Source organism: Paenibacillus silvae (assembly GCF_014639235.1).
Classification (GTDB): domain Bacteria; phylum Bacillota; class Bacilli; order Paenibacillales; family Paenibacillaceae; genus Paenibacillus; species Paenibacillus silvae.
This window is the reverse complement of sequence record NZ_BMFU01000003.1, coordinates 1-230,686: the sequence shown is the minus strand read 5'-3', so window position 1 is coordinate 230,686 and position 230,686 is coordinate 1. Positions and strand designations below refer to the sequence as shown.

229 protein-coding genes, 2 tRNA genes, 2 pseudogenes and 1 riboswitch (1 of these 234 cut by a window edge) are annotated in these 230,686 nt (G+C 47.2%); of the genes and pseudogenes, 198 read left to right on the top strand and 35 right to left on the bottom strand.

Annotation, left to right across the window (positions count from 1 at the left end):
- Positions 1 to 114 carry the 3' end of a hypothetical protein gene (locus IEW26_RS11855; protein WP_188592566.1) on the top strand. It extends 198 nt beyond the left edge of the window, so only the last 114 of its 312 coding nucleotides appear in the window; its start codon lies off the left edge, out of view; the stop codon is at positions 112 to 114.
- Positions 115 to 257: 143 nt separating this feature from the next.
- Here IEW26_RS11855 and IEW26_RS11850 read toward each other — a convergent pair whose 3' ends face one another.
- Positions 258 to 1,940: a type 2 periplasmic-binding domain-containing protein gene (locus tag IEW26_RS11850; RefSeq protein WP_188592565.1), complete on the bottom strand. Its 1,683-nt coding sequence runs from the start codon at positions 1,938 to 1,940 to the stop codon at positions 258 to 260.
- Positions 1,941 to 2,063: 123 nt separating this feature from the next.
- Positions 2,064 to 3,671, bottom strand: coding sequence for a response regulator transcription factor (locus IEW26_RS11845; RefSeq protein WP_188592564.1), 1,608 nt, complete (start codon positions 3,669 to 3,671; stop codon positions 2,064 to 2,066).
- Between the two features lie 366 nt (positions 3,672 to 4,037).
- On the opposite strand from IEW26_RS11845, the gene IEW26_RS11840 reads away from it, so the two are divergent.
- Entirely contained in the window at positions 4,038 to 4,982 is a 945-nt protein-coding gene (locus tag IEW26_RS11840) for an alpha/beta hydrolase (RefSeq protein ID WP_188592563.1), read from the top strand.
- Between the two features lie 188 nt (positions 4,983 to 5,170).
- Here IEW26_RS11840 and IEW26_RS11835 read toward each other — a convergent pair whose 3' ends face one another.
- Complete coding sequence (locus tag IEW26_RS11835; protein WP_188592562.1) at positions 5,171 to 6,982, bottom strand: sensor histidine kinase; 1,812 nt, start codon at positions 6,980 to 6,982, stop codon at positions 5,171 to 5,173.
- 404 nt (positions 6,983 to 7,386) lie between these two features.
- On the opposite strand from IEW26_RS11835, the gene IEW26_RS11830 reads away from it, so the two are divergent.
- The 8 genes from IEW26_RS11830 (at position 7,387) to IEW26_RS11795 (ending at position 13,843) form a co-directional block, all read left to right on the top strand.
- Complete coding sequence (locus tag IEW26_RS11830) at positions 7,387 to 8,337, top strand: ABC transporter permease (RefSeq protein WP_188592874.1); 951 nt, start codon at positions 7,387 to 7,389, stop codon at positions 8,335 to 8,337.
- A 19-nt stretch (positions 8,338 to 8,356) separates the two neighbouring features.
- Positions 8,357 to 9,229, top strand: a complete 873-nt coding sequence (locus IEW26_RS11825; RefSeq protein ID WP_188592561.1) for a carbohydrate ABC transporter permease — start codon at positions 8,357 to 8,359, stop codon at positions 9,227 to 9,229.
- Between the two features lie 728 nt (positions 9,230 to 9,957).
- Positions 9,958 to 10,605 carry a hypothetical protein gene (locus tag IEW26_RS11820; RefSeq protein ID WP_188592560.1) on the top strand — a complete coding sequence of 216 codons (648 nt, stop codon included), beginning with the start codon at positions 9,958 to 9,960 and terminating at the stop codon, positions 10,603 to 10,605.
- An 81-nt stretch (positions 10,606 to 10,686) separates the two neighbouring features.
- Entirely contained in the window at positions 10,687 to 11,154 is a 468-nt protein-coding gene (locus IEW26_RS11815) for a GNAT family N-acetyltransferase (RefSeq protein WP_188592559.1), read from the top strand.
- 279 nt (positions 11,155 to 11,433) lie between these two features.
- Positions 11,434 to 12,252: a GNAT family N-acetyltransferase gene (locus tag IEW26_RS11810; protein ID WP_188592558.1), complete on the top strand. Its 819-nt coding sequence runs from the start codon at positions 11,434 to 11,436 to the stop codon at positions 12,250 to 12,252.
- Positions 12,253 to 12,317: 65 nt separating this feature from the next.
- Entirely contained in the window at positions 12,318 to 12,560 is a 243-nt protein-coding gene (locus IEW26_RS11805; protein ID WP_188592557.1) for a hypothetical protein, read from the top strand.
- The gene (locus tag IEW26_RS11800) at positions 12,561 to 12,941 is read left to right on the top strand and encodes a retropepsin-like aspartic protease (protein ID WP_188592556.1); all 381 of its coding nucleotides are present in this window, start codon (positions 12,561 to 12,563) and stop codon (positions 12,939 to 12,941) included.
- A gap of 260 nt (positions 12,942 to 13,201) precedes the next feature.
- Positions 13,202 to 13,843: a FusB/FusC family EF-G-binding protein gene (locus IEW26_RS11795; RefSeq protein WP_188592555.1), complete on the top strand. Its 642-nt coding sequence runs from the start codon at positions 13,202 to 13,204 to the stop codon at positions 13,841 to 13,843.
- Between the two features lie 171 nt (positions 13,844 to 14,014).
- On the opposite strand, the gene IEW26_RS11790 is transcribed toward IEW26_RS11795, so the two are convergent.
- Positions 14,015 to 14,611: an NAD(P)H oxidoreductase gene (locus IEW26_RS11790; protein WP_188592554.1), complete on the bottom strand. Its 597-nt coding sequence runs from the start codon at positions 14,609 to 14,611 to the stop codon at positions 14,015 to 14,017.
- Positions 14,612 to 14,879: 268 nt separating this feature from the next.
- On the opposite strand from IEW26_RS11790, the gene IEW26_RS11785 reads away from it, so the two are divergent.
- The 12 genes from IEW26_RS11785 to IEW26_RS11735 all read left to right on the top strand — a co-directional run bounded on the left by IEW26_RS11785 (position 14,880) and on the right by IEW26_RS11735 (position 22,391).
- Positions 14,880 to 15,278, top strand: a complete 399-nt coding sequence (locus IEW26_RS11785) for a winged helix-turn-helix transcriptional regulator (RefSeq protein ID WP_188592553.1) — start codon at positions 14,880 to 14,882, stop codon at positions 15,276 to 15,278.
- A 20-nt stretch (positions 15,279 to 15,298) separates the two neighbouring features.
- Positions 15,299 to 15,928, top strand: coding sequence for an NUDIX hydrolase (locus IEW26_RS11780; RefSeq protein ID WP_229729818.1), 630 nt, complete (start codon positions 15,299 to 15,301; stop codon positions 15,926 to 15,928).
- A 117-nt stretch (positions 15,929 to 16,045) separates the two neighbouring features.
- Positions 16,046 to 16,378: a hypothetical protein gene (locus IEW26_RS11775; RefSeq protein ID WP_229729817.1), complete on the top strand. Its 333-nt coding sequence runs from the start codon at positions 16,046 to 16,048 to the stop codon at positions 16,376 to 16,378.
- A 59-nt stretch (positions 16,379 to 16,437) separates the two neighbouring features.
- Positions 16,438 to 16,956 carry a hypothetical protein gene (locus IEW26_RS11770; RefSeq protein ID WP_188592551.1) on the top strand — a complete coding sequence of 173 codons (519 nt, stop codon included), beginning with the start codon at positions 16,438 to 16,440 and terminating at the stop codon, positions 16,954 to 16,956.
- A complete protein-coding gene (locus IEW26_RS11765; protein ID WP_188592550.1) occupies positions 16,953 to 17,816 on the top strand; it encodes a DUF4085 family protein in 864 nt (287 codons plus the stop codon). Before IEW26_RS11770 ends, IEW26_RS11765 begins: the two co-directional genes overlap by 4 nt.
- A 139-nt stretch (positions 17,817 to 17,955) precedes the next feature.
- Complete coding sequence (locus tag IEW26_RS11760; RefSeq protein ID WP_308423463.1) at positions 17,956 to 18,270, top strand: oxidoreductase; 315 nt, start codon at positions 17,956 to 17,958, stop codon at positions 18,268 to 18,270.
- Positions 18,271 to 18,365: 95 nt separating this feature from the next.
- Positions 18,366 to 18,905, top strand: coding sequence for an HAD-IIIA family hydrolase (locus IEW26_RS11755; RefSeq protein WP_188592549.1), 540 nt, complete (start codon positions 18,366 to 18,368; stop codon positions 18,903 to 18,905).
- Between the two features lie 70 nt (positions 18,906 to 18,975).
- Positions 18,976 to 19,299, top strand: coding sequence for a hypothetical protein (locus tag IEW26_RS11750; protein WP_111272548.1), 324 nt, complete (start codon positions 18,976 to 18,978; stop codon positions 19,297 to 19,299).
- Between the two features lie 46 nt (positions 19,300 to 19,345).
- On the top strand, positions 19,346 to 20,233 hold the full coding sequence (locus IEW26_RS11745; protein WP_188592548.1) for a phosphotransferase: 888 nt from the start codon (positions 19,346 to 19,348) through the stop codon (positions 20,231 to 20,233).
- A gap of 209 nt (positions 20,234 to 20,442) precedes the next feature.
- Complete coding sequence (locus tag IEW26_RS11740; protein ID WP_229729816.1) at positions 20,443 to 21,054, top strand: MBL fold metallo-hydrolase; 612 nt, start codon at positions 20,443 to 20,445, stop codon at positions 21,052 to 21,054.
- A complete protein-coding gene (locus IEW26_RS30330) occupies positions 21,051 to 21,293 on the top strand; it encodes a hypothetical protein (protein ID WP_229729815.1) in 243 nt (80 codons plus the stop codon). Before IEW26_RS11740 ends, IEW26_RS30330 begins: the two co-directional genes overlap by 4 nt.
- Before the next feature lie 717 nt (positions 21,294 to 22,010).
- Positions 22,011 to 22,391 (top strand): VOC family protein, encoded by a 381-nt coding sequence (locus tag IEW26_RS11735; RefSeq protein WP_188592547.1) that lies wholly within the window; start codon positions 22,011 to 22,013, stop codon positions 22,389 to 22,391.
- Positions 22,392 to 22,651: 260 nt separating this feature from the next.
- On the opposite strand, the gene IEW26_RS11730 is transcribed toward IEW26_RS11735, so the two are convergent.
- Entirely contained in the window at positions 22,652 to 23,635 is a 984-nt protein-coding gene (locus tag IEW26_RS11730) for a cation diffusion facilitator family transporter (protein ID WP_145403219.1), read from the bottom strand.
- A 411-nt stretch (positions 23,636 to 24,046) separates the two neighbouring features.
- Here IEW26_RS11730 and IEW26_RS11725 point away from each other — a divergent pair, with 411 nt between their 5' ends.
- The 7 genes from IEW26_RS11725 (at position 24,047) to IEW26_RS11695 (ending at position 30,021) form a co-directional block, all read left to right on the top strand.
- Positions 24,047 to 24,724: a response regulator transcription factor gene (locus tag IEW26_RS11725; protein ID WP_145403218.1), complete on the top strand. Its 678-nt coding sequence runs from the start codon at positions 24,047 to 24,049 to the stop codon at positions 24,722 to 24,724.
- On the top strand, positions 24,721 to 26,109 hold the full coding sequence (locus IEW26_RS11720) for a sensor histidine kinase (RefSeq protein ID WP_145403217.1): 1,389 nt from the start codon (positions 24,721 to 24,723) through the stop codon (positions 26,107 to 26,109). The genes IEW26_RS11725 and IEW26_RS11720 overlap by 4 nt, the downstream gene beginning before the upstream one ends.
- A gap of 67 nt (positions 26,110 to 26,176) precedes the next feature.
- Positions 26,177 to 27,442: an ABC transporter permease gene (locus IEW26_RS30325; RefSeq protein WP_229729814.1), complete on the top strand. Its 1,266-nt coding sequence runs from the start codon at positions 26,177 to 26,179 to the stop codon at positions 27,440 to 27,442.
- Positions 27,439 to 28,116, top strand: coding sequence for an ABC transporter ATP-binding protein (locus IEW26_RS11710; RefSeq protein ID WP_111272540.1), 678 nt, complete (start codon positions 27,439 to 27,441; stop codon positions 28,114 to 28,116). The genes IEW26_RS30325 and IEW26_RS11710 overlap by 4 nt, the downstream gene beginning before the upstream one ends.
- A gap of 205 nt (positions 28,117 to 28,321) precedes the next feature.
- On the top strand, positions 28,322 to 28,861 hold the full coding sequence (locus tag IEW26_RS11705; protein WP_188592546.1) for an NUDIX hydrolase: 540 nt from the start codon (positions 28,322 to 28,324) through the stop codon (positions 28,859 to 28,861).
- A 40-nt stretch (positions 28,862 to 28,901) separates the two neighbouring features.
- Positions 28,902 to 29,411, top strand: coding sequence for a DUF4275 family protein (locus IEW26_RS11700; RefSeq protein WP_188592545.1), 510 nt, complete (start codon positions 28,902 to 28,904; stop codon positions 29,409 to 29,411).
- Positions 29,412 to 29,427: 16 nt separating this feature from the next.
- Positions 29,428 to 30,021: a DUF4304 domain-containing protein gene (locus tag IEW26_RS11695; RefSeq protein WP_188592544.1), complete on the top strand. Its 594-nt coding sequence runs from the start codon at positions 29,428 to 29,430 to the stop codon at positions 30,019 to 30,021.
- A 7-nt stretch (positions 30,022 to 30,028) separates the two neighbouring features.
- Here the strand turns inward: IEW26_RS11695 and IEW26_RS11690 are convergent, their stop codons facing one another.
- Positions 30,029 to 30,856 carry a DUF2785 domain-containing protein gene (locus tag IEW26_RS11690; RefSeq protein ID WP_188592543.1) on the bottom strand — a complete coding sequence of 276 codons (828 nt, stop codon included), beginning with the start codon at positions 30,854 to 30,856 and terminating at the stop codon, positions 30,029 to 30,031.
- Between the two features lie 85 nt (positions 30,857 to 30,941).
- Between IEW26_RS11690 and IEW26_RS11685 the strand changes: the two genes are divergently transcribed.
- Positions 30,942 to 31,235, top strand: a complete 294-nt coding sequence (locus IEW26_RS11685) for an RNA polymerase alpha subunit C-terminal domain-containing protein (RefSeq protein ID WP_188592542.1) — start codon at positions 30,942 to 30,944, stop codon at positions 31,233 to 31,235.
- A 49-nt stretch (positions 31,236 to 31,284) separates the two neighbouring features.
- On the opposite strand, the gene IEW26_RS11680 is transcribed toward IEW26_RS11685, so the two are convergent.
- Entirely contained in the window at positions 31,285 to 32,229 is a 945-nt protein-coding gene (locus IEW26_RS11680) for a YxiH-YxzG fusion protein (RefSeq protein ID WP_188592541.1), read from the bottom strand.
- 249 nt (positions 32,230 to 32,478) lie between these two features.
- Here IEW26_RS11680 and IEW26_RS11675 point away from each other — a divergent pair, with 249 nt between their 5' ends.
- The 37 genes and pseudogenes from IEW26_RS11675 to IEW26_RS11505 all read left to right on the top strand — a co-directional run bounded on the left by IEW26_RS11675 (position 32,479) and on the right by IEW26_RS11505 (position 56,500).
- Positions 32,479 to 33,000: a DUF2569 domain-containing protein gene (locus IEW26_RS11675; RefSeq protein ID WP_229729813.1), complete on the top strand. Its 522-nt coding sequence runs from the start codon at positions 32,479 to 32,481 to the stop codon at positions 32,998 to 33,000.
- 118 nt (positions 33,001 to 33,118) lie between these two features.
- Positions 33,119 to 33,736 (top strand): histidine phosphatase family protein, encoded by a 618-nt coding sequence (locus IEW26_RS11670; protein WP_145403208.1) that lies wholly within the window; start codon positions 33,119 to 33,121, stop codon positions 33,734 to 33,736.
- 71 nt (positions 33,737 to 33,807) lie between these two features.
- Positions 33,808 to 34,464: a pyridoxine/pyridoxamine 5'-phosphate oxidase gene (locus tag IEW26_RS11665; protein ID WP_145403207.1), complete on the top strand. Its 657-nt coding sequence runs from the start codon at positions 33,808 to 33,810 to the stop codon at positions 34,462 to 34,464.
- A gap of 119 nt (positions 34,465 to 34,583) precedes the next feature.
- Positions 34,584 to 35,534 (top strand): radical SAM protein, encoded by a 951-nt coding sequence (locus IEW26_RS11660; RefSeq protein ID WP_145403206.1) that lies wholly within the window; start codon positions 34,584 to 34,586, stop codon positions 35,532 to 35,534.
- A 183-nt stretch (positions 35,535 to 35,717) separates the two neighbouring features.
- Positions 35,718 to 36,728 (top strand): phosphodiester glycosidase family protein, encoded by a 1,011-nt coding sequence (locus IEW26_RS11655; protein ID WP_111272530.1) that lies wholly within the window; start codon positions 35,718 to 35,720, stop codon positions 36,726 to 36,728.
- Position 36,729: 1 nt separating this feature from the next.
- The gene (locus tag IEW26_RS11650) at positions 36,730 to 37,743 is read left to right on the top strand and encodes a bifunctional glycosyltransferase family 2/GtrA family protein (RefSeq protein WP_188592539.1); all 1,014 of its coding nucleotides are present in this window, start codon (positions 36,730 to 36,732) and stop codon (positions 37,741 to 37,743) included.
- A gap of 171 nt (positions 37,744 to 37,914) precedes the next feature.
- Positions 37,915 to 38,403: a cysteine hydrolase family protein gene (locus tag IEW26_RS11645; RefSeq protein ID WP_188592538.1), complete on the top strand. Its 489-nt coding sequence runs from the start codon at positions 37,915 to 37,917 to the stop codon at positions 38,401 to 38,403.
- 65 nt (positions 38,404 to 38,468) lie between these two features.
- Positions 38,469 to 38,693, top strand: a complete 225-nt coding sequence (locus IEW26_RS11640; protein WP_188592537.1) for a hypothetical protein — start codon at positions 38,469 to 38,471, stop codon at positions 38,691 to 38,693.
- A 220-nt stretch (positions 38,694 to 38,913) separates the two neighbouring features.
- Positions 38,914 to 39,381 carry an NUDIX domain-containing protein gene (locus tag IEW26_RS11635; RefSeq protein ID WP_188592536.1) on the top strand — a complete coding sequence of 156 codons (468 nt, stop codon included), beginning with the start codon at positions 38,914 to 38,916 and terminating at the stop codon, positions 39,379 to 39,381.
- A 36-nt stretch (positions 39,382 to 39,417) separates the two neighbouring features.
- On the top strand, positions 39,418 to 40,044 hold the full coding sequence (locus tag IEW26_RS11630; RefSeq protein WP_188592535.1) for a hypothetical protein: 627 nt from the start codon (positions 39,418 to 39,420) through the stop codon (positions 40,042 to 40,044).
- Between the two features lie 40 nt (positions 40,045 to 40,084).
- Positions 40,085 to 40,594, top strand: a complete 510-nt coding sequence (locus IEW26_RS11625) for a GNAT family N-acetyltransferase (protein WP_188592534.1) — start codon at positions 40,085 to 40,087, stop codon at positions 40,592 to 40,594.
- Positions 40,578 to 41,081: a DUF4188 domain-containing protein gene (locus IEW26_RS11620; RefSeq protein ID WP_188592533.1), complete on the top strand. Its 504-nt coding sequence runs from the start codon at positions 40,578 to 40,580 to the stop codon at positions 41,079 to 41,081. The genes IEW26_RS11625 and IEW26_RS11620 overlap by 17 nt, the downstream gene beginning before the upstream one ends.
- A gap of 47 nt (positions 41,082 to 41,128) precedes the next feature.
- Positions 41,129 to 41,641, top strand: coding sequence for a hypothetical protein (locus IEW26_RS11615; RefSeq protein ID WP_229729812.1), 513 nt, complete (start codon positions 41,129 to 41,131; stop codon positions 41,639 to 41,641).
- A gap of 15 nt (positions 41,642 to 41,656) precedes the next feature.
- Positions 41,657 to 42,055, top strand: coding sequence for a hypothetical protein (locus IEW26_RS11610; RefSeq protein ID WP_188592531.1), 399 nt, complete (start codon positions 41,657 to 41,659; stop codon positions 42,053 to 42,055).
- Positions 42,056 to 42,075: 20 nt separating this feature from the next.
- Positions 42,076 to 42,426 carry an immunity protein Imm33 domain-containing protein gene (locus IEW26_RS11605; RefSeq protein ID WP_188592530.1) on the top strand — a complete coding sequence of 117 codons (351 nt, stop codon included), beginning with the start codon at positions 42,076 to 42,078 and terminating at the stop codon, positions 42,424 to 42,426.
- A gap of 197 nt (positions 42,427 to 42,623) precedes the next feature.
- Positions 42,624 to 43,142 carry a hypothetical protein gene (locus tag IEW26_RS11600; RefSeq protein WP_188592529.1) on the top strand — a complete coding sequence of 173 codons (519 nt, stop codon included), beginning with the start codon at positions 42,624 to 42,626 and terminating at the stop codon, positions 43,140 to 43,142.
- A gap of 31 nt (positions 43,143 to 43,173) precedes the next feature.
- Positions 43,174 to 43,425 (top strand): DUF7660 family protein, encoded by a 252-nt coding sequence (locus IEW26_RS11595; protein ID WP_188592528.1) that lies wholly within the window; start codon positions 43,174 to 43,176, stop codon positions 43,423 to 43,425.
- A 154-nt stretch (positions 43,426 to 43,579) separates the two neighbouring features.
- On the top strand, positions 43,580 to 44,071 hold the full coding sequence (locus IEW26_RS11590) for an NUDIX hydrolase (protein ID WP_145403192.1): 492 nt from the start codon (positions 43,580 to 43,582) through the stop codon (positions 44,069 to 44,071).
- Between the two features lie 12 nt (positions 44,072 to 44,083).
- Positions 44,084 to 44,656 (top strand): histidine phosphatase family protein, encoded by a 573-nt coding sequence (locus IEW26_RS11585; protein WP_188592527.1) that lies wholly within the window; start codon positions 44,084 to 44,086, stop codon positions 44,654 to 44,656.
- Positions 44,657 to 44,770: 114 nt separating this feature from the next.
- Positions 44,771 to 45,106, top strand: a pseudogene (locus IEW26_RS30740) (DUF6979 family protein); the annotation flags it as partial.
- A 15-nt stretch (positions 45,107 to 45,121) separates the two neighbouring features.
- Positions 45,122 to 45,769 carry a Type 1 glutamine amidotransferase-like domain-containing protein gene (locus IEW26_RS11580; protein WP_188592526.1) on the top strand — a complete coding sequence of 216 codons (648 nt, stop codon included), beginning with the start codon at positions 45,122 to 45,124 and terminating at the stop codon, positions 45,767 to 45,769.
- 18 nt (positions 45,770 to 45,787) lie between these two features.
- A pseudogene (locus tag IEW26_RS11575) lies at positions 45,788 to 46,681 on the top strand (PhzF family phenazine biosynthesis protein).
- 84 nt (positions 46,682 to 46,765) lie between these two features.
- Complete coding sequence (locus IEW26_RS30580) at positions 46,766 to 46,888, top strand: hypothetical protein (protein ID WP_268237043.1); 123 nt, start codon at positions 46,766 to 46,768, stop codon at positions 46,886 to 46,888.
- A gap of 26 nt (positions 46,889 to 46,914) precedes the next feature.
- A complete protein-coding gene (locus IEW26_RS11570; RefSeq protein ID WP_188592525.1) occupies positions 46,915 to 47,715 on the top strand; it encodes an inositol monophosphatase family protein in 801 nt (266 codons plus the stop codon).
- Positions 47,712 to 48,563 carry a GNAT family N-acetyltransferase gene (locus tag IEW26_RS11565; protein WP_188592524.1) on the top strand — a complete coding sequence of 284 codons (852 nt, stop codon included), beginning with the start codon at positions 47,712 to 47,714 and terminating at the stop codon, positions 48,561 to 48,563. Before IEW26_RS11570 ends, IEW26_RS11565 begins: the two co-directional genes overlap by 4 nt.
- Before the next feature lie 22 nt (positions 48,564 to 48,585).
- Positions 48,586 to 49,038: an NUDIX hydrolase gene (locus IEW26_RS11560; protein ID WP_111272434.1), complete on the top strand. Its 453-nt coding sequence runs from the start codon at positions 48,586 to 48,588 to the stop codon at positions 49,036 to 49,038.
- A 117-nt stretch (positions 49,039 to 49,155) separates the two neighbouring features.
- A complete protein-coding gene (locus IEW26_RS11555) occupies positions 49,156 to 49,335 on the top strand; it encodes a hypothetical protein (protein ID WP_188592523.1) in 180 nt (59 codons plus the stop codon).
- A 117-nt stretch (positions 49,336 to 49,452) separates the two neighbouring features.
- A complete protein-coding gene (locus tag IEW26_RS11550) occupies positions 49,453 to 50,241 on the top strand; it encodes a hypothetical protein (RefSeq protein ID WP_188592522.1) in 789 nt (262 codons plus the stop codon).
- A gap of 53 nt (positions 50,242 to 50,294) precedes the next feature.
- The gene (locus tag IEW26_RS11545; protein WP_188592521.1) at positions 50,295 to 50,960 is read left to right on the top strand and encodes a zinc dependent phospholipase C family protein; all 666 of its coding nucleotides are present in this window, start codon (positions 50,295 to 50,297) and stop codon (positions 50,958 to 50,960) included.
- Positions 50,961 to 51,410: a hypothetical protein gene (locus tag IEW26_RS11540; protein WP_188592520.1), complete on the top strand. Its 450-nt coding sequence runs from the start codon at positions 50,961 to 50,963 to the stop codon at positions 51,408 to 51,410.
- A 39-nt stretch (positions 51,411 to 51,449) separates the two neighbouring features.
- Entirely contained in the window at positions 51,450 to 52,016 is a 567-nt protein-coding gene (locus tag IEW26_RS11535) for a GNAT family N-acetyltransferase (RefSeq protein ID WP_229729811.1), read from the top strand.
- A gap of 103 nt (positions 52,017 to 52,119) precedes the next feature.
- Positions 52,120 to 52,632 (top strand): PH domain-containing protein, encoded by a 513-nt coding sequence (locus tag IEW26_RS11530; RefSeq protein WP_229729854.1) that lies wholly within the window; start codon positions 52,120 to 52,122, stop codon positions 52,630 to 52,632.
- Positions 52,629 to 54,311 carry a PH domain-containing protein gene (locus IEW26_RS11525; RefSeq protein ID WP_188592518.1) on the top strand — a complete coding sequence of 561 codons (1,683 nt, stop codon included), beginning with the start codon at positions 52,629 to 52,631 and terminating at the stop codon, positions 54,309 to 54,311. The genes IEW26_RS11530 and IEW26_RS11525 overlap by 4 nt, the downstream gene beginning before the upstream one ends.
- 109 nt (positions 54,312 to 54,420) lie before the next feature.
- The gene (locus tag IEW26_RS11520) at positions 54,421 to 54,591 is read left to right on the top strand and encodes a YHYH domain-containing protein (protein WP_111272426.1); all 171 of its coding nucleotides are present in this window, start codon (positions 54,421 to 54,423) and stop codon (positions 54,589 to 54,591) included.
- A gap of 45 nt (positions 54,592 to 54,636) precedes the next feature.
- Complete coding sequence (locus IEW26_RS11515; RefSeq protein WP_188592517.1) at positions 54,637 to 55,299, top strand: HAD family hydrolase; 663 nt, start codon at positions 54,637 to 54,639, stop codon at positions 55,297 to 55,299.
- Between the two features lie 327 nt (positions 55,300 to 55,626).
- Positions 55,627 to 56,193, top strand: a complete 567-nt coding sequence (locus IEW26_RS11510; RefSeq protein WP_145403177.1) for a DMP19 family protein — start codon at positions 55,627 to 55,629, stop codon at positions 56,191 to 56,193.
- 25 nt (positions 56,194 to 56,218) lie between these two features.
- Positions 56,219 to 56,500, top strand: coding sequence for a hypothetical protein (locus IEW26_RS11505; RefSeq protein ID WP_188592516.1), 282 nt, complete (start codon positions 56,219 to 56,221; stop codon positions 56,498 to 56,500).
- A 114-nt stretch (positions 56,501 to 56,614) separates the two neighbouring features.
- Here the strand turns inward: IEW26_RS11505 and IEW26_RS11500 are convergent, their stop codons facing one another.
- Entirely contained in the window at positions 56,615 to 57,388 is a 774-nt protein-coding gene (locus IEW26_RS11500) for a sporulation protein (RefSeq protein ID WP_188592515.1), read from the bottom strand.
- A 184-nt stretch (positions 57,389 to 57,572) separates the two neighbouring features.
- Here IEW26_RS11500 and IEW26_RS11495 point away from each other — a divergent pair, with 184 nt between their 5' ends.
- From IEW26_RS11495 to IEW26_RS11445, 11 genes are all read left to right on the top strand, one after another.
- Positions 57,573 to 58,139 carry a hypothetical protein gene (locus IEW26_RS11495; RefSeq protein ID WP_188592514.1) on the top strand — a complete coding sequence of 189 codons (567 nt, stop codon included), beginning with the start codon at positions 57,573 to 57,575 and terminating at the stop codon, positions 58,137 to 58,139.
- Positions 58,136 to 58,678, top strand: coding sequence for a GNAT family N-acetyltransferase (locus IEW26_RS11490; protein ID WP_188592513.1), 543 nt, complete (start codon positions 58,136 to 58,138; stop codon positions 58,676 to 58,678). Before IEW26_RS11495 ends, IEW26_RS11490 begins: the two co-directional genes overlap by 4 nt.
- 64 nt (positions 58,679 to 58,742) lie before the next feature.
- Positions 58,743 to 59,267: a YfiT family bacillithiol transferase gene (locus IEW26_RS11485; RefSeq protein ID WP_188592512.1), complete on the top strand. Its 525-nt coding sequence runs from the start codon at positions 58,743 to 58,745 to the stop codon at positions 59,265 to 59,267.
- 79 nt (positions 59,268 to 59,346) lie between these two features.
- A complete protein-coding gene (locus IEW26_RS11480; RefSeq protein ID WP_229729810.1) occupies positions 59,347 to 59,856 on the top strand; it encodes a GNAT family N-acetyltransferase in 510 nt (169 codons plus the stop codon).
- A gap of 79 nt (positions 59,857 to 59,935) precedes the next feature.
- Positions 59,936 to 60,319: a VOC family protein gene (locus IEW26_RS11475; RefSeq protein ID WP_188592511.1), complete on the top strand. Its 384-nt coding sequence runs from the start codon at positions 59,936 to 59,938 to the stop codon at positions 60,317 to 60,319.
- Positions 60,320 to 60,590: 271 nt separating this feature from the next.
- Positions 60,591 to 61,268: a class I SAM-dependent methyltransferase gene (locus tag IEW26_RS11470; RefSeq protein ID WP_188592871.1), complete on the top strand. Its 678-nt coding sequence runs from the start codon at positions 60,591 to 60,593 to the stop codon at positions 61,266 to 61,268.
- Positions 61,269 to 61,283: 15 nt separating this feature from the next.
- Positions 61,284 to 62,009 (top strand): SDR family NAD(P)-dependent oxidoreductase, encoded by a 726-nt coding sequence (locus IEW26_RS11465; RefSeq protein ID WP_188592510.1) that lies wholly within the window; start codon positions 61,284 to 61,286, stop codon positions 62,007 to 62,009.
- A gap of 336 nt (positions 62,010 to 62,345) precedes the next feature.
- The gene (locus IEW26_RS11460) at positions 62,346 to 62,798 is read left to right on the top strand and encodes a GNAT family N-acetyltransferase (protein WP_188592509.1); all 453 of its coding nucleotides are present in this window, start codon (positions 62,346 to 62,348) and stop codon (positions 62,796 to 62,798) included.
- Positions 62,795 to 63,244 (top strand): GNAT family N-acetyltransferase, encoded by a 450-nt coding sequence (locus tag IEW26_RS11455; protein WP_188592508.1) that lies wholly within the window; start codon positions 62,795 to 62,797, stop codon positions 63,242 to 63,244. Before IEW26_RS11460 ends, IEW26_RS11455 begins: the two co-directional genes overlap by 4 nt.
- Positions 63,245 to 63,292: 48 nt before the next feature.
- Complete coding sequence (locus tag IEW26_RS11450; protein ID WP_188592507.1) at positions 63,293 to 64,513, top strand: RtcB family protein; 1,221 nt, start codon at positions 63,293 to 63,295, stop codon at positions 64,511 to 64,513.
- Positions 64,514 to 64,587: 74 nt separating this feature from the next.
- On the top strand, positions 64,588 to 65,766 hold the full coding sequence (locus tag IEW26_RS11445; RefSeq protein ID WP_188592506.1) for a DUF4272 domain-containing protein: 1,179 nt from the start codon (positions 64,588 to 64,590) through the stop codon (positions 65,764 to 65,766).
- 105 nt (positions 65,767 to 65,871) lie between these two features.
- Here IEW26_RS11445 and IEW26_RS11440 read toward each other — a convergent pair whose 3' ends face one another.
- The 3 genes from IEW26_RS11440 to IEW26_RS11430 all read right to left on the bottom strand — a co-directional run bounded on the left by IEW26_RS11440 (position 65,872) and on the right by IEW26_RS11430 (position 68,158).
- A complete protein-coding gene (locus tag IEW26_RS11440) occupies positions 65,872 to 67,071 on the bottom strand; it encodes a DUF4179 domain-containing protein (RefSeq protein WP_188592505.1) in 1,200 nt (399 codons plus the stop codon).
- Positions 67,043 to 67,636 (bottom strand): RNA polymerase sigma factor, encoded by a 594-nt coding sequence (locus IEW26_RS11435; RefSeq protein ID WP_188592504.1) that lies wholly within the window; start codon positions 67,634 to 67,636, stop codon positions 67,043 to 67,045. The genes IEW26_RS11440 and IEW26_RS11435 overlap by 29 nt, the downstream gene beginning before the upstream one ends.
- A gap of 252 nt (positions 67,637 to 67,888) precedes the next feature.
- Complete coding sequence (locus IEW26_RS11430; protein ID WP_188592503.1) at positions 67,889 to 68,158, bottom strand: SunI/YnzG family protein; 270 nt, start codon at positions 68,156 to 68,158, stop codon at positions 67,889 to 67,891.
- A gap of 157 nt (positions 68,159 to 68,315) precedes the next feature.
- Here IEW26_RS11430 and IEW26_RS11425 point away from each other — a divergent pair, with 157 nt between their 5' ends.
- Positions 68,316 to 68,852, top strand: coding sequence for a hypothetical protein (locus tag IEW26_RS11425; protein WP_188592502.1), 537 nt, complete (start codon positions 68,316 to 68,318; stop codon positions 68,850 to 68,852).
- A gap of 70 nt (positions 68,853 to 68,922) precedes the next feature.
- Here the strand turns inward: IEW26_RS11425 and IEW26_RS11420 are convergent, their stop codons facing one another.
- Positions 68,923 to 69,693, bottom strand: coding sequence for a DeoR/GlpR family DNA-binding transcription regulator (locus IEW26_RS11420; RefSeq protein ID WP_188592501.1), 771 nt, complete (start codon positions 69,691 to 69,693; stop codon positions 68,923 to 68,925).
- Between the two features lie 278 nt (positions 69,694 to 69,971).
- Here IEW26_RS11420 and IEW26_RS11415 point away from each other — a divergent pair, with 278 nt between their 5' ends.
- The 21 genes from IEW26_RS11415 to IEW26_RS11315 all read left to right on the top strand — a co-directional run bounded on the left by IEW26_RS11415 (position 69,972) and on the right by IEW26_RS11315 (position 87,612).
- Positions 69,972 to 70,928 carry a metallophosphoesterase family protein gene (locus IEW26_RS11415; protein ID WP_188592500.1) on the top strand — a complete coding sequence of 319 codons (957 nt, stop codon included), beginning with the start codon at positions 69,972 to 69,974 and terminating at the stop codon, positions 70,926 to 70,928.
- A 45-nt stretch (positions 70,929 to 70,973) separates the two neighbouring features.
- Positions 70,974 to 71,837: an EamA family transporter gene (locus IEW26_RS11410; protein WP_188592499.1), complete on the top strand. Its 864-nt coding sequence runs from the start codon at positions 70,974 to 70,976 to the stop codon at positions 71,835 to 71,837.
- Positions 71,838 to 71,944: 107 nt separating this feature from the next.
- Positions 71,945 to 72,790, top strand: a complete 846-nt coding sequence (locus IEW26_RS11405; RefSeq protein ID WP_188592498.1) for an AraC family transcriptional regulator — start codon at positions 71,945 to 71,947, stop codon at positions 72,788 to 72,790.
- Positions 72,791 to 72,994: 204 nt separating this feature from the next.
- Positions 72,995 to 73,546: a nucleotidyltransferase family protein gene (locus IEW26_RS11400; RefSeq protein WP_229729809.1), complete on the top strand. Its 552-nt coding sequence runs from the start codon at positions 72,995 to 72,997 to the stop codon at positions 73,544 to 73,546.
- 25 nt (positions 73,547 to 73,571) lie between these two features.
- Positions 73,572 to 74,321, top strand: a complete 750-nt coding sequence (locus tag IEW26_RS11395; RefSeq protein WP_145403152.1) for a YdcF family protein — start codon at positions 73,572 to 73,574, stop codon at positions 74,319 to 74,321.
- Positions 74,322 to 74,449: 128 nt separating this feature from the next.
- Positions 74,450 to 74,968, top strand: a complete 519-nt coding sequence (locus IEW26_RS11390; protein WP_188592497.1) for a hypothetical protein — start codon at positions 74,450 to 74,452, stop codon at positions 74,966 to 74,968.
- Positions 74,969 to 75,229: 261 nt separating this feature from the next.
- The gene (locus tag IEW26_RS11385; protein WP_188592496.1) at positions 75,230 to 76,120 is read left to right on the top strand and encodes a TIGR01777 family oxidoreductase; all 891 of its coding nucleotides are present in this window, start codon (positions 75,230 to 75,232) and stop codon (positions 76,118 to 76,120) included.
- Between the two features lie 248 nt (positions 76,121 to 76,368).
- Positions 76,369 to 77,370 (top strand): beta-ketoacyl-ACP synthase III, encoded by a 1,002-nt coding sequence (locus IEW26_RS11380; RefSeq protein WP_188592495.1) that lies wholly within the window; start codon positions 76,369 to 76,371, stop codon positions 77,368 to 77,370.
- Positions 77,360 to 78,580 carry an ATP-grasp domain-containing protein gene (locus IEW26_RS11375; protein WP_229729808.1) on the top strand — a complete coding sequence of 407 codons (1,221 nt, stop codon included), beginning with the start codon at positions 77,360 to 77,362 and terminating at the stop codon, positions 78,578 to 78,580. Before IEW26_RS11380 ends, IEW26_RS11375 begins: the two co-directional genes overlap by 11 nt.
- On the top strand, positions 78,577 to 79,572 hold the full coding sequence (locus tag IEW26_RS11370) for an NAD-dependent epimerase/dehydratase family protein (protein WP_188592494.1): 996 nt from the start codon (positions 78,577 to 78,579) through the stop codon (positions 79,570 to 79,572). The genes IEW26_RS11375 and IEW26_RS11370 overlap by 4 nt, the downstream gene beginning before the upstream one ends.
- A complete protein-coding gene (locus IEW26_RS11365; protein ID WP_188592493.1) occupies positions 79,566 to 80,516 on the top strand; it encodes an MBL fold metallo-hydrolase in 951 nt (316 codons plus the stop codon). The genes IEW26_RS11370 and IEW26_RS11365 overlap by 7 nt, the downstream gene beginning before the upstream one ends.
- A complete protein-coding gene (locus IEW26_RS11360) occupies positions 80,509 to 81,828 on the top strand; it encodes a F390 synthetase-related protein (protein ID WP_188592492.1) in 1,320 nt (439 codons plus the stop codon). Before IEW26_RS11365 ends, IEW26_RS11360 begins: the two co-directional genes overlap by 8 nt.
- 35 nt (positions 81,829 to 81,863) lie before the next feature.
- Positions 81,864 to 82,838 (top strand): SDR family oxidoreductase, encoded by a 975-nt coding sequence (locus IEW26_RS11355; RefSeq protein ID WP_188592491.1) that lies wholly within the window; start codon positions 81,864 to 81,866, stop codon positions 82,836 to 82,838.
- A gap of 67 nt (positions 82,839 to 82,905) precedes the next feature.
- Complete coding sequence (locus IEW26_RS11350) at positions 82,906 to 83,055, top strand: hypothetical protein (protein WP_188592490.1); 150 nt, start codon at positions 82,906 to 82,908, stop codon at positions 83,053 to 83,055.
- Entirely contained in the window at positions 83,052 to 83,582 is a 531-nt protein-coding gene (locus tag IEW26_RS11345) for a GNAT family N-acetyltransferase (protein WP_188592489.1), read from the top strand. The genes IEW26_RS11350 and IEW26_RS11345 overlap by 4 nt, the downstream gene beginning before the upstream one ends.
- A gap of 78 nt (positions 83,583 to 83,660) precedes the next feature.
- Entirely contained in the window at positions 83,661 to 84,542 is an 882-nt protein-coding gene (locus tag IEW26_RS11340) for a serine/threonine-protein kinase (protein WP_145403142.1), read from the top strand.
- A 66-nt stretch (positions 84,543 to 84,608) separates the two neighbouring features.
- Positions 84,609 to 84,977, top strand: coding sequence for a hypothetical protein (locus tag IEW26_RS11335; protein ID WP_188592488.1), 369 nt, complete (start codon positions 84,609 to 84,611; stop codon positions 84,975 to 84,977).
- A gap of 15 nt (positions 84,978 to 84,992) precedes the next feature.
- Positions 84,993 to 85,472, top strand: a complete 480-nt coding sequence (locus tag IEW26_RS11330; protein ID WP_188592487.1) for a GNAT family N-acetyltransferase — start codon at positions 84,993 to 84,995, stop codon at positions 85,470 to 85,472.
- A gap of 4 nt (positions 85,473 to 85,476) precedes the next feature.
- The gene (locus IEW26_RS11325; protein WP_229729807.1) at positions 85,477 to 85,959 is read left to right on the top strand and encodes a hypothetical protein; all 483 of its coding nucleotides are present in this window, start codon (positions 85,477 to 85,479) and stop codon (positions 85,957 to 85,959) included.
- A gap of 252 nt (positions 85,960 to 86,211) precedes the next feature.
- The gene (gene murI, locus IEW26_RS11320) at positions 86,212 to 87,009 is read left to right on the top strand and encodes a glutamate racemase (RefSeq protein WP_229729806.1); all 798 of its coding nucleotides are present in this window, start codon (positions 86,212 to 86,214) and stop codon (positions 87,007 to 87,009) included.
- A gap of 24 nt (positions 87,010 to 87,033) precedes the next feature.
- Entirely contained in the window at positions 87,034 to 87,612 is a 579-nt protein-coding gene (locus tag IEW26_RS11315; protein ID WP_188592485.1) for a histidine phosphatase family protein, read from the top strand.
- Between the two features lie 116 nt (positions 87,613 to 87,728).
- On the opposite strand, the gene IEW26_RS11310 is transcribed toward IEW26_RS11315, so the two are convergent.
- Both IEW26_RS11310 and coaA read right to left on the bottom strand, forming a co-directional pair.
- Positions 87,729 to 88,091, bottom strand: coding sequence for a DUF423 domain-containing protein (locus IEW26_RS11310; protein ID WP_111272386.1), 363 nt, complete (start codon positions 88,089 to 88,091; stop codon positions 87,729 to 87,731).
- Between the two features lie 23 nt (positions 88,092 to 88,114).
- Positions 88,115 to 89,044, bottom strand: a complete 930-nt coding sequence (gene coaA, locus IEW26_RS11305) for a type I pantothenate kinase (protein ID WP_188592484.1) — start codon at positions 89,042 to 89,044, stop codon at positions 88,115 to 88,117.
- Between the two features lie 216 nt (positions 89,045 to 89,260).
- Here coaA and IEW26_RS11300 point away from each other — a divergent pair, with 216 nt between their 5' ends.
- The 8 genes from IEW26_RS11300 to odhB all read left to right on the top strand — a co-directional run bounded on the left by IEW26_RS11300 (position 89,261) and on the right by odhB (position 98,104).
- The gene (locus IEW26_RS11300) at positions 89,261 to 90,049 is read left to right on the top strand and encodes a DUF3891 family protein (protein ID WP_188592483.1); all 789 of its coding nucleotides are present in this window, start codon (positions 89,261 to 89,263) and stop codon (positions 90,047 to 90,049) included.
- Between the two features lie 230 nt (positions 90,050 to 90,279).
- Positions 90,280 to 90,783, top strand: coding sequence for an 8-oxo-dGTP diphosphatase (locus tag IEW26_RS11295; RefSeq protein ID WP_188592868.1), 504 nt, complete (start codon positions 90,280 to 90,282; stop codon positions 90,781 to 90,783).
- A gap of 44 nt (positions 90,784 to 90,827) precedes the next feature.
- Positions 90,828 to 91,196, top strand: coding sequence for a YybH family protein (locus IEW26_RS11290; RefSeq protein ID WP_188592482.1), 369 nt, complete (start codon positions 90,828 to 90,830; stop codon positions 91,194 to 91,196).
- A gap of 557 nt (positions 91,197 to 91,753) precedes the next feature.
- Positions 91,754 to 92,188 carry a GNAT family N-acetyltransferase gene (locus tag IEW26_RS11285; protein ID WP_308423462.1) on the top strand — a complete coding sequence of 145 codons (435 nt, stop codon included), beginning with the start codon at positions 91,754 to 91,756 and terminating at the stop codon, positions 92,186 to 92,188.
- Positions 92,189 to 92,336: 148 nt separating this feature from the next.
- Positions 92,337 to 92,822: a GNAT family N-acetyltransferase gene (locus IEW26_RS11280; RefSeq protein ID WP_111272380.1), complete on the top strand. Its 486-nt coding sequence runs from the start codon at positions 92,337 to 92,339 to the stop codon at positions 92,820 to 92,822.
- Between the two features lie 48 nt (positions 92,823 to 92,870).
- Positions 92,871 to 93,305, top strand: coding sequence for an NUDIX domain-containing protein (locus IEW26_RS11275; RefSeq protein ID WP_188592481.1), 435 nt, complete (start codon positions 92,871 to 92,873; stop codon positions 93,303 to 93,305).
- 648 nt (positions 93,306 to 93,953) lie between these two features.
- Positions 93,954 to 96,830 carry a 2-oxoglutarate dehydrogenase E1 component gene (locus IEW26_RS11270; protein WP_188592480.1) on the top strand — a complete coding sequence of 959 codons (2,877 nt, stop codon included), beginning with the start codon at positions 93,954 to 93,956 and terminating at the stop codon, positions 96,828 to 96,830.
- Between the two features lie 5 nt (positions 96,831 to 96,835).
- Positions 96,836 to 98,104 carry a 2-oxoglutarate dehydrogenase complex dihydrolipoyllysine-residue succinyltransferase gene (gene odhB, locus IEW26_RS11265; RefSeq protein ID WP_188592479.1) on the top strand — a complete coding sequence of 423 codons (1,269 nt, stop codon included), beginning with the start codon at positions 96,836 to 96,838 and terminating at the stop codon, positions 98,102 to 98,104.
- 133 nt (positions 98,105 to 98,237) lie between these two features.
- Here odhB and IEW26_RS11260 read toward each other — a convergent pair whose 3' ends face one another.
- The 4 genes from IEW26_RS11260 to mnmL form a co-directional block, all read right to left on the bottom strand.
- Positions 98,238 to 99,215, bottom strand: coding sequence for an alpha/beta fold hydrolase (locus IEW26_RS11260; protein ID WP_188592478.1), 978 nt, complete (start codon positions 99,213 to 99,215; stop codon positions 98,238 to 98,240).
- A gap of 96 nt (positions 99,216 to 99,311) precedes the next feature.
- A complete protein-coding gene (locus tag IEW26_RS11255; protein WP_145403131.1) occupies positions 99,312 to 100,289 on the bottom strand; it encodes a type I phosphomannose isomerase catalytic subunit in 978 nt (325 codons plus the stop codon).
- Between the two features lie 68 nt (positions 100,290 to 100,357).
- The gene (mnmM, locus tag IEW26_RS11250; protein ID WP_229729805.1) at positions 100,358 to 100,942 is read right to left on the bottom strand and encodes a tRNA 5-(aminomethyl)-2-thiouridylate-methyltransferase MnmM; all 585 of its coding nucleotides are present in this window, start codon (positions 100,940 to 100,942) and stop codon (positions 100,358 to 100,360) included.
- Position 100,943: 1 nt separating this feature from the next.
- Positions 100,944 to 101,897: a tRNA modification radical SAM protein MnmL/YtqA gene (gene mnmL / locus IEW26_RS11245; protein WP_145403130.1), complete on the bottom strand. Its 954-nt coding sequence runs from the start codon at positions 101,895 to 101,897 to the stop codon at positions 100,944 to 100,946.
- 309 nt (positions 101,898 to 102,206) lie between these two features.
- Between mnmL and IEW26_RS11240 the strand changes: the two genes are divergently transcribed.
- Complete coding sequence (locus IEW26_RS11240) at positions 102,207 to 102,407, top strand: hypothetical protein (protein ID WP_110897666.1); 201 nt, start codon at positions 102,207 to 102,209, stop codon at positions 102,405 to 102,407.
- Between the two features lie 151 nt (positions 102,408 to 102,558).
- The gene (trmB, locus tag IEW26_RS11235) at positions 102,559 to 103,314 is read left to right on the top strand and encodes a tRNA (guanosine(46)-N7)-methyltransferase TrmB (RefSeq protein WP_111272373.1); all 756 of its coding nucleotides are present in this window, start codon (positions 102,559 to 102,561) and stop codon (positions 103,312 to 103,314) included.
- An 83-nt stretch (positions 103,315 to 103,397) separates the two neighbouring features.
- On the opposite strand, the gene IEW26_RS11230 is transcribed toward trmB, so the two are convergent.
- Entirely contained in the window at positions 103,398 to 105,653 is a 2,256-nt protein-coding gene (locus IEW26_RS11230) for an AraC family transcriptional regulator (RefSeq protein ID WP_145403128.1), read from the bottom strand.
- 461 nt (positions 105,654 to 106,114) lie between these two features.
- On the opposite strand from IEW26_RS11230, the gene IEW26_RS11225 reads away from it, so the two are divergent.
- The 3 genes from IEW26_RS11225 (at position 106,115) to IEW26_RS11215 (ending at position 109,640) form a co-directional block, all read left to right on the top strand.
- On the top strand, positions 106,115 to 107,020 hold the full coding sequence (locus IEW26_RS11225; protein ID WP_145403127.1) for an ABC transporter permease: 906 nt from the start codon (positions 106,115 to 106,117) through the stop codon (positions 107,018 to 107,020).
- Positions 107,021 to 107,053: 33 nt separating this feature from the next.
- Complete coding sequence (locus tag IEW26_RS11220) at positions 107,054 to 107,989, top strand: carbohydrate ABC transporter permease (protein ID WP_229729804.1); 936 nt, start codon at positions 107,054 to 107,056, stop codon at positions 107,987 to 107,989.
- Positions 107,990 to 108,089: 100 nt separating this feature from the next.
- Positions 108,090 to 109,640 (top strand): ABC transporter substrate-binding protein, encoded by a 1,551-nt coding sequence (locus IEW26_RS11215; protein WP_373288460.1) that lies wholly within the window; start codon positions 108,090 to 108,092, stop codon positions 109,638 to 109,640.
- A gap of 140 nt (positions 109,641 to 109,780) precedes the next feature.
- Here IEW26_RS11215 and IEW26_RS11210 read toward each other — a convergent pair whose 3' ends face one another.
- A complete protein-coding gene (locus IEW26_RS11210; RefSeq protein ID WP_188592477.1) occupies positions 109,781 to 110,932 on the bottom strand; it encodes an MGDG synthase family glycosyltransferase in 1,152 nt (383 codons plus the stop codon).
- Between the two features lie 50 nt (positions 110,933 to 110,982).
- The gene (locus IEW26_RS11205) at positions 110,983 to 111,510 is read right to left on the bottom strand and encodes a phosphatase PAP2 family protein (protein WP_111272368.1); all 528 of its coding nucleotides are present in this window, start codon (positions 111,508 to 111,510) and stop codon (positions 110,983 to 110,985) included.
- Between the two features lie 756 nt (positions 111,511 to 112,266).
- Here IEW26_RS11205 and IEW26_RS11200 point away from each other — a divergent pair.
- The 9 genes from IEW26_RS11200 to IEW26_RS11160 all read left to right on the top strand — a co-directional run bounded on the left by IEW26_RS11200 (position 112,267) and on the right by IEW26_RS11160 (position 120,928).
- Positions 112,267 to 113,505: a glycosyltransferase family 2 protein gene (locus IEW26_RS11200; protein ID WP_111272367.1), complete on the top strand. Its 1,239-nt coding sequence runs from the start codon at positions 112,267 to 112,269 to the stop codon at positions 113,503 to 113,505.
- A 339-nt stretch (positions 113,506 to 113,844) separates the two neighbouring features.
- Positions 113,845 to 114,339 carry a translation initiation factor IF-3 gene (gene infC / locus IEW26_RS11195; protein ID WP_110897658.1) on the top strand — a complete coding sequence of 165 codons (495 nt, stop codon included), beginning with the start codon at positions 113,845 to 113,847 and terminating at the stop codon, positions 114,337 to 114,339.
- Between the two features lie 24 nt (positions 114,340 to 114,363).
- The gene (gene rpmI, locus IEW26_RS11190; RefSeq protein ID WP_062320217.1) at positions 114,364 to 114,564 is read left to right on the top strand and encodes a 50S ribosomal protein L35; all 201 of its coding nucleotides are present in this window, start codon (positions 114,364 to 114,366) and stop codon (positions 114,562 to 114,564) included.
- A 78-nt stretch (positions 114,565 to 114,642) separates the two neighbouring features.
- Positions 114,643 to 115,002, top strand: a complete 360-nt coding sequence (rplT, locus tag IEW26_RS11185) for a 50S ribosomal protein L20 (protein ID WP_095288335.1) — start codon at positions 114,643 to 114,645, stop codon at positions 115,000 to 115,002.
- Between the two features lie 567 nt (positions 115,003 to 115,569).
- The gene (locus IEW26_RS11180; RefSeq protein ID WP_188592476.1) at positions 115,570 to 116,610 is read left to right on the top strand and encodes a BMP family lipoprotein; all 1,041 of its coding nucleotides are present in this window, start codon (positions 115,570 to 115,572) and stop codon (positions 116,608 to 116,610) included.
- A 191-nt stretch (positions 116,611 to 116,801) separates the two neighbouring features.
- Entirely contained in the window at positions 116,802 to 118,340 is a 1,539-nt protein-coding gene (locus tag IEW26_RS11175; RefSeq protein ID WP_145403123.1) for an ABC transporter ATP-binding protein, read from the top strand.
- Positions 118,333 to 119,412 carry an ABC transporter permease gene (locus IEW26_RS11170; protein ID WP_111272363.1) on the top strand — a complete coding sequence of 360 codons (1,080 nt, stop codon included), beginning with the start codon at positions 118,333 to 118,335 and terminating at the stop codon, positions 119,410 to 119,412. The genes IEW26_RS11175 and IEW26_RS11170 overlap by 8 nt, the downstream gene beginning before the upstream one ends.
- Complete coding sequence (locus IEW26_RS11165) at positions 119,413 to 120,375, top strand: ABC transporter permease (protein WP_145403121.1); 963 nt, start codon at positions 119,413 to 119,415, stop codon at positions 120,373 to 120,375.
- A gap of 181 nt (positions 120,376 to 120,556) precedes the next feature.
- Positions 120,557 to 120,928, top strand: a complete 372-nt coding sequence (locus tag IEW26_RS11160; protein ID WP_145403120.1) for a hypothetical protein — start codon at positions 120,557 to 120,559, stop codon at positions 120,926 to 120,928.
- On the opposite strand, the gene IEW26_RS11155 is transcribed toward IEW26_RS11160, so the two are convergent.
- Positions 120,925 to 121,374 (bottom strand): GNAT family N-acetyltransferase, encoded by a 450-nt coding sequence (locus tag IEW26_RS11155; protein ID WP_373288473.1) that lies wholly within the window; start codon positions 121,372 to 121,374, stop codon positions 120,925 to 120,927. The genes IEW26_RS11160 and IEW26_RS11155 overlap by 4 nt on opposite strands.
- Before the next feature lie 600 nt (positions 121,375 to 121,974).
- Here IEW26_RS11155 and ilvB point away from each other — a divergent pair.
- The 4 genes from ilvB (at position 121,975) to IEW26_RS11130 (ending at position 127,179) form a co-directional block, all read left to right on the top strand.
- The gene (ilvB, locus tag IEW26_RS11150; RefSeq protein ID WP_145403119.1) at positions 121,975 to 123,726 is read left to right on the top strand and encodes a biosynthetic-type acetolactate synthase large subunit; all 1,752 of its coding nucleotides are present in this window, start codon (positions 121,975 to 121,977) and stop codon (positions 123,724 to 123,726) included.
- On the top strand, positions 123,723 to 124,205 hold the full coding sequence (ilvN, locus tag IEW26_RS11145) for an acetolactate synthase small subunit (protein WP_110897650.1): 483 nt from the start codon (positions 123,723 to 123,725) through the stop codon (positions 124,203 to 124,205). The genes ilvB and ilvN overlap by 4 nt, the downstream gene beginning before the upstream one ends.
- A 324-nt stretch (positions 124,206 to 124,529) precedes the next feature.
- The gene (gene ilvC / locus IEW26_RS11135) at positions 124,530 to 125,522 is read left to right on the top strand and encodes a ketol-acid reductoisomerase (protein WP_111272358.1); all 993 of its coding nucleotides are present in this window, start codon (positions 124,530 to 124,532) and stop codon (positions 125,520 to 125,522) included.
- Positions 125,523 to 125,637: 115 nt separating this feature from the next.
- Positions 125,638 to 127,179, top strand: coding sequence for a 2-isopropylmalate synthase (locus tag IEW26_RS11130; RefSeq protein ID WP_145403118.1), 1,542 nt, complete (start codon positions 125,638 to 125,640; stop codon positions 127,177 to 127,179).
- Positions 127,180 to 127,319: 140 nt separating this feature from the next.
- Here IEW26_RS11130 and IEW26_RS11125 read toward each other — a convergent pair whose 3' ends face one another.
- Entirely contained in the window at positions 127,320 to 128,300 is a 981-nt protein-coding gene (locus tag IEW26_RS11125) for an aldo/keto reductase (RefSeq protein ID WP_145403117.1), read from the bottom strand.
- 298 nt (positions 128,301 to 128,598) lie between these two features.
- Between IEW26_RS11125 and leuB the strand changes: the two genes are divergently transcribed.
- The 15 genes from leuB (at position 128,599) to zapA (ending at position 149,457) form a co-directional block, all read left to right on the top strand.
- The gene (gene leuB, locus IEW26_RS11120) at positions 128,599 to 129,684 is read left to right on the top strand and encodes a 3-isopropylmalate dehydrogenase (RefSeq protein ID WP_145403116.1); all 1,086 of its coding nucleotides are present in this window, start codon (positions 128,599 to 128,601) and stop codon (positions 129,682 to 129,684) included.
- A 350-nt stretch (positions 129,685 to 130,034) separates the two neighbouring features.
- Positions 130,035 to 130,574: a peroxiredoxin gene (locus IEW26_RS11115; protein WP_111272355.1), complete on the top strand. Its 540-nt coding sequence runs from the start codon at positions 130,035 to 130,037 to the stop codon at positions 130,572 to 130,574.
- 354 nt (positions 130,575 to 130,928) lie between these two features.
- On the top strand, positions 130,929 to 131,345 hold the full coding sequence (locus IEW26_RS11110) for a hypothetical protein (RefSeq protein ID WP_090922221.1): 417 nt from the start codon (positions 130,929 to 130,931) through the stop codon (positions 131,343 to 131,345).
- Between the two features lie 358 nt (positions 131,346 to 131,703).
- Positions 131,704 to 132,810, top strand: coding sequence for an ATP-binding protein (locus IEW26_RS11105; protein ID WP_111272354.1), 1,107 nt, complete (start codon positions 131,704 to 131,706; stop codon positions 132,808 to 132,810).
- 122 nt (positions 132,811 to 132,932) lie between these two features.
- Positions 132,933 to 133,898 carry an AAA family ATPase gene (locus tag IEW26_RS11100; protein WP_188592474.1) on the top strand — a complete coding sequence of 322 codons (966 nt, stop codon included), beginning with the start codon at positions 132,933 to 132,935 and terminating at the stop codon, positions 133,896 to 133,898.
- Between the two features lie 4 nt (positions 133,899 to 133,902).
- Positions 133,903 to 135,018: a DUF58 domain-containing protein gene (locus IEW26_RS11095; RefSeq protein WP_188592473.1), complete on the top strand. Its 1,116-nt coding sequence runs from the start codon at positions 133,903 to 133,905 to the stop codon at positions 135,016 to 135,018.
- Positions 135,015 to 136,352, top strand: coding sequence for a hypothetical protein (locus IEW26_RS11090; protein ID WP_188592472.1), 1,338 nt, complete (start codon positions 135,015 to 135,017; stop codon positions 136,350 to 136,352). The genes IEW26_RS11095 and IEW26_RS11090 overlap by 4 nt, the downstream gene beginning before the upstream one ends.
- A gap of 83 nt (positions 136,353 to 136,435) precedes the next feature.
- Positions 136,436 to 137,392, top strand: coding sequence for an aldolase catalytic domain-containing protein (locus IEW26_RS11085; RefSeq protein WP_186322954.1), 957 nt, complete (start codon positions 136,436 to 136,438; stop codon positions 137,390 to 137,392).
- A 309-nt stretch (positions 137,393 to 137,701) separates the two neighbouring features.
- A complete protein-coding gene (locus IEW26_RS11080) occupies positions 137,702 to 139,828 on the top strand; it encodes a bifunctional diguanylate cyclase/phosphodiesterase (protein WP_188592471.1) in 2,127 nt (708 codons plus the stop codon).
- A gap of 139 nt (positions 139,829 to 139,967) precedes the next feature.
- Positions 139,968 to 140,041, top strand: a tRNA-Pro gene (locus IEW26_RS11075).
- Positions 140,042 to 140,052: 11 nt separating this feature from the next.
- Positions 140,053 to 140,123 (top strand) — tRNA-Gly (locus tag IEW26_RS11070).
- A 451-nt stretch (positions 140,124 to 140,574) separates the two neighbouring features.
- The gene (gene abc-f, locus IEW26_RS11065; protein ID WP_188592470.1) at positions 140,575 to 142,470 is read left to right on the top strand and encodes a ribosomal protection-like ABC-F family protein; all 1,896 of its coding nucleotides are present in this window, start codon (positions 140,575 to 140,577) and stop codon (positions 142,468 to 142,470) included.
- Between the two features lie 424 nt (positions 142,471 to 142,894).
- Positions 142,895 to 143,929, top strand: a complete 1,035-nt coding sequence (gene pheS / locus IEW26_RS11060) for a phenylalanine--tRNA ligase subunit alpha (protein ID WP_145403110.1) — start codon at positions 142,895 to 142,897, stop codon at positions 143,927 to 143,929.
- Between the two features lie 47 nt (positions 143,930 to 143,976).
- Positions 143,977 to 146,430, top strand: a complete 2,454-nt coding sequence (gene pheT / locus IEW26_RS11055; RefSeq protein WP_188592469.1) for a phenylalanine--tRNA ligase subunit beta — start codon at positions 143,977 to 143,979, stop codon at positions 146,428 to 146,430.
- 138 nt (positions 146,431 to 146,568) lie between these two features.
- On the top strand, positions 146,569 to 149,457 hold the full coding sequence (gene zapA / locus IEW26_RS11050) for a cell division protein ZapA (protein ID WP_188592468.1): 2,889 nt from the start codon (positions 146,569 to 146,571) through the stop codon (positions 149,455 to 149,457).
- A 99-nt stretch (positions 149,458 to 149,556) separates the two neighbouring features.
- Here the strand turns inward: zapA and IEW26_RS11045 are convergent, their stop codons facing one another.
- Both IEW26_RS11045 and IEW26_RS11040 read right to left on the bottom strand, forming a co-directional pair.
- Entirely contained in the window at positions 149,557 to 149,934 is a 378-nt protein-coding gene (locus IEW26_RS11045) for a cupredoxin domain-containing protein (protein WP_145403107.1), read from the bottom strand.
- A gap of 289 nt (positions 149,935 to 150,223) precedes the next feature.
- Entirely contained in the window at positions 150,224 to 150,583 is a 360-nt protein-coding gene (locus IEW26_RS11040; RefSeq protein ID WP_111272344.1) for a phage holin family protein, read from the bottom strand.
- Positions 150,584 to 150,787: 204 nt separating this feature from the next.
- Here IEW26_RS11040 and IEW26_RS11035 point away from each other — a divergent pair, with 204 nt between their 5' ends.
- From IEW26_RS11035 to IEW26_RS11020, 4 genes are all read left to right on the top strand, one after another.
- Complete coding sequence (locus IEW26_RS11035; RefSeq protein ID WP_188592467.1) at positions 150,788 to 153,154, top strand: endonuclease MutS2; 2,367 nt, start codon at positions 150,788 to 150,790, stop codon at positions 153,152 to 153,154.
- A 73-nt stretch (positions 153,155 to 153,227) separates the two neighbouring features.
- Complete coding sequence (locus IEW26_RS11030) at positions 153,228 to 153,647, top strand: DUF350 domain-containing protein (protein WP_167434099.1); 420 nt, start codon at positions 153,228 to 153,230, stop codon at positions 153,645 to 153,647.
- A gap of 120 nt (positions 153,648 to 153,767) precedes the next feature.
- A complete protein-coding gene (locus tag IEW26_RS11025) occupies positions 153,768 to 154,331 on the top strand; it encodes a hypothetical protein (RefSeq protein WP_188592466.1) in 564 nt (187 codons plus the stop codon).
- A gap of 145 nt (positions 154,332 to 154,476) precedes the next feature.
- Positions 154,477 to 155,700, top strand: a complete 1,224-nt coding sequence (locus tag IEW26_RS11020) for an MFS transporter (RefSeq protein ID WP_188592465.1) — start codon at positions 154,477 to 154,479, stop codon at positions 155,698 to 155,700.
- 139 nt (positions 155,701 to 155,839) lie between these two features.
- On the opposite strand, the gene IEW26_RS11015 is transcribed toward IEW26_RS11020, so the two are convergent.
- A complete protein-coding gene (locus IEW26_RS11015) occupies positions 155,840 to 157,063 on the bottom strand; it encodes an NAD(P)/FAD-dependent oxidoreductase (protein WP_188592464.1) in 1,224 nt (407 codons plus the stop codon).
- Between the two features lie 96 nt (positions 157,064 to 157,159).
- Between IEW26_RS11015 and IEW26_RS11010 the strand changes: the two genes are divergently transcribed.
- The 15 genes from IEW26_RS11010 (at position 157,160) to IEW26_RS10940 (ending at position 169,097) form a co-directional block, all read left to right on the top strand.
- Complete coding sequence (locus tag IEW26_RS11010) at positions 157,160 to 157,393, top strand: hypothetical protein (protein ID WP_111272339.1); 234 nt, start codon at positions 157,160 to 157,162, stop codon at positions 157,391 to 157,393.
- A gap of 46 nt (positions 157,394 to 157,439) precedes the next feature.
- Positions 157,440 to 157,823: a spore coat protein gene (locus tag IEW26_RS11005; protein WP_111272338.1), complete on the top strand. Its 384-nt coding sequence runs from the start codon at positions 157,440 to 157,442 to the stop codon at positions 157,821 to 157,823.
- Between the two features lie 159 nt (positions 157,824 to 157,982).
- Entirely contained in the window at positions 157,983 to 158,483 is a 501-nt protein-coding gene (locus tag IEW26_RS11000; protein WP_110893970.1) for an Lrp/AsnC family transcriptional regulator, read from the top strand.
- Positions 158,484 to 158,496: 13 nt separating this feature from the next.
- Positions 158,497 to 159,711, top strand: coding sequence for an aminotransferase class I/II-fold pyridoxal phosphate-dependent enzyme (locus IEW26_RS10995; protein ID WP_111272337.1), 1,215 nt, complete (start codon positions 158,497 to 158,499; stop codon positions 159,709 to 159,711).
- 143 nt (positions 159,712 to 159,854) lie between these two features.
- Positions 159,855 to 160,121 (top strand): aspartyl-phosphate phosphatase Spo0E family protein, encoded by a 267-nt coding sequence (locus tag IEW26_RS10990; RefSeq protein ID WP_111272336.1) that lies wholly within the window; start codon positions 159,855 to 159,857, stop codon positions 160,119 to 160,121.
- Positions 160,122 to 160,284: 163 nt separating this feature from the next.
- Positions 160,285 to 160,836 carry a type 2 periplasmic-binding domain-containing protein gene (locus IEW26_RS10985; RefSeq protein WP_188592463.1) on the top strand — a complete coding sequence of 184 codons (552 nt, stop codon included), beginning with the start codon at positions 160,285 to 160,287 and terminating at the stop codon, positions 160,834 to 160,836.
- Between the two features lie 39 nt (positions 160,837 to 160,875).
- Positions 160,876 to 161,412, top strand: coding sequence for a bifunctional adenosylcobinamide kinase/adenosylcobinamide-phosphate guanylyltransferase (locus IEW26_RS10980; RefSeq protein ID WP_186322952.1), 537 nt, complete (start codon positions 160,876 to 160,878; stop codon positions 161,410 to 161,412).
- 85 nt (positions 161,413 to 161,497) lie between these two features.
- Entirely contained in the window at positions 161,498 to 162,073 is a 576-nt protein-coding gene (locus IEW26_RS10975) for a cob(I)yrinic acid a,c-diamide adenosyltransferase (protein WP_188592462.1), read from the top strand.
- Positions 162,070 to 163,053: an RluA family pseudouridine synthase gene (locus IEW26_RS10970; RefSeq protein WP_188592461.1), complete on the top strand. Its 984-nt coding sequence runs from the start codon at positions 162,070 to 162,072 to the stop codon at positions 163,051 to 163,053. Before IEW26_RS10975 ends, IEW26_RS10970 begins: the two co-directional genes overlap by 4 nt.
- 526 nt (positions 163,054 to 163,579) lie before the next feature.
- Positions 163,580 to 163,945, top strand: a complete 366-nt coding sequence (locus IEW26_RS10965) for an arsenate reductase family protein (protein WP_145403099.1) — start codon at positions 163,580 to 163,582, stop codon at positions 163,943 to 163,945.
- A gap of 245 nt (positions 163,946 to 164,190) precedes the next feature.
- Positions 164,191 to 165,084 (top strand): 5'-3' exonuclease, encoded by an 894-nt coding sequence (locus IEW26_RS10960; RefSeq protein ID WP_188592460.1) that lies wholly within the window; start codon positions 164,191 to 164,193, stop codon positions 165,082 to 165,084.
- A gap of 23 nt (positions 165,085 to 165,107) precedes the next feature.
- Entirely contained in the window at positions 165,108 to 166,199 is a 1,092-nt protein-coding gene (locus IEW26_RS10955; protein ID WP_188592459.1) for a phosphodiester glycosidase family protein, read from the top strand.
- Between the two features lie 26 nt (positions 166,200 to 166,225).
- The gene (locus IEW26_RS10950; RefSeq protein ID WP_188592458.1) at positions 166,226 to 166,912 is read left to right on the top strand and encodes an MOSC domain-containing protein; all 687 of its coding nucleotides are present in this window, start codon (positions 166,226 to 166,228) and stop codon (positions 166,910 to 166,912) included.
- A 122-nt stretch (positions 166,913 to 167,034) separates the two neighbouring features.
- Positions 167,035 to 167,913 carry an ROK family protein gene (locus IEW26_RS10945; protein WP_188592457.1) on the top strand — a complete coding sequence of 293 codons (879 nt, stop codon included), beginning with the start codon at positions 167,035 to 167,037 and terminating at the stop codon, positions 167,911 to 167,913.
- 182 nt (positions 167,914 to 168,095) lie between these two features.
- Positions 168,096 to 169,097, top strand: coding sequence for an HRDC domain-containing protein (locus tag IEW26_RS10940; RefSeq protein ID WP_188592456.1), 1,002 nt, complete (start codon positions 168,096 to 168,098; stop codon positions 169,095 to 169,097).
- 73 nt (positions 169,098 to 169,170) lie between these two features.
- Here the strand turns inward: IEW26_RS10940 and corA are convergent, their stop codons facing one another.
- Complete coding sequence (gene corA, locus IEW26_RS10935; protein WP_145403081.1) at positions 169,171 to 170,106, bottom strand: magnesium/cobalt transporter CorA; 936 nt, start codon at positions 170,104 to 170,106, stop codon at positions 169,171 to 169,173.
- A 459-nt stretch (positions 170,107 to 170,565) separates the two neighbouring features.
- Positions 170,566 to 170,690: riboswitch (SAM riboswitch) on the top strand.
- Between the two features lie 130 nt (positions 170,691 to 170,820).
- Between corA and metA the strand changes: the two genes are divergently transcribed.
- The 6 genes from metA to IEW26_RS10905 all read left to right on the top strand — a co-directional run bounded on the left by metA (position 170,821) and on the right by IEW26_RS10905 (position 177,712).
- Positions 170,821 to 171,738, top strand: a complete 918-nt coding sequence (gene metA, locus IEW26_RS10930; protein WP_188592455.1) for a homoserine O-acetyltransferase MetA — start codon at positions 170,821 to 170,823, stop codon at positions 171,736 to 171,738.
- A gap of 24 nt (positions 171,739 to 171,762) precedes the next feature.
- The gene (locus tag IEW26_RS10925; RefSeq protein ID WP_184184097.1) at positions 171,763 to 172,947 is read left to right on the top strand and encodes an aminotransferase class I/II-fold pyridoxal phosphate-dependent enzyme; all 1,185 of its coding nucleotides are present in this window, start codon (positions 171,763 to 171,765) and stop codon (positions 172,945 to 172,947) included.
- The gene (locus IEW26_RS10920) at positions 172,944 to 174,119 is read left to right on the top strand and encodes a trans-sulfuration enzyme family protein (protein ID WP_188592454.1); all 1,176 of its coding nucleotides are present in this window, start codon (positions 172,944 to 172,946) and stop codon (positions 174,117 to 174,119) included. Before IEW26_RS10925 ends, IEW26_RS10920 begins: the two co-directional genes overlap by 4 nt.
- A gap of 233 nt (positions 174,120 to 174,352) precedes the next feature.
- Complete coding sequence (gene mqnC / locus IEW26_RS10915) at positions 174,353 to 175,489, top strand: cyclic dehypoxanthinyl futalosine synthase (RefSeq protein WP_111272323.1); 1,137 nt, start codon at positions 174,353 to 174,355, stop codon at positions 175,487 to 175,489.
- A gap of 238 nt (positions 175,490 to 175,727) precedes the next feature.
- A complete protein-coding gene (locus IEW26_RS10910; protein ID WP_188592453.1) occupies positions 175,728 to 176,702 on the top strand; it encodes an aldo/keto reductase in 975 nt (324 codons plus the stop codon).
- The gene (locus IEW26_RS10905; RefSeq protein ID WP_188592452.1) at positions 176,699 to 177,712 is read left to right on the top strand and encodes a zinc-binding alcohol dehydrogenase family protein; all 1,014 of its coding nucleotides are present in this window, start codon (positions 176,699 to 176,701) and stop codon (positions 177,710 to 177,712) included. The genes IEW26_RS10910 and IEW26_RS10905 overlap by 4 nt, the downstream gene beginning before the upstream one ends.
- Positions 177,713 to 177,856: 144 nt before the next feature.
- Here IEW26_RS10905 and IEW26_RS10900 read toward each other — a convergent pair whose 3' ends face one another.
- The 4 genes from IEW26_RS10900 to IEW26_RS10885 form a co-directional block, all read right to left on the bottom strand.
- Positions 177,857 to 178,762, bottom strand: coding sequence for a YitT family protein (locus IEW26_RS10900; RefSeq protein WP_188592451.1), 906 nt, complete (start codon positions 178,760 to 178,762; stop codon positions 177,857 to 177,859).
- Positions 178,763 to 178,885: 123 nt separating this feature from the next.
- Positions 178,886 to 180,124: a cation:proton antiporter gene (locus tag IEW26_RS10895; RefSeq protein WP_110893929.1), complete on the bottom strand. Its 1,239-nt coding sequence runs from the start codon at positions 180,122 to 180,124 to the stop codon at positions 178,886 to 178,888.
- 4 nt (positions 180,125 to 180,128) lie between these two features.
- Entirely contained in the window at positions 180,129 to 180,623 is a 495-nt protein-coding gene (locus IEW26_RS10890; protein ID WP_110893927.1) for a cation:proton antiporter regulatory subunit, read from the bottom strand.
- A gap of 329 nt (positions 180,624 to 180,952) precedes the next feature.
- Positions 180,953 to 181,363 (bottom strand): hypothetical protein, encoded by a 411-nt coding sequence (locus tag IEW26_RS10885; protein WP_111272319.1) that lies wholly within the window; start codon positions 181,361 to 181,363, stop codon positions 180,953 to 180,955.
- An 861-nt stretch (positions 181,364 to 182,224) separates the two neighbouring features.
- Here IEW26_RS10885 and IEW26_RS10880 point away from each other — a divergent pair.
- The 16 genes from IEW26_RS10880 to IEW26_RS10805 all read left to right on the top strand — a co-directional run bounded on the left by IEW26_RS10880 (position 182,225) and on the right by IEW26_RS10805 (position 201,140).
- Positions 182,225 to 183,169 (top strand): putative sporulation protein YtxC, encoded by a 945-nt coding sequence (locus IEW26_RS10880; protein ID WP_145403073.1) that lies wholly within the window; start codon positions 182,225 to 182,227, stop codon positions 183,167 to 183,169.
- A 450-nt stretch (positions 183,170 to 183,619) separates the two neighbouring features.
- Positions 183,620 to 185,557, top strand: coding sequence for a threonine--tRNA ligase (thrS, locus tag IEW26_RS10875; RefSeq protein ID WP_188592450.1), 1,938 nt, complete (start codon positions 183,620 to 183,622; stop codon positions 185,555 to 185,557).
- 411 nt (positions 185,558 to 185,968) lie between these two features.
- Positions 185,969 to 186,508, top strand: a complete 540-nt coding sequence (locus IEW26_RS30625) for a 3D domain-containing protein (RefSeq protein ID WP_145403787.1) — start codon at positions 185,969 to 185,971, stop codon at positions 186,506 to 186,508.
- A gap of 111 nt (positions 186,509 to 186,619) precedes the next feature.
- On the top strand, positions 186,620 to 186,829 hold the full coding sequence (locus IEW26_RS10865; protein ID WP_145403071.1) for a hypothetical protein: 210 nt from the start codon (positions 186,620 to 186,622) through the stop codon (positions 186,827 to 186,829).
- A 725-nt stretch (positions 186,830 to 187,554) separates the two neighbouring features.
- Positions 187,555 to 188,592: a cell wall-active antibiotics response protein LiaF gene (gene liaF / locus IEW26_RS10860; RefSeq protein ID WP_188592449.1), complete on the top strand. Its 1,038-nt coding sequence runs from the start codon at positions 187,555 to 187,557 to the stop codon at positions 188,590 to 188,592.
- Positions 188,593 to 188,595: 3 nt separating this feature from the next.
- Positions 188,596 to 189,636: a sensor histidine kinase gene (locus tag IEW26_RS10855; protein ID WP_188592448.1), complete on the top strand. Its 1,041-nt coding sequence runs from the start codon at positions 188,596 to 188,598 to the stop codon at positions 189,634 to 189,636.
- Complete coding sequence (locus IEW26_RS10850) at positions 189,633 to 190,295, top strand: response regulator (RefSeq protein WP_145403069.1); 663 nt, start codon at positions 189,633 to 189,635, stop codon at positions 190,293 to 190,295. Before IEW26_RS10855 ends, IEW26_RS10850 begins: the two co-directional genes overlap by 4 nt.
- Before the next feature lie 149 nt (positions 190,296 to 190,444).
- Complete coding sequence (locus IEW26_RS10845; RefSeq protein WP_145403068.1) at positions 190,445 to 192,088, top strand: S1C family serine protease; 1,644 nt, start codon at positions 190,445 to 190,447, stop codon at positions 192,086 to 192,088.
- Positions 192,089 to 192,258: 170 nt separating this feature from the next.
- Complete coding sequence (locus IEW26_RS10840) at positions 192,259 to 192,948, top strand: response regulator transcription factor (protein ID WP_111272312.1); 690 nt, start codon at positions 192,259 to 192,261, stop codon at positions 192,946 to 192,948.
- Between the two features lies 1 nt (position 192,949).
- Positions 192,950 to 194,410, top strand: a complete 1,461-nt coding sequence (locus tag IEW26_RS10835) for a sensor histidine kinase (RefSeq protein ID WP_145403067.1) — start codon at positions 192,950 to 192,952, stop codon at positions 194,408 to 194,410.
- Positions 194,411 to 194,477: 67 nt separating this feature from the next.
- On the top strand, positions 194,478 to 195,431 hold the full coding sequence (locus IEW26_RS10830) for a 4-hydroxy-3-methylbut-2-enyl diphosphate reductase (protein WP_111272310.1): 954 nt from the start codon (positions 194,478 to 194,480) through the stop codon (positions 195,429 to 195,431).
- Positions 195,432 to 195,701: 270 nt separating this feature from the next.
- Positions 195,702 to 196,766 (top strand): 3-deoxy-7-phosphoheptulonate synthase, encoded by a 1,065-nt coding sequence (gene aroF, locus IEW26_RS10825; RefSeq protein WP_111272448.1) that lies wholly within the window; start codon positions 195,702 to 195,704, stop codon positions 196,764 to 196,766.
- A 412-nt stretch (positions 196,767 to 197,178) separates the two neighbouring features.
- Entirely contained in the window at positions 197,179 to 198,603 is a 1,425-nt protein-coding gene (gene glnA, locus IEW26_RS10820; RefSeq protein WP_111272309.1) for a type I glutamate--ammonia ligase, read from the top strand.
- A 215-nt stretch (positions 198,604 to 198,818) separates the two neighbouring features.
- A complete protein-coding gene (serC, locus tag IEW26_RS10815) occupies positions 198,819 to 199,928 on the top strand; it encodes a 3-phosphoserine/phosphohydroxythreonine transaminase (RefSeq protein ID WP_186322947.1) in 1,110 nt (369 codons plus the stop codon).
- A 170-nt stretch (positions 199,929 to 200,098) separates the two neighbouring features.
- Positions 200,099 to 200,563, top strand: a complete 465-nt coding sequence (gene trmL / locus IEW26_RS10810) for a tRNA (uridine(34)/cytosine(34)/5-carboxymethylaminomethyluridine(34)-2'-O)-methyltransferase TrmL (RefSeq protein ID WP_111272307.1) — start codon at positions 200,099 to 200,101, stop codon at positions 200,561 to 200,563.
- A 331-nt stretch (positions 200,564 to 200,894) separates the two neighbouring features.
- A complete protein-coding gene (locus tag IEW26_RS10805; protein WP_090919903.1) occupies positions 200,895 to 201,140 on the top strand; it encodes an AbrB/MazE/SpoVT family DNA-binding domain-containing protein in 246 nt (81 codons plus the stop codon).
- 140 nt (positions 201,141 to 201,280) lie between these two features.
- Here the strand turns inward: IEW26_RS10805 and IEW26_RS10800 are convergent, their stop codons facing one another.
- Positions 201,281 to 202,198 (bottom strand): serine hydrolase domain-containing protein, encoded by a 918-nt coding sequence (locus IEW26_RS10800; RefSeq protein WP_188592447.1) that lies wholly within the window; start codon positions 202,196 to 202,198, stop codon positions 201,281 to 201,283.
- Between the two features lie 499 nt (positions 202,199 to 202,697).
- Between IEW26_RS10800 and IEW26_RS10795 the strand changes: the two genes are divergently transcribed.
- The 6 genes from IEW26_RS10795 to IEW26_RS10770 all read left to right on the top strand — a co-directional run bounded on the left by IEW26_RS10795 (position 202,698) and on the right by IEW26_RS10770 (position 210,431).
- Positions 202,698 to 203,462: an alpha/beta hydrolase gene (locus IEW26_RS10795; RefSeq protein WP_111271453.1), complete on the top strand. Its 765-nt coding sequence runs from the start codon at positions 202,698 to 202,700 to the stop codon at positions 203,460 to 203,462.
- Positions 203,463 to 203,473: 11 nt separating this feature from the next.
- Complete coding sequence (locus tag IEW26_RS10790) at positions 203,474 to 204,433, top strand: ABC transporter permease (protein ID WP_111271454.1); 960 nt, start codon at positions 203,474 to 203,476, stop codon at positions 204,431 to 204,433.
- Positions 204,434 to 204,450: 17 nt separating this feature from the next.
- On the top strand, positions 204,451 to 205,353 hold the full coding sequence (locus tag IEW26_RS10785) for a carbohydrate ABC transporter permease (protein ID WP_145403062.1): 903 nt from the start codon (positions 204,451 to 204,453) through the stop codon (positions 205,351 to 205,353).
- 57 nt (positions 205,354 to 205,410) lie between these two features.
- Entirely contained in the window at positions 205,411 to 207,009 is a 1,599-nt protein-coding gene (locus tag IEW26_RS10780) for a type 2 periplasmic-binding domain-containing protein (RefSeq protein ID WP_145403061.1), read from the top strand.
- A gap of 138 nt (positions 207,010 to 207,147) precedes the next feature.
- The gene (gene bglX / locus IEW26_RS10775; protein ID WP_188592446.1) at positions 207,148 to 209,313 is read left to right on the top strand and encodes a beta-glucosidase BglX; all 2,166 of its coding nucleotides are present in this window, start codon (positions 207,148 to 207,150) and stop codon (positions 209,311 to 209,313) included.
- 101 nt (positions 209,314 to 209,414) lie between these two features.
- A complete protein-coding gene (locus IEW26_RS10770) occupies positions 209,415 to 210,431 on the top strand; it encodes a LacI family DNA-binding transcriptional regulator (RefSeq protein WP_111271458.1) in 1,017 nt (338 codons plus the stop codon).
- 332 nt (positions 210,432 to 210,763) lie between these two features.
- Here the strand turns inward: IEW26_RS10770 and IEW26_RS10765 are convergent, their stop codons facing one another.
- Together IEW26_RS10765 and IEW26_RS10760 are read right to left on the bottom strand one after the other, a co-directional pair.
- Positions 210,764 to 211,828, bottom strand: a complete 1,065-nt coding sequence (locus IEW26_RS10765; RefSeq protein ID WP_188592445.1) for a phosphodiester glycosidase family protein — start codon at positions 211,826 to 211,828, stop codon at positions 210,764 to 210,766.
- On the bottom strand, positions 211,825 to 212,235 hold the full coding sequence (locus tag IEW26_RS10760) for a hypothetical protein (protein ID WP_188592444.1): 411 nt from the start codon (positions 212,233 to 212,235) through the stop codon (positions 211,825 to 211,827). The genes IEW26_RS10765 and IEW26_RS10760 overlap by 4 nt, the downstream gene beginning before the upstream one ends.
- A 442-nt stretch (positions 212,236 to 212,677) precedes the next feature.
- Between IEW26_RS10760 and IEW26_RS10755 the strand changes: the two genes are divergently transcribed.
- From IEW26_RS10755 to IEW26_RS10745, 3 genes are all read left to right on the top strand, one after another.
- A complete protein-coding gene (locus IEW26_RS10755) occupies positions 212,678 to 213,334 on the top strand; it encodes a response regulator transcription factor (RefSeq protein ID WP_145403056.1) in 657 nt (218 codons plus the stop codon).
- Between the two features lie 116 nt (positions 213,335 to 213,450).
- The gene (locus tag IEW26_RS10750) at positions 213,451 to 214,674 is read left to right on the top strand and encodes an aminotransferase-like domain-containing protein (RefSeq protein WP_145403055.1); all 1,224 of its coding nucleotides are present in this window, start codon (positions 213,451 to 213,453) and stop codon (positions 214,672 to 214,674) included.
- 187 nt (positions 214,675 to 214,861) lie between these two features.
- Entirely contained in the window at positions 214,862 to 215,488 is a 627-nt protein-coding gene (locus IEW26_RS10745) for an FMN-dependent NADH-azoreductase (RefSeq protein ID WP_145403054.1), read from the top strand.
- Positions 215,489 to 215,633: 145 nt separating this feature from the next.
- Here the strand turns inward: IEW26_RS10745 and IEW26_RS10740 are convergent, their stop codons facing one another.
- Positions 215,634 to 216,503 carry a DUF2161 family putative PD-(D/E)XK-type phosphodiesterase gene (locus tag IEW26_RS10740; RefSeq protein ID WP_188592443.1) on the bottom strand — a complete coding sequence of 290 codons (870 nt, stop codon included), beginning with the start codon at positions 216,501 to 216,503 and terminating at the stop codon, positions 215,634 to 215,636.
- A 357-nt stretch (positions 216,504 to 216,860) separates the two neighbouring features.
- On the opposite strand from IEW26_RS10740, the gene IEW26_RS10735 reads away from it, so the two are divergent.
- From IEW26_RS10735 to IEW26_RS10705, 7 genes are all read left to right on the top strand, one after another.
- Positions 216,861 to 218,756, top strand: a complete 1,896-nt coding sequence (locus IEW26_RS10735) for a PrkA family serine protein kinase (RefSeq protein WP_145403052.1) — start codon at positions 216,861 to 216,863, stop codon at positions 218,754 to 218,756.
- 238 nt (positions 218,757 to 218,994) lie between these two features.
- Positions 218,995 to 219,996 carry a globin-coupled sensor protein gene (locus IEW26_RS10730; protein ID WP_145403051.1) on the top strand — a complete coding sequence of 334 codons (1,002 nt, stop codon included), beginning with the start codon at positions 218,995 to 218,997 and terminating at the stop codon, positions 219,994 to 219,996.
- 135 nt (positions 219,997 to 220,131) lie between these two features.
- A complete protein-coding gene (locus IEW26_RS10725; protein ID WP_188592442.1) occupies positions 220,132 to 221,163 on the top strand; it encodes a LacI family DNA-binding transcriptional regulator in 1,032 nt (343 codons plus the stop codon).
- A 375-nt stretch (positions 221,164 to 221,538) separates the two neighbouring features.
- Positions 221,539 to 224,796: an endo-1,4-beta-xylanase gene (locus tag IEW26_RS10720; protein ID WP_188592441.1), complete on the top strand. Its 3,258-nt coding sequence runs from the start codon at positions 221,539 to 221,541 to the stop codon at positions 224,794 to 224,796.
- Between the two features lie 295 nt (positions 224,797 to 225,091).
- Positions 225,092 to 227,575, top strand: coding sequence for a bifunctional diguanylate cyclase/phosphodiesterase (locus IEW26_RS10715; RefSeq protein ID WP_188592440.1), 2,484 nt, complete (start codon positions 225,092 to 225,094; stop codon positions 227,573 to 227,575).
- 473 nt (positions 227,576 to 228,048) lie between these two features.
- Positions 228,049 to 228,654: a reverse transcriptase domain-containing protein gene (locus IEW26_RS10710; RefSeq protein ID WP_229729803.1), complete on the top strand. Its 606-nt coding sequence runs from the start codon at positions 228,049 to 228,051 to the stop codon at positions 228,652 to 228,654.
- A gap of 929 nt (positions 228,655 to 229,583) precedes the next feature.
- On the top strand, positions 229,584 to 230,686 hold a 1,103-nt coding region (locus IEW26_RS10705), incomplete at its 3' end, for an S-layer homology domain-containing protein (protein ID WP_188592439.1).

Genomic DNA, 230,686 nt, shown 5'->3' with positions numbered 1-230,686 from the left:
ATAGAAAATGAACGGTTATACATGCATGGGCTGCGAGACGGCATTCAGCTAACTGTATCTTTGCTAGGACAGTCGATGTTGGTGGAGAGAGGTCATGAATCGGATCAAAGCTAGGAGATGGACGGACTTGATCCACTAACGCGAACCCATATGTCATGGGGGAGCGCCCCCGCTCTAAACTTAAACCCCCGAGCCGAAGCGTGAACAATTCGCTTCGGCTCGGGGGTTAATGCTTTACTTTTCCCAACAACTAATCCTTACTTCCCACTTACAGACTTGAACCAATCATTCACCTCTTGGGTGATCTGGTCGCCGCCATTGGATTTCCAGTTGGCTACGAATTGGTCGAATGCATCGATTGGCAGTTTGCCGTAGATGATTTTGTTGAAGGTTTCAAGCTCGGACTGACGGAGCAGGTTCCACTTGGATACCATGGTTGGTGTGGCTGCGCCCGTGAAATAGTTTTGTTTGCGGATGTCGATCTGGGACATCACGACTTTACCTGCATACCAGTTTTCCGGTTTACGGAATTCGGCGATTTGTTTCTCGTACGGTGTTTCAGCTTTCTCGCCGTTCGCGAGCTTCACGAGTGTTTTCATGTACAAATCCGGAATACGCGCTGGGCCGGTCAGGAACGGGAATTCGTTGGAGAAGTCTTTGATCTTCTCTTTGTCACTGGTCGGTTGACCGTCTACGACATCCCAGTCATACCCTTTCGCAAAGCCGTACTCGTACGGGCTGCCTGCTTTCGGGTTCGCCAGGTTTTCCAGCAAATAGTTGTAGTACAGGAAAATCGCTTCCGGGTGCTTCGCATCTTTGTTGATCATGATACTTGCGTTGACACCAGAGTTCTGCCATTTCGTACCGATCTTGCCGTCTGGGCCAGCCGGAACAGGGTAGGCTTTGTATTTCGCGCCCGGTACGTTCTTCAGCAGGTCTGGAGCAGGCCAGTCCGGTACCCAGTTTGCGCCAGGCAGAATGCCGGCTTTGCCAGCCGTCCAGCTTTCAGCAGATTTGCCTTCATCCCATAGTGCGGAGTCAGCGTGGATATACCCTTTTTCCATCCATTCAGCCAGCTTGGCAAGGGCTTGTTTCGCACCCGGGTTCACGGAGCCGTACTCCAGATTGCCGTTTGCGTCTTTGTTCCATTGCTCCTCAATTGTACCGTATGCACCGAACAACCAGTCGAGTTGACCCATCCAGGTGTTGGTGTTGTTTTTCAGCGAGATCGCCAGCGGGAATACTTTGTCTGGAGACAAACCGTCCGGGTTCTCGTTTTTGAATTTATCCATGATGTTCTCAAGGTCTGCGATGGTTTTCGGCGCTTCCAGGTTCAGCTTCTCCATCCAGTCTTCACGGAGCCAGAGCAGCGTATCGTCGTTATCTGTGTACTCCATGATTGGCATGTTGTACTTTTTGCCGTCCTTCGTGAACGGATACCACAGCTCAGGATGTGCTGCCGCGTGCTCTTTCAGAATCGGGCTTGCATACTTCTCGAACAGCTCATCAATGGCGATGAATTGACCGGAGTCGATCAGCTGATTCGTCAGTACCGCGTTGGTTGGCACGGTTACGAAATCAGGCAACTTCTCGCCGGATGCAATCGCCAGTTGTAGCTTCTGTCTGTATTGATCGTCAGTGGCCGGATACCACGTATCTTTGTGCTTCATGCCCAGCGTTTCGAGCATCCAACGGTCATGTACGTTGTTCTCTTTGGTATCGCCATGAGCGTATTTTTTCGGCATCAGCACGGAGCTGAATTCGATGGGTGGGTCATATTTTCCTTTGGCAAACGCCGCTTCGGCTTCCGCAGAGCCTACTGCCGCCGGTGTATCGCTGGAACCTTTGTCACTGGCTGACTCGCCACTGCTACCGCATGCAGTGATGGTGATGAGTGCGATAACCGTGAGCAAGGACCACCATACTTTGAATTTGATCATTGTTCAATCCCCCTACGATGTATGATCTTTACACTGTAACTGTACCAAGTGGAGCGGGAGGGCATCTATATGAGTTTGTTAGTTTCGATAGGACTCTCTTAGTGAAAGTGTAAAAACTTTGGTTTAATGCTGGTCGCGGTACTCTTGCGGTGTCACGCCAAATTGACGTTTGAACACTTTGATAAAATACGCCGGGTCCATGTAGCCGATCTCCAGGCTGATTTCGTAGACTTTCTTGGTGGTCGTGACCAGCTTGTGGCATGCTCGATCCATACGCAGGCGGGCGATATATTCACTGATGCCTTCGCCTGTCTCGATCTTATAAATCTTGGACAGATGCGTGGGATGCAGATTCACATGATCTGCAAGCACACGCAAAGATACATCCAGATGCAGGTTTTTATCGGTAAACTCTTGAATCTTTTTCACGTATTCCGACCGGGTATCTTTGACCTCGTTGGACGTGCCTTCCTTGAGTTTGGCGAGTACGCCGAGCGACCATTTGCGCAGTTTGCCGATGGTGGAGAAGACTTCGCCGCTTTGCAACTGTTCAATCTCACTGCCCATGAGTCCTGACAGGGTGAGTTTGTTCCGATGAGCGAGGTTCGTGAAAGCAGCGGTGATGAGAAAACCCGCCTCCATACAGTGTTCCCATGATTCCGACCATTTCTCGTCCAGTTCGGCGCAGACGGCACGTATTTTGTCTTCGGCGGCATCCCATTGGCCGCTTTCCAGCAGTTGAATGAAGGTAGGAGGAGTGTACAGCACGTCCAGCGGACCTTGTGCCACAGGTGCTTCGACATCGGTCACCCGCATGACGAATTCACGCTCATCCCCGACGATCTGGCGGAAATAGGCGGAAGCCTGACGGAAGCGATCGTAGATCTGTTCCGGGAAGGTGAACCACTCGGTCATGACAATGGAGAGGGAACCTTTCAGAAACTGTTTTACTTTGGATTGAAGCTGAATGGACAGCTTCTCCAGAATGGTTTCTTTTCCAATATCGCCACTTCGCTCCTTCAATTGCAGTAAAAACACGACATACCCGTGCTCTTCCTTCACACCCCACACGTGCATAAACTCACCCATAATCTCCTCCGCCATGTTGATGATGGCATATTCGATCAGGGTCTGATCGTGGCTGTCGTAGTGGCCGAACTCATTATCCATGCGGACCAGCATCAGCGCGGCATCCCCGGTGTGGAAGGGCAGGTCGTAGTTGGCAAGTTTGCGTTCCCATTCGCTGGTTGAGAAACGAAGTCCCTGTAATGCTTCTAAAAGTAGGCGTCCACGCAAATGCGGTAAATTCTCGCGCAGTGTAAACTGTGTCCGTGATAGGGAGCTGACAAGCGCCCATTCATTGTTCAACTGGTCGATAGCTTTCTGCACGGCGCCGATCAGTTCATCATCTGTTGGCGGTTTGAGCAGGTAATCCACGGCTTCATACTGGATGGCTTTCTTGGCATAATCGAATTCGGAGTATCCCGATAAGAGGATGCATTTTATTTTTTTGTCCCGGATGCGGATGCGTTCGATCAGTTCTATGCCTGTCATTTCCGGCATCTGAATGTCCGAGATCACGATATCGATAGGATGAGTTTCAATGAGCTGCAGGGCTTCACGAGCGGAGTATGCCCGGTGAACTTGTTCGATTCCGAGCGTATGCCAGGGTTTGGTCATGGACAGGTTGTCGACCCAGTGTGCTTCGTCGTCTACGATGATCATTTGCATGTTGCTTTGTCTCCTTGCTTGAGGGTTTACACGCTTCTAAGCTGACATGTGTTGCAAGCAGTATATCACACCACCATCTGCTTCTCTATGGAAAGAGTTCCGGGCGCATATGTGCTTGAAAAAAAGAATGAATAATCAATATTTAAGTATAGTCATTCGATATATATGGTGAAATTTCAATTGCTAAATTCCTCCTTAGGGAAGTAGGATGAATATGTATGAACGGTCACTCAGCATGTGGAAACCTTGAAGCCGATGAGGAAATACAGAAATACATAAAGACAAAGATGACGACGACGAAGAAGAAGAGAAAGAAGGCTAAGAAAAAGAGAATCAAGAGAAAACGTATCATTACGGGGGGATTTTGTGAGTACGACGAATCATTTTAATTTTGAATCGGACGAAGGAACTCGAATCCATGTGTATAACTGGCTACCTACGAGTGACATTCAGGTTAAAGGAGTGGTGCAGATTTGCCACGGCATGGCGGAGACGGCGGCCCGATACGAGCGTTTTGCGCTGGAGCTGAATCGAAATGGATATATCGTGTACATCCACGACCAGCGCGGGCATGGCAAGACGGCAGAGGTTCTGGAGAACGTAGGGTATTTGGCAGATCGCGACGGATTCGAGTGGATGGTGCATGATCTGTATAAACTGACTGGCATCATTAAGAAGAAGTATCCTGAACTCCCTTTATTTCTGATGGGGCATAGCATGGGTTCCTTCGTTACACAGCGTTATCTGATGCTCTATGGCGATGAACTGGAGGGGGTTATCTTGTCGGGTTCTACGTTGCATGTGCGCTTTATTCTTCATGTGGCTGCGCTGTTAACCCAAGAAGAGATCCGGCGCCGCGGCAGACGTGTACCAAGCCACCGGATGAACAAGCTGTCCTTCGGCAGCTACAATGATGCGTTCAAGCCCGTCCGCACCGAGTTTGACTGGCTTAGCCGGGATGCGGAAGAGGTCGATAAATATATACGTGATCCGTTCTGTGGAACGGTGTTTACGACCGGGTTTTTCGCAGACTTTTTCAGTGGACTCAAGCAGCTTGGAATCAAGAGCAATCTGAATCTGGTGCGCAAAGACCTGCCGATTCATATCTTCTCTGGAGACAAGGACCCGGTAGGCAGCTTCGGCAAAGGCATTATTCGGCTATACAACGCTTATAAACAGCAGGGCATCGACAACGTGACCTACAAGCTGTATCCGGGCGGACGGCATGAGATGCTGAACGAAACGAACCGAAATGAGGTTACTGCGGATATTGTGCGTTGGCTGGATGAGCGGATGAGCAAGAAAGTATAGACGTAGTCACAAATAGAAAAAAGAAAGCAAGAAGATAGCAAAGAGGGTACGAAGAAGATACGAAGCAAGAAGATACGAAAAAGATAGCAAAAACGCCTTTACCATCGCCATAATGAGCGGTTGGAAGGCGTTTTTTAGTACATGCAATCGTTATGCGAGGCCCTTAAGAGATGATCAGATTAATCTATCTATCCGCCTGAGTCATTCCCATGTTCCTTGTCGACATCCTCGCCCGGGATTTCCCAGACGATTTCGGTGCGGAAGCCGCCGAGTGGGGATGGGCCGAACAACAGGTAGGAATGGTTGCCAAAGGTGTGGATCATACGCTGGTACGTATTCCAGAGCCCGCAGCCGACCTCCTCTTGCAAAGGCTCCAGCATTTCCTGGTTCAACGCTTCGTACTGTTCTGGCGTAAGGCCGGGGCCGTCGTCATCAATATAGATTTTACCAAACCCGTTCGCACTTTCCCCGGTAATTCGAATCTCTCCTGAGGTATATGATTTCCCAATTCCATGAATCACCGAGTTCTCAACCATCGGTTGTAGCATTAAACGCGGCACTGATTGGGTAAGCATGTGCTCCGGAATATCGATGTGATATTCGATTCGGCCGTTGCGAAGCTTCTGGATATCCAGATAGTTGATCAGCAGCTGTATTTCTTCCTGCAACGAAGAGGTCTCCCGTTCCATCCGGGTGGTGTAGCGATAATATGCACTCAGGTTATGCGCCATGGACACGACGGCTTGCTCGTCCTTCATCTGCGCCATGTTGATGATATAACCGAGACAGTTGTATAGAAAATGCGGGTTAATCTGTGCCTGGAGCTGCTTCAGCGTAGCTTCTCTGGCCCGGATTTTTTCCTGAAACACATTTTCGATCAGATCCTGAATCTGGTGAGACATGTCGTTGAAACGGTGGAACAAGAATGAAAACTCATTCTGGTTGTTGCTGTGCAAACGCACGGAGTAATCACCTTGCTGCACGCGGCGCAGACCTTTGATCAGCTTCTTGATTGGGTACTGCACATTGCGATACAGAAGGATAGACGCGGATATGCCCACAACAAGCAGTAAAATCATGCAGACATAGAACAGATTCTGGCTCAGCGAGATCGGCTGCAAAATCTGATATAGCGGCACGACATCGACCAGATGCCAGTCCAGATACGTGGATTTGACGGTGCTGACAAGATAGTTTTTACCGCCCAGCTCCACGACATCTTGCGTTGTATCTTCAAGCGAGTGAGTGTCCAGATAACGGATCAGATCGCCGGATAGTTGCTTGTCTGCGGTGCGGTTCAGGATCGGGGCGTTGCCTTTGTGGTACAAGATCGGATCGCCCTGGCCGCCTGCTTTGTACGTGTCGAGCATATTCTGAATATTCTCGTAGCTGAAGCTGGCTTCAATGACCAGGTTACTGCCTGTGAGCATGCCCGGCTGTGCCAATGAATCCGTATAGAACCAATAAAAGGATTGCATGGCGTCTTTCGCGTTGGTGGAATGATCCCCGTAGGTCCATTGTCCGCTCATATTTTTTTTCAAATACGCCTCATCATAACCCGTATCGCGGGTGTAGTTCGCAATAACCTCCTTGTTCTGCTGGGAGTACACCGCGTAGCGGGTAGGCCAGAGATCGGTTACACCAGTTTGGAGTGTCATTTTCTCCTGAATGATGTACCTCGTCTGCATCTGGTCGTACTTATCCTGCCACAGGTTCAGACCGTTGAAGGCACGCACATTCGGATCACGCGAGAGAATAAGGCTGAAATCCATCATCTGATTGATGCGGGAATCGATCTGACTGGACAGGAACGTGAGCTGCTTGGTGTTGGACACTTGCAGTTCTTTGCTGACGACGTCGTACGTGACGTTGTTCGAATAGGTGTACATAATCAGAATCGGGATGAACAGGATGACGATTAACAGGTTGATTTTGGCGAAAAGGCTGAAGCGGGATCGTATTCCTTTTTGAAAAATGCTAAAGCGCTCCCATGTATACATAAAAAGTCTCCTCTACATTCACATCTAACTATATTGTTGGCCCTTTTTCTCACACGTTAACGGAGAGGGCAGAAAAAAACCGGAAAAGCAATGCGGTTGCTTACAAGCTTTCTGCAAGAAAGCTGCATCGGAAGCATACGCTTCTCACCGGATTTTCCCTATGAAGAAGGGAATCAAAAAAATCTGGGGATAACAGCTACCCTCAAGGTTATTCTGCCCTCGGAGTGGCTCTTGTAAATAACACGATTAGTTCACCAATATAGATCAAACTAACAAAACCCTATCGACCCTAACAATGTTATATAGTCAGATCTCGGAACGGCTTGATACTATTTATATCAGAGAAGCCCAAGACACACAAAAACTTTTTTTGGGAACAGGAGAAGGTTCATATGGAGGCTAAAATGGAGGGTCAACGGCTCCCGCAGGCGAATGCGGGCAACAAGCTGGAAAAAAACAAGAAAAAACGCTACAAACAGCCATGGGTGTTGCACTTCATGGTGCTGCCAGCGGCCATTATGGTCTTTATATTTTCATATATTCCGATGTCAGGTATTCTAATGGCCTTTCAGGATTACAAGCCCGCGCTGGGCTTCAGTGGTTCGGAGTGGGTGGGGCTGAAGCATTTCGAGTATATGTGGACCAATGATTATTTCCTGCAAATTACGTGGAACACGCTATTCTTTGCCTGCTCAAAGATCATCATGAACTTGATTATTCCATTTATCTTTGCGCTATTGCTGAATGAGGTACGGAAGATGGCGCTGAAACGTACGATCCAGACACTGGTGTATCTGCCGCACTTCTTGTCCTGGGTGACGTTGTCGGGTATTCTGATTGACATTCTGGCTCAGACGGGAATATTGAATCAGTTTCTGGTGTCGGTGTTTGGCATCAAACCGATTTTCTTCCTCGGGGACGGCAACTGGTTCCGGTTCACCGTCATTATCAGTGACGTGTGGAAAGAGTTTGGTTTTAACACGATCATCTTCCTTGCAGCACTGGCGGGCATCAACCCGGCTCTGTATGAAGCGGCTGAAGTGGATGGGGCGGGGCGCTGGAAACAGACGATGTATATCACTATTCCTGCACTCATTCCAATCGGAATCGTTATTGCTACGCTGGCGCTGGGCAACGTGCTGAACGCGAACTTTGACCAAATCTTCAACCTGTACAGCCCATTAATCTATCAACAAGCGGATATCATCGATACGTTTGTGTATCGCGAAGGTCTGCTCAGTGGACAGTTCAGCTTTGCAACGGCGGTCAATCTGTTCAAATCGGTCATCAGTCTGATCCTCATTGTGATCTCGTACCGACTGGCGTACCGTTTTGCCGGATACCGAATTTTCTAAGAAAGGATGATGATGAACCATGTATCATAAAACGTTGCCTTATCGCATTTTCAGCATCTTCAACAATGTGTTTCTGACCATCCTTTCGGTGCTCTGCTTGCTGCCGCTGTATCACTTGCTGATGGTATCCCTCAGTTCGTCCGCCCCTGCGAATGCAGGGCTCGTGACATTCTGGCCGATTGGATTTACGTTTGAAGCCTACGCCAAGACGTTTGATAACGCCAACTTCCTGTCCTCGCTGTGGGTATCGGTGGAGCGGACGGTGCTGGGTACGGGGCTTGCGCTGATCGTTAACACACTTGCGGCGTATGCACTATCCAAGGAAACGCGTGTGTTCCGCGCACGGAATATCTACCTGTGGTATTTTGTCATTACCATGCTGTTCAGTGGGGGCCTGATTCCGGGGTATATCCTCATTCTGAAACTCGGGCTGATGAACACGCTATGGGCACTGATCCTGCCTGGTCTGGTGGCGGTGTTCAACATCATTCTGCTGCTGAACTTCTTCCGTACAGTGCCGAAAGATTTGGAGGAGGCAGCATTTATCGATGGCGCAGGTCACTTCCAGTCGTTTGTCAAAATCTATCTGCCCGTGTCCGTGCCGGTTATTGCTACGGTGTCTCTGTTCATGATGGTGGGACACTGGAATGCATATTTTGACGGGATCATCTATATCCGTGATTCGGAAAAGCTGCCGCTGGCGACGTTTATGCAGACGATCATCGTACAGGGCGACATGACCAAGATGGACCCGCAAGCGATTGCGAACCTGTCCCAGCGGACCATCCGGGCATCGCAAATTTTCATCAGCGCACTGCCGATCTTGCTCGTGTATCCATTCCTGCAACGTTACTTTGTAAGCGGAATTGTGGTCGGGGCTGTGAAGGAGTAGGGAGGTGACATCGGAGTACGCGATGTAAATCTTTTTAGTTCAACCGGTATACCATTGTGAAAAGAAAGCTGCCAAACTGGGGAAGGCCAGGGAGGCAGCTTCTTTTTTTTGTAGTCTTTAACAGATCATCTCTGATTTCGTCTCTTCATCCATATCTTGAAGCAACTATACAAAGTTACGATGATGTTCAACAATAACAGACCTAAGTATCCATCCGTAAACTTTGTTCTCTCAATCCACTTGTTGACCAGTTCTCCAGAAAGAGCATGTTTTGCTAAGTAGTTATTCATATCGTTCGTATCTATTTCATCGATGTAAATGAGTGGGAACTCCATGCTATTGGAGGAGAAGGCTAGTGGTGGATAGAATTCGACCCATTTCTGACCCGTCCATCGATCATACTTATATTTAAGGTCTGCGCTGGATTCAGATTCAAGATGGTCCCATCTCATAAAACCGAATAGCAGTAGAATACACAGTGTAAAAATGCTAATGATTATCTTTTTATTTCTCAAATGATCACATCCTTTTTGGCGCGAAATTTATCTATTTCAATCGATTGGCACCAGCTTGGCGTTAAAGGGGCTGTACCCGTTTTTATTTTACCAGTGCTTCCAGTTCTATGTAAGTGGATTATTCGAAGTTTAACTATATCTCTCCGGTTACCTTTATTTGAATTAAATGGTACGATAGGAAAAATAAAAAATGAGAGGAGTGGGAAGCTCATTATGATGATGGATTCAAACTCATGGTCTGTGTGCATATCCAGTGATGTTGAATTGAACTTTTTGGTCTATGTCGCCAGAGCGTATGGCATTTGCAATACGTATTTCATTGAGCACAGTGCATGGCCTAACAGGAAGGTTGTTTTAGCAGATGAGTTACATCAGGAGTTCGAGACACAATGGCAAGATTTCTGGAAGAGCAGCATTCAACAAAAAGCGGAAGCAAAAATCAGACAAACAGCAGTATCTAAATTTCGATCACAGGCCCAAGTAAAGTTTGCAGACCTTAACCATAATCATATATCACCTTTTGTGCTTAACCAGCCTGAATTTGAAACCGTGGAGCATGATGGATGGAGAAACGCTTTGATCGAACAATGGCCATCCTTCATCCAGTGGTGGAACATGCCCGCGGGCGGACAAGCCGCGATGCATTATTGGGAAGGTATACCGGATGTTATACGGTATGTTCGGGAGTTTGAGATGGAAACGGGCAGAACTATTCACCCCTTTCATATGAATGTGGAATTAATCTATAACGGTCCTCATGAGCCGATTGAAGTCGCAGATGACTACTTGATTCTGCCGATCAGAACGGAATATCTAATGAAGAAGGACTGGTGGGCCGAACGATTTAGAGAGAAGTACTGAGTTGAAGTACTACGATGAACATATACAAGAGAATGTATGGGGGAGCATTTACAATTCACTCTACAAGCAGGGGGAAAAGAAATGGAATTCAGAAAAATCACTTGGGATAACTTTATAGAATGTATTGAACTCAAGGTTTCTCCGGATCAGCAGCAATTCATCTCTTCTAATCAGCATGCACTTGCAGAAGCGTACATAGCCTCGGATGAGGGGCAGATCATTATCACATTTGCAGTATACAAGGATGAACGAATGGTCGGATTTATTTCGATGTATTATGACGATGGGGATGGAAATTTCGAACACAGTAGCTATGGCATTTTCAAAATGATGATTGGCCATCGGTACCAAGGCCATGGATACGGCAGAGAGATGGTAGAAAAAGCGATTGCGTATGCACGTTCAGCCCCGCGTGGGAAAGCCAAAGTGGTAGAACTAACGTATAAACCGGAAAATGTGGCTGCTAAGAAAATCTATGACTCTCTTGGTTTTCAACTTACGGGTGATGAATTGGCTTGTGGTGAAGTTCATGCGATACTAACGTTGTAGCAAGATTAAGGTGAAGAGGCTCCATTACATACGAAGGATGTGAGTTAGATGTTCTCATGGATATATCAGAGTTATAAACTATGGTTCTGGTTCGTTGTATTTGTCGCTTTTATATCAGGTACTGTGTACAAATGGTTTTATGCACCTATGTGGCAGGTTTGGGTTAATGCCGGATGTGGTGTCATAAGTTTGTTGATATTCGTAATTCTTCTCATACGTAAGATCATAAGGAATAAGGTTAAATAGAAGATAGACATATAGCAGGAAAGAGGACTGGACATGAGAGCACTTGTACCGAACGAGTATTCAACTGTATTGCCTTTGCTGGAGACGATTCGAAATCAAGCCGTATATGCACTTGCAGTGATCGACGGTACACAGCAGGGAAGCGTATATGTAAATGAAGGAAAGCAAATCACCTCTGCATTTATTACGAGTAGTGGTGGTTTCTACGGTGTGGCTGGAGATGAAACGAATGATGCTTTTGTTCAGGATATCATTCAGTACATGAATGATGAGTCGAATCATCCTGATTTTTTTGCTTTGGGTATCTACACCGAGGCTTGGGAGAACCGGATGGATGCCTATCCTATTCAATATTCCCGGAAAATCTCACGTACATATTATCGTTTTAATCAAGAACGTTTTAAAGAATTCTATAATGAATTTGTTCAGTCTTATGGCAAGTCAGCTATAACTCTGCAAAAGCACTTTGAGTATTACCCGCTAGAACTCGATATCGCTACAAAATACAGGGAACATTTTTACCCTTATTATAAGCTTGTATGGCCAACCGCCGAGAAGTTCTGTGCCCATGGAATCGGGCATTTTATTATGAAAGATGAAGAATTGATTAGTGTCTGTACTTCACCATATGTGGGCGGAGGCTATGCTGAGATTGACATTATTACGGTTGAAGAGTTTCAGCAGCGAGGGTTAGCGAGCAAGCTGGGCATGCTTTTTATTCAGGACTGTCTAGAACAAAATCTTACTCCCAACTGGAGCTGTCATACGGATAATGGTGCATCGAACAAACTAGCTCAGAAATTAGGTTTTGAAAAGATAGGAGAACATTCGATGTATTGGTATCATGCATGATTGGCTTAACGCCAGTTAAGTACATGATATAATAAAAGCAATATAACCAATGAGGAGGGAAAGATATGAAATGGCATGAGGTCCAGCAGATTTTTCCGAATCAATTTGTGAAATTTGAGATTCTGCATTCAGAAGAGTCAGAGAGCCAAGAAGTAATCGATGAGGTAGCTGTTATTGGGCCTGTGAGTGATGCAGAAGCGACTCAAGAGTTACTCAATAGCAGGGATAAAACCTTGGTTTATCATACCTCAAAAGACCAAGTGGTTGTTAAAGTGAGAAATAATGTAGGTTTAAGGAGAAATATGTGAATGAAAGTAGAATACAGAGAAGGCCTATTATTCACAGAAGTGACTGTTCATTTTAATGGAAAAACAAAAACGGTCAGCAATGTGGTTATTGATACGGGAGCGAGTCATACTTTGATTTCACAGGACAAAGTGGATGATATCGGAATTAGGTTTGGTTTGGAAGACGAGATTGTAACGAGTTATGGTATAGGTGGAAAAGAGCATGCTTTTAGTAAAAGAATTGAAGGCATACAGGTAGAGGATTTTGTTTTAAGAGATGTGCCTATAGAATTCACTTCTTTTAAGTACCACAATATTAACGGTTTGTTAGGGTTAGATATACTTATTAAAGGTAAATTTAACTTGAATCTAGAAAGTTTCGAGCTACATCAGACAACATAAACTACATTGCTCCCTTCCCCCCATTCCTGCTATAATGCCCATATATCGACTGCATTGGGGGTTATGACGTGGCAATATGGATGATGCCGGATTGCTCGTTCGCTAGAAAGCCTTACGCAAAGCCTGAATAGGGGCGGACTTTGTGTAGGGCGCGACAAAATGAGATCGTTTGCCCTGAGTAAGCAACACCAACATCATGGTTCAATCCGCAGGCTTTGCACCTTATTTGCTTGACCACTATAAATAAGGGGCTGAAGGCCATGCAAACACCATTTATTCATAATCATCAATATAACTACATTTATAAACAAGCCGAATTTCTGCTGAAAACGCTGCGCTCGGTCGTAGACCCCAAAGTATTGGATACGGTCCGCTACACCGTCAGTACGAATGCCGTTGGTATCTTCGAGAATCTGACGCTGGAACAGAAGCAGCTGCTGGAGCAGCTATCCACGTATGCGACGCCGCATGACGTGCAGACCTACTTGAATCAGCTTGAAGACTACCTGATTCCATATCCACAGGTCACAGCCAAGCAAATCCAGAAGCTGTTTCCCAAAGCCAAAAAGCTCAAGCTGCCTGATCTGGAATCCATCGATTACGCACACACGACGTACCTAAGATGGCTTGACATTGCGACTAGCCGTTTGTTTATCGTCTACCGACTTGAAGGCAAGTTCCTTGGTATTGAGGGACGAATTACGCCTACGAACAAGAAGGGATATTGCATGTTCTGCCATCGCCATCAGGAGCTTGGATTTTTCAACGTGAAGACCAAGGCACAATCGGCGGACAATTTTGCTTCCGTTGGTCAGTATGTGTGTATGGATGATAAGGCGTGCAACGAGAGCATTACGGATACTAGCATGCTGGAGAAATTCTTGCTTGCAGCAATGAAATAAAAGCTGGAGAGTCTTGTACAGCGAATATAGAGAAACCAAGGTAGTGTTGTAAAATAGCACAAAACCCGGATCGTGAAGCAACACGAAACACACAAAAGGTCGCTCAATTGAGCGGCCTTTTTTGGTGTGTTTATTTTCAATCGTTTAACGTCGCGGATGCACTCTCGGCATTTAGGTTGTTAGTGGCTTGGCAGAATGGCTGGCATAGTTAACGCCTAACTCGTATGCCTGATTCAGCAGTTCCTCATAATGCTCCGGCGGGGCTTCTACGGTACTGTACAGAAACTCAACTCTCGAATTAGATACGCCGCAATAATCAGCGATACCGACATTAAGCAGATTGCGAATGGAATCACCGTAGTTCCGTTTGTTCATCTGTTCTTCGGTCACACCGGCAAGGGCAATCCATAGAATTTGCTCATGATGCAGTGTGTTCGTACCGTAGGCAAAGGTGTTGTTCATCACACGGTCAATATACCCTTTCAGCATCGCTGGCAGATGCCACCACCACAGGGGGAAGACAAAAGCAATGGCATCGTGTTTCCTGAGCCGTGTGATCTCCTTTTCAATCTGAGGGGAGAAGCGCTGAATTTCCTGCGTATAGTCAGGTTCATCTTCTGCGCGTAGAATCGGATCGAAACCTATCTCATGTAAATCCACGATTTCTGTTTGATGCCCCGCTTCTGCCAGTCCTTTAACGAAACGATCAGTGACCTGGAAGGTCAGAGAATCTTTACGGGAATGGGATACAACGACTAATACGTTCATTAACAATCACAGCCTTTCTGGAGCGTGGTTAGGTAGCCATGTCTCCTTGGATGATGCTATTATAAACAGGGTTGAGAACATCTGGAAGTACGCACTTTGATGTTCTATAGGGAGATGAAATTGCCCTAAGAACATGAATGTGCCTTGATTGGAAGACCGCAATATGGTCCTCGGCATGCAGATGAAAGGTGCAAAAAGGTTGTTTTATTGAAGAAGTGTCGGTGTAAATTATGTTGGTTGGGCAGATAGGGAATATGGAGGAATGCGCGTGACGGAACAAGACAAGACAAAAACGGGTGCAGATGCTCCCAAGAAATATAGGGTAGGTGTTGAAGCAGCTTTGGAAGTGATGGGTGGGAAGTGGAAGCCGCTCATTATCTATCATTTGTTCACAGGGCGCAAACGGACCTCGGAGCTACGGCGGCTGATCCCGGACATTACGCAGAAAATGCTGACGACCCAGCTTAGAGGGCTGGAAAAAGACGAGATTGTACAGCGCAAAGTTTACTCCGAAGTGCCTCCCAAGGTGGAGTATGAGCTTACGGAATACGGATGGGGACTCAAGCCTGCGCTGGATCTTCTGTGCTATTGGGGGGAAGAGCATCTGGACAAAGTGTATGGAGATCGGTCGAAGGTGCTGGAGGACTTTACATCTTCAGAAACGTGAATAACGGGAGGGCAAAACAAATGCACGATACCGTAAATGCTCAAGGCGTAAACCGAGCGAATCAAACGAATCCATCAGGCTATTCTCACCAAAACAAGCAAGCCAATAGATCTACACAAGCTAATCAGTCCACAAAGGATACTCCGGCACACTCAACCGATGCAACCGATCCATCTAAACAGACCGTGCCGATCCGTTGTGAAGGGGTGGCTGTTGTGCTGATGAAAAGGTGTCTGGACCAATACCATGTGCTGATGCTCAAGCGGGCTGGCCGGATGCTGCATAACGAATGGTGTTATATCGGTGGCGGTATTGAGCATGGTGAGAAGGCATGGGAAGCCGCGCTTCGGGAAATCCGGGAGGAAACGGGCATCACGGAGGTACGTTTATATACGTCTAATCAGTTCGAGCAGTTCTATTCACCGACAGAGGATTATATTTATATGGCCCCTGTCTTTGTAGGGTATGTGAACGAGCATCAGCCTGTCCAGTTAAATCATGAGCATAGCGATTACCAATGGATGACATTTGAAGAAGCAAAGCAGCACGCAGCCTTGCCCGGAATTGATGATACTTTGGACTTTGTGGAAAAGCATTTTGCCAAAAAGGCTCCTTCCAAGTGGCTGCAGATTAATATAGAGAATGAATAGGAGGTATATCTCATCATATTTAAGACGTTTTATCCAAGAGCATTGTTAAACTTGATGTGTATGCTGATGATAGAGATCATTATATTCAGAAGTGTTTTTTTTAGTGGAAATGGTGTATTGAAATACTTTGGCTTATTATTGTTTGTTTATATTTTAGTTTATATTGTTTTTCTTATTCGGCGTGTGCTGTTCTCCAAACCGAACATTGCGCTGGAGGCAGATCATGTCATTTCGATGAAAAATCGGAGATACGATGCATCCCAGATTGAGTGTATTTACATCAACTACAGACGGATTGGCCTTAAAATGTATGGGAAACGACTTGTACCGACGGATTTATGCTTTTATTTTAAGAGAGATCAAGAGACCGCAGGGGTAGAAGCCGTCCATGAATGGGCCGCGCGGAACGACAAAGAGATAAAGTATAAATTTTTTCAAACCTTGGCGTAGCAAAATACGTCTGTTGAATATAAGCGATTGTTTAGACTGGAGATTCTGGAGGAACGGCGATGCAAACCATAGAGCAATTTCTAACCAGCGATTGGTATCAAAATAGGATAGCTGAACTCGTTCAGCTTAAACCTCAGCTGAAATTTGTTGAACATGCCAGTTATGAAGCACCTATCCTGATGGATTCTTTTAAAGAGCGGAAATATGTTCTGGAGGGAGTTGACAGCCCTGCGCCAACCGAAGAGGAATGTGTACAGTGGATTATGGGGCAGATCGACGAAGACAAGGCATCCATTATGTCGTATGTAATTGCGAGGTTAACGTTTAGTGAAGAGTTAGATGATGATCCGGACGGAGAATTCGCTGCGGGCGAGGAACCGGAAGCGGGGGATCGGTCTGAGGTGGTGGAGGTGTTGGGATTCACAAGATCAGTCGTTGCCCACACGGTCATCGAATATGACATGGTCAAAAATCATCCGAAGCAGTTAACGGCGTATTTCAAACGTACACATATCCCTGGTGCAGCCAAATTTGCCTCGCAGATTAAAAAGCTGTACGAGCAGGAGAGGCGCCTATGAAATTTTTAACAAAAGAGTGGTACGAAACTTGTCAGCAGACAGGGCTTCATTTTGGCATGAGAGTACATAAAGGGGCGGCTTCACTGGACGAAGCTCTTTATCAACGGCTGTATAAACGGAAGGAAAAAGAGCATGTAAAGCTCCAGCGAGATGTGTACGACACCGATCCACGTTTCATGCTGGAGCATGATGGTCAGGTCATGACCCGGGTAGACAAAGCATTTAGCGGGGAAGACGTGACGGAGGAAGATCAACTCGTGTATCATATGCCTCCCGAAGAGCGTGCTCATATCGAGGAGCTGATTGCCGAGTACGATGCTCGTCCTGCTTTTGATGAGAAGCGGTGTAAAGAAGACTACCTGGAAGCCATGGAATGGAATGACAAGTACCATGCGGAGCGCTTGCCCGCGGAGATTTTGGAACAGATTGCGGATATTCGTGTATTCTCGCTGGGGTACTGCACACGCGAGGTCATGCGGCAGCTTAAGAAGAAGAGTGAAGAAAATATCAAAGAGATGGAACGTGTATTGCAGGAGTACAGGGATGCTATGGTAAAGCAGAATATTCCGGCTGACATTCATCGTAAGTTGCAATTTCATGATTGTCAGTTGACGGAACTGCTGACGGGCGATGAGCTTGTCCTGCGGTTTGACCCGAGAGGCGGCTTTACTGAGATCAACAAACTGACGCTGACTGCACCTGAGATTCTCAAGCAAGAGGGCGAGCTTGTCGGCAGATACTGGCTGTATCAGGAGCTGTATCGAATCGACAACGGATATGAGCTTCATGTGCTTTTGGACGGAGAACCAATGTCGGAATTAATTGTACGCTGCACTGATATTGTTGCCGAGATAGAGTGAGGAGAAGAAAATATTTGAAGATTAGCACCATAGAAACCAGATTATCTAAAGATATGAAGAACATGATCCAGAGCAAGACGGAAACAAAAACACGAAATTCGCGGATATTATTATCGATGGAAGATCGTTCTACCAGAGGATGGAAAAAAATTATGATTTGGTTCCCTGTCTGGGATGGGGCAGTGATGACTATCAGAAACTGCTGCTCGATTATTTTTTGCTTAGAACACCGCATGAATTCATGTATGACCGCTATCCCATTCTCGTATGTCCTTGGTGTGGGGATGAGGAATGTGGATATATTTCAGTGAAGATTGATCGAAAGGATGATATCGTAATCTGGAAAGATTTTATGCTGGATGATCAAAAACTTCAGGTAGGCCCATTTTGTTTTGAGTGGGAGAGATATGAACAAGCGATTCTCTCTACCTTTGGTATGGCAGGAATACAGTGAGGGAGAGACATTAGATGAAAAGGTGTAACGGTAGAAAATGCATATGTTGATTGGATAGTAGGCTCGGCCCATAACTTGATCGGGAGTGAATGAATATGAGGTATGCAAATGGAGACATTCAAGCTGTTTTTATTGACAGAGATGGCACCATCGGAGGTACGGGACATTTTATTCATCCGAGAGATTTTCAGTTATATCCGAATGCACAGGAAGCCATTCAGCTTCTTAAGGGGACGGGAACGAAGGTATTTGCCCTTACCAACCAACACCGAATTTCACGCGGACAAGCGACCGTTCAGGAATTTGAGCAGCAGTTTCAGGAATATGGCTTCGATCAGGCCTATATTTGCTCACATGAGGAAGAGTGCAGCTGTCGAAAACCCAAGCCAGGCATGCTGCTTCAGGCCGCAGCGCAGCACGGTTTGGATCTGACGAAGTGCATCGTTATTGGTGATGTAGGCGAGACGGATATGCTTGCTGCTCATGCTGTAGGAGCAATCAAGATTATGGTCAGAACAGGCTGGTGCGAATCTTCATTAACGAAATTCAGAGATAAATGGGCAGAGACTGAGCCGGAATACATTGCCGCAGATATTTTGGAAGCGGTACATTGGATTGTTGGAAATAAAGGATAAATTGTACAGCCGGTTTTATCGCACATGTTACAATAAAAAATGGACCGAGTTTGAGGTTAGGAGTGATTGTATGATCGCCAGAACATGGCATGGAGCGGTGCCGCTGGAGAATAAGGAAGCTTTTCTGGAATATGAGTATGAAACAGGGGTAAAAGATACGTTGGCGGTAGAAGGAAATCGCGGAGCGTATTTAAAGGTGGTAGAGCAGGGGGCCTACGCTCATTTCTTCCTGTGTACGATGTGGGAGGATATGGAGTCGATGATGGCATTTGCCGGGCCAGAACCTACTATAGCGGTAACGTATCCCAAAGATGACGAGCTTGGCTTGATCTCCGATCCAATCGTAATTATACAGGAAGTGACCAGTGCGGATAATCCGTTCGAGAAGGGGTAGCGGATCAGCCTATGATTTCAGAGTATAAAAGAGAACAGGAGCATATATGCATAATAACAATCAACACATGCAAGATATCAACAAGCTGTTTCAGGAACATCGGATTGATGAAGAAATTGTAGAAGCTGAAATGATGTCGGGCACGACGGCAGGACGGGTGTTCAGGCTGCGTGCAAGCTCGGGTGAACAGTATATTTTGAAGTGGGATGATTCAGAACAAATCCGTATTGCCCGGCAGTTTCTGGAGACGTACAGTGATGTACGGCTGCTGCCGAGCCTTCTCTTTGCAGGCTCGGACAGCACCTGTTTTGTATACAGCTATATGACGGGTGAAACTCATTACAATCGGGGACCAAAGAAGAGCTGGTTAACCCGGCTGGTGAAAGAGCTGTTTAATACATATGTACGTGTGGCGGATACAGCCTCATGGGGAAGAATGGAGCTTCCGCGCAGGACGTGGAGGGAATTCAACCAGATTAGTATTGAAGAGGCCAGAGAGAATCTGGGTGACGTGCTTGGCACGGAAGATTATGATCTGGTTCAAATTCTAGTCAATCGTCTGTTTCAGAAGGAGGAGGACGCGAGGTTTATTTTGCATGGAGATACAGGGGTTCATAATTTTGTGTTTGAGCAAAAGGAATTGATTGGAGTTATCGATCCGTCTCCCATGGTGGGCCCGGTTATTTATGATTTTCTGTACGCCTTTTCTTCCTCACCCGATGACCTTGATCCGGCGATGTTGTGGGAAGTATTCGAGCAGTTAGAGCATGCCGACATGCATCAATCCAGATTGATGGAGGAAGCGATGGTTCATTTATACTGTCGGATCGGGCTTAGTAACAAACATCATCCTCAAGACTTGCCCGAGTATCTCCGAGCGTGGAATGAGTGGGGACAGCACATAATGCACACAGCAGCGGAGTGGGATAAATGATAACGCCTGGAAGCTTAACTTCTAGCATCCTGTTCTGATACTGGAGCTAGGTGGATTGTATCCACATTTGAAAAGAATAAACATTGTATCGAGAGAGGTGATTCCATTGGTAAACGCATAAACAGGGAGAAATCCATGTGATGTATTCAAAGATACATGTGGTTTTTCTCTGCCTATGATCTCAAACTTCATAAAAGAGGAGAATTGACATGTTAAAACAATTAAGCGAGTCCATTTATTATATGGTGAATGATAATGAAAGAGAGAGACCCGTACTGGGTCTGGTATGTGGAGAAAAATATAGCCTTGTCATTGATGCGGGCAATTCGGTTCAGCACGCCCGGGAGTTTCTGACCGAAATTCAGCGTTTGCAGGTACCCCCAGTACGATATGTTGTAATTACTCATGCTCATTGGGATCATTTCCTGGGAATGAATGAATATGGTGATGCGATCGTTATTGTAAATCGTCTAACCGAACAGCGTTTGAACGAATGGCGGGAATATGCTTTTGATGATACTGCGCTGCTTGAGCATGTAGAGAATAAACGGATTAGTGCACACGCGATGGAAGTCATACAGAATGAAATGCTAGACAGGGAGTCGTTTAGACCAGGCACGTCGGGAATGGTATTTGAGGGGACGCTCCAGCTTGATCTGGGGAACAAAGTTCGTATGCTGGAACAGATTCGCAGTACACATACGGACGACTCGACTATTGTATATGTTCCCGAGGAAAAAACGCTTTTCCTTGGGGATAGTCCTTATTCTACGACGACGCGTTCTTTATTTCATTATAAGCAGCACTGCTGCTTCACATGATTGAGGATATACAGCGATATGATGCCGTGCATTTTCTACTCGGACATGAGTCGGTTTGTGATGCAGAGGAAATGGACGTGTTTTTCGGCCAATTGAAAGCATGCAATCAAGCGGTGAGCTCTACGTCGTTGGACGAAGCGATGAAGTCGTTTAAACGAGAACAGGGGCGTGCGCCGGTGAGGGATGAGGTGTTTTTTCTGAAAGCACTGGTTAATGATCGTATTCTCACGGCTGATTAATTGTTGGGTTAAAAGGCAGAGTTGCAGGTTTATATTGGTTTAGAGTAATCGAGGCCGTCAGAGTTAGGTTTACTGTAATAGTACGATTAATAGTTAAGGTATGGGTTGCAGGAATCAGAGTAAGGGTAACATTAAGGAGATAGTAAAAGTAAAAGTAAAAGTTGTGATGTCTAGAGCCTTGGCTTTGTGCCAGGGCTCTTGTCATTGTTTATATTTCTTCTATATTTCATGAATAGTACCGTCAACGTCGGGCTCAGACATGAACTACAATTTTAACGATTCCCAGGAAGCTTATTTGCCCTAAATCGGGGGTGTCAGAATTCTAACGATTCCTAGGAAGCTTATTCCATCTAAAAAGCTCAAAATCGCCCTTTTTTCTACGAAAAATAGCTAAATAGCGTCTCTGTGAATCGTTAGAATTTGGGGGAGCCCAAATTCGCCTGAATAAGGCTTCTCCAGATCGTTAGCGCTCCTAGATGATGCGAAGTTATTGTGGATATTCCTGATGCACTTGGTATTGAGCTTGGCAAAGCCTCTGTGAGTGATGACAAGGAAAAGGTGCCTTATCCGTAGCATGGAAAGAAGATTCCACCATATGTTAGACGTGTTTTGTTGAAAAACAAACTAGATTTATTGCTCTTTTATCTATAAAATGGAATCATAAAACGAAACTTAGTTTCATCAAGTGAAACTAAGAGGGGGGGTTGATGAATAACCATGAACTTTCATTTCAACGGGATTGACCATGTTCAGCTGGCAGGCCCTGTCGGCTGTGAGGCAGAGGCCCGTCATTTTTTTCATCAAATATTGGGCTGGACTGAGATTGCAAAGCCTGAACTGCTGCAGAAACGCGGCGGTGTATGGTTTCAATGCGGCGATCATCAGGTTCATATTGGTGTTCAGCTGGATTTTGCACCTGCTACCAAGGCTCATCCGGCATTTCATGTACAGAACCTGGAACAGCTGCGCGAGCATCTTCGTCTGCACAACCTTCAAGTTGTTGACGACGAGGCAAGAGCAGATGAGGGAGTCCAGCGCTTTTATGTGAATGACCCTTTTGGCAATCGACTGGAATTTCTGGAGTGGATTGCAGTATAAAAAGCATAAACAAAACAGCATAGACAACATAAACAAAACAGCATAGAGCTAATTTTAATGCCAATGCTAACGCTAAGCTAACGCTAAGCTAACGCTAAGCTAACGCTAAGCTAATGCTAAGCTAATGCTAAGCATAATGCTATGCCAACACAGCGCTGACGTTAACGTTACAGCAACGCAAAAAACAGGGCGATCCTATTTACGGGAATCGTCCTGTTTTATTTTAACTGGTATTGGCAGGCAATCCGCCTGTGACAAATTTAATGATGGTGATGCGCATGCGCATCAGGGGCGTCACCTTTTACAGTGCAAAGTACCGAGGTGTCGTGAAGATGCTTTTCAGACTCAACCTGCAAGGTGACATGTTTGATCTCTTTGTGTTCAAGCAGGTGCTCGATTTTCTGCACCAGAATTTCGGACGCATATACATCCATCGTGCCATCTACGACAATATGTGCGGTCAATGCGTTCAGGTTGCTGGTGATCGACCAGACGTGCACATCGTGTACTCCTTTGACGCCATCCACTTGCTGGATGGTCTGCACGAGGTCGTTAACATCCACGTTGGCAGGTGTGCCTTCCATGAGAATGTGCAAAGAAGATTTGGTGACATAGAATCCACTGCGCAATACAAGCACCGCCACAATTACACTTGCCAACGGGTCAGCCCAGCCCCAGCCGAAGAACATCATCAGCAGAGCAGCGGCGATTGCACCGATGGAACCGAGCATGTCACTGATGACATGCAAGTATGCCCCGCGCATGTTCAGATTGCCCTCCGTATCACTGCCGCGCATCATAATCCAGGCAACTAGAATGTTCACAAGTAATCCGATTGTACTGATAATCAGCATGCCCATCGTTGCAACCTCAGGCGGGTTGATGAAGCGGCCAATGGCCTCGTAGAAAATGTAAAGCGCAATAGCTATTAACGTAACGCCGTTTAACGTTGCTGCCAGAATCTCAAAGCGTCTATAACCGTAGGTTTTGCCCGTATTGACGGCTTTTTCCCCGAATGTGAATGCGAGTAAAGCAATTCCGAGTGCGATGGAGTCCGAGAGCATGTGGCCTGCATCGGAGATGAGAGCCAGGCTGTTGGTGATGAATCCTCCGAAGGCCTCTACGATCATGTAAAAGGTAATGATAATGAAGGAAAAGAGCAGTACCTTTTTGTTATTGGTGCCATGTGCGTGATTGTGTCCATGGTCGTGCCCATGATTGTGACTATGTTGGTGTCCTGACATTGAAATCCTCTCCTTGGGAGCCTTGCTCCGTTATGTAAGTTGCCTGTTGCAGTTGAGTGAGACATGTTTGTTACGTGTTGCAAGTTTAAATGCGTGGGGTTCTGTTGCAGGTTGTTGTAACAATCACTTTAGTTGATATATCTTGTTGTCCTGAATAGAGTTGTGTTACATGTTTCAATGCTACTGCTGTTTGTCCCCGATAAACAACTGTTTTTATTTAATATGAACATATGAGCAATCACTCATATGTTATGTGTTTATTATAATTCCGTCCTACAGTAGTGTCAACCCAATTGGAGCAAATATAAACATGGATCGGCACAGAGAACGATACTGGCAACTGCACTGGCAAATTGCTTTCTGTTTATGCTACCATCGGTGCAGGATGATTATAGAAGGGCGGACAACGAGATGAAACATCTGCTGTTGGCAGACGATGATGCCAATATTCGCGCACTGCTGCGCCATGTCATGACGAAGGAGGGATACCGGGTACATGAAGCACAGGACGGAGTGGAGGCGGTCAAAATCATACAGGACACACCCATCGATCTCGCGATCCTGGATGTCATGATGCCAGGCATGGACGGACTCGAACTGTGTGATTACATTCGTCAGCATTACGACATTCCTATTATATTGCTGACCGCAAGGGATCAGCTGGCGGATAAGAAAGAAGGGTACTTGCGGGGCACGGATGAATATGTGACCAAGCCATTTGAGCCGGAGGAACTCGTGTACCGGGTCAAAGCGTTATTCCGCAGATATCATCGGACTTCCAGCGATATGATTCGCATGAACCGGATTGTGATTGACCGCAACAATGTGGAGGTGAGCGACGGGGAGTCAATTTTATTTTTACCGATGAAGGAGTTTGAATTATTGTCCCAGCTTGCTCAGTTTCCAGGGCGCCTGTTCTCGCGGGATGAGCTCATCCGACTTGTCTGGGGAGCGGATTATGAGGGGGATGACCGAACTGTGGATGTACATATCAAGCGGCTTCGTGACCGTTTTGCCGATTATTCCGACGATTTTGTCATTCAGACCGTACGGGGCATTGGATACAAAATCGAGGTGAAGTCCCATTGAGAACATTGTATGTTCGGATATTTCTGATTACGGTAGCGGTGATCATTGTCAGCAGTGTGCTCGGGTTCTTTTTCTCCAACATCTATTACCACGCCAAACTTAAAGACTTTAACGATGAGAAGCTGGTCGGTATCGCCATGGATATGAAAAAATTTGCCGAAGACCAGCCCGAGCCTGATACGGTGGAGCAATATCTTCACAACGCAGCCGCATTAGGATACGAAATCTATGTCACAGATGGTCAAGGTTCCGATCAGTTCTACGGACGTGAATTCCGCAAAAAGGATCTCGATCCACAGGCCGTTCGTCAGGTACTGGGCGGTAAGGTGTATCATGGCGTAGCCGAGTTCCCAAGCCAACCTTTTATCACGGGTTTTTTCGACAATCAATTAAGCAATACGGTTGGTATTCCGCTGCAAGTTGGTGATAATCGCTATGCCATGTTCATGCGTCCCGATGTTATTCTGCAATTTGGAGAACTGCGCATCTTTTTCGCGCTCATTGGAGCATTAACGGTGGGTATCAGTGTCCTGATCTTTCTGTTCAGCACGCGTTATCTGGTTAATCCGATTGAACGTCTGTCCGAAGCGACAAAACGCATTGCGCAAGGCAATTATAACCTGAAATTAAATACAGCAAGACGTGACGAGATCGGGCAGCTGGCTCAGCATTTTATGACGATGAGTCGTGAATTGGAACGGGTGGATCAAGCGCGGCAACAGTTTGTGTCCAACGTATCCCATGAGATCCAGTCGCCGTTAACTTCCATTCAGGGATTTGCGCAGTTGGTGGCGGACCGTGAATTACCAGAGCAAGAACGAGCGCATTATGCATCCATCATTGAAAAAGAGAGCCGGCATCTCTCGTTGCTCAGTAAACAATTGTTACTCCTGTCTTCCTTGGAACAGGGTCATGAAGATATGACGCAAACTCAAACCACTTTCTCGCTCAAAGGCCAGTTCCGTCAGGCGGTCCAAGTGTTGCAATGGCAGTTGGAGGAGAAAGAGTTATCGCTACGCATGTCCGTTCCTGAGTCCATAACGATTACGGGCAATGAAGTGCTGCTGATGCAGGTCTGGATGAATCTGCTTGGCAACGCCGTGCAGCATCTGCCGAAAGGACGCAGCATCGAGATTCGAGCCGAGCAGACGGAGACGGCATGTGTTGTTCATATTCAGGATACCGGGGACGGGATTGCAGCGGAGCATTTGCCGTTTCTGTTTGACCGTTTCTACCGGGTGGACCATGCACGTGAACGTTCTTCCGGCGGAACTGGTCTGGGCCTTGCGATTGTGCAGAAAATAATTCGTCTTCATCACGGCACGATTGAGGTGTCCAGTTCAGCCGAAGGAACGGTATTTACGGTAACTCTTCCGCAGATGTAATGAGTTATTCATTTTCCGTTCATTTTCACCTCCTATACTTGGGTTATCAAGAGGGAGGTCAGAGCATATGTACTTGGCTATACGGGAAATGAGATTTGCAAAGGGACGTTACGCCTTGATTGCGACCATTATGGTGCTGGTGTCGTTTCTGGTGTTGTTTGTAACCGGACTTGCACAGGGGCTGTCGTATGATAACGCGGCTTCGATTAAAAATATGGCAGCAACCCATTTTGTGCTCGAACAGGATTCAAATCATCGCTTCACTCGTTCACAGGTAGGTCAGCAGGAGCTGAATGAGGCACGTGCTGTTGTCGGACAGGACAATGCCGAGCCGCTTGGGGTCAGAATGACGACGGTTAGCCCGGCAGACGACAGCAAAAAGATCGATGTCACACTTTTCATGGTGAATCCGGGCAGCTGGCTTGCACCGACCATCACCGAGAGCAAAGCGATCAATGATCAGTCCGCAGGTCAGGTTGTGGTTGATCAGAAGCTGGCGAAATCCGGTGTGAAGATCGGCACGGTTCTGGTGGATCAAGCTTCGGGAACGGAGTGGACTGTAAGTGGTTTTGTGCAAAATGAATCGTTCAGTCACGCCCCGGTGGTATTTCTGAATGAGCAGGAGTGGCTGGCACTGCAAGCCGGATCACGCCAAGTGCAGGCAACATCTACAATAGGTGGAGCAGACACCGAAACTGGCACTGGAACAAGCATAAGCACAAGTGCAGAAGTTCATACCGCCGCTGGTACTGGCAATGAAAAAAATGCAACGAGCACAGAAGCTGTAGTCGGCACAGGGACTTCATCTGTTGCAGAGCGTGCGCCAGTCTACAATGCGATTGCGGTCAAAGGTACCGATGATCAGGTGAGCGGCCTAAGTGCTGCATTGCCAAAGACAGAGATCATCACCAAATCGGACGCGGTATCCGCCATTCCAGGTTACAAGGAAGAGCAGGGCTCATTACTAATGATGATTGCTTTCCTGTATGTCATCTCGGCCTTTGTGCTTGCGGTATTTTTCTATGTCATTACGATTCAGAAGACCAGTCAATTTGGCATTTTAAAAGCGATTGGTACACGAAACAGTTATTTGGCAGGCAGCGTGTCGCTACAGGTGTTGTTGTTGTCCGTGGGCAGTCTGGTGATTAGCGTTCTGCTTGTCCGGCTGTTTGAATCCGTTCTTCCAGCATCCATGCCATTTCAATTAGGAATATCTACGCTTGCATTAACCTGTGCGTTATTCATCCTGATGTCGATGGCAGGTTCGTTATTCTCGGTGTGGAAAGTCACTAAAATTGATGCACTCGATGCGATTGGGAGGACGGCAGCATGAGAAACCGACTGGTATTACAAGGGATTACCCAGACATTTGATGACGGCGGCAGTCAGCGTATGATTCTGGATCAGCTCGATCTGCAGGTTGCAGAAGGGGAACTTGTCGCGGTGATGGGCCCTTCGGGTTCAGGCAAAAGCACGTTTCTGTCCATTGCAGGCGCACTGCTTGAACCAACGGATGGGGAGGTACTGCTGGATGGCACTTCGATTATGGGCAAAAGCAAAACGGATATCTCGGATGTGCGACTGCGCCAGCTCGGTTTTATTTTTCAAAGTGCGAATCTCATTCCGTACCTGAAGGTGGAGGAGCAGTTGATGGTGGTGGCAAAGCTTGCGGGTATGGATAAAAGCAAAGCTGAGCGCCGTGCAGGTGAACTGCTGGAGACGGTGGGATTATCCCATCGGCGGAAAGCTTACACTGACAAGCTGTCCGGCGGCGAACGCCAGCGTGTTGCCATTGCGCGGGCGCTGATGAATGATCCAGCCGTGCTGCTGGCGGATGAACCGACAGCTAGCCTGGATGCGGAGCGCGGGCTGGATATTGTAGGCACGATTGCTCGGCTCGTGAAGGAGCAGGGCAAGAGCGCGGTGATGGTTACGCATGATGAGCGGATTTTGCCGCTTTGCAGCCGGGTTCTTTTTTTGGAAAAGGGAAAGCTGGTTCAGCACTAGAGACGTTTGAATTATGATTCGAGGAGATACATGGTTCATTATTGATATGGAACGTGTGAATGGAAGGTACATTTTCCCTGTGGGAAGGTGGCCTTCTTTTTGTGTTTTCGACTATAATTGGAAGCGTATGGTGTATGCGCACTTGAATCAGATCACTACATAATATCAGACATCGGGAATAGAAATTGGAGAGGATGGGATACAGATGAGTGGCATAGATGCAGAACAATTTCCAGCACTAAGCAACTCGATCCACTGGGGAATTGTAGAGGCTGAGTTCCGGCTGGGCGAGCAAGTAGACGAGACACTGGTGAGCAATGTGAGCATCATTCCTTTTGTCGGGGAACAGTGTGTTGTGTTTCAACTGGATAACGGATTGTGGGAACTGCCCGGAGGAACTCTGGAAGCAGGCGAGCGCTATATGCAGGGATTGAAACGTGAATTAATGGAAGAGTTAGGAGCAGAGCTGCGCAGCTATAAGGTTTTTGGGCAGTTTCACTGCACCTCTAGTGCGCTTGAGCCGTATCGGCCTCACATTCCGCATCCACATTTCGTTAGAGTCATTGGTTACGGTAATGTGGAATTGGTCGGTGATCCGCTTAATCCCGAGGATGGGGAGCAGGTGGTAATGGTTGAGGTAGTTGATATCGATGAAGCGGTACGGCGTTTCCAGCAGCAGAACCGGCATGATATTGCTGAGATGTATCAGCTGGCTTATGAGCTGCGTGAAGCAGAGCGAAGCTGATCCAAATTCAGATGCAACATCTACATAAGGAGGGCTCCACATGGTTCGTGATGAGATTAATCGGATGCTGGATGTGCTGCCGAAAAATGAGCTGAATGTGGCTCGTACATATATTGAAATGGTGCACCGCAAATATATGTATCAGAAAACGCTCAAGGACAAGGGAGTTCAAGTGACCGAGCTCTGCGAGGAATCCGAGGAAATTATTCAGCGCTGGGATGAGGTGTTTGCACATCATCTGGATGAACTTTTGAAAGAGGTCATCCACTACAGCCAGTTCAAATGGCATATGTTCAGTTACGAGCAGCAGGATTGCCTGCAGAACAATGAGGCCAGAGCAGCCTTCGATGCGGAAGACAAACATGAATTATATGTGATGTATGAGGATTCACCGTATATACAAGTCTACGAAAATGCAAGCGCTGTTGTCGCAGCTGATTTTGATGAGCAGCAGGATATCTATATTTTTGACAAGGCGTTTACATGGACATACGTGCATACGCATGAATCGATGTGCGGGCCGTATTATTATAAAATCGAACAGGCATAGATAGGAGGGAGTTTCGTTGCAGGAGCTGTTTAAAGAGATGATCAAAAATGAAGTAAAACCTTTGTTTGCCCGTCAAGGTTATACCAAAAAAGCTCTGAATTTTCGGAGAGTCGAAGGCGATCTTATTTACGAATTCAACTTTCAGAAGTCCCAAGCCAATACAGCCAATCACGTTCGCTTTTATATTAACTGCATGATTCATTCCAAGGAGCTGGCGGAGCTGCAGTCTAGGATATCGGGCGGTAAAACGATGCAGGAGCAGGCTCATTGGATCTGCAGGATTGAAGAGGCTGTTCCGTCTGCTCCAGACCGCTACTCGTTGACACCTGACACTGACCTGGTTACCTTCTCAAAAGTATTGTTGTCCCATTTGGAAGAAGCTATGGAATATATGAAGAACATAACCAGCGCCAGAGATATTGTGGAATATTATATGAAAATAACCGCACTGCATTTGAGTGAAGAAACCTTTCATTTCCTGCTGCAAAATGGTGATACGACGACTGCTCAGAAATATCTACAACAATTGCACGCCGAATACGGAGCTGAAAATCGCTGGGCAATCTTTGAGAAGAAGTATGCGGCCATTTTTGCAGCGTATGGGCTGTAACATATCTTCAGGATGAATAGTAGACCGGTTCTACTTTATATAATGTTTGCTCGATCGTTGGACATAAGGCAGCATCATACACTCCATGAAATTTAATTCTGAAATAAAGACTTTTGAGGAAGTTCTTAATGTTATTTTTTTGCCTGAAGGCAGGCAAAAATTCGGATTCATTCTCCACGGTACCAAAACGTTGAATCCATTGTAGAATGTATGTCTGACTAAGCAGGTTTCTATTCAGAATACACATGACTGGTTTCACCATTCGTTCGTCTTCTCCATCGGAGTAGATACGTTTGCTAATTGTCATTTTCTCATAAATTAAATCCAGCATCGTTGATAAATCAGCCTCATCTAATTCATTATATTGAGCCAAATCTTCCAAAACATCAGCAGCATGAGCTACAGCGTGAGCCCAACCCTTGGTTTCATCATATCCGCGGTAATCCTTCTCGTTTCGTATGTTATGAAAGACAGTATCTTTAATCTGATGAATACGCTCATTGGACAGGAACGGCGTTTCTTTATGTCTCGTGAGAAGAAGTGGGATAACCAGCATGGAAAAAGACCGTGTGAAGACAGAATCTGAATGGGTTTCACCTAGTTTGAAAAGTAAGTGGTTGTCATCTAAAACGATAGTTAAAATCTGTTCTAATTCGTATGTAGTCAGAGGAAGGCTAGGAATCCAGTGAGATAAGGTGGTATAGATCAATTCATCACGCAATTGTGCGTCTACCGTACCGATGTTATGTAACATTTCTTGTATCAAGTCGAAGGCATCCGTGGGTGCTTGATATTGATTTTCTTGTATGTAGAGCAGCTTTTCTTTAAAATTCATTTAAACACACTCCTGCAAATCAAATTTCATTCTAGTGAACTTATTTATCAAAGGTATTATACAATTTATAAGGAGGAAAGCCCATATGACAGCTGCTAAAGGAAAAAGACGGACATGCGAGAAGGGACATACATTTGTTAAAAAGAGTGACTGTTCGACTTGTCCCAAGTGTGAGGCTGAACGGAAACCAAAAGAGGGATTTATGAGCCTGCTATCTGCTCCGGTAAGACGTGCACTTGAAGCGGAAGGTATTACGACATTATCGAAACTTGCTGAGTATACGGAAAAAGAGATTCTGAAGCTGCACGGGATCGGGCCGTCGTCCATGCCTACACTGCGTAAATCGCTGGAGGAAGAGGGATTGTCTTTTAAGGCATGATCTTAAAGCTCTTTTTGATCGTTTCCCTCATTCCTCAGCTTATTGGAGGCTACTCTATAACAGATAACAGCTCTTTCATCGTTACTTGATACAGCAAGTTCCCCTCATTCAGCAGCAGGCGATCCTGCCGATAATCCTGTCGTGCCTGTTGGAACGGGGTGTTTTTTTCGTTCAGCAATGTGACCTCCGTCCCCTCGGTGAGGCTACCAGGCTTATGCATTTTTTTGAAAATAAATGTTAAATGCTTCCCGTACCCGGCTTCAAACAGGAAGTGATATCCATCCGTACAGAAGCCTGAGGACCCTGATATATTTGGATTCAGAAAGTTCACTCGAGTAGACTCCGGTTCAACCCCTCCTGAAAAACAGCCAAGGGTAAAGTCAGTATAATAGTAAAACCAGACTTCCTGTTCGTTGATTACGTTGAGCGCATAACAGTCAGCAATGTCAGCGGCTGTATTTTTATAGAGCACATTCCCGTATGCATCCCAAGCCAGCAAACCGTTCGCCCCAACAGGCTGTTCCCAGCCATTGTTCCCAAAAATACCCTCATCGAAGTAACTCGTCCAGATCGTTCCATGCTTCGTCACCTGTACACTCTCAATCCCATCCCCAAGCAAAAATTCTCGAATCGCCGCGCCCTCCATATCACATACCTTGGCATTCAGATCAAATTGATTGTTTCCGTAATAGGTGCAGCGCGCACCAACGAGCAGCAGATGTTCTTGCAATGGCTGCACGTAATGGTAGTGATAATGTTGTTCCCCGATGACGACATCCTGGACATATTGATCGGATACGATCAGCACTTTGTACGTGTAAGGCTTGTTTAATTTGGTTTGCACAAACATACCTTGTTTTCGCTCAGGGACTTGATTGATAAGCAGTACATATGCAAGGCCGTCGTGTCCCGACTGCACGGAGACAATATCAAAACCTTCGGTATAACCGGATATATCGGCAAAAGGCAGTAACGTTAATTTTGGATCAGGCATGGCTACATCCTCCTTCAATATTAAAAGCAATCGTAAAGCAGCATCTTCGACTGCTGTTGTTACGTTGAATTATGACATGAACAGACTGGACGGAACATGGTGTAAGTATAACGAACCCTATCAAGGGGAGGAGGAAAAAAATGAGTATGCCTCATTTCTTCAATGTAGTACAATAAGGAAGCTGTGTAAATTTTTACGCAATCGGATAGCGGCGGTAAAAAAACAACATGAGAGAAGGACGTGTTAGAAGTGCAGCAAGATCCTCGACAAGAACCATTTCAAGAATCAATGAGAGAATATCGTCCACTGGGTGTGTCTGGGCTTGGAGGCTGGCTGATCCTAATCCAGATTGGGTTGTGGTTCACATTAGTGATGCTCCTTGCACAGATTAGCCAGTCTGTTTTACCCATTCTAAATACAGAGACATGGGAGATTCTCACTTCGAAAGATTCAGCTTATTATCACCCACTATGGGGTCCGGTGATTATTTTTGAGGCCATTTACAACATATTGTTTCTATTATTTACGGTGTATGTCATCGTTGCTTTTTATCGTAAAAAAGCGATCCTTCCGCGCCTGATGATTATTTTTTATAGTCTTAGCCTTACAGTAGTCATCGTGGATTCACTGCTGCTCTCTCAGATTCCGATGGCGAGAGAACTGGCAGACGGAAGCTCTATTCGGGACATTGCAAGATCCGCCATTGCTTGTGCGATCTGGATTCCGTATTTTATTAAGTCTGAACGTGTGCAAAATACATTTGTTCGTTAAATAATGTAGCAGGAGATGACCGAACTTGAATCGAAAAGATTTGAGATCGGTCATTTCTATTAGATATCCAACCGTTATAACATATTTGAAATGAGACAGTGAAGGGTGACGGTACACATTGAAGATTTTTCTGGTACGACATGGCGCAGATGAAGAAGGGTATCGCGGTGGCTGGAGTCAACGAGGCCTTACCGAATTGGGCGTTAATCAGTCTAAAATGCTGGGTAAATATTTGTATGAGCATGCAGAGCAATATGATATTCAAACGGTTATAAGCAGTGATCTCCCTCGTGCGGTTCAGACGAGTAAGGAGATTGAAGCAGCATTGGATATCTCTGTTACGTACACACCGGATTGGCGTGAGATGAACAATGGTGAACTGGCAGGAATGCTTCATGCGGAAGCGGAGGAAAAGTACCCCGGGATCTATTTTAATACGCTAGAGATGCATACTGCCTTTCCGGGCGGCGAGAGTCCGAAACATTTTTATACGAGAATAAGAAATTCATTTGAGAATTTATGTATTCAACTTGAAGCGAAGAAGATGAAATCTAATGTTCTCCTGGTCACACACGGAGGGGTGATTAATATCCTCTATTATGTTCTATTAAACAGGGAGTGGAGCAATACGTCCAGTTTTTATCCCATCTACAACACCAGCATACATACTTTTGAGAGGCAGCAAAACGGCTGGAGTGTATTAGAAATGAATAGAATTTCTCATCTGAGATCGTAAAGCAGAAAACCTCAAGTCTAATCGATAAGAAAATGCAAAAATAAACCGAGGGAATAGGGAGGTAGTGAGTTATGAGCGATAAACCAGAAGAGCTGCTGCATCAATTAAAGTCATTATCGGGGCCGTTCCCGGCCTGGAATTTAGAACAGTTGCCTAACCGGCCAGGAGAGTTATTTTTGGACTGGTTGAAACTGGCTGTGGAGAACAACGTAAAGGAGCCCCATGCGATGACCCTTTCAACAGTGGATCAACATGGTTATCCAGATGCGAGAGTGTTAATTTTAAAAAACATTATTCAGGATACGTTTTATTTTGCTTCCAGTTCAACCAGTCGAAAAGGCCAGCAGTTGAACGATAACCCAAAGGTGGCACTTACCTTATACTGGCCTTCATTAGGAAGACAAATCCGGATCAGGGGGACAGCCCAGGATCAGGGAGACGAGGCAGGAGTTGCGGACTTCCGAAAACGAAAACCTGGAGCCAGAGCGGTCGCCATGACACAGCGTCAGAGTGAGATATTAGCTAATGAGCACGATTTGAATCGTTCCATTGAACTTCAGGAGAAGGTTCTTCAGGATAATCCCGATTTTGCGGAGCCTCATTGGCGTTTATATGCTGTGCACGCACAGGAAGTGGAGTTTTGGCAAGGTGATCCAGATCGCAAACATATCCGTGTTCAATATACGTATCAAGACGAGCAGTGGCGCAAGAACAGATTATGGCCTTGAATGATGGACATAACTCCTCAACGTACATAATGTCATATCCTCTTCTACGGGTGCTTCGCTATAATTTTCAGGTTATCAGCAACTGAAATGCAGCAAGCAAGGAATGAGGAGGCATGGTTATGACAAGCAGAAACAAATATAAAGCACTTGAACTGGAGAGTCCCGGCGTCTATGAGCTGGAAGGGCTGGAGGTGGGGGTGACATCCAATTGTAATTATAAATGCGATTACTGTTGCGCCTACAATCGGGATGATGGCGAGTGTATCGGCAGCACGGAGGTCATCCGAATCATCCGTGATCTTCCGCATCTCAAGCGGGTACGCTTGTCGGGCGGCGAAGTGACGCTGAAATACAAGGACTGCCTTGAGATTGTTCGCTACTGTTCCGCACATGGCATAGATACACAGCTGAACACTAATGCAAGTCTGCTGACAGAGGAACGAATCATTGCCCTGCGGGACGCGGGCCTTTCCAATATCCATATCTCATTTAACTATACGGATGCGGAGTCGTATGCTGCCTACTACCGTGTGCATCCACGCATGTATGAGCGATTGGAGCAGAACATTCGTCTGTGCACACAATTGGGTCTGGAGACCGTGCTGGAGACACTGCTGTTTGAAGGCAATCAGGAAAATATGCAGGCCATCAGCGATAAGGTTTATGAGCTGGGCGTGCGCATCCATGAGATACAGAACAGCATCAAGATGCCGCATACCGATTGGAGCCAGATTGTCTCCAAAGCGTCGCTTGTGCAATCGGTCAAGGCATTAATTGAAAATAAAAAGCCGGATACAACGCTCTATTTTACATGTATGGATCGGTTTGCCGACCGATTGAATCTGCGCGAGCAGCCGGGGGTGTATTTCTCGAACTGTGTGGATGGTACGAAACAGCTGCATCTGCATGGCAACGGAGATATTCTGATCTGTGAGCTGTGTCATCCGGTGGTGATTGGTAACATCTATAAAGGAACGTCGCTGCGGGATATCTATAAGCAACAACCCGCTGCATTGACAGACTTTCTGGAAAAGCGGCCTTGTCCGGCATATGATGCTTTGTTTATGTAAGAGAATATTACGAACACGGAGGTCTTCTGAATTCCTTGATGGAATCAGAGGGCCTTTTTATATGCGTTACAATCTGTTTCAATGCATAGCAATTCCAATTAATTCATCTCTTCTCTTTCAGATTCATTTAAGATAGCGGGCCTAATATGGCTGTAACAACTTAAATGAAGAGGTGAACTTCACATGAAGAAAAAGCTTAATGAACTAACCCGGAAAGACCAACATATAACTCCTGCTTCGCGAAAAAAACGCAGGTGGCTTACGATAACCCTCGTAGTGGTACTGACGATTGGAGGCATTCTATACAGCCTGGCTGACCGCTATCTGATCCGACACGTACAGGTCGTTGTTGCGGATGGTAACTCGGCAGCCTCAAGTACAAGCGCAACAGCTTCTGGTACAACCACCTCGACAACATCATCAACCGATGTAGATGCAACCTCCGATGACTGGAATTATTCCAGTGATGATCTGAAGGTCCAGATTCAGAAGGTGCAGACTGGCTCAGGCTCGGATCAGATTACGTATTATGTGGCTGATGTACAGGCTAAGGATGCGAGCAGTTTGCGAAGTGCATTTGCGGATAACAGCTTTGGAACAAATATTACGGAGGATACATCGGAGATTGCGGCAGCGAACAATGCAATCTTCGCCGTGAATGGAGATTACTACGGATTCCGTGATGATGGTGTCATTATCCGTAACGGGGTGCTGTATCGCGACAGCCCGACAAGGGATGCACTGGCTTTATTCAATGACGGGACGATCAAAACGTACAACGAAAATGATATCTCTTCTTCAGAACTGCTGGCAGAAGGAGTTACCAACACGTTATCTTTTGGACCGATTTTGGTACAAGACGGGGAAATCACCAGTGACTTCAGCAGTGTGAAAATAGACAATAATTTTGGTAACCGCTCCATTCAGGATGCCAACCCTCGAACAGCCATTGGCATGATTGCTCCGAACCATTATGTGTTTGTGGTGGTCGATGGGAGACAGAATGACAGCCGGGGCATGACGCTGGCGGAGCTTGCTCAAACCATGAAAGACCTGGGTGCAACCGAGGCGTATAACCTTGACGGTGGAGGTTCTTCTACGATGTATTTCATGGGCAGAGTGGTTAACAATCCACTGGGACGTAATCAGGAGCGAGGCGTAAGTGACATTCTGTATTTAACGGAGGGAAAATAACATGACAATCCTCATTCCATCCTATGAACCTGACGTTCGTTTATTAAATCTGGTTTTGCAGCTGCAGACGTTTAAGTTAGGTCCGATCGTCATCGTGGATGATGGCAGTGGACCAGAGTATCGGGGGATTTTCGAGACTGCTGAGGCGTATGGATGCACGGTACTGACTCACGAAGTGAACCAAGGCAAAGGACGGGCACTCAAAACAGGCTTTCAGCATATCAAAGAGCATGGGCCGCAAGGAGGGGTGGTCTGTGCAGACAGTGACGGGCAGCATCTTCCTCATGATATTCGCAAAATCTTCGAGACGCTGCTTACTCAAACCAGTCCCGGGATTGTGCTTGGCAGCCGCCGTTTTACAGGTAAGGTTCCCGCCCGCAGTCGTTTCGGCAATGCGGTTACACGTTCCGTATTTGCACTGACCACAGGCAATAAGGTTTACGATACACAGACGGGCTTACGAGGGTTCCCCTATGCAATGCTGGACTGGCTGTGCCAGATTCCAGGAGAACGGTTTGAATATGAGATGAACATGCTGCTTACCGCGCATAAGGAAGGGTATGAGATTACAGAGGAATTCATTGATACGGTCTATCTGGATCATAACGAGTCATCCCATTTCCGGCCTCTTGCCGACTCGTTTCGGATCTATCTGCCTATTCTGATGTTCAGCACCTCTTCGTTATTATCGGCTCTGATTGACTTTGGCTTATTATTCATCATACAGTATTTTACGCATAATCTGTTCCTGTCCGTGGTAGCGGCAAGACTGTGCAGCTCTATGTTCAACTATACGGTGAATCGTAAATATGTTTTCTCCGCAGGTCGAAACTCGAAGATACGGAAGTCGTTGCCCAAATACTTCTCGCTCGTACTGCTGGTGCTGCTGCTTAACTACGGCCTGTTGTATTTTTACAATGAAAAACTGATTATTCCGCTGCTCGCAGCCAAGATATTGACTGAAATTTCGATCTTTGTGTTCAGCTACTGGGCGCAGCGCAGATTTGTTTATTAACGATTTATGAATCATTAATCGCTTATAATGATAGCAGGATGGAGTGAGCCAGATGGCTCGCTCTTTTTCTATTGGAGAGGTTTCCTATTCAGCGGTTTATACGGTACGATGGGGAGAGGAACGCACGAAAAATTGAATATTCGAAAATTGGATCGTTGAAGGAGAGAGCGAATGAAGACAGCATTGTTAATTGTTGATATGCAAGAAAGTATTGTTAGGACCAAGATGGATCAGAAGGCCATAGACCATGCAAGCGAATATATGAATCATGTGGCAAACGTCCTGCGTTCAAACAACCATGTCGTTGTACATGTGCAGGACGTGGAGGGCATGGAGGGAGCCGAACCTGAGTTGTATCGTATTATTCCCGAAATTGATGTGCAAGACGAGGACCTTATCCTGACCAAAGAAAGTTCCAATGCGTTCTGGCAAACGAATCTGGAGCAGATGCTCAAAAGCCAGGGCGTAGAGCTGCTCATTATAGCAGGATTTGCGGCAGAAGAGTGTGTGCTGTTTACATACCAGGGTGCAGTGGAGCGTGGCTTCAGACCGGTGATGCTCCAGAATGGCATTCTCAGTACACATCCGGATGCAGTGACTGGCACATATAGAGACCGTCATGTGATCTCGTACTCGGTAGTGGATTATCTAATGGGTTAAAGGGCGACATGAACAGGCAGCTTGAATCAAGCAGCAGCATGTAGTTTCTCAAAGGGGCTGGGGATATGGATGTATTCAACATTGCTTTCTTACTTGTACTGTCTTTGGCAGGTCTGATATGGGCCATTAAAGGCATGAAGGAAAAGCTGCGGCTGATGGTGTTTTTCGGCGTGATTTTAATGCTGGTACCTGTACTCATCCTTGTGGGTTGGGTTAGCGGACTGCCGCTTGTAAGCTCTGTTGCATTTGCAGCTAGCCTGTTTGTTCGAAAAGAGGGCAAAAATGCATAAGCGTATTAGTAGTACGTTGCGAGAATGATCTGTTTTTCGATATAGGATAGTAGATGAGCAGGCTCTGTTTCTTTTCTGATCAGGAGGAAAAGCAGAGCTTTTTTGCTTGTTCATTTTCCAATAAATAGCTTATGATGGGGGAAGTAACCAGATGGTTTTCTATGCAAGACTTCTACGCAAAAAATCTCTATGAAAGCATCGATGAAAGAAGGACAGAACATTGACCAGACGTATAATCGTAACCGGCGGGGCTATTATTCGTGATCATGCAGGTAGAATTTTGCTTCAACGAAGGTCTGACTACGGAGATTGGGGACTGCCCGGTGGCGGTATGGAAGCCGGAGAGCAGATCGAAGAGACGATGATCAGGGAAGTGAGAGAGGAAACGGGCCTGGAAGTGAATGCTTACGAATTGGCCGCGATATATACGGGAGAAAGAATGGAATATACATACCCTGATGGAAATGAAGTGGTTTTTGTCATGTTTCTGTTTCATGTTACCACTACTGATCTGACAGGCCGGATGGCTGCGGATCATAGAACGCTATTATTCGAAGACGAACAACGAGAGTCGCTGCAGCTTGTTTTTCACAGTCTGGAGGAGATTGATCTTGCAGTCATAAATCAGGTCCAGCAGCCTGTATTTATCGACCTGATGCAGGGTAAGACCGCATTGCTGCGCAATTAAAACATATTTTTATCCAACAAAAAAGGAGGGCTTCCATTGCCTTGGCCCATGGTCCATTTTGCAATTGCATCCGAAATCGTATCTCAGCATACCTCTCCAGCGCTATTGCTGGGGAGTCTGGCTCCAGACTCCATTCATGTAAGGACGAATGTACGCGGTGAAAAGGCGAAAACTCACTTGATGGCTGAAGAACATGTATTTCCGACCGATGTGGATTTTCAGCATGTTATCGAAACGAACAGAATTCGGATGCTGCAAGAGCCTTCATATTTGCAGTACATATGTGGTTATATCGCTCATATCTATACCGATCGTGAGTGGACTTATCAGATTTATCCTGCGTATGAAGCTCACCCGAATGGAAGAGAGATCTACACCCATGACGTGAAGAAGCTGGAATTCCGAATCTTGCGGGAATATGCTGGAGTTTCGGCATGGCTGGAGCAACTGAGTTTAGCCAAAGCCTATGATTTTGGTGGTCTGAAGGAGCAGGAGATATATCAATACAGGGGAGAAAAGCTTGATTTTTTCACGAATGATAAGAACGAGCCCGATGATGACATGCATTTGTTAACAATGGATGCTGTATCGGCGTTTATCGAGAGAACTGCTTCGGATTTGAAGTCCAGATTTCAGGAATGGCAGGTATACGAAAAGCTGTAATTGTCATGAGACCATAATGTAGAAAGAGAGGATACAGCGAATGGAGAATGGCATTAGACTGGTGCATTATGAACAGCAGTATGATGAGGCTTTAACCCGTTTTGCGTTGAAAAAGGAACAGATTCACTTTACGGCAATGCCTGTAGAGGTCATAGAAGAGGCGGCTGCTAACCCGGACAAAGACCCGGTTGTCATTTTAGTTCAGAAAGTACCTGTTGGATTTTTTGTTTTACATAAAGGTTCAGAATACGTGGAGCCAGCGGAGCGGGATCGCAAAATTCTTGTTCGTGCGTTGTCTATATCGGAGGAACACCAGGGAAAAGGATATGCACTGGAAGCGATGAAACAGCTGCCTGCCTGGGTCCGTGAGTATCACCCTGAAGTCGAAGAGATTATTCTTGCTGTGAATGAAGAAAACAAGGCCGCGCGGCAGCTGTATTTGAAATCCGGTTTTCTCGATTTTGGGTTAACCAGGCTAGGAAGCCGGGGAATACAGCATATGTTGCACTACAATTTAAAACAGGAGGTAGAGGATGGCAGAAATACATAAGGGAAGATACTCCGCTCAGATTGAGGGGGAATTCGTTGTTTTTATCATCGGTATGAGAATTAATCGGCTGTGGGCCATTCATAAGTGGCTGCCCGTGTTCAACGCAATGGGGCCCATGATCAAAGAATTATATCAGAACCCGGATACCGGATTTTTGGGAACGGAATTTATGCTGAACTGGCGTGGAGTAACCTTGCTGCAATACTGGCGTTCATATGATGAATTGGAAAAGTACGCACGCGGCGGATTACATTTGGAGGCATGGAAACGATTCAATACATCGATCGGCGCTGATGGTTCTGTGGGGATATACCACGAGACGTATAAAGCTCAATCCGGTTCGTATGAAACCATCTATGCCAACATGCCAAAGTTTGGACTGGCTAAAGTGGCCAATCATGTACCCGCAACCGGAGGCATGGCAACATCACGGCGCAGAATGGGTGGAGAGAACGAGCCGGCAGTTGAGACACCAGAGAATCCATGAAGCTAACGAATAGCTATAAATAAACAGTGAATCGAAGGGAGCATGTGATGAAGGCTGAGATTAATCAGAAAGATTTGCATTCCCATGAATTAAGCTGGTTGTGTGTTAAGCCGATGCTGATCTCTGTACGCGGACAGGATATGGTGGCGAAAAGGGAGGTATATCTGCAGCTGAACGAGGGGCAGCAGGCCCTGTATCTGTTTTATGCCTACCATAATCATACGAAGAGTCTGGCAGAATTTTATTGGTTTTCGGCATATCACATCATTGAACTGCGCAGCTGGAGCGGGATCAGGAAAGGTATGCAGTTTTTTGATTTGCACGAGATGGTGGATGCATTGAATAATATTGAAGTGCTGATTACAGATGCCAAAAAATCTGGACGAACATGGCAGGATGTATCGCCGACGGATCTGGATCACGACTTGCAGCTACGGCAGCAAACAGAGAGAATATATAATTCATATCAGCAGGCTTCCCAGAAAGCCATCATTGCTATGAATGATTGGGTCAGGCAGCATCAGGAGATGTTTCTGGAAATCAAAGAAGATTTGAAATAATGAAGGTGAAGAGGCATGAATGAAGTCGAGCTGTTGAAGATATATGGAGTGGAGCCAGATCAGAAGCATTGTGAAAGAATTCGTCAGCTTCTGCGTCAGGAGATAGAGGAACCGGAAGGTGAGGATAACGAGGTTCTGAAACTGCTGTGCATCATGCTGTTTGCTGTGGGAAACGTGGAGGACACGGAGTTGATCTGGCGGGCCAAACGAAAAAATCAGGACACGGGCAGTTATATTGATGTTCAGCTGCTTTGTGGGGCTGGCTTGGAAGAGACTCTCGTTTATCTTGAACATAAGCAAGGTGATCATGCACACGAGGAATGGCTGTATCTCAAACAATGTGAGCCATATGACTTTGTGGATTTTTCCAAAGACCAATGGCTGGCAGGATACAAAGCATATTACAATGTTTGATCCATGGAAGGGGGCGTACGATGAAGTCGGAAATGGCTGAACAGATCCAGAGACAGCTATGTGCAAAATATAATGCGAACTACGTTCCAAGTGAACCGCACCTGAAGGTTGGGGTTTCCTGGAACGTCAAGGAGAGACGTGAGCCGATTCACGGAATGCGTATCCAGCCCGAAGGCGATACGACCGGGTGGTACATCTGGGCTGAGGAATATTCGGATGCAGACGACTTCTTTGTACCGCTGCATGTTGCACATATGGATGAATGGGACTCGAAAATTAGTCGATATCTCGGACTTGCTCCGGGGTGGAGGTTTCTAATTGCTGAGGATTATGAGGATGTATGGTTTGATGAAGGGCTATTGAATAGATAAATCATCGTATTACCACGCTTGCATATTGCATGGACTGTTCCATGCATAGCGGCGTTTTTTTATGGAAGTGTCTGCCGACATGAACGTTTACTTATTTCATATGTGTGCAAATTCCACATTATGGGTTATGATGTACGCGAGATAAAATTTTACAGGGATAGAAAAGACTGTCCTGATTAATCCGGGAGTGAAGTATAATGATTCGAAAGTTGGCTTTCATATCTTCCCTTGGCATCATCTTGCTTATAGCTGGGGGCTGTCAGAATAAAACAGAACCTGAGAATACACAGAAATCAGCTGTATCAACAAGTTCAGAGCATGAATCCGTTGAGCAGGGGGAAGGAGCGGTCAATTCTGTACAAGATGAAGATATCCCGCCTCAATATGTGGACGAGAGCAAATATTCGGGCGATGAACTGGCAATTGTCAAACTAATGAATGCGCGTATGCGTTATTTATATGAACAAGATGAAGAGGGATATATGAGTCTGTTCACTGCAGAAGCACCCTTCACAGGCAAGCCTGGCTATAAGATTCGTAACATTTTTTCAATGAGTGAAATTACGATTACAGAACAGAGGAACATCTATCAGGCAACGGTGAAGGTTACCGAATTACGGCAGGCAGACGAGATGGAGTACAATCAAATGATGGTGTTTTGGAAAAAGAAAGCGGACGGCGATGCAGCGCAATGGAAGATTGCAGACATCGACTAAGCCTGGATACGAAAGAAGGTAGAAAGCCGAGATGCAAAAGACATTATTTGAAATAGTAAATGAAGTGCAGGATGAAGCGACGTTTATTGCATTTCTGAGTGTACTCCGTAAAGATCGTCAGGCTCATGCGGATGAATGGCAGCAGGATTCAATTGATTCATTTTTGGAAGCTGCCGCAGATTGGGGACGGGAGTCTGTTGACGGCTTAATACACTACGAGAAACCGGATAACCCGTGGAGGCGATGTGCTCAGATCATGTATATGGGCAAAATTTATGAATAGTTGGTAAAGGGATAACAGCTGAGAAGAATACATAACGGAGGTCTGCGTTAATGATGAATTTTTTAGAATTAAGTCTCCTTCTACTATTGATTCTGTTTCTTCCATCGTTTGTGAACGGATTTCAAAGTGGATTTGCTGAGGGATGGGCGGCTAGATGACGAATACGGTGAATAGAAACATATCGTACATGCTAGGCCGAGAACGATTTAACTTTCGGGTGGCTGGCATTGTGATGAATGGGGACAAGATTCTTCTGCATCAGGCGAAACAGGATGATTTCTGGAACTTGCCCGGTGGCAAAGCAGAGTTGAACGAATCAACCGAGGAAGCCATTAAGCGAGAGATGGTAGAGGAATTGGGTGTTTCTACGCAGGTGCAGAGGCTCGCATTTATTTGTGAAGATTTTTATGAATACGATGACATACATATGCATGAGATCGGATTCTATTATGTTATTTCTTTGCCAGAAGCGCATTCCTATTATGATGAACCTGAATTCAATGGCTTGGAAAACGACGGCGAATTGACATTTCGCTGGTTCCCTATGGAGGAGCTGGAGCAGATGGAGATTTATCCTGTTTTTCTGAGAAAAGAACTCGCTCATCTACGTGATGCCAGCGGCATCAAACACTTCATTCAAAAATAGAGGGGTTAGCCCATGGATATTACTTTTATTCGTCATGGTCACGCCGAACATTTGCTGAATTACCCGAGTGAACTTAATCGATTACATCCGGGTTTGACCGCACAGGGGAAAGAGCAAATTACAGCTTTATGTAAACTTATACAAGTGAAGCCTGACGATACGATCGTAGTCAGCCCCGCGAAACGAACCCTTGAAACAGTGGAACTATTAACATCCAGCGCACGTGGCAGGGTAATGATTAGTCCATTGGTTGGACCTAGAATGTTTCCTCAAGATTCGAGCTATACTCCACTAGGCTGTGATCAGATCTATTCAAGGGCAGAGATTCGCAGGTTATATCCAGATAGACAGATCATTGATGTTGGCGTGAATGACTGGGAAGAAAGCATAAACCAGATGCATGCACGGCGTTTCACACTACTGGCAGAGTCACTTCTGGCGTGGTGCCGCAAACAAAAGGGACATATATTTATGGTTTCACATGATGGCACGATTACGAATTACAGAATGCTGTTAGGTGAGCAGGGACTAACGAGAAATGATTTTCTGGGTGAAGCGGGATACTGCACCATTCGTAATGTTTAAGGGGGAGTATATATGTATCAAAGTAAATATGTTCAGGCAGCTATTAACGTGGTTGCTTACATACATAGTAAAGAAATTTTAAATCCTGTTGAGGCTTAGTATCAGGCCACTGGAGAATTATTCGGAGAAGGCTGTTGGGGACAAAAGAAAGGGTGTCCAAGGGCAGCATTTCTAGGCCTATGTGAAGATGGTTATGTCAGGGGAGTGAAGAGAGGCAAATATAATCGTAAGGAGTATTCGTTAAATAAACAATATGCGGTTAATACAGTAAATTTATTTCTAGAGAATTCTAGTAAAGTGCATGAAGACAGCAAAATGCTATGGTTAAAAGTTAACGAAGGTAAAAAAATTAAATCGAATTACCAGGTCGATATCGTCAAGGGACTTTGGTTAAACGATCTAATCCTTCAAAAGGAGCTTAACGAAAATGGCAATGGACAGAAAACATAAGGAGGTGTCTCTCTCATGACACAGCGTAAACTGGTTTTGCTTAGTGATCTGTATTTTGATTCAAATGAAGAATTGAACGAGCGGATTCAAAGCTTGTTTCAGCAGAAGCAACAGCCTTCTATCGGTTATATTCCATCCAGCTCTGATCCGCAGCGAATCTATTTTGAACATGTACGGCGCTATTATCGTCAGTTTGGTATTAAAGATGTGCAGTATTATGACCTGGATACCGAGTATGAGGAAGACAGGATCAATTCTCTTTTCCGATGTGATGCGATTCATTTGTCGGGTGGCAATACGTTTTATTTTCTAAGTTTGCTACAGAAAAGAAATATGCTTGAGCGGCTGCGTTCCTATGTGAACAGCGGTGGCATTCTAATCGGGGTTAGCGCGGGCAGCATTCTGATGACACCTTCGATCCGTTTGGCGGGATTCGGTGAGGATGCAGATGAGAATTATATCGATTTAACAGATTTAGGCGCTCTCGGGCTTGTAAATTTCGAGTTTGCACCACACTGGGATGGTTCGCAAGTCATGCTTCAATCATTCCACGAATACATACAATTACATCAAACAAAGGTTTACGCTTGTCCGGATGGCGGTGCTGTCATTGTAGAAAATGAATCATTGGAGTTATTCGGCGGTGCAGTTCCGGCTCAATAAAGAGGAGATGATGAATGAATGCGAACTATTCAAGTATCCCACATTGAAGCTTTTTCTAGCATTCCAGGCAAAGGCAACCCGGCTGGGGTTATTCTGGAGGCGGATCATCTGAGTGAGGCCACGATGCAGCAGATTGCTTATGCCGTTAGTTTTAATGAGACGGTTTTTGTATTGAAGACGAATTTGGCAGATGTGCGGTTACGTTATTTCACACCAGGTCATGAGATTAACCTGTGCGGACATGCGACAATGGCGGCGTTATATGGGCTGAAGATGAGGGGGCTATTGGAAGGGAAAGACTCCATCACGATTGAAACTAACGTAGGTATACTTCCTGTTCAGTTTGAACAGCATGGCAGTGCATGCTTTATGGAGATGAAGCAGGATCAGCCGCAATAAATACCCTTTCAAGGTGATGTGGAGAAGCTTGCTAAAGCTATAGATTTGACATCGGAGGATTTGGATCTGACCATGCCTGTAGTGTATGGAAGTACAGGCACCTGGACCTTGTTAATTCCTGTTCGCCGTTTGAGTACTTTTGCCAAAATGAAACCGGATTCTTCTCAGTTCCCTAGTATTCTAGCGGAAAATCCCAAGTCATCATTACATCCCTTCTGTCTGGAAACGCGTGATTCAGATGCCATGATGCATGCAAGACATTTCTCTTCACCGTATTCGGGGACAACGGAAGATCCCGTGACAGGCACTGCATCAGGTGTGATGGGAGCCTACTATTTAACTTATGTGAATCGAGAGATTCAAGAAGCTGATTTTGTAGTGGAGCAGGGGCATGAGGTGGGTAGAGATGGCAAGGTTCAGGTAAGTGTTCGCAGAGAGCAACAAGGAATGGATGTTCGAATCCGTGGAACGGCTGTGTATGTTCAGGAGATGTCTGTAGAAATAGACAGTTAAGGGGATGACAGAAGGAGAGACCTATCGTAGAATAGCTGATCAACTACTGCGTCATGAAGCTAATGCAAAACTAAGGAGAAATCAATGATGAAAGAGTCAAAGCGAATGAAATGGGAGAAACAGCTTGAAAAAGGAAGAGCGTATCATATTTGGATGCGGGGTGTGCTTGGCTGGGGCTTGCCTCAAGTAGAACAAGATAGAAGATAAATCCATATGCGAACGGAGTGGTACTGATGATAGAGACTCTTCAGGCAGCGCAGGAGCTGGCGGAAAGGGCTGCACGGCAAGCCGGGGAAGTGGCCAAAATGAATTTTGACCGAGTTGCCAACGTAATTGAGAAAGATATTTATGGTGATATGGTTACCGATGTTGACCATGAGGCAGAACGAATTATATGTGAAGCAATCTCGGAGGTATTCCCGAATCATGAGATTCATAGTGAAGAGAGAGGTCATAACGGGAAGAAAAGTGACTGGCTGTGGATGATTGATCCGCTGGACGGGACCAATAATTACGGAATTGGCTTTCCGGTATTTTCAGTTTCCATTACACTGATATATCGTTCGGAACCCGTGCTGGGTGTAATTTACGAACCGATGGTAGACCGTCTCTTCGTAGCTTCTCAAGCAAAAGGAGCAAGCTGTAATCTGATTCCAATGCATGTGAAAAGCAAAAAGCAGATACAAAAGGGCACGATTGGCTGGATACAAGGGCATCAAGTCCAAAATGAAGAGAACGCGGTGCGTTTGCGGCAGCATCTGGATGTTCATTTTAAAAGAGTAATGAGACTCTGGGCTCCCACATTGCAGTGGTGCATGCTTGCCAAGGGAGACATCGATGGTATCGTACTTTATAACTCCGAAGGAGACGATTTGTATTCAGGCATACTGATGGTGAAGGAGGCAGGTGCTATTGTGATTGACTTTGAAGGTAAGGAATTTAGCGGTATGTGCACGGAACCTTATCTGATCGCCTGTCATCCTGACCATCGGGAGTATTTCTTAAATGTCGTGCGAGAAGGGCTGAGCCGATGATTACCGAGCTTGGTTTGTCTCAATTCTATCAAGTAAAACATTTAACGGATGCCTATCGAAATATCGAGGTTAAAGCGGTTGTCTCAGGCATGAACCCGGGGCGAATCTATGTGGATGATGCTGATAACATCAAAGCAGCGCTCGTATGGGTTCATGGGCAATCCGGTTACCAGCTTGTTGGTGATGCAAAAAGTAAACCCTTTCGAAGTGAATTGCGGACATATATGCAGATCCATATCCTGCCCGAGTTGATGGCCTTACAGATGACCGAGGTAGAGATCGGTGTTGCTGATGATCGCTGGCGAAATGTGCTTGAGCATATGGCTGGTCCGAGTGAGCTTAACTATGACACACAGCATGTATTCATGATGCATGTAAAGGATGACAGAACAGATAATGATACGTGCTATACCCCTTCTGGAGTGCCGATACTTCCAGCGGAGGGAACCCGGGTTTTGCCCATAGATAAAACTCTTCTGCAGCAGAGTGTTCTGAACAATCTTTCTTTTGTCACAGATAAGATCAGGCATTTCTGGGGGAAGGCCGATGCTTTTTTAGAGCATGGTTTAGGCTATGTGGTGGTTCATGAAGATGAAATAGTGAGCATATGCTTCTCTGCTTTTGTTGAAGGGAGCACACATGCCATTGATATTGAGACGCTGGAAGGTCATCGTCAACGCAATTATGCAGCGCTCGCAGCGCAAGCGTACATGAAGCAATGTCATCGCGTGGGTATTCGCCCATATTGGGACTGCATGCCTGATAACACAGGTTCGATCCGTCTGGCACAAAGCATAGGTTTGTCTCTGGATTTTGATTACCTGGTGTATTGGTACACTATTCTTTAATTGAATTTACAGGAGGATCAACATGGGGTACATCCTGGAATTGCGAAAACTGGTGGGTACAAGGCCCTTGATTATGGCAGGTTCATGTGTGCTGGTGTTTAATGAGCAAGGTCACTTGCTGCTTCAAAGACGAACAGACAGCCTGGATTGGGGCACGATTGGCGGTTCGCTTGAACCGGGGGAATCGCTGGAAGAAGCTGCTGCACGTGAACTCTATGAGGAGGCCGGACTGCGGGCAGAGGCCTATAAACTGATCACCGTTTTCTCGGGTCAGGATATGTATTATCGGTATCCGCATGGAGACGAGGTTTATAATGTGATGGCTATTTATGAAGCGGCCGGAATTACAGGCAGTCCCACTGTGATGGACGATGAAGGGTTGGAGCTTCGATACTTTGACTTGACTCAGCCCATTCCTGAACTTAATCCGTTCACAAGGTATGTGCTGACCAAAGCGGGATATATTCAAGGTTAGTGATTTAACAAACGTAAGCAGGCTGATGAACATCGAGTTAATAGATTAAACAGTCGGAGACAAGGAACTTTATATTTTTATACGTAACGTAAGAATAATCTGGGGGGGATAGATGATATGTCAAGCATCGATTATGGGATTGGGTTTACTTCGCTCTTTTCGATTGTTGCAGTTCTGGTGAATTTATTAGTCTATGGACTCGGTGTATATGCATTATTTTTGTTTATCAAGCTGGCGAAACGAGGTATACAGGCGTTAGATATTTATTTACATGAGAAACGCGGAGGGCGTTATTAACCTCTTGTTCCTTCTCCTCTTTAAGTCTAGCACAACATTATCATTTTTCTCTCAGTGATTTACGGATGCTGATTTAGTATGATAATGGTATCATTTTGCAAAGAGAGAGGGTTAGACATGCATACATTTTTGCAGCAGATTAATGAGTTAAACGAGCTTCAGAGAGAGTTGGTCAGCCTGCATCCTTTTTTTGCAGAGCATCACCCTGTTGTTGTAGCGGACGAAGCGTTGTTACATATCTATGATTATTCTTCCAAGACCGGGCAATATGAATGGGCGAAGACCGTACCGGATGATCTGTACATTCCTGATGATTGTCTCGCCGCCATGCCTGTGCATCATTTGAATAACCGGATGTGTGCGATTGTGACAGCTTCGGCGTTCAAAGACCTGGAGCAGAAGGTTTTTCTGTTCCATGAATATGTACATTGTTCTGTGTATGGGAAATATGAGGAGCGGATTGTGGACTGTCTGCGAATTAAACATAAAATGAATCAATTAAAGCGTGTAACCTGGGAGATTGATTATGAATTCCCGTATGAGGATGAGACCATCGCTGAGCGGATTCACTCGCTGCTGTTAGCGTTGAAAAGCGAGGATTTTCAGCTAATTCAGGCTGCGCGCACAGCGCTGTTCGAGTCTCTTACTGAAGAGCAGGCCGAATATTGGAGCTGGCTGGAGTGGAATGAAGGTTACGCGCGGTATGTCGAGAATCTGATTCGGGCGAAATATAACCTGAAACCCAATCATTACGGGGATACAGCACCATATAACCGTCTCGTATTTTACGAGTGCGGCTCGGAATATATTCGTTTGTTAGTCAAAGAGCAGCCAGCGTATCATACAGACCTGGAGCAGTTGTTTGACCGGATGCAGATGGAGAGATTGGCAGGTTTCGTTAGCTAGTGAGAGACGCATATTTAACCCATTTCTTCGATTGAAAAAAAGGAGATCTGACTATGCCACTGCCTATGGTACATCTTAGGATAGCTCAACAGCTTGCGGATGCTCTGCCTGAATCGCTGGAACGGGGAGCATTCTATCTTGGCAATATTGCACCGGATGCGATTCACATGCGGGAAGGCACGACAAGGGAGGACAAGCAGCACACCCATTTCGATCCTGAAAAAGAAAACCATTATACCGATCGTCTTCAGAAGTTATACCATGGTTATATTGGTGAACGTACGGACGAAGGGTGGAGGTCCTTTGTGAAGGGATACTTCATGCACGTAATGACCGATTATTACTGGTTCCGCAGTGTGCACCCCGAATTCGTGGAACAAGTGCGAGAATACGACAAACGCGAGGGTACCACACGCACCAAGGAAGAGCTATCCCGTTTATATTATCAGGAGACGGGCCAGGTTGACTTTCACCTGTTTCGAACGGCAAGCTGGAGTGTAGACACTTGGTCTATACTGAACGCTGCTTCTGGCTATGACATGAGAGACCGCTTAACGGCAGAGGAGATCAGCCGCTGGAGGCATCACACGTATTCTTTTTTTCATGGGCAGGAGCCGGGAATTATTCCCTTGTTTTTGACAGAAGAGATTGTACAAGCCTTTGCTGCTGCAACAGTGCCGCGTTTATTCGAATTGTTAACTGTCTGGGAGGCGGTTTAAATGAGGCATTTCGGGAGCTTGATGGTACTCATCCTCGCAGTATTCATGACAGGGTGTGGCGCAAGCGATTCGAATCGTTTGGACGGGAAAGAGGCTCAGCGGCTGGAGCAGGAAGAAGGGATTCCGTCGTTAATCACGTTATCCTGTAATCGAAACCTGGATTCAAGACCGTGCCGGGATGTGGCGTTTGACCGCTCAGATGAGATTCGGATTGTGACAGAGGCTATATTCAAGGCAGAGCGCATGCAGGGCATACTGAATTATGCGGCTGAATACACGATGAGTATGACCAATGCAGATGGCTCAGTAACCGTGTACGATCTGTCACTGGGCTCAGACCCGAAGATGCAAGGACTGCTTGTAAACCAGAAGGATACCACCATAGGTTATACTATTCCTCTTGTGGAAGCGAATCGACTACGGCAAATCATTCAGCGGCGTATAGATTAATGACAGACGGATGGTCAGGCATAGCTAATGAATGGAGATGTGGAGAAATTGGTGACCATTACACCAGTGACAACAGCAGATGTCGAAGGGGCTTACCGGGTATTCGAGACAACGATTCCGGCGGCCTTCAGTCAGGAGGGACTCGGCTCTCTTCTGGAGGACATTCAGCATGAGATCACACATAAGAAATCCAGGGTACAAGCCTTTTTACAGCATGACTTTGATTCCGAAGCAGCAAATGCTCCAATGGTTCTCGTTGCAAGAATCGAGGGCAAGGTGGTGGGCACGATCTCCTATGGACCCTGCGGTGAGGCGATTCGAGACTGCACCAATCATCGTTTGGATCAGATTGGAGAGCTGGGCACACTGTACGTTTTGCCTGAACTGCACGGTCAAGGGATTGCTTCGGCATTAATTACCGCTTTGGTCACCGAGCTTCAGCGGCGAGGGATTACGCAATTTTGTCTGGACAGTGGGTACCGAATTGCTCAGCAGAAGTGGCGGCGGAAGTTCGGAGAGCCGTATGTCGTCGTGAACAATTACTGGGGTGAAGGCTCCGATCATATGGTATGGTTATGTGAAGTGCAGGATTTTACTGTGAAATAAAACGTTCCGAAAGATGACCCCCTGCACTGGGAACAGGAGTCATCTTTTTTATTGTTATGGCAACGCATCTGGATAAGAAAGGACGAATGATAGGGTGACAGAAATGATGGAAACTGCGGCATCTGAGGAATGGAGCTTACCGCAGCAGAAGCTTTCCCCTCATGCTGTAAGTTTGTGGAGAGTCAGTGCGATCATTTACAACGTTATCGGTTTTGTGGTGTTGGCGATCCTGCTTGCGCTGGACTCCGTCTATGACTGGAGACCATGGATCGGCTGGATGCTGTGGGGAATTACCGTGCTATCCCTTGGTTACGCTGTATGGGATATTTTTTTGCAGCCAGTATGGCTGTATCGACACTGGTATTATGGCGTGAGTGCAGAGTTTTTGCAGTTGAAGCATGGTGCCCTGAACAAAGTACATCAGGTGATTCCAATGGCGAAGGTACAATCCGTGACGACAAATCAGGGGCCGCTCATGCGAAAATACGGGTTATATTCCGTGTCCGTCGGTACGATGGGTTCTTCGCATGTCATACCGGCTTTGCCAGAAGAAGTGGCGTTTGCGCTGCGGAACCAGATTGCGTCTTATGCCCGGATTAACGAGGTGGATGAATGACGGAGTTAAGACGACATCATGTATTAAGTTTGTTATGGAGTCTGGGTAATCTGATCAAAAGCTCGTTTGCTTTTATTCTGTTTTTGTTCGTGTTTCGAACGGGCACGGTATCGACATGGGTATTCTATGCCAGAATTATTTTTTATATCGGTATCGCTATCTCGCTTGTGTCGATCATCTGGAAGTGGATTACAACACGTTATTCCGCGGATGAGCAGGCTTTCCACATCTACACTGGAGCACTCAGCCGCACCCGCAGAACGATTCCGTATACGAAAGTGCAAAATGTGAGCCGGCATACGAGCTTTTTTCATCGCTTGTTCGGAGTGACCTCCATTCGTTTCGAAACGGGAATCAAGGGTGAGGAAGCGACGTTCCAGCTACAGGTCGTTTCGCTCGCTGAAGCAGAACAGCTTGAGAAGCTTGTTGTCGGTTATCAATCGGAAGTACAGGCGCAGGCGGTAATGGAGGGGCATGAAAAACAAGTAGAGCAGCAAGCTGGAGACGATTACAGTGCAAGTGCAGAGCGTATGGGTATGGGAACAGAAAGCAATGGAATTAAAGGTTCAAATGCAGCTAATGCAGCTGTGAGTGAAACTTCAAAAACAGTGACTGAAGCTGGAATTGAAGCTCAAGCGATCCATACAGTTGACCACGAAGAATTAGGTAGCATTCCTGCACCTGCCGACAAAGCAGTACGGATCGTGCACTATCGCTCGACTCGCAAAGACGTGCTCAAGGCTTCCTTTACCTCACTCAGCTTTCTGGTGCTGATCCCGATTCTGGGCTCCCTGTATTCAACGGTGAAGGATTTCTTTCCGGACGAAACGGTAACCGAAAGCCTGGTACTATCCTGGCTTCAATCCTGGTGGGTGACCAGTCTTATCATTCTGATGCTCATGTTCTTGTCCATCGGACTGGGCATTGTATGGACTTTTGTGAAATATGGGGATTTCCAGATCACGTCAGATGAGAAGCGAATATATATTGCGAAGGGCATGCTGGAGAAGACCGTGTTCTCCATTCAAAAAGATCGTGTGCAGGCTGTGAAAGTTACACAGTCACCAATGAAACGCTTGCTCGGCCTGGCCGAAGTGGAGCTTACCACTGCAGGCAGCCCGGGTGGGTCCGGTCAGGAGATGAATTCACTCTATCCTTTTCTGCCTGTAAAAGAAGCGTACCGGATCATTGAAGAGATTCTGCCTTCTTATGAGGTGTGTGAGGAGATGGAAAAGCTGCCCCGTACAGCATTGTGGCTGCGTCTGCTCAAGCCCAGCTGGGTCTGGATCATAGCCACCAGTGCGCTGCTGTATTTCAAGCCAGTCCTTTTTGGATTGTCACAGGCATGGTGGATGCTCTCACTGCTGCTTCTGGCAGGCATTGCCGCCGGGCGGGTAATCGATTTTTTTCACACAAGATATGTATTGAACGACCAATTCATCCAGCTTCGCTCAGGTGCGCTCACGTCTACACTCTTTGTCTCCAAACGGGAGAAAATGATTGAAATAAAAATAACCCGTCACCCCTTGCAGCGCAGACTAGGCCTGGCTTCTATTCATACGGTGAATCGTGCCAAACCGGTTATGCATCACCATGTTCATGATTTGCCGAATGAAGCGGCAGCCGAATTCCAGATGTGGTATATGGGACGTTCGAAAGAGGTACAGACCCGATCTTAATAGAGAGAACTTGAAAACAAAGGATATCCATATTGTGGATTTTTATGTAAAATGAGATGTGATGAAAAAAGCCCTAAAGCATAGGGCGTAAATGAAGGGTGTAGGGTTGATGAAAAAAGGTGTAATCATGATGTTATCTCTCATTCTGCTGGTGGGCGTTTCTTCTTCAGCGTATGCACATCCGGGTCGTCTGGACAAAAAGGGCGGACACAATTGTTCTGCGAAATCCATTAAAAAAGGTCTATGCACAGGTTACCATTATCATAAAAAGAAAAAGTGAAGATGTGGCTTCAAACATTCAGGACGCAATAGGAGGACTAGCAGCATGGAGCATATTAAAGCCGTCATCTTTGACTTGGACAACACCATATTAAACCGGACTCTAACATTTGAAGGCTTCACTCGAAGTATGATTGATACGTACTTTGGCCATCTGGAGTCTACCGGACATATACAGCAGCGAATTATCGAGCTTGATCTGGATGGGTACAAGGATAAAACGCTGCTGTTCAACGAATTATTGCAGGAGCTGCCTTGGGAGGAAAAGCCGCCGCATGAAGAGCTCATGGCGTTCTATAGTAAGGAATATGTGCGTAATTCAGTGCTTATGGAAGAGGCGCGGGAAGTCGTACAGTATCTGAGAGGCAAGTATTCCATCGGTTTGATAACCAATGGTCAGACACATATTCAGCATGGAAAAATAGATCAGCTTGGCATTCGTGAGGACTACGATCACATTATTGTATCGGAAGAAGCGGGTGTGAAAAAGCCAGATTCACGTATTTTTCAAATGGCTCTGGATCATTTTGGCCTGAAGCCTGAGCAGTGTCTCTATATTGGTGATCATCCGGTAAACGATATACAGGGGGCAGCGAAGGCAGGCATGAGTACGATCTGGATCAAGGTGAATCAGCCTTGGCGTGAGGGGATCGAGGCAGAACCGATACATACGATCCATCAGCTCCACGAATTGAGAAGCCTGTTGTAGATGATCTCTTCCTTTTCGAGCCAGCAGACAGGTTTACAGATCAGCATGCAGCGCTTCAGCTTGTACCACTATTTCTGATGATGGAAGGAAGTGTAGGCTTGGATCAAGCTATATAAGTTGAATTATTCTTTTACACATGAACGGAGAAGACAGAAAAAACCTGAAAAAGCGGAGCGGTCGCCTTTATCACCGGATTTTCTCCTTTGGAAAAGGGAATCAAAAAAATCTGGGGATAACAGCGATTGGAAGGTTATTCTGTCATCGGAGTGGACTGTGTAAAATCTTTAGTTCAACAGAGAGATAGACCTATACAGGAGGGCATATGTAATGAACAAGCTACAGAAAGAACTGGCGGAGCTGCTGCCGCTTGCACAACTTGAAGAGATGTCAGGTGAAGAAATCGTAGGTGGCATAGCGATGGATATGTATCGGGCTGAATTTTCAGGGATTCGCGAACGACTCTCTGAGCTGCCGGAAGTGGCGAGGGATATCCTGCTGATCATTGATCTGGACACCGAGCTTTCGATGAATGGCTTAACAGGTTACCTGGAGAATGCGAGTGGGCAGTATTTGGGTCAGACGATTGAAGCGTTGGTGCGAATAGGTGATGAGACAGACGCGGCGATTTTGCAAAAGGTACAGCAGCTCCTGTCGGAACATCATGTCACCGTAGACCAATTAAGAGCCAATGTGGAGAGTCTTTCAGAGCACGATATTACAACAAGCTTGCAGACGCATGGAGCACATATCCATGAGGTGCTGCAGCAAGTGCAGCAGGAAGCGGATTCACTAAGTTTTCAAACGGATAATGAAGAAAGCTTTGATCTGCTGTACCAGTATGTTGATGAACATAAGGATCGGTTGAGACAGCAGCTGGAACAGTTTCTAACATGAAAAAAAGGAGCTGAATGAAAAGCGCATGAACAAACGTTTGGGGATCGAAACGACTGTAGTTACTTTCGTATGGGTACTTGTCCTGGTTGGTTGGAACGTAGTTCAAGGCATGCTGGCCACATTCAAGCACGCGCCTAAGATAACACAATTGCACCCATCGGGTGTGATATCGCGAGTAGAGTTCGGCAGTGTCACAACTCCCGATGTACTCATGATTACTTTGGGGGCAGTCAGTGCCTTGCTGTTTGCTGTAATCTATTACGCAGCTCGCAGTTGGCAATTGAATAAAAGGAAACACGCATCCTGATTCGGCTTGTTTGTATTTATCCCGATAACAAGTTACTGAGCAAAGCAGTTCTTTCCTGAACAGGCTGCGAGAGGGAACTGCTTTGATCAGGAGTTATTTTACAACCAGGAAGTATTACAGATGTTTGGAAATGACTTCTTCCAGACCTTGTGCGACGGAATGTGCCCCTCGCTCCAGATGACGTTCATACAGATGCAACCGCACATACGTTTCATCAGTGCCCATAGCCTCCGATAACATGCCGCTAAGTCCACGTGCACGGCGGTCGATCTGTAATAACAGCTCCAGTGAATCGCCCATGGGATAAAAAAGCACTTCCAGCTCGTCCAGATACCCACGGAACCTGCTGGTAGGCACATATTCGAACTCCTGCACAAACGGCAGATTGCCGCCAAGCTTGGGCGCATAGTCGTTGGTCACTTCACGCAGCTTGAATCCGAGCAGATCAATGGCATCCAGAACGATCTGCATCTCACGGGATGGTACCACATGTAATCGGTCCCGATCTGAAGGGTCTACGGCGCTGGAGATATCCAGTCCCGTTTCCACCCATACGTCCGCACGGTGGAGGGTAATTGGCAAATTGTGTGGCAGATCGAATTGAAAGCTCTTCTCGAGCTTGTCACCAGGCTGCAGCGTGAATCCATCTGTAAGCAGATATTTTGCAACGACAGCCGTCTCCTGTATCTTGCGATCATTGCTTTCCCTAATGTAGTGCGTTTTGATAGAAAGATAGATTCGATCCACCTGCTGCTCCACGTCCCCACCTTCAATGTACACAACCCCGGACAGAATACCTCCCGGCATGACCTCTGTTGTATGTAATTCTGTATTTACCTTTGCTGCACCTACACCAACACTAGCCAACATTTTTTTGAAAAATGACATGATAGCAACCTCCAGATTCCATGGTTTTTAAGGGGGAAAGATAGACTTCGAGCTTAATACGGCTGCCAGAATAGATGCGTTTCAATTTTTGATAAAACAGGGGAAACGGCATTTTTCTGTCGAATACTGGATAGAACAGAATTGTTAAAATACGTAAAACGGAAACAAAAGGATGGAGGATGGCATGCGGAAAACGATGATATTCGGAGTAATCGGAGTAGTGTTGTTAGTCCTCGTGAGTGTATGGATTTACCGTTATGCTGCACCGAGTCTGACTGCACAGGACGTTACAATGACCGGCACGATAAGGCAGCTGGATTCGGAAACCGTTGAAGTCGAGATGGCGGTTACACGGACCAAGGAGGATCATGAACCACATTTTATCTTCCCTTTGGTTCCCGGTTGGGGAGGGCTTTCGTTCACTGAAGAACAAGAGAAAGGGTTGTTCAGGCCTTCGTCCATAGGAACTTCCTATCATGATCAGGTTATCTTGGAGCAGACGGTGAAAACAGAGGATCACAACGATAATCAGATCACAAAGCAGGTGTTTTCACAAGATCTGACAGGCTTTTCTGTACCTGATGAGGCGGGAACATATAAGTTGCGTTTTACGCTTAAATCACTGGATGAAACCGTTCAGCTGCTTCAGAATCCGATGGTATATTATGTTCATAATGAACGGTGGTTGGGTAAAAACCTGAGCTGGGCAGCGGGTCAGAAGCTGGATATCGTGAAGGAGGAGGCGGAATGAACTGCGTATATCAAGCGGGTGAAATCACGGTTCGGTTGCTGGAGACAAGGGATGAGCAAACGCTTGTAAAATGGTTGTCCGACCCGGAGGTGCTGCAATATTACGAGGGCCGGGATCAACCGCATGATCTGGAGCTGGTAAGAACACATTTTTACAACCAGGAGGATGGAGCTAGCCGTTGTATCGTGGAACATAGCGGTCGGCCGATCGGATATATTCAGTTCTATGAAATAGAGCCAGAGGAACGTGCGGCATACGGTTATGGTGAGAAGGATGGGTTGATCTATGGGACAGATCAGTTTATCGGTGAACCGGATTGCTGGAATAAAGGGCTCGGTACACGATTGGTACAGTCTATGACATCGTATCTGGTCCGCGAGAAAGGGGCTCGGAAAGTCGTGATGGACCCGCAAGCCTGGAATGAACGGGCATTGTCCTGTTATGAGAAGTGTGGCTTCAGACGGGTTAAACACCTGCCGCAGCATGAGTGGCATGAAGGACAGAAGAGAGACTGCTGGCTGATGGAATATACTTCTTAGCGTACAGCGCAGACCGTGCAGACCGTGTTAAGATGAAGATTAGATTATCGAAGGGGGACATGAAATGGACTTCAGGTATCCAATTGGGAAGTTTGCACATACAGGTGAAGTTACACAGGCTCAAAGGAAGCAGTGGATTCTGGATATAGCCGAACTGCCGCAACAAGCAAGAGAAGCGGTGAAAGGCCTTAGTGAAGAGCAGTTATGTATGCCATACCGGGAAGGCGGCTGGATGCTGAAACAGGTCATTCACCACATGGCAGACAGTCATATGAACAGTGTGATTCGTTTCAAGCTTGCTCTGACCGAGGACACCCCTGCGATTCGGCCTTACGATGAAACACGCTGGGCAGAGCTAAGTGACTCCAGAGAACTGGATATCGAGGTTTCCTTACAGCTGCTGGCGGCCTTGCATCAACGATGGACGGCATTGCTGAATACCTTGTCTGATGAGGATTATGCCAAACAGTTCTATCATCCTGCATCGAAGGAAACGATGCGACTCGACTATTGCGTGGGATTGTATGCGTGGCATGGCAAACATCATGTGGCACACATCACTTCGCTACGAAGTCGAACAGGAATATAGATACGCGCGAACCTTGGTTACTGTACGAATATGTTTATGAATATAAGGAACAAAAGAACACGACCAGGAGGAGAACAGCGTGAACAGTGTACATATTCGTCTTCTGGATAGACAGGACCCTCCAGTTATTGCACAGGCATTTCAGGAGCAGGGATGGTATAAACCTTCGAAATTATATGAGCGGTATTGGGAAGAACAACAGAACGGGGAGCGTGTGACGCTGATTGCTGAACTGGACGGTCAATTTGCCGGTTACGTCAATGTGATCTGGACATCGGATTACCCTTCGTTTCTGGAGCAGGGCATTCCGGAGATCAGTGACTTCAATGTGTTGATGAAACATCAGCGTAGGGGCATTGGTTCCGCTCTGATGGACCGGGCCGAGCAGGTGGTGAAGGAACGTTCGGATGTGGCTGGTCTTGGTGTGGGAGTCTATGCCGATTATGGCAAAGCCCAGGTATTATATGCCCATCGTGGATATATTCCAGATGGCCGGGGACTTTACAGGCATGATCATTACCTTCAACCGGGTGAAGAGACCGTTATCGACGACGATGTTGTTCTGTATTTAACCAAAAAGCTAGTTTAACATGTTATACTCAACTGGAATCTGAGCAACCTAAAGCAGATGTCTATGAAGATGACTTGATTAGAGGAGTGGTGCAGGCATGTTTAGCAAAGTAGGCCAGATTATGCTGTACGTAAATAACCAGGATGAAGCATTGGCATTCTGGACGGAGGTTGCCGGATTCCATATTGTGGACGAGGTTACCCTTGATGGAGGAATGCGCTGGATCGAGATCGCACCGACAAAAGATTCACAGACAAGCATTATATTGCATGACAAAGAGGTCGTGGCACGGATGTCGGAGGGCATCAATCTCGGCACACCTTCATTGATGTTTTTCACAGATGATCTGGATCGGTTATATGCGGATTTGTCTGCCAAACATGTAACGGTTGGAGAGATCGTTGAGATGCCAACAGGACGTGTGTTCAATTTTGCTGATAATGAGAAAAATTATTTTGCTGTGATGGAGCGGAAGGGTTAAAAATAGCTGTATAAGGGCTAGTTTATCATTTTGATTTCAAGCGGGCGACATGTACTGTCGGCCGCTTTTTCTATGGGGTAAAACAATGGGAATATTTCAGTAAATATGCAAGGGAAATAGAGAATGAATGGTTAAAAATGTTATAATAGAGTGTAGATTGTTATGCTGAATGTATTGATAAATTGTGGTGAAAAACAGGGATGTTAAGTGATGAAACGAGAGGGGTTTGGATTTGGAAAAAACGATTAAACGTGTGCAGGATCTCTATGACATGCTCGATGCAGATTTCAGATCGGCAAAGCAATTTTGGGAGCCGTTCTATGAAAATCGGGACAGACCGATTCCTTTTTTTCCAAACAAACCGGATGAAAATTTAGTTGCGAGTGTAGATGCAGGCCTGCTGAGCGGGGGCAGGGCACTCGAACTGGGCTGCGGGCCAGGTCGGAATGCGTTGTATCTGACTCGCCAGGGTTATCAGGTCGATGCGTATGATCTGTCTGAGACTGCGATTGCCTGGGCAAAGGAACGCGCGGCTGAAGAGCAGCTGGATGTACATTTTGAATGTCGTTCAGTGTTTGAACTGGCACCACAGGAGGAATACGATCTTGTCTACGACTCGGGTTGTCTTCATCATCTGCTGCCGCATCAGCGTATTCCTTACATCGAGATGATTCAGCATGCGCTGAAGCCGGGAGCATATTTCGGCATGACCTGTTTTGCACCGGGCTTCGGTGGCCAGGGTGGGCCGGAGCATGTGATGGATGATTGGGATGTATATCGCGAGAAATCGATGCGGGGCGGGCTTGCTTTTACAGAGGAGAAGCTTCGTTATTTACTGGAGGATACGTTCGAGTGTGTAGAGCTGCGCCCCATGAAGGCGATGGGTCAGGAAGAGGCTTATTTTGGCCTGCCTATTCTGTGGGCGACGTTGTGGAGAAAGAAGCAGTAGAAAGGTGGAGAGCTGATGGGAAGCAGATACTTGATCATCACAGGTACATCGAGAGGCATTGGCAGACAGCTTGCAGAGCTTTGTTTGGAAAAAGGTGATGTGGTCTATGGTATAGCACGCGGCACATCCGACTTGGGGGATACGTACGAGCGGTATACTCATGTGCAGTTTGATGTTGAAGACATCCACAGCATCGATGATCTGATCTCGGGCATATTGGAGCAGATTCCGCTTCCCGATGTGGAATGCATCGGATTAATAAACAATGCAGCTATGCTTGAGCCGCTGAAACCGATCGACCAGTGTCTTGCGGATGAGATTAGCGTTCAGCTGAATATCAGCTTGGCTGCGCCGATGATTTTGACGTCATCTTTTATCCATTATACGAATCATATGACAGCACAGCGCAAAATCATCAATGTAAGCTCTGGATCGGGCAGTTATCCCGCGCCTTCCATGGCAGCCTACTGCACATCGAAAGCCGGAATCGACATGTTTACAAAGTGTGTAGCGATGGAACAAGTCTCGCAGCCCAATCCGGTACATATTATCGCCTTTGATCCGGGCATGGTGGACACGGAATTGCAGGCTGTGGCAAGAGAGAAGGATGCCGAGGAATTTGTCCTCTCCAGTGTATTCCAGGAGGCATACGAGTCAGGTCAACTGAAATCCCCGCGTGATGTGGCGCATGACATCTTGATGCTGCTGGAGGAAAGCGGTGATCCGGTCAAAAGCAACTAAATTTGAGGAGGAGAAAAACAGTGAATCTGGTATATCATCGTAAATTATAAGTGGTTGAGATAAAGTACAAATATTGTCTTGTTGGCCCTGCACTTGGGAGTGAGCACTCAGCCGGTTCAATTTGAGGTAGAAGCTACAGATCCTTTGGGCAGGATTGGAATAGGTTACATCAGATTGAAATAATTTACAGCAGACGCACTTTCCTGTCAGGAAGGTGCGTTGTTTCTATTTTAGATCATTTTGTATAAGATGAAGTGTAGTCGTGTTCGAATGCAAACGATGGTAAGCAGCCCTGATTTATAATGAATTACGTCATGACGAAAAGGGGAATAAAGAATGTCACTTGCAAACATCACACCAAGCAAAGCAGAGGATTCCGCATATGTACGCCAGCAATTAATTGCTTATAATGCGGCACATGTGAACGAAGCGTTAAGAGATCGATACGAAGAGCTTCACTTCCATATTCGAAATGAAACGGGGCAGATCGTGGCCGGGGTACTCAGCACGCTATGCTGGAACTGGGTTGAGCTGGATATTTTGTGGGTCGATGCGAACGAAAGACACAAAGGATATGGGACACAGCTGCTTCTGGAGGTTGAGCGTTTGGCCCGGGAGAAGGGCTGTGATTTCATCATGCTGAACACGTTCTCGTATCAGGCTCCTGAATTTTATCGAAAACAAGGATATCAGCTCATGACCATGATTGAAAATGCACCCACGGGACACCAGCATTATTATTTTAAAAAGGACCTTACACCAGAGAATAGGAGTGGTGCAGAACAATGATTACGATCAAGAAGATTGAACCACAGGATTTGCCCGGGTTAAATCAGCTGTATCATGAATTGATGGGCACACTACTGCATGAACAGCAGATGAATGAGCAGCAAATGCAAAAGACGTTTCAATCTATGGAGAAGAACGGGCATTACTATGTGCTTGGAGCCTATAATCATAATGAGCTTGTTGGATCGGTCATGGGAATTGAGTGTATGGACTTAATGGGTTCATGCGAGCCATTTATGGTTGTAGAAAACGTCATTGTTTCGGATCGTGTACGCAGGCAGGGCATCGGACAGAAGCTAATGCTTGAGATTGAACAGATTGCCAAAGATCTGGGGTGTGCGTATATTATTCTGGTGTCCGGAGATCAACGTAAGGAAGCGCATCGATTTTATGAGAAACTGGGCTTTAGGGACGAATTGGTTCAAGGGTATCGCAAACATTTGTAAGACAAGAAATAGGAAGAAGAAAAAGAATACATAGGAGGTTACCGAAACATGCGTATCGTGGATAACATTAAAGTCTGGGGGGAACCGCTGGAGAATGCTGTGAGTCAGGCGGTAACTTGTTCCCAATATGGAGACGTGCTGGGTGTAGCTCTTATGGCCGACCATCACAAGGGATATTCGCAGCCAATTGGCGGGGTTGTTGCTTATCGCAACATGATCAGTCCATCCGGGGTAGGTTATGACATTGCCTGCGGTAACAAAGCTGTGTGCACCAATCTGATGTGGGACGATATTCGTGACCGGATTGCCGTCATTATGGATGATATTCAAACAACGATCTCATTCGGCGTAGGCCGTAACAATCCTACTCCAGTCGAGCATGAGCTGTTCGATGATCCGAACTGGAAGCTGTTTGATTCGATCGAAAGCGGACTGCAGCAGAAGCTAAAGACACTGGCACGTAATCAGCTTGGAACCGTGGGCAGCGGCAATCATTTTGTAGATATTTTCGTGGAGGAGAAGACGGGCAAGGTATGGATTGCCAATCACTTTGGCAGCCGCGGCTTCGGGCATAAAGTGGCGAGCGGGTTCCTCAATCTGGCAGCAGGACGAGAGTTCAGTGGTAAAGCTCCGGGTGAATCGATGGATCAACCGCCAACCCTGTTTGACCTGGACAGTGAAATGGGTGATATGTATTGGGCGGGTATGACTCTCGCGGGTCGTTACGCCTATGCGGGACGAGATTATGTGATTGAACAGGTGCTTGGAATTCTCGGAGCGAGCGCTGAATATGCCGTACATAATCATCATAACTTTGCGTGGAAAGAGCAGCATATGGGCGAGGAAGTCGTCGTTGTTCGTAAAGGGGCCACACCGCTGGCGCCAGGGCAGCTTGGTTTTGTCGGTGGGAGCATGGGAGACATGTCCGTCATTGTGGAGGGTATCCAGAGTGAGGAAAATACCGATTCCTTCCGCAGCACGGTTCACGGGGCCGGGCGCATCATGAGTCGTACCCAGGCGGCTGGCAAAATGAATTATAAGCTCCGCAAACGCATGGGCGGCGAGATTAGTGAAGAGCAGATGCAGGCGGCGATTCGGGCTTACGGGGTAGAGCTTCGCGGAGCTGGCACGGATGAAAGCCCGTTCGTCTACAAGAAATTGCAGGATGTACTTACTGCACATGCAAATACGCTCAAAATCAATCATGTGCTGCGCCCGGTAGGCGTTGCGATGGCTGGAAGCAATGAGTTTGACCCTTACAAGGATTAATCAAGGTTTAATCAAAGGCTGACCGAGGACTCATAATTTTGAAGCAAACTCTGACATAAGAGAGGACGAACGCAATGAGAAATTGTGCAATTTACAGCTCCCAGTTTGATCTGGAGCAGCTGTATGAGATCATTCAATCCATCTATCCTGACGCTTCCACTCAGCGAAGAGAAGACCGGACGCACATTCAAGTGATACAGAAAAAGTGGTTTAGCAAAAAAACAAAATGCTTCAATATCATGACCAGCCAGACCCATCCCGAAGAGTTCAGCACGATGATTCAGGGCATGCTTGGTTTTCTCAGTCAGATCGAGGGGCGTAATGCTGCGCTTCAGGAAAAGGTACTGATCAAGTGCTCCACCCTGAACATGGTGATTGGCATCGAGACCGAGGAAGATATCTCGGAAGAGTTCTTTAACGAGTTATTGCAGTTGGCCGAAGCGCTGGATGCCGTCATTTTCTGGGGAGGCGGCTCCTTGCTGAATGCTCAGGGTCAGCTGCTCCTGGATGTGAACGGGGAATCCGAGGTAGAGGATTATACGGTCACCGCACACACCAGTTATCTGGATGACACCCGCCCGCCTTCAGCGGATGCTGTAGAGCGCAAGGCACGTTCAGAGCAGCGGCTGACAGAAGAGGGAATTCCGTATAATGTGAATCTGCCGGCACGAGCAGGGGAGAAAGACACGACGATTCGAACGAAGGAAGAGGTGGCGCAGCGTGCCGTTGCTCTCTGCCTGGCTGCACTGAAGGGCGAGTGTCTGGGAGCAGGCGAAAGTTCCGATGACACTGCAGCGCTTGTGCAGGAAGTGATCGATAAATATGATGCATCAACCTTTTTTTCTCCCGATGAAAAGTCATTTCTGGATCAGCATGGAGCAGAGCAGCAGGAAGTCATTCGTTTCTCCTGGGGATATGAGGCATACCATGTTATGTTATGGGCTCTTGGGTACGTAGAGGAATTGGGTGCACCGACAGAGCTGTGTAACGTAAGTAAGGATGTCGGTTATTTACAGCAAAAGGACAGCTTTGCGGAATTTCTATCAGAAGCCACGCTGCGCAGCAAAAGCGAAATGCTGGATGAGGCTGACCTGATCTATCGGTACAACTGGGTGTGTGTGAACAGCCGGATCAAAGGCGAAGCTGCGCCTGCCGGGCTCAATCCCGGCGTAGCTTATGAACGGCATCGTGCACTTAACTGGCTCATCTGTTATCTCGATCAGAATTGGGACGAGGTGCGTACGGATACGTAACAAAAAGCCACGAAACGGATCTATTCGATCTGCTTCGTGGCTTTTATCGTTATACGTGCTCATGTTGAACAAGGTTGTTATAAAGTGTTATAGAGTGCTTGAGGGTTACGGTTTAAGGGGAACGTTTATTTCCAGCTCTTTGATATATGTCTTGTCGCCGCTGCTCAAAACTCTGCCCTTTTCATCCAGCTTCTCCCCTACAACGCGCCAATTGTCTGTGTTGACTGTGAAGGTGTACGGTTTGATCTTCACTGATTTTGCGTTCGGACTAATAGCATCATACAATTCATCCACTTGGTACTCCAGATCGGGAGCCCTGTGGAAGAAGCCAAGCCTCCGTTGATTCAATACTTTGCCTTGATCGTCTACGATCTCATAGTACATCATAGTCGGAGCATATTTTCCTGTTTGCTTAGAGGAAGCGGGCACCTTTCCCGTGCTTTCGAGAATTAGGCGTGTATTGGTTACGGTAGATTCTATTTTTTGCAAGGTGTAACTGAAATTTTCGTAGCTTTTTGTCTCATTCGGTTGAATGACAAGTTTGTTGTCACTGATTTTTACGGGTACTTTGAATTCAAAAGTCTCCTCTACCCGAGTTACTTTTGTTCGAACGGTAAGCTCAAATTCATTAGGCAGTGACCCTAGATTCGTATATTCAGCAAACACAGCGTTTGAGTTGCCAATATCATCTCCAAAAGAGCGAAAGGACTTCAACTCTTCATTATTAATAAAGGTTTCAGGTGCTGTGACATACCCCTTCTCCTGCTCCTGTTCTGGTACCTGGCGGGATTTCTTCCATTCCTTATCTCCCGAAATAAGCTTGCTGTCCATAGGGATGTATGGGCTGGTGACTTTCTGCGGGAGATGCTCTCCGGCGCGTTCAATGGTGTAGCTCAGTCGGGTTCCATCATATAATACGTTTGTTAGTGTTAAGGTTACTCCGTCTTTAGTGATCTGTTTCAGCGGCTGTGTCAGAATACCTTGATCCACTGCCCGTCCAATCTCATCGGAACTCAGTCCGTAGAACATAGATCCGATTCCTGGAATTTGTTTCAGTGCACTTGCCATTGTTGGTGATACAAATCCTGCGCCTATAGCACCTGCGCCCAGAACTGCAGTAATGAAGGCAGCGGTTAACGTCCGTTTTAGTATTGTAGATCCATTCCGTGCTTTGTTTATATTTCTTCCTCCGATTTGATTCATAATTTCACTGCTCATACTCTGTCGCGGCATAGGTGTGTTGCGTATCCGCTGCTCCAATTCTTCAAGCCGCTGGTCAGGAAAAGGGTTGGGCTGTTTGTCCATGCGGTTTTCCTCCTATGGTTGTCTGCTCCATCAGCTTACGGCGAAGACGTTCATACTTCTTGCGCAGGGTAGCAGATCTGGTATTCATAATGATGGCAATCTCCTCAAAGGTGTATTGTTCCACAGCCTTCAACAGCAGGATGTGACGTTCTTCCGGTGTCAAATACTCCATGAGCTCCTCAATAACTGTTGTATAAGGATACTCCTGTACGACAGGTTTGTGGTGTTTATACTCATCCACCAGCTTCAACCAGCGGCTGTGTTTTTTCTTCATATTCATCAAATGATTGTAGGCTACTTTATACAGCCACGAGGAGAAACTGACCTTTCTTTTATAACTCCTCAGATTCTCGTAGGCCCGAATGAAAATCTCCTGCACGGCATCCTCAGTCTCTTGATGATCTTTAAGAATGTAATAACAATAGGTGTACATCTGACGCTCGAATTCCTGTATGATCAGCTCATAGGCTTCTTTTTCGCCAGTGATCACTCGTTGTACAGCTCGTTCGATTCGTTCCTTTTTTTCTTTCCTAGCCTGCATGTCCCCGGGGATGGCGGCCTGCATGGGCTCACCTCCTTGTCTTGATGTTTATATAACAATCTGAAAGAGTTCATCTGTGACACGATTAAAAGTTTTCTTGTGATGTGAATTGAAGTTATTGTGTGATGTTAACTTTCATTTCTAATTCTTTGATATTAGTATTGGTTGTCGCAAGTGCTCGGTAATAGAGGAGGGGATATATATTAGTGAATATAAAAAAGCCGCAGAACGTTTTCTACGGCGTTTAAAAATATAAGAAGCTCGTCAAACGGACCATTAACTAGCCGAGTGGGCAAGGAGGGTTTTAATAGCGGGATACAAATTCAGGCTGTTCGTAAATAGAATGTACGATTGCTGAGTGGTACGGATCAAAATCCGTTCGGTGGTGCCGTTAACAGGCCCGATCCGAATTGCCGAAGGTTCACAGCCTCCGTATGTATCGTCCAGCGTAACAGATGTGATCTGTGCAAAAGGGATTTCAATTTTGGAAAATTGCCAACGGATAACCAGTCGATCCTCTACTTGTTTTACGCTTACACCAAACATCGAATGACCTCCTTGATCTAAGAAGTTAAAATAGTTGGATGAGAATAGTTTAGTTTTAGTATATCATTTTTGGTTAAAAATCCCTAATTAATATGGTGAAGTCAGGTATGGGGTTAAATACATTATTGACCTAATGGAAATATAGGAGATGAACTGTATGGAATGCCTGGATGCGTATCATTATTTTGAAAAAGGGAGAGGCCCTTTCTGCAATCTCTCCAGTTTATCCCCGGAAGAGTCAGAGACAGTCTCGCAGCAGATTCGGGAGAACGGACGAACTTTTGCCAGTCAGCGGTCAGCCGAGTATATGGCTATCAGAAGGGAGCTTGAGCAGATGGCATTTGCGAAGTTTCTGGCCAAAGGAGGCCAGCCGGTTCAACCCTACCCGCATTATCTGACCCTTGGTGCATGCCCTTGGCTGGAATCCTGGTATTTGGAACCAAACCATGTCATCATTCCGTGGCATAGGCTGCCGGCAGAAGTTGTGAGCTTCACGTACGGCGATCTCTTTCCAACGATGCGTTATGCCGATGATAAACCTTACCGCAAGCAGGTCTATACCAAACAAGAAATAGTTGAGCTGATACAGACCTATGGTTTTCCGCAGGTTTGGAATCGAACGGGCGATCAGGGGCCCGAACGATATATTGAGGTTCAGGTCTGGGACAATCGGGTTATTGATGCTTTTCGTTAAGTTGGCTGATTAAACTGGATTTACTCGGAGGAATAATCCAAGCTAATGACTTTGAAAGCCGATTCCATTGTCAATTCGCAATTACCGTTTCAATCTCGAGCCGCTGCAAATGTTCAATCCATTCCGCAGGGCATCCTGAATCTGTGATGACCATGGCAACATGATCCACAGATGCGATTTTGGCAAAAGTCGAACGCCCGAACTTGGTATGATCAGCCACCAGAATGGTTTCTTCAGCTCGCTCAATCATTTTACGAGAGATCAGCGCTTCCTCCAGTACATAATCGGTGATGCCGTCCGAGAACGAAATACCACCGGCCGAGATGAAGGCTTTGTTCACTTTGAATTGATCCAGCATCTCATGAGCCGCAGGGCCGGTAGAGGCTTGCACCGCCTTATGAATTTCTCCCCCGGCAAAAATAATTTTCCCCGCAAAGGATTCCATAGCCATGGTCAGAACGGGAACTGAATGGGTAATGACCGTGACCTCAGAACGATGCTGCAGATGCCGCATAATTTCAATCGGCGTAGTGCCATTGTCGAGCATAATCGTTTCACCGTCTTCAACGAGCGCAGCTGCAGCGGCGCCAATAGCCTGTTTTTCCTGGAGCTGAAGCTGTGAACGCTTTTGAAAAGGGGCCTCCACCATGCCTGAGCGCGCACGTACAGCGCCCCCATACACTTTACGCAGCTCGCCTTCCTTCTCCAGACGGTCCAGATCACGCCGAATCGTCTCCGTAGACACCTGAAACAGCTGAGCTAATGTCTGCACCTGAACTTTGCCCTGAACGGCCAGCTGGGTAAGAATGGTTTGTTTCCGCTCCTCATATGTTAACGACATCTGTTCCGTCCTCCTTATATTCTCAAAGTTTGATTGTTGTGGATTGTTGTTGTTTCTTATAGTGTAAATTTGATGACAGTGCGCTGTCAATTTCAAACCGGAAAAGCACCTTATATTCCGTTGGGGATGTATATCAAAAGATATATTGACAGCTGTATCAAGTAAGAGTAGCATCATATAAAACAACTCAAAACCACATAAAAAAACTAAAAACCACAATAATTGACTTGAAGTCACACAAAAAAGGGTTAAGAGTAATCCCGGGGAGGACGAAACATTTGAAACAGCACCTTTCTTTTCGCGAAAATAAAACCTTTACCATCGTACAATTCACCGATCTGCATTGGAAGGACGGACGGCCTGAGGATCTTCGCACCCGGCGGATGATGCAGAGCATCATCGAGCTGGAGCAGCCTGATCTCGTTGTATTTACGGGCGATGTTATCTACACCGGGCCCGTTGAGCCGGGAAACAAGGCATGCGAGCATCCGGAGCAGGCCTTCCGTGATGCCGTCTCGGTTGTAGAACAGAGCGGAGTACCGTGGGCTTTTGTGTTCGGCAACCATGATGCCGAGCAGCGAATCACTCAGACGGAGCTCATGCAGGTTGTTCAGGAACATGAGTACAGCGTGACGGAAGAGGGACCGCGTGATATTGCAGGGCTGGGCAATTACACGCTGGAGATTGCCGGAGCGGACGGCCTTCCGGCAGCTGTCCTGTACCTGCTCGATTCGGGGAGTTATTCAACCGTGAAATCGATCCCGGGTTATGGCTGGATTCAGCAGAGTCAGCTTCGGTGGCTGATGGATGAATCCACACGCGTCAATCCCGGCCGCAGTCGCGGGGATAAGCTGCCAGCCTTGGCGTTTTTACATATTCCGATCCCGGAATATCAGACGATGTGGGATACGCAGACCTGTTATGGCCATAAATTTGAGCCCGTCTGCGCAGCACAAGTTAATTCAGGGTTGTTCGCTGCGCTGCTGGAAATGGGGGATGTGATGGGCACGTTCTGCGGGCATGATCATGTGAATGATTTCCACGGGCAGTATCACGGAATTCGTCTCTGCTACGGACGTTCCAGCGGTCACAGTACCTATGGAAGAGATGGCATGCTGCGCGGGGGGCGTGTCATTCAATTGCGGGAGGGTGAGCGGACGTTTGATACCTGGCTGCGTCTGGAGGACGGATCGGTAGTGGAGGAGCAGCCGGAGCATCAACCTGAGAAACATTAGAAGCTGCATGCGTGAGCAAGAGAACAAGAGAGGAATATGAACAGCATGATTTTACCTTTAATTCTGGTGCTTGCTTCGGGGATGGCGCATGCCGTCTGGAGTATGTTTACGAAGCGGAGTTTGAACAAAAGTGTGTTTTTGTGGTCCATTATGATGATTCCAACGGTGCTGCTGCTGCCTGTGCTGGTCATGGAATTGTCCCGTGAGCCGCTGACGATGCCAGCCTATATGCTGTTAATCGTGTCGATGGGGCTGCAGGCGTTGTATTCGTGGTTGTTGTCCCGAACGTATGAGCTTGGCGATCTGTCCCAGATTTATCCGATTATGCGGGGCACAAGTACGTTGCTGGTGCCTTTGATCGGGGTGGCTTTTCTAGGGGAAAAGCTGTCTGTATACGGCTGGATGGGCATCGCCTGCATGATTGTCGGGTTCACGATTCTCAGCGGCGTAGGGAACTGGAGGCATGCTTCCGGTTCTGGAGCTGGAGTCCAGGGGGCCAAGCCGATACTAATGGCCTTATGTGTTGGGCTTTGTACGACCAGTTACGTCTTTGTAGATAAATTGAATCTGCAGCATATTTCGCCTCTGGCACTGCTGGAAGTAACAAACATCGGCTTTGTGGCGGGGTTAACACCGGCCTTGCTCGCTTCAGGCGGCCTGCGGCGAGAATGGAAGCTGAATCGATCAACCATTATGCTGGGAGCTTTGCTGAACCCGGGCTCGTATCTGCTTTTTCTGTTTGCGCTGGAGCAGGCTCCGATGGCCAGACTTGGTCCGCTGCGGGAAGTGGGAACGGTGTTTGCGGCCTTTCTTGGTATCTGGTTATTAAAAGAACAGCAGGGCATGAAACGTATTCTCTGTTCCATTGTGATTTTTGGCGGCATTCTGCTGATTGGTATGTGGTGGTAAGTTTCTGCAAAGCCCAAATCGGGTTCCACTGGACAGATGAAAGCAAGAAATGACAGGCTTCTGCTCGCTGCATCCTGTAAGATAGGAAGCAAGGAGTGATGTAACGTATGAACTGGATTGAATCCATACAGAAGTCTGTACATTATATAGAAGAACATTTGCTGGAGTCTGTGACGGTGGAAAAGGTTGCAGCACAGGCACATATGTCAGCATTTCATTTTCAGCGTATCTTTGCTCTGATGACGGACGTGACCGTGGCCGAATATATCCGGCGCAGAAGGCTGACACTTGCTGCCCATGAATTGCTGCAAGAGGAATACAGAATTGTAGACATAGCACTCAAGTATGGCTATGAGACACCGGAATCCTTTTCCAAAGCATTTCAGAGACAGCATGGCGTTACACCAAGTGAGCTGCGAAAATCCGGTGCACCCGTTCAGTCGTATAATCGTCTGGTTATTCAAGTAAGCTTGCAGGGTGTCGAGCCAATGAAGGTTCAACTTGTTGAGCAAGAGGCCTTTTCCATTACAGGTGTCAGACAAACGTTCTCTTACGTGGACGGACAGCATTTGCAGGGGATTGGAACGATGTGGCAAGAGACATATAAGAGTGGCATGGAGGATCGAATTGGTGCGCTGAATGACGGAGTGATTCCGGGTTTGCTTGGCGTCTGCGTGGATCAGGGTGAGATTCAGGACAAACAGATGGAATACTGGATTGCCACAACTTATACAGACGAGCAGCAAGAAGGACTATCTGTATTAACACTACCAGCCAGCAAGTGGGCCGTATTTGAGGTACAGGAGCCCATGCCCCAAGGCATGCAAAAGCTGTGGAAGCGAATTGTAACGGAATGGTTTCCGTCCAACCCTTATGAACATGCCTGGCTGCCGGAGCTTGAGGTTTATCGGGGCATGTATGATGCGCCTCAGATCTGGATACCGATTAAATAAAATAGATCAAACAGATCAATAACAACTCCTCTCAGGAACCGTGGTTTCCTATGTGCATTCGCTGTGGATGTGCTTGGAAATAACAGCTTGATGGGAGTTGTTTATTTTATTCGAGGGTTAGAAACATGGTATATTGGAAAATAGCAAAGAAAAGCGAAGCTATGAGTGCTTCGAAAGAGCAGGGGAAGTTAGGGAGGGAATGGCGTGCAGTACGAGGAACAGCTGGTCAGAACGCTGCGTCAGCAGGAACAGATCATGCAGGATTTGCAACGTGTGCGTGAGCTTCAGCTGCCGGATTGTTATATCGGTGCAGGCTATATTCGCAATTACATATGGGATGAGCTTCATGGATATGAGAGACGAGAGCTGCACAGCGATATTGATGTAGTTTATTATGATGCCACAAATCTGTCTGAAGAACGGGATAGCCAGCTTGAGCATGAGCTTCGTGCTGCTACAGGCAATCACAAGTGGTCGGTGAAAAACCAGGCAAGAATGCACCTGCGAAATGGTGACGCACCGTATCAGTCTACAGAGGATGCGCTGCGTTATTGGCCGGAGTGTGTAACAGCCATCGCGGTGCAGCTGGATGCACAGGGTCAAATCAGGATATGTGCTCCTTATGGGCTAGAGGATTTATATATGCTGGTTGTGCGCAAAAGCCCTTCTTTCGCGGATACAGACTATTATAACAAGCGTGTTCTTCAAAAAAACTGGCAGGAGCACTGGCCTAAACTGACGATTGTACGTGCATAAGTACAGGAGAAGGAGTGGTACTGTATTGATTTTCAAATTTATACGGGAGAAGGGACACATTGTTGATCTGATTCTGCTGGTGTGTCTGGCGTTTTTTCTGGTATTCTGGGGCTGGAACTTCGCCGTGCAATTTTTTACGTTAATAACTGCAGCGTTCATCATATTAAGGCGCATCAATTATGAGAAACATATCTGGCTGAAGCGCATACTGCTGACCGGGTTCGGAATCGTGGCTGTTTCTTTCGTTATTATAGAAGCACTTGTGTTCACCCAGCTGGGGTCAAAGGATACGGAGCAAGCCGATTATGTTATCATTCTGGGCTCGGGGATCAAAGGCACGGAATTGACGTTGACTTTGCAGCAGCGACTCGACGCCAGTCTGGAATATATCCGCAGTCATCCGCAGATTCCGGTAATTGTATCCGGGGGACAAGGGCCTGGTGAATCCATTCCTGAAGCGCTTGCCATGAGAAATTATTTGGTGGATCAGGGCATCGACCCTGCTCGGATCACGATGGAGGACCGCTCGACCACGACACAGGAGAATCTGGCTTTTTCCAAAAAAATATTGGATGCAGCGGGGATTGAACATCCCGAAATTATGATTGTAACGAGTGACTACCATATGTTCAGAGCGAAATATATTGCTGCTAAAAACGGCTACGCCGCTGAGTACGGCATATCCGCCCCCTCGCCCGGGTATTTGAAGCCGATCAATATGATCCGTGAATATTTTGGTACGATCAAGGCGCTGCTTTACTTGTTTATTCACTGAACATGCATGCGTGATAATTCATTTATTTACTAACTATATCAAGCAATGTCTGCTGCAAGTGAGCGGAGCATTGCTTTTTTCGTGCTATAATATACGACAATCATACAAGAATGAGGCAGGAGTGAACGATGATTACAGCATATCTATTACCCGCTTTGGCGGAGCAAAAAAAGGTTACGAACGATGAGATGCAGGATATTATACGCATGCTGGCCCATGCGCCTTTATTATATGATGATGGGCAGCACATTACGGTTGAGGATTATCTGGGAGGTCTGGAGAAACAACTGAAGCACGATACTCGCCGAGCTGCAATCGAGCTGTATGAGTTGGGTGTCAAGGCGTGTCGCCAATATCATGATCCCTTTCAGTACGAGCAGCTTCAGGATGTGCTTGGACTGCAAGCGGAGTTATGGCAGGAAGGAATTCTTGCGCTGCACGACTGGATGAACTGGCTGAAGCAGATCGGTGAGGGGCAACAAAAACTGCCAGAATATGATTTTGCCGCAATGCTGGGTGAACTGCCTGAAGGTTATATGATTCATGATTTTCATGATGAGCTTCAGTATCGGCTTGAACAGGATGCAGCAAATGTCTGGGCGAATGAAGAGCAAAACAAGCTCTATGTTAGGCTTGGTGTGAAGTAAGGTGCTTCACTGATTGGGTAGATCGCTGCGGGAGCAGCCTGTTTCAAACGCGACTCGGGTGTCTGAATAAAGCTGTAGAGGTGTATGTGTATAGTGGCCCAAGCAAGCCAGAAAAAATGTGTGCGCGGCTTCAAACGAAATGCTTTATTGTGTTGTTTAGTCTGATATACAGGCAAGATAGCATGATTTCTACAGAAAATTGAAGCAACGCCGCTACAGGAATTTTGAGGCAACACCTCTACAGGGAAACGAGGAGATACCGTGAAAAAGGTTGTGCTAGCAGGTGGAACTGGATTTGTTGGTCAGGATTTTGCGCCAAGGTTTGAAAATCTGGGGTACAGTGTCTATATAATTTCTCGCCAGCCTGGGCATATACCCTGGGCGGATCGAGGAGCGATCGTTGAAGCTCTTGAAGGAGCAGCGCTGCTGATTAATCTGGCTGGCAAGTCGGTGAACTGCCGTTATACAGAGGAGAACCGCAGAATCATTATGGATTCCAGAACGGAAACGACACATATTCTTGGAGAAGCGGTGCTGGCATGTACCCAGCCGCCTGAATTGTGGATTAACTCCAGCACAGCAACGATATACAGACATGCGGAGGATCGTCCGATGACGGAAAAAGATGGGGAGATCGGCTCAGGATTCTCAGTGGAGGTAGCCAAGGCGTGGGAGCGCGCTTTCTTTGAATTTGAGCTGCCATCGACAAGGCAGGTAGCGCTGCGTATTGCCATTGTGCTTGGCAAAGGCGGGGTAATGGAGCCCTTGACGAATCTGGTACGTTTTGGACTTGGAGGAGCACAAGGCGCAGGAACCCAGCAATTCAGCTGGATTCATATTGAGGATTTATTCCGCATGGTGTTGTTTTTACAGGAGCAGCGTCAGCTGGAAGGTGTGTTCAATGCTTCATCCCCCCACCCGGTGACCAATCGGGAGCTTATGGCAAGTCTCAGGCAGCAGATGGGAATACGTGTAGGTCTACCTTCTCCACGCTGGATGCTTGAACTGGGAGCTATATTTATTCGCACCGAGACCGAGCTGGTGCTCAAAAGCCGCTGGGTCATCCCTGACCGAATGGAAAGGGAAGGCTTCAATTTTAATTATGCTACATTGGAGGCTGCGCTCGCTGACATTCTACAACCGTCCAGGTAGTGTGTGCTTCACAAAGTACACATATATACAATGACAAAAGTAAAACAAAGATGAATCCCACATGCTGCGCAGCGGCATCGTCAGAACCGTAACCGTATGGGAGAAGCAGTTGGTTATGTAATACCGGGAGGGCAGAGCAATCTGCCCTTCTGTTGATTCTGACAAACTATAGTATCGAATTTGATTGAGAAGATGTTTTGATAGCAAGCTTGATTTTTAAAGATCTGTGATAGGGAAGAGGTTGGCATATGCAGCTTAGAAGAGTAAGAATTGCAGGCACGGGGAAATACCTGCCTCAGATGAAAGTGACAGATGAGGAGCTGGATGAGCACCTCCATGTACCGGCAGGATGGGTCAGCAAAGCGACAGGTGTAGGGTTTCGTTATTATGCCTCCGACGAGGAGACTTCTTCGTATATGGGGGCAAGGGCGGCAGAAGCTGCTCTTGCTGATGCAGGGCTGTCCTTTGAAGAGATCGATTGTCTGGTATGCACAAGCGGTACGAAGGAACAGCCGTTGCCAAGTACAGCTGTTTTTATCCAGCAGGCGATGGGGCAGGAGGATTCGGGTGTGCCTGCTTTTGATATGGATGCAACCTGTCTGAGCTTCCTGAATGGATTGGATGTCATCTCTTATATGGTGCATGCGGGACGTTACCGGCGTGTTCTGCTCGTAGCCACCGAGATTGCTTCAGCCGGACTGAACTGGGACGAGCCGGAAAGCGCTGCCTTGTTCGGGGATGGAGCAGCAGCTGTCATTATTGAGCATGCGCCAGAGGGTTCAGGCTCGCAGATCGTACACGCATCATTGCGCACGTTCAGCCGCGGAGCACGTTTATCAGAGATTGCGGGTGGAGGAACCCGGCAGCACGCTGCCAAATATAATAACGAGCAGCCAGCCCCTTATCTCTTTCATATGGATGGACAGGCCATTTTCCGCATGGCATCCAAGCTGTTACCGGGTTTTATGGATGAGATGCTTCAAACCTCCGGGAACCGGATGCAGGATTTCAGGCTGGTTATTCCTCATCAGGGCAGTGCAATGGCGATGCGTCTGATTCGGAAGAAGCTGGGCATTCCGGAGGAGCGGTTTATGGATATTACACGGGGGCATGGCAATACCATTGCTGCTTCCATCCCGATGGGACTGCACGAAGCCATTCGCCAGCAGCGTATTCAGCGCGGTGATCGCATACTTATGATAGGAACAGCCGCAGGGTTGTCTCTGGGAGGACTTATTCTTGACTATTAGATCAGGAGAGCGGCAGCCACTGGCATGTACACCAAGCAGAGTGCTGCTTACCGGGGGCAGGGCCCCGGTAACACTGGATCTGGCACGTATGCTGCACCGATTCGGTCATCGGGTGTATATTGCCGAGAGTATGGAACGGCATCTATGCAGAGGGTCCGTTGTAGTGGAGCAGTGTGCCCTTGTGCCATCGCCGCGCCATCAGACAACAGCATATCTGTCTGCACTCGAAGCTTGTGTCAAGAGATGGCAGATTGACCTGTTCATTCCGATGTGTGAGGAAATTTTCTACGTGGCTCAAGGTGCGGAACAGTTAAGGCAGCATTGCCGTGTTCTGATATCCAGCCCGGAGCAGCTGCATGCATTGCATCATAAATATGATTTTATTCAACTAGCGAAGTCGATGGGGCTGTCAGTGCCAGATACATATCTGATTCAAAATTCACAGGAGCAGCTGGAGATTCAGCATGTGCTGAACAAGTCGGGGGAGTGGGTATGGAAGCCGGTGTATTCCCGTTTTGCCGCCAAAGTACGTATGCCAATACAGCATGCGCCGCCGGGTGAAGAGCTAATATCCCGAGGTTCGCCTTGGGTGGCACAGCGATACATCCATGGACGCGGGCTGTGTACCTACAGTGTTGTGCATGAAGGAAAGTTGGTTGCTCATGCCGCCTACGAGAGCAAATTTCGTACAGGTGACGTAGGCGCAAGTGTTTTTTTTGAACAGGTGCAGCATGATGGGGCTTATCAATGGGTCAAGCAATTTGTGCAGAAGGCAGCTTTTAGCGGACAGATCGGTTTTGATTTTATTGAAGAGTCGGACGGTCGAGTGTATGCCATCGAATGTAATCCGAGAGCGACCAGCGGTATTCACCTGTTTCATCCTGGCGATGGCCTGGTGCGTGCTTTGCTTGAACCGGAGTCACTATTAAACGAAAAAAAAGAGATTACACCTCAGTCAGGTGATAAGGCGATGCTTGCACTGCCTATGCTGGGAAGCGGTATTCGGCAGGCCAATAGCAGATCGAACCTGCGGTCATGGATGACGGCCTGGTACGGGGCAAGAGATGTTGTGTATACGAGGCAGGATAAGCGTCCTTTCTTTGCACAAATTGCAGTGGTGCTGGCAGCTTGGCGTATTGCTCGTGCTCAGCGGATCACATTGACCGAGGCGTTGACTCATGACATAGAATGGAACGGTGAACAACAATGAAGAGAGCGTTGGTAACAGGGGCTACGGGCTGTCTTGGCAGACATCTGGCTGTTCGCCTTGCCGAAGAAGGCTGGGACGTCACGGGCCTGGGGCGTCAGCAAGCGATAGGAGATGCGTTAGTTGCGGCAGGAGTCCGCTTTCATCAGGGTGATATAAGGGACCATCAGACCGTGGATGCAGCTTGCAAGGGTCAGGATGTTGTATTTCATTGTGCCGCGTTGTCCTCTCCATGGGGAAAGTATCGGGATTTCTACAGCAGTAACGTGCAGGGAACACAGATCTTGATTGATAGCGCCATGCGCAGCCAGGTGCAGCGTTTTGTGCATGTCTCGACACCAAGTCTTTATTTTAACTTCAACCCGCGTTATGAAGTGCATGAACATGATGCGCTGTCAGCCAAACCGGCCAATCACTATGCGGCTACCAAGTATCTGGCTGAGCAGATCGTTATGGATGCACATCGTCAAGGCTTGCCATCGATTATGATTCGTCCGCGGGCTATTTTTGGCCCTTATGACCAGACGCTGTTTCCGCGTATTGTGACGGCGAATGACAAACGTGGAGTCCCGATGATTGACGGTGGACGGGCACTTATTGATCTGACATGTGTAGATAATGTAGTAGATGCCTTGTTATTGTGCCAACGTACTTCGGCAGATGCGCTCGGGAGGGCCTACAACATATCCAACGGGGACCCGCGGCCTTTTGCCGAACTGGTCAGCAAGCTGTTTGACATGCTGGATATGCCGCTGAAGCGATTGAGCATTCCATACAAGGTCGCCTATGGGGCCGCTGCTGTGCTTGAAAATGTGCATCGGTTCATTCCTGCTCTGGGAGAGCCGTTACTTACCCGATACACGGTAGGGTCCCTGGGTGTGCCGCAGACATTAAACATCACCGATGCCAGGGAGCAGCTAGGGTATACACCTCGGGTGTCTATTGAAGCAGGTTTACAGCAATTCGCAGATTGGTGGAGGGCTGAATCATGCTGACTTCAACTCCAGTCCAGTTATATTTGGGTGCGGCAGGGTATTGTACACATCCCGAAGTTCTAACGCTGAGGGGCGGGAGCATCAGACCTGTGCGTTTTCCGGCGGGCTTTGCCTGCATCATTCATCCGGTGCATGGCGCGATGCTGCTGGATACAGGGTATAGTTCCCGCTTTTTCGATGAGACTGCCCGGCTTCCTAATGCATTGTATCGTTACATCACCCCTGTTGTGTATCAGGAGCAAGACAGTGCGGTTCATTTTCTAAAACGGATTGGACTCCGCACATCAGACATCCGTTATGTCATTCTTTCGCATTTTCACGGGGATCATATTGCAGGTGTGCGGGATTTCCCTGAAGCGCAGTTTATTTACCTGCCGCAGGCGTATGATGCAGTCCGCTCACTTGGCCCATTGGCGGCAGTAAAGGCCGGATTTCTGTCCGGATTGCTGCCTGAAGATTTTACCCGGCGGTCACTGCCTCTGACTGGACAACCGAATCAATGGACTGAAGCGAGAGGAGCAAAGGTGGATGGAGGCACAGGAACTGAAGCAGAAGTAACTGGACGGACACTGACACTGGCAGGGACAGGAGCTGAAGCGCCGCGTATATTTCCTTGGGATGAGGTGTACGATATCTTCGGCGATGGCAGTCTGCTGGGTGTAGATGTGTCAGGGCATGCAGCAGGCATGATGGGTATTTTGCTGCGTACAGAGCAGCATGAATATTTTCTGTGTGCAGATGCGGTGTGGTCAAGCCGGGCTTTTCGTGAACAACGAAGACCTCATGCGCTTGCAGGCATCATTATGTCAGATCGGCGGGAATACAGGTCGAACTTTGATAAGCTGGTTCAATTGCATCAACAGCTTCCTGCCATTCGCATTGTGCCGAGCCATTGTCAGGAGGCACTGAACGCATGGGGAACAGGAGGTACAGCACATGAGTAATGTCTTTCGCATTGCAGCTCATTATGCACTTGCACGCGGCCTGCGCAGATGGAGCACACGAGCGCAGCTTGAACGCTGGCAGGAACGCCGAATCATACGGCATGTAGAGCGTGTGCGGGCCCAATCTCCATTTTATCGCACATGGTGGGATGGCAGGAGTGCATCGGCGTGGAGACAATTTCCGCAGATTGACAAGTCCACGATGATGCAGCATTTTGATACGCTGAATACCGTAGGGATTTCGAAGGAAGAGGCGTTAATACTGGCAGGAGAGAGTGAAGATACCCGTGACTTCAAGCAGTCTTCCATTCAAGGCATAACCGTGGGGTTATCCTCAGGCACATCCGGCAACCGGGGGATATTTCTGGTGAGTGATCGGGAGCAGGATGCGTGGACGGGAACGGTGCTGGCCAAGCTGCTGCCAGGCGGATTGTGGAAACCGGCCAGAATTGCTTTTTTTCTGCGTGCAAACAGTAATCTGTATGAATCGGTGAAGCGCGGCAAGCTGCAATTTCAATATTTTGATCTGCTGGAGCCTGTGAATGTGCTTGTTGAACGTATGGAGCAGTACCAGCCTACGGTGTGGGTGGCGCCGCCCTCCATGCTTCGCATGCTGGCTGAGGCTTATGAGCAGGGGCTTTTAACCCATATGCCGCACAAAATCATATCCGTCGCCGAGGTGCTGGACCCGCTGGATCGGCGTGTGCTGAAGCGTGTTTTCAAGCAGACAATTCATCAGGTTTACCAGTGTACGGAGGGTTTTCTGGGAGCGACATGTGAGCACGGTACGTTACATCTGAATGAAGACATTGTTTATATTGAAAAAGAATACCTCGATCCTGCCACCCGGCGGTTTGTGCCTGTGATTACAGACTTCTCCAGAACATCACAGCCGATCATCCGATATCGGCTGAATGATATTTTAACCGAGGCGGCAGAGCCGTGCGCCTGTGGTTCGCTGTTTACTGCCATTGAGCGGATCGAAGGCCGCTGTGATGATACGCTTTATTTTTCACATCGACATGAAGATCAAGCGGTTACGGTCTTCCCGGATTTTATCAGTCGTGCGGTGATTGCGGCTTCACCGGCCATTGAGCACTATCGTGTTGTACAGCGCGGCAGCGGAAGGCTGGAAGTATCGATGCGAATTCATGAAGAAGCCAGTGAGGAACAGGTAAAGGTCGCAGTAAGGCAACAATTGAATACATTAGCAGAGCGATTGCATTGTATGCTGCCAGAGATACACTTCGTACCGTACACGTTTGAGGCGGGAGTGACAAAACTGCGGCGGGTGGAGAGACGTGCGGATTAACAGGTGAAGAATACATTTGGAGAGCTGGTGATGATATGAGCGTGTGGGCTTATAAAATAGGAGAAGATTCGCTGCCAAACAACGCGGATGACACAGGCACGGCAGGGGACGGAAAGGCAACGGAATCCGAGCGTATCGCTGGACCTGCCGAAAAAAGAGCTCATAGCCACGGACAACAGCATCCGGTAGCACTAATTACAGGCACATCCAGCGGCTTCGGTATGTTGACCGCGATTACGCTGGCGAAGCAGGGATATCATGTTGCAGCTACGATGCGTGACCTGAGCCGTAAGGGTGAGCTTGAGAGCCGGGCCGAAAAAGAGAATGTTGGCGACCGTCTCCATTATGTTCAGCTCGACGTGACGGACTCAGAATCGGTTCAGACGGCTGTAGATACGATTATGCAGCAATATGGACGGATTGACGTGCTGGTGAATAATGCAGGCTTTGCGGTGGGCGGGTTCATTGAGGAGGTGGCGATGGAGGATTGGCGGCGGCAGATGGAGACCAACCTTTTTGGACTTATTGCGGTGACACGCACCGTCCTGCCTGTGATGCGTAAACAGCAGAGCGGCTTGATTATTAATCTTTCCAGCGTAAGTGGTTTGTCGGGTTTTCCGGGGTATGCGCCCTACGCTGCTTCCAAGTTCGCCGTGGAAGGATTCACGGAAAGTCTGCGTCATGAGATGTCTTCCTTCGGTATTCGGGTCGTGCTGGTGGAGCCTGGAGCCTACCGTACACCGATCTGGAACAAAGGTCTGGTTGAGATTCATCGGTATGAGGACTCACCGTATCAGCATAAACTGGACGCAGTCCTGCGGTATTCCCGACAAGTGAGTGAGACTGCACCTGATCCGCAGGAGGTTGCTGATCTGATCGGGCGGATCACCCGGATGCGTTCGCCAAGATTACGGTATGCGCTGGGCAAAGGCTCGCGCTTGCTTATTATCGGCAAGGCATTACTGCCCTGGAAGTGGTTGGAGCGGCTGATCGCGCGGGGCCTTCAATAACCTCATGTAAAGGATCTGCGATGTATACAAGATCAAAATGTATCCTTTTCTAAGGAGGGAAAAACGAATGTTTGAGATTGTCGTAATTGCACTGCTGCTGCTCATCACTGGACTTCTTTTACATATCAATAGCAAGCTCCCTGCTCGTGACCGGGTACAGGAAGCTTTGGAACGAGACCGCAATCGGAAGAAAAAGCAGGGAGTGGATGAAACATGAGTATAGATGCTGGGAGAGAGAAGTACATGCTGCGTAATATCGAGCGGGGAGAATCCGACGTATATTGGCCCTTGCGGCTCGAAGCGCTGCGGACCCATCCAGAAGCTTTTGGCGCATCCTACGAGTTGTCCAGTCAGCTGACTGTGAGTGAAGTGAAAGATCGCATACATAACGAGCCGGATGATTATATTCTGGGCGCATTTACACCTGATGGCATACTGGCTGGCATTATGGGATTCAAAAGGGAATATGGCCCAAAGCTCAGGCATAAAGGATTCATCTGGGGTGTATATGTATCGCCTGCTTATCGGGGTGAAGGGCTGGCTTCCCGTTTATTATCGGAAGTGTTGGAGCGTGGAAGGCATCTCGAAGGGATCAAGCAGATTAATCTGAGTGTGGTTACTACGAATGCTGCTGCAAGACGGTTATATGAGCGTTACGGGTTTGAAGTGTACGGTATAGAGCGAAATGCGCTGGAAGTAAACGGTCAGGGGTACGATGAAGCACACATGACGTATTTTTACTAACTATCAGAGTTCAGACCAGAAGCAACGTAGAAAATAGATATATCTCAAAGAATGCAGTAAATAGATAAGGGGTGGCTGATGTTGCATCAGGTTATTCATGAAATCGACGGCGTTACGTTCGGGTTACGAGAAAAGCATGACTTCAGCTGGCTAACGCCCCTGGGCACAGTCTTCCGTGTATTTGACCAACAGGACTCGGGCAATCTTTCTTTTGGAATAGTCAGAGCAGACGGTAGAAAGCAATTTGTGAAGTATGCGGGGGCATCTACTATTCATGCCAGCAGTACTACGGGAAATCCAGCCGCAGCTTTACAGCAGCTGCAGTCTGCTGTCTCGATCTATGAAGACTTGGCACATGACAGCCTGATTCGATTAACGAACCATTTTGCCACAGATGAGGGATACGCTTGTGTATTTGATTGGGTCGAAGGAGAATGTCTGCATTCGCACTGGTCTTTCCCTCCACCAGCTAAATATGAAGATCCACGGTCGCCTTATGTTCAGTTCAGGAAGCTGCCGGTGGAGATGCGCATTCAAGCGATGGAGCGTATACTGGACTTTCATATCGAGGTGGAGCGCAAGGGTTATGTCGCTGTAGACTTTTACGATGGCAGTCTGATTTATGATTTTACGGCAGCGGAGATCCATATCTGTGACATTGATCTGTATCACAAAGGCGCTTTTGTCAATACAATGGGGCGAATGTGGGGTTCATCCCGATTTATGTCTCCTGAGGAATTTCAGCTCGGGGCACCGGTTGATGCGATTACGAATGTGTTTAATATGGGAGCTATGGCATTTGCACTGCTTGGCGGAGAACTGGATCGTTCGCGTGAGCGTTGGGATGCCGGGCAAGCATTGTATGAGGTGGTCACACGCGCGGTGAATCCCGACCGATCCCAGCGTTACAACGCTGTGACAGAGTTTGCTTTAGCCTGGAGAGAGGCAGTTGCGCAATGATGCAATAACACATTCGTAACTTTACAGTCAATCCCGTATAATGGAAATGATGAGGAGGTGATGACGATGTGCCGGTATGCTATGTCTGGACCTTATAAAGAAATATATGCTTGTTTTAACTGCCGCAAGTCCTTCAAACAGGTTTCACCTTATGATTTGAGCCCGGAAGCGGCTGCAGGTATGGAATATAAGTGCCCGCAATGTGCGGAAGCCATGGTGAATATGGGGCATGATTTTCAGGCTCCCAAGCAAAAGGACATCAAGCAGTGGACAAAAGTCATAACACTGTATCGTCACGGTGTGACCTACCATAATTGCGGATGTGGAGCAGGATATCGTCCGGCTGATCTGCGAGGGGTGCCAGATTTCCTGGAAATGCAAGCAGTGGGTCAGAGAAGTGAAGGAGAGAAGCTGCTCTACAGATTATTGAATTAGGAGAAAATTATAGCTATGATTCGTTCGTTCATACAAAAAGACCTGCAATATGTCATTGAAGCGCATATCCGTATTTATCGGGACGAGTATAATTATGATGATAGCTTTGCAGTCTTTATCTCTGATGCGGTGCAGACCTTCGCCCATACGGGAGATTTTACAAGAGAGATGTTATGGATTGTGGAGCTGAATCATAGGCCGTATGGGTCGATTGGGCTGACACGTGTAAACGATTCGACTGCTCAGCTGCGGTGGTTCCTGCTTGAACCTGAAGTTCGAGGTGCAGGCTGGGGAAGAAGGCTTATTGAACACGTGATTGCGTATGCGACTCAGCGGGGATACCGTTCTATTTTATTGTGGACCAACCAATCGCTGCTTGATGCAAGGAAACTATATGAATTGTACGGCTTTGAAATCAAAGAGATTCGAACGCAACTATTATCCGATCAGGAATTGACGGAGGAGCGATGGGAGCTTGATCTGAGGCCGGGATGAAGTGATGGCGGAACCTGTGTTTGGAGGTGTGACCATAAAGACAGAGCCTGTGTATGCTAAGAACACAATTGCTTGTGTTTGTTTTCAGGGCATGTGGCGATGGTACGTCACCGAGCGGGAATACTGGTTTCTGAATGTAGAGATGGAAGAACGGTTTGACATCCAGGTGTTGAACGAGGATACGGCCAAAGCTTTTCTGGAGGCGATTCAAGAGGAACAGGTGAGCACGGCAGAGCTGAGAAGTGAGCTGCAGCATTTTCGTGGAACGCATCCCGAGGGTGACGAATGGCTCAAATATGTGCCGTCTTTCCTTGTCAATTTTGATCAAAAGCTGTTCTTCTCCATGTTCCCTGAACCTGCATCCTATGAGCATTACATGCCTGAGGGATGGACGGGGAGTTACTCGGATTTTCTGGAGCGGGTTCCGGAGACGGAACGTTATTGGGAGGCACAAGGCAAGTCTCTATTTGAAGAAAGCTTTTCTTAACGGGGGGATTTCGACGAAATGCAAATGGCTCATGATGAGCTTACTATCGTTATGTACAGCGTTAGCTTTATCAGCATGTGCAGTTCCGGCAGATCATCGTTCCGTGGCAGATACCATTAAACAGATCAGACAATATAAAACGAATTCAGATCAGGTTAGTTAACTTCATTGATTTAATCTTCACCTCCAGTCAGCATGAGCAGTAATGGACGGTTCCCGGAACCGAAAGAATACGTTATAGAGGTGACATCCTTGACGAAAAAAATTGCTTTTTTTGATTCAGGCATCGGCGGGCTAACGGTACTGCACAAGGCATTACAGCAGTTTCCCGAAGAGTCCTATATATATTATGCAGATACCCTCCATGTACCTTATGGAACGAAGTCTGCAGACGAGGTACGTGGTTATATTCTGGGCTGCATTGAGGCTATTGCAAGGCAAAACGTAGAAGCGATCGTAATCGCATGTAATACAGCAACCAGCCTGGCCGTCAGTGAGCTGCGTTCCCGATACGACATCCCTATCATTGGCATGGAGCCAGCTGTGAAGCCGGCTGTAGAGATGAACCGGGATAACGGCAAACGAGTGCTGGTATTTGCCACAGCTTTGACACTGAGCCAGTCAAAGTATAACGAGCTGGTATCCCGTGTGGATGATGAGCATCGGGTTGATTCGCTTGCGCTTCCTGAGCTCGTAGAGTGGTGCGAACAGCTGCAGTTTGATCCGGTCACCATCGCAGCGTACTTTCGTTCCAAGCTATCCCGTCTGGATATGGAGCAATATGGAACAGTGGTGATGGGCTGTACACATTACCCGTTCTTCTCTTCGATTTTGCGCGGGGTGCTGCCGGATCATGTTCAGATTGTAGATGGAAGTGCCGGCACGGTGAATCATTTGAAGCAGAGGCTCGTACTCCAGACTCTTCGGCATGACACCGGCGGGGGAATAGGGAAGCAGGAAGATGTGACCTTTCTTAGTTCATCGGGCCGAATAGAAGATCAGCGTAAAATGCGTATTGCACTCCACTATCTAAAGGAAAATTCATTGTAGCTCAGACAACAGGAGGTGTTGTACATGGAGTCCATTTATCTGATTCGTCACGCCAAAGCCGAAGGACAGGAGCCATATGCCAGCCTGACAGACGAGGGGTACAGACAGGCTGAGAAGCTGGCAGAGCTGTTGTCCAGTCATGGAATTTCTTATATTGTATCCAGTCCGTGGAAAAGAGCGGTGCAGACGGCCGTTCCTTTAGGAGCAGCCATTCAGCAGCATATCCATACGGACGAACGCTTGCAGGAGCGTGTACTCAGTACCGTGGATCTGCCGGACTGGATGGAGGTGCTGAAACGTACATATGATGATATTGATTGGGTGGCAGAAGGCGGAGAGTCTTCAAGAGTCGCAGCTCGCAGGGGTCTGGCTGTGCTGGAGGAATGCTGGAACAGACCGGAGTCGCATGGCGCGGTTGTCACACATGGCAACCTGTTATCGTTAATTATACGTCAGTATGTTCCGTCTTTTGGTTACCCCGAATGGGCCAAGCTGTCCAACCCGGATGTATATGTTTTGAGACGGGAGCAGGAGCATACGGATGCGGGAAAAAGCAAAGAGGGCAAGCCTGTGTTCAACATCCGCAGACTCTGGCCGGATTAATACCCTCAAAAAAGAGCGTTCGGCTTCAGGTTCTCAGGTTCGTTCAGCCAGAACACTCTATTTGAATTAGAAGGAAAAACTTACTGCATGAATATGAGGGAAGACCTTCTGCATGGTTACAATGCAGCAAAGAGCAATGTGATCCAACCGGCAAGGAAGGCTACGCCACCCAAGGGTGTGACAGCTCCCCACTTGCGTACACCTGTAATGCTAAGGGTATAGAGACTGCCGGAGAAGAGTAGAATCCCTGTAAACAACAGCCAACCTGCGGTGAGTACAAGTGATGAAGAAGGCAGTTTCTCTGCGAACAGTCCGAGCAGGATGATGCCAAGTCCGTGGGCAATATGGTATTGCACACCGGTTTCATAGATTTTAATCATATCAGCCGATAACTTGCGTTTGAGCGCGTGTGCCCCGAAGGCACCCAGTGCAACAGCCAGAAACATCATCACACTGCCGAGAATAACGAGAGTTTGCATTTTGTTTCGCTCCTTTTCAATATCTACAGCTTGCGTAATTGAATCTGCTGTATCGAGTGATCGGCTTCTTTTTTCAGAATGAGCCGGGCTCTGCCTTTGGTTGGCATAATGTTTTCATGCAGGTTTTTGGCATTGATTTCCTGCCAGATTTGATTCGCTGTTTCAACCGTTTCCTCTTCATTAATATTGGCGAATCGCTGGTGGAAGAAGGAATCCTTATTCTGGAAGGCTGTCTGGCGAAGCAGCTTGAAGCGTTCCACATACCAGTGCCGAATATGTTCTTCTTCTGCATCAATGTAGATGGAGAAGTCAAAGAAATCACTTACCAGTAAAGGGGTCTCCCGTTTCACCTGCAACACGTTGATGCCTTCAATGATCAGGATGTCTGGCTGGCATATCAGCTGCTCCTGTCCCTGGATGACATCGTAAGCCAGATGGGAATAGACCGGAGCTTTGACTTCCGGCTTGCCGGATTTGACATCTCCCATAAATTGAATGAGTGACTTGATATCATAGCTTTCCGGGAAACCCTTGCGGTTCATAATGCCCTTCTCTTGCAGCACCGCATTCGGATATAGAAAGCCGTCCGTGGTGACGAGATCAACTTTGGGGCTGCTCCTGCCTCTGGCGAGAAGAGCTTGAAGCAAGCGGGCTGCTGTGCTTTTTCCCACGGCAACACTGCCCCCGATCCCGATAATGTAGGGGGGGTGAAGGGCTTCCTTTTTCATAAAAGAGGCGGTTAACCGATCAAGCTCCCGCGAAGCTCTGGCATATAAGTCAATGAAGTGGGTAAGTGGCAGATAAACATCCTCCACTTCCTGTATGGACACTTCTTCGTTCAAGCCCTTTAACTGTTCTAGCTCAGCTTCCGTCAGCGGAAGAGTAACCTGATGCTCTTTGAGTCCAGCCCATTCCTTGCGGTCAAACTCGATGTAAGGTGAGTATAAATTCATGAGATCCCGCTTTCTGTATGTAATGTAATCGGTGACACAATCATTAGTGTACCAAATTTCAGGAAACTGACAACACCTTTACAACCTCTGTTTCATTTGAGACGTGATGAGTCCACAGTATTAAGCTGTTTAGAAGTGGGGTAAAAGCAGCTTATAGGAAAGTGTAACCCAATTAATGTAAAAGTCAACGTATACCATGCGGAAGGGTGACAGCAAATGATCGTATATGAGAGAGAGCATGATTTTGTTTTGACCGCACAGCATGAACATGGAGTGGCTGCTGGAGATATGGCTGCTCACTGGAAAACAGAGTGGCTTCCACCTGGCTCGCACCGGGATGAACTGATTTTGGCTGCGAAGGAGCATGATCGGGGCTGGATAGAGCTGGACGCTGCGCCATTATGGAATGATTACAGTCAGGTTCCGTACTCTTTCCGTGATTTTCCACTGCGTCCACGTTTTGTATTCTATCGCAAGGGGATTGAGGAAGTGAGACAGCACAATGCGTATGCGGGACTGCTGTGCAGCTTGATGTATACAGAGTTGTTTCAAAAAACGCTGGGTGCCAATCCTCAGGATGATGAGGATATTCGGCAGTATCTGCTCGAAGAACAGCAGCAACAGGACAAATGGAAGCGGGAGCTTGGCGGTGATGCAGCAGCCCTGGAGCAGCGGCTGAAGAATGATGTCGAGACGATGCTGTTCTGTGACCAGCTGAGTCTGTTCTTATGTATGGAGGAGCCGGGTACACCTGCATCGCGTTATGATTTTTTCGCAGATGGACTCAGCTGTGCTTTCGACCATTGTATCAGCCCAACCGTTAAAGCTGAATGGATATCAGGAGAGAAGGTAGGCCTTTCTTTTTTTCCGTTTAATGAAGAGTTTGAAGTAACTATGTCTTACAAAGCAGTGCCCAAAGCCAGTATCCGCAAATTCGGGATGCTACAGGCTTATCGTCGGGCCGATTGGAAAAAACGCCGGGTGGTCATCACTGCGTTAACATAAAAGAATGTGCTGTTGAATATTGCAATTGGAAGCATATTGCAACGAGGATAACAAGATATCAAGGCCACCCAGACGGGCTCCGATGTTAACGGGCGTCCGTCTTTGATATGCACGCATGTGCTGCTGTCTGATGTTCATGTTAAATAGGGTTTAACCCAGACTGTATAGCAGGAATATACATATGATCTCCAGAAATCATATGGGAGGTGGAATGCAATTGGATGAGGAGAATGAAAATGAGCGTTAAGGTCGAGATGTATACGATGTCTATGATATGGAATCCGGATAGCGATCAGGTTCTGTTGATGAATAGACCAGACCGCAAAGGGTTTCCAGGATATATTGCACCTGGTGGCAAAGTAGAGTTTCCCGAAAGTATTGTGGATGGAGCCATACGTGAAGTTCGAGAAGAGACGGGACTTCAGGTGAAGCAGATCATGTATAAAGGACTGGATGAATTCTGCGACCCGGAGCAGGGCTTGAGATATATGGTGTTCAACTACCTGGTTACTTCTTATGAAGGCAAGCTCCTGGCAGACCCGCCGGAGGGAGAGCTGAAATGGGTATCCTTGCAAAAGGCACTGGAGCTGCCGATGCAGGACTGGTTTGCAGAGCGGTTTCCGCGCTTTTTTGAAGCAGGTACGTTTGAACGAAGTGTGGTCTGGGAAAAGTCGAGTGGGCAAACCCTGCAGGAGACGTTCAAGACCTACAACGATGAAGCTGTGAGGAAGTAGGCAGGATAACAACAGCTTGTACAAGGAAAAAGGGGATGAAACGGATGGGATATGAGCAGGCGCTGAGCGCATATATAGAAGCAACTAATACACATCAGTTTGATGAGGTAAGCAAGCTGCTTGCACCAAATGCACTGTATTGGTTCACAGGTACTTCCTGCACAACGCTCGCGGAAATACAAGCATATTTCGAGAAGGCCTGGGAGACAGTGAAGTACGAAGTGTATCGTGCAGAGGATGTGCAGTGGATTGCTGTGGACGAGCATCAGGCGGTATGCACCTATACGTATCACTGGGAAGGATATGTGCGTGGAGAATATGCTTCCGGACAAGGGCGTGCAACAAATGTGTTTGTCCAGAATGATGAAGGGGACTGGAAACTGGTTCATGAACATTTAAGTACGGGAAAATAAAAAGGTGAACATACATTATATAAGTTGAACTAAAGAATGTACACAATCCACTCCAATATGCTCATCAATCCAGACACATTAGTCCAATATCGTCCATCGCTCATGGCAAGTGGCAAGTGCAAGTCTGCCACCCTCTACCGCGAGCGCTAACGATCAGGAGAAGCCTTATTTCGGCATATTCGGGCTTGGGAAAATTCTAACGATCCCCAGAGACGCTATTGTGCCGAAATCAGCTTGATCAGGCTCATTTTTCAGGATTTCGAACGGAATAAGCTTCCTGGAGATCGTTAGAATTCAAATGTCCCCGATTCAGGGAAAATAAGCTCTATGGGGATCGTTAGCATTCCCTCTTCGACTTGAACAGCCTGCCAAGGCTGGTATCTTGCCCCATTACAACGCTCTTTGACGATCATGGATCGTTAAGCGGCATAATGTCGTTTCTTTAGTTCAATTTATATAGATAGATTAAACACCATCTTATAGTATCCATATCTATATATTTTGTTCCATATATTATGATATAATGGAGTTTGGTCTTTTTGAAGAGGGGTGTATAAGTGAGCATTGTATTTCGTGAAACACTGGATGGAGTAGAGCTTGAGCAGTTAAGCGGAGGTTTTTTCGACGGGTGGCCGAATCCGCCTTCTACTTCAACGTTTTATAAAATGCTGGAGCAGTCGTACGCGATTGAGCTGGCTGTTGATGAACAAACCGGGAATGTTGTTGGTTTTATTCAAGCCATCTCTGACGGCGTACTCAGTGCTTATATTCCACTTCTGGAAGTGTTACCCGAGTACAAAGCTCAAGGTATTGGAAGTACGCTTGTGCAGCGTATGCTTGAGCGGCTTCAGGGACTTTATATGATTGATCTTCTGTGTGACCCGGAAGTACAGACCTTTTATGAAAGACAAGCTATGCAGAGAGCAACGGGCATGTGCATTCGTCATTATTCCAATCAAGCAGGACGCATTGACAGTAGACAGAGTGACTAACATAGATTGTGGGACAGCAGAAACATGACGCATGAAACATATAGAACCGAGCTGATTTGGGAAAGAAGATTTGTAGATTTGCCATACATAGGCTTCTGCAAAAGGCATGAAAAAGTATAATCTGGTTGATGAAAAGGTGGGGATTGGCATGAATTTGTCGTTCCGGATTTTGGACTGGGATGAAGAGAAACCTTATGAACTCTTGCTGATGGCAGACCCTTCAAAAACGATCGTGGATGAATATCTGAGCAGAGGGGTTTGTTTTATCGCGGAGTATGAAGGAGAGATGGTGGGAGAGTTTGTGCTTCTCAAGACTCGTCCCGAGACTGCTGAGATTGTGAACATCGCCGTACAGGAGGAACTGCAGGGGCAGGGTGTAGGTAAACACATGATCAAGGAAGCGATGGAAGCTGCGAGAAGGCTGGGGTGCCGAATACTGGAGATCGGGACGGGTAATTCCAGTTTTCATCAGTTGAAATTATATCAGCGCTGCGGCTTCCGTATTACAGGTGTGGAGCGGGATTATTTTGTAACCCATTACGAGGAAGAAATTATCGAGAATGGTATTCGCTGTGTGGATATGATTCGCCTCGCTGTTGATCTGGATACCATAGGCGATGAGGACAAGAGATAGAGGGGCTTCAGGACAGCGAAAGTCCCTCAACCGGGGAGGCTCATGAAAGTGAACAAACATACGCATCTAGGTGTATATGGGCTGGCTAAGTGGCAGCAATCCTATCTTTTGATTCAGAAGGCGCGGGGTCCCTACGTTGGGAAATGGGATCTGCCGGGCGGCAGGATGGAATTCGGAGAGCAGCCAGAGGCCTCATTAATACGTGAATTTGAAGAGGAAACGGGTCTTGTTCCATCGAAGGTTTCCGTTTCTTCTTCCCAATCCACTGTATTGCAGTGGGAGATTCAGGGCGAACCCGAGGAAGTGCATCATATCGGTATTTTATACCATGTGATTAGTCTTCAAGGTAATCAGCTGCAGCAGATCAAAAGAGTGGCTGACGGGCATGATTCGCTCGGTGCAGAATGGTTTACATCGGATCAAATCAAGGATATGGAACTAACGCCCTTTGCAAAATACATGATTGATCTTTGTTCATCGTAAGGAGCGTCATAGAGAACTGAAAAACGAAAGCAAGGCTAATGGATCAAAGCCGCCGGAGATTTGCATTCGGTCGGCTTAGTTCTGCTGCATATTGCCTTGTCCAAAGTTGTCAAGAGAGCAATCCATTTCCCTGTTGAATAATATGCCCATTGGTTAATGTTATAATGGACGGTTTGTTTTTGTGCAGAATGGACCACAATTGTAAAAAAGAGGTTTAAACGGAATTCAGGTCTTGACTATGATGTAATTCTGCGTTCGCGTTTTCAGTTAAAATCGTGTAAATGACTCGATTCATCTAATTTATGCATCAATTGGACTAAAAATAGGAAATGCTCCTGAGCGAAAAAGTTTATAGAATAGATATTAGAACACGGGCTTTGCTAAATTCAGGGAAGCACGTATACCTTCGAACGGATCAGGACAGTATTCGACATCTGTGCGACGGTAGAAATAATCATTGTTTTACTTTGATTTTGAAAACGCAGACAAACCTTTGACGGGAGCGTCGGAACAACGTTATTACCACGAGCAGCACGACTATTGGACTTCATGAAAAATTTCGCTTAAAATGTTGAACGAACGCGAATTACAGCTTATTTAATGATTTCCGTCAAACCCTATGACAAAATCAAGACGGAGGGAACGTCGATGACGATCGAGAAAGGCAACATGAAACCCTGGGAGAGTTACTATGGTCCCAATATGGGATACGTGCAAGAACAATATGAATTATTCACCCAAGATCCGGGTGCAGTTACTCCGGCTTATCGGGAATTGTTTGAACAATGGGGCGCACCGCCGATGTCTGGCAAGGGTGCAGAGTCTCTTTCGAATTCCGGGAACGCCCAAACTGCTTCCGGAAGCGTAGATATCCAGCTATTACAGAAAGCGGTTACAGCGGGCAAGCTCGTATGGAATATCCGTACGTACGGCCATCTCGCTGCTGATATTGATCCGCTTGGAATCAGTGAAGCAACCGACACGTCCTTGCTGGAGCCAAAGCATTTTCAATTGAATGAGGAAGATTTGAAGGCACTACCTGCTTCCCTGATCTGGGAAGGGGCAGATGGTCAGACCACAACTGGCTGGGATGCGATTCAACGTCTTCGTCAGATTTATACAGGACCGATTGCTTACGAATTCAGCCACGTTCATGAGGTACAGGAGCGTGAATGGCTGAATCGTCGTGCGGAATCCCGTACATCACCGGCCCCGCTAACGCACAAGGAGCGTACAGCATTGCTGGAGCGTCTGGTTGAAGCGGAGCAGTTTGAGGATTTCCTGCACAAAACGTTTGTAGGTCAGAAGCGTTTCTCCATTGAAGGTAACGATGTGCTTGTACCGATGCTGGATGAGGCTGTTCGTCTGATGACAGAAGCCGGCTCAAGCCACATTCTGATGGGTATGGCTCACCGCGGGCGTCTGAACGTTCTTGCTCACGTGCTTGGCAAGCCATACAGTAAAATTTTCTCTGAATTCCATCATGCCCCGAACAAAGATTTGGTTCCATCCGAAGGTTCAACCGGAATCAATTATGGCTGGACAGGGGATGTCAAATATCATATGGGCGCCAACCGTTTTGTAAAAGACGGAGAGACAGTGCAGGCCCGCCTGACACTGGCTAACAACCCGAGCCATCTGGAGTATGTCAATCCTGTGGTGCAAGGTTTTGCGCGTGCGGCTCAGGATGATCGCCGTGAACCAGGTTATCCGAAGCAGGATGTAACCAAAGCAGCAACCATTCTGATGCACGGGGATGCGGCATTCCCAGGGGAAGGCATCGTGGCTGAAACGTTGAACTTCAAAGCATTGCCTGGATACCAGAATGGCGGAACCATTCACATTATCGTGAACAACCGTCTTGGTTTTACAACAGATAGCAGTGACTCACGTTCAACGTATTATGCAAGTGACCTTGCCAAAGGATACGAAATTCCGATTGTGCATGTGAATGCAGACAACCCGGATGCTTGTATTGCAGCAATCCGTATGGCTGCCGAATACCGTAATCGATTCAAAAAGGATTTCCTGATCGACCTGATCGGATATCGCCGTTATGGTCATAACGAGACAGATGATCCTGAAACGACACAACCGCTTGTTTACGACAAAGTGAAAAATCATCCGACGGTCAGCCACCTGTACCAGGAGGTGCTCAAGAAGGAAGCGGTCATCGATGATGCGTATATTGCAAACATTCGAGAAGGAGTAGCGAACCGACTGAAAGAAGCTTATGACCAGATGAAGAAAAATGAAGTACATGAATACTATCAACGCAACATCAGTGAGTCCCAGGCGGTTACCGTTATGCCGACTGCGGTTCCGCTGGAGCAGCTGCGCAGCATTAATGCAGATCTATTGAAATGGCCGGAGAACTTCAACGTTTATCCGAAATTGCAGCGGATTTTGCAGCGTCGCAGTACAGCTCTGAATGAAGGAGAAAAGGTAGACTGGAGCCTTGCGGAAACATTGGCATTCGCAACCATTCTGGCAGACGGCAAACCGATCCGTATCAGTGGTCAGGATGCAGAGCGCGCAACCTTTGCGCACCGTAACCTGGTGCTGCATGATGCGAAGAACGGTGACAAGTTCTGCCCGCTGCATCATCTGCCACAAGCGAAGGCATCCTTCGCGATCTATAACAGTCCGTTATCCGAAGAATCAGTTGTCGGATTCGAATATGGGTATAACGTATATTCACCAGATACACTTGTGATCTGGGAAGCGCAATTTGGTGATTTTGCAAACTGTGCTCAAGTAATCTTTGACCAGTTTGTATCGGCAGGCCGTGCAAAATGGTCTCAAAAATCAAGTCTGGTTATGCTGCTTCCTCACGCGAACGAAGGTCAGGGACCGGAGCATACCAGCGCGCGTCTGGAGCGTTTCCTGCAGCTGTGTGCTGAGGACAATATGACGGTGGTTAACCTGTCTAGTGCATCACAGTATTTCCACCTGCTGCGTCGTCAAGCTTCGTTAACGGAGACAGAAGATGCGCGTCCGCTTGTGATGATGTCACCAAAAAGTCTGATCCGTAACCCGCGTGTCGCGTCACCGGCTGTGGAATTCAGTGAAGGCAAATTCGAACTGGTGCTGGAGCAGCCGGGTCTTGGTACTAAACCGAATCAGGTAGAACGTATCATTCTCTGCAGCGGTAAAGTTGCGATTGATCTGGAAGATGCAATTGACAAGGACAAAGAAGCAGACTGGTCTTGGCTTCACATTATCCGCGTAGAGCAGCTCTATCCGTTTCCGGCAGAAGAGATCAAACGTGTACTCGCACGTTTCAGCAAATTGAAAGAGCTGGTGTGGGTACAGGAAGAGAACAAAAACATGGGCGCTTGGACGTACATGGAGCCTCGTCTCCGTGATATCGCACCTGAAGGTACTACCGTGAGATACGAAGGTCGTCCTGAACATGCAAGTCCTTCCAGCGGTTATCAGCTTGTGCATAGTATGGAGCAGCAATTGTTTATTGCAGCAGCGTTGAAACAAACGACGAAGAATAATATTCCACTGGGGAGGTAACAGCTGTGAGTGAAATTAAAGTACCTGCAATGGGTGAGTCAATAACGGAGGGAACGGTATCCAGATGGATGGTCAAAGAAGGAGATACCGTTAACCAGGGTGATGTTCTGCTTGAGCTCGAGACAGATAAAGTCAACATTGAGATCAGTGCTGAAGAGAGCGGTGTACTTGAGAAAATCATTCGTCAGGAAGGCGAGACCGTTGAGATCGGTGAAACGATCGGTACTCTTTCAGCTGGAACAGGAGGAGGCAGCGCTCCGGCTGCTTCCGAGCCGGCAGCGGCTGAGTCCAAACCTGCTGCCCCTGAGGCTCCTGCAGCTGCACCAACACCAGTGCCTGCGCCGCCTGAGTCTTCGGATAGCACCAAAACAGCTTCTCCTTCTGCTCGCAAGCTGGCTCGTGAGCGTGGAATCGAGCTGGATCAGGTGCAAAGCAAAGACCCTATCGGGCGTGTATATCAGGAAGATGTTAAAAGTCATGGCAGTCAGCCTTCCGCTCCAGCGGCACCGGCTGCATCGAAAGCTCCGGCTGCAGCACCTTCGGCTCCAGCGGCAGGTGGCTCTACATTTACCAAGCCGGTAGAGCGTCAACGTATGTCTCGCCGCCGTGCGACGATTGCGAAACGTTTGGTTGAAGCGCAACAGACGGCAGCGATGCTGACCACCTTCAATGAGGTTGATATGACAGCGATCATGGACGTTCGTAAACGCCGTAAGGACAAGTTCAAAGAGAAGCATGACATCAATCTTGGATTCATGTCGTTCTTTACCAAAGCGGTAGTTGGCGCACTGAAAAAGTTCCCTACGATTAATGCCGAGATTGATGGCGAAGACGTAGTATTGAAAAAGTTCTACGATATCGGAATTGCTGTATCAGCCAAAGAAGGTTTGGTCGTGCCTGTTGTGCGTGATGCCGACCGTCTGGGCTTTGCCGAGATCGAAAGAAGCATTGCTGATCTTGCTTCCAAGGCTCGTTCCAACACGCTTGCTTTGTCTGACCTGCAAGGTGGAACGTTTACCATTACAAATGGCGGGACCTTCGGCTCCCTGCTGTCCACACCGATTCTGAATACGCCGCAAGTAGGTATTCTCGGTATGCACAAAATTCAGCTTCGCCCGGTAGCGATTGATGCTGAACGAATGGAAAACCGTCCAATGATGTATATTGCCCTGTCATATGATCATCGGATCATTGATGGAAGCGAAGCGGTTCGATTCCTGGTAACGGTAAAAGAACTGCTTGAAGATCCGGAATCCTTGCTGATCGAAGGTTAATGAGTTTCAATGTCTGCAACGGACTTTATTTCATTCCTATGAGATTTGAGATTCCGCAATAGAATGATAAAATCCCCTGAACGGGCACAGTACGGACTGTGCCTGGTTCAGGGGATTTTGCTTTAATGCCAGGTTAGATTTGATGTACCTGCTGGAATTCCCGGGTCGCCTGCTCCTGCTGGTTATCCGGCATATGGCGCTCAAGCCAATCCAGAACATCCAGTGTGACTTCTGCCCGATTGGTCTCGTGCAGCATCTCATGGCGCCCGCCAGGGTATAAGCGATATTCTACATCACGGAGCCCAAGCTTCATATACTGGGAGTATAGGTTAAGAACACCTTTGCCACGCAGACCGACAGGATCAAGTTCACCTGAAAAAAGGAAAACTGCTTTATGCTTAGGGATGCGCTCCATATGCTGTGGAAGGTGGATCTGCAGCAGCAGTTTGAAGAAATCGCGGAAAAAACCTGCTGTACAAATGGCTCCGCACATCGGATCATCAATAAAGCGTTGCACCTCGTCATGGTCACGGGACAGCCAGTCAAACGGAGTAGCAGCGGGGCGGAACGCTCGGTTAAATCCGCCAAATACGATAGCATTCAGCAGCATACTGCGATGATGGTCTCCCTGGATGCCACATTGGAGCAAAGCCAGTTTTTCTCCAAAGCGGAGCAGCCCTCGTTTCCCGTTGGTACCAGACAGTATAAACGCATGGTATCGCTCATGCCCCGCATACATCAGATACTGAACGAGGAAGGAACCCATACTGTGCCCCATAAGAAACAGAGGCACCTCTGGATGGGCCTTGGCCGCCGATTCTCCCAGATTAAGCATATCACTAGCCATCCAGCGAAAAGCGTCCACACCAGGATCGCCCAGTAATTCGGGGCTTTCCACGGTTTTACCATGCCCTCGATGATCGTTGGCATATACAGCGTAACCATGCTTGGTAAGATAACCCGCAAATTCGGCATAACGTGCTGCCGTCTCGCCCATCCCGTGTGCGATTTGAACAACAGCTCGAATGTGTTCGTCTGCATCGGGAAGCCAGCGGTACACATGAATACGGGCCCCTTCATTACCGAGCAGCGTAAAGGTAGATTCCTGCATCTCGTGTCGTTCCTCCTTCACAGGTTATCTGTAACTCTATTGAGGTTATTTCCAGGTCTTTCGTTATGAAGTGCTCTGCAAGTTTTTCGTTAAAGGTTATGGAAGATAAGAGCGAAGAACGGTGGTGTTCCCGCTCAAGGTGTAAGATCCCAGGTTGGCTGGCAGCAGATAACATTGACCTGCTTTCAGCGTCAGATGTTCGTTATCAGCACTTGACCAATCGAGTCTGCCTTCGCCTTCACACACAACCAGAATCGTAAAGCTGTCCGAGGTAGTGCGCAGTTCCCAACGATCAGTCACAAGCCCTTTCTCTACAACGAAATATGGACATGCAGCAAGCTGGAGCCATTCTCCCGGAACAGCATGGTTTGTTTTCATTGTTGTGGCTCCAGCGCCTTCATATGCCGTAACATTCAAAGAATCCTGCACATGCAGTTCCCGAGGTTTGCCATCCAGTCCAGGACGATTATAATCATAAATCCGGTAGGTGGTATCCGAGTTTTGCTGTATCTCGGCTACAACAACACCAGCACAGAGTGCGTGCACTGTCCCGGCAGGAATAAAGAAGGTATCTCCAGCCTCAACAGGAACCTGACGCAAAGTGTCCATCACAGTACCGTTTTCCAGCGCTTGCTTCAAAGCTTCCCGATCCACACCCTCGTTCAAACCATAAATGATATGAGCGCCCGGCTTGGCGTCAAGCACGTACCACATTTCCGTTTTGCCCAGTTCACCTGGAGGAAGAGCCTCGTAATCATCGGTCGGGTGGACCTGAACGGACAGATCGTCATTGCAGTCAAGCAGCTTGATCAGCAGAGGGAAACGTCCTCCTTTTTCAGATACACCTTTCGTTCCAAGCCAAGCCGTGCCGAACTGTTCGCGCACCTCATCCAGACCTTTCCCGGCCAGTGGACCGTTGAGAACCTTGGTTGTACCATTGGCATGATCGGCAATCATCCAGCCTTCACCAATATGTCCTTCAGGTGGGGTAAGACCAAAATGCTCGAGCGCTCGACCGCCCCATACACGTTCTTTGAATTCAGGCTGGAATTGCAATGGATATGGCGTAGACATGGTATCTCTCCTCTAGTATATGAAATGGTGAATCGCTTTAAACGGTTCCAGGTGTGGACTGTGTATTCTTACTTTTTCTCGATGCCAATCAGATATGGAGATGCTGCTCGCTGTAACTGGCGATAAATGACAACCTGAGCCTGCTCAACAGGTAGGGCTGCGGCCCATGCGGATACAGCTTCGGCTTCCTGAGCGCCTCCGTCATGGCCTGGATAAAGTACAGCTGTAATAATACCGCGTGTACGCAACAAGGACAGCGCTGCTTCAAGCGCTGCAATTGTACTGCTCGTCTCGGTGATAATGGAAGCATCTGCACCTTCAGCAGGTAAATAGCCAAGGTTAAACATGACCGCTCCTACTTGCCCTGCCCACGTCTCGGGAACAGCTTCAGTCATCCGTGCATGACTTAATTCCAGCAATGAAATGGAGCCAAGCTTGCTGCCTTCGGAATGTTTGCGGATTCGTGCCTGTGCCAGTGTCAAGGCTTCACTCTGGATATCAAATCCGATGACCTGACCACGCTGCCCTACCTGCTGAGCAAGAAATAACGTATCAGCACCTGTGCCTACCGTGGCATCAATCGCCAGATCGCCGGGCTGCAGCCGTGAACTAATCCATTGGTGGGCACAGCTCAAAACAGATAAAAAGCCCAATTTATGCTCCCCTCCAATACTTACCCTGCCAGGAGTCACGTTCACGCAGCTCGCGGTCAATGGAGTTCAGAACTTCCCACTTGTTCAGCGACCACATCGGTCCAATCAGCAGGTTGCGAGGGGCATCTCCTGTGAGACGGTGTACAATCATTTCAGGCGGAAGCATTTCAAGCGTATCGACAATCAGTTTAATGTACTCGTCCTGCTCAAGGAATCGAAGCAAACCAGCTTCATACTGTTTCACCATTGGTGTTTTGCGCATCAGATGCAGCAGGTGGATTTTGATCCCCTGCACATCCATATGAGCAACTGCTCGCCCGGTATCCAGCATCATTTCGTGTGTCTCCTGAGGCAGACCGTAGATAATATGTGTGCATACCCGAATATTGTGCTTGCGCAGCTTTTTCACAGCGTCTTCGTAGCATTGTGTATCGTGTGCGCGGTTGATCAAGTTTGAAGTGGAGTCGTGAATCGTCTGCAGTCCCATTTCAACCCAGAGATATGTGCGTTTATTAAGGTCTGCCAGGTATTCAACGACATCATCGGGCAAGCAATCCGGCCGGGTAGCGATGGATAAACCGACAACACCGGGTTGCTGCAAAATCTCTTCAAAATATTCGCGCAGCTCTTCAACTGGCGCATAGGTGTTAGTATAGGCTTGGAAATATCCGATATAGTGAGCTGACGGCCATTTCAGATGCTGCTTGTCTCGAATGGTATTAAATTGAGTGACAAGATCTTCGCGTCTGCTGCCTGCAAAATCACCCGAACCTCTGGCGCTGCAGAACGTGCAGCCGCCTTTGGCTATAGAGCCATCCCGGTTGGGACAGGTAAACCCGGCATCCAGCATGACTTTGAACACCTTGTTATTAAATTGATCGCGCATTTCGTAATTCCAGGTGTGGAATCGTTTATCCCCCCACATCAGCGGAGCTTGTAAAGCGGGTGCATTCATGTTTAAGGTACTCCTTTAAAGTCTGTGTCTTCAGATCTTCATAATCTTTATATCTGATACGGAATAGCATACTTGAACTCGGGCGTTAGATGCTATGCATGTTTTCGTCATTTATTGTATCAAATATCTGAAAAAAAGGGGAATGAAAACGTAAAAAAGAGGCTTGAAATCAACCGTTTTCACTTGAAGTACTTTACACCTTATGTTATATTTAAACTAACGTCAGACACCATCCAGTGAGTAGTTTTCATCGTAGCATTTGAATGAATGCTGACGTCATGGATCATACTATACCGTGAGGTGATATGAATGAATTCACAAGTTAAAAATAATGAATTCCAGCACGTATCCGTTGAATTGACTGCAGAAGAGGCACTGGCCTTGACAGGTGTTCGTTTTAATGGGAATCCGGAAGTGAAAGCGATTGCAAGAAAAAAAGTTCGCGATGCTTTCGAAAAGACATTTGATTTTTCACACCAAGATAAGGTAGACTATGAACTACTAAAGTAGTTGGACCCCAATTCCAAATAAATCGAAAAGGGAATCTTTGAGATCTGCCCAATCTGGCGGGTCCGAAGATTCCTTTTTCATTGCTCTTTACAATTGGCCGGTTCTTCGGCAAAATGAGTCTGAGACAAGTATGGACAAACGGAGGAATAAAATGCGTTTACGTGGCAGAAAAGGGATTCGAGAAAATCTGGAGCAGCAGGAGGATCTTGTTGTACTGGAGCCAAAGCAATACAAAGGCAAGTGGGCCGAGCTGTTTGGCAACGATCATCCGATTTTTGTGGAGTTCGGCATGGGTAAAGGTCAATTCATCAGTCAAATGAGTTATAAATATCCGCAATACAATTTTATCGGCATTGATATGTATGATGAACTGGTGCGACGTGCGAGTGAGAAAGCGCGTAACGCATGGAGTCAGGCCGAGGTGGAAACGCCGCCGAACCTGAAGCTGGCACTGGCTAATATTGAACAGATCGAAGAGGTATTTGAACCGAAGGAGCTGGAACGTATTTATTTGAATTTCAGTGATCCTTGGCCAAAAGCGAAGCATGCGCGCCGCCGCTTGACACATCCACGCTTCTTGAAGAAATATGTGGACTTGCTCAATCCGAAAGGACAGATTCATTTCAAGACGGATTCCGAAACGCTGTTTGAGTTCTCTCTGAATGCTATCGCTGACTTTGGCCTGCAGATGACGAATTTGTCGTTGAACCTGCATCGTGACGGTCTGAACGAAGAGCATGTCATGACGGAGTATGAGCAAAAATTCATGGGTAAAGGCATGAATATTCATCGTGTTGAAGTCATCGTAGGGGAAGAGGCTCTGCGAGAGTACAACGCAATGCGTCTGGACAAGTATAAAGTGCGTGAAGTGACAGACGAGTCTGGTGAAAATCAGGACGAAGAGTAATTAAAAAGCGGTATCTGAGGTTGATGTTTGGTCCTCGGATGCCGCTTTTTTGTATAGGGAAGAAGTTGAAAACCAGTCAGAGGCTAGAGCTGGTCAGCGTGAAGCTCTTTCCTGCGATAATCGTTAGGAGTCACGCCGTTGAATTTTTTGAACATGCGATAAAAGTAAGAGCTATTCGTAAAGCCGGTTCGCTCGGCAATATCTGCGACAGAACTTTCGGTCTGAATGAGTAAATGCTGTGCTTTGGTAATCCGGGTCTCATTAATAACGTCTGTAAGTCCTTTTAAGGTGAGCTGTTTGTACAGCCTGCTGACATAAATGGGCGACATGGATAACTCCTCGGCAATGGAGGTCAGGCACAGATTCGGATCGGCGTAGTTTCGCTCAATAATGTCATTAATTTTACGAATGAGTTCTTCATGCTTGAGTGTACGCTTTTCCTCAACCTTGGAGCCAAGCTCATCAAACATTCGGTAAAAGTGCTCATGCACCTCGCTGATATCCTCTGCATTTTTCACGGGAAGCATCAGACCGCCCGAATCGGAATCCAGTCGAAGCTGATTATTTTTCTTGAGCGTGTTGCGCACATGGTTCAGCGTCATCGTCAGATGGGATAGGGCAAGCTGAAACACGTTGAACGGATATGCCACTGTTTCACTGACGATGTCGGCGTAGATCAGCTTGGCGTCCTCCGTTTTGCCAGTCATCAAACAGTCCACAAGCTGTCTTTCCTTGTTGGCAGGGAACGTGTATTCCTTGGTCTGATATGCCATGATGTCTGATGTAAAGATAAGACAGCCCGGCCCCATGAACAAGCGGTGAAGAGAGGCCTCGGCAGAACGCGCATAACCTTCAATACAATCCTCAAGTGACTGCTCCTCGGGACCTACTGTGCAGGAAATGGAGCATTTGAGATGAGTCATGACCGCAGCCTGCATCATACGCAGTAGTTCTTCGATCTGATGACAGGCACTGCCCGAGAGTGAATCATGCTCAGATTTTTCATTAAACAGAAGTGTAATCAGGTCACCACCCATGTCTACCGCTTCTGCATGGTAATGAAGGTCGGCTGTCTCGGTGCAAATATTCATCATGGCGTATTTGACCAGCTTGGTATCGTCCCGGTAAGTCTCGCAAAATTCAGTATAGTGATCGATGCGAAGCAGCACCAGTCGGGATGTCCGATGCACGTCAACAGCAGAACCGTAAAATTTCATCCGTTCCTCCAGCATATTGCAGGTGACCGTTTCCCTTCCTTGCAATGCACCACGCAAAAAGTCCTGCCTTAACAGGTGCAGACTGCCTCGGCGCTCAGCCTCCATCACACGCATGCGGACAAGCACATTATTAATTGGATGGTACAGCTTACGGGATACCAGATAGGATAAAATCAGCCCGGCAGCCAGCAATGCAGCACAGAACAGCAGCGTATGGGTGCGCATATTGCGAATATCTGATGTAATAAGGTCATAGGGAGTAATTCGTACATATCGCCACCCAAGGCTGTCTGGAGCGGTATAGGTAATCAGTGATTTTTCTCCGTCCACTTGCTCGGTAAAATAAGCAGAATGCTCTGTATCCTGCAGAATCGGACGCATGAAGGTTTCGTCAGAGAGGTTATTAAGCAAAGCACGATCTCCGAAGTCGGATAACAAATCTCCTTTTTCGTTGATGATAAAGGTTTTGCCTGGTTGATCTACCGCGTTCATATTGGGACTAAGCCAGTCATCCTTAATGTTAACGACAACGGCATAATTCAGCTTGGCATTGTCATTGATTGTGTCATAGCACAGATACGTATAACTGTTCACTTCACTGGCCCCGGTTGAGCCAACCTTGTATGTACGCGGGATGGGCACAAAGGGTTTATAGTCATGGAACCGGTCGAGAATGCTTTTAATTCCTTGATCATCAATTTCGGATACAGACTGCTGCCCGTTACGAACACCGTCAGAGCTGATAAAAAATTCATTGTTTCTTGAATTGTAGACATAGATGGATTCAATAAAAGGAAGAGACATACGGTAATTATCGAGTTGCTCCATTGCGGAGGTGATCTGATAGATGCTTGGCTTGGAATAGAGCAGCAGGGAAGAGATGGTATAGTCCTGATAAATCTGGTACGAGAGCGACTTGGCGCTTTCAGTCATCTTGGCTACTTCGCGGCTGGTCTGGGTGAGACTGTTCATATCCGTACGGTAGACCTGCCGCAGAGCAATCCGATTATAATTTACATATAGAATAGCCGAAGCCACAAGCAGTGTTGCTGCTGTACTTATAATAATGCCGATTAGGATTCGCGCGAATACCTTCTGGCTGTCCTCCGAACGTTTGCGCATTGGTTTTCCCCCTTGAGCCTGCTAATAAATAGGAGTGAACTTATATATTTTTATGTGATTTCACATGAGAAACCGGATTCCATCAGTTGTGGAACAAAATGAGAAGAGTACCTTGAATTATATAGTATGTATGCGTTTTCATCAATGTGGAACAGGCATTTTAGTTCATTATCACTACATAAAGTTCAACTTTCGCTGAATTGTTCACCTGTTGAAGAGCATGCACGATATCAACTTTTGTGAACGTACGTGTGTTCATTTCATGATTGGTGCATTTTGTTCACAACCAGATTCACAGTATCGTTCATGATCTGGCAGGAAGCTTCAGTATGCAAAAGAAAGAATGGCGGTCTACAATAAATCCAGAGCTTCACGATGCATCTTCGTCACATATCATGTACGTCATCACATCACATCACATTCATCATGCATCGCTGCTACAATTCGGGAGGGATCGAGCCATGCTCAAAGAATTGAACAAAAACAAAATCATGTTTCTGATGCTGCTGCCCACGTTGATCTTTTTTCTGATTAACTCGTATTTTCCGATGATCGGTATTTATTACGCGTTTACCAGTTATGATTTTGCAGGAGGGCTGTTTGGAAGTCCGTTTGTCGGGCTCGATAACTTCAAGTTCCTCTGGCAGTCCGGCATGTTGCTGAAACTGACGACCAATACGGTCGGTTACAACCTGGCTTTCATTATACTGGGGAATGGTCTGGCCATCTTTTGTGCAATCATGCTCAGTGAAATTCGGGGCAAGCTGTTCAAAAAAATAACCCAGTCCGTCATGTTTCTGCCGTACTTTATCTCTTTTGTTCTATTAAGTGTAATCGCTTACAATATGTTCAACTATGAATCCGGGTTTGTGAATACGGTGCTCAAGCGGTTTGAGGCAGGACCGGTTGATATTTACAACACACCATGGATATGGGTGTTTCTGATCATTATTTTTTATCTATGGAAAAATCTCGGGTACAGCATGGTCATCTATCTGGCTGCAATCACAGGTATAAGTGACGAGTATTATGAAGCAGCCCGAATTGACGGGGCCAACATCTTTCAGCGAATCTGGTACATTACGGTACCGATGCTTAAACCGACATTTGTAATCCTGCTGTTGTTCTCGCTGGGCAGTATTATGAAAGGGCAGTTTGACTTGTTCTATCAACTGATCGGAAATAACGGCGTGCTTTACAACGCTACAGATATCATTGATACGTATGTTTACCGCTCTTTGAAAGTGACCTTCGATATTGGTATGGCAACCGCAGCGGGGCTGTATCAGTCGTTATTCGGCTTCATCCTGATCATGACGGTAAACTACATCATTCGCAAAATTAACGAAGACTACGCCTTGTTCTAATACATCCGCCCGCAGGGCAGAAGGGAGAACCATATGAGCACACAAACGCATACGCAAAGGGGAATTCGTACCCGCACTCGTGCCAAAGATTCCGAATTCAATCTGGCCTTTCAATTGATTGCCTACAGTATCATCATTATTTTGTCATTAATGTGTCTGCTGCCATTTCTGCTTATATTGTCAGGCTCATTCAGCAGCAACGAATCCATCGTACGGGACGGCTATCATCTGTTTCCCACCCATTTCTCGCTGGAAGGTTACAAGATGGTGTTTAAATTCCCGACTCAGGTTCTGAAAGCATACGGGGTGACGGTGTTTACAACGGTAGTCGGCACCACACTGGGCTTGTTCTTTATCACGATGGCTGGATTTGTACTGCAGCGCAAAGATTTCAAATACCGGAACAAGTTCTCCTTCTTCATCTACTTCACAACCTTGTTCGGTGGTGGACTTGTGCCGTGGTACATTATGCTTGCAAACTACTTCAATCTTACAGATACGTATACGGTGTTGATTTTCCCGGGACTGATGACGCCGTTTCTGATTATTCTGATGAAAAACTTCATTCGCTCTGCTGTCCCCGATGAACTGATCGAATCCGCGAAGATTGACGGAGCTAACGATTTTCGAATCTATGTCAGCATTGTACTGAAGCTGGCGATGCCTGGTATCGCAACAGTGGGTCTGTTTCTTGCCCTTGGATACTGGAATGACTGGTTTACATCATCCTTGTTCATTAACAACCCGGACATGTACCAGCTGCAATTTTATCTGTACAACACGATGAATACGATTACATTTATTGACCAGATGGCGATTGGTACAGGCGTTACGCTCAGTCAGGACGTTCCGACAGAATCCACCAAGATGGCGATGGCCATTATCGTTACCGGGCCGATCCTATTCCTGTATCCGTTTGTGCAGCGTTATTTTGTCAAAGGACTCACGATCGGTGCAGTCAAAGGTTAGAACGTATACACGCTGAGGACTTCAGGCCTTCGTGCTGGTGAGGGTCTGATGCATAGCGGGTCTGCGCTAACATATATAAGGTCTAACACAAAAAGGGAGGATGCGTATGCGTAACAAAATGATTCGGCACCTGTCTCTGGTACTTGCCCTGATGCTTTTTGCCGGGGTGCTGGCCGCTTGTAACAGCGGTTCTGGAGGAAATGCGCAAGGCAGTGAGCAGGGGGGCTCAACCGATAATAAAGGTGAGAAGGTAACGCTGCAATTTTATATGCTAGGGGACGCGCCTAAAGACCTGCCTGTGATTGAATCTGAAATAAACAAGCTGGCAGAGGCGGATTTGAACGTCAATGTAAAATTCAACTACACCTCCTGGACCGACTGGGATCAAAAATATAAACTGCTGCTGTCCTCCGGTCAGCCGATCGACTTGATCTTCACGGCAGATTGGACGAATTATCAGTCGTATGCAAAGAAAGGTGCTTTCCTGCCGCTGGACGAACTTTTGGCCAAGACACCTGAACTGAAATCTCATGTTCCAGATGATATGTGGAATGCAGTTAAAATCAACGATAAAATCTACACGGTTCCATCCACATGGATTGAATATGTAACGGAAGGTATTGCGTACCGCGAAGACTTGCGCGAGAAGTATAACCTGCCGAAGCCGGAATCGCTGGAGACGCTGGAGGCTTACCTGGACGGCATCAAAGCCAATGAGCCAAACATGATTCCGATTGCAGACAGCAATGCAAACCATACACATGGCATTCGTCAATTGACTTCCAAGCTGGTAAATACAGCAGGACAGCTTCCATACGGACTGGATATTATGTATGACACACCATCCACAGTGACATCTTACTGGGGATCCGCACAGCATCTGGAGGACCTGAAAACATATAAGCGCTGGATGGATAAAGGCTTTTTCCCGAAAAACGTACTGAACGTGAAGGATACATCCAATTCCTTGCTTCAAAATGGCAAAGCAGCTGTTATTCTTGCTGGTGAGAATCCAAACAAATTCAACGCCGACGTCATCAAAATTCAGTCGACTCACCCAGACTGGAAGCTAGGATATTTCCCTTATCCAAATGCAAAAGGCTTTGCACAGCCGGTGCACCCGATTCACAACGGCTTTGCAATTCCGCGCAGCAGCAAAAACCCGGAAAGAGCGCTTGCATTCTATGAAAAAATGGTTACCGATAAACGCTATAACTGGTTGACCGAGTACGGTGTAGAAGGCAAAAACTTTGAAGTGAAAGATGGATATTATCAGATGATCGGAGACGCGCAAAGCAATGGCTTCCCGCGTGAAGGCATGAATGGCTGGGCATGGCGTAATCCGGAGTTCATGCTCTACGACAAGAGCTTTGATGATGTACTGACCATGTTCAAGGATCTGGATAAAATCAAAAAGCCGGACATCTTCACTGGTTTTGCAGAAGACTGGACTCCTTATCAAGCGGAAAAAGCCGCTTTGGAGCAAGTGGAGAAGCAGTATTTGTATCCGCTTAACGTGGGCCTTGTTGCCGATGTTGAGGGTGGGCTGAACACCTTTATGGAAAAGGCAAAACAGGCAGGTCTGGAAAAAATTCAGTCTGAGTATACGAAGCAATGGCAGGAGTACTTGAAGTCTGCGGGTATACAATAAGCAGCAAAGCAGGAATGGAAGAGAATTTGAATAGAGAAATGGAAGAGAACTTGATATAGAGAAAAAAAGGTGCCTTCGCTCTGAAGGCACCTTTTTTAGTTAGATGTCTATAAATTATTCCGTTTGAGCTGCTGCGAACGTTATACGGGTGTTTCCTCTGAGGAGGAGGGCTGTTTATCCTGCAGCAGATTCATAATACACTGCGCACTTTCCATCGGATGCACTTTGGCTATTTCTGCCAGATGCTGTTCTCGCTTCTGAACTACTTCAGGATAATGATGGAGCAATGTGTTCATCCATTTGACCACCACGTCTAACGAAGTGATAAGTTCACCGAGCCCTCTGGCTGTGAAGTAATGTACGTTTTCTTCTTCCTGTCCGGGAATCGGATTATGAAACAGCATCGGAATGCCTTTGGCCAATCCTTCACTGCAGGTCATTCCGCCGGGTTTGGTGATCAGCAGATCCGAAACTTCCATTAATTTATCAATTTCTGTTGTGTAACCAATGATATGAATGTTTTCTTTTTGAAACCGAGGGTCCTGTTCCATGCTGATTCGTGCTTTGTCATTGCGGCCGTGGCAAAAAATAATCTGAATATCCTCATGCCAGCGCGCTAACAGCTGGTGAACCACCTTGTCGCTAAGCATCCCCCAGCCACCGCCCATCACAAGCACAGTTGGCATGTTTCTCAGATTGAATCTGGAACGAATCTCATCATGACGGGGATGCTCCCAGAAGTTTGGATGCACAGGTATGCCTGTGACTTTGATTTTGACAGCTGCTACTCCGCGGTGAATCAGCTTGGCCTTTACCTCTTCTGAAGAAACGAGATACAGATCCACCTCTGGGCTAACCCATGTGCCGTGTGCATCATAATCCGTTAAGACGTTGCACAGTGGAACCTGCGTGCCTAGGCGTTTTAATCTGGAGATCACAGCACTCGGAATCGGATGTGTGCACACAATAGCGTTGGGATGCAATTGACGAACAACACTGCGGGTGTGTGTATAGAACAATTTATGCAGTGCAAGAGTTGTCAATCGATTGATCGGTTTTTTGTACTGCTGCTTATATACGTATCCAACAAGCTTTGGCTGATTGGTTACTGTTTTTTTATACGCGTTAATAATAAGCGGTGCGACTTTCGGGTTCAGGAAGCTTCCCAGCTCAAGCACTTTCGTTTGCAGATGAGGCGATAACTTCCGTAAATGGCTGGACAGTGCATAAGCTGCCTGAGTATGACCTGCTCCGAAACCTTCTGATAATAGTAAAATTCTTTTCTTTTCCACGCTTGCTTCACCTGTTCCTGCTAGGTTTTCCTGAGTCTAACATATCGGCTTTAAGCCCAGAATGCAACTGTCGCAAGTGCGACTAAAGTACCGATTGTCGCTCCTGCCAAAACATCGGATGGATAATGAAGCCCCAGATAAATTCGAGAGAATCCGACAATTATAGCCACAGGCAGCAATGTGAGCAATAGAAACGGCTCAGCAGCCATAAAGGGCACGGTAACGGAAAAAATAGCTGTAGTATGCCCTGATGGAAACGAATGATCCGTTAAAGGATTGCGAAAAGTGATCGTATCCGGCATGGCCAGGTATGGCCGGATGCGTGGATACAGTTTTTTGGCTATCGCTACAGGAATATGACTCACTGCTAAAGCAATGCAGGCCTGAAGCCCGATCGTGCTCCATGGAGCTGGTGCGAGAAGCCAGATGAACAGAGATACAGCAATGGAAGCCGTTGCGCCGCCTAGATGGGTGAAATAGTACAGCCAGAAGTTCATAAACCGGTTATGAAGACGGCCATTGATCCACATAAACACATTGCGATCGTACTGTTGAAACTTTAAGATAAAACGGCTCATATTGGCCTCCTGCCAGTCAGGCCGCCCCGAGGGCGGCAGTATTTCCGGGATGTTACCAGTGTCCGGTTTCGCCTTGAATACGATATACCCCCTGTTCAAGGAATTGAAATAAATAACCTCGAGGCATCAAGGTTATTTCGGGGTTATGTTTATCATATTTTTAAATGTTGTCCTTTTCAAGAAGAACACATGTAAAGAACGTAAAATTCATGTAAAAGAGTGGGTGAAGAACCAGTGCTTCTTTTTGACTTCGATTGGTGAAAAAAGATACAATGATTCAACGCGGCTGAATTGAGGTATAAAAATGTGAGTTTCGATTCAGGAAAAAAATATGAGTTTAGATTAAACTTTTTGGAGTCCGATTACGTTATTAGAGGTAGGAGCAGGCTTTAACTACAGCAAACCGCATAAAAAAGAAGGGACTTTAGAAATAAAAATCAAGAAAACGGCTGAAAATAAGATATAACAGGCATGAATGCGAGGTTGTGGCATGACGGAGTGTATATTCAGCGTTTTAAGTTCACATTTCTGCTTCAGGAAGTGGAATTGGGGTTTTGACAAAAAGCTGAAAAGAATACAGAATCGATAAAGCGGCCCACAGGTCGCTGCCATGAGTTGAAACATTGCCTGCAATATTTGCGTAGTACTCAAAAGAACAGGGTCATATTCTGCAATTTACAAAAAAATGAGATGCAGAATCAGGAAGAGAAAAACTTATGTAATCTGGGTTTTAAAAAAAGGGGGTAACAGAGAACGATGTTGGACGCTATATTCGTCACGCTGCAGGTCATTTTGGCGCTGCTGGCTGTGTACCAATTCACGTTTTCGCTGTTCGGTCTGTATAAGAAAAAGAAAAAGAAAAATTATCCTGCTACAAAATCATTTGCTGTGCTCGTAGCAGCACATAACGAGGAACAGGTTATCGGTGCGCTGATGGAAAATCTGAAGCAGCTGGATTATCCACGCGATCTGTATGATGTATTTGTCATTTGTGACAACTGTACAGACAGTACAGCGGACATTGTCCGTGAACATGGCTGGAATGCTTGTGTGCGTACTAATCCGGACCTTAGAGGTAAAGGTTATGCCATCGAATGGATGCTCAAGTATTTATGGGATCTGCCACGCCAGTATGATGCGGTAGTCATGTTTGATGCCGATAATCTGGTCGAGCAAAACTTCCTTACTGAAATGAACAATGATCTTTGCAATGGAGCACGTGTTATTCAAGGGTATATCGATACGAAGAACCCTGAAGATTCATGGATTACAGCTGCTTATGGTGTATCTTACTGGTACATCAATCGTCTGTGGCAGCTGTCTCGTCACAATCTGAACATGGCCAATTTCCTTGGCGGTACCGGAATGTGTTTTGAGACGAACCTGCTCAAAGAGATTGGCTGGGGTGCGACAAGTCTTGTAGAAGACCTGGAGTTCACCATGCGGAGTGTGCAGCGTAATGTTTACCCGGTGTTTAACTATGATGCCAAAGTATTTGATGAAAAGCCATTGACGTTCAAAGCTTCAGCGAGACAACGTCTGCGCTGGATGCAGGGTCACTTTACGGTAGCAAGAAGATATTTCTTCCCGCTATTATGGCAGTCCATCAAAGAACGCAGCCTGGTTAAGTTCGACTTGGCTGTGTATGGTGCCAATGTGTATGTTGTATTGCTAACCTTCCTGCTAACCGCTGTAATGTCACTGGACATCTATGTATTTGACGGCCCGCACATTGCAAACATTTACGGGTATTTCCCGTTATGGGTTGGATTCATAGCGATTGGAATGAACGTGCTGACGTTCCTGTTGTCGATGGCGCTCGAGAAGGTTACTTTTGCCAAAGTATATCTGTACCTGGTTTTGTTCCCGATTTATCTGTTGTCCTGGTATCCGATTACGTTCTATGCGTTCTTTACACAGAACAACAAGCAATGGAGTCACACGCAGCACACACGTGTTGTGCGTCTGGATGAGGTTCAGAGTAAACAGGGATAAGTTTGCTCACAGGTTAATTCCAGATATCAACCTATGCTATGCACATTGTCACAAAGGTTAGAAAAATGATGCTTTTGGTGTTGACAACGATGCTTGGCAGGTGGTATAGTATTCAAGTGTGTTAAACAAATAGCGAATGGAATCACAAGCAGAAGTCCGACTTCTCACCTGTCCAACAGCAGTTGGCTGGTCAACGATCCCAATAATTTATGAAGTGTATACTCATGAAGAATTGTGTTGATTACAGGGATGTCGGTAGCTTGACCGGCATCCCTTTTATTTTTGTGTAACAGGATATTCAAAATGACCTGGAGGTGGACGGTTATTAGTAAAGATCACATGATTAATGACGAGATTCGGGCGAAGGAAGTACGCCTTGTCGGAGCTGAAGGAGAGCAAATCGGGATTACTCCCATTCGTGAAGCACTTCAAATGGCAATTGACCTGAACTTGGACCTGGTCAATGTGGCGCCACAGGCTAAACCGCCGGTGTGCCGCATCATGGACTATGGCAAATTCCGCTATGAGCAGCAAAAGAAAGAAAAAGAAGCCCGTAAGAACCAGAAAATTGTTGACATTAAAGAAGTATGGTTCCGTTCCAATATTGAGGAGCACGATTATCAAACGAAGCTTCGTAATGTAGTCAAGTTTTTGAAAGAAGGCGACAAAGTGAAATGCTCCGTTCGTTATCGCGGACGTGAAATTGCACATGCCGCTATTGGTCAACGGATTTTGGAGCGTGTGAAAACGGAAGTTGCAGAACTCTGCACCGTTGAGCGTCAGCCAAAACTGGAAGGCCGCAGTATGATCATGATTCTGGCTCCTAAAGCCTGATAACATTGAAGGAGGAAACACAACATGCCTAAAATGAAAACACACAGCAGTTTGAAAGGACGCTTCAAAATTACCGGTTCCGGTAAAGTCCTTCGTTACAAAGCTCACAAAAATCACTTGCTTTCCCACAAATCCAAACGTGCTAAGCGCGTTCTGAACGGAAATCCGGTAATGGCAGCAGGCGACGTGAGACGTTTGAAACAAGGTTTGGCTAACTTGAAATAGTACATCCGTATGGGGGATCGGCTCAGGCCGAACACATATCACGGATACATTTAATATTTATTTGGGAGGTTCTTTAATATGGCAAGAGTAAAAGGCGGTTTTGTAGTACGTCGTCGTCATAAAAAGGTATTGAAACTGGCAAGAGGTTATTTCGGTTCTAAACACCGCATTTTCAAAACAGCTAACGAGCAAGTAATGAAATCCTTGGTTTACGCATACCGTGACCGTCGCAACACGAAACGTAACTTCCGCAGACTGTGGATCGTTCGTATCAATGCTGCAGCACGTCAAAACGGTTTGTCTTACAACAAATTGATCCACGGATTGAAACTTGCTGGTGTAGACATGAACCGTAAAATGCTGGCTGATCTGGCCGTTAACGACATCAATGCGTTCAACTCTTTGGCTACTGTAGCTAAAGGCAAAATCAACGCTTAAATCTGTATTTGCAAGCCGCCGTACATGGCGGCTTTTTTTACGGATTGGGAATAAGAACGGGATAGGAAGAACAAGCTACATACATCGTCAGAGGCTGGAAATGCATCGGGCAAGAAGCAACGTTAGTGAATAACACAACTTGGTATTACATAAACTACAATGGTGCAAAAGTGCAAATAAAAACCTTTGTTTCATATGAAATTCAGGGGTGTTTGAGAGGTATTTGTTATGTAACATCACATCGTTGTAACGTTAGTGTGTTAAACCGTTAAATTATTAAGCGCTTTCAACAAAAAAAGTACAAAAATAAGTGAACTTTGGTGATTATACATCTGGATTTTAACACTGGTTGATTGTATAATCACCTCTAGTAGGCCAGTCCTAAATTTTTCTTTCGGGTCATAATGTTCGGGTTTTCGACAGATAAGAAGCAAGAGTAAAGATAAGAATGCGCTTTTAGTTGTACATTAAACAGACATTCTTACTTCGAGCATGCTTTTCTATCTGTTGATAGCGCAACGCAGACAGGATTTGAAAGGGACATATTATTAAGGGGGAAAAAGAGAAATGAAAAAAATGCTCAGCTTGTCTCTGGTGATGTTGCTGGCAGTATCGGTTATGCTCGCAGGTTGCGGAAGCAAACCGAAAGAAGAAACGAATGCCGGAGGAGACAACGGTGGAACTTCTACTGAAGCGAAATCCGATCTCAAAATCGGTATGGTTACTGACGTAGGCGGCGTTAACGACAAATCCTTTAACCAATCCGCTTGGGAAGCTCTTCAAGCAACTGAAACGGAAACAGGTGTAGCAGTTAAATACCTGCAAAGTAAATCTGACGAAGAATACATTCCAAACCTGAACGAATTCGTTAAAGGTGGATATGATCTGACTTGGGGTATCGGTTTCCAATTGGCGGATGCCATCAAAACTGTAGCTGAGCAAAACCCTGAATCCAAACTGGCAATCATCGACAGCGTTGTGGATGCACCTAACGTAAAATCCGTAACATTCGCTGAAGAAGAAGGATCTTTCCTGGTTGGCGTTGTTGCTGGTCTGACAACAAAAACAAACAAAGTTGGTTTTGTTGGTGGTATGGAAAGCCCGCTGATCAAAAAGTTTGAAGTTGGTTTCAGAGAAGGCGTTAAAGCAGTAAACCCTGATGCTCAATTCATTTCAAACTACACAGGTGCTTTCGACAAGCCTGACCTGGGTAAAGCAGCAGCTGCTACACTGTACAATCAAGGTGTAGATATCATTTTCCACGCTTCCGGTGCAACAGGTAACGGTGTGTTTAACGAAGCTATTGCTCGTAAGAAGCAAGGTCAGGATGTATGGGTAATCGGTGTGGACAAAGACCAATCTTTGGAATTTGGCGATGAAGTAACACTGACTTCCATGATCAAAAAAGTAGACGAAGCGGTTAAACGCGTAAACAAAGAAGTCGTTGACGGTACATTCAAAGGCGGTTCCGAGAATCTGACATTGAAAGAAAACGGTGTTGGTATCGCGGACACTTCCAGCAAAAATGTAAAAACTGATGTTCTGGCTAAAGTTGACGAATACAAAGAAAAAATCATCAGCGGCGAAATCAAAGTACCTACAGAGTAATACGTAGAGAATTTGAATCTGCTTTAACATCATCATCGGGCCGGTCTTGACCGGCCTTGTGATTGTAAACCGAGGAACATTTGATCAAGCTATCATAACATTTGTACAAGTAGTCATTTGTGCAGCACGCTCCGGTAGGAGCTTTTCTTTCGTTTGCGGAACCACACTATATCAGTTATAAGGGTGATTACATGGGTGCAGCAACCCCCGTCGTTGAGTTGAAACAAATAACGAAGCGTTTCCCAGGCATTGTTGCCAACGACGCCATCAGCCTTCAGCTTCGTAAAGGCGAGATTCATGCTCTACTGGGCGAAAACGGCGCTGGTAAGTCAACATTGATGAACATTGTTTTTGGTCTCTATCAGCCGGATGAGGGTTCCATTGAAGTGAATGGCAAACCTGTCATCATCGACAGTCCGAACCGGGCAATCGATCTTGGCATCGGTATGGTGCATCAGCACTTTAAGCTTGTACAGCCGTTCACGGTAACAGAGAACATTATTTTGGGGTCCGAGCCTACGAAGGGTCTCAATATTAACTATAAAAAAGCCGCTGCTGAAGTGCAGCGTTTGTCCGAACAGTATGGACTCAAGGTTAATCCGCATGCCAAAATTCATGATATTTCCGTCGGTATGCAGCAGCGTGTCGAGATTGTCAAAACATTGTATCGCGGTGCAGACATTTTGATCTTTGATGAACCTACAGCGGTGCTTACACCTCAAGAGATCAAAGAGCTGATGATTATCATGAAAAAGCTTGTAGCAGAGGGCAAGTCAATCATTTTGATTACCCATAAGCTGAAAGAAATTATGGAGATTTCGGATACAGTTACGATTATTCGTCGTGGTAAAGTCATTGATTCCGTCAAAACATCGGAAACGAATCCGAATGAGCTGGCAGAAAAAATGGTCGGCCGCAACGTAACGTTTAAAGTGGACAAGAAACCTGCAACGCCTGGAGCCAACGTGCTTGAGGTTAGCAAGCTGACGGCCAAAAACAAAGAGGGAATCGCGGTTCTGAACGAATTGAACCTGAATGTGAGAGCTGGAGAAATTGTCGGCATTGCCGGCGTTGACGGTAACGGACAAAGTGAATTGATCGAAGCACTTACAGGCCTGCGCAAAGTAGATAGCGGCTCAATTCGTCTTGAAGGAAAAGAGCTCTCGAATCATTCGCCGCGCCATATCTCTGAGGCTGGCGTAGCGCACATTCCAGAGGACCGACATAAGCACGGGCTTGTACTGGATTTCTCGATAAGCGAAAATATCGTGCTGGAATCGTATTACAAGGAGCCGTACACTCGCAAAGGTTTCTTGAACTTTGATGCGATTAAAAAACAGGCAAAACGGCTTGTTGAAGCATTTGACGTACGTACGCCGAGTATTGAGACCAAAGCGCGTTCCTTGTCCGGAGGAAACCAGCAGAAAGCGATTATCGCTCGTGAGGTAGACAAAAACCCTGAATTGCTGATCGCAGCCCAACCGACTCGTGGGTTGGACGTTGGAGCGATCGAGTTTGTGCAAAAGCAATTGATTGCACAGCGTGATCAGGGTAAAGCCGTTCTGCTCATTTCTTTTGAACTGGATGAGATCATGAACGTTTCAGACCGCATTGCGGTGATCTACGAAGGGCAGATCGTAGGTGAGGTGCTGCCAGAAGAAACCAATGACAGGGAGCTCGGCTTGATGATGGCGGGCAGCACCCAAAAGAGAGGTACTGCGCATGAATAAAGTGTTAAAATGGTTTACCCGGGATTCATTTATTTTGCCGATTGTGGCGATATTGATGGGGCTTGTTCTCGGTGGGATTGTTATGCTGGTGGGCGGTTATAACCCTCTAGAGGCATATGGTGCATTGTTTACAAAGGTATTCGGGGATATGTACAACTTCGGGGAAGCTGTACGGGAAATGACTCCACTCATTATGACAGGTCTGGCATTCGCTTTTGCTGCCCGCGCCGGATTGTTTAACATCGGGGGCGAAGGGCAGTTTCTGGTCGGTATGACAGCAGCTACTTTTGTCGGCGTCAAATTTGCAGGTTTGCCAATTTATATTCACGCACCGCTGGCTTTGATTGCGGGAGCGGTATTTGGCGGGCTTTGGGCTGCGATTGCGGGTTATTTGAAAGCGACTCGCGGAGTAAATGAAGTCATCAGCAGTATTATGCTGAACTGGATCGGACTGTATTTAGCTAATTTGATTGTGCGTCAGTTTCTACTGCTTCAGGGGGAGAATCGCTCCGTAAACATTAGCGAGTCTGCCTCGATCAGTTTGAATTGGCTTTCTGAATTAATGGGCAATTCCCGTGTTCACTTGGGTACTTTGATTGCACTTGTTATCGCCGTGCTCTTTTATATTTACATGTGGAAAACCAAACAAGGTTTTGAAATTCGTGCTGTAGGTTATAACCCGAATGCAGCGGAGTATGCGGGGATGCATGTCAATCGGAATATCGTCAAAGCGATGTTTATCAGCGGTATGCTCGCAGGTCTTGGCGGGGCGTTCCAGGTACTTGGAGTATTCCAGTATCAAACGGTAATGTCAGGCTCCCCAGGTACTGGTTTTGACGGTATTGCGGTTGCCCTGATTGGCTTGAATCATCCGTTTGGAGTGCTGCTCGGTGCGCTGCTCTTTGGTACGCTCACATACGGTTCGGCAGGTATGAGCTTTGCTGCGGATGTACCACCTGAGATTATTCGGATTGTCATCGGTTCGATTATCTTCTTCATTGCTGCACAAGGCATCGTGCGCTGGGTACTTAAACCGTTCTATTCCAAGCGCAAGAAAGAGAAGGTGTTGTAGATGGACTTGTTGACAATCGGGCAAATTATCAATACGACGCTTGTCTTTGCTACGGCATTGATTTTTGCTTCCCTCGGCGGGATTTTCTCGGAAAAATCCGGAGTGACCAACCTCGGACTTGAAGGTTTTATGGTGTTTGGTGCGTTTGCGGCCGGTATTGGTGCTCACTACGCTCAAGAAGCAGGTATGGATGGTACAACGTCGGCCTGGATGGGTGTATTGCTTGCCATTGTTCTTGGTGTGCTTGTTTCACTGATCCATGCTGTGGCATCGATTACGTTCAAAGCGGATCAGATTATCAGCGGTATTGTCATTAACTTTTTGGCAGCAGGAAGTACATTGTATCTGGTAAAACTGCTGTTTGAAGGTTCAGGTGATTCGCCATTGGTACAGGGCTTCAACAAATTCAGTGTGCCCTTCTTGCAAGATATTCCTTTGCTTGGAGAAGCATTTTTCAAAAATATGTACCCAACAACTTACCTGGCGATTTTGTTTGTATTCCTGACCTATTACATTTTGTTTAAAACACCGTTTGGATTGCGTCTGCGCTCTGTTGGTGAACACCCAAGTGCGGCAGATACAGTGGGTGTTAAAGTGCGTCGTTACCGTTATATAGGGGTTATGATCAGTGGTGCGCTCGCAGCTATTGGTGGAGCGGCAATTACACTGACAACGACAGGCACATTCTCACACAATACGGTTTCCGGTCAAGGTTACATTGCCATTGCGGCCATGATCTTTGGTAAATGGAATCCGATCGGTGCTTTTGGGGCAGCAGTATTCTTCGGCTTCTCTCAAGCAATCCGCAACTATGTGCAGCTGTTTGAGTGGTCACAAAGTATTCCCCAGGAAATTATTTTCATGCTGCCTTACCTGCTCACCATTATCGTTCTCGTAGCTGCAGTTGGGCGTTCATCGGCTCCATCCGCACTGGGTGAACCGTATGATCCTGGTAAGAGGTAACGGACACGTAAATTGGGTTTTAGTGATAAAAATAAAGTATAAGCATAGTAAAGGTCCGCACTCTTGCGGGCCTTTTTTGCATACATAAAAGCACCCAACTTTTGCAGTAGGGACAAAGAAACAAGCGAATTCGGTTATGGACGAATACACTGTTTTGAATGATCCGAGGAGGAGGGATAGTATGAAAAAACATGTTACGCGTACTGAAGCGATGAAACTCATAGGCAAAAACATTGTTGCGATCAAAAAAGACGGTACTCGGGTTACAGGAAAGCTCATAAAGGTATCTGGCGATAAACTGGTGCTCAAGCGTTTTAGCGGAAAAAAAGTGCGGACCAAAGCCATTTTGCCGCTGGTATTGTTTGATCTGCTTGCGATCGCCACCTTGCCTTATGCGTATGGTCCTGGTCCCGGATACGGTCCCGGCCCAGGCCCAAAACCTTGCCCGTACGGTCAGGGATACGGAGCAGGGTATGGTCCGGGCCAAGGATATGGCCCAGGTCCAGGTTACGGGCCTTATGGTCCCGGCCCAAGACCGCCAGGTTTTTTCTAGGAATATAGTGCTTTTTCCATTTCATAACATCGACTCATTCCAATATATCTAAGGGTTTGATATCCATTTTTCTGGTAAAATTGACACCCTTTTGTGTTGCCCTCATCTACCATGACTTTGGATCTTCGGCAGCCACGAGAGACTGCAAAATGTTCTGCTTTTTGAAGTAAAGTCTGGCCGTATCGTTTACGCTGCTCTTTTGTGCTAACAGCCATCATGTCCACGTAAAGCAATTCACCATGCATGAGGAAATGGATGAAAGCTATAGCCGCTTTGTTAGACTCCGGCGAGATTACAAAGGTCATGCCCCTGTTCATCCGCAGGGGTATTTCTTTGCGAATTTTATTGATTTCTTTCTCACTCATATGGGATAAAGGAACAAGTTGAGTATCAATCAGCTTTAGAATTGCACTATCATCCAGCTTGGATGAACGTTGACGAATAATCATACGGAGCCTCCTTTCGGGACCAGTTGTGCGGCCCGTATATCCTATGCCTGAAGCGAGATAAAAGGTGACTGTATGAAGTTTGGAAGTTGGGGCAATCTAGGAGTGGAATATGAACAGGAAAGAGCTCTGCACATTTTTATCAAAAACAGGTATTGACTTATCGGTTAGAGGAATCATATAATGTTCCTAACATTTAACGAGAATATTTCATCGGCTATGAAGAGGACGAAGTTTTAAGGGCTCTTTTGCTCAGAGAGTGGATGGATTTGCTGAAACCACCACCATTACCCCTTATATACGAGCTCACCTCGGAGCTGTTTTCCTGAAAAGCACTGGATCGTCAAATCCTTGCGTATTAGGGGAAATCGTAAGTCTGCGTTACAGACAACAGGTATGGGAGACGACTGTGTTCGTTTGAACATCGTTTTGTTATACCTGGTAAGGTCCGTTATTGCGAAATTTCGGACAAAGTTGGGTGGTACCACGGAAGCGATAACCTTTCGTCCCTCGCAAGCATGAACTTGTTTGCAGGGATGGAAGGTTTTTTTTGTAACTTTGAATGTCAGAATGGTGTAAATTCCGAGAGGAGGATGACTGATGGGAGCTCATATTCCAGAAGTACGATCGACAGATGAATTACGTGAAAAATGGATGAAGCCGGAGGTCATTAGCGGCTCCGAGATTCTGCTGAGAAGTTTGCTGCTTGAAGGTGTTGAGTGTGTATTTGGTTATCCAGGCGGCGCCGTGTTGTATATCTATGATGCGATGTATGGCTTTGAAGATTTTAAACACGTTCTTACACGTCACGAACAAGGAGCGATTCACGCAGCTGATGGTTATGCGCGTGCGAGCGGCAAGGTTGGTGTCTGCATCGCTACCTCCGGTCCAGGTGCAACGAACCTTGTAACCGGTATTGCAACTGCTTATATGGATTCTGTTCCTTTGGTGGTTATAACAGGTAATGTTGTTTCCAGCCTGATTGGCTCGGATGCTTTCCAGGAAGCGGACATTACGGGAATTACAATGCCGATCACCAAGCACAGCTACCTGGTCAAGGATGTTAAAGATCTGCCGGGTATCATTCATGAAGCATTCCACATTGCGAACACGGGCCGCAAAGGACCGGTACTGATTGACATTCCAAAAGACGTATCTGCAAACAAAACGTTGTTTGAACCACACACGGAACCTGTTATATTGAGAGGGTATAATCCACGGACGGTACCGAACAAGCTGCAGGTTGACCGTTTGGCACAAGCGATCCAGGAAGCGGAACGTCCAATGATCCTTGCTGGCGGCGGAGTAGTATACTCCGGTGGACACGAAGCGCTTTTCGAGTTTGTAGAGAAGACAGGCATCCCCATCACGACAACACTTCTCGGACTTGGCGCTTTCCCAAGCGGGCATGAGCTTTGGACCGGAATGCCGGGAATGCATGGAACCTACACATCGAACATGGCCATTCAGCAATCCGACTTGCTCATCAACATCGGTGCCCGATTCGATGACCGTGTAACGGGTAAGCTGGACGGATTCGCACCACATGCGAAAATTGTTCATATCGACATTGATCCTGCGGAGATCGGCAAAAACATTGCGACAGATATTCCGATTGTAGGCGATGTGAAAACGGTACTGGAGATTGCAAATAAGGAAGTTGGACGTGCTGAACGTGCAGATGCCTGGAGAGATCAGATCAAACAGTGGAAACAGGAAAAGCCATATACCTATACGGATTCGGATGAGGTGCTGAAACCGCAATGGGTGGTTGAATTGTTGAACGACACCACTAAAGGTGAAGCCATTGTTACAACGGATGTAGGACAGCATCAGATGTGGGCAGCGCAATATTACAAGTTTAATCAACCGCGTTCTTGGGTGACGTCGGGTGGTCTGGGAACGATGGGCTTTGGATTCCCTTCAGCAATCGGTGCCCAGATGGCGAATCCGGACAGACTGGTTATCTCCATTAACGGGGACGGTGGAATGCAGATGTGTTCGCAAGAGCTGGCCATCTGTGCCATCAACAACATTCCGGTTAAAATCGTAATTATCAACAATGAGGTTCTTGGTATGGTACGCCAGTGGCAGGAACTGATCTATGAAAATCGTTACAGCCATATTGACCTGGCAGGAAGCCCGGATTTCGTAAAACTGGCTGAGGCATATGGTGTTAAAGGACTGCGTGCAACGAACAAGGAAGAAGCTGAACGGGCTTGGCAGGAAGCTTTGGACACACCTGGACCAGTCGTTGTAGAATTCGTGGTACGAAAAGATGAAAATGTGTATCCAATGGTTCCACAGGGAGCGACAATCGATCAAATGCTGATGGGGGATGGCGAAGAATGATAAGACATACAATTTCGATATTGGTTAATGACCAGCCAGGCGTCCTCCAGCGTGTATCCGGATTGTTTGGTCGTCGCGGCTATAATATTGAGAGCATTACGGTAGGACAGTCTGAAGAGCCTGGACTTTCCCGGATGGTCATTGTTACCATTGGTGATGACAAAACATTGGAGCAGATTGAGAAGCAGCTGTATAAGATCATTGATGTCATCAAAGTGGTTGATTTTAGCCTGAAACCGATGGTTGCTCGTGAACTCGCGCTGATCAAGGTGAAGGCAGAACCATCCGAACGTCCCGAAATTCTGGGCGTGGTAGAAACATTCCGTGCATCGGTTGTTGACGTTGGGCCGACAAGTCTGATGATTCAGGCGGTTGGGGATACGGACAAAATTGATGCAATGATCGAATTGCTCAAGCCATATGGCATTCGTGAATTGTCTCGTACAGGCGTTACTGCATTGGTACGTGGCAACGTATAGAGGTATAATGGTTTCAGGACGGGCTGAGACATACATGCGCGCACAACGATCTCGTTGTGAAAGTGCACGGTTAGTTGAACAAGAAGACTATCTGTTGAACATATGTCAGTCCGCTATCTGCTGTAAAGTAACATTTTAGTGATGTAACGCTTGAAAAGACAGCCACACCCCCGCATTAACGGGCGGGTGTCTGAACGGATCTGGCATCGCGGCTTCAGCAGTGATGAGGCTGTTCTGGCTACCCGCTTGGTCAGGATCACAGGTCCATTGAGACACCCGCTCATTAATGAAGGGTTCTTTACAATACAAAGGAGGACTTATAACATGCCAGTAACTACTTATTATGAACAGGATGCAGAGCTTAGCGTATTGAAAGGAAAAACGATCGCGGTGATCGGATATGGTAGCCAAGGTCATGCTCAGGCGCAAAACCTGCGTGACAGCGGATTGAACGTAGTCATCGGACTTCGTGAAGGTAAATCTTTTGATGCTGCGAAAAATGATGGATTCGAAGTATTGTCTCCGGCTGAAGCAACTAGCCGTGCAGATGTAGTTCAAATCTTGCTGCCAGACGAAACACAAGCTTCTGTATACAAAAACGAAATCGAACCAAACCTGAAAAAAGGTGCTGCATTGCTCTTCTCTCACGGTTTCAACGTTCATTTCGGTCAAATCGTTGCTCCAAAAGACAGCGATGTATTGCTGGTAGCTCCTAAGTCCCCTGGTCACATGGTACGTCGTACCTACGTGGAAGGATTTGGTGTTCCTGGTCTGATTGCGATCGAGCAAGATGCAACAGGTAAAGCAAAAGATATCGGTCTGGCTTATGCTAAAGGTATCGGCTGCACACGTGCTGGTGTTATCGAAACTTCCTTCCGTGAAGAAACAGAAACAGACTTGTTCGGTGAGCAAGCCGTTCTGTGCGGCGGTGTAAGTGCCCTCGTTAAAGCTGGATTCGAAACGTTGACAGAAGCGGGTTATGCGCCTGAGATGGCATACTTCGAGTGTCTGCACGAATTGAAACTGATCGTTGACCTGATGTATGAAGGTGGACTTGCAAGCATGCGTGATTCCATCAGTAACACAGCGGAATACGGTGACTATGTAACTGGACCACGTGTCGTTACAGAAGATACGAAGAAAGCAATGAAAGAAGTGCTTTCCGATATCCAACAAGGTAAATTCGCACGTGACTTCATTCTGGAGAACCAATCCGGTCGTGCATTCCTGACAGCTACTCGTCGCAACGAAGCTGAACACCCGATCGAAGTGGTGGGCGGACAATTGCGTGAAATGATGCACTGGATCAAGAAGTAATAACGGCTTTTGAATGAACAAGCAACTTACAGCGTGAACTGGAAATAGCGGCCGTGCTTATGCGTGAGCCGCTATTCTGGTTTGTGGAAACATATCGAAGCAGGAGGTGCGAGGCGTGCGTAAAATTTACGTTTTTGATACAACGCTGCGTGATGGAGAGCAATCTCCGGGAGTCAATCTGAACACTCGTGAAAAGGTGGAGATTGCCCATCAACTGGAGCGGCTTGGCATTGACCGGATGGAAGCAGGTTTCCCGGCGGCATCTCCAGGTGACCTGGCTGCAGTCAACGCCGTAGCGAAAGCGGTTAAAAATGTTACAGTGATTGGTTTGTCCCGTTCCAGGGAGCAGGATATTGATGCGGTCAAAGAAGCGCTTAAAGGTGCACAGGACCCATGTATTCACGTATTCCTGGCGACCTCGCCCATTCACCGTCAGCATAAGCTGCGCATGGATAAAGGTCAGGTGCTGGATACGGCACGCTCTGCGATCCGTTATGCAAAGAAGACATTTTCCAAGATTGAATTCTCTTTGGAGGATGCAGGTCGTACAGAATATGATTTCCTCGTCGAAATGGTCAATATGGCGGTCGAAGAGGGTGCTTCTGTCGTCAATATTCCGGATACAGTCGGATATCTGAGCCCATACGAGTATGGCAATATTTTCAAACATCTGAAAGAAAATGTTCACAACATAGATAAAGTACAGCTGAGTGCGCACTGCCACAACGATCTCGGCATGGCAACAGCGAATACACTTGCGGCGATTCTGAATGGCGCTGATCAGATTGAAGGTACCATCAACGGGATCGGGGAGCGCGCAGGCAATACGGCGATTGAAGAGATTGCGATGGCACTCGAGACACGCCAGGAGTTTTTCCAGGCCAAAACGACGCTGCAACTGTCCGAAATTGCACGCACCAGCCGTCTGGTCAGCCGCCTAACAGGCATGGTTGTTCCGGGCAACAAAGCGATTGTTGGAGCAAACGCGTTTGCACATGAATCAGGTATTCACCAGGACGGCATGCTGAAGGAAAAAACGACATATGAGATCATGACACCGGAAACGATTGGTCTGAAAGAGAGCAAGCTGGTGCTTGGTAAACACTCTGGCCGTCACGCATTCCGTGAACGTTTGATCGACCTTGGGTATGAACTGGATGAAGAAGCACTTAACCGGGCGTTTGCACAGTTCAAAGATCTGGCAGACAAGAAAAAGGAAGTTACGGATGAGGATCTGCTCGCTGTAATCGAAGAGAAACTGCAGGATGCACCTGAGGTGTATAAACTGGAATCGATTTTTGTGACATATGGTGATGAATCGGTACCAACGGCTAAGGTGCGGATTGCAACTCTGGATGGAGAAACCGTCGAGAAGCAGGCTGAAGGTAATGGTTCGGTGGATGCGATCTACAATGCGATTGATCAGGTGAGCGGAGAAGAGGTTACGCTGTCTGATTATTCCATTAAATCGGTCACACATGGCAAAGATGCGCTTGGTGAAGTTCATGTTGTATTGACACAAAACCAGGTCTCCGTTCAAGGACGCGGTGTGAGCACCGATATTCTTGGAGCAAGTGCACGTGCATATGTGGACGGCTTGAACCAGCTGATTGAGAAACGGAAAACTTACACGAATCGAGTAAATGTGAATTTGTAAATGATGAGCACTTGAGCACCTAAAGAGTCTGACTCGCTGGAGTCTGCTGTTCGTATCATATCAACGCAGTTAGCACGTTGATATGATATAAACAGTCCGGCAGGGTCAGACTTTTCTCGTGACAACCTTATTTTAGAAAATTACCATGCGTATGCGTTAGGGGCGTGTCCACCAGGGCCAGGGAAGATTTCATCCAGACGCTGAAGCGTTGATTCATCGAGTGTCAGTTCGAGGCATTTCAACGCCGTTTCAAATTGCTCCAGCGTGCGTGGACCGATGATGGGTGCTGTTACCGCCGGATTGGCTGCAACCCAGGCAAGGGCTACTGTGTCCTGCGGCTCACCCAGATCACGGCATAGGGCAGCGAAATCCTCGAGCTGTGATCGCTGTTTCTCGATGCGCTCAGCAATGCCGCCGCTGCGAGTGCCTTCAAGCTTCTGCAGCGCATTGCGTCCCAGGAATCCGCCATCCAGCGGGCTCCACGGGATAACGCCAAGACCTAACGCTTTGGCAGCTGGCAGTACCTCCAGTTCAGGAAGCCGGCAGTTCAGGCTGTATTTATGCTGCTCGGACACAAGTCCGAGGAAATGGCGGTTTTTGGCTTCGCTTTGAGCCAGAGCGATCTGCCAAGCGGCAAAATTGCTGGAGCCTACATATCCGATCTTGCCCTGATATACCGCATGCTCAAATGCTCCCCAGAGCTCGTCCCATGTAACGGCAGGATCGACATGGTGCATCTGATAAAGCTCAATATGGTCGGTTTGCAAGCGTTTCAGCGAGCCTTCGAGATGACGTCTGATTTTATATGCGGAGAGACCTGCCTCATTGTTCGGACCGTCTGTTTCATCATGCATGGAGCCGTAAACTTTGGTGGCAAGCACAACCTTTTCACGCCGTCCACCACCTTGTTTGAACCAGCGACCGATAATCTCTTCAGTCAGACCGGAATTTTCTCCCCAGCCATAAATGTTAGCGGTATCAAAAAAGTTTACTCCGGCATCGAGTGCCGCATCCATGATGCGAAAAGCTTCTTTTTCGTCCGTGGCAGGTCCAAAATTCATCGTTCCAAGACAGATGCGGCTGACTTTAAGGCCTGATTTACCCAGATAAGAATATTGCATGGTTTAACATCCCTCCAGCATTTCCTGATTTTGACTCAGGTATATTTTACCTTACGCAGTTCTGAGGAACAACATGCAAACAGGGCTCCGAACCTTATAAGCAAGCATTGGCGAGACTCTTATAGGCAAAAACTATTAAAGTCATAGATTGTATATCTTGGTCAAATGACCGTAGAATATGATACAAAGAAGAGAGTTATTAATGAGACGAAGTTTGAACAGTATGCAAAAGAATTTAAGAATGACCTTGTGAAAAGATGAAATGAAGAATGATTGAATAAGAGGGAGTGTACAACCTATGGTAGACGTGAAAAAAATTGCGGTAATTGCAGGTGACGGAATTGGTCCTGAAGTGGTGGCCGAGGCTGAGAAAGTTCTGAAACGTACGGAGGAAGTGTTCGGTTATCGTTTTGAAACAGAGCATGCTCTGTTTGGAGGTATTGCGATTGACGAGAAGGGCACACCGCTGCCGGAAGAAACATTGACAGTATGTAAAAATGCAGATGCAGTGCTGCTCGGCGCAGTTGGCGGACCGAAATGGGACAATAACAGCAAGGAACTGCGTCCTGAAACAGGCTTGCTTGGCATTCGAAAAGCACTTGGTTTGTTCTCCAACCTGCGTCCGGCTGTCGTATTTGACTGCTTGAAAGACGCATCCACGCTGAAACCGGAAGTGCTTGAAGGCACTGACCTGATGGTTGTTCGTGAACTGACCGGCGGTATTTATTTCGGGGAGAAGTTCAGACGTGAAAGTGCACAAGGCGAAGAGGCTGTGGACACTTGTGCGTACAACGTTGCGGAAGTTGAGCGCATCGTTCGTCAAGCATTCGAGATCGCTCAGGGCCGCCGCAAAAAGCTGGCTTCGGTTGACAAAGCAAACGTACTGGAAACCTCCCGCCTCTGGCGTGAAGTGGTTAACCGCGTAGCTCCGGATTACCCGGATGTTGAACTGGAGCATGTGCTTGTAGACAACTGTGCTATGCAGCTGCTGCGCCGTCCGGCAAGCTTTGACGTTATCGTAACAGAAAATATGTTTGGTGATATTTTGAGTGATGAAGCAGCAATGCTGACCGGTTCCATCGGTATGCTGGCTTCCGCATCACTGGGTGAAGGAAGCTTCGGGCTGTATGAGCCAGTGCACGGCTCTGCGCCGGATATTGCTGGTCAAGGATTGGCAAACCCGATCGCAACAATTCTGTCGCTGGCATTGATGTTCCGTACAACGTTTGGATATGCAGAAGGTGCGGATGCCATTGAAGAAGCGGTAGCCAACGTATTGAATGCGGGCCACCGTACAAGCGACATCGCTGTTGACAAGAGCAAAGCCATCAGCACCACAGAGATGGGCGATCTGATTGTCGCAGCTATTCAGAAAAAAGCATAACCTTTCCGATTTAATTTCCATATAACAAAATATCATAGAGGAATCCATGCTCCGTGATGAATAATACACAGCCCTTTGCTTCCCATGTAAAACCACCTTTGTTGGTTCCAATCATGGAAAAAACAGAGGGCTGTTCTTTTACAATTTTGGCACGGAAATTTCTTATTTATAATTATTATAAAAAAATAACGTTTATAATCTTGACTTTGAGAAGTACGGATGATAACATTTTAAATGTACTTGAGAACAAGTATCAAACTGATTAATGACAGGACAAGCGCTAGCTTGTATCCTGATGATGAGCACTCCATATGGATGCTTACATAATCCCAAAGGAGGAATTTTTAGTTATGGCAGAACGTTTGGTTGGTAGACCAGCACCAGATTTCGCAATGGAAACAGTATCGGGAGACGGACAGGATTTTGGTTCCGTTAAATTGTCCGATTACCGTGGCAAATGGCTCGTATTCTTCTTTTATCCTTTGGACTTCACATTTGTGTGCCCAACTGAAATTACAGCTTTGAGCGACGCTTCCGAGCAATTCAAAGCTTTGGATACAGAAATCCTTGGCGTGAGCGTAGACTCCGTACACAGCCACAAAGCATGGATCAACACACCGAAAGACAGCAATGGTCTTGGTCAGTTGAACTTCCCGCTCGCTTCCGATATCACGAAGCAAGTTGCTAAAGATTACGGCGTTCTGATCGAAGAAGAAGGCGTAGCATTGCGCGGTCTGTTCATCATCGATCCAGAAGGCGAACTGAAATATCAAGTGGTTAACCACAACGATGTAGGCCGCAGTGTTGAAGAAACACTTCGCGTACTGCAAGCACTGCAATCCGGCGGATTGTGTGCAATGAACTGGAAACCAGGCGACAAAAACCTGTAAGCCGGGTTTACTTGAACTCTTCATGTTCAAGCCCTCATCCCCTCGGGGATTGAGGGCTTTTTGCAACCTTTTGCAAAGCCAGAACGTTATCTTAGTCAAAGTGTTTGAACAAGCTTTCAGGCGTGTTAATAATGTAATAGAAGAATATCTTTATTTTGGGCAGAGGAAAGAGGAATTGAAGGCTTGTAAGGCGAATAGGGTATGGAAACCCGGTAATTATTCCGGTGCTCCACATTTATAATTTGTTTATAAATGTGATACACTGTTTGAACACGATTCCCTTTCGGAAGTTTTTGAAGTGCACGGGATTGGCAATAGATAAATTCCGGCACCTAATAAGGAGGGTGAACAAAAATGAGTTACTGTTGTGGGGCTAGTATGGTGGGAACGAAGGGCACGCTGAAGCATTACCGCACCCAGGTTCATAATGTTCCCCTGCTGTTTTGTCCGGTGTGTCACCGGGTCGAGGTGCATTACAAGGTTGAGAACGAATATGAGATTCTTGCTGAGTATGCACATGGCGATGGAGCTTCCGAGATTGATTTTCAAGACTATGTCACAGAAGACGAGGATGCGATCTTCGAAAATTGCGTCAATCGTGAAAGTGAAGATGCAATGGTGATTGTGCAGCGTCAGATTGACATGTCGCTGGATCTGCTGCGGCTCGCCAAGGAAATGAAGGATGAGAAGTGGGAGAGCGAGTTGAAACGTCGTCTTGCCGTCATGAGTCAACGGAAGTTGAAAATTCAGCATAACAAAACGGGACTATAATTACGTACCGAGACATCATATGCACGTATTACATTCAATAAAGCGATACTAAACGAAGCTGATTTACCTTTAAGGTGAGGAGGCTTCGTTTTTGTGCGTTTTATTTCCATATCGGCTGCTATTTTTGCAAAATAATTTCCATTCGACACTTTCTCCGATTGACTCTCTTCCCCAAACTTGTCTATGATAAAAACAGACTTGAAAAAGAGACGGAGCAATGCTTAAAGTTTTCGTCTGGCAATGAGAGAAGTTTGGAAAGGAACCCGGTAATGAACTTAAATCGGCCCTTCCTGTTTCTGTGATGATATGATGTCCGTATGGCAATGTTTATCATTTACGTGAAAAGGAGGAACCTGAATTGATTAGTGAATTTCAGGATACAGTGCCTCAGCGAGCAGATGTACCTCCTCAAGTGCATCTGGATTACAATAAGTATGAGAATGTTTTGGAACACATGGATAGTGGAATTATGCTGTTTGACAACCGCGGTATCTTGACGTTTATTAATGTTCAGATGGCCAAGCTGTTGGAACTGCCAAGAGATCTGTTAAGTGGATGCACGTTGATGCAGATGCTGAGTCTGCCTCAGATGAGTCGATTCAAGAAAAAGAAAATTTTAAGAATTTATCGGGAAACGATCTTTCATCGTAAGCGTTATCATGAGCTGACAGACGAATACGGAAGGCACTGGCTCGTTACGGTTACCTATGGTGATCAGATGGATGGTGATTTTTTATTTAGCGTTAAGGATGTATCGGATTACAAGCAGATCGAGCAAACCGCCTATCAAAATGACAAGCTGGCAATGCTTGGACGTATCTCTGCCTCCATTGCCCACGAGATTCGCAATCCGTTAACCGCTATTCGCGGCTTCATCCAGCTATTGCGTCCTCATCTGCTGCAGCTCGGCAAAGACGAATACGCACGAATTATTTTAACGGAGATTGACCGGGCTAACGATATTATTTACGAGTTTCTGAACTCCTCGAAACCTTCCGCTCCGCAGAAGACGATTATGACCGTAGAATCCTTGCTCAAGGAGGTCGTTCTGTTGACAGAGAGTGAAGGTCTGATGAAGGGCTGCGAAATCTTGCTGGAGGTTGATGATACACCACTTAGCGTATCAATCGACGTTAAGCAGATCAAGCAGGTCATTCTGAACATGGTGAAAAATGCAATGGATGCCATTGAAGAGGTGGGTGAAGAGCATACAGGCATGATTCGCATTAAAACAGCCACGGATAATAAATTTGTGCAGATTACGATAGCTGATAATGGTCGCGGCATGGATCACAATACGCTGGTGCGTCTGTTTGATCCGTTCTTCACTACCAAAGAAAGCGGGACCGGTCTCGGGCTTTCTGTAAGTTACCGTATCATTAAAAATCATGGCGGCACCATCTCGGTGGATAGCCAAAAGGGCGAGGGCACCAGCTTTATGATCAAGCTCCCACTGGTAGTTTAATAGAGATCATGTCAGAAGGGATCGGTGTGCTGCCGATTCCTTTGTTTTTTGTCAGAGCGATTAGGGTTATAGTTAGAAATGTATGCGAATACATAGGCTCACTGCGGAAGGATGGGATTACATTGAATATTCAGGATATGGAGAGCATGAATCAGCAGTTGATTGAACATGTAGGTAGAGTGATTGTTGGTAAAGAGCGTACGATGGAATTGGTGCTGACAGCCATTATTGCTTCTGGTCATGTGCTTCTGGAGGATGTGCCGGGCACGGGAAAAACGATGCTTGCCAAGTCAGTGGCAGCCTCGCTGGACTGCACGTTTCAGCGGATACAATTCACTCCCGATCTGCTGCCCTCTGATTTGACAGGCATTCATTTTTATAATCAGAAATCAGGAGATTTCGAATTCAGACCAGGTCCGCTCTTTGCTAATCTTGTGCTGGCAGACGAAATTAACCGGGCTACACCGCGAACACAGTCCAGTCTGCTCGAATGTATGGAAGAACGTCAGATTAGTATCGACGGCTCTACCCGGCAGCTCGAACGACCGTTTATTGTCATTGCAACCCAGAATCCGATTGATAATCAAGGCACATTTCCGTTGCCGGAAGCCCAGATGGATCGGTTTATGATGAAAATTCGCATGGGTTATCCGAGTGTAGAAGAAAGCATCGAGATTCTCAAAAGAACAGCCGTCAGTCGCTCCGTACATGATTTATCTTCAATGATCTCGCGAGAACAGCTTTTGAAAGCCCAGGAAATGTATACAAGTGTTACTGTAAACGAGGATCTGATGCGTTATATCGTGCAGCTTACGGAAGCAACCAGAGCACATGCTGAATTATCACTGGGTGTTAGTCCAAGGGGCGCACAGGCACTTCTGAGAGCTGCTCAGGCTTGGGCTGCATTACACGGCAGAGATTATGTTGTGCCGGATGATATCAAAGTGCTTGCAGAGCCTGTGCTGGCTCATCGTTTGGTATTTCGTAATCGGGTGAGGCAGCAGGAAGGACTGGCCGAACAGATTATTCAGCAGATTTTAAGCCAGACAGAGGTGCCGACAGAGACACTGACAACAGGCGGGCGCTAGGCTTATGGAACTTCTCTGGCTTGTTGTGGTTGGGAGCCTCATTATGGTGCTGCATGGAGTATGGTTTGGGCGTCCAGTGCTGCGAAACCTCAAGTACAGCAGACAATTCAGCAAAATGCGCTGTTATGCTGGGGACGAACTGGAGATGATTGAGACGATATCCAATGAAAAACGAATCTCCGTTCCGTGGCTCAGACTGGAGGCGATGATGCCGGCTTCATTTATTTTTCGCACCGGTTCAGGCATGGATATCAGTCAAGGGAATATTTATCAGAACCATAAAAGTATTTTTACATTAAAACCCTATAATCGAATTACACGCACACATCCGTTTGTGTGCTCCAAACGTGGTGTATACAGGATGGATACAGCTACAATGACAGGTGGGGACTTGTTTGGTGTGTGGCGTTCCACAAAACCGATCCCTGTACAGATGTCGATGATTGTGTATCCTTCACTTGTAAGTATAGAAGATATGCCGGCAATCTATCAGGTATGGCAGGGCGAGGTTGAGGTGTCGCGCTGGATTGTGGAAGATCCGTTTCTGATCCTGGGTGTGCGGCCCTATGGAGCCGGTGATCCAATGAATCGTATTCATTGGAAAGCCAGTGCGCGTACCGGGGACCTGCAGGTGTACAAACAAGGCTGGACCGCTGATCCCCAGTCCTGGATTATCGTCAATATTCAGGAATCGGCAGACATGTGGAGTGTAGTCACCCGGCCTGAGCTGATTGAACAGGCGCTTCGCTACGCAGCCACCGCAGCTACCGATGCGATCGACAGAGGGCTGCCTGCCGGATTTGCTCATAACGGCTACAGAACAGACGGAGGGCGTGATGTGCTTCGAATCGAACCGGATTACGGAACACCACATCTGGAAATGTTACTGGAGGCTATGGCTGAAACCGAGTTGAAATGCTTGGTGCCGATGGAGCAGTTTTTGCAGGATGAGGTCAGATGGAGTGAAGAAGAGCAGCAGGTCCGCAGTTATTTGTTAATTACGTCCTATGTATCACCGGCTATGGAGTATGAAATCATGCGTTTGCAGGAGCAGGGGCATCGGGTAACCATTCTGCCTGTCGAGCAGTTGAAGAGGAAAACAGAGGCGGTGGGCGCATGAACGAAAACGATGAAAGAAAGCGTATGCATAGCATCGCAATGCTGGCTTTATTAAGCATCGGTGTATATCTGTTCCCAATCATGACAATCACGTCGCTCTATGCTCAAAGAATGATCCCGTTTATATTATTGGGTTTATTTGTTGTGACTGGCTGGTTTGTTCAATGGCTCCAGCATCGCTTCACTGGTTTGATGGAACGCAGTTCGTTCGTTCGGAGTACCGCAGCACTGGTCATCGGAACTTTGTTTGCTATCATTCCGGGTATGCTGCTGCCTCTCTCCCTTCCAATTATTATAACGCTGGCTGCTTGTTCGATTACGGCAGCGTTTACAGGCTTTCAGTACGATCACGGTTATCATTCCACGATGCTGTGGCGCTTGCAGATTATAGGTGTAATCAGTGCCATTGTGCTCACGATCGCGGCAGGTCAGGTTCAATTTTTGTGGCCATTGCAGATGTACGCGATGTATATGTATGCCGCCGGAGTAATCAGTTTTGTGTTATGGATTGTTGCACAGTACAGAACACAGCTCGATCGGGCGGTGCTTAACGACGGGAGTCGGAGGCTGGTGCTGCGGGAATTTACGCGGGCGAACCATCAACGGATCATATGGATGCTGGTGGTAATCGTCGGAATTGGCGCTTTTCCAAGTCTGGCGGCCTGGCTTGCACCGCTACGTGATCGTGTGCTGGCGTGGATTCGAAGTTTATTGGGAACCTCGTCCCCGCAGCAACTGCCCGATACACCTCAGGCTTCCAACGAACCGATGACCTTGCCTGATGAATTGAAGGGTCCTCCTTCGGAACCTTCTATGTTCTGGGAGATTCTCAGCTGGGTTGTTTTTAGTGCAGCGGCGGCAGTGATGATCTGGCTTTTCGCCAAACTGGCAAGAGTGATCTGGAATAAACTTGAGGAACGATTCAAGGGTATGCTGCAGCCTGTCCAGAAAAGGGAAGCACCAAAAACAGAGTATGTAGATATCAGTGAATCGCTGGAAGTGCCAACGCAGGTTCGCAAGCGATGGTTCCGCAAAAGGGAATCGGTTCCGGCGCAGAGCGGCGAACGTATTCGTTATTATTATCGAACATGGGTAAATCAGGCGTTACAGCGTGGAGTCGGAATCGAGAAGTCACATACACCTTTGGAGGCAGCAGAAACCATTATAACAAGCCCCTCCGAACCTTTGGATGCGAAAAGCCATTTCAAGCCTGGCGAGCAGGAACTGGCTGCGCGACTTCCTGCGGCATATAACGCTGTTCGTTACGGGCGGAACGGGGAAGATCATCCGGATGTGATTGAGATGGATCGAATCTGGAAATCTTACAGTAAATAAGCCCGGAATCCCTTTACTTTTCTTGTCACGTTCAAGTATCATGAGAGGAATACACAAGTTGGTCAGAAAAGGAGCAGACATTGATGAAGACAAATCATTGCAAGATTGTAGACTGTACCATCCGTGATGGTGGATTGGTGAATAATTGGGATTTTAGCGTAGACTTTGTTCAAAAGCTGTATGCAGGCCTGAACGAAGCTGGCGTTGATTATATGGAGATCGGCTACAAAAACTCCCCTAAATTGCTCAAAGGTGCAGAAGAAGCCGGACCATGGCGCTTTCTGAACGATGATTTTCTGCGCAAAGTGATTCCGCAAAAAGGAAATACCAAATTGTCTGCACTTGTCGATGTGGGCCGGGTAGATGAGAATGATATTTTGCCGCGTAGTGAAAGCATGCTGGATCTTATCCGTGTGGCTTGTTACAGCAAAGATGTGGACAAGGCGCTTGCATTGGTGCAAACATTCCATGACCGGGGTTATGAAACGACACTGAATATTATGGCCCTCTCCAATGTGATGGAGAATGAGCTGCTGGAAGCATTTGAAATGATTAAAGACAGCTCGGTTGATGTGGTTTACATCGTGGACTCTTATGGCAGTCTGGATCATAACGATGTGAAATATTTGGTCGAGAAATTCAAAACACATCTTCCGAATAAACGCCTTGGTGTTCACACGCATAACAATATGCAGCTTGCCTTCTCCAACACACTTGTAGCAGCGGAGCTTGGCGTTGAATTGCTGGATGCTTCTGTATATGGCATGGGACGTGCAGCAGGCAACTGTCCGACTGAACTGCTCGTAGCTCATCTGAAAGGAACTAAATATAATTTGCGTCCGGTACTTGACGTGTTGGAGCAGCTGATGGTTCCGTTAAGAGAAAAAGAAGAATGGGGATACATCCTGCCTTACATGATCACAGGTGCACTGGACGAGCATCCTCGTTCAGCTATGGCACTTCGTGCATCAGAAGACAAAGACAAGGTGGTTGACTTCTATGATAAGCTGACAACCCCTGAAGTGAATTTCGATAAATGAAAAATAGTCTGAAATAAGGTTGAAAATTAAAAAAACATGGTTTCTCACACGAGAACCATGTTTTTTTAGTTCTTTGTTCCTTATTTTTAGTCATTTTTATGAATAGATATTCCTACTTATAACTATTTTTTAGTTCACGAATACGGATTTAAATGTTATTATGTACCAGATGGAACATGCAGAATATAGAATTAAACATTGGTCAATATATTTTTTTGTCGAAATGTGTAATATACTTGGTGAAATAGAAAAATAGCGTTCATTCTTACACGTATTTCAGGATAGTGATCCCGGGAAGGAAAACATGGCATGAAGGTTAAAATGCAAGATCAGAGTCAAATAGGTTGGGTCGCCGCAGGCGGCTTATTGTTTTTCCTCGTAAGTCAATGGTTTCGTTCTTCTTCAAACTCTGATCTGATCATTTCGGGTTACCCGGTGTTAACATTGCTGGGTGGATTCGCTGCGACCGCCGCTTGTATAGGCATCTACAATCAAAGCTGGCTGTTCCAGACCCAAAAATTGACGCTGCGCAGAGTGTTAATGACAACACTTTTTCTCATGGTGGGTCTATTTGAACTGGTTCATATCGTTTCATTCGCTGAAGAAGTTCCTTCAAAAGCGATGATGGAATCCAACTTTTCCTTGATGATGACTACGATGGGATCACTGATTTGCTCTGCGGGTCTGTTATTTATATATACGGTACAGGAGAAGCAAGTTGCATTACCGCGCAAATTTTTTCTGTTTAGTGCGACAATAGGCTGTTTTCTCATTTTGTACATACTTGCTATTCAGGAATGGAGCTTGATGCCCAAGATGCTTGAGGGGCAGAAGCTTGGTGGATTATTCAATATTATGCATGGGGTGGCTGGCCTGATGTATGTCGTTAGTACTCTCATTCTGTATACAGAGTGGAGAAAGTCTAGAGACTTCAATCTTCCGCCTATACTTTGCGGCATACTTTGTTTCTTGCTAGGTCAAGGGTTTTTTGTACTCTCAGAGACAGTGGAGGATCTTAATCTGCTCTTTGGTATGCTTAGCAATTGCATGGGGTACTTTTTCATTCAGAAGGGGCTTTACGCCTCTGTGGTGGACACACCTTTCTTGCAGCAGCAGGCAGCTGAGGCCAAAATGAATTATATCGCACATCATGATGATGTAACGCGTCTTCCGAATCGCCGTCGTCTTACCCAGCAGCTGAAAGTGATGATGGATGAGGCTGTTGCAGAGGAGAAGCTCGTTGGTGTGCTGGTGCTCAATATTAATCGGTTCAAAACAATCAACGATTCACTCGGCCAGCAGGCAGCTAATCGGGTGTTACATCAGGTTGGACAACGCTTGAGACAATCTTGTCTCCCCGGAGAAGAGGTATTCGGATTGGGGCGAGACGAGTTTGCCCTGACGATGACAGATTTCTATGCTACGGATACGGCTGTGTGCCGCACACGATCCATTCTGCAGCTCTTTGAGAAGCCTGTCATGGTGGATGGCAACGAGTATCATCTAACATTAGGTATCGGTATGGCCATTTTCCCTTACGACGGCAAATCTCCGGAAGAGATGATACAGAATGCAGATACCGCACTGCATAGTGCGAAGGAACAAGGGATAGAGCTTAACCGTTACGCACATGCGATGCAAATGAAGGCACAGGAGCGCTTGCAGCTGGAGAATGATCTGCGTAAAGCCTTGGTTCGTAACCAATTTTACCTGGTATACCAGCCTCAGGTGAATCTGCAGAGTGGATTGGTTGTGGGCATGGAGGCGCTGGTCAGATGGCAGCATCCGGAGCGAGGCTCCGTATCACCAGCAGAGTTTATTCCGCTGGCGGAAGAGAGTGGACTGATCGTTCCGCTGGGAGAATGGGTTCTGCGGGAGGCATGTGCTCAGAACAAGCGGTGGCAGGACGCGGGATATCGTAAATTATGCGTGTCAGTCAACCTCTCGATGAGACAGTTCAGACATTCCCACCTGCTCGATAGTATCAATAGCATCCTTAAAGAAACGGGGCTGGAGCCTGCATGGCTTGAACTGGAAATTACCGAGAGCATGACGTTTGACAAGGATCGGGCTTTTGAACAGCTTCAGAAAATTAAAGAGATTGGTGTACATATCAGTATTGATGACTTTGGTACAGGATATAGTTCATTGCATTATCTCAAAGATTTGCCGATTGACCGGCTCAAGATTGACCGTTCCTTTGTCAATGAAATTATGGAAGATAGCAACAACGCCGCTATTGTATCCACCATCACTTCGATGGCACACCATCTGCAGCTGAAAGTGACAGCCGAAGGGGTAGAGAATGAAGATCAGATATTGTTTTTGCGCAACCAGCACTGCCATGAGGCTCAGGGGTATTTCTTCAGTCAACCGATTGAAGCTGCCGTTTTCGAGAAGAAGTTCCTAAGGGACATAGACATGCCTGTGGGGTAAGAGCAGCAGGGCCGCGAGAGCGTTCCTGCCTTTTGGTCCCCTTTTTCATGGTAAAAATCGTAAAAGAACCTTGCGTGTTCTTATGGATCATGTTATATTAAGTTTTGTAAAATCACTGTTAACTTCCACTGGAATTTAACGGGACGTAGCTCAGCTTGGTAGAGCACCTGGTTTGGGACCAGGGGGTCGCATGTTCAAATCGTGTCGTCCCGATCGTTCATTTTGCGGGTGTAGTTCAATGGTAGAACTTTAGCCTTCCAAGCTAATAGCGTGGGTTCGATTCCCATCACCCGCTTTATACTTCGTAACACCTTAAACCCTTGCGCCACAAGGGTTTTTCTTTTGTCCATTTTTAAAGATTTGCGACAGCTTATTTATTGAGATTGGCTTTTTTTCAATCATCTGGTACAATAACGAGGTATTGATACTATACATGAATGAGAGGTAACCATACGTCCCATGAAGTAAGACACATGAATTGAACCCCAGTTAACTGCACATTGATGTATGACGCAGTCAGCCGAGCGGCTGAGCAATGAGGGGATTCGTGTGTCCAGATTCAGCTATGGGAATGGTATGGGACCAATGGGAAGAGCGGGCTTGGAAGCTTTGCTGTACTCGAAATTGGGTTTCTTTGTTCATGCCATTGTATATCCATGTCTGTGTTTGAATGCCAGATTCCATAACAATTGCTAAACCGCCGGCTGATGCCAGCGGTTTTTTTGTTCAGGAAAGGATGAGGACTCATGATGACATTGGTACGCTTGCATGAAGTATCAAAAGAGTGGAACGGACATGAATTCTTTGCAGGGTTAAATCTTGAAATTAACGAGGGCGAACGCCTTGCTATTTTGGGTCGCAACGGCTGCGGCAAAACCACCTTGTTACGCATTATATTGGGTGAGGAGCAGGGAGGTGGACGAATTGACCGGCATCTTCCGCTGCAGGAATGGGGGTTTATGCGCCAGCGCACAGACGTAACGGATGACATCCAGGTGCTGGATGCAGTACGCCGGGAGAGTGGACGGATTGACGAGATCAAACGGGCACTGGAAGACATGGAGCATCGGTTAAGAGATTCAGATGCAGAGGAGGACACTTCTTTGCTTGACCAATATGCTCGTTCTTTGGAAGAATATGAGCAGCTGAACGGGTACATGTGGGAAACAGAGGTAGAGAAGGTGCTGACCCGGCTTGGTCTGACGGCAGAGCATTGGGGCAGGCCTTACCACTCCCTTAGCGGCGGTCAGAAAACGAAGGCTCGGCTGGCAGGGCTTCTGGTGAGCAAGCCCAGGTTTCTGATTCTGGATGAGCCAACGAATCATCTGGATGAAGAGAGCATGCGCTGGCTGGAAAGCTGGCTTGCTTCATATGAAGGCACGGTGCTGTTTGTATCCCATGACCGCACGTTTATAGACCAGGTGGCCACAGGTGTCATCGAATTCAGCGCCGATCGGCTAACCAAATACAAGGGCGGTTACTCCGATTACAAGACCCATAAGGAGCGGGAGCTCAAAGAGCAGGAGACGATCTATCGCAAGCAGCAGCTGGAACGCAAAGCGCTGGAGGAAACCATTCGTAATTATCAGCAGTGGTTTCACAAAGCCCATAACTCGGCTGGAGACCAAGAGGTGAAGATCACCCAGAGCTTTTACAAGGCCAGGGCCAATAAAAATATTTCGCGTTACCATGCCAAACAGAAGCAGCTGGAACGGCTGGAGAATGAACGGGTGGATAAACCGCGTGAAGCAGCCAAGCTGAACATGGAGCTGCAGTTGAGCACACTTGGTGCGCGGCAGCTTCTGGCGCTGGAGGGAGTCAGCTTCTCCTATAAGCCGGAGCAGTCTTTGCTTTGTGATATTCAAACAGCAGTGGAGCGCGGGGATCGGCTTGCGGTCCGCGGACCAAATGGAACAGGCAAAAGCACGCTGCTGAAATTAATGATTGGAGAGCTGCAGCCAGTGCAGGGGCGGGTTACCCGGCATCCCCAGCTCCGCATCGGTTATTTTTCACAGGAGCTGGAAGGACTGCCTGAACACATGACATTGCTGGACAGTCTGCTTGTGCTTCCCTCGATGACACAGAGCGCTGCGCGCACGATTCTGGGATGTTTTTTATTTTCAAGAGAAGATGTGTTCAAGCGTATTGGAGATTTAAGCATGGGGGAGAAGTGCAGGGTAGCGTTTCTGCGTTTATACTTTGGCGGTGCCAATCTGCTTGTGCTGGATGAACCGACGAATTATCTGGATATCGATACGCAGGAAGTGATGGAAAATGTACTGAAAGAAGCTTCCGGTGCGTTGGTTCTTGTATCTCACGACCGCATGTTAGTCCGAACACTGGCGAATCGTCTGTGTGACTTGAAGCCGGACGGAACGGTATCACTCTTCGAGGGTGGTGTAGCCGATTGGGAACAAACGGTGCGGCTGCGGGATTCTGCGCTGGATACACGGGATTCGGATGATGAACGGCTGCGTCTGGAGATGAGGCTGTCGGAGTTGCTTTCCCCAGTCAGTGCCGCCGGAGCTGAGCGGTTGATCACTGCCGAGGATGAGGAGAGACGGGAGTCGGAAGCCGCCGAGATTCGTAAGATTCAGCAGCGATTGAAAGAACTGAGGAATCAGGGGAACGCTGCAAATTAACATCTGGGCAAGCTTGCTATTTCGCCGTATTTTGCTTATAATAATGAACGATCATGCGATCATTGGTATGTATAAGCATAAGTTTAACTTGAGTAAACGTATTGATGGAGACAAGTAAGCAGTGCCTCTGGACAGGGAGGAAGCGCCATAGATTGAGAGCGTTTCTGTAGAACCAGGCTGCTGAAATTCACTCCGGAGCGGTTCCCTGAACCTGTTGATGTGTGTATGCACGGAAGCGACAGTAGGGGTAAACGGTTAACGGTCGTTATTCCGTACAGAGTGAGACAGAACGTGCTGAGTCGGATATATAGTTCGATGTGACAACGGGAGTCTAACAAGGGTGGTACCACGGTCTTTTCGTCCCTTTTGGGGAGAAAAGGCCTTTTTTTGTTGCAATAACAGCATTTAAAGGGGGCAATTACACATGAAAGAACGTTTAGAGGCATTGAAGATCGAAGCGCTGGAGCAGCTGTCTGGCGTAACCGATCCGCAGACGCTGGCCGATCTGCGTGTAAAGTATTTGGGCAAAAAAGGTGCATTGACTGAAATTTTGCGCGGCATGGGCGCACTTAGTGCAGAGGAACGTCCAGTCATCGGGCAAGTTGGTAACGAGGTGCGCGCAGCCATTGAAGAGGTCATCAACAGCAAGCAGGAGCAATTCCAGAAGGAAGAGACCGCGAAGCGTCTGCAATCCGAGAAGATTGACGTGACCTTGCCAGGACGTCGTGGACGTCAAGGAGGTCTGCATCCGCTGACCAAAGTGGTGCAGGAGATCGAAGATATTTTCATCGGTATGGGATATCGTGTAGCGGAAGGTCCAGAGGTTGAGATGGACTATTACAACTTCGAAGCGTTGAATCTGCCTAAAAATCACCCGGCCCGTGATATGCAGGATTCCTTCTACGTGACAGAGGACCTGCTTATGCGTACACACACCTCACCTGTGCAGGTTCGTACGATGCAGAGCATGAAAGGTGAAGTTCCCGTAAAGGTCATCTGCCCGGGTAAAGTATACCGCCGTGATGACGATGATGCGACACACTCCTTCCAGTTCCATCAGGTAGAAGGTCTCGTGATCAGCGAAAGCATTCGCATGAGTGATCTGAAAGGAACACTGCTGCAGTTTGTACGTGAAATGTTCGGAGCCCACACGGAAATTCGTCTGCGTCCAAGCTTCTTCCCGTTCACCGAGCCAAGTGCTGAAGTGGATGTAACCTGTGTGCAGTGCGGCGGAAGCGGTTGTCGGGTTTGCAAACAAACAGGCTGGCTTGAAATTTTGGGCGGCGGTATGGTTCACCCGAAAGTGCTTGAGATGGGCGGATATGACCCGGAGAAATACAGCGGTTTTGCCTTTGGCATGGGGGTAGAGCGGATTGCGATGCTCAAATACGGCATTGACGACATTCGCCATTTCTACAACAGTGATCAGACGTTCCTGAAACAATTCGGACGGCTGTAATTCAAGTAAACGTCAAACCAATATATAGATTAAGGAAGTGAACATGCATGAGAGTATCGACAGATTGGCTGTCTGATTATATTTCGCTTGAAGGTGTGACACCACAGGAGCTGGCAGAGAAAATTACCCGTGCAGGGATCGAAATTGATGTTGTGGAGAACCGCAATCAGGGCGTAAACAAGGTTGTTGTGGGCTACGTCAAGAGCAAGGAGAAACACCCGGACGCGGACAAGCTGAATGTATGTGTTATCGATGCAGGACAAGAGGAAGATCTGCAGATCGTATGCGGCGCCAAAAATGTGGATGCGGGTCAAAAGGTAGCGGTAGCCCTTGTAGGTGCAAAGCTTCCTGGCGGTCTGGATATTAAAAAGGCGAAGCTGCGCGGTGTGGTATCGCTCGGCATGATCTGCTCCGCCAAAGAGCTGGGCATGAACGACAAATTGCTGCCGAAGGATCAACAGGAAGGTATTCTGGTTCTGCCGGAGCAGACCGAGATTGGTACGCCGATCAGCCAGGTGCTGGGTCTTGACGATCATGTGCTGGAGCTGGATCTGACGCCGAACCGTTCCGACGCTTTGAGCATGCGCGGTGCAGCATACGAAGTGGGAGCCATTCTTGGTCGTGAAGTGAAGCTGCCGAATCCGAAGGAGCAGTTGGTCGAAGCTGGCGACGAAGCCGCTAAGCATATCTCGGTCGAGATCAAAGCGCAGGAGCAATGCAGCCACTATGCGGCTCGTTATGTGACTGGCATCAAGCTGGGGGCTTCCCCGCTGTGGATGCAAAACCGTCTCGTTGCGGCGGGCGTACGTCCCATCAACAATATCGTGGACATTACGAATTATGTGATGCTGGAATATGGTCAGCCTTTGCATGCGTTTGACGCGGATAAGCTGGAAAATGGACGCATTGAGGTGCGCATGGCGCATGAGAGCGAAACGATTGTGACGCTGGATGGTCAGGAGCGCAAGCTGGAGCCGCACATGCTGCTCATTACCGATGGCGTAAAACCGGTTGCCATCGCAGGGGTGATGGGCGGTGAGAACTCCGAGGTATCGGAGGGCACCGTGAATCTGCTTCTGGAGTCCGCCAAGTTTGACGGCGGAACGGTGCGGAAGACGTCGCGCCAACTGGGGCTGCGTTCCGAAGCAAGCTTGCGTTTTGAAAAAGAGGTGGACCCGGGTGCGGTCATTACGGCTCTGGATCGTGCGGCTGAACTCATTCAGCGTTATGCGTCAGGTATTGTGCATCAAGGGATTGTGCAGGCTGGAGCGGAGGCTTCCGAGAAACGTGTCATTCAAATGTCGCTGAGTAGGCTCAACCGTTATCTGGGTACAGACTTGTCTTTGCTAGAGGTGAAAACGATCTTTGCCCGGCTGCATTTTGCATGTGGTGATGCAGAGCAGGGAGTGCTGGACGTTGAGGTGCCAACGCGCAGAGGAGATATTACGCTGGACGTGGATTTGTTTGAAGAGGTTGCCCGTCTGTACGGGTATGACAACATTCCAACGACATGGATCGAAGGCCCGACGACACCGGGAGCATACACACGTCCTCAAGCCATTCGTCGTACGATTCGCAGTGTAATGTCCGGCAGCGGCTGGCAGGAAATGATCAGTTATTCGTTTGTGCACCCGGACAAAGCGGTATTGTTCCCGGCTCTGACTCAAGGAAGCAAGGCAGTTAAACTGGCCATGCCGATGAGTGAGGATCGCAGCGTGCTGCGCACAAGCATTTTGCCACAGATGCTGGATGCTGCCGTCTACAATATGAACCGGAAACAGGATTCACTTGCGGTGTTTGAAGTGGGCAGTGTGTTCTTCACGGAAGAAGAGAAGCTCACCAAGCAGCCGCATGAAATTCCGGTACTCGCCTTGCTGCTTACAGGCAATCGTGCAGCGCAGCAATGGAATGTCGGGGCGGAGAAAGTGGATTTCTTCGACTTGAAGGGAGCGCTTGAACATCTGTTTGCTTATCTGGGGTTGGGGCAACGAATTCGTCTTGTGGCGAACAGTCCGGAAGGTTTCCATCCGGGGCGTTCTGCCTCCGTGCTCCTGGACAGCAAAGATGGCAGTGAGAGCACGTTGATCGGTACAATTGGCCAATTGCATCCAGAACTGCAGCAACAGTATGATCTGAACGATGTTTATGTGGCTGAAATTGCCCTTGAGGCGATATATAAACAAGCTGATGCGGATATTCGTTATCGCGAGCTTCCGCGCTTCCCGGCTGTAGAACGTGATATCGCTGTAGTGGTAGGCAAGGATATTGAAGCTGGAGACATGCTGCGCGTTATTCGTGAATCCGCAGGTGAACTGCTGGAGACCGTGCAGGTATTCGATGTGTTCACAGGCAGCAAGCTTGGTGAAGACAAGAAAAGTGTGGCGATGGCTCTCGTATATCGGAACCGTGAACGTACGCTGACGGATGAAGAGATTACGGAAGTCCATGCACGTGTTGTCACACGTTTGGAAGAGCAATTCAACGCAGAACTGCGTAAATAGAACTGAAGTCAATTTTTTGAATAGAGATTAGCAGGAATTGCTTGAAGTCACATCGAATCCTTAGCATTAGAGGATCGATGTGACTTTTTTGTCATGACAGCTTAGAATCAACATACAGACTTGAAGGAGGGCACAACTGTGACTACACCTGATCGTACACGCGTCACCGTAGAGATTTACGGGACTTCCTATAAACTGGTTGGCAGCAGTGCCGACTATATGAAACAAGTAGCAAACCTGGTAGATGAGCGTATGAGCGCTATTTCAAAAAGTCATTCCCGTTTAGATACGCCGCGCATTGCTGTACTTGCAGCTGTACATATGGCTGAGCAGTCTCTTCAGACGGAGGAAATCCGCAATGAGCTCAAGATGCTTACGGGAGAACGTACGGAGCTTCGCAAGGAAATCAACCGGTTAAACGCCATTCAGAATGAACATCAAAACGAATTGCAGCTGCGCGACCAGTCTCTTAACGAGGCTCGTCAGCAGAAGCAGGAAGCGGAGCAGGCTTTGCAGAAGCTGGCTTCAGAGAAGCAAGCCGAAATCTCCAGGCTGACTGCGCTATTGGAGCAGGAGCGCAGTCAGATGAAGCAGCAGATTCAGAAGCTGCAGACTCAAAGTGCGGCACAGCTTAAAGAAGCGGAGGCCAAAGCTGCTGCACGTGTTAAGGAAGCAGAGGAAAAAGCGGCCAATCAGCTGAAGCAAGTGCATGCGCAGTCTGCTGCGCAGCTTAAGGAGGCTCAGAACCGTGCGGCAGCGGAGCTGCAGCAGGTGCAGGCCAAAGCTGCTGCTCAATATAAAGAGCTGCAGGACAGAAGTGCAGCTCAATTGAAGGAAGCAGAACGTCTGGCGGCGGCTGAACGGCAGAAAGTGGAGGCTCAGGCGGCACAGCAGGTGCAGGCGGCCAAGGAAGAAGCTGAAGCAGCTATTTTGTCTGAACTGGAACAGGCTGAGGTTAAATTGCAGCAGGTGCAGGAGGAAGCAGCTGTTCAATATGCTGAGCTGCAGGAGCAGATGAAGCAGCGTCTGGAGCAAGCACAGCATGATGCCCGGAAGCAGGCAGATGCTTTGACTGAGCAGGCCAAGCAGGAGCGAGAGGTTTTACAGGCTGAAGCCGAACAGAAGCAGCGTACTGTGATGGAGGAGCTTGAGGCTGAATTTAATGCTCGTGCAGAGCAAGCTGAGCTGGAATGGATGGAGAAAGAAGCATCGCTTGAAGAGCAGCTGAAAGAAGAGCAGGAAGCGGCAGCTGTCCGTGCGGCTGAGACAACAGCCGCAGCTGAGGAACGCCTTAAACAGGAACGAGGCAAGCTCATACATCAGCTTGAGGAAGAACGCGGACAGGCGAAAGCTCGTATACAACAATTGAATGAACAGCTTGAAGCAGTACGGCAGCAGCTGAAGCATGCGCAGGAAGTGGTTTCCGAGCAGGAGCAGCTGCTGCAGACGGAACGTACACAAGTACAGTCGCTGCATGAGGAGCGAGAGGCTCTCATGCAGGAGCAGGAAATTCAGGCACGCCGCATTGTGGAGCTGCAGCAGCAGCTGGAGCAGATAAAAGGCGACAGCAGCGAACTGCAAACCAAGCTGCGCGAAACAGAGCAAACGTTGAAACAGGCTCAGGAGTCCCAGCAGCAATGGCAGGAGCAGTACAACGAAGCGGTGGAGCGTGAGACAGCACTTACAGCTCAATTGCGCAAGCTTCAGGAGCAGCATGCCCAGCTTGAGCAGGATGCACAGCATTTGCTTGAAGCGGGAGCGAAGTCGGAGGAAGAGCAACGCAGATTGCAGAAGGTGCTTGAACAGGCTCATGCGGCTGTGCGTACATTACAGAATGAAATTAGCGGACTCGCCGAGAGCGAGAAGTCATGGAAGGTGCTTGCCGAGCAGCGCCTGGCTGAGATTGGCGATTTGGAGAATCAGATTCTTGAAGCTGCCGAGCAAAATGAAACGCTGGAATCTGGCGTGCAGTCTTTGCATGATGAGCTGACGGTTGTCAAAGAAGAAGCGCGTCTCTACAATGAGGAGGCCGTGCGATATGAGAAAGAAGCCGAGGAGCTGGCAGTTCAGCGCGAGCAATTGGTTGCGGAGCTGGACGGCACTCGTAATGAGCTACATGTCACTCGTAATGAACTGAATGAGACTCGTCATGAATTAAATGATACGTGTGAAGAATTGAATGGCACTCGCGATCAATTGAATGGCGTCCATAATGAATTAAATGGGGCTCATGACGAACTGCAAAGCGCCCAAGAGGAATTAATGCGTCTGCAAGAGCAGTACAAACAAATCCGTAAGGATTATAGTGATGCACTGCAGCGTGAAGAGAGCATCGGCTCCCGTATGAGTGAGCTTGAAGCAGAGAGACAAGGCCTGGAGAATGCACTCAACGAAGCAAGGCAGTCAGCCGAACAGCTTGCGAAACGGTATACGGAGCAGGCGAATCAACTTGCTCAGACTGAAGAAGAGGCTCTGGAATGGCAGATTAAACATGAGGATCTGTCAGCGAATCAGGCAGAGCTGTCTTCTCGCATCGAGCAACTGACAGAACGTGAAGAAGGGCTCCGAACTCAATTAGATCATACGGTACAGGCTGCCAAGCAGAACGAACAGGTATGGAAGCTTCGTGCGGAAGAATGGGCGTCTCAGGAGCAGGCATGGCAAGAACGCTGGACTGCACTGGAGAGCGAATTGACGGCGTGGCAGCGTGAAAGTGCGGTGAGTTCAGAGAAGCTGGAGGAACTGGCGCAGGAGCGAGACCAGCTCTTGAAGGAGCGCACACAGCGGGAGCAGCTGCAAGCTGAGGCAGACGAAGAGAAGCAGATCATGGAGAATGAACTGAGGGAAATTAGTGAACGTTATGAGCTGGCGGCCAATCAGCTGCGGTTAATGCAGGTTGAGCGGGAAATGGAACAAGAGAAGGCGGAGCAGCTGAATAGGGAATATCGCCAGCTCCATGATGAATATACGAAACTACAGACGGAATATAACGAATGGATTGAATTGATTGAGCAGGATCAGACATAGCGGTTTTTTTCCGTGAAGGTTCTGATCAGCAAACTCTTGCACAATTTGTTATAATACAGGAAGAGCCCCCGTCGCTGCGGGGGCTCCTTGTATTGAATGTTATTCCTCAACAATAATTTTGGAGATCATGCTGCTGTGACCCGAGCCGCAAAAAACGGAGCAGGACATTTCGAATTCACCAGCTTTGTCAGGGGTAATCACTTTGGAGTTTTTCTGCGTGTCCAGCTGCAGATTCAATTCTGGCACAAGTAACCCGTGATTTCCGTTCACATTTTCATACACAATTTTGACCGGAACGCCTTTTTTGATCCGGTATTCAGGTTGATCGAACTCGTAGTTGCTTGCCTTGATGACCAGTTGTTCACTGGCTGCCACTTCCGGCTCGGATGCTTGAGAGTTTGAGTCGTTAGCGTTTCCGCATGCAGCCAGAACAAGGATTAACATACAGGCAGCAAGCCAAGCCATACCTTTCTTCATAATGTGCCTCCTCACGTGTAATATGGATAAAATTTGAATCATTCCTGAAGTCATCATACCGCAATTGAACAATGCCTGTACATGTCGGGTATGTCGTTTTTTCGAAAATTGATTGACAAGCAGACGAGTGGGACTGGCATGGACCAGATTGTGAAAAAGGTTATGTATTGACTATAGATAGACTGCAAGCAGGCTATAAATAGAAGGGAAACAGAAAAACCTCTTCAGGCTGGAAAGCCTTCAGAGGTTTATGAGCCTTGCTAGAGCCAGGTCGGCACATGCACTGTGTTTAACTCTTGGAGCTGCGTCCGGCATCAAACGGGGTGGACACCGGAATGAAGAGATCGATAATCCCGATAACCAAAGCAGCAAGAATGGCACCGAGCAGGCTGACATGAACGTGATCAACGACATACTGGCCTAGCCAGATAACCAGTGCGCTGACGATGAAGCCGACAATGCCTCTGCCGAAGGGATTGACCCTTTTGCCAAAGATGCCTTCAACGATCCAGCCAAGCAAAGCGATAACAAGAGCAAGCATAAGCGCGCTCCAGAAACCGCCGACGGCGAAGCCGGGAACGATCCAGCTCACAACCATCAGTACAATGGCGGCAATAATAAATCGTACGACGTGGCCCAGAAAATTCATGGGGTTACCTCCTTTGTATCAGATTGGATTGACTAATTGAATTCAAATTGTGCTGCTGTGATTGGGCTTTTGAATTGTATAGACAATCCTGACCATCGTAGTTTGCTGCTTTACAAACAAACTTATGTGTGGAAGGATTCGTTAAATAGCGCAGCACAGGTTCTTTCGTTATAATACAAATATAGTTTGGAAGGAGTTGTAAACTTGGATACGAAAATTTTACACACACTGGAATATCGCAAAATTTTAAATACATTGCTTGGCTTCGCTCAAACATCAATGGGCAAGAAGAAAGCGGAGCAGCTTGAGCCGATTAGTGAACTGGAGGAAGTAAAACGTTTGCTTCAGCAAACGGACGAAGCGTTTACCTTTGATCGGTTGAAAGGCTCACCGTCCTTCGGCGGAATTGTGGACATTACAGCTTCCGTGAAACGTGCTGAAATTGGAGGCACTCTGAACCCGCATGAGCTTCTGGGCATCTCCAATACAACGCATGCGGCCAGACGTTTGAAACGTCAGATTGCAGCACTTCATGAGGATGAACCGATTGAATCACTCTTTTATATCAGCGATCAGCTGTCTGAGCAAAAGGATCTGGAGGATGCGATCCGCATATGTATCGACGACAATGCAGAGGTTGCAGATACGGCAAGTGTGACGCTGGCACAGATTCGCCGTGAGCTGCGCGGGGGAGAAGCTCGCATTCGTGAGAAGCTGGATTCCATGATTCGCTCGTCTACCGTTTCCAAAATGCTGCAGGACCAGCTTATTACGATTCGGGGAGATCGTTTTGTCATTCCGGTTAAAGCAGAGTACCGCTCTTACTTCGGTGGTATCGTGCATGACCAATCAGGTTCAGGAGCCACACTTTTCATTGAGCCGGAATCCATCGTAGCGATGAATAACAAATTACGCGAGACCCGGATTCGGGAAGAACGCGAAATCGAGATCATTTTGCAGAAATTGACGGCACTTGTCAGTGAGCAGGGCGAATGGTTGTTGTATGATGTCGATTTGCTGGCATCTCTTGATTTTATTTTTGCCAAAGCACGTCTGGCTCGTGAACTGAAAGCAACGCTTCCTCGAATGAACGACAGAGGATTCCTCAAGCTGAAAAAGGGACGGCATCCGCTTATCCCGATTGAGCATGTCGTTCCGATTGATGTAGAGCTGGGGAATGACTACACTTCTATTATCGTGACGGGTCCGAATACGGGCGGTAAAACGGTAACACTGAAAACGATCGGCTTATTAAGCCTGATGGCCATGTCAGGACTGTTTGTACCAGCCGAGGATGGCAGCCAGCTCTGTGTGTTTGATGCCATCTATGCCGATATTGGTGATGAGCAGAGCATCGAACAGAGTCTAAGTACATTTTCCAGCCATATGACCAACATTATTCGTATTCTGAAAAATATGACGCCGAAAAGTCTCGTCCTGCTGGACGAGCTTGGGGCAGGGACGGATCCCGCAGAAGGGTCTGCACTCGCGATCTCAATGCTGGAGCATATGCACCGGACTGGTTGCCGGATGGTTGCAACAACTCACTACAGCGAGCTGAAGGCTTACGCCTATGAGCGTAAAGGTGTCATTAATGCAAGCATGGAATTTGATATCAATACACTTAGTCCAACATATCGCCTTTTGGTCGGTGTACCTGGACGCAGTAACGCTTTTGCAATCGCGGAGCGCCTCGGGTTGCCAGGATATATTCTCGATTATGCGCGTGGTGAAGTGAAGGAAGAGGATCAACGGATTGAGCATATGATCGCTTCCCTCGAGGAAAATCGACTTACCGCTGAACAAGAACGCGAGAAAGCGGAAGCCCTTCGTCAGGATATGGAGAAATTACGCAGCCGCCATCAGGCCGAGTTGGAGAAGCTGGAGCAGCAGCGTGACCGCCGGATTGAAAAGGCAGAGGAGGATGCTCGCAGCATCGTAGACAAGGCTCGTGCAGAAGCTGAGAAAATCATTGCTGATCTGCGGCAGCTTGCGATGGAAGAGGGTGCGTCTGTCAAGGAGCACAAGTTGATCGCTGCACGCAAACAGCTGGATGAGGCTGAACCAGAGAAGCGCAGAAAAACGGTCAAAAAATCAGCCGCTCCCAAAGCTCGTGCCATTGGGCCAGGGGATGAAGTGCTTGTATACAGTCTCAACCAGAAGGGTCATGTCGTGGAGATGGCTGGCAGCAAGGATGCGGTTGTACAGCTTGGCATTATGAAGATGAAGGTATCGCTGGATGATCTCGAGTTGCAGCAAGCAGCGCCTGCTGTGAAGCAGCCGAAGCAGAAGCCGGTCACAGGCATGAAACGTACGCGAGATGATAATGTAAAAAGTGAGCTGGATCTGCGCGGTACCAACCTGGAGGAAGCGCTGATGGAGACTGATCGCTTCATTGATGAAGCATTCCTCGCCAATTTGGGAATGGTTTACATTATTCACGGCAAAGGAACAGGAATTTTGCGTTCAGGTATTCAAGATTACCTGCGCAAGCATAAACATGTTAAAAGTTATCGATTGGGCAATTACGGAGAAGGCGGCAATGGTGTAACCGTCGCTGAACTGGAATAGCCAGCCGTAACATGAAAGAACACTATCTGCTGTTCTGATCATCGGGACAGCAGATTCGGAAGGAGAATGAGGCGTGAAAGAAGCGATTGACGGACTGCTGTCTCATCCGCTGGGGATGGTCCTCGGTTTCTTCTCGGTAGCAATTATGGAGCTGCTTGTTTTTCTCGCATGCTTTGAGCTGGTGACCAAGTATAAATGCTGGTCGGAGATCAAAAAAGGCAACGTGGCTGTTGCAATGGCCACGGGAGGCAAAATCTTCGGGATTTGCAATGTACTCCGTTTTTGCATCCAGGCAAAATCCTCGGTATACGATGCAATGACATGGTCCATTGTTGGCTTTGTGCTGCTGCTGGTGGCGTATTTTTTATTCGAGTTTCTAACCCCGGTATTTTCGATTGATCGGGAGATTGAAGCGGATAACCGGGCCGTCGGCTTGATATCGATGATTATTTCTGTTTCATTGTCCTTTGTTATTGGTGCAAGCATTATCTAGGGGGATCGATGATGAAAATATTGATACGGATTTTGTTTGCGGCATCACTCGTGTTTTTTGCCATCGGTGTGATTTATGTAATGAATACGTGATTATTTGAAGGAGAAAGGTTGATATACGATGGAAACAACAGTATGCCCTTGGTGTCACACAGAGATCGTTTGGGATGAAGAGCTGGGCCCAGAGGAAGAGTGCCCTTATTGCCACAATGAATTGAAAGGCTATCGTACTCTGAATATTAGCATCGGTGACGAAGAAAGTGATGATGCGGATGAAGTATTCTATGATACGGACAACGTAACAGAGCAAGAGCAGATTTCAGACCTGACTTCGTTATGGGGCGATGAAGTCGAGCTTAAATTGCCAGATCTTCGTACGCTGAACAAATATGCAGACGAAGGCAATGATCTGATTCAGTATGAGCAGGGTGTGGAGAAGCAGCTGGATCAGCAGGAGGAAGTGCCGGAGTGTCCGAATTGCAGAGAATTTATGATTCTTGCCGGCTCACAGGCAACCAGTCCGGATACGTTTACTCCGATGGCCAATGCGGCTTCAGGCAAAGGTTCCGTATTGTCACCTCCATTTACAGTTCTGACTTATGTGTGCTCCGGATGCTTCCAGGTGCAGTACAGTTTATCTGAGGATGACCGTCTGCGGTTGATCCAGAACCTGAGCGCACAGTAACAGTCTAAGGGCCAAGTATGGTTTGAAAGCTAATTTTATACAAATCCAAAGACTCATCATGTTTTTCTTTCACTTGGGGCAGGTTAATGCCAAGAGCCGCCTGTTCGGATTTTGGCTGTTGGCTTCAGGTGATAAGGAGGGGCAGATGAAGATTACTTTGGGAAGACAATCCATTCTGCTTTTGGGCGTGAATGGATTGTTTGCGTTAGCGGGAGCGCTATCAGGCACATTCCTGAACGTGTTTCTCTGGAAGAGTCGGCCGGACTACACCATGATCGGCTGGTTTACAATTAGTCAGCAATTGGCGATTGGCATCACGTTTTGGCTTGCTGGCAAGTGGGTCAAGGAGCATAACAAAATGACTACGCTTAGGCTGGGCACGGCCTGTTCAGGAATATTTTATCTGCTTGTGTTATGGACGGGAGAGCAGGCAGTTGACTGGATATGGCCGCTGGGCTTGCTGCTCGGCTGTGCCTTGGGGCTATTCTGGATCGCATTTAATGTGGTGTACTTTGAAGTGACCGATCGGGAGAACAGAGACCTTTTTAATGGATGGGTCGGGCTGCTGGGCTCGATGGCTGGCATTATCGGTCCGTGGTTTTCCGGTCTTATTATTTCACGTATGTCGGACAATACAGGCTACCGATTTATTTTTACGGTGTCGCTTGTCATCTATATCGTCGCGGTGATTTGCAGTTTTTTTCTGAAAAAACGAAAAGTCAGCGGCACATATCGTTGGTCGGAACCGATCAGGCAGTTATCCATTCCGAATAGCCCTTGGCGGACTCTGGCAATGGGATTGTTTGCTCAAGGGGTCAGGGAAGGTGTTTTTGCTTTTCTGATTGCGCTGCTGGTATATTTGGCGACCACACAAGAGTATAAGCTCGGACAGTTCTCGCTGATTACCTCAGCGGTGGCACTGGTCAGTTATTGGGCGGCAGGTAAATGGTTTAAACCGCATTACAGATATAGAGGTATGTTTGCAGGCGGCTTGCTGCTGCTAGTTGTACTGTTTCCATTGCTCTGGAAAGTGACTTATGGAACACTGCTCCTTATGGGAATTGGAAGTGCGATAGCGATGCCTTTATATATGTTGCCGATGATCTCGGCAGGGTTCGACATGATGGGCACAAGTGGCGAAAATGTAGAGAAAAGAGTTGAACTTGTCGTTTTACGAGAGCTGTGTCTGATGTGTGGCAGACTGTTTGGTCTGACTATATTTATGATCACTGTGGTCAATTCTCCGTCTCAACAGGTATTAATCTGGCTGATCATTGCTCTTGGTGCATTCCCGCTCATCGGGTGGGCATTCATGCGCAAGCTGCTGCTTAAACCGTTGGCCCGGGAAGTGTCTAAAGAGCCAAAATGAACATGAACAAGAAAAGGTACGGCCAGGAAAAATACAAGTTCCGATGCCGTACCTTTTTGCTTGATTACATATTTGCTGTAAGGATCAAATTCAATCTGGATATGTTGTTTATTTGCCTGATTAGCAGCAGGTAGCAGCACTAAGCAGGGGAGGGCTTGCTGGTTCTCGTTAGAGAGAACAGCTGCATATCTTCTTCATTGGTCTTGCCGTTGATGGCATCTGCAATGAGCGCAGCAGCAATCATGCTGTAGACTGTGCCATTACCCCCGTAACCTTCAACGAAATAGGAATGAGGGTAATCCGGATGTGTGCCAATAAGGGGTAGGCCATCATGAGTATTACCAAACACAGCGCCCCAAGCATAATCAATATCAAGCCCTTCAAGCGGGAAATAGGATCTGACCTCTTCAAGCAAAACATTGCCCTGATTGCTGGCGCGAAGCTCGCGTTGATCTTTATCAGGTGTTTCTTCATCCAGCCCACCCACAATAATGCGATTGTCCGGCGTGGTACGCATGTACAGATATGGGCGTGCAGTTTCCCAAATCATGGCCTGTTCATGCCAGCTGCTCAGATCAGGCAGTGGTTTGGTTGTGATGGCGTACGTGGATTTCAGGTAGGCTGCCCGATCCTTTTTGATCTCCTGTGTCTCATAACCGGCAGCATAAACCACTCGCTTGGCTCTTATTTTCCCATTGGAGGTATGACACCACACTCCCTCGTCGTCATAGTCACAGTGGATCATTTCCGTTTGCTCGTAGATGCGTGCCCCATGTTGACGTGCGGATTCAAACAACCCTTGAACAAAGCGATATGGATTCACTTCCGCATCCCCCTTGGTGTATAGCGCAGCCGGTTTTTCAAAAGGAAAATGCTTTTTAATCTGATCTGCATACCACAGCTCGGCTTCAAATCCGTATTTTTGCAGGGTTTCATATTCTTCCTCAAGCAAAGCAACATCTTCTTCAGTGCTGGCAAAACAAAAGCTGGTGCGCGGGATAAACCACGGATCGGTATCCAGCCTTCCGGCAATTTCGGTGAGCTGTTTCATCGCCTCTCGGCACAGCTCGTAGAAGCGCACTCCTTTCTTTTCTCCAAATGTATGAATACATGAGGTTAGCGTTTTGTCGTTAGTATATTGCAGCAAGCCGGTATTGGCTGAACTGCTTCCATGAGCAATTTTACGTTTATCGATAACGACTGTATCCACTCCGCGTTCTGCCAGTAGTCTGGAAGTAAGTGCCCCTCCCATTCCTCCGCCAATGATCAGGCAGTCACAGGAAATATCGGTATCCAAGGATGGATATTCCGCATCAGATTTGTAGGTAGAAGGCCAGTAAGGTGTGCCATAAACGAGATCCATTGCAAACGACTCCTTTGTCATCTAATTTGGTATAGTTTTGCAATTCAAGGTAACAATAAGCTCGGATAAACTTTAGATCAAGGAGGTTAGACGTACATGCAGCATTCACAAATGCAAGCACTCAGCCCAAAGGAATTGAATTACATTGCCGACTCCATCTCTAACGAGGAGATGCTGATCAAGCAATGCGCCGCTACAGCTTCCATTGCCACACATCCGGCCATCCAGCAGGCATTGAATCAATATGTTCGTTCTCACGAGCAGCACATGAACACGTTGATTCAAGCACTGCATCAGCACCAGTCTCTTGCACCCTCCCAGTCGCAATAAAGTTACAGACACCTTGCAGTACAATCAACGCATAGGAGGAAACACCATGTACAATCAAACCAGTCCATTTATGCAGGAACAGGATTTGTTAAAAACCATTCTTGCCGATCTAAGACGAACTTCACGCGAATATACAACAGCTACGACTGAATCTTCCTGCCCCATGATTCGCAGTATGTTCAATGATCTGACCAATGATACCTTGAGGCTGCAGGGTGAATTGTTCAACCTGATGCAGCAGAACAACATGTATTCTGCTTCGGCCAAAGCTCCTCGCCAGGACCTGGACAAGCAGCTTCAATCTGCACATCAGGCACAACAGAAATGTCAGCAGTTCGTTCAGGAGAAGAACATTCAGAGAAGTCCGTATAACCAAAGTCCTAATGTGCCTCAGCATCAGCCGAATTACGGCAACCCTTATTACATGTAACCTGTAGATAACGGGTTTGAAGCACATATTCAGATGCACCATACCACCGCTTGCCTGAATTGAAGGCAGGCGGTCTTTTGTCTATGCATCAACGTTAAATTCATGTAATATAAGTATTAATTCATTTTCAGGAACATGGATGACGCTGGAGGGAAAACGATGAAGGAATTGAACGATCTGCAGCTTAAAGTGCTGGATCTGCTGAAGGAAGACGCGAGAAGGACTCCCGCACTGCTTTCTACGCTGCTGGGGGAGTCGGAAGATAAGATTAAAGCTGCTGTAGCTCAGCTTGAACAAGACCACGTCATCGTAAAATATGCAACGGTTGTAAACTGGAGCAAAATTGATGATGAGAAAGTAACCGCTCTGATCGAGGTGCAAATTACACCGGAGCGCGGACGCGGCTTCGAGGGCATCGCTGAACGCATCTATCTATACCCGCAAGTTAAATCTGTATATCTCATGTCAGGTGCGTATGATCTGCTCGTTGAAGTAGAGGGTGGCAACCTGCGTGAAGTCGCTAATTTTGTGTCGGAGAAGCTGTCTCCGATTGATTCGGTTCTTTCAACCAAGACGAATTTTATTCTTAAAAAATATAAGCAGGACGGGATTATTTTTGAAGACCATCAGGAAGACAACCGTCTCATGATCTCGCCGTAAAGGAAGATGTGTCATGATAGTGAATGAACAGACAACCGGGAATAACAAAACAAAAACAATGTCCTCATATCTGGCTCCGCTGGTTAAACAGATCCCTCCATCCGGCATCCGCAAGTTTTTTGATCTGGTGGGTGATAACAAGGATATTATTACGCTGGGGGTAGGGGAGCCGGATTTTGTAACACCATGGCATATGCGCGAAGCATGTGTATATTCACTCGAAAGAGGCATGACCAGTTATACTTCGAATGCAGGCATGCCTAAGCTGCGCGAGGCTCTCAGTCAATACCTGGAGACACAGTTTGATACCAAATATGATCCAAAGGATGAAATTATTGTCACCGTAGGTGGCAGCGAAGCCATCGACCTGGCGCTGCGTGCACTGATTGTTCCAGGAGATGAGATACTGATTCCTGAACCGTCTTATGTCGCATATTCGCCAATTGCATCTATCGGTGGAGGTATCCCGGTCGGGGTGGAAACTTATGCGAAGGATCAATTCAAGGTAACAGCGGAAGCGCTGGAAGCGAGCATTACACCGAAATCCAAGGTCGTAATTTTATGTTATCCAAGCAATCCGACAGGAGCAATCATGACGTATGAGGACTGGTTGCCAATTGCAGAAGTAATCAAAAAACATGATCTGATCGTCATTGCTGACGAAATTTACGCTGAATTGACGTATAATCAAAAACATGTCAGCTTCGCGTCTATTCCTGACATGAAGGATCGCACCATTCTCGTCAGCGGTTTCTCCAAAGCATTTGCAATGACAGGCTGGCGGATTGGTTATATGTGCGGTCATCCCGAGCTCATTGCAGCCATGCTCAAAATTCACCAGTACACTGTGATGTGTGCGCCAGCCATGGGTCAGGTAGCAGCCTTGGAGGCTTTGACAAACGGTCTTGGTGAGAAGGATCGCATGGTGGAATCTTATAATCAGCGCAGACGTTTAATTGTGCAGGGGTTCCGTGATATCGGACTTGATTGTCATGAACCGCAAGGGGCATTTTACGCTTTTCCAAGCATTCAGAAGACAGGCCTCAGCTCAGATCTATTTGCTGAACGCTTGCTAACGGAGAACAAGGTGGCCGCAGTACCGGGGAACGTATTCGGACCACAAGGAGAAGGGTTTTTACGCTGCTCTTATGCCACTTCAGTGTCCCAATTGAATGAAGCGCTGGAGCGTATCGGAAATTTTGTTTACAAGGTCCAAAAAGAGGGTTAATGGGAATAAGAAGTGCATAACAAGTAAGGTAGTTGGAACTTTTCCAAAAAAATACTTTCTTTTACAAAATATTATGATATAATTTCAATTTGAAATAAGATTTCATATATTTGGAAAAATATTTTTTCAAGGAGGGGTTAGCTTTGTTTTGTGTTGAATATGATTTACCGACGAATCGTGGACACGTTCTGGCAGAAGGCGATCATGGCGACCGATGGTCGGTGAACCCTGATCACGCATCCATGCCTAACATTCCCTTGGAAGATGAGATTCGTATGCTTCGAAGCAAGATGGAACAGATTTTCATGCAAGAGAAGTCTTTTACATCTGATGTTGTTATTGAGATTAGTAGTCTTCTGGATTTGAAGATTAATGAATACATGAAGGCAAATCCGATCAAACCGAAATAATTTTCGCTTGGGACGAATATGCCGATATATCACGTCGCAGAAGGGGATCCGAGAGGGTCTCTTTTTGCTGTGCAGCATGTTATTAAGGTGGAGCAGTACTGTTATTTTTTTGCGTGGAACAATTGTGATATATTGGACATAGGAGACTAAAGGGGGAGCTGGAATGAAGAGATTTTGGGGACTAATGGCAATGGTTTCACTTATTTTCTTATTAGCCGGATGCGGGGGCAAGGATGGATTTACGGTGTTTATCATTGATAACCAGGGCAATCCATCGGGCATTTCTGAGCAGCTGCAGGAAAATTTGCAGAAAAAGCTCGGCGACGAGCCTAAAGTGGAGATTATTACGAGTGCTATGTACGATGTACAAAAAATATTGGTTGAATATGCAGCAGGCAGCCACGACATCTTTATTTTGCCTGAGAATGATATGAAGCAGTATGGTCAGAATGGCTCGAATGTTCCGCTGGACGATACCTTTGATGCCAAGAAATACGAGCGTGGTGTGTTTGAAGGGTCTGTACTGGTCGAAAAAGGGAAGGGCGATGATGGCTCCGACATGAAAAAGGAAACCCATCTGTACGGCATCCCGCTGGAAGACATGCAAATGTTTAAAGATGTGAACTATGCACCAAGCAACTTATTCGCTACCATTCCTTTGTCAGCGGCTAACATTGAAGAGTCGAAAAAAGTGCTGAAGGCACTAACGGAATAAGATTTTAATTCAGAGCAGATGTGGAAGGGGGGGGGCGGATTGTTAATTACGGTCACAGGCGGCATAGGCAGTGGAAAAACGCGCTTTGCGCTGAAATACGCGGCTCAAATCAGCCGGGAAGGTGTCTATCTGTCCACTGGTGATCATGATCCCGTTATTCCCGAATTGCCATCCGCTCACTATCGTGCGATTCAGGCAGGAAACGGGTTTAGGCTTGCTGAGCTTGTGACACAGATCAATCGGGAGTCCAATCTGTTTCTGGCGGATCAGCGCATCGTTATCGTGGATAGTCTGACATCCTGGATGGCGGCTGGCTTCAGAGCAGCAGAAGACCTTGATCAACAACGACTGGAAACGCAGCATTTGCTTGATGCCTTGCTATCCTATCAGGGCAAAATTCTGGTGATCACGAATGAGATGCATGGAAGCTTGTATCCATCAGAGGAAGAACGTATTTTTGCCGCGAGAATGGCCTCGGTTAACCGGATTCTGCAGACACATGCGGAGCAAATGTATATGCTGGTTTCCGGTCTTGTTATTGATCTCAAGGCTCAACAAGTACGGTATGAAGATTAGGGAAGATAAGATGAAAGCAGCATGTTCGGTTAGAGAAGCGCCAGCATGTGTGTGATCACTCAAATTGACAATTGGAGGGGTTATGATGGGGATCTATACGAGAACCGGTGATGAAGGCCAAACTTCGGTTATCGGCGGCAGGGTTATCAAGGATGATGATCGGGTAGAGGCTTACGGTACGATTGATGAATTAAATTGTTTTGTGGGTCAAGCGATTAGTTTGATCGATGCGGCGAATGGGGATTTCGAGGACCTGCGGGAGCATCTGCTGGAAGTGCAGCAGGAGCTGTTTGACTGCGGATCGGACCTGGCATTTGTACGTATTAGTGAAACAAAATATAAAGTACGGGATGAGATGGTCACACGTCTGGAGCAGTGGATTGATCAGTATGATTCCGAGAACCCTAAAGTGGAGCGTTTTATTATCCCGGGAGGGAGTCAGCTCTCATCTGCACTGCATGTTTGCCGTACCGTATGCCGCCGTGCAGAGCGCCGTACTGTTACGCTGGGACAGCATACCGATATTAACCCGTCGGTGCGACGGTATTTGAATCGTTTGTCGGATTATTTCTTTGTTGTGGCACGGACAGCCAATGCGAGACAACAAGTTGCTGATATTGAATATGTGCGGAGCAAAAAAGTATTCCGCCGCAAAGAATGAGCCAGTATTACGCGCCGATTACTTACAGGGTTACCGAAGTGGAGGACGGCTGGCTGCTGAAGACCGTGCTTCAGAAGCGGCTGCAGGTATCGCGCAAGCTTTTGTCCAAAATCAAATTAACAGAGCAGGGTGTCATGCTCAATGGGGAACGGGTATACATCAGTGTAAAGGTGAGTGCAGGTGATCTGGTGGAGGTGCGGATGGAGCAGGAGGAATCGGATGATATTTTGCCTGAGGATATTCCATTCACCGTGCTGTATGAAGATGACCATCTGCTGATTGTAAACAAGGATGCGGGCATTATCGTACATCCGACACATGGACATTACACAGGTACGCTGGCAAATGGTGTGGTGCATTATTGGCAGAAAAAAGGTGAAAAAGTCCGCTTTCGGCCGATTCACCGACTGGATCAGGAAACATCCGGTGTGCTGGCGATTGCCAAAAATCCTTATGTGCACCAGCATGTGTCGGAGCAAATGATTGCAGGCACGGTGGATAAAAAATATATTGCACTGGTTCATGGCAGTCCTGTTCCTGAACAGGGAGCAATTGATGGTCCGATCGATCGTGATCCCGAAGAGCCGCATCGCCGTATCGTTACACCTGACGGGTATGCCGCGAGAACGCTGTATACAACGTTGACGCGCTGGGCGGACGGCACAGCGAGTGCGGTAAGTCTCAAGCTGGAAAGTGGACGGACACATCAGATCCGGGTACATATGACGTCCATCGGCTGTCCATTGATCGGTGATCGCATGTATAAAACACTGCCTGTGCATCAGGTCGATGAGCAGACGATGCTTGTTCGGGAAGAACGGGATACATGGATCGGGCGCCAGGCACTGCATGCCTGTGAGCTGACGTTTGAGCATCCGATTTCTCGCGAACGCATGACGTTCCAGGCGCCATTTCCGCCAGATATGGCCGAACTGGAGAAACGTTTAGATGCCGAAGCATGCCCGCGAGAAAAGCTGTAAAATTCTTTTCGTTCAGGAAGAAAAGCGCCTGAACAACACGCCGCAGGCTAAAGAGACTTGGAAGCTTCTAAGGTTTTAGCCTTTGCAGTGCAGGAGGCGAAGCCCTTAACGACACGCCGCAGGCTAAAGAGACTTCAAAAGCATCTAAGGTTTTAGCCTTTGCAGTGCAGGAGGCGAAGCCCTTAACGACACGCCGCAGGCTAAAGAGACTTTAAAGCATCTAAGGTTTTAGCCTTTGAGAGTGCAGGAAGCAAAGTCCCTGAACGACACGCCGCAGGCTAAAGAGACTTCAAAAGCATCTAAGGTTGTTCTGGCTCTAGGCAATAGAGGCTTCAACATGCCCTTGTCAGGCAGTGTTGAATTGAAAAAGTAAAGGCAGAATGAAGGGCGATGAGCCCTCATTGGCACAAAAAAAAGTTGCAGGGCGAGGGTATCGGGATGGAGCGACTTTTGGATTTGCGGAGCAAACCAAGGGAAGCGAGAGACCGAAACCTGAGCCTACCTAGCGGATGGAGGAACATTAACCATGACCAACTTAAAAGTTTACCAGTATAGCAAATGCGGCACATGCCGCAAAGCGGTAAAATGGCTTGAAGCCAAAGGACATGAGCTGGAGCTGATTCCTATTTTTGATACACCGCCAACACAGGATGAGTTAACCAAATTGATCCAGCAGAGCGGACTGGAAGTGAAAAAGTTTTTTAATACCAGTGGCGAAGTATATAAGGAGCAGCAGCTGAAGGACAAGCTGCCAGGCATGTCCAAGGAGGAGCAGATCGGCTTGCTCGCTTCCAACGGCCGCCTCATCAAACGCCCTATCGTAACCGATGGTGAGCGAGTGACGGTTGGCTTCAAGGAAGAGACGTTTGAGCAGGAGTGGAACAACGCATAAATCCATATTTTGATCACGATATGTGCAAATTGCGAGATCCATGAGTAAATACCAAATTAGCCTTGAATTGTTCAACATTCAGGGCTTTTTTGGTTGAATCCGGGCAGGTGCAACTATGCTATAATGAGGGTTGGCGTAACCCTGCCAAGATGATAGAATTAGTTTCGATATTTTATACATGCTATTGGAGCTGGATATTGGATGTATTGTTCAGCTTGCATAGATCAAGGAGAGAGTAAATTCAAGTGAATCAACGTAATGAACCTACTTTGTTACTGGTAGACGGTATGGCAGTGTTGTTCCGTGCGTACTATGCAACAGCTGCAAGCGGATATATCAGACGCACAAAGGCAGGACTTCCAACCAATGCAGTCTATGGTTTTATCCGTTATTTCTGGGATGCAGTTCAGACCTTTGGACCAAGCCATGTGATCTGCTGCTGGGATATGGGAGGCAAGACGTTTCGCGGTGAAGAGTATGCGGCGTACAAAGGGAATCGGGCGGAAGCTCCGGATGATCTTATCCCACAGTTTGCTTTGATTAAGGAAGTGATGGACAGCCTGAACATTCCAAATATCGGTGCTGCGGGATATGAGGCAGACGATTGTATTGGCACGCTTGCCAAGCATTACACCGAAGAGACCGATCTGAATGTGATGGTGCTTACCGGTGACCATGATATGTTACAGCTGATTAATGACCGGACGAGTATTATTATTATGAAAAAAGGTCACGGCAACTACATGGTGTACAATCCGGAAACGCTGATGGCCGAGAAACAATTAACCCCGCGTCAGATCATTGACATGAAGGGGTTGATGGGAGATGCCAGCGACAATTATCCCGGTGTGCGAGGCATTGGTGAGAAGACGGCTTTGAAGCTGGTACAAGAGTACGGCTCGATCGAAGGCATTTTGAACAATCTGGATCAGCTAACCCCTTCAGTACGCAAAAAAATCGAGAGTGATCTTGATATGCTTCATCTGTCCCGCAAACTGGCAGAGATTCATTGTGCTGTTCCGGTGGCCTGTACGCTGGAAGGCTGTGAATTACGTCTGGACCCCGATACGGTGATGGACAAGTTTGAACAACTTGAGATGAAGAGCCTTGGCTCTTGGATGGGAGTGGCAATTGGATGACGAGCAGCAGGAGAATGGACAGAATGAGTAAAAAGTGGTGGACCGGGGCGTTGGCCCTCGTCCTGGCTTTGCCCGTATTGCTTTCGGGGGCCGTAAGTGCACCGCAGACGGCGGAGGCCAAAGCCGCGATTAGTTCCAAAGTACAGAAAGTAAACGCAGCAGGACGCAGCTTTAGTGTGCAGACCGTAAGTATTCCCAAAGGTACACCCGTTACAGTAGGACTTGCCAAGAAGCAGGTGGGCCAGACAGCAACGTTGCCATCCATCGTGAAGGCATATGGTGCACAAGCTGCAATCAACGGAGCTTTTTTTGAAGCCTATCAAGGAGCACCAGACCCATACGGCATGTTAATAGCAAATGGAAAAGTTATACATATAGGAAGATATGGCACTTCAATCGGATTTAAAGCAGATGGTACAGCAATTATGGATTCACTTCAAGTAAGCTTGACCGGAAAGGTTACGGATACGAACGGAAAATCACGCAGCTGGTACGCAACGTTTATTAATCGCACGCCTTCAGCAACTTCAAGCATCAGCATTTTGTATACGCCAGAGCGCGGTGCAAACGTTGGTTTTAAAGGAGGCACCGCAGTGATTATGGAGAAAGGGGTAGTTATCAAAAAAGTACCAAACTCCAATGTTGCTATTCCAAAGAACGGTTCTGTGCTTGTATTTACAGGCAATGAGAAATCTATGTCGGATCGTTTCACTGTAGGTTCCACCGTGGAGATGAATTACAGATACACTAACGCAGCCGGGCAGGATATTCCCTGGCAGGAGGTCGTTACGGCGGTTGGGGCTGGTCCACGTCTGGTCAAGGACGGAAAAATTGCTGTAAATCCGGCAAGTGAAGGCTTCAAAGACCCTAAAATTCTGAATGCATCTGGGGCGAGAAGTGGAATCGCAATTATGGCAGATGGTTCAGTAATGCTGGCTACCGTTTCCGGGGCTACAATGAAAGAATGGGCAGCAGTGATGCAGAAGCTGGGGGCCAAGCAGGCTATGAATCTCGATGGCGGTGCATCCTCAGGTTTGTATGCCAGTGGCAAGATGCTGACGTCTCCGGGCCGGCTGTTGAGTAACACATTGGTATTCGGCGGTTCTGTCCGATAAAAATCAGTACAGGAGGTATGATGCAAATGACACCTATATCCGATCTGACAACAGAAAAGGACAACACATCGGTTCTGGCCATTAATGTGGGAAAGCCCAGACCGTTACCCGGTCAGAAACATGAGGTGCTGAGCGGTATCATGAAACATCCTGTCTCCGCCCCGGTGTTCCTGTCATTCACAGGAATGACAGGGGATGCTCAGGCGGACCTTGTTCATCACGGGGGTCCGGATAAGGCAGTTTGTGTATACGATTACAGCCATTATGCTGCACTTGAACAGCTGATGAATCGCAAGTTGGATTGGGGAGCATTTGGAGAGAATCTAACGGTCACAGGCTGTGCTGAAGAAGAGGTGCGCATTGGGGATATATTCGAATTAGGTGGTGCGCAGGTGCAGGTCAGTCAACCAAGGCAGCCGTGTTTCAAGCTGGGAGCAAGGTATGATTACAAGGAGCTGCCCGTTTATTTTCAGGAAAGTGGACATACAGGCTTTTATTTTCGAGTGCTGCAGGAAGGGCAGGTTGCTCCGGCATCCCGTTTCAGAAAAATACACACGGATCAGACCTCGATGACCATCCTTGATGCGAATCGAATCATGCATCAGGGCAAGCAAAATGTGGAGGGGATTCAGACATTGTTAGCCATTCCGGCACTTTCGGACAGCTGGAGACAGACATTGCTCAAGCGGCTGAACAAGCTGGTGAGTGACTGAGATGCAAGTCTACAATGCTGTATGTCTGCATCCGCAAATTGAACTTCTACTCACGAACCATTCAATCCACAAACTCAAAAGAGCAGCGCGCTAATTAAAACCAACCTGGGAGTGAAGCAAACATGACAGTTTTAGGTGCAATTGAAGCAGGCGGAACCAAATTTGTATGCGGCATTGGTACGGAGCACGGAGAGGTATTAGAGCGAGTAAGCTTTCCTACAACCACGCCAGAGGAGACGATGGCGCAGGTCATTGCTTTTTTTGAAGGCAAAGGCATTGAAGCATTGGGTGTAGGTTCTTTTGGTCCGATTGATCCGATTGAAGGAAGCCCAACGTATGGTTATATCACGACTACGCCTAAGCCGCACTGGGGGCAGTACAACATTATTGGCAAACTCAAGGAACATTTTGATGTGCCTATGACGTTTGATACGGATGTAAACGGTGCTGCTCTGGGGGAAGCGACCTGGGGAGCTGCTCAGGGACTTGATAGCTGTCTGTATATAACTGTAGGTACAGGTATTGGTGCGGGAGCTGTAGTTGGCGGGAAAATGGTTCATGGATTGTCTCATCCCGAGATGGGGCATATCATTGTACGCAGACATCCGGAGGACGCTTACGAGGGCTTTTGTCCTTATCATGGAGATTGCCTTGAAGGTCTGGCAGCAGGTCCAGCCATTAACAAGCGTTGGGGGCAGCCCGCCTATGAACTGCCGTCAGATCACAAAGCATGGGAGATTGAGGCACATTATCTTGCACACGCATTGATGAATTATGTGCTGATTCTGTCACCACAGAAAATCGTGATGGGCGGCGGTGTTATGAAGCAGGAGCATTTGTTCCCGATGGTGCGAAGCAAACTGCAGGAACTGCTCGCGGGGTATGTACAGCATAAGTCACTTCATGCGGGGATTGAACAGTATGTTGTGCCCCCAGGTCTGGGAGATAATGCAGGATTATGCGGTTCACTGGCTTTGGCAAAATTGTCCTTGTCCAGATAGATAATATAGGGATGACGAATTTTACCATTATGGTTATGATAGGTGCAACAGTATAGCACGGTTAATGAGGAAGCACCTCTCTTGCGGCATTTTCGCAGGAGGGGTGTTTTTTTGTGCTGTCCGAAGACAGCCGATGCTTTGTTAATCGGATATGCTGCAACGTTATAAGGAGGGGAATATACATGGAAGTCATTTTCATGAACAAGTTATCCAGAACATCAGATCAACATGAGGACATAGCCCAGCTGTGGATCGGGGAGGAGGAGAACATGTGGCATCTGGGCTGGAGCAGGTATGAGGCCGGGGATCGCGAAGATACGATCTGGTATGAGGGCACCTCATGGGAGGAATTACTGCATATTTACCGTCATCAGCTTGCGATGCAGATGAGCGAGGGGTATCGTCCTTTGCTGCAAGGATTGTATCATGAGAACGAGGAGCTGAAACCTCGCAGTTATGCGGGGCAGCGGCTGCATTGCTTTAGCGAGCTGTATGGGAATGAGCAATTATATGATGATCTGTGTGCATGGCGGCGGCAGAAGGCTGCAAGTGATCGTAAAGCTCCTTATTTTGTAGCAACCAATCGGCTGCTCCGGCTGATTAGCGCTTTTGTACCCCATACGATGGATGAACTCATGCAGTTGCCTGGTGTTGGTGAGAGCAAAGCGTCGGAGTACGGGCTGGAATGGCTGGAGATGACAAGTGGGACCGAGCGTTCCAGATCGTTCCCGCTGGATTGGGTGTATACCGTTTTGAAGGAGGAGGAGTACGACAGCTGGTTGTACAAGCAAAAGGAGCAGAAATACAAGCAGGAGCTGGATAAATTCCTCACGCGCAAGCATGTGCTGCAGGGTATGAAGGATGGGCAGACTTTGGAAGAGATTGTAATTCGCTCTGGTTTATCCCGCCGTGAGTTAATTGAACTGCTGGAGACGCTGGATCTGGAAGGTTACGATACGGACTCTCTGCTCGATGTAGAACTGGCTGTGATGCCTGAGGCTGAACAGGAGGCTGTCTGGAGTGCGTATGAGGAATTGGGCGATACGTTTCTGAAGCCTGTCTTACATAAAGTTTACGGAGGAGAGCGCCCGGAAGCAGGTAGCCTTGAGCAGGTATATGAACGATTGCGTATGATTCGCATCCGTTTCCGCAGGCATGTGGAAACGGAACGTAATGCTGGTTAGCTTGGTAGTGCTCAGGAATAACAGATACCAAAAAGACGAAGTCGTTCCCGGTGAGGAGCGCTTCGTCTTCATTTCAAATCCAGTCTTTTTTGCGGAAAATAAAGAACATCGTCAGGCCGAGTGTAATCATGAGGCCAATGACGGCGTAATAGCCATATCTCCAGTGCAGCTCAGGCATGTTATCAAAGTTCATCCCGTATATTCCGGTAATCACGGTCAGCGGCATGAAGACCGTTGTAATGGCCGTAAACACGCGCATGATCTCATTCGCCCGGTTTGCGATACTGGATTGATAGGCTTCTCGCAGGTTGCCCATCAGGTCGCGGTACGTTTCGAACGTTTCCGAAATTTTCACGGCGTTCTCATAAATGTCACTGAAGTATTTTTGCAGCTGATCATCAATCAGACGCAGGTCTTTTTTGTTCAGGGTATTGATAACCTCTTTCTGAGGACCAAGCACCTTTTTCAGCCACAATATTTCACTTCGCAAACCGATAATTTCGTTCAGATGAGACTTCTTGGTGTGCATCAGAATGTCTTCTTCCAGCTTCTCGATGCGAGCTTCAATTCGGTCACCAACGGTGAAATAATTGTCTACAATCAAGTCAACCAGCAAATAGAGAAAGCGATCGGGACTGCTGATCTCCTGTTCCCACAGGATCGGCTTCAGCATCCGTAATTCACTGACCTTCTGTTTCGTTACACTGATAATGAAATGTCTGCCGAGAAACAGATTGACTGCCCGCAGAAAAATCTCTTCATCATCAAAGCGAATGCTGTTGATCACGATAAAATAATGATTTTCATAAATTTCAATTTTTGGACGCTGCTCCTCATCACTCAAGCAGTCCTCCACAGCCAGATCATGCATGGAAAACAGGGGCTGCAGTACAGCCAGATCATCTACGTCTGCATCGATCCAGTAAAAACCTTCAGCCGGTGGAGTCAGCGCTTGCTGGATATCATCCACCGGAATAAATACACCGTTATTAACCAACCGGATTTTCATGTAATCTACTCCTTCTGCACCCGCCATCGTGGCGGATTTCATCATTAATATGGGCGCAAAAGAACAGATCATCCGGTCGGCAGCGAAGCCCGATGTACAGGTCTCCGCTTGTTTACGTTCAATCTATAATCAAACGGAAAAAACGGCCCGCTGCCGATGCTGATGTCCATTCTCTATGCAGTTGTTCGGAAATCGACTGCCAATTGGGCCTCGGGTCGCCATCCATTTAATATGTCACCTCTCACATAAGGGCTTATAAACACTTGTCTAGTATACCGCTGGTCCAGAGTGCTTTCAAGCGCAAAATGTGTCTATTTCGCGCTCTGAGGCAGTGTATGATTACGGCGAAGAAACGGTTCCGAATTCGGCACCAGAAACACCTAACTGCATCTTGACGTGAGGGCCTGAATGTTTTAAAGTAAAAGTTAATAAATTTGAATTATAATTGAATACAGCGAAATCTTATCAAGAGTAGGTGGAGGGACTAGCCCGATGAAACCCGGCAACCGGCGATATACCGCACGGTGCTAATTCTTGCAGCGACCAAGCATCCTTGTGGTGCTGTTGTAACTGAGAGATGAGAGAGGCGCATATCTGTTTACATATGACCTTTCTCGGAATCCGAGAGAGGTCTTTGTTGTATGCCCCAACTTCTCAGCAGTGATTTTCGCGGCAAAATGTGATCTATCACGACCAAGGAGGAATCAACTCACCATGCCAATTAAAATTCCGGACACACTACCAGCTAAAGAAGTGCTTGAAGGGGAGAATATCTTTGTCATGGACGAAACGTCCGCATACAAGCAGGATATTCGTCCGCTGCGCATTGCTATTCTGAATCTGATGCCTACCAAAGAGACCACCGAAACTCAATTGCTGCGTTTGGTGGGGAACACGCCTATTCAGGTGGATGTGGTGCTTGTGCATCCCAAATCTCATACCTCCAAAAATACGTCTCAGGAATATCTTGACATGTTCTACAAAACATTCGATGAGATCCAGCACCGCCGTTTCGACGGCATGATTATTACAGGTGCGCCGGTGGAGCAATTGGATTTTGAGGACGTAAATTATTGGAAGGAGATTCAGGAAATTTTTGAATGGACCAAAACCAATGTAACGTCGACCATGCATATCTGTTGGGCATCACAGGCTGGTTTATACCACCATTTTGATGTACCCAAAGTTCCGCTGGATGAAAAATGTTTTGGAGTATTCCCACATACGATCAACAAACCCCATGTTCCACTGCTCCGGGGATTTGATGAGGTGTTTAACGTGCCTCACTCTCGCCATACAGACGTAAGACGTGAGGATATCGAGAAAAACGACAGGCTTGAAATTTTAGCCGAGTCCGAGGAAGCAGGCGTATTTCTGGTAGCCACCAAGGATGGTAAGCAAATTTTTGCTACAGGACATGCCGAGTACGATCCATTCTCTTTAAAATGGGAGTATGACCGTGATGTAGCCAAAGGATTGGATATCGCACTGCCTAAGCATTATTATCCGAACGATGACCCATCCCAACTCCCTCCGGCTACCTGGCGTGCACATGCCAACTTATTATTCTCTAACTGGCTCAATTACTATGTGTATCAGGAAACACCTTATGATATTGGTCCGCAAATCTAATCGTGATTACAGGAGGATGCAGTAATGGAAGATAACAAATTGAAGATTGAGAGCCGTTTAGCTCAGATTGGGTCCATCAATGAACCGGTTACAGGAGCCGTTAACTTTCCGATTTATCAATCCACTGCGTTTCGCCACCCTAAGCTTGGACAAAGCACCGGGTTTGATTACATTCGTACAACCAATCCAACACGTAAAGTGCTGGAGGAGGCTGCAGCGGCATTAGAATCCGGTGATGCAGGTTTTGCCTGTAGCTCTGGTATGGCGGCGCTGCAAACGATCTTTGCGATGTTCAGCCAAGGAGATCATCTGATTGTTTCACTTGATCTGTACGGTGGTACGTATCGACTGCTGGAGCGAATTTTATCTCGGTTTGGCGTAACAGCAAGTTACGTGGATACGAATGATCTGGAAGCGCTGGAGAAGGTGTATCAGCCAAATACCAAAGCTGTATTCATCGAGACCCCAACCAATCCGCTCATGATGATCACGGACGTACAAGCCGTAGCCACCTGGGCCAAAAGCCATAACCTGCTGACGATCGTGGACAACACACTGCTCACGCCGTTCTTCCAGCGTCCGATTGAACTTGGCGCAGACATTATCATTCATAGTGCTACCAAATATCTAGGAGGACATAATGATGTTCTCGCTGGACTTATTATTACCAAAGGTGAAGCTTTGTCTGCGGAAATGGCTTTCCTTCATAATTCGATTGGTGCGGTGTTATCGCCGAGTGATTCCTATCAATTGATGAAAGGCATGAAAACCCTTGCGCTTCGCATGGAGCGTCACGAATATAACGCACTGACCATCGCGAAGTTCCTGCTGGAGCATCCGGCGGTTGCGGAAGTATTCCATCCGGGATTGTCCGATCATCCGGGATATGACATTCAGCAGAAGCAATCTTCAGGCAATACCGGCATCTTCTCATTTAAAGTCAAGGATGCACGTTATGTGGAGCCATTGCTGCGTCATATTCAATTAATTGCGTTTGCCGAAAGCCTTGGCGGTGTAGAATCCCTCATGACTTACCCGGCAGTGCAGACACATGCGGATATCCCGCTGGAGATTCGTGATGCTGTAGGTGTAGATGACCGTTTGCTGCGTTTCTCTGTCGGAATTGAACATGCGGAGGACTTGATTGCCGATCTGAATCAGGCGCTGCTGGCAGCGCAGCAGGAAGTGGAAGGAGGCGTAATCTCATGAGTGATGCAAACCGCAAAAAAACGGAATCAGGATTAAAGTTTGAGACAAAGCTGCTTCATTTCGGGGATGAGATTGACCAGACAACGGGCGCATCTAGCGTGCCGATTTATCAGGCTTCGACATTCCATCATTTTGATATTTTTAATCCACCACAGCACGACTACAGCCGTTCGGGCAATCCTACCCGTCAAGCTCTGGAGGACTATATCGCTTTGCTGGAAGGCGGAGTGCGTGGTTTTGCCTACTCATCAGGCATGGCTGCCATCTCCAGTGTATTTATGATGTTTTCTGCAGGAGACCATATCATTGTTACGGAGGATGTATACGGGGGCACTTATCGCCTGCTGACGACCATTCTCAGCCGTATGCAGATCGAGACTACATTTGTAGATATGACGAATATCGAGGAAGTCAAGGCGGCCCTTAAACCGAACACCAAAGCTGTTTATATGGAGACCCCCTCCAATCCGACATTAAAGATTACGGATATTGCGGCCGTGACGTCCTGGTCGAAGGAACACGAACTGATTACGATTCTGGATAACACATTTATGACACCGTATTATCAGCGTCCGATTGAGTTTGGCGTAGATATCGTTGTACATAGTGCTACGAAGTTTCTGGGCGGTCACAGTGATGTGCTGGCGGGGCTGGCTGTTGCACGTACAGATGAGCTGGGCACACAGCTGAAGCGGCTGCAAAATGGATTGGGTACGGTGCTCGGAGCTCAGGAATCCTGGCTTCTGATGCGTGGGATGAAAACACTTGGTGCGCGCATGGCTCACAGTGAACAGAGTACAGCCAAGCTTGCGGCCTGGCTTAAAGGGCGCAAGGATATAACGGCTGTCTACTACCCTGGACTTGAGGATCACCCGGGCCGTGAAGCACATGAGCGTCAGTCTACGGGCTACGGAGCTGTTGTTTCTTTTGACGTAGGCTCGGGAGATCGTGCCAAAGCAGTGCTGAACCGCGTGAAGCTGCCGATTGTTGCTGTAAGTTTAGGTGCGGTGGAAAGTATTCTTTCCTATCCTACAATGATGTCACACGCGGCTATGCCGGCAGAGGTTCGACATGAGCGCGGAATTACCGACGGATTGCTGCGTTTCTCGGTAGGTCTTGAGGATATTGATGATCTGATTGCCGATCTGGAGCAGGCTTTGGAGGCCGAATAAAGTTAAAAAGACAGAATATATTGAACTATTCTTTTGCACAGAAACTTGAGTTTATATGTAAAAATTTTAATTGATTTTTAAGGCACCTTTGTATAAGGTGCTTTTTTTCACATGTAACCTGTGTTACGATATGTACAGTAGACCATTACGATGTTGCCGACAGAAGTTGCTTATTGCAAACCAGCCGGATGGAGCATCGTATTATTTTCTCTTCATGAGGGAGGCTTTTTACGATGAGTACGGTGGACCGTATCTTAGATAAAGCCCTTAGGGGCGAACGTTTGGACCTGGAAGACACGATTCAGTTATTTGAATCCGACGAAGTGGACAAAATCGGGGCAGCTGCCAATGTGATCATGAAGCGTATGCACCCTGAACCATACAGAACTTTTGTAATCGGGCGTAACGTTAACTACACGAATGTATGTGACGTATACTGCCGTTTTTGTGCTTTCTATCGCAGACCTGGTTCAGAAGAAGGGTATGTACTGCCTGATGAGGTCATTTTCCAGAAGATTCAGGAGACAGAGGACGTTAACGGCACCGAGATTCTGATGCAGGGAGGAACCAATCCGAATCTGCCATTCAGTTATTATACGGACCTGCTGAAAGCCATCAAGGAGCGTTTCCCGAATATCACGATGCACTCCTTCTCGCCAGCCGAGATTATGAAAATGGTGGAAGTATCCGATGGGCTTACGCTGGAAGAGGTTGTACGTGCCATTCACGAGGCTGGACTTGATTCTCTGCCTGGCGGCGGTGCTGAAATTCTGGATGACCGTACACGCCGCAAAATCAGCCGCCTGAAAGGCTCATGGCGTGACTGGATGGACGTGATGCAGACAGCTCACCGGATCGGGATGAATACAACAGCAACGATGGTTATCGGTCTCGGGGAATCCATGGAGGAGCGTGCACTGCATCTGATGCGTGTTCGTGACGCGCAGGATGAGTGCATTGCAAACAAGTATGATTCCGAAGGTTTCCTGGCCTTTATTCCGTGGACTTTCCAGCCGGATAACACAAACCTCAAGCTGGAGCGCCAAACCCCGGAAGAATATTTGAAAACTGTAGCGATCAGCCGTCTGGTGCTGGACAATATCAAAAACATTCAATCCTCCTGGGTAACGATGGGTCCCGAGATTGGTAAAAAATCGCTTGAATTCGGCTGCAACGACTTCGGCAGCACGATGATTGAGGAAAATGTGGTATCTTCCGCAGGCGCAACATACAAAGTAAACATTGAGTCTATTCTGCGTCTGATTCGCGAGTCCGGCTATATTCCGGCGCAGCGCAACACTCGTTATGAGATATTGCGTATGTTTGACGAAGAGAGCAGTGTGCCTAAAGATTTTGTAATGCAGAACTAATCTGATCTTATATTGCAAAAATAGGATTTTATAACCAAGGGACAAAGCAGGTTTACGCTGCTTTGTCCCTTTTTGGCGTGACAAATCATAATATGCAGATAGATTCCAGATAGATTGTAGATCATCATGCAGATCATTAAACAGTACATATTACGCAATTGACGATATGTTATATAGATTTTTAACTGATACAATGAAGGGACAGTTGTGTAGTAAAACCGCTGGGAGGAACGAAGGAATGAAAAAAAGAAAACTGGGAAAGACATCGCTGGACGTACCTGTTTTGAGTTTTGGGGCATCTTCGCTTGGTTCTGTATTTCGTGATATTGATCGCGATGAAGGCATTCGGACCGTTCATGCGGCTGTGGACGCAGGCATGAATTATATAGACGTTTCGCCGTATTATGGATTGACCAAGGCAGAGACGGTGCTTGGTGAGGCGATCCGCAGCTTGCCGCGCAGCTCATATACGTTATCCACCAAAGCTGGACGTTACGGTGAGAACGAGTTTGATTTTTCACGCAAACGTATTCTGGATAGTGTGCAGGAAAGCCTGGCTCGTCTGCATACCGATTATATCGATATTTTATTTCTGCATGATATTGAGTTTGTGGAGCCTGAAATTATTGTTGAAGAGGCTTTCCCCACGCTGCTGGACCTGAAAGAGAAAGGCATTATTCGTTATGCGGGTATCTGTGGCTTGCCGCTGCAGTTGTTCGAGCAGATGCTGCCGCAGGTCAATGCGGATGCGATTATCTCTTACTGTCATTATGCCTTGAATGATACGTCGCTGTTATCCCTTCTGCCTTTGCTGGAGGAAAAAGGGGTTGGACTTGTAAACGCTTCACCTCTCTCGATGGGATTGCTTAGCACACGCGGAACACCGGCATGGCACCCGGCGGGTGAACGGGTGAAGGAGCTCTGTCTGAAGGCTGCTCGCTTCTGCCAGGAGCAGGGGAGCGATATCGCCAAGCTGGCCGTGCAATTTTCCACAGCCAATGAACAGATTCCGACAACGCTGGTGAGCAGTGCAAGTCAGCGTAACATTATGAATAATGCGAGCTGGATTGAAGAGCCGATGGATCATCAGCTTTTGGAAGAGGTGCTGCGTATTTTGGCTCCGTTGAACAACGAAACGTGGTCAAGCGGGCTTGCGCGGTATAACACAAACATGAACACAACGTTGAATGCAACCAAGGAGGAACAGGCATGAGAGCTATCGTATGTGAAGAAATAGATCGTTTGGTGCTGAAAGAGCTGCCGCAGCCAGAAAGAGCTGAAGGAGAAGCGTTGGTCGCGATTCAGCGTATCGGCATCTGCGGTACAGATCTGCATGCGTACAAAGGCAATCAGCCGTTCTTTACGTATCCACGTGTGCTCGGTCATGAGCTGGCTGGCATTATCGAAGAGATTGGGCCGAATGAGGCAGGCTTGCAGCCTGGAGATCAAGTCAGCATTATCCCTTATCTGCACTGCGGACACTGTATCGCTTGTCGCTCAGGCAAGACAAATTGTTGTGCATCAATGCAGGTCATGGGAGTCCATGTTGATGGGGGCATGAGAGAACGCATTGCGGTACCTGTATCTCATCTGCTGAAGGCAGATGGTTTAACACTTGATGAGACAGCCATGGTGGAACCGCTTAGCATCGGGGCTCACGCCGTTCGCAGAGCCGCACTCCAGCCGGGAGAACGTGTAGTCGTCATTGGTGCAGGGCCTATCGGACTGGGTGTAATGGCTTTTGCCAAGCAGGCAGGTGCTTACGTTATTGCAGTAGATCGTAATCTGGACAGGCTGGAGCTTAGTCGAACCTGGGCCGGAGTAGACGAAACGGTACAAGCGGATGATCAGGCATTACAGCGCGTGTCCGAGATCACTGACGGAGACTATGCGACGGCTGTATTTGATGCGACAGGCAATGTTCATTCCATGAACGGCGCTATCCCCTACGTGGCACACGGCGGGCAGTTAATCTTTGTCGGTCTGGTTAAAGCAGACATCACGTTCCATGACCCGGAGTTTCATAAACGGGAGATGAGTATGCTGGGTAGTCGGAACGCAACACGTGAGGACTTTGAACTGGTGCTCTCCACGCTGCGCAGCAAAAAATTAAGTATGGATGGCTATGTTACACATCGTGCTGCATTTGATGAGCTGCCAACAGCAATAGAAGCCTGGTTGTTGCCCGAAACTCAAGTGGTGAAAGCTATTGTTGAATTATAATTTCTCATATAAATTTATATTTGCAGCAGGTTAAACAACAAAACGCTCTCTTCCCATGTGACGAGTATGGATATTAATCCATCTCCTCATCAGGGGAGAGAGCGTTTTGTTATAGTGCTTGTGTTTTTTCCACTCCGTACAATGTTACTTTTCTGGATTCGCTACAATGCCTGCATACGGATCAATATGGCGAACGATCGTTTTCAGCCAGATCATCTCCAGGAAATGCACTTCGTAATAAAGTGCCCCTGGAATCTGACCGATCCAGCCTGCTGCTCCAGCGATGGGGTAGGACTCCGCAGCAGGGAGGCTCTGAGGTTCCCTGCGAAGGCGCTTGCGCACAGCTTTTTCAACTTGAGTGCTTTGTGTCGTGAGAATGCATATGCTGCGTTTCGTGGAGAATCCCCGGAATGCAAGGTATACCATTTCATAGGCAATCAGATATGCGATGACAGAATACATGGCCTGATCCCAGCCAAAAACAACACCAGCAGCTGTCAGGATAATCAGGTTAAGCAGCATGATTATTTTTTCGATAAGCATCCGTTTCCCGCTAAAGACACGTTCAGGCGGCCGGGAGGACGGATCACCGATTTCCAGCGTATCCAGTGTCCCGCCATACCGAACGACCAGCCCGATTCCGAGCCCCAGACATAAACCGCCAAACATGGCAGCAGCCAAGGGATGCTCGACGAGCGGCGGCATGGGATGTAGCACAATGGCACCGATCGAAAAGACAACCAGACCCAGAACAGTAACCAGTACAAATTTTTTCTTCACAATTCTGTACGATAAAAATATAAACGGAACGTTGAATAGAAACAGGAATAATCCGATTTGAAGCTCAGTCCAATGTGCGAAAAGGGAAGAGATTCCCGTTATGCCGCCAATAATGATTTTATTGGGATGCAGAAACAATTCAAGTCCCACGGAGGCCAGAATCCCGCCAACAATGACCAGAAACAGGTTCAACCAGCGGTGAGAAGAGGATATGCTGGTCTTCTTGGCAGTGTGTGGCGCCGGATTAGCCGATATCAGAGGTGCTTTCACAGGTCATCCTCCTTATGTGCGGCTTTCGAGCCATTCTCCCTGGGGTGTTCACAGAAAGTTCGGCGTGCAGCCGCTTAGTTACTTGATTCGTTCAACTGTCTGCTCTGCACAGACACATGAAATTTATCCTTCTTTCTGCAGCACTTTAGGTTCCTCTTTCTTTTTGCGTGCATCTTTGAACTTAAATATTTTATTCAACAAATTAAATACATGTTTGGATTCCTTGGTTAGCAGTGGTCCAAGTATAGCTAGAATTAATACATATAGTGCAGCAAACGGCTGAAGCAATGGCAACAATCCGCCCGCTTTACCCATGTTTGCCATAATAATTGAAAATTCTCCACGAGATACAATGGTTAATCCGATATTAGCGGATGCCTTCGGTGACAGACCTGCGCTTCGCCCAGCCAGCATGCCTGCAAGGAAGTTACCGAACAATGTGATCACAACGGCAATCAATGCGAGCCATACGGCTTCACCACCCAGAGATAATGGGTCAATAGAGAGTCCGAAGCTGAAGAAAAAGATCGCTCCGAAGAAATCACGGAATGGCAGAATCAAATGTTCAATCCGTTTCGCATGCTCGGTTTCGGCAAGCACAAGGCCGACCAGCAAAGCACCGATCGCTTCAGCAACATGAATCGTTTCGGAGAAGCCGGCAACCAGGAACAATGCACCGAAAACAACAAGTGAAAATAATTCGTTGGAACGGATCTTGAGCAGTTTATTCAGGAGCGGTGTAGCTTTACGTCCGATAATGATAACAATCAGCATGAAGCCAAGAGCGATCAATGCAGACAGGATTACGCCTCCGATCGAGGATGAATCACTGAGTACAAGTCCGGACAGGATCGAAATATATACTGCGAGGAAGACGTCCTCAAACATAATAATGCCCAAAATCATTTCCGTTTCCGGATTCGCAGTTCGTTTCAGATCAACCAGCACCTTGGCGACAATTGCACTGGATGAGATCGTGGTAATTCCTGCAATTACAAGAGCTTCAGCTGCCGGGAAGCCGGAGGCGAAACCAAAGACTAATCCCAATGTAAAGTTAATCCCGATATAGATCGAGCCGCCGACTACAATGGAGCGGCCCGACTTGACCAGACGGCCTACAGAGAACTCAAGCCCCAGATAGAACAGGAGGAACAGGATACCGATACGGCCCATAAAATCGATAAACGGCTGACTTTCAATGAAACGGAAGTCCAGATGCCAGATTTGCATGGCATGTGGTCCGACGGCCATACCGATCAGAATATAAAACGGTACAACCGAAAATCTCAGTTTAGCGGATAAAAGGCCGGCTGCTGCAATGAGCACCAGTGCCAGACCTACTTCAAAGATCAAATGATCCATCGAGTTACCCCCTTCCCGTCAGGAGGAGGGACTTGAAAAGTTTCTGCTGGTTGCGTTCGCCAACGGCAACAACCGTTGAATCTGCGCTAATCACAACCTCCGGACCTGGGCTGATATGTTTTTTATGATTTTTCTCCACAACAGCAATGACTGTTGCGCCAGAGTTTTGACGTACATTCAATTCACCAATGGATTTGCCAATGCATCCAAATGAAGCTTCGATTTTGTACCACTCGATAATGAGGTCGTCAAACGTCACTTCAATATTCTCGAGCTGTTTTGGTTTATAAGTTAGTCCACCCACGATGGCTGCAATTTGTCTCGCTTCATTGTCGTCCAGCGTAATCATGGAAATGCTTTGGTCTGGATCTTCATATTCAAAATGATACATCTCCCGGCGTCCATCATCGTGAATAATGATAACGATTTTGTCACCGCTGCTTGTTTCAATCTGAAATTTCTTGCCGATTCCCGGCAAATCTGTTTCGCGTACATCCATGGATAGTATGCCTCCTTAGTGGTTGAGGCTGGCCATAGAAGGAAGGCTTGGCTTCCCGAGATCAGGTCATCTGCTGCTCAAGCGGAACATCAAATGGTGCGGGGAAACAGAGCCAGTAATTCCTGACGCAGCCGAATATATAATGTGAAAATGGATTGTTCTGCAAATTAAGGTACAGCAAAATAAGAGCTGCAATTGTGTGTTTCAGATGATCGTGTGTTTCCAATTTAACGTTCACATAAAGGGTTGTAGGTTATGCACGAGAACACCGTCTTATGGAAGAGGTGGCTCCATGCGCAGGCATCCGGTAAAATACGGCAAACAGGCGCTTATCGAGCGCTGGCGTATTTGGGTGCCATCGGAGTGAGGGATAAATACATACTGGTATACTTGATTGGCAGCAGAAATAATCTGCGCTTGAACAAACAATACCACGGTTTGAAAGACAGACCTGCAGTGGGAATTCGCAGCACAATGAAGAGTGCGAGGACAAGAAATACAGGCTTGGTTTGCGTTACAGCAGCAAGCTTGGACATGACTTGTGTATTTTTGCGAATGGCAGGTTTGTGCTGAACCTCGGGTATTTGAACCAGTACTTCGAGCACTTCTTTATTCGAAGTGGCTTCAACGGATACACCAACGGCAGATTCAGACTGCATTGGAATGGGGAAGCACAGCGCCTGAAAAACGCACAAAATGATAATAATCGCGTGATGAAGCAGTCTAAGATGTGGTCTCATTTTTGGCTTCCCTCCTTCCGTGAAACATACTGTTATAAAAATAATAACACATTTTTGTCTTAACTCCAAACCATTCATTGCGTGTTTTCAAAACGTTCAATTATATTGTCTTCGAAACACATCCATTCAAATATCCTTAAAAACATTGATTCTGTTACCCTCATCACAGGGTTAGAAGTAATCGAACCAAGTTCAACGGCTAGGATGATCCTCCTACAAATCCTCATTTTCAGCATGGAAAAATTCTAACGATTCGTAGAAACCTTATATGGAGTGTTTTCTCTACTTTAAAATTTTAACGATCTCAGGAAACCTTATTTCAAGGAATTCGCATGAAAACAGGACAGTTTCTTTGATTTTAAGTGGGATAAGACCTCTGGGAATCGTTACAATTCCAGAACGTTCAAAACCCGACAAGTAAGGTCATCTGAAATCGTTAAACTTACACTCACACTCAAATTATACCTGGGGTTCACAAGCATCTGCATGACTGTGGCTATGTCAATGAATATGTTCTCACCAACACCGGCATAACTGTCACACGTGTCTATCATTCTTACGGTGTAATTGGTTCTACCAAGCCGCCATAGAGCCATCTGTCCGTCTCTCTGTACCTCCGAAACCTGGAATACAAACGCTGCAGCGCAGAAAGGCAAAGACAGCCGTGCTTGATTCGTGAATAGTCGAAGGGGCCGGGACATCGGTTAGATGGTTACAGTCTTTATCTCCTAACCATTTTTTTATTGTCTCTACCTCCTCCTTTTATGCTGAGAAATCATGACACCCTTTCCATCAAACCGCTTCGTATATCCCTGTAGGCCTTGCCATATACTTTGAAGAGAAAGGAAAGGAGTGATTTGAATGGAACTGTTCGCAGTATGGACCGATGTGTCTGGACAGGTGGAGGCAGATCGCTTTTATCAGTGCATCAAGGAAAAGATCAAAGGTTTACATATAAGCAAAAGAGGTTTTCGGCTCAGCTTCAAATATAAAGACGGCAGAGCAGTCTGGATATGCAGGGGCAATGAAAATCACGAGCATTTTCAGCAGTGGCTTCCCCGAATAAGTGATCTGTTATCTTATGGCATTGCGGATTTTATTATGGAGACGTACGAACGAGCGATTGTAGAGGATATGATTGCCAAAACATGTTCGGTTATGGATGAGCACGAAGTGGAAAAGGTTCATCGGATCTGTATGCCGCTGCTGTTTAACGGTGATCTGGATCAGCCCGGCCTTCGTGAGCGACGCCGTGAAACACTGGCCAAAAGTTTGCGCCAGAATCTGGAGGAGGTTCACTTTTTTCCTTTGGAAGGTCTGATGAATTTTCGTATCCGTTCCTACAAGCAGGAGCTTCAGGAACTGGTGGAATACGCGCTGGATGAATTCTGGATGGATCGGCAGTACGAGGAGTTCATGGGCTTGCTTAAATACTTTGTATTTTTCCAGGAGGCAAAGGTTCCCTTGATCCATCTGATCCATAAAGACAAACATGAGTTCCAGGTGCTTGATGCAGGTTTTAATCTGCTGCCGGTCAAGAAGGATGAGCAGGTAGTCGTTGAGATGCCGGGCATCGAACTGGAGATGGATATTGAAGATATGATCGTGAGTACGCTTATTTCGATATCACCGGAAAAGGTCATGCTGCATACCAGCACACCGGAGCTGCCGATCATCTCCACGATATGCCAGATTTTCGAGGACAAGGTTGAAATATGCCATCAATGTCCCGAGTGTGAAGTGCTTCGGTCGGTATTGCTGACAGGTCTTGACGCAGGCGATCTCGGCAATTATAATAACTGTTGATCCGTGATTGGTTCACGGAAAGGTGCAATACAATGAACTTGATAAGCAAAAGCGATGACAAAGACAAGAGCCACATGCCTGATCGGTGCAGAGAGAGGAACCTGGGCTGAAATTTCCTCCGGATATCACATATGGTTTACCCCTTTGGAGCTGCAATTTTGAAAATAAAACCGGATTATTCCACCATCTCAGCAGATGGGCGTGTTTTGTGAGTAAGGATCTGCCGGGTCATGCCCGTTACCGACATGCCAATGAGGGCTGCATTCCTGCTACAGGAATAATCAGCTGAATTAGGGTGGAACCACGAGTATAACACTCGTCCCTTGACCGGGACGGGTGTTTTTGCGTTCCTGCCGTTATGCTGGGCATCGGGGGGCGCATTAGATAACTAAGTCCAAAATGAAAGACAATGAAGATGTACGATGTTTATTTTACAGGAGGATGAGACAAATGGCAGTTAACATTAAACTACCGGATGGTTCGGTACGTGAGTATGCGGATGGCAGCAGTATTGAGGATGTAGCTGCTTCGATCAGCAGCGGTCTTCGTAAAAATGCGGCAGCAGGCAAGCTGGATGGCATCGTGGTGGATTTATCTACTCCAATTCATGAAGGTGCACTGGTGGAGATTGTTACGCTGGACTCTCCGGAAGGTCTTGAAGTGATGCGTCACAGTACAGCACACTTGCTGGCTCAGGCGGTTAAACGCCTGTACGGAAACAAAGAGGTGCATCTGGGCGTAGGACCTGTCATTGAGGATGGCTTCTATTATGATATGGACCTTGAGCACCCGCTGAACCCGGAAGATTTGCAGAAGATCGAAAAGGAAATGGAACGCATCGTCAATGAAAATCTGCCTATCGTGCGCAAGGAAGTCAGCCGTGCGGAAGCCATCAACATCTTCAATGAAGTTGGAGACCCATACAAACTGGAGTTGATCAATGCTTTACCGGAGGATAGTGTAATTACGATCTATGAGCAAGGCGAGTTTTTCGACTTGTGCCGTGGACCGCACGTGCCATCGACAAGCAAAATTAAAGTGTTCAAGCTGATGAATGTAGCTGGTGCTTACTGGCGTGGAGACAGCAAAAACAAAATGCTGCAGCGTGTATACGGTACGGCTTTTGTGAAAAAAGCACAGCTGGACGAGCATCTACACTTCCTGGAGGAAGCGCGTAAACGTGATCACCGCAAACTGGGTAAAGAGCTTGAAATGTTCACTTTCTCCCAGCTTGTAGGACAAGGACTGCCGATCTGGCTGCCGAATGGTGCCAAGCTGCGCCGTACCTTGGAGCGTTACATTGTGGATCTGGAGGAAAGTCTTGGGTATCAACACGTATATACGCCGGTTCTGGGTAATGTCGAGCTGTACAAAACCTCCGGTCACTGGGAGCACTACCAGGAAGATATGTTCCCGAAAATGATCATGGATAACGAGGAACTGGTTCTTCGTCCGATGAACTGTCCTCACCATATGATGGTGTACAAATCCAACATGCACAGCTACCGTGATCTGCCAATCCGTATCGCAGAACTCGGGATGATGCATCGTTATGAGATGTCAGGTGCGTTAACAGGTCTGCATCGTGTCCGTGCGATGACATTGAATGATTCTCATATCTTCGCACGTCCAGATCAGATCAAGGAAGAGTTCGCTCGTGTCATTGAGCTGATCCAGACGGTGTATAAAGACTTCGGTATTCACGAATATCGCTTCCGCCTGTCTTACCGTGATCCGCAAGACACCGAGAAATACTTCCAGAACGACGAGATGTGGGAAATGTCCCAGCGCATGCTGCGTGAAGTTGTGGAAGAGCTGGATCTTCCGTTCTATGAGGCCGAAGGCGAAGCGGCATTCTATGGTCCGAAGCTTGACGTACAGATCAAAACAGCACTCGGTAAAGAAGAAACATTGTCTACGGTTCAACTGGACTTCCTGCTGCCTGAGCGCTTCGAGCTTGAGTATGTTGGTGATGATGGACAGAAGCATCGTCCAGTCGTTATTCACCGCGGGGTAATCAGTACAATGGAGCGTTTCACTGCATTTTTGCTGGAGAACTTCGCAGGTGCATTCCCGCTGTGGTTGTCTCCTGTTCAAGCCAAAGTCATTCCGGTATCCGGCAACTATGACGAGTATGCGCGTGAAGTTGAAGCGAAGCTGAAACGTGCAGGCATCTCGGCCGAAGCGGATCTTCGCAACGAGAAGCTGGGTTACAAAATCCGTGAAGCGCAGCTGGAGAAAATGCCATACATGTTCGTTGTGGGTGAGAACGAGAAAAATGCAGCATCGGTATCCGTTCGTAAACGCGGAGAAGGTGATCTGGGTATGAAGCTGGTGGACGAGATCGTTGCCCAGTTGAAAGAGGAAATTGCTTCAAGACAAGTTTAATGTCTTGTGAAAGCCGTCTGAGAAGCAGGGAAGCACCCCTGCGTGTATCAGACGGTTTTTTGATGTGTAATCATGCGCTGTATATGAGGCAAGGTATAGAATACATGTTTTTTGGTAACCCTTTGCAAGTGAGGGGGAGGTTATACCATGAACATGAAAAAGTATGTTTCAAATGTGAATGAAAACAAGTTCATCATCATGTGCTGCTTTATCTTTGCTGGGATTTTGATGAGTTTCAATCAGGCCCAGGCCTATATATTTGAAGAGGAAAGTACGATCCTGCATGTACATCCAATCAAAACGGATGAAGATCATGAAGTGAGCCGAGTTGCGGCATTGGAGCGACCATCCAGGTTAGACCAGGCTCAACCGCTGTATACGGACGAGGCCCAATTAACGACTTTAGCATATATGGCTTTGATGTGGTCGCCGCAGCCGATTGTGCTTCCAAAACCCGAGCTTCAGGCGAAACGAGTGGTTGACCCGGTTGATCCGGGCATGCCAGTGCTTGCCCCGCGTTCGGAACAAATTTTGGGAACTAAAAAGGTGACTGCAACGGGATATACAGCAGGTGTTGAATCTACAGGCAAAACACCGAAGCATCCTCAATACGGCATCACATATTCAGGTGTAAAGGTACGTCGAGACAAGGAAACGGTCTCCACGATCGCTGCTGATCCGAAGCTGTTTCCGATGGGCTCCATTCTGTATATTCCCGGTTACGGTTATGGAATTGTTGCAGATACCGGCTCGGCAATCAAAGGAAACAAAATCGATCTGTACTTTCCAACCACAAAGCAGGTATACAAGGAATGGGGAAAAAAGGATGTTGAGGTTCAGGTGATCAAGCAAGGCGCCGGGAAATGTACGGAGGAAATGCTTAAAGAGCTGTCCAAAGCCATTGATGTCTACAAAACCGTTCCGGATTCCTGGCTTGATAAGGCCATCTGATATGGAATGTGTTGCCTGAATAACAGCAAGCCGCTCTTCACATAATATTGACTGGGGACGAACCCCGCGCTGCCATCTGCAGTGTAAATATGAAGAGAGAGGTGATTCGTTGTGGCAAAGAAATTCCAAGGGTCTCAAACGCCTAACGAGAAGTATGATGCTGAGTTTGGTCAGGAGAATGGAAGTGCTGCTTCTAAAGTGAAGCAAGCTGCTCAAAGCAAAGTGCAAGATAATTACAAAACACCTGATGAAAAATATAATGCCGAGTTTGGTGTGGAAAACACAGGTCAAACAGGCCGCGCAGGCAAAATGAAAAAATAAGTTTTGCCATTCACCTATTGGGATGAAGTGCATAACAAATAACAGTATGCAGCAGAAAATATCTATGAAACGCAAAATGGAGTAGGCATAACACCCTGGGGCAGCAGCTCCGGGGTGTTTCTCTGTATTCTTTTGCATTATTGAGTATTAGAAAGTTGAACTAAAGAATGTACACAATCCACTCCAATATGCTCATCAATTCCGGCATTAGTCGTCAAAATCGTGCATCGCTCATGGCAAGTGCAAGTCTGCACTGCCACCTTCTACCGCGAGCGCTAACGATCAGGAGAAGCCTTATTTCGGCATATTCGGGCTTTGGAAAATTCTAACGATCCCCAGAGACGCTATTCTGCTGAAACCAGCTTGATCAGGCTCATTTTTCAGGATTCCAATGGAATAAGCTTCCTGGAAATCGTTAGAATTCAAATGTCCCCGATTCAGGGGAAAATAAGCTCTAGGGGGATCGTTAGCATTCCCTCTTCGACTTAAACAGCCTGCCAAGGCCGGTATTTTTGCCCCATTACAACGCGCTTTGTCGATCATTAACCGTTCATCGGTATAATGTCGTTTCTTTAGTTCAATTTATATAGAATAATAATATATTTTACATAATATTCCTCGACACTCGGTCTCGGGACTGAGACAACTTCAACCTGTCGGCGCTGTTAACATCAACTCGTCTGATGTACACTGGATTTATAATAACGACGAAGGAGAAATGAGTGATGAAACGATCTACGCTTGAACGCTGGTGGGTTGGCATACCTCTTATCGCTATTGGTGCAATGATCTTGCTCAAACAATTGGGATATGACATTGATGTAGGATATATTTTCAGAACATATTGGCCGGTGTTCCTCATCTGGTGGGGAGTCAAAGGTTTGACGGAAATTCGGCGTCATGGTGGATACGCGGCGTTTGGGCCAGTGATCGTCTTGTCTATAGGCGGATTTTTTCTTGCACGTAATCTGGGCGTGATCGGATACTCAATCGGAGAATTCATTCGCTATCTGATCCCGATTCTGTTGATTGGTGGCGGTTTGTATGTATTGATCGGACCAGGGCATCGTGACCGAAAACATCAAGGAAAAGGAAGTATGACCCCGCCTTCGCCTCCTGAGCAGCCATATAAGCCTTTGTCTGATAAGGATTTGGAGATGCCTTCGTCATTCGACGAAGAGTTCGAGAAAACGTTTGGCAAGCCAAATCAGGAATCCGTGTCAGGCAAGCAGCAATCGTTTCATTCGGGTGAGCAGCAGCAGAATGTAAACGGCGGCGATAAGGATTCGTTTGACAAGCACTACAATACCCATTCGGGAGAACAGAAATATGGAGGCTTCGGTCACTCCCACAGCTATGGTTATCAAGAAGATTACGGAACCAAAACTTTTAATAAATCTACGTTTATTGGCGATTTTCATATGGGTAAGGAGGTATTCTCACTTAAACCGATGAATATCTCATCATTTATTGGGGATACGGTGATTGACTTGACCAAAGCACAAATTCCTTATGGAGAGACCAAAATTGTCATTTCACATTTTATCGGTGATGTGAAGGTATTTGTTCCAGAGGATATGGATCTCGGCATCTCGCTCACAACGAATTCGTTTATCGGAGACATGAAGCTTCTGGATCACAAACGTGGCGGTTTTATGGGCAGCGCGCAGGAAGAAACTCCGCATTATATGGAAACTGGTAAAAAAGTGCGAATTATCGCCAGTGTATTTATCGGTGACGTCAAAGTGAATAAGGTGGGTTAACACATGATTCGAACGATTCTCAAAGCAAACAAGTGGGAACTGATGACGTATTTTGTGTTAACCGGGTTAATTACAGTGGTTGGGTTCTATCTGTTATTTGGTGATGTGTTGTTATTAGTCACAAATCGCAACCGGGCATGGACTTTTATTGGAGTTGTTATTGCAGGCACGATTGTTACGGGGTATATCGCGGCGCTTCGCCTGCAACGGAAAATTGATCTGCTCGATCTGAATATGCTTAAAGTGTCCAAGGGCAATATGGCTGTACGTATGCCGGAGGCTGACGATGCTTCATTCGGGCGGGTGTATCAGGAATTTAATGTGATGATGGAATCCATCGAAAATAAAATGAGATTGCTTCAGCGGCTGGGCGAGCAGGAAGTCATTGAGAAGGAGCAGGCATCTGAACGTGCAGTGATTGAGGAACGCAAGCGAATGGCAAGAGACCTGCATGACACTGTCAGCCAGCAATTGTTCGCCATGCATATGTCGGCTTCATCGCTGCCGCGTCTGCTGGAGATGAATCCTGAGCATGGACGCAATGTACTGGACCAATTAATTCAGATGTCTCATACTGCACAGCGTCAGATGCGCGGATTGATTGCCCAGCTTCGCCCGGTAGAGCTGGAAGGGCGTGATCTGGCAGCTGCGCTGGACAGCTGGTTCCCTGACTACTGCCGGCAAAACGGACTTAAAGGCGTGAAAGAGCTGGAACTGGATGGCGGAGTCTCGGATGCCATTGAGCACCAGCTGTTTCTCATTATTCAGGAGGCTGTAGCGAATGTGGTTAAACATGCAGAAGCCGGACTGGTTAGCCTGGCGATTCGGGAATCTGAGCATCAGATCAGCATGAGCATCAGTGATGACGGGCATGGTTTCCTGCAGCAAACCGAACGTCCGGGGTCATACGGTTTGTCTACGATGCGGGAACGAGCGGAGAAGCTTGGCGGACAGGTTCAGATTATATCCAAGCCTGGAGCCGGCACAACGGTGCGGGTGCTGATCCCTAAATTTCAGAATGTGTCAGAGGGGGAAACGGAATGAACGGCAAAGTTAACGTAATGATTGTGGATGACCATGATATGGTTCGGATGGGGTTGAAAACATATCTGATGCTGGAGCCTGCTTTTCATGTGATGGCAGAAGCGGGGAATGGTCAGGACGCGCTGGAACAGCTTCGTCAGATGAAGGATACGCATAAGCCGGACCTGATTCTCATGGACCTGATGATGCCCGTCATGAATGGAGCTGAGGCGACTGAGGCCATCATGTCCGAATTTCCGAATATGAAAATTGTGATGCTGACCAGTTTCCTGGAGGATGACCTTGTTGTGCAAGCGATTGAAGCAGGAGCGGTCAGTTATGTGCTGAAAACCGTCTCTGCCGAAGAACTGATTTATGCTCTCCAAGGTGCGAACAGGGGCATGCCGGTGATGACGGGAGATGTGTCACAGGCTTTGACGAGAGGAATCCGGCAGCGCACAGCAAGAGAAAGTGAATCTGGACTTACGGAACGGGAGAAGGAAGTGCTGCTGCTTGTTGCAGAGGGGAAAACCAATAAAGATATTGGAGAAGAGTTACATATCAGTATCAAAACCGTCAAAACTCATGTAAGCAATCTGCTGATGAAATGTGAAATGGATGATCGCACGCAGCTGGCTATTTATGCTCATCGACAGGGCTGGGTGAAGAAAAATAGCTGAAAATGCTGCTATGACGGGAAAAAACAGCAAATATTGCATGCTTTTATCTCCTTTTTAATTGTTTTTAAGGTGCGATTAAGGTTCAAAGTACAAAATAAGGACAGTTAAAGAATATCTCTTGCGAATAAGAGATTGGGAGGTAGAGAGGCATGGACGAGCGTAATTATAGATCGAACCGACAAGATGAGGAAAAGGAAACGACACAAGCAGAAAATCGCAATTCTGCCGGCAATAATGATTCCTCGTATTATTATTCTTATGGACCGTTTCAGTCTGTGAATCAGGAAGATACAGCTGGCTCCGACGGGGCACGCCAAGAAGGAAATGTAGAGATTACGAGACCAGATCCGGTCAAGCCTGTTCCGACCTACTATAACAGCGGAGCTTCGGATCAGTCAGGCAGAATCTCTGGTGGTAGCGGTTCCGGGAACGGTGGCGGTCAAGGGAATGGCGGCAACAATAATGGTGGATGGAATTACAACAATCGCAGACCAAGGTCTTCAGTAAGATCCCTTCTGTTCTCATTTATTGCCGGTATGTTGGTTATCACGGTACTGATGTACACAGCAGACAGAACGAACATGTTTACCCCGCAGGCTTCGCTAACCAATGGAAATGAAACTGCTGCGCAGGAGACGCCAAGTAATACAGGCGGCGGAAATAACGTGACAGCATCTCTTCTGCCAACAGGCAAAGAGGATGTATCGTCCGTTGTTAAGCAAACCAGTCCAGCCGTTGTCAAGATTGAAACACTTGCGAAGCAGTCCTCTCGCAGCGGTTCAGGACAGGGAGGAGCCAATACCAATGATCCGCTGTATCAATACTTCTTTGGCGGCGGTAATGATAATGGGCTTGGTGGCAATCAAGGTCAGAGCGAGCAGCCTCAGGCCAGCAATCAACTTGTTCCACTGGGCATTGGTTCAGGATTCATTTTTGACAAAGACGGTTATATCCTGACCAATCAGCACGTCGTTCAGGGTGCAGACGTCATTCAGGTAACACTTGAAAACAACAGCAAGCCTTATGAAGCTAAATTGCTGGGCAGCAGCTTTGATCTGGATCTTGCGGTGCTGAAGATTGAGAAAAACAGCGGAGATAAAGACTTCCCGGTTGCGCCGCTGGGCAACTCAAACAACACCCAGGTTGGTGAATGGCTCGTAGCGATTGGTAACCCGGAAGGTTTCGAACACACCGTTACTGCGGGGGTTCTGAGTGCGAAAGAACGTACGATCAGTATTCCGGATCAGGAAACAGGAAAAACTCGTGAATACAGCCACCTGCTGCAAACAGATGCTTCGATTAACCCGGGGAACTCTGGTGGTCCATTGCTCAACCTGAATGGTGAAGTTATCGGCATGAACGTTGCTGTGAGTGCGGATGCACAGGGCATTGGTTTTGCAATACCATCGAGTGTGATCTCTGAAGCTGTGAAATATCTGAAAGAAAACAAGGATGTTCCTAAAGAACCTGTACCGTTCATTGGTGCGTCTCTTATGAACCTTACTCCAGAAGTAGCTAAACAAATGGGAACAAACATTACGGAAGGTTCAGTTGTAGCGAGCACGGTATACCAATCGCCAGCTTATCAGTCTGACCTGAGACCGTATGACATTATTACCGGCGTAAACGGTACTCCAAAAGCAACAAGCCAGGATCTGATTGATTTTATCAAGACTCAAAAAGTTGGCGGAGAGGTTACGCTGAATGTCGTTCGTGACGGCAAAAAGATTGATGTGAAGGTGAAAATCGGCAACAAAAATGATTTCAATACAGAACAAACACAGCAGCAATAATTGCGCATGATGCAAAAGCAAGCATAAGAACGGAAGGGTTTGACGGCCCTTCCGTTTTTTGCACTGTGCCCTTTTTATAGCTTCAAACCACGCTTGGAATGGAGAAGGTGCGAATCGAGCCTGGGCCTGTTACAATGGGAATACAAACGTTAGGGTAAAGGAGAAAGACCATGCGATCAACTATTTTAATTGTAGATGATGATGAAAAAATAGTATCAATGCTGCGCCGGGGGCTGGCATTTGAAGGATATGACGTACAAACAGCTTCCAACGGGGCAGAAGGCCTGAGCAAACTAATGGACAAAGAACCCGATATCGTAGTGCTTGATGTGATGATGCCGCAAATTGACGGCTTTGAAGTATGTCGCAGATTAAGGGAAGCCGGAAGCACAGTTCCGGTCTTGATGCTCACGGCCAAAGATGAGGTTCAGAGCAGAGTTACAGGACTGGATACCGGCGCTGATGATTATTTGGTAAAACCGTTCGCGCTGGAAGAGCTGCTCGCTCGCGTCCGGGCTTTGCTGCGCCGTAAATCCGATATCAGCAGTGTGGCCGATAACCGTCTGGTATATGAAGATATCATTTTGGATAATGATTCGCGTGAAGTGCTCCGGGATGGAAAACGTCTGGAGCTGACGGCGAAGGAATTCGAATTGCTGCATCTCTTTATGCAGAATCCTAGGCGGGTGTTGTCTCGAGATCTGATTATGGACAAAATCTGGGGATACGATTACAGCGGAGAATCCAACGTTCTGGAGGTCTACATCGCCATGCTGAGACAGAAGACGGAAGAGCATGGAGGTAAACGTGTCATTCAGACGATCCGGGGGGCCGGTTATATTTTGAGAGGTGACTCCTGACATGTCCATCCGGTTGAGACTAACCGCATGGTACTCTGGGATTCTGGCAGCCGTGCTGATTTTTTGGGGTGTCGTCATTTATGCGTTTGTATATTTTAATACGTACAATGAAGTAGAGCAGCAGCTGAGGGAAAAAAGTCTGAGGATCACGGAGCAGATCGGGTTTAATCCGTTATCGCAGACTCTTGATCTTGATCCGTATGCAGAGAGTCAGCTGCAAGAGGCTCAGATTTATATTCAATTGGTCGATTACCGGACGGGATCATACAAGTCCTCGGGCAATCTGGAGAAAGCAGGAATAGTATTCCCCATCGTCAATATTAATAATATTCGCGATGAAATTGGCATTTCCAAAATTACAGTGCATGGCATCCCTTTTCTGGTGAACCAGCAAGCTCTATCGCTTCAGGGGACCAATGAGATCAGAGGTTTGCTTCAGGTGGGTGCGAATGTCAGCTCACAGGAGCGTTTGTTGGAAGCGCTGCGGAACATTCTCGTCTTTGGCTGGCTGGTAGCCATGGCGCTTGCCATCACATCCGGTTTGATCCTGGCTCGCAAGTCAATGCGGCCACTGGTTTATGTGATCGATGCTGCTAATCAGATTCAATCAGGTGATGATCTCAGCGTTCGTATTCAGTACAACGGGCCAAAGGATGAGATCGGACGTCTGATCGAGACGGTGAACAATATGCTGGAGCGTACCGAATTGTCTTTCCGTGGGTTGGAAGAGACAAATGCCGCACAGCGCCGCTTTGTATCAGATGCTTCTCATGAATTGCGCACACCTCTGACAACGATTCGAGGCAATGTGGATTTCCTGAAAAAGCTGTGGGATCAGGAGGGCGGGGATCGCCCGAATCTGGATGAAGAAACGATCAGGCAGATGTCTCTGGAAGCGATCGAGGATATGGCCGATGAGGGCAAACGCATGAGCCGTCTGATCAGTGATATGTTGTCACTGGCGAGAGCGGATACAGGCCAGAAAATCGAGCTTAATCCGATTCCATTGCAAATTCTGGTACAGGAAGTGGCACGCAGAGCACAATTTCTGGATCGGCAAGCAGACTGGTCTCCAGGTGATCTGTCGATTCTGAATGGTATTTATGTGAACGGAAGCAAAGATTATTTGCAGCAGATGCTGTTTATTTTTATCGAGAATGCGTTTAAGTACACACCGGAGGGGTCTGTAACCCTGGATGCTGTCTTGTACAAAGGGCAGGTTGGACTGCGCATCAGCGATACAGGGATCGGCATGGAACGGGATCAGGTGCCGTTTATATTTGATCGCTTCTACCGTGCGGATGAATCCCGCGGAGCGACGCCGGGCATTGGACTCGGTTTATCCATTGCCAAATGGATCATCGAGGAGCATAACGGGTCTGTAGAAGTTGTGACAAGACGCGGCGAAGGAACAACGTTTATCATTTGGCTGCCGGTTGTCTTTGCCCCGCCTATTGAATAAAGGTATAATAGAAAAGACTGCAATTACAACGGCTGTACAGCCGGGAAAGAAAGCGGGTGGCAACAAAGTGGAAGTACTGCGAATTTCGCCGCGGGGATATTGTTACGGAGTTGTGGACGCCATGGTGCTGGCACGTCAGGCGGCACGCAATCTGGATTTACCACGGCCGATTTATATATTGGGCATGATTGTGCATAACCAACATGTGACAGATTCTTTTGAAGATGAAGGTATTATTACCCTTGACGGTCCTAATCGGATGGAGATTCTGAATCAGGTGGAGAGCGGCACGATCATTTTCACCGCGCACGGGGTATCACCGGAGGTGCGTAAGCTGGCTCGGGAGAAGGGGCTGACCACAGTGGATGCAACATGCCCTGATGTGACCAAGACACATGATCTGATTCGGGAGAAAACGGCCGAGGGATATGAGATTATTTACATTGGCAAGAAGAACCACCCTGAGCCAGAAGGGGCAATCGGTGTTGCGCCAGGCCATGTGCATCTGATCGAAAAGGAAGAGGAGATCGAAGGGCTGCGAGTGCCTGCGGGCAAAATTTTGATTACCAACCAGACAACGATGAGTCAATGGGATATCAAGCATATAATGAGCCGGCTATTGGAGAAGTTCCCCGGTGCCGAGATTCATAATGAAATATGTCTTGCTACACAGGTACGCCAAGAGGCAGTAGCTGAACAAGCAGGTCAGTCAGATCTGGTGATTGTCGTAGGTGATCCGCGCAGTAACAACTCCAATCGTCTGGCACAGGTGTCAGAGGAGATTGCGGGTGTGACTGCATACCGTGTATCGGATGTGTCCGAAATCCGGCAGGAGTGGCTAGAAGGTGTCCAGAAAGTGGCTGTGACATCAGGAGCTTCAACACCAACACCAATTACGAAGGAAGTTATTCAGTACCTGGAGCAGTATGAGCATGATCAGCCGGAGACTTGGGAAATCAAGCGTACGGTAAACATGAGTAAACTATTGCCTCCGGTTAGAGAGAAAACCCGCACCACATAATCTCGAAACGGGAACATCCTGCTGTGTCATTCCTTTATTGGATATGGCGAGCAGGATGTTTTTTTTATGCTCTGTGGAGACAAGTGCAGGTATGTTTCATCTTGACGAAGAGAAATAACTGTGATATATTTGCTTTAGTGATTAAAAGCTTAAAAGCGAACAAGCGTTTAAGTGCGACAGAGTTTGATCTGAATTTACATTCACAAATTAACACAACCAGACGAACAAAATACACACAGGTGCTCTTATAAAAGGAAGGATGGGAAAAATATGATCGTAATTGCAGGCAAGAATACTTCGGAGGATCAAATCCGGGATATCGTTAGTGTTATTGAAAAGGAAGGGCTTCAGGCACATGTCTCTCGCGGAGAGGATCGCACCATCATCGGTCTGATCGGTAAAGTGGAGCCGAAAATGCAGGAACATCTGCGCCAGATGAAGGGTGTAGAGAATGTGGTGAAGATTTCAAAATCGTACAAATTGGCAAGCCGTGACTTCCACCCGGAAGACACTGTCATCTCTATTAAAGGTGTAGATATCGGCGGCAAAGAGCTTGTCGTAATGGGCGGACCTTGTGCCGTTGAGTCTGCAGCACAGATTGATGAAATCGCTGGACTTGTTAAGGCTGCGGGCGGACAGGTGCTTCGCGGAGGTGCCTTCAAACCACGCACAGGCCCTTACAGCTTCCAGGGAACAGGTGTAGAAGGTTTGATCATGATGGCTGAAGCAGGACAGAAGCATAACCTGCTGACGATCACAGAGGTGATGACACCGGAGTATGTAGATATCTGTGCGGAGTACGCGGATATTTTGCAGGTGGGAACACGGAACATGCAGAACTTTGATTTGCTGCGCAAGCTGGGTGAGTGTGGTAAACCTGTATTGCTGAAACGTGGATTCAGTGCGACATACGATGAACTGCTTAATGCAGCAGAATACATTCTCGCAGGCGGTAATCCGAATGTAATGCTGTGTGAACGCGGTATCCGCACATTCGAGTCTTACACGCGAAATACGCTTGATCTGTCAGCAATCCCTGTATTGCAGTCTCTTAGCCATCTGCCAGTAATCTCTGACCCGAGCCATGGAACAGGCCGTCGTGAGCTGGTCGAGCCAATGACCAAAGCCTCGGTAGCTGCCGGAGCAAACGGTTTGATCATTGAGATGCATACCGATCCCGACAACTCTATGACTGGAGATGGCGTGCAATCCCTGTTCCCTGATCAGTTTGCTAACCTGCTGCAGGATCTGGAGAAATTAGCTCCGATTGTGGGCAAAACGTTTAACACAGCTAAACAGCCTGCTGACTTTTTCCCGGCACGTGTAGGGGTATAATTCAGCTGTATAACGGAAAATACCCATTCAAACCGGACTTTTGCCTCGAATTGTTCTTTGTGAACAATTGAGGGAGATGTCCGGTTTTTCGTCTATTTTACGCGGATGAACATATTTATTAATCAAAGGTGATAAGAAACATTTATGATGTTATGTTTTTCCATCATTTAGGCGATTTTCGGGGTTACTTCACCGCATTAAACCAGTCAAATGTAAACAAAAAACGTTGTTATATGAATTTATATGTATTCCAAAATGTAAGTATACCTAACATATCTTCAAAAAATACCTTACATAAGTATTGACGATGTCACATTTGAGATTTTATAATGACGACAGAAAAAAATTCGAATATATAGACATTTTCTTCGTGGGGTTGTTTAATGTTCGGAATATTTGGGAGGACGAATACATGTCGGTTGAAAACGTATTGAAATCAATTCAAGAGAACAACATCGAGTGGGTAGATTTTCGCTTTGTAGATTTGGCTGGTCGTGCGCATCATATCTCTTTGCCAGCTTCGGCTGTTGATGCAGACACGTTCGTAAATGGAGTAGCGTTTGATGGTTCTTCGATCCAAGGTTTCCGCGGTATTGAAGAGTCCGATATGGTTATGATGCCGGACCCTGAATCGACTTATGTCGATCCGTTCACTGCACACCCTACACTGAATGTTATGTGCGACATTTTCACACCGGATGGCGAGCGTTATGAGCGTGACCCGCGCAGCATCGCAGTGAAAGCTGAAGCTTTCCTGAAAGAAAGCGGCGTAGGTACTGCGGCGTTCTTCGCACCGGAATCCGAGTTTTTCATCTTCGACGATGTTCGTTATGAGAGCGGCACTAACAGCTCCTCTTATTATGTAGATTCCGAAGAAGCAGCATGGAACACTAACCGCAAAGAAGAAGGCGGTAACCTGGGCTTCAAAGTTCGCACAAAAGGCGGATATGTTCCAGTAGCACCAGTGGACACTCAACAAGATATTCGTAGTGAAATGTGCCGTTTGCTTGAAGAAGCCGGCTTGTCTATCGAGCGTCATCACCATGAAGTAGCAACAGCTGGTCAAGCTGAAATCAACTTCCGTTTTGATACGTTGAAGAAAACAGCAGATAACCTGCTTGTATACAAATACATCGTTCATAATACAGCACGTCAATATGGCAAAGTAGCAACGTTCATGCCAAAACCATTGTTTGGCGACAACGGCAGCGGAATGCACGTTCACCAATCCATCTTCGATGGTGACTCCCCATTGTTCTATGACAAAGGTGGATATGCAAACCTGAGCGAAATGGCTCTGCACTACATTGGCGGTATTCTGTACCATGCTCCGGCACTGATCGCTTTGACAAACCCGAGTACAAACTCGTTTAAACGTCTTGTACCTGGTTATGAAGCACCAGTTAACTTGGTATACTCCAAAGGTAACCGTTCCGCAGCTGTTCGTATCCCGGTTGCTGCTGTAACACCTAAAGGCTGTCGTATCGAGTTCCGTACACCTGACTCCACAGCTAACCCATACCTGGCATTCTCTGCAATGCTGATGGCGGGTCTGGATGGAATCAAACGCAAAATCAACCCGACTGAGCTTGGATATGGTCCACTGGACAAAAATATCTATGACCTGTCTGATGCAGATAAAGAAAACATCCGCAGTGTACCGGCTTCCCTCGAAGAAGCATTGGATGCACTCGCAGCTGACCACGAGTTCTTGACTGAAGGCGACGTATTCACAAAAGAATTCATCGATAATTATATCAACCTCAAGCGCGATGAAGCTAAAGCTGTTGCAATCCGCATTCATCCGCACGAGTACAGCCTTTACTTCGACTGCTAATCGGTCGGGGTCGGGACCCGAGTGGTTCCAGCTCAAAGCCTCCGGGAGTTGCTCTCGGAGGCTTTTCCTTGAAGCAAACAGTGCAGTGCTTTAACTTTTTAGGGTGATAAAGGAATTTGATAGCCTGGAATGCATTTTCAGTGCATATTTCCCTTGAAGCGGTCAGGGAATACTGATATCATAGCGATAATATTTACTTCATATGTCAGTTAAGGATGGAAAGGGCGGGGGATTTTGTGACAAAGAGAGCGTATAACTTTAATGCAGGACCAGCAGCATTGCCATTAGAAGTATTGGAGCGTGCCCAGGCGGAATTTGTAGATTTTCGTAATACAGGTATGTCGATCATGGAGATGTCTCACCGCGGGGCCGTGTACGAGTCTGTACATAATGAAGCCCAGGAGCGTCTGTTGTCGCTGCTAGGCAATCCAAAAGGATATAAAGTGCTCTTCCTGCAGGGCGGTGCAAGCACTCAGTTTGCGATGCTGCCGATGAATTTGCTCGGGGAAGGTCAGACAGCCAGTTACATCATGACAGGCAGCTGGGCCAAAAAGGCGCTGTCTGAAGCGAAGCTGATTGGTGAGACGCAGATTGCTGCATCATCGGAAGCAGATAAATTTATGAAATTGCCGGATGTTTCAAACCTGCAGCTGCCTGAGCGTACAGCGTATGTTCATATCACTTCCAACGAAACGATTGAAGGTACCCAGTTCAAGTCGTTTCCTGATACGGGATCTGCACCGCTTATTGCAGACATGTCGAGTGATATTTTCTGCAAACCGTTTGACCTGAATCAGTTTGGCATGATCTATGCAGGCGCTCAGAAAAACCTTGGACCTTCGGGCATTACGGTTGTAATCGCACGTGAGGAACTGGTAAGTGAATCTCCAAAAACGATTCCAACGATGTTCCGTTACAGTACACATGTGGACAACAACTCCCTGTACAATACACCGCCATCCTTCTCGGTTTATATGGTGAACGAAGTGCTGAAATGGATTGAAGAGCAGGGCGGTCTGGCTGGTGTAGAGCAGAAGAACATCAAAAAAGCCGAGCTGCTCTACAATACAATCGATTCTTCCGGTGATTTCTACCGTGGCTGTGTTGTGCCAGAAGACCGCTCGTTAATGAACGTGACGTTCCGTCTTGCATCTGAGGAGCTGGAGAAGAAATTCATTAAAGCTTCCGAGCAGGAAGGTTTTGTTGGCCTGAAAGGGCATCGTAGTGTAGGCGGCCTTCGCGCGTCTATCTACAATGCTGCACCATATGAGAGTGTTAAGGCACTTACTGACTTCATGAACCACTTCCAGCAAACAAACGGATAATTGAATGTAAGAAGACCAAAACTTACAGCAGTGAGCCTTCGATAAGCGGTTTTCACGGTTGAGCGGCAGCTGTTCCAAAGCCTTCCACATTGACGTGTGGGAGGCTTTTCTTTAGAATTAAAGGATTGTTGTAATTATGAACCTGAACTAAAAAAGGAGATCTAACACATATGGCATTACACATCGTTCTTGTTGAACCGGAGATTCCAGCTAACACAGGCAATATTTCGCGGACGTGTGCGGCAACGGGTACCCATCTGCATCTTGTTCGTCCATTGGGATTTCGGACAGATGATGCTACACTTAAACGTGCCGGACTGGACTACTGGCATGCGGTTCATATTGAATACCATGATTCGTTTGCTGAGGTGCAAGAGAAGTATGCAGGTGCACGTTTTTTCTACGCAACAACGAAAGCGAAAAATCGGTATAGTGATTTTGAATTTCAAGATGGAGACTTTCTCGTATTTGGCAAAGAAACAAAGGGGCTTCCGCCTGAATTAATTGCTGCAAATCCAGAGACTTGCATGAAAATGCCGATGACGGGAGACGTACGTTCGTTAAATCTTTCCAATTCGGCGGCAATTATTGTGTATGAGGCGCTGCGCCAGCTGGATTTTCCCGGTTTAGATTAGGGCGTGTCTTGAAACCTACTGAAGTGCACCTTTTACCCCCTTTTCGCCCCCTGCTACGTCACTTCCCCTTGACGTGCCCCGGCACGCCTTCGGGAAACTTCCTTGCTTGGAACGAAAATTCGGCAAAATCTGCTTTCTTCAGAGTTTTTAGACACGCCCTAGTAAAATCACCTGCAAAATGAGGTTAGAATTCGCTGAAAAAACATTTTTCAAAAAAAAGGACAAAAAATGTTTATTTCCAGCAGGATTCGACAAAATTTTGGCGAATCTATAGATATAGTACTAATGTACCTAGAAATTCAGAGTAAGATAGGAGAGGTGTGCCGTAGCTATGAAGCCAGCTGGAGTAGTTCGCAAAGTTGACCAATTGGGTAGGATCGTATTGCCTAAATCTTTGCGTAAAAGGTATCAAATGAATGAAGGAGATCCTGTAGAAATTCTAGTGCAAGGGGATCATATTATTCTGGAAAGATACCGCCCGAAATGTATTTTCTGCGGTTCGATGGAAGATGTCAATGACTTTAAAGAGCGTTACATATGCGCACAATGCTTGGAAGAAATGACTCAGCTATCATAAGAAGAAAATCAAATGCAAAAACGCCATTAAGCTCTTGAGCTCGATGGCGTTTTTGTATATTTAGATAAAATGAATCACCGGATGAAATCGGCTCCTCCTCGATCACTCTGTCATCGTATTACCGTGTGATCAGCTCTATTTCAGTTTAATATAGGCAGAATTTGCGCCCAAACGGCATCAAGAATGCCTTGCATATTCTCTTCCTGGCTATTGATGCTGATGACTGCATGTTTGGAAGGCAGCATGATGCAGAATTGACCATAAGCTCCATCGGCACGATAAGCACCATGCGTGCACATCCAGAATTGATAACCATAGCCTTGTCCCCAATCTCCGTTTCCATTCCCGCTTGTATCTATTTGCTTCCGCGTAGCAGCTCTGATCCACTCGGCAGGAACAAGCTGCTGATGATTCCAGAGGCCTTCCTGAAGGATAAACTGACCGAATCGGCTTAATTCCTCATTAGTCAACCATAGACCCGCACAACCCAGAGTCACGCCTAGAGGAGAAGTCTCCCACTCAATTTCATGCATACCTAGTGGTTCAAACAGTCGTGGAATGAGGTAATCTTTAACTGTTTGGCCGATTGCTGCCTGCAGCATGGCCGAAATCATAAATGTATCACCGCTGCTGTATGTAAAATGCGTTCCAGGCATTCGGTCAAGTGATAGAGACATGTAATGTTTCGCCCAGTCTTTTTCCTGTAAGGAAGCTCGTTCGTCTGCCCAGAGCGGGGGAGAATCATGGCCCGAAGACATACGAAGAAGATCCCGAAGTGTAATCTCCCGCGGGGAAGGAAGCTGTGAGGAACTGGATTGTAATTGATCATAAGGGAAATAATCACCCAGCCTTGCATCCAGATGAATAAGGCCTTCCTGAACGGCCAGGCCGACGGCCATGCAGGTGAAGGATTTGCTGACAGAATGCTGTACACGGCGGTAATCGGTATTCTGATGCCACTCGTCCAAGAGCCGTCCATGCTGCAGTATGCGTACAGAATGAACCTGAAGCTGCTGCGTTGTAATGGTGTCAATGAAGCCATTCAGTTGTTCAGACATGATACCCTCCTGATTTAAGAAAAAATCCGATTTGTTTCCATCAAAAATGCATTTGTTTTAATCTGGTGAAACGTTTCCGCAATCTGATCACAAAATTAGAACTCATGTTAGTACAAACTTGCTTCAATGTCAATTCAGGTGCAAAAATGGATGGTTAAACCTTAATATGCTAACAATAAAAGTGTCTTTTGGATCAAAATTGAAGCTGTTTAGTCACTGTTTTGATAAAATAACGCGAAAAATGTAAAAAGGTTATTGACAGGATTTACTCATCGGGATTATGATTTATTCGAAACGATTCGAAGAAATCGCTTCCAAGTAAAATGTTGATATTTTAAGTCTTATTAAATCAACGTTGGTTATGTTTGAAACGATTCGAGAGAATCGTTTCGATAACAGAGCTTTCACGGGGAGTATGAGAGAACGTCACAGCACACAGAGAAAAAGAGATTCGCAGTAAGCCGTAGTCAACAGCGGCAAAGCTGAAAGGGGTTACGAAATGGCGCATATTACGATCGAAACCGGATCGCCTACATTATGCATGAATACCAGCATACATGTGGTGTCCAGTGACTCCGGAGAGACTTCAGGCGGTACACTATATCTGCTCCACGGGGCTGGAGACAATGCGAGCACTTGGCAACGTTTAACCACCATTGAGATGTACGCAGCCCATTACGGCTGTACCGTCATCATGCCGGAAGCAAACCGTAGTTATTACACCGATATGGAATACGGCCTGAATTACTTCCACTACATCACTAAGGAGTTGCCCGAAATATGCGGAAAACTGCTCCGGCTTAATACCGATCCGGCCAAAACGTTTGTTGCCGGGTTATCCATGGGGGGGTACGGCGCTTTAAAATGCGGCCTGACTTATCCTGAGCGATATAGCAAGATCGTATCGTTATCCGGGGTGACGAATCTTCAAGCAAGGCTTCGTGATCCGCACATGCCCGAAGGCATGGTCAAGGAAATGAAAGCGGTTTTTGGGGAACGGTTACAGGTGAAGGCGGATCAGGATATTTACGCATTGTCGGCCAAGCTGCTGGAGCAGGGAGCCCCCTTGCCGAAGATTCTGAGCTGCTGCGGTGACCATGATCCGTTTGTGGACATGAACCGGGACTACGCCGAGTACATGCAGGGAACTGCATTTGATTTTCGGTATGTGGAGACACCGGGGACGCATGAATGGAGATTTTGGGAACAGCATCTGAAAACGATGTTTGATTTTCTTTACAACGACAACACCATAGTAGAGTGAGGAGATGCAAATTGAAACCTGCAGCCGAAGGACCTAGCAAAAAGCTGAAGGCAAACATGAGAGGCAAGTCGCTTTGGACTGAAATCTGGAAGCACCGAATGACGTATACCCTGCTTGTACCCGGGCTTGTCTGGTTGATCCTGTTTGCTTACATGCCGATGGGCGGCCTGTCACTGGCATTTAAGGATTACAAGGCAAATCTGGGAATCTGGGGAAGCCCTTGGAGCGGATTTGAGAATTTCAAATACGTCTTCCGTGATCCAACCTTTATTGATGCCGTATGGCGCACCTTGTACATTAACATTCTGAAACTGATTATTCAGTTCCCGTTTCCGATCATTCTGGCATTGCTGCTGAATGAATTGCGGATGCGCAGAGGGAAAAAGTGGTTCCAGACCATTCTGACATTCCCGCACTTCCTGTCCTGGATTATCGTATCCGGGGTTGTGATCAACGTGCTTGCTTATGACGGATTGGTAAATAGTGCACTCTCGTTACTGGGACTGCCAACGATTAATTTCCTGGGATCTGAATCCAACTTTGTTCCGATGCTGCTTCTGACGGATATCTGGAAATCGAGCGGCTGGGGTGCGATTATCTTCCTCGCGGCGATCTCGGGTATCGATCAGGACCAGTATGAGTCTGCACAGATTGACGGGGCATCCCGGATGCAGCAAATGTTCCGCATTACCCTGCCGAACATCCTTCCTACGATTACGGTTATGTTTATTTTGTCCGTCGGCGGATTGATGTCCTCTGGTTTCGACCAGATCTTCAACTTGGCGAATGCAGCAACGAAAAATGTATCGGAAGTGCTGGATGTATATATCTACCGGATTACGTTCCAGTCCTCGACCGACTTCTCATTCTCGACAGCGGTCAGCTTGTTCCGTTCCCTGGTGAATATGGTGCTGCTGCTGCTGGCTGACAGATTTGCCAAGTGGCTTGGCGGAGATGGTTTGTTCCGATAAGAAAGGAGGAGTAAGAAATGAGCAAGAAGGCTGGAAGAAAGCCGAAGATTGGCACGGAACGAATGACCGTGCTTGATTATGTGATCTTCGCGATTTTGTTAGTGCTGGCACTGATGATCCTGATTCCGTTCTGGAATGTCATTATGATCTCGTTTGCAACACAAAAAGAGTATGCTGAAAATCCGTTCCTGATGTTCCCGAAAGAATTCACGTTGGACTCTTACAGAGCGTTGTTCGCTGACGGAAGCATCCTGTCGGGTTACAAAAATACATTGATTTTGCTTGTGATCGGATTGCCGCTCAGCTTGTTCCTGACAACAAGTATGGCTTATGGTCTGAGCCGCAGCAATTTCCCGTTCAAAAAGTTTATCTTTTTCCTGGTATTGTTCACCATGATTTTTAACGGAGGTATCGTTCCACTGTACCTCATTATGAAATCCTTGCATCTTACAGGTACGTTATGGTCCGTCATTCTGGCGGGAAGCTTCAGTGCCTTTAACATGATCCTGATGATGAACTACTTCTACACCTTGCCTGAATCGCTAATGGAGTCGGCAAGGCTGGATGGTGCAGGGGAATGGAGAATTTTGTTCTCCGTAGTCCTTCCACTGGCGACACCGATTATGGCTACAATCACGCTTTTCTATGGCGTAGCCTACTGGAATAGCTGGTATGATGCGATGATCTTCCTGCGAAAAGCAGATCAGTTACCGCTGCAAAACGTGCTGAGGAACATCATAGTGACTTCCACAACGAATGCATCCAACGCATCCAGTGTGGATGCAGTAAAACTTAGCAGCTTCTCTATGGGTATGAAGATGGCTGCGGTATTTGTCACGATGGTACCAATTATGTGTTTCTTCCCAATGCTGCAAAAGCACTTTGCCAAAGGGGTATTAACAGGGGCTATCAAGACCTGATATACACATAGGATTTCAATGCATTAGAAATTCGACTAAAAACATGGGGGTAAAAGCATGAAAACGGGCAAAAAGTTGTCAGTCAAATCGTTATTTGCGATCACACTCTGTCTCTTGATGTTGGTAGTATCGGCTTGTTCCAACAGCAGCAGTTCAGAAGGTGGCAACGAGAAGGATGCGGAAGGAAATTACAAAGATAACCTGACGATTTCTGTAGCGAACCTGACTGAAGTGAAAAACGGAAACATGGACAATGAGTTCCACAAGTTCTGGGAAGACAAATTCAACATTAAATGGGATTACAACTATATTGACTGGGATTCCTGGGGTGAAAAGCTTCGTCTGTGGATCAACTCTGGCGACCTGCCGGATGTAGCGGTATGGAACTATGTACACGGCGATGCAATCAATAATATTGATCAAGGCTTGTTCTACAAGTTTCCGGATGACTGGAAAGAGCGCTGGCCAAACGTTGCTGCAGCATACAAGCTGACAGGACTTGGCGACAAGCTGGAAGAATTGACAGGCGGTACGTATGTGCTTCCTAGACCGATCTATTTTGAAAACAAACCGGCAGACCCGTTGACGAATCAAATCGGTGTTATCGCTCTTCGCAAAGACTGGGCGGAAGCTGTCGGTTTTGAACTGAAAGATGCGTACACGACTTCTGAATTGAATCAATTTGCTGAACTTGTGAAAGAAAAAGACCCAGGCAAAGTGGGCAACAAATTGGTGCCATTGTCTTACAATGCTGCCGATGCTATGACTAACATCATTATGCCTAACAGTGTGCATGCGATGACAGATGTTCCTTTCTACAAAGGTGAAGATGGTAAGTTCCATTGGGGTCCTGCAGACCCGGAAACGTTGACTGGCCTGAAATTGATGCAAAAAGCATACAAGGATGGACTGCTTAACCCAGAGTTCTACACCTGGAAAAACAATGAAGGACAAAACAACTTCAAAGTAACAGGTACTGCTGCTGTAACCAGTCTTGGTGGACTGGCTTCTTACAGACAAGGTTTGGATTCCGATATGAGAAAAAATCTTGGTGTCGACAGTGATGATCTTGTTCACACAGCGATCGTGCTGGGCGATGATGGTAAGTATCGCAATATGGAACAAGCGAACTTCTGGTCTGCTCTGATCTTCAATCCGAACATCAGTGACGAGAAATTCGAACGCATCATGGATCTGATCGATTACTCCGCAACCAAAGAAGGACAACTGCTGATCAACATGGGCTTCGAAGGCAAGGACTGGAAATACGATGACAATAAAGAACTCGTAAACTTGTTGCCTGAAGGAACAACGCTGGAAGACAAATACCCTGCACGTTTCGAAGGACTGTACCTTCTGGGAGATGACTTCAGTGTCGTAAACCCTGCAATCAAAAAAGATTATCGTGACAGAGCAGTAGAGCTGTTCCAGGAAAAAGCAAAATTAGGTACAGAAAGCAAATCACTGGCACCATACGATTGGGATGTTAATCTGTACGATTCCAAAGCGAAAAGTCAAGCTTCTTTCGATTATCAAAACGAATATGCCAACTTGATCCTCAAAGGCGGAGATTTGGAAGCCAACTGGAAAGAGTGGGTTAACAGCAAAATGTCATTGGTTCAACCATATCTGGACGAACTGAACGAGAAATTCTAGTAATTGAAAAGCAGTAATGAACAGGATGGGGATGGCAGGAGCGTTCTGTCTCCCGTCTGATTGAACCCGGTGCGCGGTCTCTCCCCGAACGCAGCCGGGTTCTTTCTTTCAATATACGTGTAGTGGAGGTTTATCTGGATGAATAATCAGCAGTTAATGGATTTGGTGAATCAGATGACGCTGGAGGAGAAGGTAGCCCAGCTGCTGCAGCTGACGGCTAACTTCTATGAAGGAACAGATACACAGGGCCAGATTACAGGGCCGATGGAAGAGATGGGCATCACAGAGCAATCGGTCAACGCAAGTGGCTCGATTCTTGGATTGTCTGGAGCACAGGCCATCATGGATGTGCAGCAAGCTTATTTGAAAAAAAGTCGTCTTGGCATCCCGCTGCTGTTTATGGCAGACGTGGTGCATGGTTTCAAAACGATCTTTCCCATTCCGCTGGCAATAGGCTGCTCATGGGATCTGGAGCTTGCGGAGAAAAGCGCCGAGATTGCGGCGCGTGAATCCGCAGTATCCGGGCTGCATGTTACCTTTGCACCGATGGTTGACCTGGTGCGTGATCCACGTTGGGGCCGTGTAATGGAAACAACGGGTGAAGATCCGTATCTGAACAGCTTGTTCGCCGCTGCGTTTGTTCGCGGTTATCAGGGAGATAACCTGACAGAAGAAGTGGATCGTCTTGCGGCTTGTGTCAAACATTTCGCAGCGTACGGTGCTGCTGAGGGAGGCCGTGATTATAACACGGTGGATATGTCCGAGCGTCAGCTTCGGGAATATTATTTGCCAGCATATAAAGCGGCACTCGATGCAGGTGTGGAGATGGTGATGACCTCCTTCAATACGGTTGACGGTATCCCGGCCAGCGGCAACGAGAAATTGATGCGCGGCATTTTGCGTGATGAATGGGGCTTTGACGGAGTGTTAATCTCCGACTGGGCCTCGATCCGCGAGATGATAGCCCATGGCGCGGCAGAAGACGATCGTGAGGCAGCATATCGTGCTATTCGTGCGGGTGTAGACATGGAGATGATGACACCATGTTATGTTAATCATCTGCCAGAGCTGATTCAGAAGGGGGAAGTGGAGGAGCAGCTAGTGGATGAAGCGGTGCTGCGAATTCTGCAGCTCAAAGACAAGCTGGGGTTGTTCGATAATCCGTTCCGCGCTGCTGATCCTGTACGTGAACGCGAGATTGTTTTTTCCAAGGAACATCGTGAGGTGTCGCGAGAACTTGCGGCGAAGTCCGCTGTATTGCTGAAAAATGAAGCCCAGGTTCTACCGCTTCAGCCCGATGCAAACGTTGCGTTAATCGGACCGTTTGCCCAAAGTGAGGATATTCTCGGCTGGTGGGCTTGTGAAGGCGTCAAGGCTGATGCAGTGAAGCTGGGAACTGCACTTCAGGAACGTCTGCCGCAAGGTACGGTTCGAACAGCGCAGGGCAGTGATGTACACACGATTACGGACGAGCAGATTGCTGCGGCGCTTGAGGTTGCACATCAGTCGGATGTGATTGTGCTTGCGCTCGGTGAAGATTCCGAGATGAGTGGGGAGGCTGGATCGCGGACAGATATTCGTCTGCCAGCAGCGCAGCTGCAGCTGGTACAAGCGCTGAAGGCAACGGGTAAACCGATTGCCAGTGTTATTTTTAACGGTCGTCCACTAGACCTGCACGGAGTGGTGCATGAATCACATGCTGTACTGGAAGCCTGGTTCCCAGGTAGTGAAGGTGGGGCAGCTATCGCTGATGTGCTTACAGGCGCGGTGAATCCATCAGGCAGGCTTACGATGTCTTTTCCTCAATCGGTCGGACAAGTGCCGGTATATTACAATCATTTCAATACGGGTCGCCCAATCAACCCGGATAACACCGAGAATCGTTATGTTTCCAAGTATTTGGATAGTGTCAATGAACCGCTGTTCCCGTTTGGTTACGGTCTTTCTTATACTTCATTCGTATATGGGGAAGTTGAGGTTTCGGCTGAAGAGATGACGGCAAGCAACCCGCTGACTGTTCAGGTTTCTGTAACAAACACCGGTGATCGTCACGGTGTGGAGACCGTTCAACTCTATGTTCGCGATGTGAGCGGTGATGTCGTTCGTCCGATGCGTGAGTTGAAGGATTATGTGAAGCTGTCTCTGGCGCCGGGTGAGAGTGGAACAGCAACCTTTACCTTGTCTGAGAGCCAGCTTCGTTACCACCATGCTGATCTTGGATATCACAGTGATCGCGGTGAGTTTCGCATTATGGTAGGACCAAATAGCAGTGATACACAGAGCCGTTCGTTTAAGCTCGTTTAAAGCATCTTGTTCTATGGTGCAACACTAACCATAAGCTATATTTAAAAATCAGGTCTTTCAGTAGTGAAAGGCCTGATTAACATAACAGAGGAGCGAAGAATATGGTCAGTATCAAGGATATCGCCAAAAAGGCGGGAGTTTCCATCTCGACCGTATCATACGCGCTGAATGGAAGCAACAAAGTGACCGACGAGACCAGTTCCAAAATACTGGCGATTGCCAAAGAGCTGAACTATGTGCCCAATGCGGCGGCCAGAACATTAAAGAAGCGAGAATCGCGGATTCTGGGTGTGTTTCTTACGGATTTCAGCGGTGATGTATACGGGGATCTGTTAAGTGGCATGAAGGCGGTATGCAATGCTCAGGGATATGATCTGATCGTATGCAGCGGCAAACAGTCCCATCGCATGCTGCCCGAAAGAATGATTGATGGTGCGATCATTCTGGATCATACGTTTGCAAGTGAGGAGCTTATGCAGTATGCCGATCGAGGGCATAAGATCGTTGTGCTTGACCGCGAGCTGGAGCACGCCAACATTAATCAGGTGCTGCTGGATAACAAGGCTGGAGCTACGCTGGCGATGGAATATTTGATAGAAAAGGGGCATAAAAAGATTTATGTCGTGACGGGTCCGGAAGGTTCATTTGACTCGGTACAGCGCTTGAAGGCTGTTAGACAGGTAGCAGAACGTGAAGCGGAGGTAGAGTGGATCGAGATTGTCGGTGATTTCGAGAAAAGCGGAGGAGAACGAGCCGCGGATCAGATTGTACAGACGTATACGGAGCCGGCCGCCGTATTTTGTCTAAACGATGAGATGGCGATTGGTTTATGTGACCGTCTTGCGGAAAGTGAATTAAAGGTGGGCAGGCAGATTGATGTCATAGGCTTTGACCATATTGAGCTCAGCAATTACATGCAGCCTAGGCTGGCGAGCATCGATTATTCCAAACGCAAGTGGGGGGCGCTTGCAGCAGAGCAGTTAATTAAGATCATAGCTGGAGAACCTGTAGATCACGAGCGAATCTATGTCACCTTGGTAGAGGGAGAGTCTGTAACGGGTCCGAAACAGGCCGATTCCCTGTTGTCCATGCCCGGTGAACGTGCAGTAAGCTATTGATCAGATCTGGCTTCTCGCCCGGTGACTGCCTGTCGACACTAGAACGTTACAGCAAGAGACAAGATTTGAAGGAATTTCCCTGTTCTTTCAAGACTTGTCTTTTGCTGTGTGCGGAGACATGAAAAAAGCCTCTCCGGGGAGAGGCTTTGCCTTACAGGCCTTTTGTTTTGTCTTGGTTGTAGGATGCAGTGAGAATGCCTGTGATAAATAGCGTTAGTACAACTGCAATAATCCAGAATGTCAGTGAAAACGACATGCACTTTGCACCTCCTGCACAAGCTCATTTACTTCTATTATAACCATAATAGGTAGAAAAGGAATGCTTTACCCTGTCATTTGTAAAATAAAAAGTGGGTAGGTACAGGTCTCAGATTGCCATCTGAAGGTTTATTGATGACCCGGTTGTTCAGAATCAGGGAGGAGGAGCCGCCCCCATCCAGATTATAAGCGTCTATTACACCGAGCTTGGCCAATCTGCCCTGCATCTCTTCCAGTGTTGCGCCGGAGCTTCCATTTTCATTATATCCATCAACCACAATGATTAATAGCTGATCATCCTTGTAGTTGCCAATGACGGTTCGAGGTGCACGCTTGGGAGATACCTTCCATTTGTCCGGAATAATCGTTTTCTGTCCATTTTTCATAAGCACGGGCACAAAGGTTGCTCCGAATTGCGGCCGCAAGCGGTCCAGAGAGCCTTGATCAAAAAATTTGCCTCCGACAAGCTTGCCAGCATCGTTAAGTCCGACGAAGAACAGGTCCTTGAAACTGGCTTGGAAACCGTTCACATACTTGCCGTTCATTACAGTTGTACTCAAAGGGTAACGTTTGCCGCCACTGTCTGCGAATCCGCCAGCGTTGATACCCGCAATGGCTCCACTTCGTTTCACGGCCTGCATCGTTGTCTCGGATCGTCCAGGCTCACTGTTCAATGCCATCTGCATTGCGCTGTGATCCTTCAGTTTGACCTTCATCGCATATCCGGTGTAGGTGCCCGGATTGACTCGGTACATCTCAATCGTAATCCGGTCGCTGTCTACTCGTTCAAATGGCACACCAAGTTTGGAGGTAATCCGCTTGTTGTAGATCGTTTCCGGTCTGGATGCCTGAACGGAAGCCTTTTGCACAATCGTGGACATGGTGCTGGTCGTTTGGTTATAAAGCTGTGTTGTTCTTTTAATAGAAGAAGAAGTTTGAATCGCAGCCTCCTTTGCTCCTGCCAGTTCTTTGCTGATTGCTTGGGTCTGGGCAGTAACATGCTCTTCAGGCAAGTTAGAAGGAAGCAGAGTGCCTGTATCCAGTTCAGGACGTAATAGCAGCAAACAGAAAATTAACCCGATGAAAGGAGCGAGCGCAAGCATAAAAAAACGATTAACCTTTTTGACGGGTGTAATCATTTGAGCAGGTCCATCTTTTTCTGGAGTGCGTCCAGTTGTTTTTTCACTTCGCTCAGTTGGGTATATAATTTGTTGCTGTTATCCGTTTTGTTGCTCGCATTATCCTTTGTAAAAGTGAGCAGTTCATTGAAGGATTGAACCTGTCCCTGCAATGCGGCTACTTCGGATGAAATGGTAGAGAGCTGCTTTTCATAATCGGTTTTCAAAGCATCGATCTGCTGCTGTGTATGAACCTGAAGCTTGCTGATCATCTGTTGCTGAAGATGATTGCTATAGTAGTAGGTACCTACAACTCCTAAAGCAATGAGAATGATCCACATGACAAGAAACCATTTGACGGATGATCCAGCCTTGCCTTTGGCGCTCCGGGTGTGATGGATGTCAGAAGACGGATCGGATAAATTCATAACATCACTCCTGGTTTTGATATTAAGGTTAAAAAATTACCAATTCTCATTCTATCATGCTGCTATTCATTACGCAAAAATGAAATTCTTTAAATAATAGAATAAAAAGAGATTGCATCGGAAGGAAGTCCTAGGATACAATTTCTTATAGATGCAATAAGTAGGAACTTTGGGCGGGGTTTTCGACTTTTTTAGATAGAAATGCAGGAAAATTATACTAGGTTTTGATTATTTCAGGCATGTAAGAGTATCTATCTGGGCGTTTTCGTAGTGAGATATAGTCAGGAAACAGAGCTTTTGAGCGTCTGAAACCTGCATTCTCCTATTATTCGACACAATCCGACTTTTGCTTCATCTATACTCGGACTGTCGCATAAACCGCGAAAAGGATATGGATGGATAACAGAAGTCAATTGTCCAATACATAACAGGAGGAACCACAATGAAAAAAGTATGGCAGGTGGTCATCGTAGATATCCACCCCACCAGCATGCTGGGTACAAAATTAATTTTGGAAGAGCAGCAGGATTTGAGCGTACAGGGTATGACTTCAACCGGCACAGAAGGTCTTGACCTTGTGAGTCTGCACAAGCCGGATCTTATTCTTATGGATTACCGCCTTCCGGAGGGGCAGGCAGATCAATATATCTCCCGGATCAAAGAGCTTTCAAAGGATACACATGTTATCATTCTGACCGATGAAGACAATGTGAAGCTGTTTCGTCATCTCATGGCCCTTGGGGCTAGCGGAATGTTATCCAAGCAAGCTTCGCCGAGCCAGCTTATTCATCTGATCTCCGGCCTCAGGGAAGGGTACGTTTCAATTCCTTTGTCATGGCTTGATAGTGCAGAGTGGGGTCAGCCTTCCGAACCTCCTTCGGAGCAATACGCAGTTGAATTAACAGAAACGGAAACTTTTATCATGGAAAGGATTGTTCAAGGGGTAACCTATGATAAAATAGCGAGTGAAATCAATGTGAGCAGACGCTCGATTGATAATTACTTGCGTAAAATCTATGTGAAGCTGGAGGTCAGCAGCAGAGCACAGGCCATCGAACGTTATGCCTTGCATGCAAGGCAGTCCAAGACGGTATCCTGATTATCGCTTGTCAGGTGATCAATCATGTATCGTCCGGTATATTTGGTGTCTGGCTGGAATAGGTTGTAGGGCGGCTGCGAGAACAGTTTCGGAATAGAATAAAGGGGGATCTATCCATGAAATATTTCTTTGCTTCCCGTACCAACAGGCTTTTGTCATCACCGCTGAGGGATATACGCGATATGTCAGGCAAGGAGTATTTCATTTCACTCGCTGAAGAACTGCCCGCGGAGGAATTGTTTCCGTTTAAGCTTCTGGAGCAAGCGGCACTGTCTGTATTTAGTTCAGGCCCTTCTGCTTTGCAGTATGGAGAGCCGGCGGGTTATCCCCCGCTCAGGGAATGGCTGAACAAGGATTGGAATGAACGTAAAGGGATACGGACGGTATCTGATCAGATTTTGTTGACCACAGGCACGCAGCAAGCAATTGACCTGGTGATGCGCCTGCTGCTTGAGCCGGGAGACTCCGTGCTTGTAGAGCATCCTACGTCCCCCGGCTGTCTTGAGGTATTGGAAATGCAAGGCGCAACCATTGTACCTGTCTTTGGCGATCAGGATGGCATTCTGCCGGATTTGTTGGAACAGCACATGCAGCAGGTTAGACCGAAGCTGCTTTTTGCTGCACCCAGCTTTTCCAATCCTACGGGAATTCTATGGAGTATGGAGCGACGAGAAGCTGTACTTGATTTGTGCGCGCGTTATGGTGTTCTGCTGGTCGAAGATGATTCTTATGGTGAGCTGCATTTTGACGGTTTGGAGCCCGCTGCATTCTATCACAAGTATCCTTCGCTCTTTGCACTCGATACTGCCGATCAAGGTGGACATGTTCTCTACATTGGCTCCTTCAGCAAAACAGTGGCGCCTGCTCTTCGCACAGGCTGGGCTGCCGGACATCCTGCCTTGATTGAGGCTATGACATCCCTGAAACGAATTGCAGACGGACAGTCCAGTCCCATGAATCAACGGCTGCTGTACGAGTTGCTTGCGCAGTCTCCTTTTCGATGGGGAGATCACTTAGCCATGCTGAACAGGGAATATAAAACAAGGCTTAAACTGATGCTGGAACTATTGAAGAGACCTGGCTGGAAAGGATGCAGCTACAACATACCTCAAGGTGGAATGTATCTGTGGGTACAACTTCCGGAAGGGCTGAACAGTGAGGCGCTACTCAAAGCAGCTTTGTTGAAGGGAGTTTCATTTCTGCCTGGAACGGTATGCTCTACAGGAACGCTTGATCAGCGGTATATCCGATTGAATTTCAGCCGTCCGGGACGTGATGAGCTGTTGCTTGGCATGAATCTGATCAGCGAAGCGATCTCGGAATTTACGGCACGGAGCTAGCAATGTAACAGGTTGTTCACTTAGTCATCCAATTTGTATCACAATTTATGAGATTACGTTATTGCATCCACTAACATTTTTATATATAATATGAATTAATGAGTTGTTGGTTTCTTTATACTAGGCAGCAGCGGTTGCGAGTTCAGAATACGCACTCATATATTTTAATATTGGGGGAAATTTCAACATGTCTAATGTTCTTTTTATTAAAGCTAATGACCGTCCTGCGGATCAAGCTGTTAGTGTTCAATTGTACGATGCATTCCTTAGCGCATACAAAGAGTCCCACCCAGGTGATACAATCACTGAGCTGGATCTCTACAATACAGATCTTCCTTACTACGGCAACACTGTAATCACTGGTGGTTACAAAGCAGCTAACGGTATCGAAGCAACTCCAGAAGAGCAAAAAGCGGCAGCACTGGCTGCACAACTGCAAGATCAATTCCTGGCAGCTGACAAAGTGGTATTTGCGTTCCCGCTGTGGAACTTCACTGTTCCAGCACCACTGGTGAACTACATCTCTTACCTGAGCCAAGCAGGTAAAATGTTCAAATATACTGCTGAAGGCCCTGTAGGTCTGGTAGGCGACAAAAAGGCAGTACTGCTGAGCGCACGCGGCGGCGTATATTCCGTAGAGCCTATGGCATCTGCTGAAATGTCCGTTCGTTATGTAACAAACGTACTTGGCTTCTGGGGTATCCAAAACCCTGAGGTTGTTGTTGTTGAAGGTCACGCTGCTGCACCTGATCGTGCCCAAGAAATCGTGGAAGCTGGTTTGAAACTGGCTAAAGAAGTAGCAGCAAGCTTCTAATCCATTTTAATATCGGTTTAAAGAAAACGCCTGTTGTCTCCTAAAGAGATGACAGGCGTTTTTTTGTGTTGCTTGGCAGTGAAATGACAAGATGACCCACATACACTGGCATGCGCTTCTTATTTTAGTGGTATGGGAGCAGGTATCACTCCTTGGTGCGGTTCAGGAGATAATGCTCGGAAACCTCGGCAATCTGAGCAAGCTCATCCAGCGAATGTTCCGCAGCAGTATCCGGGTCAGTATAGGTTATTTCGGTATGAACGTTCCATATGTGCTCGTCGCTGGCGGCCTGCCCCTGATTTTGTATCATCAGCGTATGCTCGGTTATGGCTTCCACGCCTTTGACCGTCAGTATGTATTTGCCGCGAGAAAGACGCTCGAACCAGCCATAATAATTTTTTTGCAAAATGGCTGCTGCTGAGCCTACACCGGTCAGACGGGCAAGCGCTGCAGGTGAGGATTCACCACTGGATCTCAGTGCAGTCGCGACACGTATCGCTTTTTCACGATAAGCTGTCATCAGCTGACGGCCTGTACTGCCGCCTGTGTTATAATCTCCGCTCCGCTCATCGAATTCCTTGAGCAGACGCCGGCGGCGGATGCCGCTTCTTCGAGCTGACGGAACACTCCTGCCCGAGCTTTTTATGACCGCAGGCTCACATAAGACATCAATCAGTGGAGCTTTTGTTTTGTAAAAGGTGACCGTGATCAGCCCGAGGCCGAGCTGGCTGCACAATGCTGTAAGCTCACCCCAGCGCTGGTTGACAGCTCCGCGTTTGCTTCGGTTACGCTCTACCGCCAGATAGACGAGCGGGCTGAGCTTGAGGCGCTGCATGCCCTGCAGAAGCAGAGACAGGTTAAACGTTTTTTTCATCTCCACAATGAGTGGTTCATCCTGATCCGCCCTGACTCCAACCAGGTCACAATGCTTGACCTCGGCCTTGACCTCGAATCCTCGCTGCTCAAAAAATGCTTTGACGGGGGAGTACAGCTCCGTTTCATATTGTACAGCCATGCATTCTGCTCCTTTCCTGTAATAATGTGTATGCCTGATGGCATTGTCCGCTTTTTTCAATAGAACCTTTATTATAGCATATTGATGCTTTTTTTTCTGAGGTCACAAGAGGTCTGATAGAACAGGGCATACGTAAAATTCAGGGTGAAGGTTTGAAAAAAAGAGGTCAACTTATCCAAGTTGCCGCATAGGTATGTAATACACTTTTCACATCTTTAAAAGACGTTTGCATCAAACCAGCGGGACTAAGCCGGACCGCAGAAGGGTATTCAAGCAGGAGCTGCAACTCTATTGATTTCTTCATACCATTCGGAATGGTTGACAATCACACTAAAGGAGCCATGGGAGGTACCAAGCATGAATATTTTTGAACGCGTTGCGGAATATCGGGCAGAGAGTGACCGTTTGTCATGGAACGGAACATTTGAAGACTATATTGCACTGCTGAAGGAGGACCCGACTCCGGCAATGACGGCTCACGCACGAGTGTATCAGATGATTGAATCGTATGGCGTAGAAGAGGTCGGGGGACATAAGCGATACAAATTTTTCGAGCAGGAGATTTTTGGACTGGATCGTTCCATTGAGAAGCTGGTGGAGGAGTATTTTCATTCCGCTGCACGCCGTCTGGATGTAAGAAAGCGGATTTTGCTGCTGATGGGGCCGGTAAGTGGAGGTAAGTCCACACTGGTAACGTTGTTGAAACGGGGACTGGAGCAATTTTCACGTACGGAAAAGGGGGCGGTCTACGCGATTGAAGGCTGCCCGATGCACGAGGAGCCGCTGCACCTCATTCCGCTGGAGCTTCGCCCCGAAGTTGAGAAAGCGATTGGTGTTCGCATTGAGGGGAATCTGTGCCCGTCCTGCCAGATGCGAGTACGGACGGAGTATGGTGGCGATATTAGTAAAGTGCGGGTGGAACGTGTCATCATCTCCGAGGATAACCGGGTAGGGATCGGTACCTTTAGCCCTTCGGACCCGAAATCACAGGACATTGCCGATCTCACAGGCAGCATCGACTTCTCCACGATTACCGAATTTGGATCGGAATCCGATCCGCGGGCGTACCGTTTTGACGGCGAGCTGAACAAGGCCAATCGGGGTCTGATGGAGTTTCAGGAGATGCTGAAATGTGATGAAAAGTTTCTGTGGAACCTGCTTTCCCTGACACAGGAAGGTAACTTCAAAGCGGGTCGTTTCGCATTGATTAGCGCGGATGAGATGATCGTGGCACACACCAACGAGTCCGAGTATAAATCATTTATTTCCAATAAGAAAAATGAGGCGTTGCAGTCCCGGATGATTGTTATGCCGATTCCGTATAACCTGAAGGTGTCGGAAGAAGAGAAGATTTATGCCAAGCTGATTCAGCAAAGTGATATGAAGCATGTGCATATTGCACCGCATGCGCTGCGTACGGCAGCTATTTTTAGCATACTTACCCGATTGAAAGAAACGAAAAAGCAAGGCATGGACCTTGTCAAAAAAATGCGGATGTATGACGGTGAAGAGGTTGAGGGTTACAAGGAAGCAGATCTGCGCGAGATGCAAAATGAATATTTGGATGAGGGCATGTCCGGAATTGATCCACGTTACGTTATCAACCGGATATCCAGCGCTTTGATCAAGCAAAATCTTCAGTGCATTAACGCGCTGGATATCCTGCGTGCCATCAAGGATGGGTTGGACCAGCACGCATCCATTACAAAGGAAGAGCGTGAGCGTTATTTGAACTTTATCGCATTGGCTCGCAAAGAGTATGACGAGCTGGCGAAGAAGGAAGTGCAGAAGGCTTTTGTTTATTCTTTTGAGGAATCGGCAAAAACATTATTCGAAAATTATCTCGATAACATCGAAGCCTTCTGCAACTGGTCGAAAATTCGTGATCCGCTGACAGATGAGGAGATGGACCCGGATGAGCGTCTGATGCGCTCTATTGAGGAACAGATCGGCATTTCGGAAAATGCCAAAAAAGCGTTCCGCGAAGAAATTCTAATTCGGATCTCGGCATACTCCCGTAAAGAGCGCAAGTTCGAATACAGCAGTCATGACCGTCTGCGGGAAGCCATCGAGAAGAAGCTTTTCGCTGATCTGAAAGACATCGTGAAGATTACAACCTCTACGAAAACACCGGATGCCACGCAATTGAAACGGATGAATGAAGTAATCAAACGCCTTATTGAAGAGCACGGTTATACGGCTGCTAGCGCGAATGAACTACTGCGATACGTAGGGAGTCTGCTTAACCGCTAAAATGCTGCACCATTCCGAACTAGGTCCTGTAGATTTGCTGCGAGGCTCCTTCGCAGCAATCTCAGGGCCTTTTTATATTGAGGTTGAGTCCCAAATAAATAACATTTTACAAAAATTATTATGATTTCCAAGTGAATTAGTTCTTATGGTATATGAATGTTTAGGTATTTTAGTCTATAATCAATTAACATATTTACAATTAGGAATAAAAAATGACAAGGAGTTGATCTAATCAGATATGGGGAGCATTTCAGCAGATCGGCAGAAGCAATTGGATTATATGGGTTTAGGTGCACGGGATTTGAAGCTGCTTGCGGACCATCGGCCTGTCTTTGAGAAGGTGGTTGAGGAAGTGGTGGATCATTTCTACAATCATGTAGGCAATTACCCGGAACTGATGGAACTGATTGCACGCTTCTCTAATATCGATCGGTTGAAGGAAACGCAGCGAATGTACTGGTTGTCCATGACAGACGGCATTGTGGACGATGCTTATATTGAGCAGCGCATTGCAATCGGATTGGTTCATTCCCGAATCGGTTTATCTGAAGATTATTATCTGGGTACATATATGGTTTATTTGGATATTGCAACAAGTATATTTCAGCAGGTTATTCCGGATTCATGGCATCTGGTTGTACAGGCATTAAGTAAAATGTTTAATCTGGATTCACAGCTGGTGCTTGAAGCATATGAGAAAAAAGAAAAAGAGAAGCTTCACCAGCTTGCAGCGGATCAGAATAATACACTGCTGGCGATTACGCACATTACCCAACAGCTTACGGGCATGATTAGTGAATTGAACGAAAATGCAATGTCCATCTCGAGTGTAGCCAATGAAACGGCTGTATCTCAGGAGCAGGCGCATACACTTCTGGAGGAATTGACGGGAGAGATTCATCAAATAGGCAAAATGGGGGAGCTTATTCGTGAGATTTCGGATCAAAGTCATCTTGTCGGTTTGAACGCTGCGATTGAAGCAGCGCACGCAGGAGAGTTTGGTCGCGGATTTGAAGTGGTCGCAAGCGAGGTTCGCAAACTGGCTGCCAGCTCCCGTGAGGCACAAGGTAAAATTCAGGCCAATCTGCAGGAGATTATGAGAAAACTGAGCAGTGTGCAGTTGGAGTCCGAGCGTACATCCAAGGGCGCAAGAAGCCAGGCTTCACGTTCATCCGAACTTGCCGTATTTGCGACAACGATGGAGAAGCTGGCGCTGGATCTGAAAAAATTGGAGCAGTAACATGAATTCCCTGAGGTTCATGTGCATCGATTACCGTTTGGGCATGTAATAAGCTATAATGAGTAGACAAACCTGCCAATGGTATAGATAATATAGCCGAAGACAGGCGATTTATGAAGAGGTTGAGGTGATTAGATGGCTTCTATCCATGATGTGGCCAAAGAAGCGGGCGTATCCGTTGCAACCGTTTCCAAAGTAATAAATGACTACCCGGATGTTAGCGAAAAAACACGTAAAAAAGTGAATTCAGCCATCGAATTATTGAAATATCAACCCAATGTGGTCGCGCGTGGACTGGTTAAGCGCCGTTCATGGACAGTGGGTGTGCTGCTTACCGTTCCGTTTACGAATCCGTTTGTTGCCGAATTACTTGAAGGTATTAAAACAGCTTTGGAAAACAGCGGTTATGATCTCGTTCGCTTATCTACAAGATTTGATGACCCTACATATTCATTTATTAAGCATTGCCGCAGCCGAAACGTGGATGGTGTTGTTGTTTTCGGGGAAGGCCGGGAAAATACAAGTATTCAGGAACTGGTTGCAGCCGAGATTCCAACCATGTTTATTGACACAGATTTGTTTGGCAAGCGTGCAGGATACATCACAACGGACAATGTTAACGGGGTTGCCATGGCGGTCAAACATCTCTATGAGCTGGGGCATCGTAAAATTGCTTACATTTCAGGCACGCTGGGACCTGCTGTAGCTAATCTGCGTCTGGATGGGTACAAGGAAGGACTTCGTTTATGTGGCATTCCGTATGCAACGATATATCTCGAGGTATGTGATTATTCCTTTGATGGTGGTGCAAAGGCGGCACGGCGTTTATTGGCTCTGCGCGAGCAGCCTACAGGTATCATCTGTGCATCGGATATGTCTGCCTTTGGCGCTATTCATGAGATTGAGAAGCATGGTTTTAGTGTACCGGAGGATATTTCAGTCGTGGGCTTTGATAATACGTATTACGCGGAAGTGTTCAAACCAAGTTTAACAACGGTGAATCAGAACATTTATACGATCGGCATTCGGGCGATAGAATATCTGATTGCTATGATTGAAAATCCTTCTTACACACCGCCAGTGGTTACGGAGCCTTCGAATTTGATTGTTCGTCAAACGACAGCACCTGTGAATGAAATGTATTCTGAAGCACCTGCACAGCCATAAGGCTGTGCTTTTTTAATGAGGCAGGCAAGTCAGTTTTTTTGTCATATGAACACAACAAAGGTAACCAAAAATATAAAAAGAGGGGGTTAGACACTAAATCTCCATATTTACAGTAAAAGGTACAATGGCATAAATTTGATTATGTAACCGCTTACTTTTATTGAAGGGCAGGTTCCCCAGGGCATTATCGGGCTCACTTGAGGAGGTTTAAGGACCGTGCATTGAATGTTCCTGATCCCATCCGTGCAATCATGTTGTCGGTTGCCAGCGAAAAAACCAGCAGAGGATATCCATGCATGCAGAAGTGTGTCGTGAAAAGCCTGATGTTTGACCGCGTTACAGGATGGATGAAGAAATTCATAAGGAGGAGTTTACGTGCGGGGAAAATGGTTGAGGTTATGCTTGGCAGCAGTTTTGATGGTTAGCTTGCTGCCAGGTCTCGGAGCAGGAGAATGGAAGGCAAGCGCAGCGAATGCGGGGGATATTCTGTTATCTCATTCATTTGAAGATGGAACGCAAGGCTGGACAGCCCGAGGTGGAGTGAAGGTTGATGTGACAGCTGATCAGGCGTATCAAGGCAAACAGTCCCTGCAAACAACGGGTCGTACAGAGGCTTGGAATGGTCCTGCGTTTTCCTTGAGCGATGTCGTTCATAAGAATGAAGTTGTGGAAATATCCGGTTACGTGAAGCTGGTAACTGGCTCAGCTCCGGCTGATCTGAAATTTACTGTGGAGCGCCGGGATGGTAATGGGGAAACGCAATATGATCAGGTCAACGCAGCTGAGCAAGTGACGGATCAGAAATGGGTGAAGCTGCAGGGTCAGTACAGCTATGAGCAAGGCAGCAACCTGCTCCTCTATCTGGAAAGCACAGATGCCAAGGCTGCTTACCTGCTGGACGAATTCCAGATTCGTTTCGTTAAACCTGCACCGGAGAATCCGGGTGAGCCGGGAGAACCAGGCCAAGTGCTGTTCAAGGCCGATTTTGAAGATGGGAATATCGGCAACTGGCGTGCCCGGGGTACGGAGAAGCTGGAGGTTGTCAGCGGCATCGGACATAACAGCAACCGCAGCTTGAAAACCTCCTCCCGCAGTGAGACCTATCATGGGCCGCTTGTAGAGGTTCTGCCTTATCTGCAAAAGGGAAGCACGGTTCATATCTCCTTCTGGGCGATGTATGATGAAGGACCGGCAACACAAGTCATTAACGGCTCCTTGGAAAAGGAGTTTAATGGTGACACAGCAAACCTTGAATATGCTACGTTTGCTTCCACAACGTTGAACAAAGGCCAGTGGAAGAAAATTGAAGCAGACATTATTGTGCCAGCGGAAAGCACAGGCATCAGCGGCTTGCGTATGTATGCCGAAACACCGTGGAAGCAGTCTTCCGAAGTGACGGAGACAGACACGATTCCGTTTTATATTGATGATGTACAGATTACTGCAACCGAAGCGATTGCTATCGAGAAAAATATTCCGGACTTGGCTAAGACGCTAGGTACTTCGTATGCGCTTGGAGCTGCCATTGATCAGACGGCACTGGACTCTAAAGACCCGCACTCTGAACTGCTGACGAAACATTTCAAAAGTATTACGGCAGGCAACTTCATGAAAATGGATGCTATGCAGCCTACAGAGGGCAACTTTGTCTGGTCTGAGGCGGATAAGCTTGTCAACTTTGCTGCTGCGAACAACATGCAGGTGAGAGGGCATACGCTGCTCTGGCACAGCCAGGTGCCGGATTGGTTCTTCACCGATCCAAATGATCCATCGAAGCCAGCGACGCGTGAACAGCTGCTGAAGCGCATGAAAACACATATTCAAACAATTGTAAGCCGTTACAAAGGTAAAGTACACACATGGGATGTAGTCAATGAAGTTATCTCGGACGGTGGCGGTCTGCGTAATCAGGCAAGCGGTTCGAAATGGCGTGATATCATCGGTGATGTCGACGGCGACGGGGATGACAGTGACTACATTGAACTGGCTTTCCGTTATGCGCGAGAGGCTGATCCGGATGCGGTATTGGTCATCAATGATTACGGCATTGAAGGTAGTGTCAGCAAGATGAATGACATGGTTAAACTTGTAGAGAAGCTGCTGGCGAAAGGAACACCGATTGATGCCATTGGTTTCCAAATGCATGTATCCATGTATGGACCAGACCTCAAGCAAATCCGTGAGGCGTTTAACCGGGCTGCGGCTCTTGGGGTTCACATTCAAGTGACGGAGCTGGATATGTCCATCTATTCCGGAAACTCCGAGCAGGAAAAACCGGTTACAGACGAGATGATGCTCGAGCAGGCATATCGTTATCGTGCACTGTTTGATCTGTTCAAGGAGTTTGATGATCGCGGCATAATGGACAGTGTAACGTTATGGGGACTTGCGGACGACGGCACTTGGCTGGATGATTTCCCTGTCAAAGGCAGAAAAGATGCACCACTGCTGTTTGATCGCAAGCTGAAAGCCAAACCGGCTTATTGGGCACTGGTTGATCCTTCAACGTTACCCGTATATCGAAACGAGTGGACTGCACCCCAAGCGAAGATATCCTTGCCTGATCGTAAAGGACAGGAGGATGTTCTCTGGGGAGCGGTCAGAGCTTTGCCATTCTCTCATGTTATCGAAGGTGCTTCAGGCACGACAGGAGAAGTAAAAACGTTATGGGATGGAAAAAAACTGAATCTGCGCATTGAAGTGAAGGATGCTACACGTCTTAAAGGTGATCAGGTTGAGGTTTTTGTAAGTCCGGAGGATATGGCCGCCGGCAAGAAAAACAGCACACCGAAGGACGGACAATACATCTTTAACCGGGATGGCGGGAAAGGAAAGGATGAGAAGCTGTATCAGGTGAAGGAAAACAAATCGGGATATGTTGTTTATGCATCCCTGCCGTTATCCTCTGCTGACCTGGCGGCAGGCAAGGTACTGTCTCTCGATTTCCGTATTACAGATAAACAGCCTAATAGCAAAACCTCGATTGTGGTATGGAATGATACGAACAATCAACAGCCGCAGAAAACGGAGAATCGGGGCAAGCTCAAGCTAGGCTCTGGCTTGAAACAAGTTAAAGTCAGCTACGGAACACCAACGGTGGATGGCAAGGAAGATAAATTGTGGAAGAAAGCTGTGACGATTGCAACAGACGTCAAGGTAGAAGGCAATTCCGGTGCCAAGGCGAAGGCAAAGCTGCTGTGGGATGAAAAGTATCTTTATGTATGGGCTGAAGTCAAAGATCCGCTGCTTAGCAAAAAAAGCGCCAATGCACATGAACAGGATTCCATCGAGCTTTTTATTGATCTGAACAAAAATCAGTCGAGCAGTTATGAGGACGACGATGCACAGTACCGGGTCAATTTCGACAATGAAACTTCCTTTGGCGGCAGCCCACGCAAAGAGCTGTTCAAATCAGCTACCCGTCTGACGAAGGAAGGATATGTTGTTGAAGCGGCGATTCCACTTGAAAATGTGCGCGCCAAGGAAAGCAAATGGATTGGTTTTGATCTGCAAGTGAATGATGATGGTGCAGGAGACGGAAAACGCAGCAGCGTGTTTATGTGGAGTGATCCATCGGGCAATTCATATAGGGATACATCCGGTTTCGGCAGTTTGCTGCTGATGAAGAAATAGCATGGTTGTTTTCAAGCTCTGAAAAGGGTTGTTAAGACTACGCTGAAACACCGTAAATGAGGGATAAACAGGCTCTGCTTCTGGAAATAAGTGTTGATTTTCAGGGCTGGGACGTTTAGACTATAGACATTCAACATAAGCGGGTTTCAGATGTATGCCATCGGCTTATGACTAAGTCGCTGGTCGCAAAGTCAAATGATGCGGAGGGAGTGCCTGTCATCCAGACAGCGCACTCGCTTCTTTTTTACATTTAAACATACATATGAGGTATTGCCCGGCTGAAAGGACAGAGTAAGTGGAGCACATACATGGCACATACAATCTACAACTTGTTATTTTATCCTATATCATTGCTTCGTTAGCCTCTTATGCAGCACTTGATCTTGCAGGCCGTGTATCCATGACGAGCGGAAGGGCGCGTCACTGGTGGATTGCTTGCGGTGCTATCTCTATGGGACTGGGGATCTGGTCCATGCATTTTGTGGGCATGCTTGCGTTTGTACTGCCTATGCACGTTTCCTATTCGACGGATAAAGTTATTTTATCCGTGCTGCTTGCTATTGCTGCATCGGGAGTTGCGCTGGATTTTGCTGGACGGCAGTCTAATAAAATAAGCAGGCTGGTGATTGCTGGGCTGCTTATGACTACTGGCATTACCTCTATGCATTATGTGGGGATGGCTGCGATGTCTACTCCGGTGACGTACAAGCCGATGCTTGTGGCTTTATCGGTTGTCATTGCAGCTGTGGCTTCCTTTGCGGCGCTATGGCTCATGTTTTATTTTAACCGCCGCGATTCGAAGCATGACTGGGTCTACAAAATAGGCAGCGGACTCATCATGGGTGTGGGCATTACGGGCATGCATTACACCGGGATGGCAGCAGCTCGTTTTCATCAAAGTACGGCAATTCCTGATACGTTGACCCGACAGATTGAGTCAGAGGTACTCGCATATTTGATTGCTGCGGGCACCATTATTGCGATTGGGCTTACGTTGTTCGGAAACTTTATCAATCAACGGATGTCCCAGAAGGATCAGCGTATTCGTGAGAACGAGCAATGGTATCAGGCGCTGTACCATAATCATTCGGATGCCATCATTTCGGTGGACAGAGAAGGCATCGTCAAAGGGATTAATGCAGCGGTAAGCACGATCACAGGCTACCCTGAGAGAAAGGTGATTGATCGCCCGATACATCAGATCGTAGAGCAAATAGAGGTGGAGTGCACGAGCCAAGATAATATGTACTCATGGGATAGTCACGATACGGAACAGAAGCACTATACGGCAAAAATGAGAAATACACAAAATGAACTTCTCGACTTGAGTATCGCGGTCATCCCGGTCATTATTGATGATACCCATGTGGGCAGCCACATTCTGATCAAAGATATTACGGAGGAAACGCAGGCTCAGGAAAATATTCGTCATCAGGCTCTGCATGATCCACTTACAGGGCTTCCTAATCGGCGTAAACTGGATGAGGTACTGGCTAAGACGATTAACGTTTGCGGAGAAAAGCAAGCCAGATTCGCTGTGATGGTCATGGATATTGACCGCTTCAAGATGATTAACGATTCTCTGGGTCATTCCATCGGAGACGTGTTTCTGAAAGAAGTTAGCGGCCGGATTGTAAGCACCATTGATGCATCTCATCCTCAGGCGATGTCCAATGTCACGCTGGCCCGGATGGGCGGGGATGAATTTACGATGGTGGTTACAGGGGAGCAGGCGAACGAGCAGGAGATTATTCGGCTTGCCGAAAGAGTTGTTGAATCGATCCAGCAGCCGTATCGTTTGAAGGAAAATGATTTTTATGTTACTGCAAGCATCGGGATTGCAATGTATCCTGAGCACGGGGCGGGAACGGATGCGCTGATTAAACATGCGGACTCCGCAATGTATGAAGTGAAGAAAAATGGCAAGAACGGTTATCAGTTCTACACAGCCCAGCTCGACTCGGAACTGTATGAGCGGATTGAGCTGGAAGGTTATCTGCGGAAAGCGCTGGAGCGAAACGAGATGGTGCTGTACTATCAACCCCAGATTCGCACTCACGATAGCCGAATGATTGGAGTCGAGGCTCTGATTCGCTGGCAGCATCCCATGAAAGGGCTGCTTGCACCGAATGTATTTATCCCGCTCGCCGAGGAGACGGGGCTGATCTATGATATTGGTAACTGGACGCTGCGGGAAGCCTGCAGACAGATGAAGCTGTGGCATTCCAGCGGCGGGCCGCTCATTCCGGTATCTGTGAACTTGTCCAGTCAACAGTTTCACCAATCGAACCTGGTGGAGCAGATCAAAAATGCATTGATCGAGACGGGGCTGGAGGCTCAGTATCTGGAGCTGGAAATTACGGAGAGCATGATGATGGATGCTGCCGTATCAACGGCGATTCTGAACGAGCTTACTGCCCTTGGGGTGAAGATCAGTCTGGATGATTTCGGTACGGGGTACAGCTCCCTGAGTTATTTGAAACATTTCCCGATTCACAAGCTCAAGATTGATCGCTCCTTTGTTACCGACATTACGGAAAGCCATAGCGATCAGGCCATCGTTGCTACGATTATCTCTATGGCTCAGAACCTCAAGATGGAGGTTATTGCCGAGGGGATTGAGACCAAAGGACAGCTGGACATCCTGATGCAAAATGATTGCAGAGAAATTCAGGGATATTACTTCAGTCGACCGTTACCGGCAAGCGAAGTAGAGCACAGTTTCTTTGTACCGCTTCGTATGCTCGGAAATAGTAATGAGGCACTTCATTCTTTATAACATAGAAAGCGGCAAGTTCCCGATTTTCAGCAGGACTTGCCGCTTTTGTGTTGTGCGCCCGGCATGGGCGATAACTTGGCGGTGAAAGTCCGCTACAGGCTTGGCAGTAGGAACTGTTAGCCAAGGGCAAGGGTGTCCGTCGCGAGGCGGAATCTGAAGGAAGCCGGAGGCAAACCCTCGGTCTGACGAACAGAAATCACATACAAGGCATGATGGAACGGACGAGCTTGCTATACAAAAGCGAAGTCCAATACTGCCCGAATTCCAGGATGTAGATGTGGCAGATGGATGAAGGGAAGGTTATCGTTCTTACCCGGGGAGGTCTCACTGACGTGAAGTAGGAAAAAAAATCCGAAAGACGGAGTAAAGCTTGTGGTGAGAAGTCAGCAGAGGTCATAGTACCGGAAGTTTTTTTTCGGGAAGGACTGAACAATCGTAAGTCTTGAGTACAGACTGAAAGGAGAGTCGATGCGGTGAAAGCAGAATACCGAAAGGGCTACCGGCAAAGAGATGGCGTGGAACGCGAAGGGGATGCCGGAGCGCGGAGTATCGAAACTCGGGAAAGTAGAGAAAGAGAAGGTGCAAAAGGCCTGATGGAACGCATCCTGAACAGAGACAATCTGAACCGGGCGTATAAACAGGTCAAACGCAACCATGGTGCGCCGGGAATCGACGGAATGACCGTGGGGATGGCGTTGCCATGGTTGCGCGAAAACAGAGAGGAACTTCTGCAAAGCATTCGGGAAGGCAGCTACAAGCCAAGCCCGGTGCGGCGCAAGAAAATCCCCAAACCAGACGGAAGTGGCGAGCGAAAACTGGGCATCCCGACGGTCATCGATCGGGTGATTCAACAAGCGATCGCACAACAACTGCAACCGTTGTTCGAGCCGCTCTTCTCGGACGGAAGCTACGGCTACCGCCCGGGACGAAGCGCACAGCAAGCCATTCGAAAAGTCAAAGCCTATGCGGAGAAGGGATACGGACATGCAGTCGAAATCGACCTGTCGAAATACTGTACGAAGCTCAGTCCTCGTTGCTCTAAGGTGCTTTTATTTAAGAATAAGCAGGAAAAAAATTAAAACCCTGTTCCCTGTAAGCTACCAAGATCACAGGGAATTTATGGATTACCAAGGTAAAGAAGATGGAAGTAAGACTGCGGTAATAAAAATCAAGGGTGTCAAACTAAAACATTTATGTGATTTAGCTGCTTCATTAATGGTAAGCACTGTGCTTCCTTAATAGTTTAACTTATCCCTTTTGATGCGTCATCAATTCATTTGAAAAATCAGAAAGGTCTTCTTTTATTAAGTATTCTCCGGGAGCATGATTTGTCATCAACATACTCAAGACATTCTGTTGGTTCCCATTTATTTTTCCCCTTCGAGAATTGCTAAAATTGTAGGGGAAAAGAAAGTCCATTAATGCGACTAAACGTTCTAGCAAATAATACGAATATCCCGGATGTATAAAGTAGATAACCATTTAAAATGATCGGGAATTTTGCAAAGATCATTGTACAAAGAGGTCTGGGGAGAACATAAGAAAGAGACGTTGACTATAGTCTATGAAAAAAATAAAACTGTTTGTTACAATGGTTATCCTACACAGACAAACGCTCATTTAATGCACAACAATATCACCATCCGAGTTTCTTGCTAATTAGTAGATAATCAATAGATAAATTAAAAAACTTTGCTATTTATATATTACTTGACGCTTCTCATAATGTAGGAGAAAATTGAAGCTGGATCACAAAGTGTGCTCGAAAGGAAGTGAACTAAACGAACGAAATATTAGGTTGGTTATATTACGAGCCAACCTAACGCAAAATGAACTCACAGTAAGGTTGCATTATGCCCGTTAGCACTTATGCAATGATTGACTGGGGACATCTTTCTCCAAGAAAGCCTTTACAGGACAGATGATTATCAAAATTATTATGGAGTAACGATAGGTTTCCTGTTTTTTGGTATTTGCGAGGAATACAATTTAAGGAGAAATTAGTCAAATGAAGAAACAAGTAGTGGCTAGTGCCTTGGCATCTTCCCTATTGCTAGGCATGATAACAACAACTGCATTCGCTGAAACATCTGGTACAAGCTTCAGAGACATTAATAATTCTTATGCGAAAGATGCAATTATTGAATTGCAATCTAAGGGCATTCTCAATGGAATTGGAAACGAACAATTCAACCCAAAAGGAACGCTTACAAGAGCAGAATTTGTAACTGTTATTGTTAAAGCACTTGGTCTTGAAACTAATAACAAGATTTCATCTTTTAATGATGTATCTGATTGGGCTATTCCTTACGTCGAGGCTGCCTTCAAACTAGAAATTATCAACGGTGTTGGACAAGGCAAATTTGCACCTAACGCACCGATAACAAGAGAAATGGCAGTTGTTATTTTAGTTAGAGCTTTGCAAAGTGCTGGTGTTGAAATCGAATTAAATGAAAATGCTCCACTCCATTTTACGGATGCAAATGTAATTTCCGATTGGGCTAGAGCATATGTTTCGGCAGGTTACAAACTTGGTTTAATCAAGGGTAATCCAGATGGAAGCTTTGACCCTAAAGGAAATACTAATCGTGAGATGTCGGCTGTTCTTGGTAAGAACCTATTAACAGCTATCGAAAATACTCCTGAACCTACTGAACCAGAGCAAAAACCAGACGAAACAAAGCCAGAAACTAAACCAGAAACTAAACCTGGAACTCCTGCTCCATCCGTTCCATCTGCACCTCCATCCAGTGGTGGCGGTGGTGGTATTTATGCTCCTCCTGCTCAGCCATCTGGCAACCTAGCAACAGTAAAAACAACAGCTAAAGGTCAATTAGACAGCTATGTAGATCCAGCGGATTACATAACAAATGAAACTGCATTAACAGCTGCAATCACTACGGGTAAAGCCAATATTGACGCAGCAACAGATGAAGCAGGCGTAGCCTCAGCACTAGCGGCAGCGAAATCTGCAATTGATGCGATTAAATCAGATGCTGATCTAGCGGCTGACGACCTGGCAACGGCAAAAACAACAGCTGGAGGTCAATTAGACAGCTATGTAGATCCAGCAGATTACACCACAAATGGAACTGCATTAACAGCTGCAAT

Excerpts from the sequence above, each read along its gene's own strand:
- IEW26_RS11850 (WP_188592565.1), bottom strand. The coding sequence starts at position 1,940 with ATGATCAAATTCAAAGTATGGTGGTCCTTGCTCACGGTTATCGCACTC.
- IEW26_RS11845 (WP_188592564.1), bottom strand. The coding sequence starts at position 3,671 with ATGCAAATGATCATCGTAGACGACGAAGCACACTGGGTCGACAACCTG.
- IEW26_RS11835 (WP_188592562.1), bottom strand. The coding sequence starts at position 6,982 with ATGTATACATGGGAGCGCTTTAGCATTTTTCAAAAAGGAATACGATCC.
- IEW26_RS11830 (WP_188592874.1), top strand. The coding sequence starts at position 7,387 with ATGGAGGGTCAACGGCTCCCGCAGGCGAATGCGGGCAACAAGCTGGAA.
- IEW26_RS11825 (WP_188592561.1), top strand. The coding sequence starts at position 8,357 with ATGTATCATAAAACGTTGCCTTATCGCATTTTCAGCATCTTCAACAAT.
- IEW26_RS11820 (WP_188592560.1), top strand. The coding sequence starts at position 9,958 with ATGATGATGGATTCAAACTCATGGTCTGTGTGCATATCCAGTGATGTT.
- IEW26_RS11815 (WP_188592559.1), top strand. The coding sequence starts at position 10,687 with ATGGAATTCAGAAAAATCACTTGGGATAACTTTATAGAATGTATTGAA.
- IEW26_RS11810 (WP_188592558.1), top strand. The coding sequence starts at position 11,434 with ATGAGAGCACTTGTACCGAACGAGTATTCAACTGTATTGCCTTTGCTG.
- IEW26_RS11805 (WP_188592557.1), top strand. The coding sequence starts at position 12,318 with ATGAAATGGCATGAGGTCCAGCAGATTTTTCCGAATCAATTTGTGAAA.
- IEW26_RS11800 (WP_188592556.1), top strand. The coding sequence starts at position 12,561 with ATGAAAGTAGAATACAGAGAAGGCCTATTATTCACAGAAGTGACTGTT.
- IEW26_RS11795 (WP_188592555.1), top strand. The coding sequence starts at position 13,202 with ATGCAAACACCATTTATTCATAATCATCAATATAACTACATTTATAAA.
- IEW26_RS11790 (WP_188592554.1), bottom strand. The coding sequence starts at position 14,611 with ATGAACGTATTAGTCGTTGTATCCCATTCCCGTAAAGATTCTCTGACC.
- IEW26_RS11780 (WP_229729818.1), top strand. The coding sequence starts at position 15,299 with ATGCACGATACCGTAAATGCTCAAGGCGTAAACCGAGCGAATCAAACG.
- IEW26_RS11770 (WP_188592551.1), top strand. The coding sequence starts at position 16,438 with ATGCAAACCATAGAGCAATTTCTAACCAGCGATTGGTATCAAAATAGG.
- IEW26_RS11765 (WP_188592550.1), top strand. The coding sequence starts at position 16,953 with ATGAAATTTTTAACAAAAGAGTGGTACGAAACTTGTCAGCAGACAGGG.
- IEW26_RS11760 (WP_308423463.1), top strand. The coding sequence starts at position 17,956 with ATGGAAAAAAATTATGATTTGGTTCCCTGTCTGGGATGGGGCAGTGAT.
- IEW26_RS11755 (WP_188592549.1), top strand. The coding sequence starts at position 18,366 with ATGAGGTATGCAAATGGAGACATTCAAGCTGTTTTTATTGACAGAGAT.
- IEW26_RS11750 (WP_111272548.1), top strand. The coding sequence starts at position 18,976 with ATGATCGCCAGAACATGGCATGGAGCGGTGCCGCTGGAGAATAAGGAA.
- IEW26_RS11745 (WP_188592548.1), top strand. The coding sequence starts at position 19,346 with ATGCATAATAACAATCAACACATGCAAGATATCAACAAGCTGTTTCAG.
- IEW26_RS11740 (WP_229729816.1), top strand. The coding sequence starts at position 20,443 with ATGTTAAAACAATTAAGCGAGTCCATTTATTATATGGTGAATGATAAT.
- IEW26_RS30330 (WP_229729815.1), top strand. The coding sequence starts at position 21,051 with ATGATTGAGGATATACAGCGATATGATGCCGTGCATTTTCTACTCGGA.
- IEW26_RS11735 (WP_188592547.1), top strand. The coding sequence starts at position 22,011 with ATGAACTTTCATTTCAACGGGATTGACCATGTTCAGCTGGCAGGCCCT.
- IEW26_RS11730 (WP_145403219.1), bottom strand. The coding sequence starts at position 23,635 with ATGTCAGGACACCAACATAGTCACAATCATGGGCACGACCATGGACAC.
- IEW26_RS11725 (WP_145403218.1), top strand. The coding sequence starts at position 24,047 with ATGAAACATCTGCTGTTGGCAGACGATGATGCCAATATTCGCGCACTG.
- IEW26_RS30325 (WP_229729814.1), top strand. The coding sequence starts at position 26,177 with ATGTACTTGGCTATACGGGAAATGAGATTTGCAAAGGGACGTTACGCC.
- IEW26_RS11710 (WP_111272540.1), top strand. The coding sequence starts at position 27,439 with ATGAGAAACCGACTGGTATTACAAGGGATTACCCAGACATTTGATGAC.
- IEW26_RS11705 (WP_188592546.1), top strand. The coding sequence starts at position 28,322 with ATGAGTGGCATAGATGCAGAACAATTTCCAGCACTAAGCAACTCGATC.
- IEW26_RS11700 (WP_188592545.1), top strand. The coding sequence starts at position 28,902 with ATGGTTCGTGATGAGATTAATCGGATGCTGGATGTGCTGCCGAAAAAT.
- IEW26_RS11690 (WP_188592543.1), bottom strand. The coding sequence starts at position 30,856 with ATGAATTTTAAAGAAAAGCTGCTCTACATACAAGAAAATCAATATCAA.
- IEW26_RS11685 (WP_188592542.1), top strand. The coding sequence starts at position 30,942 with ATGACAGCTGCTAAAGGAAAAAGACGGACATGCGAGAAGGGACATACA.
- IEW26_RS11680 (WP_188592541.1), bottom strand. The coding sequence starts at position 32,229 with ATGCCTGATCCAAAATTAACGTTACTGCCTTTTGCCGATATATCCGGT.
- IEW26_RS11665 (WP_145403207.1), top strand. The coding sequence starts at position 33,808 with ATGAGCGATAAACCAGAAGAGCTGCTGCATCAATTAAAGTCATTATCG.
- IEW26_RS11660 (WP_145403206.1), top strand. The coding sequence starts at position 34,584 with ATGACAAGCAGAAACAAATATAAAGCACTTGAACTGGAGAGTCCCGGC.
- IEW26_RS11655 (WP_111272530.1), top strand. The coding sequence starts at position 35,718 with ATGAAGAAAAAGCTTAATGAACTAACCCGGAAAGACCAACATATAACT.
- IEW26_RS11650 (WP_188592539.1), top strand. The coding sequence starts at position 36,730 with ATGACAATCCTCATTCCATCCTATGAACCTGACGTTCGTTTATTAAAT.
- IEW26_RS11645 (WP_188592538.1), top strand. The coding sequence starts at position 37,915 with ATGAAGACAGCATTGTTAATTGTTGATATGCAAGAAAGTATTGTTAGG.
- IEW26_RS11640 (WP_188592537.1), top strand. The coding sequence starts at position 38,469 with ATGGATGTATTCAACATTGCTTTCTTACTTGTACTGTCTTTGGCAGGT.
- IEW26_RS11625 (WP_188592534.1), top strand. The coding sequence starts at position 40,085 with ATGGAGAATGGCATTAGACTGGTGCATTATGAACAGCAGTATGATGAG.
- IEW26_RS11620 (WP_188592533.1), top strand. The coding sequence starts at position 40,578 with ATGGCAGAAATACATAAGGGAAGATACTCCGCTCAGATTGAGGGGGAA.
- IEW26_RS11615 (WP_229729812.1), top strand. The coding sequence starts at position 41,129 with ATGAAGGCTGAGATTAATCAGAAAGATTTGCATTCCCATGAATTAAGC.
- IEW26_RS11610 (WP_188592531.1), top strand. The coding sequence starts at position 41,657 with ATGAATGAAGTCGAGCTGTTGAAGATATATGGAGTGGAGCCAGATCAG.
- IEW26_RS11605 (WP_188592530.1), top strand. The coding sequence starts at position 42,076 with ATGAAGTCGGAAATGGCTGAACAGATCCAGAGACAGCTATGTGCAAAA.
- IEW26_RS11600 (WP_188592529.1), top strand. The coding sequence starts at position 42,624 with ATGATTCGAAAGTTGGCTTTCATATCTTCCCTTGGCATCATCTTGCTT.
- IEW26_RS11595 (WP_188592528.1), top strand. The coding sequence starts at position 43,174 with ATGCAAAAGACATTATTTGAAATAGTAAATGAAGTGCAGGATGAAGCG.
- IEW26_RS11590 (WP_145403192.1), top strand. The coding sequence starts at position 43,580 with ATGACGAATACGGTGAATAGAAACATATCGTACATGCTAGGCCGAGAA.
- IEW26_RS11585 (WP_188592527.1), top strand. The coding sequence starts at position 44,084 with ATGGATATTACTTTTATTCGTCATGGTCACGCCGAACATTTGCTGAAT.
- IEW26_RS11580 (WP_188592526.1), top strand. The coding sequence starts at position 45,122 with ATGACACAGCGTAAACTGGTTTTGCTTAGTGATCTGTATTTTGATTCA.
- IEW26_RS30580 (WP_268237043.1), top strand. The coding sequence starts at position 46,766 with ATGATGAAAGAGTCAAAGCGAATGAAATGGGAGAAACAGCTTGAAAAA.
- IEW26_RS11570 (WP_188592525.1), top strand. The coding sequence starts at position 46,915 with ATGATAGAGACTCTTCAGGCAGCGCAGGAGCTGGCGGAAAGGGCTGCA.
- IEW26_RS11565 (WP_188592524.1), top strand. The coding sequence starts at position 47,712 with ATGATTACCGAGCTTGGTTTGTCTCAATTCTATCAAGTAAAACATTTA.
- IEW26_RS11560 (WP_111272434.1), top strand. The coding sequence starts at position 48,586 with ATGGGGTACATCCTGGAATTGCGAAAACTGGTGGGTACAAGGCCCTTG.
- IEW26_RS11555 (WP_188592523.1), top strand. The coding sequence starts at position 49,156 with ATGTCAAGCATCGATTATGGGATTGGGTTTACTTCGCTCTTTTCGATT.
- IEW26_RS11550 (WP_188592522.1), top strand. The coding sequence starts at position 49,453 with ATGCATACATTTTTGCAGCAGATTAATGAGTTAAACGAGCTTCAGAGA.
- IEW26_RS11545 (WP_188592521.1), top strand. The coding sequence starts at position 50,295 with ATGCCACTGCCTATGGTACATCTTAGGATAGCTCAACAGCTTGCGGAT.
- IEW26_RS11540 (WP_188592520.1), top strand. The coding sequence starts at position 50,961 with ATGAGGCATTTCGGGAGCTTGATGGTACTCATCCTCGCAGTATTCATG.
- IEW26_RS11530 (WP_229729854.1), top strand. The coding sequence starts at position 52,120 with ATGATGGAAACTGCGGCATCTGAGGAATGGAGCTTACCGCAGCAGAAG.
- IEW26_RS11525 (WP_188592518.1), top strand. The coding sequence starts at position 52,629 with ATGACGGAGTTAAGACGACATCATGTATTAAGTTTGTTATGGAGTCTG.
- IEW26_RS11520 (WP_111272426.1), top strand. The coding sequence starts at position 54,421 with ATGAAAAAAGGTGTAATCATGATGTTATCTCTCATTCTGCTGGTGGGC.
- IEW26_RS11515 (WP_188592517.1), top strand. The coding sequence starts at position 54,637 with ATGGAGCATATTAAAGCCGTCATCTTTGACTTGGACAACACCATATTA.
- IEW26_RS11510 (WP_145403177.1), top strand. The coding sequence starts at position 55,627 with ATGAACAAGCTACAGAAAGAACTGGCGGAGCTGCTGCCGCTTGCACAA.
- IEW26_RS11505 (WP_188592516.1), top strand. The coding sequence starts at position 56,219 with ATGAACAAACGTTTGGGGATCGAAACGACTGTAGTTACTTTCGTATGG.
- IEW26_RS11500 (WP_188592515.1), bottom strand. The coding sequence starts at position 57,388 with ATGTCATTTTTCAAAAAAATGTTGGCTAGTGTTGGTGTAGGTGCAGCA.
- IEW26_RS11495 (WP_188592514.1), top strand. The coding sequence starts at position 57,573 with ATGCGGAAAACGATGATATTCGGAGTAATCGGAGTAGTGTTGTTAGTC.
- IEW26_RS11490 (WP_188592513.1), top strand. The coding sequence starts at position 58,136 with ATGAACTGCGTATATCAAGCGGGTGAAATCACGGTTCGGTTGCTGGAG.
- IEW26_RS11485 (WP_188592512.1), top strand. The coding sequence starts at position 58,743 with ATGGACTTCAGGTATCCAATTGGGAAGTTTGCACATACAGGTGAAGTT.
- IEW26_RS11475 (WP_188592511.1), top strand. The coding sequence starts at position 59,936 with ATGTTTAGCAAAGTAGGCCAGATTATGCTGTACGTAAATAACCAGGAT.
- IEW26_RS11470 (WP_188592871.1), top strand. The coding sequence starts at position 60,591 with ATGCTCGATGCAGATTTCAGATCGGCAAAGCAATTTTGGGAGCCGTTC.
- IEW26_RS11465 (WP_188592510.1), top strand. The coding sequence starts at position 61,284 with ATGGGAAGCAGATACTTGATCATCACAGGTACATCGAGAGGCATTGGC.
- IEW26_RS11460 (WP_188592509.1), top strand. The coding sequence starts at position 62,346 with ATGTCACTTGCAAACATCACACCAAGCAAAGCAGAGGATTCCGCATAT.
- IEW26_RS11455 (WP_188592508.1), top strand. The coding sequence starts at position 62,795 with ATGATTACGATCAAGAAGATTGAACCACAGGATTTGCCCGGGTTAAAT.
- IEW26_RS11450 (WP_188592507.1), top strand. The coding sequence starts at position 63,293 with ATGCGTATCGTGGATAACATTAAAGTCTGGGGGGAACCGCTGGAGAAT.
- IEW26_RS11445 (WP_188592506.1), top strand. The coding sequence starts at position 64,588 with ATGAGAAATTGTGCAATTTACAGCTCCCAGTTTGATCTGGAGCAGCTG.
- IEW26_RS11440 (WP_188592505.1), bottom strand. The coding sequence starts at position 67,071 with ATGGACAAACAGCCCAACCCTTTTCCTGACCAGCGGCTTGAAGAATTG.
- IEW26_RS11435 (WP_188592504.1), bottom strand. The coding sequence starts at position 67,636 with ATGCAGGCCGCCATCCCCGGGGACATGCAGGCTAGGAAAGAAAAAAAG.
- IEW26_RS11430 (WP_188592503.1), bottom strand. The coding sequence starts at position 68,158 with ATGTTTGGTGTAAGCGTAAAACAAGTAGAGGATCGACTGGTTATCCGT.
- IEW26_RS11425 (WP_188592502.1), top strand. The coding sequence starts at position 68,316 with ATGGAATGCCTGGATGCGTATCATTATTTTGAAAAAGGGAGAGGCCCT.
- IEW26_RS11420 (WP_188592501.1), bottom strand. The coding sequence starts at position 69,693 with ATGTCGTTAACATATGAGGAGCGGAAACAAACCATTCTTACCCAGCTG.
- IEW26_RS11410 (WP_188592499.1), top strand. The coding sequence starts at position 70,974 with ATGATTTTACCTTTAATTCTGGTGCTTGCTTCGGGGATGGCGCATGCC.
- IEW26_RS11405 (WP_188592498.1), top strand. The coding sequence starts at position 71,945 with ATGAACTGGATTGAATCCATACAGAAGTCTGTACATTATATAGAAGAA.
- IEW26_RS11390 (WP_188592497.1), top strand. The coding sequence starts at position 74,450 with ATGATTACAGCATATCTATTACCCGCTTTGGCGGAGCAAAAAAAGGTT.
- IEW26_RS11380 (WP_188592495.1), top strand. The coding sequence starts at position 76,369 with ATGCAGCTTAGAAGAGTAAGAATTGCAGGCACGGGGAAATACCTGCCT.
- IEW26_RS11370 (WP_188592494.1), top strand. The coding sequence starts at position 78,577 with ATGAAGAGAGCGTTGGTAACAGGGGCTACGGGCTGTCTTGGCAGACAT.
- IEW26_RS11365 (WP_188592493.1), top strand. The coding sequence starts at position 79,566 with ATGCTGACTTCAACTCCAGTCCAGTTATATTTGGGTGCGGCAGGGTAT.
- IEW26_RS11360 (WP_188592492.1), top strand. The coding sequence starts at position 80,509 with ATGAGTAATGTCTTTCGCATTGCAGCTCATTATGCACTTGCACGCGGC.
- IEW26_RS11355 (WP_188592491.1), top strand. The coding sequence starts at position 81,864 with ATGAGCGTGTGGGCTTATAAAATAGGAGAAGATTCGCTGCCAAACAAC.
- IEW26_RS11350 (WP_188592490.1), top strand. The coding sequence starts at position 82,906 with ATGTTTGAGATTGTCGTAATTGCACTGCTGCTGCTCATCACTGGACTT.
- IEW26_RS11345 (WP_188592489.1), top strand. The coding sequence starts at position 83,052 with ATGAGTATAGATGCTGGGAGAGAGAAGTACATGCTGCGTAATATCGAG.
- IEW26_RS11340 (WP_145403142.1), top strand. The coding sequence starts at position 83,661 with ATGTTGCATCAGGTTATTCATGAAATCGACGGCGTTACGTTCGGGTTA.
- IEW26_RS11335 (WP_188592488.1), top strand. The coding sequence starts at position 84,609 with ATGTGCCGGTATGCTATGTCTGGACCTTATAAAGAAATATATGCTTGT.
- IEW26_RS11330 (WP_188592487.1), top strand. The coding sequence starts at position 84,993 with ATGATTCGTTCGTTCATACAAAAAGACCTGCAATATGTCATTGAAGCG.
- IEW26_RS11325 (WP_229729807.1), top strand. The coding sequence starts at position 85,477 with ATGGCGGAACCTGTGTTTGGAGGTGTGACCATAAAGACAGAGCCTGTG.
- IEW26_RS11315 (WP_188592485.1), top strand. The coding sequence starts at position 87,034 with ATGGAGTCCATTTATCTGATTCGTCACGCCAAAGCCGAAGGACAGGAG.
- IEW26_RS11310 (WP_111272386.1), bottom strand. The coding sequence starts at position 88,091 with ATGCAAACTCTCGTTATTCTCGGCAGTGTGATGATGTTTCTGGCTGTT.
- coaA (WP_188592484.1), bottom strand. The coding sequence starts at position 89,044 with ATGAATTTATACTCACCTTACATCGAGTTTGACCGCAAGGAATGGGCT.
- IEW26_RS11300 (WP_188592483.1), top strand. The coding sequence starts at position 89,261 with ATGATCGTATATGAGAGAGAGCATGATTTTGTTTTGACCGCACAGCAT.
- IEW26_RS11295 (WP_188592868.1), top strand. The coding sequence starts at position 90,280 with ATGAAAATGAGCGTTAAGGTCGAGATGTATACGATGTCTATGATATGG.
- IEW26_RS11290 (WP_188592482.1), top strand. The coding sequence starts at position 90,828 with ATGGGATATGAGCAGGCGCTGAGCGCATATATAGAAGCAACTAATACA.
- IEW26_RS11280 (WP_111272380.1), top strand. The coding sequence starts at position 92,337 with ATGAATTTGTCGTTCCGGATTTTGGACTGGGATGAAGAGAAACCTTAT.
- IEW26_RS11270 (WP_188592480.1), top strand. The coding sequence starts at position 93,954 with ATGACGATCGAGAAAGGCAACATGAAACCCTGGGAGAGTTACTATGGT.
- IEW26_RS11260 (WP_188592478.1), bottom strand. The coding sequence starts at position 99,215 with ATGCAGGAATCTACCTTTACGCTGCTCGGTAATGAAGGGGCCCGTATT.
- IEW26_RS11255 (WP_145403131.1), bottom strand. The coding sequence starts at position 100,289 with ATGTCTACGCCATATCCATTGCAATTCCAGCCTGAATTCAAAGAACGT.
- mnmL (WP_145403130.1), bottom strand. The coding sequence starts at position 101,897 with ATGAATGCACCCGCTTTACAAGCTCCGCTGATGTGGGGGGATAAACGA.
- IEW26_RS11240 (WP_110897666.1), top strand. The coding sequence starts at position 102,207 with ATGAATTCACAAGTTAAAAATAATGAATTCCAGCACGTATCCGTTGAA.
- trmB (WP_111272373.1), top strand. The coding sequence starts at position 102,559 with ATGCGTTTACGTGGCAGAAAAGGGATTCGAGAAAATCTGGAGCAGCAG.
- IEW26_RS11230 (WP_145403128.1), bottom strand. The coding sequence starts at position 105,653 with ATGCGCAAACGTTCGGAGGACAGCCAGAAGGTATTCGCGCGAATCCTA.
- IEW26_RS11225 (WP_145403127.1), top strand. The coding sequence starts at position 106,115 with ATGCTCAAAGAATTGAACAAAAACAAAATCATGTTTCTGATGCTGCTG.
- IEW26_RS11220 (WP_229729804.1), top strand. The coding sequence starts at position 107,054 with ATGAGCACACAAACGCATACGCAAAGGGGAATTCGTACCCGCACTCGT.
- IEW26_RS11215 (WP_373288460.1), top strand. The coding sequence starts at position 108,090 with ATGCGTATGCGTAACAAAATGATTCGGCACCTGTCTCTGGTACTTGCC.
- IEW26_RS11205 (WP_111272368.1), bottom strand. The coding sequence starts at position 111,510 with ATGAGCCGTTTTATCTTAAAGTTTCAACAGTACGATCGCAATGTGTTT.
- IEW26_RS11200 (WP_111272367.1), top strand. The coding sequence starts at position 112,267 with ATGTTGGACGCTATATTCGTCACGCTGCAGGTCATTTTGGCGCTGCTG.
- infC (WP_110897658.1), top strand. The coding sequence starts at position 113,845 with ATGATTAATGACGAGATTCGGGCGAAGGAAGTACGCCTTGTCGGAGCT.
- rpmI (WP_062320217.1), top strand. The coding sequence starts at position 114,364 with ATGCCTAAAATGAAAACACACAGCAGTTTGAAAGGACGCTTCAAAATT.
- rplT (WP_095288335.1), top strand. The coding sequence starts at position 114,643 with ATGGCAAGAGTAAAAGGCGGTTTTGTAGTACGTCGTCGTCATAAAAAG.
- IEW26_RS11180 (WP_188592476.1), top strand. The coding sequence starts at position 115,570 with ATGAAAAAAATGCTCAGCTTGTCTCTGGTGATGTTGCTGGCAGTATCG.
- IEW26_RS11175 (WP_145403123.1), top strand. The coding sequence starts at position 116,802 with ATGGGTGCAGCAACCCCCGTCGTTGAGTTGAAACAAATAACGAAGCGT.
- IEW26_RS11170 (WP_111272363.1), top strand. The coding sequence starts at position 118,333 with ATGAATAAAGTGTTAAAATGGTTTACCCGGGATTCATTTATTTTGCCG.
- IEW26_RS11165 (WP_145403121.1), top strand. The coding sequence starts at position 119,413 with ATGGACTTGTTGACAATCGGGCAAATTATCAATACGACGCTTGTCTTT.
- IEW26_RS11160 (WP_145403120.1), top strand. The coding sequence starts at position 120,557 with ATGAAAAAACATGTTACGCGTACTGAAGCGATGAAACTCATAGGCAAA.
- ilvB (WP_145403119.1), top strand. The coding sequence starts at position 121,975 with ATGGGAGCTCATATTCCAGAAGTACGATCGACAGATGAATTACGTGAA.
- ilvN (WP_110897650.1), top strand. The coding sequence starts at position 123,723 with ATGATAAGACATACAATTTCGATATTGGTTAATGACCAGCCAGGCGTC.
- ilvC (WP_111272358.1), top strand. The coding sequence starts at position 124,530 with ATGCCAGTAACTACTTATTATGAACAGGATGCAGAGCTTAGCGTATTG.
- IEW26_RS11125 (WP_145403117.1), bottom strand. The coding sequence starts at position 128,300 with ATGCAATATTCTTATCTGGGTAAATCAGGCCTTAAAGTCAGCCGCATC.
- leuB (WP_145403116.1), top strand. The coding sequence starts at position 128,599 with ATGGTAGACGTGAAAAAAATTGCGGTAATTGCAGGTGACGGAATTGGT.
- IEW26_RS11115 (WP_111272355.1), top strand. The coding sequence starts at position 130,035 with ATGGCAGAACGTTTGGTTGGTAGACCAGCACCAGATTTCGCAATGGAA.
- IEW26_RS11110 (WP_090922221.1), top strand. The coding sequence starts at position 130,929 with ATGAGTTACTGTTGTGGGGCTAGTATGGTGGGAACGAAGGGCACGCTG.
- IEW26_RS11095 (WP_188592473.1), top strand. The coding sequence starts at position 133,903 with ATGGAACTTCTCTGGCTTGTTGTGGTTGGGAGCCTCATTATGGTGCTG.
- IEW26_RS11090 (WP_188592472.1), top strand. The coding sequence starts at position 135,015 with ATGAACGAAAACGATGAAAGAAAGCGTATGCATAGCATCGCAATGCTG.
- IEW26_RS11085 (WP_186322954.1), top strand. The coding sequence starts at position 136,436 with ATGAAGACAAATCATTGCAAGATTGTAGACTGTACCATCCGTGATGGT.
- IEW26_RS11080 (WP_188592471.1), top strand. The coding sequence starts at position 137,702 with ATGAAGGTTAAAATGCAAGATCAGAGTCAAATAGGTTGGGTCGCCGCA.
- abc-f (WP_188592470.1), top strand. The coding sequence starts at position 140,575 with ATGATGACATTGGTACGCTTGCATGAAGTATCAAAAGAGTGGAACGGA.
- pheS (WP_145403110.1), top strand. The coding sequence starts at position 142,895 with ATGAAAGAACGTTTAGAGGCATTGAAGATCGAAGCGCTGGAGCAGCTG.
- pheT (WP_188592469.1), top strand. The coding sequence starts at position 143,977 with ATGAGAGTATCGACAGATTGGCTGTCTGATTATATTTCGCTTGAAGGT.
- IEW26_RS11045 (WP_145403107.1), bottom strand. The coding sequence starts at position 149,934 with ATGAAGAAAGGTATGGCTTGGCTTGCTGCCTGTATGTTAATCCTTGTT.
- IEW26_RS11040 (WP_111272344.1), bottom strand. The coding sequence starts at position 150,583 with ATGAATTTTCTGGGCCACGTCGTACGATTTATTATTGCCGCCATTGTA.
- IEW26_RS11025 (WP_188592466.1), top strand. The coding sequence starts at position 153,768 with ATGGAAACAACAGTATGCCCTTGGTGTCACACAGAGATCGTTTGGGAT.
- IEW26_RS11020 (WP_188592465.1), top strand. The coding sequence starts at position 154,477 with ATGAAGATTACTTTGGGAAGACAATCCATTCTGCTTTTGGGCGTGAAT.
- IEW26_RS11015 (WP_188592464.1), bottom strand. The coding sequence starts at position 157,063 with ATGGATCTCGTTTATGGCACACCTTACTGGCCTTCTACCTACAAATCT.
- IEW26_RS11010 (WP_111272339.1), top strand. The coding sequence starts at position 157,160 with ATGCAGCATTCACAAATGCAAGCACTCAGCCCAAAGGAATTGAATTAC.
- IEW26_RS11005 (WP_111272338.1), top strand. The coding sequence starts at position 157,440 with ATGTACAATCAAACCAGTCCATTTATGCAGGAACAGGATTTGTTAAAA.
- IEW26_RS11000 (WP_110893970.1), top strand. The coding sequence starts at position 157,983 with ATGAAGGAATTGAACGATCTGCAGCTTAAAGTGCTGGATCTGCTGAAG.
- IEW26_RS10995 (WP_111272337.1), top strand. The coding sequence starts at position 158,497 with ATGATAGTGAATGAACAGACAACCGGGAATAACAAAACAAAAACAATG.
- IEW26_RS10985 (WP_188592463.1), top strand. The coding sequence starts at position 160,285 with ATGAAGAGATTTTGGGGACTAATGGCAATGGTTTCACTTATTTTCTTA.
- IEW26_RS10975 (WP_188592462.1), top strand. The coding sequence starts at position 161,498 with ATGGGGATCTATACGAGAACCGGTGATGAAGGCCAAACTTCGGTTATC.
- IEW26_RS10970 (WP_188592461.1), top strand. The coding sequence starts at position 162,070 with ATGAGCCAGTATTACGCGCCGATTACTTACAGGGTTACCGAAGTGGAG.
- IEW26_RS10965 (WP_145403099.1), top strand. The coding sequence starts at position 163,580 with ATGACCAACTTAAAAGTTTACCAGTATAGCAAATGCGGCACATGCCGC.
- IEW26_RS10955 (WP_188592459.1), top strand. The coding sequence starts at position 165,108 with ATGAGTAAAAAGTGGTGGACCGGGGCGTTGGCCCTCGTCCTGGCTTTG.
- IEW26_RS10950 (WP_188592458.1), top strand. The coding sequence starts at position 166,226 with ATGACACCTATATCCGATCTGACAACAGAAAAGGACAACACATCGGTT.
- IEW26_RS10945 (WP_188592457.1), top strand. The coding sequence starts at position 167,035 with ATGACAGTTTTAGGTGCAATTGAAGCAGGCGGAACCAAATTTGTATGC.
- IEW26_RS10940 (WP_188592456.1), top strand. The coding sequence starts at position 168,096 with ATGGAAGTCATTTTCATGAACAAGTTATCCAGAACATCAGATCAACAT.
- corA (WP_145403081.1), bottom strand. The coding sequence starts at position 170,106 with ATGAAAATCCGGTTGGTTAATAACGGTGTATTTATTCCGGTGGATGAT.
- metA (WP_188592455.1), top strand. The coding sequence starts at position 170,821 with ATGCCAATTAAAATTCCGGACACACTACCAGCTAAAGAAGTGCTTGAA.
- IEW26_RS10925 (WP_184184097.1), top strand. The coding sequence starts at position 171,763 with ATGGAAGATAACAAATTGAAGATTGAGAGCCGTTTAGCTCAGATTGGG.
- IEW26_RS10920 (WP_188592454.1), top strand. The coding sequence starts at position 172,944 with ATGAGTGATGCAAACCGCAAAAAAACGGAATCAGGATTAAAGTTTGAG.
- mqnC (WP_111272323.1), top strand. The coding sequence starts at position 174,353 with ATGAGTACGGTGGACCGTATCTTAGATAAAGCCCTTAGGGGCGAACGT.
- IEW26_RS10910 (WP_188592453.1), top strand. The coding sequence starts at position 175,728 with ATGAAAAAAAGAAAACTGGGAAAGACATCGCTGGACGTACCTGTTTTG.
- IEW26_RS10905 (WP_188592452.1), top strand. The coding sequence starts at position 176,699 with ATGAGAGCTATCGTATGTGAAGAAATAGATCGTTTGGTGCTGAAAGAG.
- IEW26_RS10895 (WP_110893929.1), bottom strand. The coding sequence starts at position 180,124 with ATGGATCATTTGATCTTTGAAGTAGGTCTGGCACTGGTGCTCATTGCA.
- IEW26_RS10890 (WP_110893927.1), bottom strand. The coding sequence starts at position 180,623 with ATGGATGTACGCGAAACAGATTTGCCGGGAATCGGCAAGAAATTTCAG.
- IEW26_RS10885 (WP_111272319.1), bottom strand. The coding sequence starts at position 181,363 with ATGAGACCACATCTTAGACTGCTTCATCACGCGATTATTATCATTTTG.
- IEW26_RS10880 (WP_145403073.1), top strand. The coding sequence starts at position 182,225 with ATGGAACTGTTCGCAGTATGGACCGATGTGTCTGGACAGGTGGAGGCA.
- thrS (WP_188592450.1), top strand. The coding sequence starts at position 183,620 with ATGGCAGTTAACATTAAACTACCGGATGGTTCGGTACGTGAGTATGCG.
- IEW26_RS30625 (WP_145403787.1), top strand. The coding sequence starts at position 185,969 with ATGGCTTTGATGTGGTCGCCGCAGCCGATTGTGCTTCCAAAACCCGAG.
- liaF (WP_188592449.1), top strand. The coding sequence starts at position 187,555 with ATGAAACGATCTACGCTTGAACGCTGGTGGGTTGGCATACCTCTTATC.
- IEW26_RS10855 (WP_188592448.1), top strand. The coding sequence starts at position 188,596 with ATGATTCGAACGATTCTCAAAGCAAACAAGTGGGAACTGATGACGTAT.
- IEW26_RS10850 (WP_145403069.1), top strand. The coding sequence starts at position 189,633 with ATGAACGGCAAAGTTAACGTAATGATTGTGGATGACCATGATATGGTT.
- IEW26_RS10845 (WP_145403068.1), top strand. The coding sequence starts at position 190,445 with ATGGACGAGCGTAATTATAGATCGAACCGACAAGATGAGGAAAAGGAA.
- IEW26_RS10840 (WP_111272312.1), top strand. The coding sequence starts at position 192,259 with ATGCGATCAACTATTTTAATTGTAGATGATGATGAAAAAATAGTATCA.
- IEW26_RS10835 (WP_145403067.1), top strand. The coding sequence starts at position 192,950 with ATGTCCATCCGGTTGAGACTAACCGCATGGTACTCTGGGATTCTGGCA.
- aroF (WP_111272448.1), top strand. The coding sequence starts at position 195,702 with ATGATCGTAATTGCAGGCAAGAATACTTCGGAGGATCAAATCCGGGAT.
- glnA (WP_111272309.1), top strand. The coding sequence starts at position 197,179 with ATGTCGGTTGAAAACGTATTGAAATCAATTCAAGAGAACAACATCGAG.
- serC (WP_186322947.1), top strand. The coding sequence starts at position 198,819 with ATGGAAAGGGCGGGGGATTTTGTGACAAAGAGAGCGTATAACTTTAAT.
- trmL (WP_111272307.1), top strand. The coding sequence starts at position 200,099 with ATGGCATTACACATCGTTCTTGTTGAACCGGAGATTCCAGCTAACACA.
- IEW26_RS10805 (WP_090919903.1), top strand. The coding sequence starts at position 200,895 with ATGAAGCCAGCTGGAGTAGTTCGCAAAGTTGACCAATTGGGTAGGATC.
- IEW26_RS10800 (WP_188592447.1), bottom strand. The coding sequence starts at position 202,198 with ATGTCTGAACAACTGAATGGCTTCATTGACACCATTACAACGCAGCAG.
- IEW26_RS10795 (WP_111271453.1), top strand. The coding sequence starts at position 202,698 with ATGGCGCATATTACGATCGAAACCGGATCGCCTACATTATGCATGAAT.
- IEW26_RS10785 (WP_145403062.1), top strand. The coding sequence starts at position 204,451 with ATGAGCAAGAAGGCTGGAAGAAAGCCGAAGATTGGCACGGAACGAATG.
- IEW26_RS10780 (WP_145403061.1), top strand. The coding sequence starts at position 205,411 with ATGAAAACGGGCAAAAAGTTGTCAGTCAAATCGTTATTTGCGATCACA.
- bglX (WP_188592446.1), top strand. The coding sequence starts at position 207,148 with ATGAATAATCAGCAGTTAATGGATTTGGTGAATCAGATGACGCTGGAG.
- IEW26_RS10770 (WP_111271458.1), top strand. The coding sequence starts at position 209,415 with ATGGTCAGTATCAAGGATATCGCCAAAAAGGCGGGAGTTTCCATCTCG.
- IEW26_RS10765 (WP_188592445.1), bottom strand. The coding sequence starts at position 211,828 with ATGATTACACCCGTCAAAAAGGTTAATCGTTTTTTTATGCTTGCGCTC.
- IEW26_RS10760 (WP_188592444.1), bottom strand. The coding sequence starts at position 212,235 with ATGAATTTATCCGATCCGTCTTCTGACATCCATCACACCCGGAGCGCC.
- IEW26_RS10755 (WP_145403056.1), top strand. The coding sequence starts at position 212,678 with ATGAAAAAAGTATGGCAGGTGGTCATCGTAGATATCCACCCCACCAGC.
- IEW26_RS10750 (WP_145403055.1), top strand. The coding sequence starts at position 213,451 with ATGAAATATTTCTTTGCTTCCCGTACCAACAGGCTTTTGTCATCACCG.
- IEW26_RS10745 (WP_145403054.1), top strand. The coding sequence starts at position 214,862 with ATGTCTAATGTTCTTTTTATTAAAGCTAATGACCGTCCTGCGGATCAA.
- IEW26_RS10740 (WP_188592443.1), bottom strand. The coding sequence starts at position 216,503 with ATGGCTGTACAATATGAAACGGAGCTGTACTCCCCCGTCAAAGCATTT.
- IEW26_RS10735 (WP_145403052.1), top strand. The coding sequence starts at position 216,861 with ATGAATATTTTTGAACGCGTTGCGGAATATCGGGCAGAGAGTGACCGT.
- IEW26_RS10730 (WP_145403051.1), top strand. The coding sequence starts at position 218,995 with ATGGGGAGCATTTCAGCAGATCGGCAGAAGCAATTGGATTATATGGGT.
- IEW26_RS10725 (WP_188592442.1), top strand. The coding sequence starts at position 220,132 with ATGGCTTCTATCCATGATGTGGCCAAAGAAGCGGGCGTATCCGTTGCA.